Source organism: Marinobacter zhanjiangensis, assembly GCF_014651935.1.
Classification (GTDB): domain Bacteria; phylum Pseudomonadota; class Gammaproteobacteria; order Pseudomonadales; family Oleiphilaceae; genus Marinobacter; species Marinobacter zhanjiangensis.
Map to the genome: position 1 here is coordinate 1 of NZ_BMXV01000008.1, position 207,527 is coordinate 207,527.

Genomic DNA, 207,527 nt, shown 5'->3' on the forward strand with positions numbered 1-207,527 from the left:
ACCGCTACTGATTAAATATTAAGCGGTTAGACCCTGACCTGAACCGGTATGGCGATAGGTCGACCCGTCTGCGAGACTTGTTGGCGGCCTATGAGAAATCCGGGCTAAGCGGTAAGCGAGTCTTTCTTGATGCGGGACCAACGATCGTATAGCTCTCGTGGTGGCATATCGAACGGCCTCCGCAGGATCGTAACCAAACAGACTGGATGCACTTCGGGCCACTATTTTAAGCACGTTTGGGTGATAATAGATTGACTCAACGGAATACTGTTCTAGTGCGATTATACCTTCTGACTTTAACGCCTCAACTTCATCTTCAGGCCGAAAATCACGGTCAACCAAACCTATAGCACGGGTACGATGGTGGTCGACGCTAGCCGTTAAGCCGCGAACAATCTTCTCAACATCAACACAGCTATTGGACGGAACAACTGATATATCAGGGAATGCTAACTGATAAATTTGCATATCTAGGCTAGAACTTGCTCCCTCGACAAAAAGCACTTTTTTTCGCGAACCAAGTATCGTTCTCGCTACCGATTCATCCAGCGTATTCAGGTCTGAAATTATATCAACTTCCCATTTCCTGGGGTTGTGAACATACTCGCGGAGAACGACCACCTCCGACCCTTGTTGATCTAAAGGAAGGCTTATATCGTGGGTCGAAACAATGAAGGCGCAGTCATTGCGCATTGCAAGTAATGACGTCAAAAGAGGAGAGACAATTGAACGATGCAAGTGTCTTTCAGGCTCATCTAGCAAAATGAGCATTCCTGGCTTTGCGGTTAGAACGCTCGCGCAGATCAAAATGGCGTTTCTTTCTCCATCAGAGAGTGCAGCAATACTGTATGGATCTGAGCCATCCTTTTTAGCTAGAAGCTTACTCGCCTCATCAACACTGATTTCTATATCCAGATTCGCAATGCTGAGTAGCCTATTCAGCTTTTCAAGTGGCGGAGACTGTGCCGCCAGCTCTTCCGCTCGCGTTAAATTTCCACTTCTTATCGCAGCTGCAATATTTCTCGCATCAGTGTTTTCTGAATCAATTAAGTCAAAAATTGTGATCTGCGAGCGTGCATGAGCGTGGTGATCTACATACCTCGCGGTCTCTTGAACGTCTTGATTCAATATGTTGGTTTCATTTTGATCGCGAGTTGCCGGAGTGAGTTCCAAAGAGTTGTTGTTAAACCATACTTGTCGATGAGCTGAAATCCTTCGATAACGGCCCCTGTTCTGGGTTGCAAACTGCTGCATGAGGCTGGATTTCCCGGATCCATTCGGCCCGACGACGAAAGCCATTTGGCCCATCTCAAGATTCAGCTGTTTTCCTTCACCCTCAAATTGTGGGAAGTTTAAATTGAAAGCCATAAAACGAGATCCTTCCACCGATCCAGCGAGAGTGCGGACACGCAAAACTGTTTGGCTCGTTGTACCTGAAACATTACTGAGGGGCAATCCAATGGCGACTGAAATGTCTACATTGCGTCTACATGGAATTTCATAACTTTGGCAGGCATTAGCAAAGGCATCGTAATCTACTGATAATCATGGTGCCCGGGGCCGGACTCGAACCGGCACGACCTAACGGTCAGGGGATTTTAAGTCCCCAGTGTCTACCAATTTCACCACCCGGGCAGATCGGAGGGCAATTGCAGGCCGGGATTGTATAAGGCCGTGGCTCGCAACGCAATTGGGATCAGGGCTAACGGACACAGGCCGCTTAAAGCGCCTTGTGCGCCCTGCCCTGGTACAGGTAGCCGGCAATTCTGGGCGCCTTGGGCATGTAGAAGTTCTCCAGTTCGGCAATCGTGAATCCAGCCTCGCGAATCAGGCTGTCGATGGGGCGGTTGAGGTGGCATCCGCCGGCTATTTTCTTCCAGCCAGGTGTGATGCGGTGCTGCCATTTGCGGGTACCGGTGTGCGGCGATTCCCCGTGCTCCAGGAACAGCAGCTCACCACCGGGCCTGAGTACCCGCCACATCTGGTCCAGCGCGGCCCGGTGATCCGGGATGGTACACAGCGTGAAGGTCAGCAAAACCGTGTCTACACTATTATCCTCAAGCGGGATTTGTTCGCCCGGCAGGTCGAGCCACTGAACGGGCACCGGCGAGCGTTGGAGGTTTTCCTGTGCTTTGCGTCGCATGCCTTCGGATGGCTCCAGACCATAGACCAGTGCCACCGTTTCCGGGTCGTAGAATTCCAGGTTGATGCCCGAGCCCATGCCGACTTCCAGTACCGTGCCTGTTGCCCGGGGAATCAGCTGGCTGCGCAGTTTCATCACCTGGCCCACCGAGCAGGCCTTGTCGATCATGTGCGGCAGAATTCGTTCCTCGTAAAATCCCAAGGTGTTCTCCAGAATTGATTTAAAACAATTGGTGCGACATTCCGACCCATTGGTAATGCGCTATCCTGAGAGTAGCATCATAACCATCTGCCGGTACTAACAAAAACCGCACAAACACGAGGCAGTCGGCCCGGGTGGAGGTTTCCTTCACCATAACTGTGGTTACCGGAGGTTCCCTATGGAGCTCGATCCCCTGTTGCTGTCGCGAATCCAGTTCGCGTTCGTGGTCTCCTTCCACGCGATTTTCCCTGTCTTTACCATCGGTCTGGCATCGTTTATTGCCACCCTTGAAGCATTGGCGTTCAAGACGGAGAACCCTGCCTGGGAACGTCTGTCAGCGTTCTGGACGAAAGTGTTCGCGGTGGTGTTCGGCATGGGTGTGGTATCGGGCATCGTGATGTCCTTCCAGTTCGGTACCAACTGGTCCAACTTTTCCCAGGCGACGGCCAATTTCATGGGGCCGGTACTCAGTTACGAGGTGGTGACTGCGTTCTTCCTGGAGGCGGCTTTCCTCGGCGTGTTGCTGTTCGGTCGCGACAAGGTGCCCCCGGGTGTCCACCTGTTCGCTGCAATGATGGTGGCGCTGGGTACCTTTATCTCCTCGTTCTGGATTCTCTCCGCCAACAGCTGGATGCAGACTCCGGCCGGGGTGGAGCTCCGTGACGGGGTGTTCCATGTGGTGTCCTGGTCCGCGGCGCTCTTCAACCCGTCCTTTGGCTGGCGCTTCCTCCATATGGGCCTGGCCTCGTTCCTGACCGGTGGCTTTGTGGTGGCCGGCGTCAGTGCCTGGTACCTGTTGCGCGGCCGGGAGGTGGAAGCCAACCGCAAGGCCCTGTCCATCAGCTTGTGGCTGCTGCTGATCATCGCGCCATTGCAGGCGGTGATCGGTGATTTCCATGGCCTCAATACCCTGGAGCACCAACCGGTCAAGGTAGCGGCCATGGAAGGTAACTGGGAGACCGGTACCAATGTTCCCCTGCTGCTGTTTGCCCTGCCGGACCAGGCCAACCAGACCAACCATCTGGAGGTCGGCATTCCCGGACTGGCCAGCCTGATACTGGCCCATGATTTCGACGGTGAAGTCCCCGGGCTGGACCAGGCGCCGGCGGCGGAACAACCTCCGGTGGCTGTCGTATTCTGGGCTTTCCGTATCATGGTTGGCCTGGGCTTCCTGATGATTGGCTTTGCTCTGGCGGGCCTGCTGCTGCGTCCCGGCGGCCGGTTCGCCACCACCAACTGGTTTCTGCAGGGGCTGAGATTAATGTCGCTCACACCCTTCCTGGCGGTGCTGGCCGGCTGGTTTGTCACTGAAGTGGGCCGGGCACCGTGGCTGGTCTATGGCATGATGACCCAGGCCGAAGGCCTCACCCCGTCACTCACCGGTGGCATGGCCCTGTTCACCCTGATCGGTTACATGGTGGTCTACGCGCTGGTGTTCTCCGCCGGTGTCTATTACCTGATGCGGGTACTCCATGACGGGCTGGAGGCCAGGGATGATACCCATGACTCCGACCGGCCCAAGCGACCGCTGTCCGCTGCCCATGTGCCATTCGAATACAACGAAGACGTTGTCCGTCAGGGGGGATACTGATATGGAACTGTTTGATCTGGCCCTGATCTGGGCATTCATTATCGGCTTTGGCGTGATCATGTATGTGCTGATGGACGGCTTCGACCTGGGCGTGGGTATCCTGTTCCCGTTCGCCCCGGATGAAGAGTCCCGGGATGTGATGATGAATTCGGTCGCGCCGGTGTGGGACGGCAACGAGACCTGGCTGGTACTGGGGGGAGCCGGACTACTGGCGGCCTTCCCCCTGGTGTATTCCATCCTGTTGCCCGCCTTGTATATCGGCGTTTTCCTGATGCTGGCCGGGCTGATCTTCCGGGGCGTTGCCTTCGAGTTCCGCTTCAAGGCCAACACTTCGCGCTATCTCTGGAACTGGGCGTTTGCCGGGGGCTCTACTGTTGCTGCGTTTGCTCAGGGCGTGGTGGTAGGCGCCTACATCCAGGGCTTTGAGACCGCCAATCGCGTATACACCGGTGGCGCACTGGACTGGCTGACCCCGTTCACGGTGCTCACCGGTCTCGGGTTGCTCGCTGGCTATGCCCTGCTGGGTGCAACCTGGCTGGTACTGAAGACGGAAGATGACCTTCAGCGGTGGGCACGGCGACTGGTGATTCCGTTGCTGGTGGCCGTGCTTGTGGTGTTTGCCATCATCAGTATCTGGACGCCATTCGTGGACCCCTTCGTGCGTGATCGCTGGTTTGATCACCTGAGCCTGATCTGGGTATTTCCGGCCCTTGGTCTGATCTGTGCCTACGTGATTTTTCGCGCGGTACGGAATAACCGGGATGGCATGCCCTTTGTCGCCACCATGGGGCTGTTCATCTTTACCTACCTGGGCCTGATCGTCAGCAAGTGGCCCTACGTGGTGCCGCCGGAGTACACCATCTGGGACGCCTCGTCGGCCTATGGCTCGCAGCTGTTCCTCCTGTTGGGGCTGCTGTTCGTGATTCCGGTGGTGCTGGGCTACACCGCGTGGACCTACTGGGTCTTCCGGGGCAAGGTCCGTGCCGGCGAGGGCTACCACTAGGTGGCTCAACCCTCCCCGCGAGAGGCAGCGCGCTGGCTGAAGGAGCGCCAGCGTCCTGCCCTGCCCCACATCCGTCTGGCCGCGCTGGCCGGATCGCTGGCCGCCCTGGCAACGATTATCCAGCTGGCGGGTGTTGCCTGGATTGCCCACGCTGCACTGGTTGACGAGGCATCAGCGGCCAGTCTGGTGTGGGTTGCCGCGATGGTTGTAGTGGCTATTGCCGTGCGGGCAACCGCCCTTGCCAGCCAGAACCGGTTTGCCGCCCGGGCCAGTGATGAGGTTCGCGCCCGGCTGCGCCGGGATCTGCTGGAACGTCTGGGGCACCTGGGTCCCGCCAGGCTCGCCCGAAAATCCTCCGGTACCCTGGCATCGGAATGGATCGATCAGGTGGAGGCCCTGCACGGCTATTACGCTCACTACCTGCCCCAGATGATCCTGTGCGTGACGGTGCCGGTGATGATTCTGGCTATGGTGCTATGGCTGGACTGGCTGGCCGCGGTGTTCCTGCTGCTTTCCGCACCACTGATCCCGTTGTTCATGGCACTGGTCGGCATGGGCGCCGAGAAACTGAACCAGCAGCACATGGAAACCCTGGGGCGACTGTCCGGCCACTTCCTGGACAGGCTCAGGGGGCTAACCACCTTGCAGCTATTCCAGCACACCGCGCCCGCCACCGCGGATATTGCGGAGGCGACTGACGAGTACCGGCGCATCAACCTGAAAACCCTGCGGGTGGCCTTCCTGTCGTCCGCGGTACTGGAATTTTTTGCCTCGGTTGCCATTGCGGTGATCGCCATCTATATCGGCTTCGGACTGCTGGGCTACATTGAGTACGGCCCCTCACCACAGCTGACGATGTTCTCGGGGTTGTTCATCCTGTTGCTGGCGCCGGAATTCTTCCAGCCCCTGCGACAGCTGGCCCAGCATTACCATGACCGGGCCACGGCCCTGGGTGCGGCGGCCCAGCTACAGGCCCGGCTGGCCGACACGCCGGTTACCCCACGGGACAACACCACACAGGCTGTTTCAGACCCGGACAATGCGCTCCGGATCGACGAGCTGATGGTGACCTTTGAGGATGGGCGAACCGGCCTGGTGGATGTCTCACTGAACATTCCTCCGGGACAGCTCGTGCTCCTTGAAGGCACCTCGGGCAGCGGCAAGTCGACCCTGCTCAATGTCATGGCAGGCTTTCTGGCCCCGTCCGGCGGGTCTGTGCGTTGCTTTGGCCAGGTGCCTGGCAGCGAACCCTTTGGCTGGCTGGGGCAGACACCCTTTATCCGGCAGGATACCTGGGCCGGCAACTTCAGACTGGTGGCACCGGAGGCCTCAGACGACGCCTTGCTGACAGCCCTGGAGCGGGTCGGTCTGAAGCAACTGGTCAGCCAGCGGCCCAATGGCCTGGATACCCCCATCCAGGAGGGCGGCGCCGGTCTGTCCGGCGGACAGGCACGCCGCCTGGCCCTGGCGCGACTGTTCCTGGCGGACTATCGCCTGGTGCTGATGGATGAACCCACCGCTGGCCTTGATGGCCAGAGTGAGCAACAGGTAATCGACGCCATCCACGCCCTGCGACAGCGCGGCGTCACCATAGTTATTGCCAGCCATCACCCGGCATTCCGGGCTGTCGCCGACCGCAGGCTGTTACTCCGTGACGGGAGGCTGGTCAATGACTGAGCTTTGGCCCTGGTTCCGTCTGCTGTTGGCCCACCGGCAGCGCCTGTTCATCGGCGGCCTGTTAATGTTCGCCACGATTCTGGCCGGCGTCGGGCTGATGGCCCTGTCGGGGTGGTTTATCACCGCTACGGCCCTGACCGGGTTGCTGATGGCAGCGGGCGTCAATGCCCACCTGGACATCTACACACCCGGCGGTGGCATTCGCTTCTTTGCCCTCGCCCGTACTGCTTCTCGTTATTTCGAGCGCCTCTATAACCACGATACAGTGCTGCGCCTGCTGGCCGACCTGCGGGTGGTTTTCTTCCGGCGTCTTGCGGCAGCACCACCTGATGCACGGGGCGGCAAGCGGGCCGCCGACTGGCTGACCCGCCTGACCCGTGATATCGACACCCTGGATACCCTCTACCTGCAACTGGTTGCCCCGCCGGCAATGGCCCTGGCGGGACTGGTGATTCTGGCGGTCGTGCTGGCCGTGGTCGCCCCGCTCATGCTCTGGTCGCTGGTGCCACTGTTGCTGCTGATACCGGTGCTGGCCCTGTTGTCCCGGCTCACACTCGTGCCGGGCGAACAGCAGGGTTTCGGGGAGGAAGCCCTGCGGGGGCGAATGGTAGACGCCATTGAAGGCATGGCGGAGCTGCAGGGCGCCCATCGCTGGTCCGGCGAGGCCGGGCAACTGCTGGCAGACAGCCGCGGCCTGGACCGGTTGAAGCTGACCACCGAGACCCGAACCGCCATCACCCATGGCATTACTCTGATGGCGATACAGGTGGCTGTCATCACCGCCCTGTGGACCGGGCTGGGGCTCTGGCGCGATGGCCAGCTCAGCGGCCCGGTCGCCCTGTTGTTCACCCTGGCCATTCTTGGTCTCGGCGAAGCCTTCAGCGGCCTGCCAACGGCGTTTGGCCGCCTGGGCGCCACACTGGGCGCCGCCTCCCGCCTCAACAGCGAAGGCCATGAGACGACCAGGCCGGAACCAGAAGCCAGACCACCAGCCCCGGCGGAGATCGCCCTGGAGTCCGTGGCCATGAGTCGTCATGGCGAGACCCTGTTCAGCCCCATAACCGTAAAACTGCGGCCCGGGCAGCGGCTGGCTCTGGTGGGGCGGTCCGGCTCCGGCAAATCGACATTACTGGATCATCTGGCCGGTATCGAAGGCGCCGACGTCGAAGGTGGGCTTCGATTGGCCGGGCAACAGGTCATCCCGTCCCGACACGAGGGTTGGCGTGGCTGCACCAGCTATCTTCGCCAGAACACTCACTTCTTCAGCGACAGCCTGCGGGCCAACCTGATCATGGCGAAACCGGATGCTTCCGGGCAGGAACTGACGGACGTACTGGACGCTGTAGGGCTATCGGACCTGCTGGCAAATCTACCCCAGGGCCTGGATACCTGGATCGGCGATCAGGGGCGGCTACTGTCCGGCGGTGAGCGTCGAAGGGTCGGGCTGGCGAGGGCCCTGTTGCGACCCGGCTGGCTGTTACTGCTGGACGAGCCCTTTACCGGGGTCGATGAGGCCACCCGCACCCGGATATGCAAGTCCATCGAACCCTGGCTGGCAGGACGCACCTGTGTTTTCGCCGGTCATGCCCCCGAGGCCTTGCCTGAATCCGATATTTGCATCAGGCTTGATTGAAATCAGCAGCTTGACAGATCCCTTCATTCACCATGTCTGGTAGGTGCAATCTTGCCCACGCGATCGGGCGTCGGTTGAACGTCAGAAGTGGAACGCAAACATAAGGATAAACCGGGGACGGTGTGTATTATCTGAAGGCTTTTGCCAGCGCTTTCCTGCATGCCCTGAAGAATCTGCTGCCTATTGTTCTGGTAGTGGGAATCTTTCAGGTAGCGGTGCTTAAGCAACTTCCTGACGGCCTGTGGAGCATGGCGCTGGGCCTGCTTATTGTCGCGGTCGGGGTAGCGCTGTTCCTGCAGGGGCTTGAGCTGAGCATTTTCCCGGTGGGCAAGAGCCTGTCCCACCAGTTTGCCCGCAAGGGGTCGGTGCCTGTGCTGCTGGCCTTCGGGTTTGCCCTTGGCTTTTCCGCCGTGGTGGCTGAGCCGGCACTGATCGCCGTTGCCCATCAGGCCGAGGAGATCAGTGGCGGGCGGATTGACGCCTTTATCCTTCGTATGTTGGTGGCCTTCTCCGTGGGCTCGGTTACGGCGCTGGGGGTGTTGCGCACCATTCTCGGGCTGCCGCTTCACTGGTTCATGATTGTCGGCTACATCACCGTGGTGATTATCACCTGGTTCGCACCGGCGGAAATTGTCGGGCTGGCCTACGACTCCGGCGGGGTGACCACCAACGTGGTTACGGTGCCGCTGGTGGCAGCGCTGGGTATCGGACTGGCCGCATCCATTCGTGGCCGTAACCCCCTGATTGACGGCTTCGGGCTGGTGGCCCTGGCGGTCATGGTGCCGATGATCAGCGTACAGCTATACGGCATTGTGGTTTACAGCGGCGACGGTGATATTTCCGGTGACCTGGTCGCGACCGGGGCCGATGAACCCGCTGCTACCGGCATAACAGGCATGGTTGGCGAACTGCTGGGCATGATCCGTGATGTGCTGCCCATTATCCTGACGGTGTTGTTCTTCCAGTACCTGGTCCTGCGCAAGGGGCTGGCCAACCCACGCCGGGTGGTGTTCGGCTTCATACTGGTGATCTTCGGTCTCTATGCCTTTGTGGTAGGACTGAAGCTGGGGCTGTTCCCCATTGGCACCAGCATGGCGGAGCAGCTCATCGGGCTGGACGGTTTCCTGTTCGTTTACCTGTTTGCCTTCGCCATCGGCTTTGCCACCACCATGGCGGAGCCGGCCCTGATTGCCATCGGACAACAGGCGGAAGAGGCCGCCACCGGCCAGATCAATGGCAATGTCATCCGGTTGCTGGTTGCCCTTGGGGTCGCTATCGGTATCACCATCGGCGTTCATCGTATTATTGCCGGTGATTCCATGCATTTCTACATCATCGGCGGTTACACCGTGGTCATCCTGCTGACCCTGCTCGCGCCCCGGTATATTGTGGCGCTCGCCTATGACCTTGGCGGGGTGACCACGTCGGAGGTCACCGTTCCTCTGGTGACCGCCCTGGGGATCGGCCTGGCTTCGAATATCGACGGGCGCAACGTTCTGATCGACGGCTTTGGCCTGATTGCCTTTGCCTCCATCTTTCCCATTGTGACGGTCATGAGCTACGCCATACTGGCACAATGGATAACAACCCGACGTGAGGTAACATCATGAAATTTTCCGCCCTTGCGGCCATTGTTCCTGAAGACATGGAGCAGGAATGTATCGATGCAGCGCGGGATCTGGGGGCCGGCGGTATCACCGTGCTGGCCGGCCGGGGTATCAGCAACACCAAACGCAAGACGTTCTTCGGGCTCACCTACGATGGCAGTCAGAGCGTGTTACTGATGGTGCTGGAAAAAGGCCTCTCACTGGACGTGCTCAAGGCCCTGCAGAAAATCATCATGCCGGACGGGGAAGACTCCAGGGGAATCCTGTTCACCGTGCCGCTGGAACACCTGGGAGGGATCGATTTCTCGCAGGTGGAAAAATTCGAAAAGCATATGAAAGATTCCCTGGAATAGGAGGCGCATCATGCTGACGGTACGGGATGTGATGATTCGGGAAGTGATCAAGGTATCCCCCTTTGCCACCCTTCGGGAGGCCATGACGCTGATGAAGCGCCACGGCGTCAAATCACTGGTGGTGGAGCAACAAAGCGAACACGACGCCTGGGGCCTGATCACCTATACCAACATACTCAAGACGGTGATTGCCGAGGATGGCGATATCGACCTGCTCAACGTCTATGACGTCTGCGCCAAACCGGTTATCAGCGTGGGGGAAAGTCTCGGCATCCGCCATGTCGCCAGTCTGATGAGCGGACACCGGATCAAACGGCTGCTGGTGCTGGAAGACAACCGCCTGCTGGGCTTTGTCACCATGGATGACATCATGGCCGCCCTGTTCGACGGCCTGGACTGAGGAACCAGGGGGCCCGGAGCTTAACGGCCTTTGGCGCCCCTTATCCGACCGACAACACCTCAAAGGTTACCCGGGCATTGGCCTGAAGACGTTCCAGCAGCTTGCCATCGAGGAGGCTGGCCGGTGTCCAGAAGCCCCCTTCAGCATCGTCAGGAATATCGAACGCCAGGCATTCGGCGGCCTGGGCCAGCATACGGCTGGTGGAGCCATAGCCGGGGTCGCCCTGGCCTGTCACCTTGGTGGTGATGGTCTGCCCGCCTTCCGTAGTACCGATGAAACGCAGATCGTAGAACCCCTTTTCCTGTGCCTTCTCGTCTGGCCCTTCACCAGGTTCCGGCAGCACAAACCGCTCCAGTGCCCAGCGCGTGGGTTTGACTGCCGTTGCCAGTGTAAAGCCGCCCATGGCACCGGCCATGGCCAGTGCCCGGGCCCGGCCTTTCCAGCCACGGCCGGTCATGGTCGCCTCCTCGTACTGGAACTCGGTTCCGTACGGCGCGTCCTGCAGGGCATTCGATCGGTGTACGACGCGGGTATTGATGGCGGCCATCAGGAACGGAGCCACCCAGGACTCCAGATCTTTATCGAATTCCGCAGACTTCACGCTGTGCTGTCGCCTGACCGAGCCGTGATCCGGCGGACAGATGGAGAACGGGTCTGCCAGCTCCTTGCGCAGAGCCTTGTTGGAAGCCGCCTCCTGAACCACATTCATCAGGCTGGCAACGGTGCCCCCGGACAGGCCCCCTTTCGCCGCTTTCACCCGCATTTTCACCTGCTCGCAGGGCTGGCCGAAACGGGCAATGGATTCCTGCTGCAGATACCACACGCCCATATCCGAGGGAATCGAGTCGAACCCGCAGCAATGAACAATGCGCGCCCCGGAGGTTTTGGCCCGGCCCTCGTAAAGCTGGATCATCCGGCGGATCCACTGCACTTCGCCGGTCAGGTCGCAGTAGTCGGTGCCACTGTCGACGCAGGCCCGCACCAGGGCTTCGCCGTAAAGGGCGTAGGGGCCCACCGTGGAGACCACCACACGGGTCTGATCGCACATGGCCGCCAATGAGTCCTCATCCGCCGCATCGGCAATCACCATGGGCAAATCCACCGCAGCCGGACCAAGCTCATCCTTCAGGCTGTCCAGCTTCGCCTTTGAGCGCCCGGCAATGGCCCAGCGGACCTCACTCTTGTCCGACGCCCCGAAGCCGTGACGTTCGGCCATGCGGCGGGTAAGAATCTTGCCTACGAAACTGGTGGCACCAAAAAGTACGATATCGTACCGGGGTTCCATGGGGTTCTCCTGTCAGTTGTGGCGGCGACTTGAAGTCGATGGTGGTCTGAAGACTTCCAAGCATAGCAGAGCCAGCCGCAACAACTACACGACAGGCGACCACCCGGGCACAAAAAAAGGGTGCCAATTGGCACCCTTTTCCCTTTTGAAGCAGTTCTTTACAGAACTTTCTTCAACTCTTCCTCAAGCTCAGGTACAGCTTCGAACAGATCCGCTACCAGGCCATAATCGGCTACCTGGAAGATCGGAGCCTCTTCGTCCTTGTTGATCGCAGCGATCACCTTGGAGTCGCCCATGCCGGCCAGGTGCTGGATGGCACCGGAGATGCCCACCGCCAGATACAACTGCGGAGCAACGATCTTGCCGGTCTGACCAACCTGCATGTCGTTCGGCACGAAGCCGGCGTCAACAGCGGCACGGGATGCACCCACCGCAGCGCCCAGCAGATCAGCAATCTGCTCCAGCATCTTGAAGTTCTCACCATTCTGCATGCCGCGGCCACCGGAAATCACGATGCCGGCGCTTGCCAGGTCAGGACGGTCGGACTTGGCCAGCTCTTCACTCACGAAGGAGGAAACACCAGCGTCCTTGACCACGTCGATGTTTTCGACAGAGGCAGAACCGCCTTCGCCGGAAACCGGATCGAACGCGGTCGGACGAACGGTGATCACCTTGGTGCTGTCCTTGGACTTGACGGTCGCGATGGCGTTGCCGGCATAGATCGGACGAACGAAGGTGTCAGCGTCGACCACCCCCATGATGTCGGAAACCTGGGCAACGTCCAGCAGCGCCGCAACGCGGGGCATGAAGTCCTTGCCGGTGGTGCCGGCGGCCGCCATGATATGGCTGTAACCATTGCCAACCTCGGCAACCAGCTGCCCCAGGTTCTCACCCAGGTTGTGACCGTAGACTGCATTTTCAGCCAGCAGGACCTTGTTTACGCCCTCGGCCTTGGCAGCTTCCTCGGCAACGGCACTGCAGTTATCGCCAGCAACCAGAACGTCGATATCGCCACCGATTTCCTTGGCAGCAGCCAGGACACTCAGGGTAGCCTGCTTCAGGCTGCTGTTATCGTGTTCAGCAAATACCAGGATGCTCATTTAGATCACCTTCGCTTCGTTCTTCAGTTTGTCGACCAGCTGGGCAACGTCTTCCACCATGATGCCAGCCTTGCGAGAGGCCGGAGCTTCAACCTTCACGGTCTCGAGACGGGGCGAGATATCAACGCCCAGGTCATCCGGCGTAGTGGCATCCAGCGGCTTCTTCTTGGCCTTCATGATGTTCGGCAGAGAAGCGTAGCGTGGCTCGTTCAGGCGCAGGTCGGTGGTAACCACCGCCGGCAGGTCCAGTGACAGGGTCATGAGACCACCGTCGATCTCACGGGTGACATTGACCTTCTCGCCTTCCACTACGACCTCGGAAGCGAACGTGCCCTGCCCCATACCAGTCAGTGCGGCAAGCATCTGGCCAGTCTGGTTGTTGTCGGAATCAATGGACTGCTTGCCGAGGATGACCATCTTCGGCTCTTCCTTCTCGACAACGGCCTTGAGCAGCTTGGCGGCTTCCAGGGACTGGACTTCCTCGTCCGTCTGAACGTGGATACCGCGGTCCGCACCCAGTGCCAGGGCTGTACGGATTTGCTCCTGAGCAGCCTTCGGGCCAATGGAGACCACGACGATCTCACTGGCAACACCCTTTTCCTTGAGACGAACCGCTTCTTCTACCGCGATTTCACAGAAAGGGTTCATCGCCATCTTGACGTTGGCAAGATCAACACCGGAGTTGTCCGGCTTGACGCGTACCTTCACGTTGTAGTCGATAACTCGTTTTACAGCGACCAGAACCTTCATAGATTCCTCGTTCTTCTACGATGGGTTTAATGACTCGTAATCAGAAAAACTCTCGACCAACCCGCCGGGGACGACATCCACCGCCGTGGCGACACCAGAGTATTCATGATTCATGTCGCTTCGACCGCAAGGGAGCTGCGGCCGAACATTAATCTAAACAGCAAAAACTCCGTTGGACCTGCTGTCAGGGCGCCATAATACTGACGGCAAAGACCCGGTGGGTCAATAGTCAATACCGTATTGGTACGGATCCGGGACGGTTACCGGATTGCCTTTGCCCATCAATGAAAGTGGTACCTGTTCTGATTTGGAGCCCATGGACGCGCTTTTGCGCCTGTTTTTGAAACACTGTTTCGCAAAGTTATGGTAAAGTTCACTTTGCTTGCTATCCGGTTCAATGGCGCTTTGAAAGCCCCGATCGGTAGCGCGGAACAAGGTGCCAGAAAAGCACTCCGCATTCAAACGGCCGTTTGAACTGAGCAAAAAGCAGGTTACACTGTCGTTAAACAGTGGCCCGTCCGGTATCATAAGCCCTTTACGTCAAGCGCAGGGCCAGTCATACCGAGGCTACAGCGGTAACCGCGGGTCTGGTTCTGCACACAATAGATGAAGGGTTGCGAGCAGCGTGGGCCTCCGGCCAGCTGCCCTGGGTTGATTTCGGTAAGCGCCCGAACGTGCCAGATTCCTTCTGTCCAACTGATGAGAAGTTTGAGGAGACCAACGTGGAACGCGAATCAATGGAATTTGATGTTCTGATCGTCGGCGGGGGCCCTGCGGGTCTCTCGGCTGCCTGTCGCACCATGCAACTGGCGCAGGAAGCCGGCGAAGAACTGACCGTTTGTGTCGTCGAGAAGGGCTCCGAGATCGGCGCCCACATTCTGGCCGGCACCGTATTCGAGCCTACTGCGCTGAACGAACTCTTCCCGGACTGGAAAGAGCGTGGCGCCCCCCTGAACACCCCGGTTACCCGGGACGATATCTTCATGATGAAGAGTCAGGACAAGGCCACCAAGATCCCCAATGCCTTCGTGCCCAAGAGCATGCATAACGAAGGCAATTACATCATCAGCCTGGGCAACCTGTGCCGCTGGCTGGCCGAGCAGGCGGAAGAACTGGGCGTTGAAGTCTACCCCGGCTTCCCGGCCGCCGAAGCCATTGTCGAGGACGGTCAGGTCAAGGGTGTCATCACCGGTGACATGGGTGTTGCCCGTGATGGCAGCGAGAAAGACGGCTATATGCCGGGCATGGAACTGCGCGCCAAATACACCCTGTTCACCGAGGGTTGCCGCGGCCACCTGGGCAAGCGCCTGATCAGCGAGTTCAAGCTGGATGAGGGCAAGGATCCGCAGCATTACGGTATCGGCATCAAGGAACTGTGGGACATCGACCCCGAGAAGCATGAGCCGGGCCTGGTCGTGCACGCGCTTGGCTGGCCCCTGAATGAATCCGGCACTACCGGCGGCTCGTTCCTGTATCACCTGGAAAATGGCCAGGTTTATGTGGGCCTGATTACCGACCTGTCCTACAGCAACCCCCATGTCAGTCCGTTCCATGAGATGCAGCGCCTGAAGCTGCACCCGGAGATGAAAAAATATCTGGAAGGCGGCAAACGTGTCTCCTACGGCGCCCGCGCCCTTACCAAGGGTGGCCTGAACTCCCTGCCGAAAATGAGCTTCCCGGGCGGCCTGCTGCTGGGCTGTGATGCCGGCACGCTGAACTCTTCCAAGATCAAGGGCTCTCACACCGCGATGAAGTCCGGCCTGCTGGGTGCGGAAGCCGTGTTCGAGGCGCTCAAGGAAGGCAAGGCCGGTGATGAAATCACCAGCTTCCAGGAGCGCTTCGAGAACAGCTGGCTATACAAGGAGCTGTTCAAGGAACACAACTTCTCACCGGCGATGCACAAGTTTGGCCAGATTGGCGGTGGCGCCATCGCCTTTGTCGAGCAGAACATCCTCGGCCGCCCACTGCCGATGACGTTCCACGACACGGTGCCCGATTACGCTACCCTCAAGCCGGCGGACCAGAGCAAGAAAATCAACTACCCGAAGCCGGACAACGCCATCACCTTCGACAAACTGTCCTCGGTGTTCGTGTCCAATACCAACCATGAGGAAGACCAGCCGATCCATCTGAAATTGACGGATCCGGACATTCCCCTGCAGCACAACCTGCCGAAATACGACGAACCGGCACAGCGTTACTGCCCGGCGGGGGTTTACGAGGTGGTTGAAGCGGAAGACGGCAGTGGCAAGAAGTTCCAGATCAACGCCCAGAACTGTGTTCACTGCAAGACCTGTGACATCAAGGACCCGGCCCAGAACATTACCTGGGTGACGCCCGAAGGGGGCGGCGGTCCCAACTACCCGAACATGTAACAGACTGTTCGGTTAGATAAAGCCGGGGTTCGCCCCGGCTTTTTTGTGCCTGTGCTCTCTCCACTGGCACCGGTCACAGGCCTCTCCCCTGATTCACGGGGGTCTCTCCGGATGGCAGTGCGACTAACCTTTGTTCCAAAAAAAAAGCGGCCCGCAGGCCGCTTTCATTCAGGAGGTCGTCGCCTTAGTGGGCGTGACCATGCTCCTGCTCTTCATCGGTAGCATCACGGGTTTCAACCACTTCCACGTCAAAGTGAAGGGTTTCGCCTGCCAGAGGATGGTTGGCATCGATAGTGACGGTTTCGTCGTTCACTTCGACAACGCGGACGATCTGGGGGCCGCCCGGAGTCTGCGCCTGGAACTGCATTCCCGGCTCGATGGTGTCCACGCCTTCGAAGGCGGAGCGGGGAACCGGCTGCACCAGTTCGTCGTTCTTCTCGCCGTAACCTTCGGCAGGATCAACAGAAACCTTGACCTGGTCGCCAGCGCCCTTTTCGTTCAACGCAGTTTCCAGACCGCCGATGATGTTCTGCGCACCTTCCAGATACGACAGTGGCTCACGACCTTCCACGCGGGAGGAGTCCAGCTCTTCTCCCTCATCGTTGGTCAGTGTGTAGTGAATGGTAACAACGCGAGGTTGGGCCATGGTTTCTCCTTGCATGTCGTAATGACTGTAAATTGAATACGGTTGATCGAAAGTGATCTTGAACAGCCGGACTGCACAGAGTAACTGACGACCACCGGGCCTCGTTAGAGAGCCGGGCTCGGTAACAAGATCGAAAATACAGTTTAACAAGTGTCAGACTGACTTTTCTACCGTGTTACCCCCAATGGTGGAGACGCCCGCCGGGATTTCAACCGTTACTCACTTCAAAAAACTCTCCACCGCTCCAGACACCCAGAACCGGGCTACCGTTGACATTGCGCTCCACCAGAAGATCCGCCAGCTCGTAATAGGCGGCCGTCACCAGCCGTGCTTCCAGCCCCCGCCGGACATGAACCACCGGGCGCGGGCTGCCGTCACTCTGGTACACGCCGACTTCCAGCGGGTGTTCGCTGCCCAGCAGCAACTTCTCGCCAACGTTGGTGGTAACGGCCAGCAACTGCTGTTCGCCCTCACCTTCCACTTCCAGTGTATGCGCCAGCAACGGCGTGTCTTCAACCTGGATGCGCCACTTTTCGACCGGCGTGATGAGGTAGTACTCGCCGTCTTCTTCTCTGCGCAGAATGGTGGCGAACAACCTCGGAACGGCTTCGCGTTGCATCGGTTTGCCCTCGTGATACCAGGTGCCGTCCCGGCCGATCCGAATATCAATATCACCGGACAGCTCGGGGTTCCACTTTTCGACAGGGGGAAGTGAACCGCTTTCGCGGGCGGCCTTTACCTGTTCCTCAAGACGCTTGGTGTCCTGGCTCATAACGGATTCTCCTGATGAATACGGGCGTCAGATTCGAGAGTACGGATATGACTGAAGGATGGGGGCGGAAACCGGTTCTTGCAAGATCGTCGGCAGCCAGTGGCGGCAGGATCAGGGCAGGAACTGCGCTTTCAGGTCGGCACAGCCCGGCCCGACCACGGGTAAATCCAGAACCACGGCCTGACTTGTCATGAAAGGAATGCCACGGCGATGACCATCCACGAACAGGGTTGCCAGTGCGCCCACCAGCGGCATGTGGGACACGATCATGAGGCGGTTCGCAGAGGATTCCTCCAGAAGGGCATCCAGGCACAGACCGGGGTCATCCTCGGGGGTCAGAAACAGCTTTTCCGTTACCCGGCAATTGAGGATCTCGGAGGCAATCGCCGCGGTCTGACGTGCACGGACCAGGGGACTACACCAGATTTCCCGGGGACGCCATGAGGACCTGGCAATCTGCCGAGCTACCATGGCACTGCCATTGCGGCCAGCCTCGGTCAGCTCCCTTTCCTGATCAACCGTATGCCAGCCCGCCTCACCGTGGCGCATCACCAGCAGATACATGCTCAGCCCTGCCCCGACAGGGTTCTTGGCAGAATGAACTCCACATCGGAATTCTGTACCGCGGTCATCAGACCATTGATGACGGCCCTGATAGACGCGCCACCATAGAGAATGTCGTAAAGCCCCTTCACCAGTGGCATGTAGATGCCCACGGACTCGGCTTTTTCCTTGACCAGCAACAGCGTATGAATGCCTTCGGCCACCTGCCCCAGCTCCGCCACGGCGTCGTCCAGCTCTGCTCCCATGCCAACGGCATAGCCAACCCGATAATTCCGGCTCTTGGATGAAGTACAGGTCACCACCAGGTCGCCTATACCGGCGAGCCCCATGAATGTCATGGGGTTGGCGCCAAGGCTGACCGCAAAACGACTCATTTCCGCGAGACTGCGGGTAAGCAGCATGGCGCGGGCGTTTTCACCCAGATCGAGGGCGGCAGCCATACCGGAGACAATGGCATAGATATTCTTGAGGGCACCAGAGAGTTCCACGCCATAGACATCAACGTTGGCGTATACCCGGAAATAGTCGCAGCCCAGCAGCTCCTGCACCGTACGCCGCATCTCCGGATCCTTGGCCGCGATCACAGTGGCGGTCAGCTCCCGGTTGACGATTTCCGCCGCCAGATTGGGCCCGCTGAGTACACCAATACGGGTTCGCGGCACTTCCTCCTGAAGGATCTCGCTCATGAGCTTGAAGCCCTCACGCTCGATACCCTTGGTGAGGCTGACCACGATCTGCCCGTCGGTGAAATCGCTGGCGTGGGTCCGGATAACCTCGCGGAATGCCTTGCTGGGAATGGCGACAAACACCGCTTCCGCATCGGCCACCGCGCTGGCAAAACTGGTGGTCGGGTGGAGGTCGCCCTCGATCTCGACACCCGGCATATAGCGGCTGTTGGTGCGCTGTTCAATCAGTTCGAGGACCTGGTCCTGGTTCCGCATCCAGAAGTGGACGGTGTGGCCCTTTTCCGCCAGCACCTTGGCCATGGCGGTACCAAAACTGCCACCGCCGAGGACGGCAACCGAGCGCTTGCCTTCTGATGATGCCGGGGGAGATTGCCCGTCGCCGGGCCGCGTGTTTTCAGACATAGAGCTTCCGTTTCGGCCCTTGGTGACTGTGTGGGGCGTTGTCGTTTTTTCCAGCCCGTGGACTCAGCCCGTGTCCTCGCACTCCAGGGCGCGCACCAGGTTGTGGAATTCGTCCCGGTTGCGGCTGTTCAGGCCCATCAGCACCCGGTGGGCGTCCAGTACCTTGTCCCGCACTTCTTTTTCGCTGGCACGGAGAACGGGGATTTCCTCAAGTTCTTCGATGCGGGAGGCAGGCTCCCGCAGGATAATGAATATCCGGTCGAACCCCATGGACGTAATAATGCGGGTAATATCCGGATTGGTGGAAATCAGCGTCGGCAGAAATTGACTCTTTTTCTTGGCCGCCATGGCGATCTTGGCCAGTAACCCGAGCGTTGTGCTGTCAATGACCTCGGTTTCCGTCAAATCGATTACCACGGTCTTGAACGCCGGATCAGAGGTAATGGATTCCACCAGATTGTCCAGCGTCGAGCACAGGTTAAGCCGGATTTCTCCGATGAATTTGAGGACGTAAATCCCCTGCTTCTCAGCCTGCAGAATCTTGTAGCCAGCCATGTCTTCTACTGCCAGTCGTTCGACAAAACGGAAACGCCTGATGAGCCCTGCTCACCCGGCACCCGCCGGCTTCTTCCCGGCATCAGTGACAGATACGCCCTGAAGATCGCTATCGGTCACTGTCACATCAGTTACCGACACCAACGCGATATCGTCTGGCAGCTCTGCTTTCTCGTCAAGGTGCAGAGCCTCACTCAGCGATGCGATAGTGTGACGGCCTCCCGATACGAGTTCAAGTAGTTGCTGTTCCTTTTTATCCAGGTTCGCCGCGTCCAGCACCTCGAGCAGGCCGTCGGAGAACAGGAACAGGTGAAAAGGTGCCGGAAGGGACAGTTCATACTCTTCCCACTCCGGCTCCTCGAACAGCCCGACCGGCAGGCCGGTGCCTTCCAGGAACCGTGTTTCACCACCCTCGACCGAAATCATCGGCATCGGAAAATGTGCCCCCACAGCGTAACGCAGGGTTCTGGCGGAGGATGAGATGATGCCCACAAATACGGTGACATGTTTGCCAAGGCCGGTGTCGAGCAGTTCCGAGTTGATCCGTTGCAGGAACCGCTCCGGGTAGAGAATGTCGTCAGACGAACCCCGGCGCAGATTGCGCTGAAGCCGGTTGGTCAGGTTCTTCAGCAGCACCGTTACAAAGGCGGAACTCGCGCCATGGCCCGACACATCGGCGATGTAAATCAGTGTCTCATCGTCGGAAATGCGGAAATAGTCCAGAAAATCACCGCTCAGGTACAGTGACGGTTTGATCATGTGGTCAAGGGCCAGGCCATTCAGCATGACGTTGTGGTCCGGCAGCATCTTCATCTGCACCTTGCGCCCCGCCCGCTGGTCGGCCCTCAGTTCGGAGATACCCTCGCGCAGGTCGGTGTTTGCCTCTTCCAGCTCCTGGCGGTACAGGCGATTGAGCCTGTGTACCCGCACCCGGTCAAACAGGCGCCCCAGCACGTCTTCAATCGCCGACTTGTCGGTGACCGGCTTGAGAACAAAATCCACGGCGCCAGCGCGCAGGGCTTCAATAACCTCGGAGGCTGTGGTGACATGGGAAAAGGCGATCAGGGGCAGAAAGTCACCGTCATGGGCCAGGCCGGCGGTGAGTTCGTTGATGGTTTTCGGTGGCAGGTCGGCAAAAATAACGTCCGGTGGACGGTCATCGAAAAGCTTGCGGGCTTCGGTAATACTTCCGTAACCATGCACATAAAAGCCACGTGAGACCAGGTAGCGATCAAGATCCGCTCGCGCAGCTTCATCCGGATCGATAATAAGTATGCGCTCGGTGCGCGCTGTCATGCTTCGGCCTTTATGTTTTGGTTGTGCCCTGTTCACCGTTTTTTTCATATTCAACCACGGTTTATACCGGGTATTCTGGCACGGTGCTGTGATATAACAAGTACCATATTGTTTTCCCGGCGAGGTTTAATCATGCGCAAGGCGGTCAATGATCTTCTCGGTGCCTATGACAAGATCATCATGGATCCGGTTCACGGGGGCATCCCACTCTATCGTCACGAAATACGGGTTATCGACCACCCCCTGTTCCAGCGCCTGCGCAATATCTGCCAGAACGACATTCTGAGCCTGGTATTTCCCGGCGCGACCCACTCCCGGTTTCTGCACAGCGTCGGCGTGATGCACGTGGGCGGGCGGATGTTTCGCGCAATGATCGACGCCTACCTGCGCGAGCGACAGCTGAGCGAACAGGTGGACCTGACCCTGAGCCAGCTGGATGCCATCGACTATCTGGCCAAGACCATACGACTGGGCTGCCTGCTTCACGACAGCGGCCACTCCAGCTTCTCCCACCAGTTCACCCAGGCCCGGCGCATCCACGACCTGATGGCCCAGCCGGGCCGCTTCGAGCAACTCTGGGAAGGCGCTGACTTTCACCGTTATTTCAAGGAAATACCGCCGGAACTTGAGCACGAACATTACTCCGTCCGGGTTGCCCACGATATTCTCTCCAGCATCGACCTGGAGCAGGCCGGCCTCTACCCGGAAGATGTCATGGGGATCATGGAGACCACCCAGGTGTCGCCAAGCGAGGCCTTCTGCCGCCATGCCCATACCTTCTGGGAATTCATCGCCGGCGGTGACTCGGATGCCGGCCGCCTGCGCAATGCCGATATCCCGAGGCTGGTGATGGACATGCTGTCATCCATTGTATCCGGCGAAATTGATGCCGATCGTGCGGATTACATGCTGCGGGACGGCTTCCATTCATCGGTAACCATCGGCGGTTTCAATCTTGACCACCTACTGAGCAACCTGCGCTTCGGCTGGGACACCCGCACCCCCTGGCTGGGGCTGGCCATTACCCACAAGGGACTGGGAGCATTGGAGGATTTCGTTTACAGTCGCCACCAGATGTACCGCAAGGTCTATGCCCACAAGACCGCTCTCGGCTTTGACTGGCTGCTGAGGGAAGCGATCAACGAAGCCCTGGAAGACCCCGAGATTTTCGACTGGGTAAATACCTGTCTCAGTGATATCGGGTACTTCGCCGATCTGACGGACAGCTTCTTCTGGGAGGCCTTCCGCCGTATTGCCAGAAGACGTCCCGACAGCTATTCCCGCTGCATTGTGGACCGGGTCAAGCTGCGCCATCTGGACACCCGGGAGAACCTGAACCCGGACGAACTGGGCGCGCACCGCCACTGGTTGGCCCGGGAACTGTCCCTGCCCCCGGGGGATGTGGTTACCTGCACCATGCGGGCGAAGTTTTCACGCATCGGCGAAAGTTTTGACGGTATTCAGGTTCTGGTGAGGGACCCCATAACCCGCAGTCGCCGGCTACAGCGCATCAGCGATGTCAGCGCCTTCTTCAGCAAGTTCGCCGACGGTACCATCACTCACTTTTACCTGCGGCCCAGGGAAATTACCGGGCAGTCAGCTCGGCACTGATCAGGCCGTCCGACTCCAGACGACGAATCAGCCCGTTGGCGCTGTTGAAAGCGCCTTCCACGCGCCCGCCGTCGAGCCAGTCGCCCGCCAGGGCGATGTTCCGGTCGCCAAACCAGAGGTGGCCGGGCGCTGTTCTCGCCCGCGGCTTGGCATAAAGCCAGCGGTGAACCAGAAAGTCATCCGGTTGCCCGGTAGCGCCAGTGCAGCGCAGGAACTCCTCCAGTAACTGGTCCCGGACTTGCCGAGGGTCCAGTTCGGTATTGGCATCGGACCAGTCCGGGTCACCGTGAAGCACCCACCATTCACCCTCGTCCGTACGCCCGGGCTTGCTGGAGTTGTTGGCGGCCCAGCTCAGCAAGGCGCTGCGGGGCATCAAGCCTTCAACGTCGGCGCCGGCGCCCCGGGGAAAATGAACCACGACCGTCCAGCATGCCTGCATGCGACTGATCCGGATGTTGAGGTCATCCGCCACGTCCGACAGCCCGCTGTCTGTCAGCAGGTCAACGGTCTGAGCCGGTGGCGGTGTCAGCACCACGGCGTCATAATCACCATGGACGCCACCATCAGTATCGGTCAGTTGCCAGAGTTCCCGCTCATCCCGTTGCAGACTGGCAACGCGGACACCCGCACGCAGGTCCAGCCCCTGAGATATCGCCCGGGTGATTGCGGACATCCGAGGAACACCCACGTACCGCTGTGCCGGGCGCATGTCCTGCCAGATGCCCTGGTCGTTCTGGTAGCGGAAACGCCCCTGCCACTCCCCCCAGCTGGCCTCACCGGCGTACTGTTCAAGAAACTGGCGGAAAGCAGGATTGCGAATAGTAAAGTACTGGGCACCGATATCCGCCGAGCCGCTGGCCGGGTCCGGCAGTCGCTTGGCGGCCATGCGACCACCGGGGCCGCGGCTCTTTTCGAACAGCGTCGCCTCCAAGCCCAGGGCAAGCAACTCCCTGGCGGCCACCAGACCCGCAAGACCTGAACCAACAATCGCCACCCGACGTAAAGGTGTCTGAACATTCTGACAATCAATCATGATTTATTGTGCATCCGAAACATTGGTTACCAGCGTACCTTTTGGCGCAGCCATCGCTGCCTGACAATTCAATACCACTGAACAGGGTTGTATCTGCATGACCAGAGTCTACTCGTGGCTCACGAACATTCTGAGATGGTTCGATTCGGAAGCCGGTTCGGATCAGCTTGATCATTCGTCGCGACAATTCAATCTGCTGAGGGTGCTGCCATTCGTTGCCCTGCACCTGGCGTGCCTGCTGGCATTCTACACCGGCGTCAGCGCCTTCGCGGCAGGCTTTGCCCTCGCCTTCTTCGCCATCCGTATGTTCGCGATTACCGGCTTCTATCATCGTTACTTTTCCCACAAGACCTTCCGCACCGGCCGCGGCTGGCAATTTGTATTTGCCCTGCTGGGTGCGTCTGCGGCGCAGCGCGGCCCGCTATGGTGGGCGGCCCACCACCGCCACCACCATCAGCACTCGGACCGGGAGGAAGACCTGCACTCCCCCCACCAGGGTGGCTTCTGGTGGTCGCACATGGGCTGGTTCACCTGCGATGCAGGCTTCCGCACCGAAGAACGCCGCGTCAAGGACTGGCTTCGCTATCCGGAACTCCGCTTCATCAACCGCTTTGACGCGCTGGTGCCTGGCGCCTGTGCCCTGCTTATTTATCTGCTCGGCGAGGCCCTGGCGGTCTGGGCACCGGGGCTCGGCACCAATGGCCTTCAGCTGCTGGTGTGGGGCTTCTTTATTTCCACCGTGGTGCTGTTCCACGCCACGGTATCCATCAACTCCCTGTCACACGTCTGGGGCTCACGCCGCTTCGACACACCGGACGACAGCCGCAACAACCCCTGGCTGGCACTGATCACCTTTGGCGAGGGCTGGCACAATAACCATCACCGCTGGCCCCAGTCCGCTCGCCAGGGTTTCCGCTGGTACGAGATCGACCTGACCTATTACGGGCTCTGGCTGCTGTCCAGGGCCGGTATTATTCATGATCTCAAGCCGATACCTGAAAGCGTCCGGGCAGAAACCCGTCGCCTTGACCAGCAACGGAGAAAGCCATGAGGACGCAGCCCACATCCGCCAGCACTACCGATATTCGCGGACACGAGCCTGTCGCGGCAACCGTAGAGCGCTTTCAGCGGCTGTTCAACACCCTGTGCTCCGGCCATGTTACCGGCCTGGAGGATGTCTACAGTGCGGGCGTCCGTTTCGCCGATCCGTTTGGTGACGTCGAAGGTCTGGACCAGCTCCAGCACTACTTCGACAAGGTCTACACCAACGTCACAGCCTGCCGTTTCCAGTTCGGGGATGTCTTGATCAGTGACAATAATGCGTGCGTCGAGTGGATCATGCACCTGAAACACCCCAAATTGCGCCGGGGCCGGGAACTCACTGTCCGTGGCATCAGCCGGCTGACGGTCTCGGAGGGACGGGTAAGCTATCACCGGGACTATTTCGACGCCGGCGAGATGCTGTATGAGAATCTGCCGGTGCTTGGCTCCGCCATCCGATGGGTAAGGAATTTCGCCTCATGAGCCATTTTCTCGACCAGCCATCGACAATCTGGCTGACCGGCGCCACCTCGGGCATCGGGGAATGCCTGGCGTACCAGCTGATTGGTGACGGTCACTCCCTGGTGGTTACCGGTCGCCGCCAGCAAGCCCTGGACGAGCTGGTCCAGCGGGCACCGGAACGTGTCACGGCCGCCGCGGCGGATACCACGGATACCGACCAGGTCAGGCACGCCGCATCCGCCCTTGACGAGGTTGATCCGGTGGATGTGGCCATCCTCAACGCTGGCACCTGCGAATACCTGGATATCCGGCAGTTCGACAGTGAACTGATTGGCCGCAATATCGACACCAATGTGATGGGAACCGTTCGCTGTATCGAACAGGCCCTGCCGCGGCTGAGACGCACCCGTCGTCTGGGGAAACCGGCGGCGCTGGTGATTGTGGGCTCCTCGGCCTGGTGGTTTCCGTTTACCCGGGCGGAGGGTTACGGGGCGTCGAAGGCCGCGCTGGCCTATCTGGCCCAGTCCCTGCGGGCGGACCTGGCCCGCGAGGGTATCGAGGTATTCCTGGTGTCACCCGGTTTCGTGAAAACCCCGCTGACCGACCAGAACGACTTCCCCATGCCCTTCCTGATCCAACCGGAGGATGCCGCAAACCGCATCATAAAGGGCCTTAAAAAAGGCCGTCATAATATTGAATTTCCTAAACGTTTCACCTGGACCATACGACTGCTTGGTAACCTGCCCCAGGGGTTGATCGACCGTATGGCCGCCCGTATGGCCCGCGAGTCTTCCGAGGAAAACCGATCAACATGAGCACAACGCCCCAACGCATTGCCGTCGTCGGCGCCGGCGTCTCCGGCCTGACCGCCGCCTGGTTGCTGTCGGAACATCATGATGTCCAGCTGTTCGAAGCCGGCAACTATGCCGGCGGCCATACCAATACCCGCATGGTCGAGGCCGGCGGACAGCAGTGGCCGGTGAATACCGGCTTCATCGTGTTCAACGACTGGACCTACCCAGGCTTTATCCGCCTGATGGACCGGCTGGGAGTGCCCTTTGAAGCCAGTGACATGAGCTTCAGTGTTGACGCACCTGCCAACGGGCTTCAGTACAACGGTACCAGCCTCAATACCCTGTTTGCGCAACGCAGGAACCTGGTCAACCCGACATTCCTGAAGATGGTCCGCGAGATTCTGCGATTCAACCGCCAGACCCGCAGTGACCTTGAGGCCCGGCTGCTGGACGACTCGGAAACCCTGGGCCAGTACCTGGACCGCCACAAGTTCTCCCGCTATTTCCGCAACCACTATATCGTGCCCATGGGCGCCGCCATCTGGTCAGCACCGGAGATGGTGCTGTCGCAGTTCCCGATTCGTTTCTTCCTGCAGTTCTTCAACAACCACGGCATGCTGTCGGTGGACGATCGCCCTCAGTGGCGGGTAATTACCGGCGGCTCGGCCCGGTATGTCGAGCGCATGATGGCGCGCCTTGGCGACCGCACCCACCTGGACAGCCCGGTGGAACGGGTGACCCGGCAGGCGGATGGCGTCACCGTCAGGGTGAACGGTGAGAATCTGCCATTCGATCAGGTGATTCTGGCCTGCCACAGCGACCAGGCCCTGGCGATGCTGGGCGACGCCACCGATGACGAGACCGACATCCTGTCCGCCATCCCCTATCAGAACAATGACGTGGTGCTGCACACGGACAGCTCGGTGTTGCCGTCAAACCGACGGGCATGGGCGGCCTGGAACTACTACCTCCCGCGGCAGCCAGACCAGCCGGTATCGGTGACCTATAACATGAACATCCTGCAGAACTTCCATACCGCTCCAGAAACCTTCTGCGTCACCCTGAACCGTAGCCAGGACATTGATGAAAGCCGCGTGATTGAACGCTATACCTACGCCCATCCGGTGTTTTCCCTTGCCGCGGTGGCTGCCCAGGATCGCTACCATGATGTGGGTAACCATAACCGCACCCACTTTTGCGGCGCCTACTGGTTCAACGGTTTCCATGAGGACGGCGTGCAAAGTGCCCTGAGGGTGGCGGATGCTTTCGGGGTATCGCTGTGAGTGAGTCCGCCGTGCGCTCCAGCAGCTGGCTCAGCGGCACGGTTCGCCATCGCCGTCATTCGCCGGTGAACCACGAGTTCAGTTACCGCACTGGCATGCTGGCGCTTGATCTGGACGAATGGAATCACTTCGGGGAGGTCAGCCCGCTGGTGTCGGTCGGTCACTTCAACTGGCTGTCGCTGCACCGCCGGGACTACCTGGACCCCACCGTGCCGGACCTGCGCCAGGCGGTGGCCGACCGGGTCGAAACCGCGACCGGCTGGCGGCCGGATGGTCCGGTCGAGCTGATCACCCATCCGAGGCACTTCGGGTATGTGTTCAACCCGGTCAGCTTCTACTTCTGTTACCGCGCCGGCGAGCGGCCCTCGGAAGGTGCGGTACCCGCCGTCATTCTCGCCCAGATCACCAACACACCCTGGCATGAGCGCCATCTTTACTGCCTTCATGTCGGCGACGATGTCATCGCCACCCGCCAGGGCTGGCAAACCGTCAAGGCAGGGTTCACCAAACGGTTCCACGTATCGCCGTTCAACCCCATGAACCAGAGCTATCAGTGGACCTTCAGTTTCCGTGGGCCCGAACTGCGCATCCACATGAACGTAAACCGCCCGGCCACCGATGAACAGGCCGCCGGCCGGGTTTTCGATGCCACCCTGGTGGTCCGGCGCACCCCGGTAACACGTAAGACTATTCACAGCAGCCTGCGGGCGTTTCCGGTGGAATCCTTCAAGGTAGTTGCCGGCATCTACTGGCATGCCCTCAGGCTCAGGCTCAAAGGCGTACCGTTTCACAGCCACCCGGACAAGCTGCCCCACGACCACCCCCAGCGGGGACTGGGCCGCGAGGACCGGGGCATGGAACCGGTAACGCCCGATGAATCCGAACACCTGTCGGCGGGTACAACCCCCACGAGGATCAGTTCATGGAGAACATAGAAAACGCTTCCACGACCACCACCGGCGCCAGCCTGCCCGTTGCCAGCCGCTGGGCCCGGAAAATCGTGCTTGGTCAGCTCCGTCAACTGGGTGCCGGTCAGCTGGTTGTCCGTGAATCCGGTGTCACCGATCAGGTCTTCGGTGACGGCGATACGCGCTGGCCGCTGGCACAACTTGATGTCCATGACCACTCGGTATGGCGCGATCTGCTCACCGGTGGTGGTGTCGGTGCAGCTGAAGCCTTTGTTGCCGGCGACTGGAGTACCCCGGACCTGACCGCACTGTTGCGGTTCTTCACCCGCAACGTGGACACCATGAACGCCTTCGAGGACCGTTTCAGCTGGCTCACCAAACCCGCACTGAAAGGCCTGCACTGGCTGAACCGGAACACCCGGGACGGTTCCCGCAAGAACATCTCGGCCCATTACGACCTGGGTAACGACCTGTTCAGCCTGTTCCTGGACCCGACCATGATGTATTCCTCGGCGGTCTACCCCCGCGAGGACGCCACCCTGGACGAGGCCGCCACCTACAAGCTGGACCTGATCTGCCGCAAACTGGACCTGCAACCGGATGACCGGGTGATCGAGATCGGTACCGGCTGGGGCGGTTTCGCCCTCCATGCGGCAAAGTATTACGACTGCCATGTCACCACCACCACCATTTCCGAAGAACAGCTTGCCCTGGCCAGGGCAAAAGTCCGCCAGGAAGGCCTCGAGGACCGCATCACCCTGCTGTTCGACGACTACCGTGACCTGGAGGGCCAGTTCGACAAGCTGGTATCCATCGAGATGATCGAAGCGGTTGGCCCCCAGTTCCTCGACAGCTACCTGAGCCAGATCAGTGCCCTGCTCAAGCCCGATGGCCTGGCACTGATACAGGCGATTACCATGCCCGAGCAACGCTACCAGCGGGCCCTGAAAAATGTGGATTTCATCCAGCGTTACATTTTTCCGGGCAGTTTCATCCCTTCGTTCGGAGCAATACTGGAATCGGTGCGCGCGGAGACGGATATGGTCATGACCCACGCCGAGGATTTCGGTTTCCATTACGCCCGCACCCTGCGGGACTGGAGTGACCGGTTCCATGCCAGCGCCGGCGAGCTGAAGGCCCGGGGCTACAATGACGACTTCCGGCGCCTGTGGCACTTCTACTTCGCTTACTGCGAGGCCGGGTTCCACGAGCGGGCCATCGGTGTTAACCAGATACTGCTGGCCAGGCCCGAAAACAAGCGGCCACACCCGGTGGCTGACCCTTTGCGGGCCTGAATCACCATGTCCTCCGCCACCACCCTCAAGCTGCTGAATTTCCTGTTGTTTCAGGCCGGCTGGCTGGCCTGTGTACTGCTGACCAACAGCTGGGCCTTACTGATAGCGACCGGGGTGCTCGCTTTTCACCTGACGGTGGTCAGCGCACGGCCCGCTGCGGAGGCACGGTTCATTCTACTGGGAATCGTGCTGGGCTCGCTGGTGGATGGTCTCTGGTTCCGCTCCGGCGTAATGCAGGACGGCACCGGGAGTGCATGGACCCCGTTGTGGCTGATGGCCATCTGGGCCCTGTTCATGACCACCCTGGCCCACTCTTTGGCGTGGATGCACCAGCGAATCTGGCTGCCCTTCGTGCTGGCGCCTGTCGCCGGGCCATTTGCATACCTGGCCGCCAGCAAACTGGACGCCGTCACCCTGCCCGAAGGTACGCTGTCACTGGCGGCGCTGGCCGTGGGCTGGCTGGTTATCTTCCCGCTGCTGATGGCGATCCAGAAACGCTATTTTCCGGAGACACTCACATGAGGTACCTGACCAGTGTGGCGGGCATTGTCGGCGCGGTACTGTCATTCCAGCCACTGGCCCAGGAGCCGGACCTGACTTTCCGTGGCGTCGCAACGGCCCTCGAAGGCGACCAGACCCTGTATCAGGAACGGCACCGAATCAGCGGGACCTGCGAGGACGGCCAGTGGCGCCCGCAGCAACATCGGGTTGACTACCTGCGCGACGATGCCGACGAGCCCTTTGCGACCAAAGCACTGGCGTACCCCTCAGGTCTGCTGGTGCCCGAGGTGGACTTCCGCCAGCCGGAGTTCGACGAGCGCCTGCGGATCTCGGTCAGCGACGAATCCCTCGAGATCCGCTGGTCAGCGGGCGGCAAAGGGGATGAGCGCTGGACCCTGGATAACACCGGGGATCTGGTGGTGGATTCCGGTTTCGATCATTTCATCCGCAAACACTGGGCCACACTGACATCGGGAGAGGCCGTGGAATTCCGCTTCCTGGCGCCGACACGGGGCGAGGCCTACGGATTCGTGGCGGAACCCGCCGCCGAGCCGATCGAGGGCGCGGATCACAGTTTCCGCATACGGCCCACCGGGATGATCATGCGGTTGGCGGTGGACCCTATCCGGCTGGGCTACCGGGACGACGGTTTTCTCACCCACTACCAGGGCCTGGGCAATATCCGCAAGAATCAGGACGAGAATTACCAGGTAGCCATACGCTACTCCCCCAACTCGGCACCGCCCTGCGCTCTGATTCCATCTTCATGACTCTGCCTTGGCCTGCCGGCTCGCTGTGGTAGACTCCCAGCAGCATCTCCGGCGAATGGCAGAACCAATTCCATGAAAGTTGTTTCCTTTAACGTCAACAGCATACGTATGCGCCTGCATCAGTTACAGGTGGTGATTGATGAGTTCAATCCGGACATCATTGGCCTGCAGGAAACCAAGGTCAACGACGACCAGTTTCCGGTGGCCGAGGTGGAAGCCATGGGCTATCACGTTCACTTCCATGGCCAGAAAACCCATTACGGTGTTGCCCTGCTCTCCCGGCAGGTGCCTGAGGCGGTTGGCATGGGTTACCCGTGGGACGGGGAGGATGCCCAGCGACGCCTGATTCACGGCCGGTTTACCATCAACGGTGAAACCGTCACCGTTATCAACGGCTATTTCCCCCAGGGCGAAAGCCGCGACCACCCGATCAAGTTCCCCGCCAAGGAAAAGTTCTATCAGGACCTCATACGGCTATTGGATGACCTGACAAAGGAAGGCGGGCATATCCTGGTGATTGGCGACATGAACATTTCGCCCACGGACCGGGACATTGGCATCGGGGCGGATAACGCCCGGCGCTGGCTGCGTACCGGTAAATGCAGCTTCCTGCCGGAGGAGCGGGAATGGATGGCGCAGGTGGAAAGCCGTGGCCTGACCGACGTCTTCCGGCACCTGCACCCGGACGAAGACAACACCTTCAGCTGGTTCGATTACCGCAGCCGGGGATTCGAACGCGACCCCAGGCGGGGCCTGCGCATTGATCTGATTATGGCCAGCGAGGGTCTGCTCGCCAAAGCCAGCGACGCCGGCGTGAGCTATGACATCCGGGCCATGGATAAACCGTCGGACCACTGCCCGGTATGGGCGTCTTTTGATCTGTAGATTGCCAGGGCCCGGGAGATGGTGGTGAAGGTAAAAACCCGTGACAGGATACTCACCACCAGCCTGGCCCTGTTCAATGAGCTGGGGGAGCCCAACGTCACCACCCTGCTGATCTCCGATGAAATGGACATCAGCCCGGGCAACCTCTATTACCACTTCCGCAGCAAATCGGACATCATTGGCGAGCTGTTCGGCCAGTACACAGCCGAGATGGATGACCTGCTGGCCATCCCCCCGGACGTGGAGGTCAGCCTGGATCAGCTGGGCTTCTTCCTTCACCTGCTGTTTGAAACCCTCGAGCGTTACCGCTTTCTCTACCACGACCTGGTCAATATCATGTCGCGATACCCGGATCTGAAGAACCGGTTCCGGAAGATTCTCAGCCGCAAGGGAAAAGGCTTCCGCAGTCTCTGTGACAGCCTGACGCGACAGCGCCTGATGTCACTGGACCAGTCATCCCTGGATGCACTATGTGAACAGCTGACGCTGACGGTTTGCTACTGGGAAAGTTTCGACAGCCTGAAGGAACTGGGCAACCGCAACGCCATGGACCCTGCACGGGGGGTGTATCAGGTGTTCTACCTGCTGATGCCGCACCTGACCGAAAGCGCGGCCGGGGAACTCACGGTGCTGGCACAGGAATACCGGCGGTAACCGGCTACTCCTCCTCATCCGAGCCGGGTAATCTTCCTTGAATGGACCGGGGGGCCGCTTCCTGCTGCTCAGCCAGTGCCTGCTCCAATTCGGCGACCCTTTGCTCCAGCTGCTCCAGATCTTCGCGACGGGGAATGCCAAGGCGCCTCAGAGCACCGGCCACCCGTTCATCAAACAGGGTTTCCAGGCGATCCCAGGTGCCGGTGGCACGGTCGCGCACGTCCTCGACCCGGTGCTCCACGGCCTTGACCTGTTTTTCTACCAGGCCACGGGTCCTGGTCTCGATCTCCTCACCCTCATGAACCAGGCGTTCGAAGAAACGACCGGCGTCCTCTTCCGCCTTGGTGTAGGCGCCCAGTCCCGCCAGCCAGATCTGCCGGGCGGAATCACGAATACGACCGGCCATCTGCGAATCATCTTCGGCCTTCGTGGCCGGGGGCTGGGGCGACTTCGAAGGGCGTTTTCTTTCAGTCATAAAAAACTCGTTCTTCCGGGGGTAAATACTGTACTCCCAGTCTATTACATCGGCCACGACAAATCATTGAGCAGCCCCCAGTTCAAACAAAAGACACTTTAACTATAAGAGTGCTATTTATATTCAAAAACAGTTTCAGAGAAGCGCTCCATTTTCTTGAACTGTTCAATTTATGGTCAATACTGATACTGACCGTCATCGCTGATGGCGGTTTGTCTGGAAGTCTTTCATGGATACTACTCGCACGCCTCTGCCCGGCCCCTGAGCCGGGCTTTTTTGTGCGCAATGGCCTGATCTGCCCGTCGCGATCCAATCCCCGTACATTTAACTATTTGTTCTATGCTTAGCATCATTTAGTATATGCCCTCAAAAGGGCGTCTCCCGTACGCCGCAAATCCTGACAGGAGGGCCTCATGATTGATATTGCCTGGAACCAGTTCACGCCCTGGTCCGCCCTTGCCGGCGGGCTTGTTATCGGGGTGGCAGCATCCCTGTTCGTATTGTTGAACGGCCGCATTGCCGGTATCAGCGGCATACTCGGTGGGCTGCTGACGCCGGTCCGGGGCGATGTGGGCTGGCGCATCGCCTTCGTGGGCGGAATGATCATTGCCCCACTGGTCTGGGCACTGTTCAGTACTCTGCCCCCTATTGAGGTCAAGGCCGGTTATCCGCTCATTATTGTGGCGGGTCTGCTGGTGGGCTTCGGCACCCGCTACGGTTCCGGCTGCACCAGCGGCCACGGGGTGTGCGGGCTGTCGCGCTTCTCACCGCGTTCATTGATGGCCACGGTCGTCTTCATGGCGGCGGGCTTTGTCACCGTCTACCTGATCCGCCACGCCCTTGGCGCCTGACGTAACCGGAGGAGTCTTTATGCGTTATACACTTGCATCCCTTGTTGCAGGCTTTGTGTTCGGCTTCGGCCTGTTGCTGTCCGGCATGGCCAACCCCGAAAAAGTGCTGGGTTTTCTCGACCTTTTCGGTGCCTGGGACCCATCCCTGGCACTGGTAATGGCAGGGGCCATTGCTGTCGGCGTTATAGCCTTCGCCATAGCGCGGCGGCGCCACCTGTCCTTCCTGGGCTTTGAAATGAAACTGCCATCAGGCAACAACATCACCTCCCGGCTGGTGATTGGCAGCCTGTTATTCGGCGCGGGCTGGGGGCTCGCCGGTTTCTGCCCGGGCCCGGGGCTGGTTGCCCTCGGTGCCGGCGAACTCAAGGCCGTGGTTTTTGTCATTGCCATGATTGCCGGCATGGGTCTGTTCCAACTGGCCGAGAGGCCGCAACAATCACCCTGATAGTCATCACCCTGGCCAGGACCGGCTGTGCAGCCCGACGGATTTCTGTAGAATTCCCGCAAGAGACAAGGCCCTGAAACGGGAAAGGTCATCAGCAGCAACCGAGAGATAGCAGCCCATGGATATTCGCAAGATTGACGACTCGATTTCCGTTGCTCCCCAGATCACCCCGGAGCAGGTGGCGGAGATCGCCAGCATGGGGTTCAAGACCCTGGTGGCCAATCGCCCCGACCATGAGGAGCCCGGTCAGCCTGCCATGGCCGACGTGGAACAGGCCGCTCGCGAGCACGACATGGCATGGGTTTATCTGCCGGTGGAATCAGGCAACATCGTCGATGACGATGTGGACGCCTTTGCAGAGATGTTCGAGCAGGCCGAAAAGCCCGTACTGGCATTCTGCCGGTCAGGTACCCGCTGCAGCGTGCTCTGGGCGCTGAGCTCCGCCCGTTATACGCCGGTCGAACCGATTATCCAGCGGGCCGGACAGGCCGGTTACGACTTGCGGGGACTGATTCCACGGCTTCAGCAACAGGCTTCGTCACACCAGGATTGATCCCGGCCGGTGGCGGCACCGTATACACGGGCCTTGCACGACCCCCAACCCATTCACCGCACGCTTCCCGAGGAACACTGGCCCCATGAGCTACAAGGGTGAGGACGAATTCCGCCACGACCAGCCATCACGCCTGGGCATACTGGTTACCAACCTGGGCACACCGGATGCCCCCACTACCAGCGCACTACGCCGTTATCTGGCGGAGTTCCTGTGGGACCCCCGGGTGGTTGAGGCCCCACGCCCGCTCTGGTGGCTGATTCTGCATGGCATTATCCTGCGAATCCGCCCATCCCGCTCCGCAAAGGCCTACAAGTCCGTGTGGCAGCCCGAGGGCTCGCCCCTGCTGGTCCACACCGCCAATCAGTGCGAAGGCATCCGCGCCGCCCTGCAGCACAAGTACGGTGACAACCTGGTCGTGGGCTTCGCCATGCGTTACGGCAACCCCTCCATCAGCAGTGTGCTGGACCAGATGCACAGCCAGGGTGTGCGCCAGCTGCTGGTGCTGCCACTATACCCGCAGTATTCCGCATCCACATCGGCCTCCACGTTTGATGCCATTGCCGCGGATTTCAGCAAACGCCGCTGGCTTCCCGATTTCCGGTTTATCAGTCATTACCATGATTTCCCGCCCTATATTGAAGCCATGGCAAGCCATATCGAGGAGCACTGGCACCGCAACGGCCGCAAGGACAAGCTGATCCTGTCCTACCATGGTGTTCCGCGGAAATACCTGGAACGCGGCGACCCGTACCACTGCGAATGCCACAAGACGTCCCGGCTGCTGGCCGAGCGCCTTGGCCTGTCCGCCGACGCTTACATGACCACATTCCAGTCCAGGTTCGGGCGGGAGGAATGGCTGCAACCCTATACCGACGAAACCCTGAAGTCGCTGCCTTCCCGGGGCGTTGAGTCGGTGGATGTGTTCTGCCCCGGGTTCTCCTCCGACTGCCTTGAGACCATCGAGGAAATCAACGAGGAAAACCGTGAGTACTTCATGGAGGCCGGGGGCAAGAGCTTCGAATATATTCCCGCCCTGAATGCCACCGACGGCCACATTGATGCCCTGGTGCAGCTGATCGAAAAGAACCTGGAAGGCTGGGCGGCCCCCTCCAATGACCCGGCGGCGCTGGATGCCCGCAGGGAGCGCGCGGAAGCAGTCAGAGAGCAGCTTGGGTGGTAGACTGGTAGCAACAGACCAGAGCAAGCCCTGACAGGAATGCTGCAATGAAACTGAACTGCGACCTTGGCGAGAGTTTCGGTGCCTGGACCATGGGGCAGGACGAGGAAGTCATGCCCTATATCGACATGGCCAATGTTGCCTGCGGCTTCCATGCCTCGGACCCGTCCATCATGGCGCGGACCGTGACCCTCGCCCGGAAACACGGCGTGCAGATTGGCGCCCATCCTTCCTACCAGGACCTGGCTGGCTTTGGCCGCCGCTCCATCCAGCATACGGCAGACGAGATCCGGGGGCTGATCTGGTATCAGCTGGGTGCCCTGGAAGGTATCTGCCGGGCCCATGGCACCACCGTAGAGTATGTCAAACCCCACGGCGCCCTGAACAACGACATGATGCGGGATGCCAGCATACTGCAGGCCGTGATGGAGGCCGTGGCCGCCTATCACCACCAACTGCCGCTGATGATCCCGGCGACGATTCATGCAACGGAGCACAGCGCCCTGGCCGACAGGCTCGGCCTGCCCCTGATCTTCGAGGCCTTTGCCGATCGCGCCTACGACGATGACGGCCGGCTGGTTCCCAGGAACCAGCCCGGGGCCGTTCACAACGATCCGGATACCATCGTTGCCCAGGCGATGACGCTGGCCAGCCAGGGCGGTCTTTACGGCCTGTCGGGCAAGTGGCTGACGCTGACCGCCAACAGTCTGTGCGTCCATGGCGACAACAGCCATGCCCTCGCGGCTACCCGCGCCATTCGCGACGCCCTGAATCAGCGCAATTCGACGGCCTGAGCATTATGATGGCCCACTCACATCCGGACATTCAGGCCGTTTCCGAGGATGCGGTATTGCTGTGCTTCGGCACCTCCATTGACCCGGATCTGACCCCGGTCATCACCCTCTGGTGTGATGCCATCCGTGCGCGGCTTGACGATATCCTCACAGATCTGGTGCCTTCCTACGCCTCTATCGTCGTTTACTACGAGCCTTCATTGGCAGACTTCAGAGGCGTTATCAGCCGTTTGCGCTCAATAGCCGGCAACCTGCCCGAACCGGACAACAGGCCTGCCGGGCATCAGATCGAGTTGCCGGTGTGGTATCACCCCTCGGTCGGTCCGGACCTGAAAGCCCTGGCCAGGGCCTGCGAACTGACCGTTGATGAAGTGATCGAGAAACACACCACCACCGCCTACCAGGTCTATGCCCTGGGCTTCAGCCCGGGGTTCGGTTTCATGGGTCAGGTGCACCCCGCCATTGCCCGCCCCCGACTCGAACGGCCCCGGGTCATGGTGCCCGGCGGTAGCGTTGGTATCGCAAACCGGCAGACCGCCGTCTATCCCGCGCCGTCTCCCGGCGGATGGCAGCTGATTGGCCGTTGCCCTGCACAACTGTTCAGCGAAGAGGATCTTGCAGTGTTGTCAGTAGGAGATACGGTGCGGTTCCGAGCCGTGGATCATGACACCTTCCTGTCCCTGGGCGGCGATGACACTCCCTTTACCGAAGGGGCACCCTCGTGACCGCGCTGACCGTGGCCCGGTCCGGTCCCCGAACCACCGTTCAGGATCTCGGCCGCAGTGGCTACCAGCATCAGGGCCTGTCACCGGGCGGGGCCGCTGACCTGCGCGCCTTCCGCTGGGCCAACCACCTGCTGGATAACGCCCGCAATGCGGCCTGCCTCGAGATTACCTTCGGCGGATTCGCTGCCACGGCGGACCAGCCTCTGTTAATGGCAATCACCGGCGCGGACTGCCAGGCAGCGGTCAACGGAGTGCCCGTGCCCCACTGGGGCATATTTGCCATGAATCCGGGAGACCGTCTGCAGCTTGACACTCCCCGCAGCGGGCTGCTCACCTACCTCGCCGTTGCCGGTGGCTGGCAGACCCGGGAATTCTGCAATAGCCGTTCATGCGTGGTAAGGGAGGGCCTGACAGGGCTTGGGCCAGTGGAAGACGGCGTCACCCTGCCTGCTGACAAGCCGCCGCCCGGACTGGATGTGGAAGGCTACCTTCAACGTGTTGTCCCCGTGGATTTCAGACCTGCCGACGGGGCCGACAAAACGCTGAAAGTGATACCGGGGCCGGACCTGAGCGATTTTCACCATGTCGATATCGCCCGCTTCATTCACTCGCGCTATCGCATCGGGGAACAGTCGGATCGCATGGGCTACCGGCTGGAGGGGCCGGCACTGGCTTCCCGCGGAGGCGTTACCTCCCGGGGCGTGTGCTGTGGCACCGTGCAGGTGCCCGGGGATGGCAAACCCATGGTGCTGCTCAACGACCGCCAGACGATCGGCGGTTACCCGGTACTGGGAACCCTCCCGCGGCTGGATTGTAGCCGCCTGGCCCAGAAAAGGCCCGGTGAATCGATCGGTTTCCGCTGGTCGGACGTGGCCACCTGTCAGTCGGAGCACATGCTGTTCGAGCGCCTGCTGAACACCAGTGCATGGCGTGCGGACGGGTCCCTGGACTGTCGCTGGTCGGAGGACTGGTGCGGGTAAAAGGACAACCCCGGCCCGGAACCAAAAGCTCTGATTTAACCGGGCGTTGACACACCGGAACATTCCGGTATCATGCTCGTCGCTGTCGCAATGGCAGTGAGAATATGGATAAACGGTGGGCTGGCAGAGTGGCTGAATGCAGCGGTCTTGAAAACCGCCGAAGGTTAGTAGCCTTCCCGGGGTTCGAATCCCTGGCCCACCGCCATTTACCCTTTTAAATCAAGGGGTTACAGACAAAATCAAGCAAGACCTTTCATTAGACCTATCAACCGCTAAGTGCTCAAAAGATGAGCAAATCGGTTAACTTCTGAACAATCCTTTCTAAACCGTAATATTTCCAAAGTTGTGCAGTGGCACCATCTCCAGATAATCCCGCTGCGTCATGGATAGTCTGGCCGTTCCCTACATTCTGTTAATTAGCCAAAACTGTAGCCTTCCTTCCCATATCTAGAATAAGCTAACGTCAACTCACAATGTTAAAAGGAGGTGGCATGGCTGTATTGAGTATTAATTCGGTGCATGAAAATGGAGCGGGCGAAAAGATTGGCCTAAAGGTTGGGGATATCGTTGTAGAGGCGCACGGGACTGCCGTTAGTTCCCTGCCTGATTTGCGCAAGGTCATGAACGCAGAAGAAAATAGGAAAAGCCCCCTATCCTTGAAGATCGAGAGAGCCGGCGAACCGCTTGATTTAAACCTCACTGATCCTGCCCTATCTCTAGATTGCTACGTCAAAGAGCTATCTTGGTCAGCAGCGGCCTCGGTAGCAGCGTCTACCAGCAACAAAAATAACGCGGTGAGCCATAGCGGCGGCGGACATATACCGATTCTTGGAATACTCGGTCTAGTTTTACTTTTTATCGGTGCTTACTTTCTATTCCTCAATCACAGCGAGACAGTGAACTTTCATAGCTTAGGCATCGGCCAGACATTGGCCATCGTTGGCAGCATTTTCATTGCGGCTGAATGGCGGCCTCGCACCAAGTAGGCTAACGACGTCCCGTTTATAGGCGGCCCTCCCCTAGCTTGTGTTGATCTAGAATCCACCAGGTTCAGGCCATTGCGTTGATAACAGCCAGCGCCACGCGCCAATACTGAAATCTTAATGTAGACAGGGCTCTAATATTGGCATGTATATTTCCGGGGCATAGTTATTGCTTGTTATGCAATACCCACACCACCTAGCAATATCTATGCCTTATTTTGGCTCCTGTCCATCCGCTCGCACCACGTTATAAAGCCGTTACTGAGCCACTGCGGGTCAATCTCACACATGAGGCAGCAACGGCGGGTCATTGGCCCGGCACGGCATACATCATCAAAGGCGGCTTCAAGGGTGGTGCTGTCTGCGGATAGGCCGGACATCCCCCTGCCCCGCCAGTAAGCGCGGGCATCATCCACCAGGGACGCCAGTGCAGCAGCCCACAAGCGGCGCTCTGCCAGGCCAGCATCATTGCCGTAGTCGATAGGACCAAGGGGAAAGGGTGCCGCCGGTGAGCCTGCCACGTACCCACCGGCGGCGTTGTTGCGCTTCAGATCGGGTGAGGTGATTCCCGTCATCAGCGCGAACTCTTACAACGTGTGCTTCAGGAAAACCATCGGCACGGCTTTACGCTCGATTGAGCGCGTCCAGTTGGTCGCATCGGCCAGTTCTGCAATGGTCGGGCTTTCTCCGACAACGGCAGTATCAGACCAGCTAAAGCCAAGCGGATGCACGGCCAGGTTCACGCGACTATGAAGTACCTGCTGGCCACCACCGTTACCGGATGAAGGCAGGTTTTCCACTTCGGTGCCGTCTGCAATCCGTGGCGCGCCCATGGCATAGCCTACCGCACCCGCTCCGAAAAGAACGGTTGTGTAGGTGTCATCGGTGCCGGTCACTTTTGGCAGTGATTCATCCATCACCACCGCCAGCCCTCGGAAGGTCGGCATGGTCAGACTGCCCTGGGAATCTGGAATAAACTCGATCAGGTCAGCTTTCAGTGCCAGACGATAGGTGTCCGGGTGCATACCAATGGCAGACAGCGTATCCATTGCATCGCCCATGGTGCCAGCGGCATCAATGACGGCGGCGGCGCTGAATGTCGAGTTGGTTTCGGCGGTAATGTCCAGAATCATATCCCCGCCATCATTGGCCAGGTTGCTGGCTTCAATGCCTTGCAGGGTTGATACCAGGCGCTTCTGAACCTGCCGGTTCCAGTAGGCCACCACGCGGTTCTGGATGCGCGTCATGGCATCATCACCGGCGATCTCTGAGGCCAGGTTCATGGTTGACCAGGAGCCATGCAAAAACGACTTGCGCACCTTCTGTTTGAAGCTGCCGATCTTGTTCGGGGTGGACTCGATAGCAGGATCATCGTTTACAACGTCCGCTTCATCGTCTGCCAGATCCAGCCAGCCGGGGACGGTGAACGCATGAGCGCCAGCGGTGAGCTGATCTTGCATCACGGCGTTATTGACCAATACACCAGACTCAGCCAGGGCGGTACGTACCATGCTGTTCTGAATGATGTAGTCGGTAAATTTAACGGGTTCGATTACGTCTGAAAGTCTTACTACGGCCATAAGAATCACCTAGTTATGGAAACTATTTAAGGTTGATTCTCGGCAAACCACGGGTTTGGGAGAGTTGCGCCACGGGCGCGAAAGGGTCAGCCGCCGCACCACCAGGGCACGGCTAACTGATTGATTAAATTATACTCAATTCAGCCCGAAACGTCTAGCGGGCGCGCTTTCGGATTGGCCCCCGGTCTGAGTAGTGCTTGCGGAAGTCCCGGCCCCTGTCGCACCACCACCAGTGGCCCCTGATCCTTTAATCATCGCCCGGATGCTGGGTATCAACTTACTCTCGGCAATGCGTCTAATGCCGTCCTGATCCAGCTTCACCGGCACCAGATCATTCTGGCCCGTTGCCTTGTTCGGGATCTCAAGTTGCAGGGGGTCGCCGGTTTCTCTCGATACTAGGGCGTCACCTTCGCCAATATCGTAATGGTGCGTAATTTCACGCAGGAGGGTTTCAGCCATGTTCGGCATGGCGATTTCTTCCAGCATGTTCTGGCGGGGTAGCTCTACCGTCACACGCTGCAATTCTGCTTTGGCCTCGTCCCGTTCTTTCTGGGCCTGTTCAAGCTCTGCGGTTGCAGCCTCGCCGTCAGCCTTGGCCTTTCGTTTCTCGCCTACCAGCTCGTAATTTTTGGCCTTCAGCTTTTCGATTTCGTCTTTCAGTTGCTCAACTTCGTTCATGGTGTCACCTCGTCAGAATGAAAACTCTACGTGCGGGAGTGGTTGGTAGCCGGTCAGGGCATAACGGCAAGCGTCTGCGGCATGATCGGCGGCGGTTGAATCCACATCTTCCGGTTTACGGGGATCTCTGGGCAGCGCGGGGACGGTCTGCCACCACACTTGGCAATTACGGGACACATACAGGCCAGGCCGGTCTGGGCTTCCAGCATCGGCAAGCATACGGCGCATGATCTGCCAGCCTGCCAGCCGTGAGCCCTTGCGCGCTTTGGTGAACGATACGCCAGCCTTGCGGAACTCATCGCCGATGGTGCCGGATTGGGAGCCGGTGTTATTGAATATCGCATCATCCGCGACGCCTCTGGGGGAAGCGCGCCATTTCTTGCACATACTGATAATGCGGTCTGCCTGATCCGGCACGGTCAGCCCTAAGCCCTGATTCAAGTCGTCTGGGCTTGTGGTGGTTTCCTCATCCACCAGGACAACGGAACCTTTCGGGTAAAAGTAACCATCCGGGCCTTCCGCGCCTGGGGACTGGGCACACAGATACGTGACAGACGGCGCGGCGCTTCCGAAGTCGTGAGCCAGGTATATCTTCCAGCGGTCGGTGTCCCATTGGTCCGGCAGGGGTAGCTCTGGCCATGGCTCGATTCTTACTCGCTGCTCATCAATGACTGAGCTGAAGTAGGCACCACGCAGAACAGACCAGTCACCCTCAAGCCATGCGCGGCCTAACTCTGGGTCAGTGGCACACGATGCCATCAGGTTCTTGGCGTAGCGGTCGCGGTCGATGAACTCGTTATCCCGGTAGGTGCTGGCAATGGACACAAAATCAAAACCAGTGGCCTCGTCAATGTACGGCTTCCATGGCTCTTTCAGGGCGTATCGGCGCACCAGCCAGGCATGGCCCACGCCACCGGGGTTGGCGATCAAGATAAAACGTGTGGGGACGCCAGCAGGGGCGCGCAATGATGACCTGAGCCGGTCCGTTAGTGCTGGACTGGCATACTGCCCTGCCTCATCCACGGCGATATGGGAGAAAGACTTGCCCTGATACTTTGCAAAGTCGTTTTCTCTTTCGAGCTGATCCAGTTGGACGGTCGCGCCATTGGGCAAGGTGAAGCGGTGTTTCTGGCCATCAAACCGGAGCTTATCGCCATACACTTTGGTGAAGTAGGAACGGAACTCTGCCTCAAGATCCTGAAGGCCAGGAAACGACTTACGCACCACCAGACAGCGCGCCTCGTCTCCATGCTGCTCACAATGACGCAGAAAGATAGCGGCAAGCGTAAACGTCTTACCACCACCACGACCACCACCTAAAAACAGATCAAACGCTTCCGGCACTGCCATGGCCTGAGCCTGCCAGGGGCTTAACTGGTCCGGGCGTTGTTCAGTTGCCATCGGTCAGCCGCTCTTGTTCGACCTGTACTGACTTCAGGTACTCGGCAGGGTCAAGGGCTTGCGGTAGGTTGAACACCACACTGACGCGCTCTGAGGCACCCTTAGGCTGCTTCTCTGTCATCCCGTGACGGACTGCCAGCAACGTCTGAGCAGCTTTGGTGTCACCCTCCATAGCACGGGCGTACATCGCGCCTAAGAGCTGATCCCGCTCCACTGCCAGGGCGTTGTCCCATATCTCTTTACTGGGCTTATGCTCGGCAATGACGCGCCTGAATTGATCCAGGGGCATACCCAGTGCCGTTGCAGCAGCAGATTCAGACAGCAGACCGTTTGCCGCCATAGACTCAAGATGGTTCTTTGCACCAGCGGGGAGCTTTTCAAAGGGTCTGGCCATGGTTACGCCTCGTTAAACCTTATGGAAAGTAGGGTTATTGTCTCAAAAACTAAACCTAGTTGATAGGTCTAATGATACGTCTAGGTAAAAACAACTCTGAAACAACCGTGGTTTGTGCCTGGGTGGTGGTGTAGTTAACCGCCATCATCGTTTTTAGGTGGTCTGCGGTCTGTAAGGGGAAATGGTTTTCAGCCGTCTAACAAGATCAGGTCACTGGGTCTTGGCGGTATGAATCCGCCAGCCCTTTAGGGGGTGGGATGGTTAATCCATACCCCCTTTAGGGGGTGAAAAACCGTCCTGCGTCCGGCCTTGTCCTGCAAGGGGTTGACCGGGATGGCGGGACGGTTGGGTATAGCGTCCGGCTTTTTCCTGAACCCCTTGGGGCGCAAGGGCTGTAGCGGGACAGGACGGTAAAACCGGGATGCCGTCCCACCGTCCCGCCGTCCGGCATCAGAACAGCCTCAAGGTTCCATCATCCCGCTTGAATAGCTCGCCTTCCTCAAGGGCGCGATGAATACAGGTTTTGACTGAACCGACACCCATTCCGAAGATACCCTCCTGGCCACCGTAGTTCCTGAGCTTGGTCACGTTCAGATACTCGCCTTCCTTTGCTTTCTTGCGGATAAGTTCCTTGGCAACCAGCAGGAATGATGTATACCGTTCCTCTGACTTCCTCTCGGGCTTGCTGTCGGCTTTTTCAACAATGGTAGGCACCAACGCACCACCAGTAACGCGGCGCAACCATACCCCTTCCCATGGCGCTGAGTAGTTGGCCTTCGGGGTGGTGAATCGCACCAACTTGCCCGCTTCCTCTGGATCAAGGCCATATTCCTTTTCGGCAGTATCGGCCCGCATGGTCGAAAGCAGACCTACCCACCGTGAGCCATCAGAAAGAGCAGATCCGCCCCGCACCGCCTCCATGCCGCTGGCGTTGTCTTTCAGACTCGCCTTGTTAACGTGATGCGGCAGCAATACCGTTGCCCCGGTTGCCTTGCGGATCTCTTCGGCACACTCAATAAGGCGCGTGGTATCGGAGTTGTCATTGGGTTCGCCACCGTCGAAACGTGCCAGGGGGTCTAAAACGATCAGCTTGCAGTCAGGGACTTGCCCCGCCACTTCAATCACACGTCGGGCAAAGGCCGTTCGGTGCAGCTCGCCGTTAATCTTGGCGGTTAGCCGGTTGTCCATTCCTACGCGGTCGAAGATGTGCAGGCGCTCGGCAATCGCTGCTTTGTGTGGGAGAAAGGCCGCACTTTCAAACGGGTCCACCGTATCGCCGTACATTGCCACCACGGCTTTCAGGCGGCGGTGTAGTTCTTCCCGGTCATCCTCGGCGCTGAACATCAGAACCGGCCCTGATTCACCAATAGGCATTTCCAGCCAATCCAGACCAGTGCAGACACTAACCGCCAGTTGAAGCGTTGCCATACTCTTACCCGTGCCGCCAGCAGCGGCCAGCAATCCGACAATGCCGAGGGGCAGACGATCAGACACCAGCCAACGGCGTTCGGGTGGATCAGTGTCCAGAAGATCACCTACCTTTGCCGCCTCAAGATCAAAGGGGTCATCGTTGGTGGCCATATCGGTGAAATCATTGGCAGCATCGTACCGGCCAACGCTTCTGGCGATCTTAGACACCTGTGCAGAATCCAGTGGGGGCTGGCAGCGGCTGCGGTTGATCTCCTGCAATGCCGCTTCAATCTCGTTTTCCTTGAATCCCTGGCGGCGTAGGGTGCCTGCCAGACTCGTCAAGGCAACGTCACGATTGCCGTCTACTATCTGGCCACCGTTGGCAGTGCCGGAGTTATCGTTGGTGCCGGTTGCGCCTTTCTTGGCTTCACGATCAACGCGCATGGCTTCCAGATATTGACTGACAGCCTCACGGCGCTCTGGGAGCTTGGTGCAGCCCTCGCCGTAGACCATGCCGGTAATGGTCAGAAAACGCCCTTGGGTATATATCTCCCGATTGCCTTCCTTACTCATGTGTCCGGGTTTGATTTCACCAGACACGAAAGAGCGTAGACCTGTACCGGAAGGGCTGATTTCGGTGTAGGTATTCAAAGCCTCAACGTGCTGGCTTGCCCAGTCTGCAACCTCGCCAGTTTCAGGGTTCAGACAGTTGTCCATATCAATGCCTATCACGCCATCTGAGGGCATTACGACAAAACCAATACCTGAAGCCGTGCGGCTGCTTTGATAGGCTTTCACGGCATCTTGGAAGGCCATATGTCCATTGCCTTCGGTGTATTCGGTCAGGTTTCGGCCATCCTGAGTGGCTGGCACCTTGTCTGGCTTACTTTCGCCGGGGCGTTGCTTGTACTGCCACAAAATCCACTGGGGGCGGCTTTTCAGATCCTCCGGGATCATAAACGTACTATCTGGGTTAAAAGTCCGGCTGTTCGTTTTCTGACCAGCGGTGTTATAATTGGCTTGCCCATTTTGAATTGCGCCCTCGTTAGTCTGCTCGGCTGCGAGGGTTTCTTTTACCTGTTCCATCACTTCGCCCCCCGCTTTGCTGCCTTGTGAGCTTGCTTCCGTTTCTTCCGTTCAATGCTGGCCTGAATCCGCTTCCATTTTCGGGCGCTCGGTAGTCCACCATGACCTCCATCAACTCGGACTGAGCGAACATTCACGGCTAGTTGCTGTTGTCTCAAATAGGGGTCGATCATTTTGCACCCCCGTTTTTAATCTTGAGCAGATCCGCCAGGGTCACACACTTGCATCCACTAACCTCATGGACTGGCAGGGTGCCGTTGCTGATTGCGTCAGTAATTACATGGGCGGGAAGGTTTACTTTTTTGGGGGCATTACTGACAGCAATGAACTCCATGCTGTTGCCGTAATCAAAGAAGGTGCCGTTTTCGCGTCTCATGCGCTGGCCTCCTGCTTTGCTTCCCATGCCTCAATTTCGGCAACGCGCCAGCGGGTGCAACGGGTTGAAATTTTGACGGGCTTTGGAATCCGGCCTTGTCTGGCCCATTCCCAAGGGGTGACACGATGGACTGACCAGCGCGCGGCCAGATCCTTGTCGGATAGAAGGGTTCTTGGTGCTGTTTGGGTATTCATGGTAACCGCCTCACTACTGTGGATGACGGTTACATACTCATGGCTAACATGCTGTTCTATAAGGGAATTTTTTGAATCGGATTTTTCCCCTGTTACCTTCTAAAGCCTATGAGATCTATATCAGCCAATGGTAACTTGTCTTTAATTGCTTTCCATTGCGCCTTGATTTCTGGGCACTTGCTCCACAGTTCAAAAAGCCAGCCCTCAACGCCGGTTTCGCGGTACTCTTTGCGGTAATACTGGTCTAGGGTGCCAGCCTTCAGCTTCAGGCCAGGGAAGTTGTCATGGTGCCACTGTGCTGCCTTGCTGCCTGCCGTTTCCTGGGTGTCGCCTGAATGAATCAGGTTTGCCATCAGCCTCATCGCTTGATGTTTTGCATTTTCAGCTAGCAGCCTTTTTGCCGTGCCCGCTGGGTGGCCTTCGATCCTAAGCGTTGCCGCTTCCGCCAATACCTTCACCACTGAAGGCGGTGGCACAAAATTGTATTGCTGGCAGGCCATGGCGATCAGGTCGACACAATGAGGGTTCTTTTCCTTTCGCCACATATAGGCATATTGACGGCAAAGCGCGGCAATCTCGAAAGGCGCGATCATTTGAACCTCAAGTTGCACCAATTGCGCCAGGTGAATGTCTGGGTCGCCTTTCTTGCCTAGTTTTTCGGGAATGTCGCGATATGCGCCATCAGTTATGTTTTTGTTTAACAGATAGGTTGGGTCTGTCAGATTTAAGAAGCGCATTTCAGGCTTTACCGGCTCAGGTTCGGGATGCGCGAACTCGTCATATTCGTTGCTCATGCCGCACCCCCGCCAATATGAGCCACCTTGCCACTGTCATCTTTTTGGGCTTCACCGTGGTAGCAATACTGTTCCCAATCGGCCATGAGCAAACGGCGCTTATCAATCAACTCTGAGCGGGCGTAGGCGGCGCGGGTTGCATCGCTGTTAACGTGTGCCAGTGCCAGTTCTGATACCTCGTCAGGGTAGGCGGTATGTTCCCGCGCCCAATCTTTAAATGTGGATCTGAAGCCGTGAGACGTAACGGGCTGATCCATCCGTTTCAACAATGCAGACAGGAAATTATTAGAGGGTACGTCTCCTTTAGGGCCAGGGAATACCAGATCCTCCGGCTTGCCTTGCTCCATACCTTTGAGCAGATCAATAGCGGTATCGGTGAGCGGTACGCGGTGCAACTTGCCGGACTTCATGCGGTCGGCGGGGACTGTCCACACTTTCTTTTTGAAGTCGATTTCCTGCCAGGTTATGCCGTCTTTACCGATACGCTTATCGCCAATAACCTCATTGGTGCGGCTGGCGGTCAGAATCAGGAATTCAAGAGCGCGGGCGGCGGTGCCGGTGCGCTTCTGCAATGCCTTCATAAAGTCTGGCATTTGCTCCACTGACAGGGCGGTGAAGTGTGCCTTTTTCTTGATCTTCTCCGGTGAGGGGTAAACCTCGTCTAGATAGCCTTGCCACTTGGCCGGATTCTCGTTTGAGCGGTAGCCATGCACCGCACACCAGCCAAGTATATTTTCCATACGCGCCCTGACACGGTTGGCCGTTTCGGTCTTTTCTTCCCAAATGGGATCAAGTACCGCCTTTATATGGTGAAGGTCTATTTCACGCACAGGCACCTTGCCGATATGCGGTATCGCGTAGCTGGTCAGGCTGCTAGTCCACTGTTGCTCTTGCCGTGGGTTCTTGAACTCTTTGGCCTTCATGGTGATGTACTTGCCCATAGCATCGGCGAACGTGATGTTAGCCATCTGAGCAACTTTCAAGGCGCGCTGAACGGCTCCACTGGATCAACGCCTTCCTTTATCTTCTCGCGCATTGTGCGGGCCTTGTCGCGGGCCTGAGCCAACGTCACGTCAGGGAATCCGCCCAATCCTATATTCCGGCGCTTTCCGGCTACCTGGGTGCGATAGATCCACGACTTTGCCCCGGACGGCTTCACCTGTAAGAGCAGGCCAGCAACACCACCAACGGGGTGCAGGGCGTTGTACTCGTTACCATCGGCGCTTATCCCATGGGTCAGCCGTTTGACCTCGGTGGCGCTCAACTCTCTGGATTTTTTCGGCATGGTGCAGGCTCCGGTAAAGATGGTGGCGGTCGGTTTGGAATCCTAACCACCAATAATGCTGACCTGAGAACAGACGTATCATCAGACCTATCATTAAATTTCTTATTGGAGACTACATCAGATTATTGGAGACTACAAACAGGAGGGCAAGTTATTGAAGCGTAAAAGAAAGGGTTTTGTAAGGCACTGTTTTTAATGTCTTTTTTGGTGCTTTTGGTGGTCTGGCCCACCGCCATTTTTCTTGTTTTTAACTCTGACTTCCTGCTCAGAGCCCCCTCTTTACTGCTCTTCACTGCCTCTCATTTTACTGACTGATAATCCAGCGCCTGTTTCAGGGCCGCCCTGTGTGGTCGCACAGCCTCTCGGTCGGTCTCCGGCACCTGTGCCACGCGATTGAACAGCTGCGCCGTACGGTCGATCATCTGCTGCATCCGCTGTTTCTGGTCATCAGAGAACCGGGGGTTGGCGCTCATCTGCTCACGCATTCTGACCAGCCGGGCCTGCATTTCCGGAAGCCTGTCGTTCATGTCCAGACTCATCAGTGCCAGCAGGATCCGATCCCCTGCCCGGGCCCATGCCTGAGGTTCTTCAAATCCGTGGGCCTCGATAATGGTTTTGAACGCCTGATAACCCGCACCACCTTCCACCATGGCCGACAGTTCGGAGGGCATCAGTGAGCCGGGAAACTCTCTGTCGTTCCAGACAGCCTCCCGGGCTGATTTGAAATGCCCGGAGAAGGCCTCACTGGCCTGCAGCGCCGCCATGGACGCCATGAAACGACTGACACTCTGACCGGTCAGAGTGTCAGCCTCCGCCGCCAGTGCTGCCAGCAGGCACAGCCCGGCAATCAGTGTTGCTGTGCGTTTTTGCACGATGCGTTTCTCCCTCACGGTAGCCGTGCTGAATCAAGGTATTACCTTCGCCACTGGCGGGCATGAACGCGCCCGCGCAGCCTTGATCATAGGCGATCGGCGGGCCGGTAACCGCCCAGTCATGCACAATTCCGCAATTCATGGGATTCGTTTGTGACGGTTTTCTTGCCTTATTATCAATGTTTTGCCAGTCTAAATAGGCGTTAATCAAAACTGCTACGGCTGGTTTCGGGTTTTTCGCGCCCGATGCCGGGGCCCACTTACCAGAATAATAAAGCCGGCCAGTCCCCCAGCCGTACCTCTGGAAGGACGATGGAGATGAAAGCCATGAACAAGAGCACAATATTCAGGAAATTCGCAGGTGCATCCTCTCTCACCCTGGCAACGGCCATCGCTGCCACCAGCGTTGCCAACGCGGCTACCTGGCGCTACGCCCATGAGGAATACGACGGGGACGTTCAGGACGTATACGCCGAGCACTTCAAGGACTACGTTGAAGACAACTCCGATCACACCATTCAGATCTTCGAATTCGGGCAACTGGGCGAATCCGACGACATCATGGAGCAGACCCAGAACGGCATCCTGCAGTTCGTTAACCAGTCTCCCGGTTTCACCGGCTCCCTGATTCCCGAAGCACAGATCTTCTTCATTCCGTATCTGATGCCCACCGATATGGAAACTGTGGTTGAGTTCTTCCGCGAGAGCGAGGCCATCAATGAGATGTTCCCGAAGCTCTATGCGGAACAGAACCTGGAACTGCTCCAGATGTACCCCGAGGGTGAGATGGTCATCACCCTGGACGAAAAGGCCACATCACCGGAGGATCTGCAGAACAAGAAGATCCGGGTCATGACCAACCCTCTGTTGTCCGAGACCTACGAGGCGTTTGGTGCCACACCGACACCGCTGCCCTGGGGCGAAGTCTACGGCGCTTTGCAGACCAACATGATCGATGGCCAGGAGAACCCTATCTTCTGGATCGAGTCAGGCGGCCTGTACGAGGTTTCCCCGAACCTTCTGTTCACTGGCCACGGCTGGTTCACCACCGCCATCATGGCCAACCAGGACTTCTATAACGGTCTGTCCGAGGAAGACCAGAAGCTGGTTCAGGAAGCATCTGACTACGCCTTCGAGAAGATCATCGTTCATATCGACGGCCTGGCCGACGAATCCCTCGAGAAGATCCAGGAAGCCAGTGACGACGTCACCGTTACCAAGCTGAACGATGAACAGATCGAAGCCTTCCGCGAACGCGCGCCTCAGGTAGAGGATGCCTTTATCGAAATGACGGGCGAAAGCGGCAAGGAACTGCTCGAACAATTCAAGGAAGACCTGAAAGAGGTCCAGAGCAACTGACGGTTGAACCTCCCCGGGGTACGCCCCGGGGCTGGTTTTGTTCCCGGACTTAAAACGGAGTTCTCACCATGACCAATTCAGCCACCGAACCGGATGAAGCCGCTGGCTACAAATCCGGTCTGCCCGGACCCCTGGGCGTTGTGGACGTGCTTATTGCCAAGATTGAAGCCGTGATGCTCGCTCTCGGCGTGCTGTTGATGGCCTTGAACACCTGCATTAACGTCGTTGCCCGCTTTGTCTTTGGAGAGGGGTTATTTTTCTCCGGTGAGATCAACCGCATCCTGATTATCCTGATCACCTTTGCCGGCCTGGGCTATGCCGCCCGCCACGGGCGCCACATCCGCATGTCGGCCATCTATGACACCCTGCCCGCCACCGGTCGCAAGGTGCTGATGATTATCATCGCGCTGTTCACATCCGTGGTGATGTTTCTCCTCTGCTACTTCTCGGTGGAGTACATACTCAATATGTACGATCGCGGACGGGTACTGCCCGCCCTGGGCCTTCCTATCTGGATTATCTACATCTGGGTGCCCGTGGGTCTGGCCATTACCGGCGTGCAATATGTTCTGACGGCGATCAAAAACATGGTGGCCAAGGACGTCTACCTGTCGACTGCGGTGCTGGACGGTTACACCGACACCGAAACCGAAGTCTGACACCCGCAAGAGCAAGAAAAAAAGGAATCACTCATGGCTACGTTACTACTGGTGATCATGATCGTGTTGCTCCTGCTGGGCTTCCCGATGATGATCCCGCTTCTGACCGCTGCGCTGGTCGGCTTCTACGAAATATTCAGTGGCTTCGGCCAGATGACCACTCTGGTCCAACAAATGATGGCGGGTATTCGACCCGCCTCGCTGATTGCCGTGCCCATGTTTATCCTGGCGGCAGACATCATGACCCGAGGTCAATCGGCGGACCGGCTGATCGCCATGGTCATGTCGTTCATTGGTCACGTCAAAGGTGGTCTTGCCATCAGTACCGCCACCTCGTGCACCCTGTTTGGCGCCGTCTCGGGTTCCACCCAGGCCACCGTGGTGGCCATCGGCTCGCCCCTGCGCCCCAAGATGCTCAAGGCAGGCTACTCCGACTCTTTTACTCTCGCACTGATCATCAACTCCAGTGACATTGCGTTCCTGATACCACCCAGTATCGGCATGATCATCTACGGGGTAATTTCGGAAACCTCCATTGCCGAGCTGTTCATCGCCGGTATTGGTCCAGGCATCATGATCCTGTTGATGTTTTCGGCTTACAGCCTGTTCTACGCCTATCGCCACAAGGTGCCCACAGAACCGAAATCCAATTGGGGGGAGCGTGGCCGCGCGGTGCGGGAGGCTCTGTGGCCCCTTTTCTTCCCGGTCATCATCGTGGGTGGTATCTATGGTGGTATTTTCAGCCCCACCGAGGCGGCGGCCGTTTGCGTGCTCTACGCCCTGCTGCTGGAGTTCGTCATCTTCCGGTCCCTGAAGACCCTGGATATCTATCGCATCGCCAAGTCCACCGGCCTGATTACCGCCGTGGTCTTTATCCTGGTGGCCGCCGGTAACGGCTTCTCGTACATTATTTCCTTTGCCCAGATTCCCCAGGCCATCCTGGCGGCCGTGGGTGTCAACGAGGCCGGCCCCCTGGGGGTAATGATTGCCATCTGTGTGTCCTTCTTTATCGCCTGCATGTTTGTCGACCCCATCGTGGTTATCCTGGTGCTCACGCCCATCTTTGCCCCGGCCATTCAGGCCACCGGGCTGGATCCGGTACTGGTGGGTGTTCTGATCACCCTGCAGGTGGCCATCGGCTCGGCAACGCCGCCTTTTGGCTGTGACATCTTCACCGCCATCGCGATCTTCAAACGTCCGTACTGGGAAGTCATTCGTGGAACACCAGCGTTTATCGTGATGCTGGTGACGGCTGCGGGCCTGCTGATTGCTTTCCCGCAAATTGCGCTGTTCCTCAGGGATCTGGCATTCCGTTGATCAAAAAGCGCTGATTTGCGCTGAGGAGGTGATCATGTTTCGAAGAATACTGGCCGCTGTAGACGGTTCCACACACGCCATGGTTGCCCTGGAAAAGGCCGTCGAGTTCCAGAGGCTGACCGGCGCAGAGCTGTACCTGCTCTGCGTCTACAAGCACCACAGCCTGTTTGAGGCTTCACTCTCGATGGTGCGATCCAAAGAGCCCCCGATTCCCGACCAGGCCTTGTCTGAGCATGCCCGGGATGTGGTGGAGTACGCCAAGGAGCATGCGACTCAACTGGGCGCTTCAGGCGTGCGCGGCTTTGTCAAAGGCGGCAAGCCCTCCAAAACCATTGTCAAGTTTGCCAAGCAGCATGACGTCGACCTCATCGTGGTCGGCTCCCGCGGTAGTGATAGCGACAGGGACGGCATGGTACTGGGCAGTGTGTCCCAGCGGGTGGCGAGTATGGCCAAGTGCCCGACGTTGGTGGTCTGACTGTTGATTCCCGGGTTCTGGCCCCCATTAAGGGCATAAGAACTCACTATCGTCGGCGCACTCCGCCGGAGGGAGGCACACCATGACAGACCATACTCAGACAACCGACCAGGGCCGTGGCAATGACCGCCGGTTCGCGGTGTCTGCCAACCGGGAAGCGGCCCGCCACCGGCTGCGTTATGTGGAAAGTGGCGGTGCCTCGGTGGATACGGAAGAATGCTCATTCTGTCAGTCCAGCCCGGAGCTGGACTGGGAGGCGAAGACCGTTGTCTCGGCGGCCGAAAAACCGTCAGAGGGCAGTGCCAGGCAGGGTGACAGCCCGGATAATGATTAAATCCATGTCATGGAACCCTTTTACCGACACATTGTCTGAAATGCTGAATGTTAACGATTGAAAGTTAAACCCGGTCCATTATGATGGAGCACAGGGTATAACCAATGACCGATCATATTACGGAGAGAAACATGGAAAACAGGCGTTTTAACGTCAACCAGAATCAGGGTAGCTACGCAGCCACCCGTACCGGTTCCGGTACCGAAATCAGCGCCGATGCCAGAAAGGTGTTGCGAAACACCTACATGCTGCTGGCGATGACGCTTGTCTTCAGCGCCGTGATGGCGTCTGTGGGCATGGCAATACAACTGGGACAGGGCGCCAGCCTGATCTGCTCCCTCGGCGCTCTGGCGCTGGTGTGGTTCGTGCTGCCACGAACCGCCAACAGCCCTGCCGGCATCGGCGTGGTGTTCGCTTTCACCGGCCTGCTCGGCCTGTCGTTGGGGCCCCTGCTCTCTCATTACCTGGCGTTCTCGAACGGCGGCACCATCGTCATGCAGGCGCTCGGTGGCACCGCCATCGTGTTCTTTGCCCTGTCCGGCTACGTGCTGACCACCAAGAAGGACTTCTCCTTCATGCGCAGCTTCCTGGTCGCGGGCCTGGTAGTTGTCCTGGTCACCATGCTGGGCGCAATGGTGGCGGGCATGTTCGGTATCGATACCAGCCTGCTGAGCCTGGCCCTGAGTGCAGCCATTGTACTGCTGATGTCCGGCTTCATGCTCTATGACACCAGCCGTATCGTGAACGGTGGCGAGACCAATTACGTGATGGCGACCGTTGGTCTGTACCTGAGCATCTACAACATGTTCGTCGCACTGCTTCACCTCATTGGCGCTTTCAGCGGCGACTGAGCCCGGCAGAGTAAGGAAATGCATGTTAAAAGCCCCGCTCTGCGGGGCTTTTTCTTGGCATCACAAGCCCGGAATCTGGTCGAATAACGCCCTTCAGGGTCAAGAGACTCATCATGTCTGAAACTGCAGTATCCGCAGTGCCCGGCTACACTATCGTGATCACCGGCGCGCCCTATGTCAGCCAGGCGCCTGCCACGGCATTCGCCTTCTGCCGCGCGCTGCTCGATTCCGGCCACGTTGTGGACCGGGTATTTCTTTACGGCGACGGGGTTGCGCTTGCCTCGGCCCTGAACACACCACCTTCAGATGAGACCAACTGGACCGACCGTTGGCAGGAACTGCTCGTCGCGAACGGTATACCCGCCATAGCCTGTATCGCCTCGGCCCTGCGCAGGGGCCTGCTGAATGAACAGGAGGCCCACCGCTATGAACGGGTAGCCGCTAACCTTACCGGCGGGTTCACCATCGCCGGCCTGGGTGAATGGGTGGAAGCCGTCGCTACCTCGGACCGGGTCATCTACTTTCACGGAGGGGCATAAGGTGAGCGCAACCCAGCTGATAGTGATTGACACCCCACCCTACGGTGACTGGCGTGGCCGGGAGGCACTGGACATGGCGCTGTCCCTGGCGGCCTTCGACCGGCCGGTGGCGCTGCTGTTCCGGGGCGAAGGCGTGAACTGGCTGCGTCCCGGCCAGGAAGGCTCTGCAATCAGCCAGAAGACCGTCAGCCGCAACCTGGGTGCCGCCCGGATGTTTGGTGTTGCCGAGGTGTATGCGGATAGTCTGGCGCTGGAACGCTTCGCCGTTAACGGTCCTGACCCGGAAGCCGAAGCGGTCGTGCCGAATGCTGCTTTCTATGGCGATTTCAGCCAGGTGGTACAGTTATGACAGACCATGACGCCACCACGCTTCACATCCTCAACAAGCACCCGGATCACACCCGTTTCCGGGCATGCCTGGATGCCATGGCGCCGGGCGATGCCCTGCTGCTTATCGAGAACGCCGTTCTCGCCCTTGCCGATGTCGCGATCCCGCTGCCGGAAGTTACTTACGCCCTGCAGGCGGACTGCGAGGCCCGGGGCCTGAGCGCGCATCGGCCGAGGGAGGTGGAGCAACTGGACTACATCGGCATGACACACCTCACTGACCGTTTTCCACGACTGATCAGTTGGTAAACCCTTGACGGAGAGTTCCGGATGTCATTTCCCGAGCGCAACAATGAAGGTTTTCTGGAGGATGCCTGGCAATGGGATGAGTCCGTGGCAGCGGACATTGCTGCCGAATCCGGCATATCCCTGAACCAGGATCATTGGGAAATCATACATTTATTGCGGGATTTCTATAAACAACATGAAATGTCGCCACCGTCCAACCGGCTGTTTGTCAAAGCCGTGAAGGAAATTCTTGGCGAGGACAAGGGCAACAGCATCTATCTGATGCAGCTTTTCCCCGGCACACCCGCCAAGACCGCCTGCCGCATTGCCGGCCTGCCCCGGCCGACCAACTGCCTTTAACGGAAAAAACCCCGGGGCCCTGCAACCTCCGGGGTTTTCTTCGCCTGCATCAGCCCAGCGGAATTCGCGCCAGGGCAACGACTACTACTGGTAGTAGGCGTTCTCCTTGTAGGAGTGATCCGTCACGTCCCGCACCGCGCTGATCTCCGGCACCCGTTCCTTGAGGGTGGATTCAACACCCTGCTTCAGGGTCAGGCTTACGGCGCTGCAACCCTGACAGCCACCGCCGAAGCGCAGCACAGCCACGGACTCGTCGACAATGTCCACCAGCTGGACATCACCGCCGTGAGAGGCCAGACCGGGGTTGATCTCCGACGCCAGAATGTAGTTCACCCGGTCCGGCAGCGGCGCATCTTCATCGATGTTGGGGACCTTGGCATTGGGGGCCTTGATGGTCAGCTGACCACCCATCTGGTCCTTGGCATAGTCCACGTAGGCCTCTTCCAGAAACGGAACCGAGTTCTGGTCGAGGAACAGGGTGAATTTCTCCAGATCCACCTGCTCGTCCGTGGGCACCACTTCATTGGGCGGGCAATAAGCCAGGCAGGTTTCGGCATGCTTGGTACCCGGCTGTGTCACGAAGATGCGCACGCCCATGCCTTCCACATCCTGCTTGTTGATCAGTTCGGCAAGATAGTCTCTTGCAGAGTCAGTAACGGTTACCAGTGCCATTTCGTCAACCTGTCTGTAAATGTGGGTTCATTTTAACGGAGATCCCGGCATCCTGAAAGACCAAGTGTTTTAGTCAGACTTTATAACAGATAGGGGCTTCAGCCCCGGTTTTCAAGGCCCCGCTGAACGGGCTATTGTCGCCGGCGACAGGACGCAGGGATGCAAATTTGATATTATGCCCGGCTATCAACAGTACACTCATTACTCCCGGACAGCATTTATCATGACCGATCGCGCAACCCGACTTGCCCAGCTCCACCAGGCCCTCAAGGAACGCATTGTGGTTCTTGACGGTGGCATGGGCACCATGATCCAGAACCTGCAACTGGACGAGGCGCAGTTCCGGGGTGAGCGCTTCCGGGACCTTGATCAGGAAGTCAAAGGTAACAACGATCTGCTCTGCCTCACCCAGCCCGATCTGCTGACCACCATCCACGGTGATTACCTGGCCGCGGGCGCGGATATCATCGAAACCAACACTTTCAACTCCACACGGCTGTCCCAGGCAGACTACGGGCTGGAAGAGCTGGTTCCGGAGCTGAATCGTGAATCCGCCCGCCTCGCCCGGGCCATTGCCGACGAATTTACCGCCAGAGAACCGCACAAGCCGCGGTTTGTGGCCGGTGCTATCGGCCCTACTTCCCGTACCGCCTCCATCTCGCCGGACGTCAACAACCCCGGCTACCGGAACGTGGATTTCCAGACCCTGGTGGACAATTACTACGAGGCGGCACAAACCCTGACCGAGGGTGGCTGTGACCTGCTGCTGATCGAAACCATCTTCGATACTCTGAACGCGAAAGCGGCGATCTACGCCGTCCAGCAGTATTTCGAGGATTCCGGCATCGAATTGCCGCTGATGATTTCCGGCACCATCACCGATGCTTCCGGCCGGACCCTTTCCGGCCAGACCACCGAGGCGTTCTGGAATTCAGTGGCCCACGCCCGGCCGCTCACCGTCGGCCTCAACTGTGCCCTGGGGGCTGATGCACTGCGCCCCTACGTGGAAGAACTGTCCGCCAAGGCGGAAACATACGTTAGCGCCCACCCCAATGCAGGCCTGCCCAACGAATTTGGCGAATACGACCAGACGCCGGAGGAAATGGCAGAGATTATCGAGGGCTTCGCCCGGGATGGCTTCCTCAACATTATCGGCGGCTGCTGCGGCTCGCGCCCGGAGCATATCGAAGCGGTGGCCAATGCCGTGGCCAAGTACCCGCCCCGGGAAATCCCGCAGCGCCCCAAGGCACTGCGCCTGTCTGGCCTGGAGGCCTTCACCGGTGATGAGAACACCCTGTTCATCAACGTTGGCGAGCGCACCAACGTCACCGGCTCCAAGCGCTTCCTCAGGCTGATCAAGGAGGAGCAGTACGAGGAAGCCCTCAGCGTGGCCCGGGACCAGGTAGAAAACGGCGCCCAGATCATCGATATCAACATGGATGAGGGCATGCTGGAGTCGAAGGAGGTGATGGTCACCTTCCTGAATCTGGTGGCGTCGGAGCCGGATATCTCCCGCGTACCGATCATGCTCGACTCCTCCAAGTGGGAGGTGATCGAGGCGGGCCTGCGCTGCGTGCAGGGCAAGTCTGTGGTCAACTCCATTTCCCTGAAGGAAGGCGAGGAAGAGTTCCTCAAGCGGGCCCGTGACTGCATGCGCTATGGCGCCGCCGTGGTGGTCATGGCCTTTGATGAGGATGGCCAGGCGGATACCTACGAGCGCAAGACCGAGATCTGCAAGCGCTCCTACGATTTGCTGGTGGACCTCGGCTTCAACCCCGGGGACATTATCTTTGACCCCAATATCTTCGCCATTGCCACCGGCATCGAGGAGCACAACAACTACGCGGTGGACTTCATCAATGCCACCCGCTGGATCCGGGACAATCTGCCCCATGCATCCATTTCCGGCGGCGTCAGCAACGTCTCCTTCTCGTTCCGGGGGAATGACGTGGTCCGCGAGGCTATCCACTCGGTGTTCCTCTACCACGCCATCAAGGCCGGCATGAACATGGGTATTGTCAATCCCGGCCAGCTGGTGGTCTATGACGAGATCGACCCGGAACTGAAGGAGCTGGTGGAAGACGTGGTGCTGAATCGCCGCGACGATGGCACCGACCGGCTGCTGGAAATCGCCGAGCGTTACAAGGGTCAGGGCGGCAAGACCCGGGAAGAGGATCTGGCCTGGCGGGAATGGCCGGTGGAAAAACGGGTCGAGCACGCCCTGGTCAAGGGCGTGACCACCTACATTGTCGAGGACGCGGAGGAGTGCCGGCAGCAGGCGGACCACCCCATCGAAGTCATCGAGGGCCCGCTGATGTCCGGCATGAACGTGGTCGGCGACCTGTTCGGCGACGGCAAGATGTTCCTGCCCCAGGTGGTCAAGAGCGCCCGGGTGATGAAGCAGGCGGTAGCCCACCTGATTCCCTATATCGAGGCGGAGAAATCCGAGGGTCAGCGTGCCAAGGGCAAGATCCTCATGGCCACGGTAAAGGGTGACGTGCACGATATCGGCAAGAACATCGTGGGCGTGGTGTTGCAGTGCAACAACTACGAAGTCATCGACATGGGCGTGATGGTGCCCTGCGACAAGATCCTCGAAAAGGCCAAAGCCGAAAACGTGGATATCATTGGCCTGTCCGGCCTGATCACTCCGTCACTGGATGAAATGGTCCATGTGGCCCGTGAAATGCAAAGACTGGACTTTCACATCCCGCTGATGATTGGCGGCGCCACCACCTCCAAGGCCCACACGGCGGTGAAGATCGAGCCCCAGTACAAGAACGATCTGGCGATGTATGTGTCTGACGCCTCCCGCTGCGTGAACGTCGCCTCTACCCTGCTGAGCCGCAATGGCAAGCCCGAGTACGTGGACAATACCCGCAAGGAATACGACCAGATCCGTGAGCGTCGCAAGAACCGGGGCGAGCGCACCAAGCTGGTCTCCCTGTCGGAAGCCCGTGAGCGAGCGCCGGAGATCGATTTTGACGACTTTACCCCGGTAAAGCCCACCTTCACCGGCGTGCGCACCTTTGAAGACTATGATCTCAATGAGGTGCTGGACTATATCGACTGGACGCCGTTCTTTATTTCCTGGGACATTGCCGGCAAGTACCCCGCTGTACTGGATGACCCGAAGCGCGGCGAGGCGGCCCGCAGCCTGTTCAACGATGGCCAGCAGATTCTGCGGCGGATGATCGACGAGAAAAGAATCCGCGCTCGTGCCGTTATTGGCTTCTGGCCGGCCCAGCGACGCGGTGACGACATCGTGGTGTACCGTGACGACAGCTGCACCGAGGAACTGACCGTGCTCCACCACCTGCGCCAGCAGGACGAAAAGGCACCGGGTCAGCCCATGCGTGCGCTATCGGACTTCATCGTGCCGGAAGGCTCCGGGCAGTGTGATTATGTGGGTGGCTTTGCGGTAACCACGGGCATCGGTGCCGAAGAGTTCTCGCTTGAGTTCAAGGACGCCAATGACGACTACAATGCCATTATGGTCAAGGCACTGGCTGACCGGTTGGCAGAGGCCTTTGCCGAACTGATGCACGCCCGGGTACGCCAGGAGTTCTGGGGCTACCAGCCGGAAGAGTCACTCAGTAACGACGAACTGATCAAGGAAAAGTACCAGGGTATTCGTCCTGCCCCCGGCTACCCGGCCTGCCCGGACCACACCGAGAAGGAAACCCTGTTCGAGCTGCTGCAGGCCCCGGAAAATGCCGGCATCGAGCTGACCGAGCATTTTGCCATGTACCCTACAGCGGCCGTCTCCGGCTGGTATTTCGCCCATCCGGAATCGAAGTACTTTGCCGTCGGCAAGATCGGCAAGGACCAGGTGGCGGACTACGCGGAGCGCAAGGGCATGAGCAAGGCGGAAGCGGAACGCTGGCTGGCACCGAGCCTGGCCTACGATCCGGCGGAGTAAGGGTGGGCGCGGCATCACGGGCCGCGCCTGGCACCAACCAATGGCACACAACAGCGAAATAACAGGAGTCGCCATGGCGGAGAACAACAGGCAAGACAGGTCAGCCCCGGACAACACCCGGCGCAAAAAAGGCCCTGGTGTCCTCAAGGTTCTGCAGAGTGTACTGGCGGGAGCTTTCGGGGTGCAGTCCAGCAAACGCCATCAGGAGGACTTCAGCAGTCACAGCCCATGGCCCTATATTATTGCCGGCATCATCTTTACGGTAGGATTTGTGGTCGCTCTGGCCCTGATCGTCAGCTGGGTGCTGGCAGGGCAATAATCAGCAGGAAAGCCAGCAAGAGCCTGGCAACGGGCACGTCAGGGCAGGCAGTCACCCTCGGGTACAACCTGCCGCCAGGTTCCGCGACGGCTTACTGGCCTGCCACCCAGGTAACCGCAAAAGCAACCACCAGCACCACCAGCATTGTGAAGGCGATGGCATCGACCTGGCTGTCACTGAGCGTACTTTTCTTCATATCTGGTTCTCCAATTGACATTTATTGATCTTGTTTTGTAGACGTCCGGTTCCACGTCCGGGATTTACTTTAATCTAGGCGGATGGGTGCTGCAAGTCCAGCCTGTGGCGACGGATTCCGCCCATTTGCACCCGCGTTTGCCACGCTCTCTCCCTCACCTCCTTATCGCCAAAATCGATTACCATATTTTGAAATAATAATTTTAAGAATAAGGGCGTGGTGCTATCCTGCCCGCCATCAGCACTCATTGACTCATGTCATCTGCCGGCAGACAACCCGTCACCGGGAGATTGTGCAACTGAACGATTCAGGACTATCCGATTATGTACGTTTATGATGAACACGACCGGCAGCTTCTGGCTGAGCGGGTAGCCCAGTTCCGGGACCAGACCGATCGTGCGCTGGCCGGCGAACTGGCAGAGGACGAGTTCCTGCCGCTGCGCCTGCAGAACGGGCTTTATGTGCAGCGACTGGCGCCCATGCTGCGGATCTGCATTCCCTACGGCATGCTGAGAGCGGAACAGCTGCGCCGTCTGGCCCGTATCACCCGGGACTACGACAAAGGCTATGCCCACTTCACCACCCGCCAGAACGTACAGTTGAACTGGCCGGCCCTGGAAGATGTGCCGGACATCCTGGCGGAACTGGCGGAAGTGGAGATGCACGCCAACCAGACCAGCGGCAACTGCATCCGCAACACCACCACGGACCAGTTCGCCGGCGTACAGTCTGACGAGATCACCGATCCGCGGCCCTACTGCGAAATAATCCGCCAGTGGTCCACCTATCATCCGGAATTCGCGTTCCTGCCGCGCAAGTTCAAGGTGGCGGTGAATGCCTCCGAGCACACCGACCGCGCCGCCATCCAGGTGCACGATATCGGCCTGCAGATGGTCCATAACGAGGCCGGCGAGCCGGGTTTCCGTGTTCATGTGGGCGGGGGCCTGGGCCGTACGCCCATGGTCGGGCCGGTGATCCGTGATTTCATTCCGGAGCTGGACCTGCTGACCTACCTGGAAGCCATTCTGCGGGTCTACAACCGCTATGGCCGCCGGGACAACAAGTACAAGGCGCGGATCAAGATACTGGTCAAGGCACTGACACCGGAAGGGTTCGCCGAGCGTGTCGAGGCGGAGTGGGCCCACATCAAGGACTCCCCTACCCGCCTGACCCGGGAAGCCATCGACCGGATGAAGACCTATTTCACCGAGCCGGATTACCAGCCCCTGGACAACAACCCGGAGGCGCTGGTGTCCGCCCGTGCCGAAAGCCGGCCCTTTGACAACTGGGTCACCCGCAACGTCAATGAGCACCGCAAGCCCGGCTACGCCATCGTCACCCTGACCATGAAGAAAACCGGCACGCCTCCCGGCAACGTTTCCGACCGTCAGCTCGAGCAGATTGCCGACCTGGCCGAGCGTTACAGTTTCGGCGAGGCACGGGTCACCCACGAGCAGAACGTGGTGCTGGCTGACGTGCGCCAGGACCAGCTTCACGAGCTGTGGCAGGATATCCGCCCCATGGGCTTTGCCACCGCCAACCTGAACACCCTGACCGACGTGATCTGCTGCCCCGGGGGCGATTACTGCGCCCTGGCGAACGCCAAGTCGATACCCGTGGCGGAGACCATCCAGCGCCGGTTTGACAACCTGGACTACCTTTACGACCTGGGCAATATCGACCTCAACATCTCGGGCTGCATGAATGCCTGCGGACACCACCACGTGGGCCATATCGGCGTATTGGGTGTCGACAAGAAGGGCGAGGAGTACTACCAGATCAGCCTGGGCGGTGCTTCCCAGAATGATGCGGCCATCGGCAAGATTCTGGGCCCGTCCTTCGCACGGGAGGACATGCCGGAGGTGGTCGAGAAAATCATCAACGTCTATGTCGACCACCGCACTGAAGAGGAAGAATTCCTCGACACTTACCGCCGCATTGGCATCACCCCGTTCAAGGAGCGCGTATATGCCTGAGATCGTTCGTCACGACGGCAGTATTGTGTCCGATGACTGGCAGGTTCTGGAACGGCCGGCCGAAGACGAGAGCCTGGAGCTGCCCGAAGGCCCCTGCCTGGTACCGGCCGCGCAATGGCTGGAGCACCATGATCAGTTTGCCGGCGACCGGAATATCGGTATCTGGCTGGACAGCCATGAAGAACCCGAGCTGGTGGCCGACCATCTGGATCAGTTGCCCCTGATCGCAGTGAACTTTCCCAAGTTCAGTGATGGCCGCGGCTACTCCACCGCTCGCCTGCTGCGTGAGCGTTTTGGCTACCGGGGCGAACTGCGGGCCATTGGTGATGTGCTGCTGGACCAGCTCCAGTTCATGAAGCGCTGTGGCTTCGACAGCTATGCCCTGCGTCCCGACAAGGACATCACCAAGGCACCCCGCTGCCTGAACTTCTTCAGTAACGCCTATCAGGCGGCCACGGACAACGACGAACCGCTGTTCCGGCGGCGGGGAGAATTCCCGGTTGCCGACACCGCCTGATCTGACATAAAAAAACGCTGGCTCCGGCCAGCGTTTTTTTATAGTATCAACCCTCCGTGTTCTGTAACGGCGAGCCCGCCATCCATGGCAGGCCTTTCGGCTCAGACCCCGATCACAGACTGTGATCCAGCACGATCTTGCCGCTGGACTTCCCGCCCAGGAATGCCTTGAGCGCCGCATCCAGCTCCTTGCGACCAATATCCCGGGCAGACGCCTCGGTCTTCGGGCAGGCCCAGTCAGACGAGAGCTTCTTCCAGACCGCTTCCTTGTCTGCCAGTGGAATCTCCACCGAATCCACACCCAGCAGGTTCACGCCGCGCAGAATAAACGGCATCACCGTGGTTTCCACCTTGGGGCCGGCAACCAGGCCGCAGCAGGACACGGAACCACCGGGCTGTACCTGTTTGAGGATTTCCGCCAGCGGGCTGCCACCCACGGTATCCACGGCATTGGCATAGGCCGGTTTCAGCATGGGTTTGGAAGAGGCTTCCAGGGCATCACGCCCGACGACTTCCACGGCGCCCAGCGCCTTCAGGGCATCGGCCTGATCCGCCTTGCCGGAGACCGCGGTTACCCGGAACCCGAGGCCAGCCAGTATTTCCACGGCCACGGTACCCACCGCCCCGCTGGCGCCCGAGACCAGCACCGGCCCCTGATCCGGCGCCGCCCCCATGCGCAGCAACTTGCCCACGCAGAGCCCGGCGGTCAGGCCGGCTGTACCATAGACCATGGCCTTGTGGGCGTCCCAGCCTTCCGGCATGGCCACGCACCATTCGGCCGGCACGCGGATATACTCGCCGAACCCGCCCGGCGTGTTCATGCCCAGGTCATATCCGGTAACGATCACCTGAGCACCCACCGCAGGCTGGCCAGCGGATTCGACCACTTCACCGGCGGCGTCGATACCTGGTGTATGAGGAAAGTTGCGGGTCACTCCCTTGTTGCCTGAAGCGGACAGGGCGTCCTTGTAGTTCAGGGAGGAGTGGCTGACACGGATCAGCACCTCGTTGTCAGGCAGGTCAGCGGTGTTGCAGGTTTCCTCGGTCCCCACGTATTCGCCGTCTTTCTCGTGAACGCGCCATGCCCGGTAATCGGTATCGTTGCTCATAACCTGTCTCCTGGGAGTTTGAGGGATTTACTGTTATTGGATGTTCTGATTGCGGAATGCGCTCAGCACCCGCCACACGGTTGCCTCCAGAGCGGCACTGGTCGCCAGCCCCAGCTTTTCCGGGAGTGTGCGTTTTCGCTGGAAACCTACTGATACTACATCCGACCGGTCGCAGGCATCGAGGAGATACTCATCGGACGTCAGGATCTCGTCCACCAGTCTGACTTCAAGTGCCCGGGTACCGAACCAGATATCACCGTTGGATACGGCGTCCACATCCAGGTCAGGCCGGCGCTCACGGACATAGTCCTTGAACAGGTGATGGGTGTCTTCCAGGTCTTCCAGGAACTTGCGGCGACCATTTTCCGTGTTTTCCCCGAAAATGGTCAGCGTTCGCTTGTGTTCCCCTGCGGTCAGGATCTCGTAGTCCACATTGTGTTTCTTGAGTACCCGGTGGAAGTTGGGCAGCTGGGCGACCACCCCGATAGAGCCGAGCACCGCAAAAGGCGAAGCCACGATACGGTCCGCCACACAGGCCATCATGTAGCCACCGCTGGCCGCCACCTTGTCGACACAGGCTGTCAGCTTGATCCCCTTGCCCCGAATCCGGTCCAGCTGGGCGGCCGCCAGACCATAGGCGTGCACCAGTCCACCACCGCTTTCCAGGCGCACGACCACCTCGTCACGGCCGGGTTCGGCCACGGCCAGCACCGCGGTGACCGACTTGCGCAGGGTTTCGGTATCGCTGGCCTTGATATCGCCATCGAAATCAAGCACGAAGGTTTTCGGCCGGGCTTCCTCTGACGTCTTTACGCCACCCTTGGCAGCTTTCTTGCGGGCCTTCTCCGCTTTCTGCTTTGCCTTTTTCCAGACCTTGCGCTGGTCCGGCGACAGCATCCGGCTCTCGATCGCCTCCCGCAGCTTGCGATATTTTTCATTCAGCCGGCGGACGGTAAGCTCACCCTCATCATCGCCCTCGCCCCGGCTACGCTGCACGGCAGAGGCGATCATGACGATGACCACAACGGCTGCGACGACAAAGGTGACGACTTTTGCGAGAAAGAGACCGTAGTCAGAAAGGAATTCCAAGGCACACTCCATAATCGGGAACTGGGTTGAGACCTGATTGTAACCGAGGTCAAAACGGGTACAAGCTTCCGGCGCCGAAAGTTGCAAAACGAGTGGAATGCAGTACTCAAACGATCGTTTGATTTTTTCTTGACACTGTCACTCGCCGCCCCTAAAGTCGGACTGAACCGGCTGGTCCAGACAACTGACCGCACCCGCTGGCGGCTCGCTGGCCGGTGCAATCGGCACAAGGCGATGGCCACCGTCTCACAGCACTTTATAACAAAGGGAAAAATGATGTCCGTAGCCCAGGTATTCCAGAAATTCGAGCAGAACTTCAATCCCGATGCCGCCGAAGGCATGGATCTGGTGTTCCAGTTCAACATTGAAGACGACAAGAACTACCACCTGATCATCAAGGACAAGACCTGCAAGATGGTCGAGGGCGACCACGATGATCCTTCCGTGACCCTGATCATGGATTCCGCCACCCTCAACGGCATCGTGTCCGGCGAGACCGATGGCATGCAGGCGTTCATGTCCGGCCAGTTGCGGGCCGAAGGTGACATGATGCTGGCCACCAAACTCGGACAGCTGTTCTCCCTGAACTGAGTACTCGCCAGCCATACCGAAAAAGGGCATCCCGCGGGATGCCCTTTTTCTGTCTACGGTTGCCTGTGGCCGGCCCCGGGTGAGGATCATCAGGCTGCTATTGGTCCCGCCGGGGTTCCGCCGACCTGGCCTCTTCATTCACCGGCACAGTGACCAACCCACCGGAAGATAGCCGAATGTCGTAGCGCGCGCCATCCCTGAGCGGCCTGTAGCTGGCGCTGCCAAGGGTGCCTTTCAGGAACGGCAGGTTCCAGGTCTGATCCAGCTGCCACAGATCCGGCCAGCTCTGGTCGCCCACTATCCCGACCCTGTGGTTACCATTGCGCTCCGCTTCCCGGGAGCGGTAACGACCACTGATGTGTTCCAGTCGGTAGCCCGGCTTCACCCCCAGCCAGCCAAAGGGTCCGCCAAAGCGGATGATACGGGCATCCAGTTGCCACTCGTCACCGTTGATGGTCCAGGATTGCGCCGACGCCCCGGGCTGATCGAGCCGCACCCGCCAGGTCTGTTCGCCCACCGCCTCGACACTGAGCGAGCCAACGGTCTCCATATGGGACAGGGCCTGATAGTGGCGCAACTCCATGGCCACGGCGATGCCGTAGAGGCCACCCGCCACCAGCGCCAGGACAAACATGCCCTTGAGCCAGCCCACCAGCCAGTGCGGGCGCCGGAAGAATGCCAGACCAACCAGAACCAGGATGCCGCCAATCCCCGCAAGTACCAGCATCAACATGGGATAAGACACTACAACCCTCCGTCGTCCAGAGAAGATTCCGCCAGCTTCAGAAGATCGGGATTGCGGTTGTCGCGGGTACCAATGGTCTCGATGTAGTACTCCAGCGACGTCAGTGCATCTGCCAGGGATTCCAGCACTGCGTTCCCCGGTGGTTCCTTCACGTCCAGCAGACGGCTCTGGATGGACCTGGCCACACGGTCCATGACACCCGCTGCATCCACATCACCGGTCAGCAGCAGGCCGCCCCAGATGCTGTGCAGTGTATTTGGCAGGTTCGCCAGGTGCAGCTTGTCGTAATCGGATTCCACGAAGGCGGTGATAGCCCGCTTTGCCAGGGTCAGCGCACTGCGGGCCTCGTCGCCCACTACGATGGAAGCCTCCCGCAAGTAGAGGGACTCCTCACGGGTTTCAGGCCGGGCCATCGCCAGGGCGTCGGTTTCCGAAGTGATGCCCCTGGAAACCATTTGCTGGACCGCGTTCTCGATACCCAGCACTGCGTCCGCCAGTGAGTACATCTCGTCCTCGGCCGGCAGAGAGCCGGCATGCTCCCAGGTGCGCAGGCGCTCCGCTTCGCTGCGGGCGATGTCCGCCAGCTGGTTGAGGTCGAGCATGTTCAGGGTATTGGACAACCGGTTAAGAGAATCGGCAATGGTGGACAGCTCGCTGAGATCCGGCTCAATGCCCCGCTCGATGATATCCAGACGGTCCTTGAGCTGGTTGAGCTCGTCCTGCAGTGCGGTGGACAGGGACTTGAGCACATCGGCACCCGGGCCATACAGTCGTTTGCGATGGGCCTCCATCATGGATTCCGGGTAGTCCGATGGCGCCAGCTTCCAGGCGGACAGAATGCGCTGTACTTCCTGATTGCCGGAGCCACTGCGGTACAGCAGGTAGACCAGCTCACGGATAATGGCCTCGTCCACGGTACGGCGGGCCGCCGTGCGACCAACATAGACCATATCGCGGCTGTACTTCTCGATACGCATCAGCAGCCGCTTGCGCGCCTTGTTGAAGCCCATGGCGCGGTCAGTCATGGTATCCGCCACCACCATCAGCAGACACCACAACTGCTTGAGCTGGCCGTCTCCGCACAAACGGGCAAACCCCCGCGAGGCCCGCGCGATCAGCTTCTTGCTGACCACTTCATTGCGCTCGCGAATCACTCCGACCAGTGCGACCTGGAGCATCAGCCGCATACGACGGGCATAGGTCTCGAATTCATTGTCGGCCAGATCCAGCGGCTGGGTCGGGGTACCGGCGCAGAAATCCGGGCGCTTCTCTGTGTCCAGATCGAAAAAGTAGGATTCCGGGTGGGGCTGGTCGCCCCGTGCTACCCGCAGTTCATTGATGATGGGCAACAGCAGCTCCGGGTGATCCTCCCGCTGCTGGTGATAGTATTCCACATAGCGGCGAAGGATAAACAGGGAGCTGTTGAGTGTGGTCAGAAGGATGTTCTTGTCGTCGCTGGCGCCTACCGGTACGTCGTTGGCGACCGTGACCGCTTCCTTGCACAGAAGGGTGCCGCCACGCAGCTCCACCAGCACAAAGATGCCCCGGAGCTGATTCAGGTAATCAACACAGTTCTGCAGGTCTTCGCCGCTCTCGCGATTTTCCTGGAAGCGCTCGAGGCTGGTTTCTGCGTTGCGGATGGTCTGCTCTATTTCACTCTTGACCAGATCAAACGACTGGGACTTCGTCGCTAGTGACGACTGAATCATAAACTGACGCTTCCTGTCTCAGCATTTCCTGCGCAGGTACCGTTCTGGCCTTCAGGTACCTCCTGCACAGGCATGGCCTGAACAGGGGCTTCCCGACGGTCGCGGGTCAGGCCCGGCCCGAATGGCTCGGGTAGTGTGCCTGGCCGGGCACCTCACGACCTTCTGGTACAGCGCAGGTGTTTCGTGGGTTACCCGGACGAATCGCCGTAATACAAGGACTCGTATGCCGTTTGGAACTACCTGACAGCGAATGACCCAAACCGCACACCAAGCGTTACTTATAACACAAATGTCAGCCCGCTCAAGCCACTGCGGTTACCACTTTCCAGATATCCTAAACAGTTCTCAGTTCTGTCGCTAATCTGTACCAAACCCTTTTCAGAGCGCCGAAATTCGTGGTCAGCCCCGCCACACGGCTTCACCACCAGCCTTCTCCACGGTATCCAGGAAAGCCTCGTGTTCTGCCAGCTCCTGCTCACTGGCGCGTACCACCGTCAGGCGTGGCCGATCCTGCGGCAGGCGACGGATGGTGGCGCCACCTTCGCCCCCCTCGCTTCCGGCATCCAGAGACAGCGCGGTCTGTCCACCGGTCAGCAGGAGGAAAACGTCCGCCAGGATTTCCGCATCGAGCAGAGCGCCGTGCAATTCCCGGTTGCTGTTATCCACCCCATAACGTTTGCAGAGTGCGTCCAGGCTGTTCTTCTGACCCGGATGCCGGCGCCGGGCGATGGCCAGGGAGTCGAGCACGCCACAATGATCCGCCACCTTGCGTACCGGCTTCAGGCGGGCAAACTCGGCGTCCATGAAGCCCACATCGAAGGGTGCGTTGTGGATGACCAGTTCGGCCCCGTCAATAAACTCGAGGAACTCCCCCACGATGTCAGCAAACCGGGGCTTGTCGGCCAGGAAATCATTGGTGATGCCGTGAATGGAAATGGCTTCCTCTTCCACTTCCCGCTCGGGATTGATGTAGACGTGATAATGACGCCCGGTCGGCTTCCGTTCCATCAGCTCAACACAGCCGATTTCGATAATCCGGTGACCCTCTGCCGGGTCAATACCGGTGGTTTCCGTATCCAGAACGATCTGTCTCATGCTTAGTGTCCCGTTTGGTTAATTTATTGATCTACTGAGCCACTGAGAGCCTTGAGAGCAAGGCGCGCTGGTTAGTGCTCCACTCATGCCGAGGCCAGTTTTTCGATACCGAGGTTGGCCAGGGCGTCCGCTCGTTCGTTGCCCGGCACGCCGGAGTGCCCCTTGACCCAGTGCCAGGTGATGTCGTGGCGTGCCACCTCTTCATCCAGGGCGCGCCAGAGGTCTTCGTTTTTTACCGGTTTGCGGGCAGCGGTCTTCCAGCCGTTCTTTTTCCACCCGGCCATCCATTCAGTTATGCCTTTCCGGACGTACTGGGAATCCGTGTACAGATCCACGTGGCAGGGCCGTTTCAGGGCTTTCAGCCCTTCGATGGCGGCCATCAGTTCCATGCGATTATTGGTGGTGGTGCCCTCACCCCCGAACAGCTCGCGGGAGCTTTCCCCGTAACTCAGCAAGGCTCCCCAGCCACCAGGGCCCGGGTTGCCCTTGCAGGCACCATCGGTATACAGCGTTACTTTTCCAGTCATTAACGATTCCGGTCTGAATAATTGGCTTCGGTACGGAGCGGCTCTGCTTCATCGCCGTAGCCCCGTCGTGTGATGCCGAGTGTACCGGGAGCGGGCATCGGAATCACCTTACCCGGCCGCCATGCCCAGCGACGGGCAATGGGAGAGCACACACGTTTGGTGGCGAGTACACAGTAGTAGGCGCCGAGCGGCAGCATGCCCTGGGTGCCGGCATATTCAAGCAGACTGCGACGCTCCGCCAGTGACTCGCTCTGCAGCGGTAAACGGAAGAAATAGGTGCCGGAACGGTCCACCGAACAGTCCAGCAGGTTGAGCCAGTCCTCCATCCGCGAGCGCAACAGGAAGCGGCCACACCACGGCCCGCGACGGCGACGACTCAGCAAGCGGCGGATGCCCCAGGAACTGAGCGGATTGAACCCCAGCACCAGCAACTGCCCACCGCCGCGCAATACGCGGGTGGATTCCCGCAGCACCTGGTGCGGCCAGGCGGTGAAATCCGCGGTATGGTGAAGGATGACCAGATCCACCGACCCGGACGGAAACGGCAACTCGTCAGGATCACACACCACAACCCCCTCGGGCAGGTCCTTGCGCCAGTACGGCGTTGCCACGATATGCTGGGTGAAGTCGGTATCCGGTGCCAGCGGCAGACGATTACTCAGCGCAATGTGCAACTGACGCGCTCCACCCAGATCCGCCACATGGGTCCGCACGCAGGCACGCTGGTCTTCCAGCAATGCCTGACCCAGGGAGGACTGGAACCAGGCCTCGAAACTGCGATGACATGCCCGGTAATCGGGCTGGCGTCGGCGCCCGCGACGGAAGATACGTAACCACTTCCAGCCTTGATTATTTGCCATCCATTACCCCGACAGTCGGTGGGACACCCTTGGGCACGAGCAACCCGATGCTTTATAGTAACAGGCACCCCTATCATCCGAAACGAGGGCATTATGCTGACCATCACACCGATACCGGCGTTCTCTGACAATTACATCTGGTGCCTGGCCGATACAGACTCCCGCAAGGCCCTGATTGTCGATCCCGGCCAGGCGAAGCCGGTAGCGGACTACCTTACCCGGAACCAGCTCGCCCTCGACACCATCCTGGTCACCCACCACCACCCCGATCACACCGGTGGTATCGCCACGCTGCGTGACCAGTTCAACCCCACCAGGATAGTGGCACCGGCCAACTCTCCATTCACCGGTGGCACCGATACGGTTCATCCCGGCGACCAGGTGGTCTGGCAATCCCTCACTTTTCAGGTACTGGACACCCCGGGTCACACCCTCGACCATATCGCCTTTTTCTGCGATACCCCGGTGGCAGGACGGCCGGCGCTATTCTGCGGCGACACCCTGTTCGCCTGTGGTTGCGGGCGCCTGTTCGAAGGTACGCCCGGGCAGATGGTGGAATCCCTGGCAAGCCTTCGGGCCCTGCCGGATGACACCGCTGTTTTCTGTGCCCATGAATACACCCTCGCCAACCTCCGTTTTGCGCGCAGCTGGCTGCCCGACGATCCTGCCCTGGCGGCCTTCGAGGAACATTGCCAGGCCCTTCGGGATGACGACAGGCCCACCGTGCCGGTGGTACTGGGTGATGAAAAACAGCGCAATCCGTTCCTGCGCTGGGACGACCCAATCGTGATCCGGGCCGCGGAAGCCTACGGCCGCGAACACAACCTTGTAACCGATAGTGACAGCGCCGTATTTGCGGCAGTGCGTCACGGCAAGGACAACTTCTGATCGAATACACTTCAGATCCGGCATGCCAGTGTTCCACAATGGGCCCTGGCGTTGCTATCCCGTAACGCAGGTCTGATTGACCCGGATTCGACGGTTACATAAAATCGCGAACGTTTCCCGGAACCCGTTTACCCGCTCGGCAGGCAGGGAAACAGGCTGGAATCCGTCCGATCTCTGGAATGTCCTTTATGATGGCAAGACGTACGACCACTTTGACTCTGCTGACCGTGCTGCTCACCGGTTGCTCCTCCACCCCTTCCTGGTTCGGACAAGAGAAGGAAACCGTACTGGACTCGCACCAGCAAACGGTGGCTGCCGGTGACGACGCTCTCAAGCGGTCAGTGGAAAACCGTGAGGGAGATGGCACCACGGAGCTGGACGAATCCATTGAGCCCTCGCTCAAGCTCACTGCGGAACAGGCCCGTGACCGCCTGGATTCCGGCGAGGTCGCCGACGGCGAGGCAGCCGAGGAAGAGCGTGATCTCTGGAACCGTATCCGCGCCGGCTTTGCCATGAACCATGACCAGGGGGATGAGCGCGTCCAGCAGCAGTTGGCGTGGTTCCAGAAACACCCGTCGTACATCAACCGGGTGGTTGAGCGGGGCCGGCGCTATCTGCACTACATCGTCGAGGAAACCGAGCGGCGCGGTCTGCCCATGGAATATGCCTTGCTACCCGTCGTGGAAAGCGCGTTCGATCCTTTCGCCTACTCCCACGGCCGCGCCTCGGGTCTCTGGCAGTTCATTCCGGGTACCGGCCGCCATTTCGGCCTGGATCAGAGCTGGTGGCACGATGGCCGGCGTGATGTGGTGGGCTCCACCAACGCGGCGCTTACCTACCTCGACCAGTTGGCGAAACGTTTCGATGGCGATCCCACCCTCGCCCTGGCCGCCTACAACAGTGGTGGCGGCACGGTAAATTCCGCCATCCGTCGCAATAACCGAAAGGGCGAGCCAACGGATTACTGGTCTCTGGACCTGCCCCGGGAAACCCGTCATTACGTACCCAAACTCATTGCCCTTGCCAAAATCTTTGACGACCCCGAAGCCTACGGTATTGAACTGCCGCCCCTGGAAGACGAGCCTTACTTCGAGATCGTTGAAACCGGTGGTCAGATCGACCTGGCCCACGCCGCCGAACTGGCGGGCGTCGATGTGGATGAAATCTATCTGCTGAACCCGTCCTATAACCGTTGGGCCACCCGCCCGGATGGGCCTCACCGCCTGCTGGTGCCCGTGGCCAGTGCCAACCGCTTCCGCCAGGGAATTGCCTCCCTTGACCCCGACACCCGGGTTTCCTGGAACAGCTATGAGGTCCGGTCTGGTGACAACCTGGGCGCCATCGCCCGCCGCAACGGCACCACGGCGTCGGTACTTCGCGAAGTCAACAAACTCAACGGCGATCTGATCCGTGTGGGACAGCAACTGTTGATTCCGTCAGCCCGCGCGGACCAGGGCACCTACAGCCACAGCCAGAACCAGCGCCTTGCCCGCAAACAGGAGCAGGCCGGTCGCAACAGTGACGGCCAGCGTGTCAGCCACCTGGTGAAACGGGGCGACACCTTCTGGGACATTGCCCGCGAGCACGGCGTCAGCGTTCGCCAGGTCGCCGCCTGGAATGGTATGGCGCCGGGTGACCCGCTGGTGCCTGGCCGCAAGCTGGTAATCTGGTCCAAAAATGCACAGGCCGCCGCCGGCACACAAGTGGCGAGCAACAACCGCTCCGGCATGGTGCGCAAGGTAGGATACCGGGTGCGCCAGGGGGACTCACTGTCGACCATCGCCAATCGTTTTGCGGTCAACGTCAGCGACATTGCCGCCTGGAACGATCTCAACACCGCCCGTTATCTGCAACCCGGCCAGAGTCTGGTACTCTACGTGGATGTGCGGAACAGCCCCTGATTTTTCCGGTCCAAGTCTTCCCACAGACTAATACGGGCGGCAGCAAGCCGCCCGTACAACAACGACGGGTATAAGAATTGCTATGGCCAGACCAAGGATCTTCCGGTTTTCACCCCTGTTCGCGCTGACGGGCGCCCTGCTTCTGTCAGCCACACTCTCAGCCAGTGAAGACAACCCTGATCAAGGCAAGGCAGCACCGGTCGAGCCCGTACACGCGCTGGCCATGCATGGTGAGCCGGCTTACGGCCCCGACTTCAGCCATTTCAGTTATGTCAACCCGGACGCTCCCAAAGGCGGTCGTCTGCGGCTGGCAGTCAGGGCCAACGGGTACGATACATTCAACCCGCTGGTGGTAAGGGGGGTGGCAGCCGCCGGCATCAGTACCTATTTGTACGACACACTGCTGGTATCCTCTGATGACGAGCCCTTTTCCGCCTACGGCCTGATAGCCGAGTCTATCGAGACGCCGGAAGACCGCAGCCATGTGGTCTACAATCTGCGACCCGAAGCCCGGTTCCACGATGGCCACCCCATCACTGCCGAGGATGTGGCCTTTACGTTCAATCTGCTGATGGAAAAAGGTCACCCGTTCTACCGCAGTTATTATGCCGGCGTTGAGAATGTCACCGTGGAGTCCGAGCGCCGGGTGCGCTTTGATTTCGGGGACACCAGCAACCGGGAATTGCCCCTGATCGTTGGCCAGATGCCGATTCTGCCGGAGCACTACTGGCAGGAGCATGTGTTTGGCGAGGAAGGGCTGACGCGGCCTCTGGGCAGCGGTCCCTACCGGATCGGCGAATTCGAGGCGGGCCGTTACATCACCTACGAACGGGCCGAGGACTACTGGGCTGCCGATCTGCCCGTCCGCAAGGGCCGTTTCAACTTCGACCGCATCCGTTACGACTATTACTCGGATGAAACCGTCTCGCTGGAAGCCTTCAAGTCCGGTGACTATGATTTCCGCCTGGAATCCTCCGCCAAGAACTGGGCCACCGCCTATAGTGGCGACCGTTTCGCTGATGGCCGGATTATTACCGAGGCCATCGAGCACCAGCGGCCCGCCGGCATGCAGGCGTTCATATTCAATACCCGCAGGGACAAGTTCTCCGATCCGAAGGTGCGTGAAGCAATCGCTCATGCCTTTGACTTCGACTGGGCCAACCGCAATCTTTTCTACGATCAGTATGAGCGCACCGACAGTTTCTTCGAGAACAGTGAACTGGCCTCCTCCGGCCTGCCGCAGGGACGCGAACTGGAAATACTGAATGCCTATCGCGACCAGTTGCCGGATGACGTCTTCACGGAAGCGTATTCGCCGCCGTCCACCGAGGGCGACCGTACCCTCCGCGACAACCTGCGCAAGGCCATGACGCTGCTGCAGGAGGCGGGCTACCGCATCCAGGACGGCGCCATGGTTCACCAGGACACCGGCGAAACCCTGTCGTTTCAATTCCTGTTACACCAGAAGAACTTCGAACGTATCGTGCTGCCGTTCAAGAACAACCTGGAACGCCTGGGCATGGATGTCAGCGTGCGGCTGGTGGATACCAACCAGTACGTGGAACGGGTACAGAGCTACGACTTCGACATCGTGACTCAGGTCATCTCCCAGTCCGACTCGCCGGGCAATGAGCAGCGGGATTTCTGGCATTCCTCGGTGGTCGACATCAAAGGCTCCCGCAACTATGCCGGCATCGCGGATCCGGTGGTGGACGCACTGGTGGAGAAGGTTATCCAGGCCCCCGACCGCGAGACCCTGGTCAACCACGTGCGTGCCCTGGACCGCGTGCTGCTGCATGGCCATTACGTGGTTCCCCAATGGCACCTCTCCATGGACCGCATTGCCTACTGGTCTTTCCTGGAGCGCCCGGAAACCACACCCAAGAATGGTGTCGATGTCGATAACTGGTGGTATGGCGACTGACTCCATGCTGAACCCGTCCCACCTGCCTGACTACCGGAGCTGACAGTCGTTATGGGCAGCTATATTCTCCGGCGTCTGGCACTGATCATCCCGACCCTGTTCGGGATCATGCTGCTCAATTTTGTCATCGTGCAGGCCGCTCCCGGGGGGCCTGTCGAGCAGTTGCTGGCCGAAATGCAGGGCCATGGCGGCAGTACCCTCACCCGGGCCGGTGGGGGCGGCGGCAGCGAAGTGGCGTCCGGTGGTGATTCGCGCTCCTCCCAGGGCATACACCCGGAACTGCTGGCGGAAATCGAAGTCATGTACGGCTTTGACAAGCCACCCCACGAACGCTTCTTCCAGATGATTGCCGACTACGTCCGGTTCGACTTCGGTGAATCCTTCTACCGGGACCGGACGGTGATCGAGCTGATCGTGGAAAAGCTGCCGGTGTCCATCTCGCTGGGGCTCTGGTCGACCCTGGTCATCTACCTGATTTCGATACCCCTGGGTATCCGCAAGGCGGTCAGCGATGGCTCCAGGTTCGATGTCTGGACCAGTTCCTTCATCGTCGTTGGTTATGCGATCCCGGGCTTCCTGTTCGCCATCATACTGATCGTTCTGTTCGGTGGCGGCAGCTACTTTGACGTATTCCCCAACAGTGGCCTCACCTCCACCAATTTTGACGAGATGTCCTGGCCGGAAAAGATTCAGGACTACTTCATGCACCTGGTACTGCCGGTAACAGCCAATGTGATTGGCGGTTTTGCCACCCTCACCCTGCTCACCAAGAACTCCTTTCTCGATGAGATCGGCAAGCATTACGTGGTCACCGCCCGGGCCAAGGGTCTCAACCAGCGCCAGGTGCTCTACGGCCATGTATTTCGCAACGCCATGCTGATCGTGATCGCCAGCATGCCCGGTGTTCTGGTATCGCTGTTCTTTACCGGCTCGTTGCTGATCGAGGTAATTTTCTCACTGGATGGTCTTGGCCTGCTCGGCTTTGAAGCCGCCCTCAACCGGGATTACCCGGTGATCTTCGGCACGCTCTTTATCTTCACGCTGATGGGGCTGGTACTGAAACTGGTCAGCGACCTCACCTATGTGCTGGTAGACCCGCGCATCGACTTCGAAAGCAGGGAGGGCTAGGTTCTGTTGAAGCTATCACCCATCCAGCGCCGTCGTTTCGAGAACTTCCGCCGCAACCGTCGTGGTTACTGGTCCCTGTGGCTGTTCCTCACGCTGTTTGTGCTGTCCATGTGCGCCGAGCTGATCGCCAACGACCGACCCCTGGTCATCTCCTATCAGGACGAGCTCTACTTCCCGGTGGTGCAGTCGATTCCCGAGGAAACCTTTGGTGGTTTCCTGCCCTCGGAGGCCAACTACCGGGACAGCTTCATCGAGGAGGAAATCAACAGTAACGGATGGATGGTGTGGCCACCGATACGGTTCAGTTATGAAACGGTCAACTACGACCTGAACGAACCTTCACCAGCGCCACCGTCCGCGGAAAACTGGCTGGGCACAGACGACCAGGCCCGCGACGTGGCCGCGCGGGTGATCTACGGTTTCCGGATATCCGTGCTGTTCGGCCTGATCCTGACCGTTCTCAGCTGTATTGTGGGGGTATCCGTCGGGGCACTGCAGGGCTACTACGGCGGCAAGGTGGACCTGCTGGGTCAGCGCTTCGTGGAGATCTGGTCGGGGCTGCCGGTGCTGTACCTGCTGATCATCCTGTCGGCCATTCTGCAGCCCAACTTCTGGTGGCTGCTGGGCATCATGCTGCTGTTCAGCTGGATGGGCCTGGTGGATGTGGTGCGCGCGGAATTCCTGCGGGCCCGCAACCTGGAATACGTCAAGGCGGCCAGAGCCCTGGGCCTGGGCAATCGCAAGATCATGTTCCGGCATATTTTGCCCAACGCCATGGTGGCCACCCTCACCTTTCTGCCGTTCATCCTGACGGGTGCCATTACCGGGCTCACATCCCTGGACTTTCTGGGCTTCGGGCTCCCTCCGGGGTCACCGTCCCTGGGCGAGCTGATCTACCAGGCCAAGGAAAACCTGCATGCGCCCTGGCTGGCGGCATCAGCCTTTTTCAGTCTCGCCATCATGCTGACCCTGCTGGTGTTTGTTGGTGAAGCCGTGCGTGATGCCTTTGACCCGAGGAAGAACTGACATGGCCGGCGTACTGGAATTCGACAACCTCACCCTGACCTTTGGCGCCGACGAGCCTGCCGTCCAGGGCCTCTCGTTCGAGGTCCGCGAGGGCGAGACCCTGGCGCTGGTTGGCGAAAGCGGCTCCGGCAAGTCGGTGTCTGCACTGTCAGTACTGCGACTGCTCGACCGCAATCTGGTCAACTATCCATCAGGCGCTATCCGCTATCGCGGGGAAGACCTGCTCAGTGCCGGTGAGCGCCGTTTGCGCCAGGTTCGCGGCCGTGCCATCAGCATGATCTTCCAGGAGCCGATGACGTCCCTGAACCCGCTGCATACCGTAGAGAAGCAGATCTCTGAAGTGCTGATGGTCCACAAGGGAATGCGAGGGCCGCAGGCACGCAAGCGGGTACTGGAACTTCTCGACCTGGTGGGCATTCCGCAACCGGAGGAACGACTGGACAGCCATCCCCACCAGCTTTCCGGCGGCCAGAAACAGCGGGTAATGATTGCCATGGCCCTGGCCAATGAGCCAGACCTACTGATTGCCGACGAGCCCACCACCGCACTGGATGTCACAGTACAGAAGCAGGTACTGGAACTGCTGCAGTCGCTGCAGCAACGATTCGGCATGGCGGTGCTGCTGATCACCCATGACCTCACCATCGTGCGTCACTATGCGCAACGGGTTGTGGTGATGGAGCAGGGAAAAATGGTGGAAGAAGGCGAAACGGAGCGCGTGTTCACGTCACCCGCTCACCCCTACACCCGCAAGCTGCTGGACTCCGAACCACCGCAAGCGCCGCAGCCGGCAGACACCAGCCAGGACGAACTGCTGCGGGTGGAAAAACTGAACGTGCGTTTTCCCATTGGCAAGTCACTGTTCGGCCGGACCCGGCGCTGGGCCCATGCGGTGCAGGATGTCAGCTTCACCGTACGTAAGGGCGAGACCCTGGGCATTGTCGGTGAAAGCGGCAGTGGCAAGACCACCATTGGCCACGCCCTGTTGCAACTGACCGAGAGTCAGGGCCGGGTGTTTTTCCTCGGTGACCGGATCGACCACCTCAACCAGAAGGCTTTCCGGCCCTGGCGCCGGCGGATGCAACTGGTGTTTCAGGATCCCTTCGGCAGCCTGAGTCCGCGCATGTCGGTGGGCGATATCGTCCGCGAAGGCCTGGAGATTCACAGCGACACCAGCCGTGACGAACAGCAACAGCAGGTTATTCGCGCACTCACCGACGTGGGCTTGAACCCGGAGGCACGCCACCGTTACCCCCATGAATTCTCCGGTGGTCAGCGCCAGCGTATCGCCATTGCCCGGGCCCTGGTATTGCAGCCGGATGTGATTGTGCTGGATGAACCCACCTCGGCGCTGGATCGCACGGTTCAGAAACAGGTGATTGAATTGCTGCAGGAATTGCAGTCACGTTATCAGCTAAGCTATCTTTTCATCAGTCACGACCTGGCGGTGGTGCGGGCACTGAGTCACCAGTTGCTGGTGTTGCGCTCCGGCCAGGTCATCGAAAGCGGTCCGTCGGAGGCCATATTCCAGAACCCGCAGTCCGGGTACACCCGGGAACTGCTGACGGCCGCACTGTTTTACCGGCCGCCATCCGACGCAGCGGCCGCGGACCTCCGACCAAAGGACCGTTAGTCAGGGCCTCCTTCTTCAGGGATAATGCCCGCAAAATTCATAATAGGGAGAACAGACATGGGTATCCTCAGCGGTAAACGCGCACTGATTGTTGGCGTTGCCAGCAAACACTCCATTGCCCACGGCATTGCCGAGGCCTTTCACGAGCAAGGCGCCGAACTGGCGTTTACCTACCAGAACGAAAAGCTGAAATCCCGTGTGGTGGGTTTCGCGGAAGGCTGGGGCAGTGAACTCACCTTCCCCTGCGATGTCGCCAGCGATGAGCAGATCGATAACGTCTTCACGGAGCTGAAAAAGCACTGGGACAGTGTCGATATTATCGTACACGCGGTCGGCTTTGCCCCTGCCAGCGAGCTCGATGGCAACTATGTTGACGTCACCACCCGCGAGGGGTTTCGCATCGCCCACGACATCAGTTCCTACAGCTTTGTGGCCCTGGCCAAGGGCGCCCGTCAGCAGGGTCTGCTGAACGAGCACAGCTCACTGATCACCCTGTCTTACCTGGGGTCGGAAAAGGTCCTGCCGAACTACAACGTGATGGGCCTGGCCAAGGCTTCACTGGAAGCCAGCGTACGCTACATGGCGGTATCGCTGGGTGGTGACGGTATCCGGGTCAATGCCATTTCCGCCGGCCCCATCAAGACCCTGGCGGCTTCCGGTATCAAGGCTTTCCGCCGCATGCTCAACGAGAATGCCGGGCGCGCGCCGCTCAAGCGCAACATTACCCAGAAGGAAGTGGGTAACGCCGCCGCGTTCCTGGGCTCCGACCTGGCAAGCGGTGTCACCGGCGAGATCATGTATGTGGACTGTGGTTTCAATATTACCGGCATGGGCACTCTGGACGACTGATCCAGCCCAACCGGCCGGGGGCGGCCCTGTCGCCCCCGGCACCGGTATTCTCTACTGCCCTTCCATTGCCCGGGCGACACCGTCCATCCACGCCAGATACTCACTGTCGCCGGTGTCCAGGATTCTCAGCCCGGACTGCCAGCGGCCATCATTCACCGCCCTGCACCAGATCACCTCAACGGTGAGCGCACACGCTGCAACCTCACCCTGCAAGCTGATGCTGGCCGGCAGCAGCGCGCCCTCTGTCAGCGGTTCCCGGGTAATGAGCCTGAGCCCACCCGGTGATACATCGGAACTTTCGGCCGGCGCGACACGGGCCTGACCGACCTCGCCCGGTTCCGCCGATTCAAGCTCCAGGGAAACGCTGGCGCGTCCCACCAGGCGGAATTCATCCCGCTGTTCGTGATCCGGATCCAGCTCGTTATCGCCAAAGGCATAGGGGTCTTTGTTGATCATGATACGTTGCTTCTTCCAGGACTTGCTCATCAAGGCTATCGCCCGACACGGATCCGGCCGACTACCCGGCTCAGGGTTTCATCAAATTCCGCGCTTGCCCCCAGTAACCTTGCGGTACCGGAGAGCAACCGCTCCACCAGGTCGTCCACCGTCAGCTCGGTACGGTTGAGCCCGAGCCGGTCAACAAACACCAGCTTGCGGCTGGCGTTGATACGCACGGCCAGCTTGAGGCGCTGCTCGTCGTTGTCCGGCGTTTTTTTCAGGGCTATCCAGCCGCCCATGTTAAGCCGGTCCACCTCCGCCACGGCGCGGGCCCTGGCCGCCTCGCGGACTGCCTCAAGCCGGTCGGCTTCTGCCTGTTCCGCCTGTTCACGGGCCTGCTTTGCCTGCCGCTCTGCCTCCGCCTTCCGAGCTGCCTCTGCCTCCGCCCGTTGCCGCGCCTCGGCTTCCCTCTGCTGTCGCAAGTGATCTGCCCGTTCACGGGCCTTGCGGGCCGCCGCCTGACGCTGACTGCGCTGGGAGGCCAGCACCCGGTCCAGCGCCGCCACGGTATCCGCAAGCACATCCCCGAACCGGGTCAGCGGCGGCAAAGGCCGGACCCTGCCCGCGTCCAGCGACTCCCTGAACTCGTGCCATCGCGTCAGGCCGAGACGCACTCCGTAGCCGTTGCTCCAGAGCACCTCGGCGGTTTCGTCAAGATAGGCGAGAAAGAACCGGCGCTGTTCTTGATCACCACTGCCCTCCACGAACCAGTTTTTCCGGTACTGCTCAAGGCTGTCAGGCTGGGCACCGGACGTTTCGAGCCATGCCGGGTCATAGTCCAGCTGTTCCACCCTGGCGCGAGTGGATTCCACCACCGGGTCGCCACCACGCAGGCGGTCTACCAGAACTGTCTCCACAGCCGCCAACGGGCCACGTGGCGGCGCCTCTTCCCAGATCCGTTGCCAGACTTCGGCAATCCGGTCGGAAAGCTGTTCCCCGACCTGATAGAGACGGTCGGTTTCCTGGCCGGACAGGGCCGGATCACCGACCCACACCATCCATTCCAGCAAGCGCGTGGCATGTCGCCAGTTATCACCACTGTCGCCCTCCCGCCAGGCCAGCTGTCGGAGCAGCGGCAACCAGTGCTGAATCAGAAAGTCCTGCATCGGGGCAGGCAGCTGTCTGCCCTCCATGGCCCGTCCGGCGATCGCCCGTGACAGCTGGTCTGCCCGCCGTTGCCGTGCGGCCCCGGCTTCGGTTTCCAGCAGCCGTTGGTGCAGCCGGCTGGAATGCTGGTGCCGCCGGTCCGCTTCCCGGTGCCACTTCTCACAGAAGTTCGCAAATGGCGCCAGGTCGTTGTCGAGGAAACATTGATCTACCACCTCCACCACCCGATCGAGCTGGTCCAGCAGGGCCCGGGACGAGCGCCCACCGGAATCGCTCCAGCCACGCCAGTCGGCAAAGCTGTCCAGCCAGCTCACCAGCAAGCCCGCAAACACCGGCCGCTCCTCTTCCACCAGCCGCCATGCCAACGGATACCTGAGGCGGGCAAGCCGGGTGACCAGCACCGGGTGGAGCCCGGAAGAACGCAGGAATACGTCCATGATACGGTCGGCCAGGTAGGCGCCATTGACCTGCTGTACCGACCAGGGACCTTCCAGGTCCGCCAGAACGGCGGACACACGCTGGTCGGTCTGCCGTGACCAGTGCTCGCGCAGCAGGGCGGTCCAGTTGTGCGATTGCTCGGGCTGACCCACCGGGTAAGGCAGATCCGGCACCCGGATTTCGCGGAGCACGCCACCTATACGTTCGGACAGGGAATCAGGAAGTACAGAATCGGTCATGGTATCCATTGCATCAGACATCAGCTCACATTGCAGCACGGCAGTCAGGGAAGGTCCAGCGCCCGGCAACCTGCCGGGGGAGCTGATTCATTGCATTGACCTGTCAAATGGCGCAGTATATCGCTCCATCAAAATAACCACCGAAGCCCCTGTACGCCTGCGTCCGGCCTGCGTTGAAGGGCTTCGACGAGAGAATATCAGGAAGCACAACAGTATGTCCGGCAAGCAACTCGAGAATATCAACGTGGCCAGTCAGGAGCCGCTCATCACACCGGAAGCCCTCAAACGGGAAATGCCCCTGACGGACAAGGCCGCGGCCACCGTCACCGAGGGCCGCCAGACCATCTACGACATCCTCGATGGCAAGGATCATCGCCTGTTTGTCGTGGTCGGCCCCTGCTCCGTTCACGACGCCGAGGCCGCCCGGGAATACGCCCGACGGCTCAAGAAACTGGCCGACGAAGTCAGCGACACGCTGTACATCGTGATGCGGGTCTACTTCGAGAAACCCCGCACCACCGTCGGCTGGAAGGGGCTGATCAACGACCCGCACCTGAACGACTCCTTTGATATCGAACAGGGCCTGCACCTGGGGCGCCGTCTGCTGCTGGATATCGCTGAAATTGGTCTGCCCACGGCAACCGAGGCACTGGATCCGATTTCACCCCAGTACCTGCAGGACAGCATCTCCTGGTCGGCCATTGGTGCCCGCACCACGGAATCCCAGACCCACCGGGAAATGAGTAGTGGCCTGTCCATGGCCATCGGCTTCAAGAACGGCACCGATGGCAGCCTGGATGTGGCGGTCAACGCCATGAAGTCGGTCTCGCACCCCCACTCTTTCCTGGGCATTGACCAACAGGGCAAGGTGGCCATTATCCGTACCCGGGGTAACCAGTACGGTCATGCCGTATTGCGCGGTGGCGGTGGCAAGCCCAACTATGATTCGGTCAATGTGGCCCTGTGTGAGCAGGCTCTCGAAAAAGCCGGCCTGCGCAAGTCCATCATGGTGGATTGCAGCCACGCCAACTCCAGCAAGGACCCGGCCATTCAGCCGCTGGTGATGCAGGATGTTGCCCACCAGATTCTGGAGGGCAACCAGTCCATTCAGAGCCTGATGGTGGAAAGCAACATCAACTGGGGCAACCAGCCGATTCCGGAAAATCTGGACGACCTGAAATACGGCGTTTCCGTTACCGATGCCTGCATCGACTGGGAGACCACCGAGAAAGCACTGCGGGAAATGCGCGACAAACTGAAGGACACGCTCCCCAAGCGGGTGAGCTGATCGTCCTGACCGATGCGGGCCGGTTCACCCGGCCCGCTCGGCTTCACCGGGTGTCGCCGGCCTGAACAGCGGCCATCCAGTCGAGCCTGTCCCTGAGCCCGACCACCTCGCCGATTATCACCAGCGTGGGCGCCTGCACCGCACTTTCCTCTACCTTGCCGACAATATCCTCCAGAGTACCGCACACCACCTGCTGCTGTGGCGTTGTACCCCGTGACACCAGGGCGACCGGCATGGCCGGTGTCATGCCATGGGCGGTAAGCTCCCGCACAATGATCGGCAGCCCCACCAGCCCCATGTAGAAGACCAGGGTCTGATTGGTCTGCACGAAATCATTCCAGGGCAAATCACAGGTGTCGTTCTTGAGGTGACCGGTGACGAAACGCACCGACTGGGCGTAATCGCGGTGGGTCAGCGGGATACCGGCATAGGCGGCACAGCCGGACGCCGCCGTAATGCCGGGAATCACCTGGAAGCGGACGCCCGCCTCGGCCAGGGTCTCGATCTCCTCACCGCCCCGGCCAAAGATGAACGGGTCACCGCCCTTGAGGCGAACCACCTTGCTGCCTTGCTTCGCCAGCTCCACCAGTTTCTGGTTGATCTGGTCCTGGGGCAGCGTGTGATCCGAGCGTTTCTTGCCCACATGCACCAGTTCGGTGCCATGCGGAATCATGTCCATGATGGGCTGGGACACCAGCCGGTCGTAGAGCACGATGTCCGCTTCCTGCAGAATGCGCCAGGCCTTCAGGGTCAGCAGTTCCGGATCGCCAGGCCCGGCGCCCACCAGGAAAACCTCGCCTTCGGAGGAGTTGGGGTTGCGGGTGACCGGATTCACCCGGTAACGGGACGGTAACCGGACGCCCGCCCCGCCCTTCAGCGGCGCGTCGTCCGGGCGGCCTCCGGCTGGTCTCGACATGTCAGGTGCTTCCTCCCGGGATGCTGTCACTGTATCCGTTCCATACCCCGCATATAGGAGCGCAGCGCCTCGGGCACCTCGATGCTGCCGTCGGCCTGCTGATAGTTCTCCATCACGGCGATGAGGGTGCGGCCTACCGCCAGCCCGGAACCATTGAGAGTGTGCACGGGCTCCGGCTTGCCGGTGTCCGGGTTACGCCAGCGGGCATGCATGCGGCGTGCCTGGAAATCCCGGGTATTGGAGCAGGAGGAGATCTCCCGATACTTGTCCTGGCCTGGCAGCCACACTTCCAGGTCGAAGGTACGGGCGGCCGCGAAGCCGATGTCGCCGCCGCACAGCTCGACCACACGGTACGGCAGGTCGAGCAGCTGCAGGATTTTCTCGGCGTTGCCGGTCAGTTCCTCCAGGGCCGCGTCGGACTCTTCCGGCCGCACGATGTGAATCAGCTCCACCTTGTCGAACTGGTGCTGGCGGATCATGCCCCGGGTATCCCGGCCATAGGAACCCGCCTCGCTGCGGAAGCACGGGGTATGGGCGACAAATCTGAGGGGCATGCGGTCATCGTCGATGATGGAATCCGCCACCAGGTTGGTCACCGGCACCTCGGCCGTGGGAATCAAATACAACGGATGCTCACCCGTGGTCCGGAACAGGTCTTCCTCGAACTTGGGCAGCTGGCCGGTCCCGAACAGCGTGTTGGCATTGACCATATAGGGAACGTAGGTCTCTTCGTAACCATGCTCCAGGGTGTGTTGGTCCAGCATGAACTGCGTCAGCGCCCGGTGCAGGCGGGCAATACCGCCGCGCATGGCCACAAAACGGCTATGGGCCAGCCGGGTACCCGCTTCGAAATCCAGGCCACCCAGGGCTTCGCCGAGGCTGACATGGTCCTTTACCTCGAAGTCGAAGGTGCGGGGCGTGCCCCATTGGCGAACCTCGACATTATCGTCCTCGCTCTCCCCTGCCGGAACGGATTCGTCCGGCACATTGGGAATGCCGGCGAGGAAGGCGTTCAGGGATTCCTGGACGGAGCGCAGTTCATCTTCCGCTTCCGCCTTCTGGCGCTTCAGGTCATCCACTTCCTGCAACAGAGGCTGGATATCCTCCCCAGCGGCCTTGGCCTTGCCAATGGATTTGGACCGACGGTTCTGCTCGCCCTGAAGAGTCTCCGTCCGCACCTGGATGGAACGACGCTTCTCTTCCAGTTCGTTGAAGAGATCGCGATCAAAGGTGTAGTGCTTGACCGCCAGGCGGCGGGCAATCTCGTCCGTTTCAGCGCGGACACGTTTCGGGTCGAGCATGGCAATCCCTGTTATTTGGCTGGGTAGAAAGTCAGCTGTATGACATCGGGTTGAATAACGGGGCATTATAACCGGAGGCTGTGCCCCCGTTAAGGTATGGCGCGGAAATGGCGGGCCGACGACCCTTTTTCGGTGTCAGCCCGGTCAACAGCTCAGGATGAGCCGGAAGGATAGCGTTGCCGTGAACTGGCCTTATTCATGTCATCCAGGCGTTGGCGTTTCTCTCCCAGCCGGATTTCCAGCCCCCGGGGCACCGGCTGGTAATAACGGCGCTGGTGAATCTCCTCCGGCAGGTAGGCTTCTCCGGCAGCAAAGGCCTCGGGTTCGTCATGGGCGTAGCGGTATTCCTCGCCATAGCCCAGGTCGTTCATCAGCGAGGTAGGCGCGTTGCGGATATGCACGGGTACCTGGTAGTCCGGGTCCTGGCGAATATCCGCCACGCAGCGGTTATACGCGCTGTAGACCGCATTGCTCTTGGGCGCCAGGGCCAGGTAGGTGACCGCCTGGGCCATGGACAGCTCCCCTTCCGGAGAGCCGAGGCGCTCCAGTACATCCCAGGCATCCAGGCACATCCGCAAGGCCCGGGGGTCGGCATTGCCGATATCCTCGGACGCAATTCGAACCAGCCGACGGGCCACGTACAAAGGATCGGCGCCGCCGTCCAGCATGCGACACATCCAGTAAAGGGAGGCGTCCGGATCCGATCCGCGCACGGACTTGTGCAGGGCGGAGATCTGGTCGTAGAACACGTCGCCACCCTTGTCGAAACGGCGCAGGCTGCTCTGCAGCACCTGTTCCAGCACCGCTTCGGTGATTTCCGGCTGCTCACCGGTTCCCGGCTCCGCCAGGTCGGAGGCCACTTCCAGCACGTTCAGGGCCCGCCGGGCGTCGCCGCTGCCGGCAGCGGCGATCAGCCCGAGCACCCGGTCGCTGACCGTCACCTTGTCGGCAAGCCCGGTGTCGGCATGCAGGGCCCGCTGCAGCAAACCCACCAGATCCGCTTCTTCGAGGTTCTTGAGCACATAGACCCGGGTCCGGGACAACAAGGCGCTGTTGAGCTCGAATGACGGGTTTTCCGTGGTCGCCCCCACGAAGATGAAAGTGCCGTCCTCAATATGGGGCAGGAAGGCATCCTGCTGGCTCTTGTTGAAACGGTGAACCTCGTCCACGAACAGCAGGGTATCGCGCCCTTCCGCCTGCTTGCGGCTGCGGGCGCGCTCTACTGCGGCGCGGATGTCCTTGACCCCGGCCAGCACCGCAGACAGGGTTTCGTACCCCATATCCCCGACACTGGCCAGCAGCCGGGCAAAGGTGGTCTTGCCCACTCCGGGTGGCCCCCAGAGGATCATGGAATGAAGCTGGCCCTGCTCCACTGCCTGACGCAGCGGTTTGCCCGGCCCGACGAGGTGGGCCTGCCCCACATACTCGTCCAGGTTGCGGGGTCGCATGCGGGCGGCCAGGGGCTCGAAGCCCCGTTGTTCCTGGAACAGGCTGTCCTGCATTACTGCATGCCCTGGATCACGTCCGCCGAGTCGGGATACTCCAGCTCGAAAGCCGAATCGGGCACCTCCTCGTTGATGCGGATGCTGCCGAATTCCAGCTCGGTGCGCTGGGCCAGGGAGTCTTCCATGCGCATGGCCTGAAGCTCGTCGTCATAGAAGGTGAGGGTCAGCGAGATGAACAGGGAGTCCTCGCTCAGCGGCTCAAGGGTGTATTCCCGGGTGTGGTCACCGTAACGGGACTCACTGATGTCGTAGGTTTCCGACAGGCCATCGGTTTCGCCGCTCAGCAGCAACGCGGGTGTGGTGCTTGCCTGCTCATCCAGGTCCTGAATGGTCACCTGCTCCAGGTCCGGATCGTAAAGCGTCACGGTTTCACCGTTGCTGACAATAAACTGGTTGGCGGGGGGCTCCGTCTCCCAGTAGAACAGCCCCGGCCGTTTGGCTTTCAGGTTGCCGCTGGACTCTTGCACTACCCGCCCCCGGTCGTCCGCCACGGTCTGGGTAAAGGAGGCCTGGAACGTGGAATAGCTGCTCAGGGTATCGGCCAGTCGGTCTGCCGCCGGCTCCTGCGCCCATGCAGCGCCGGAAAACAGCACCAGGGTGGCCGTGGCCAGTAATGTGCGACCCGCTTTGATCATTCAGTGCCTCCTGGGACTCAGGGTTTCGGGGGTGGCGCCGCGAGCACTTCCCGGGCGCCGTTGTGACCGGCGGGGCTTACCACGCCGGCCGCTTCCATGGCATCCACCAGGTTTGCGGCCCGGTTGTAGCCAATCTTGAACTTGCGCTGTACGGAAGAAATGGACACTCGCCGGCCCTCGGTGACAAACGCTACCGCCTCGTCAAAAAGGGCATCGTTCTCACTGTCGCCACCGCCTTCGGACAGGCTGGGCACACCGGGGAGGTTTTCTCCTTCTGCACCATTCAGGACATCGTCCACGTACTCAGGTTCCCCACGGGCTTTCCATGCGTTGACGATGCGATGAACCTCATCATCGTCCACAAAGGCGCCGTGAACCCGAACCGGCAGCCCGGAGCCAGGTGGCAGGTAAAGCATGTCACCATGCCCCAGCAACTGCTCGGCACCACCCTGATCCAGCACGGTGCGGGAATCAATCTTGGACGACACCTGGAACGATATCCGGGTGGGAATGTTGGCCTTGATCAGGCCGGTAATAACGTCCACCGATGGCCGCTGAGTGGCCAGGATCAGGTGGATGCCGGCTGCCCTCGCCTTCTGGGCGATACGGGCGATCAGCTCTTCCACCTTCTTGCCGACGATCATCATCATGTCGGCGAATTCGTCGATCACCACCACGATAAACGGCAGGGTTTCCAGCTCGGGCCGTTGTTGCTCGTCGTTATCCAGGTATTCGTCAGGTTTCCAGAAGGGATCGAGCAGAGGCTCGCCAGCGGCACGGGCGTCCTTCACCTTGCGGTTATAGCCGGCCACATTGCGCACACCCAGGTTGGCCATCAGCTTGTAACGGCGCTCCATTTCAGCCACACACCAGCGCAGGGCGTTGGCGGCGTCCTTCATGTCGGTAACCACCGGCGACAGCAGGTGCGGGATGCCCTCGTAGATGCTCAGCTCCAGCATCTTCGGGTCGACCATGATGAAGCGGACTTCCTCCGGCGTCGCCTTGAGCAGCATGCTGATCAGCATGGCGTTCACCCCGACCGACTTACCGGAACCGGTGGTCCCGGCCACCAGCAGATGGGGCATCTTGGACAGGTTGGCCACCATCGGATTGCCGCCGATATCATTGCCCAGGGCCAGGGTCAGGGCGGAGGACGACTCGGTGAACACCTTCGCACCCAGTACCTCGCTGAGGCGCACCATCTGCCGCTTCTCGTTGGGAATCTCGATGCCCACCACCGACTTGCCGGGAATCACTTCCACCACCCGCACGCTGAGCACGGCCAGGGCCCGGGCCAGGTCTTTGGCCAGATTGGAGATCTTGCTGACCTTGACCCCGGGTGCGGGCTTGATCTCGAAACGGGTAATTACCGGGCCCGGATTGACCTCGACCACCTCCACCGAGACACCGAAGTCTGCCAGTTTTTCCTCCAGCATCCGCGACATGTACTCCAGGGATTCCTCGGAGTAGCCCTTCTCCTGATGTTCCTCGGGGGGATCCAGTAGCGTCAGCGGCGGTATCGGGCTTTCCAGGTCCTCAAACAGGGAGGCCTGCTTGCGGCTCCGGTCTTTCTCGGTCTCGCCCGGGCCGTCCTGCTTGCCTGCGTCGTCCCGCTTGAAGGGCGAGATCTTCACCTTGCCAGTATTATTTTCCACCGGCTTGCTGTTATTTGCCTTCTTCTTCGGCTTCGGTGCTGGTTCTTCGGCGTCGTCATCCCGGGAGCTGAAGCTTTCCAGCATGACCGGTTCGTCGTCATCCAGCCCCCGCCGGGCTGACATGGGGTCTGCCCTGGAGGGCTGCCGATCCGCGCCCTGCTCCTTATCGCCCTTGCCAAAGGGCCACAACCATCGCCACCAGGGCCGGCGTTCGCCCCCCTGCGCTGTTTCGGTATTGGTATCGGTGAGCACCGGCGGTTCCGGCGGGGGACTCACTTTTCTCGCCGACTCCGGCCCCTGGTCTGCGGCCTCTTCACTGTTATCCCGTGCGAACAGCCCCTTGAGCCACAGCAGGGCCTCCAGTGTGTAGCCACCCACCTGGTCCATCAGCCGGAACCAGGAAAACCCGGTAGTGACGGTAAGGGCAAACAGAAAGATGGCCACCAGGATCAGCGTCGTGGCAGGCAGGTTAAAGAAGCGGACCATGGCGGACGACACCGCCTGACCCAGCACACCGCCCGAGGCTGCCCCGAGCCCGAACAGCGAATACAGGGCCAGCAGGCTGCAGGCGGACAGCAGGATCAGCAGGAAGCCCCCGGCACGCACCAGCAACAGGGGCCAGTGGGTTTCCAGAGGATCGTGACGCAGACGGATCAGCAACAAGGCATAGCCGGCCACCATCAGCGGGAACAGATAGGATACCTGACCGAAGACATCCATCATCAGGCTGGCCAGCCAGGCACCAAAGCGCCCGGCCGCGTTGTCGACGCTGACCTGATGACCGATGGAGGCCCAGCCCGGATCGGATGGGCTGTAGGTGGCCAGGGTCATGGCCAGGAAGATGGTCAGCGCGACAAGCGCAATAACCAGCCCTTCCCTGGCGCCCTGAGCTACCAGCCGGCGAAACCGCTGTTGTTTTTCCGTGAGCGCCGCGGGGGCTGCCTCTTGCTTGCCAGTCTTAGCCATGAAGTCCGCAAACGATCCTCTGCTGATGAAATGGCGAAAACGATGATACCGCCGGCATCAAGTCTCCAGGGCCTGCAGGCCCCGGCGCATGTCGTTCTTCAGGTCTTCAAGGGCTTCTACGCCCACCGACAGCCGGATCAGATTGTCGGTAATGCCGGCCAGGGCCTTGTCTTCCGGTGACAGGCGACCATGGGTGGTGGTCCCCGGATGCGTGATGGTGGTCTTCACGTCGCCCAGGTTCGCGGTAATGGATACCATGCGGGTGGCATCAACAAACGCCCAGGCTTCCGACTGGCCACCGTGGACGGTGAACGACAACACACCGCCATAACCATCCTGCTGCCTGCTCGCCAGCTCATGCTGGGGGTGGCTTTCCAGTCCGGCGTAGTACACCTTCTCCACCGCAGGCTGCTGTTCAAGCCAGCGAGCCAACTGTAGCGCATTCTCACAGTGGGCACGCATACGGATTGGTAAGGTTTCCAGACCCTTATGGAAGATCCAGGCGTTGAAGGGGCTCATGGTGGGCCCGGCGGAACGCAGGAAGCCGTATACCTCTTCCATCAGCTTCTGGCTGCCCACCACGACCCCACCGAGACAGCGGCCCTGGCCATCAAGATACTTGGTGGCGGAATGAATCACGATATCGGCGCCAAACTCGAACGGACGCTGCAGCACCGGGGTGCAGAAGCAGTTGTCCACCACAAACAGGGCGTTGTTGTCCCGTGCCAGGGCCGCCAGCGCGGTCATGTCCGCCACTTCACACAGCGGGTTGGACGGCGTTTCGATAAACACCAGGCGGGTGCGATCAGTGACCGCGTCGCGCCAGGCATCCATGTCGGTCAGACCGACAAACGTGGTGGCGATACCAAACTTTGCCAGATACTTCTGGAACAGTACGTTGGTGGTGCCGAACACCCCCCGCGAACACACCACATGATCACCCTGCTCAAGCAGTGCCATGCAGGTCGCCAGGATGGCCGCCATGCCGGACGCGGTGGCCACGGCGCGCTCGCCACCTTCCATGGCGGCAATCCGTTCCTCGAACGCCTGCACCGTGGGATTGGTAAAGCGGGAGTAGATATTGCCCGCCTCGTCGCCGCCAAAACGGGCCGCCGCCTGGGCGGCACTGCCATAGACGAAGCTGGATGTGGGGAAGATGGCATCACTGTGTTCGAGCTCGCTCGTGCGGTGCTGCCCGGCACGAACCGCCAGGGTATCCACTGATACCCCCTCCAGGTCCGATTCCGGAATAAAGGTGTGCTCTTCGCGGCGATGGGTCATGGTGCTAGTGTTCCGTCTGGTTAATTCGCTGACCTGCAGCGTGCCGCTGGGGCCTCAGTCTTCGTCATTATGCAGGTCAATGATGCCGTTATCCTCGGGCAGACCGGCCTGGGCTGCTTCCCGGGCTTCATCCCGGCGCAGGGCATCCAGCTTTGCCAGGTAGGCGTCATCCACATCCCCGGTGATGTAGTTACCATTAAAAACGGAACACTCCCAGCCCTCAATGTTGTCGTTCACATCGTTGACACAGGAAATAAGGTCATCCAGATCCTGGTACACCAGCCAGTCGGCACCGATCAGTTCCTGGATTTCCTTCACGGTGCGATCGTGGGCGATCAGCTCCTGGGGAGACGGCATATCGATGCCGTACACGTTGGGAAACCTGACCGGGGGCGCGGCAGAGGCGAAGTACACCTTGCGGGCACCGGCATCCCGGGCCATCTGGATGATTTCATGGCAGGTGGTGCCGCGCACGATGGAGTCATCCACCAGCATCACATTCTTGTCCCGGAACTCCAGGTCGATGGGGTTGAGCTTCTGACGCACCGACTTCTTGCGCATGGTCTGGCCGGGCATGATGAACGTGCGGCCGATATAGCGGTTCTTGATAAAGCCCTCGCGGAACTTCACCCCCAGCCGGTGTGCCATCTGCAGTGCAGAGGTACGACTGGTATCGGGAATCGGCATCACCACGTCAATATCGTGATCGGGGCGTTCCCGCAGCACCTTGTCTGCCAGGGTCTCGCCCATGCGCAGGCGTGCCTTGTACACCGACACCCGGTCCATGATCGAATCCGGGCGGGCAAAATACACGTGCTCGAAAATACAGGGATTCAGGCTCGGGGATTCCGCGCACTGCTCGGTGTAAAGGGTGCCGTCGGTTTCGATATATACCGCCTCGCCGGGGGCGATATCGCGAACCAGGGTGAAACCGGCAGCGCTCAGGGCAACGCTTTCGGAAGCGATCATGTATTCATTGCCGTCGGCGGTCTCACGCACGCCATAGCAGGCCGGACGGATACCGTTGGGGTCGCGGAAACCGACAATGCCGTAACCGGTGATCATGGCGATCACCGCGTAGGCACCCCGGCAACGCTTGTGCACGGCCCGCACGGCAGCAAAGATCTCGTCCTTCGAGGGGTCGAGCTTGCCCAGCTTCTGCAGTTCATGGGCAAATACGTTGAGCAGCACTTCCGAGTCGGAGTTGGTATTGATATGGCGCAGATCCGTGCGGAACAGGTCCCGGGCCAGGTCGTCCGCATTGGTCAGGTTGCCATTATGGGCCAGCGTTATGCCATAAGGGCTGTTGACGTAGAACGGCTGGGCTTCGGCGGAACTGGCGCTGCCAGCGGTGGGGTAGCGAACATGACCGATTCCGACATTACCCACCAGGCGACGCATGTGCGACGTACGAAACACATCCCGCACCAGGCCATTGTCCTTGCGCAGGAAAAAGCGTTCGTCCTGAAAGGTCACCATACCGGCCGCATCCTGGCCCCGGTGCTGGAGTACGGTCAGGGCGTCATACAGCGCCTGATTCACGTACTGGGTACTGACAATACCTACAATTCCACACATGAGTGCTGTGTTCTCCAGAGCATTGAAACAACTGCATTCAGGAAGGGCTCAGAGGCTCTCTGCGCCGGACTCCAGGGCCCGGTTCCTGACCGCTTCTGATACCTTCTCCTGTACGGCCTCGCCGGACGACGCGGGCCCGAGGAAACGTTCAAATTCATCACCAAAGGTCCGCCGGGACCAGTCTTCCACCACACCCAGTCGCTCGATCATCACCGACGTGCGCCACCAGGTGTCGTCCGCAAGAGGGGTATAACGGGTGAACGCAATGGCCACCACGACCACCACCACACCACGTAGCAGACCGAAAACCATGCCCAGAACCCGATCGGTGGCACTCAGGCCGGTAACCCGCACCAGATGGCCGATCAGATTATTGATAATGGCACCAACAATCAGTGTGGACACGAACAGGATGGCAAAGGCGGCGATCAGTCTGACCAGCGGTGTCTCCACCGTGCCGGCCAGCAGGGACTGCATCTGCGGATGGAATGTACGGGCAATAATGAACGCCGCCACCCAGGTAACGAGCGACAGGGCCTCCCTGACGAAGCCCCTCTTCAGGCTGATCAGGGTGGAGATTGTCAGCAGGGCGATAATGACCCAGTCGATCCAGATCAGCGCGTTCATGAATAACCCGGTGATAAACAGGAAGCGCGAATTCTATCAGGAATCACCGGTAACCCAAACCTCCCGGCCGACCTGCCTTGCCCGCTCAGCAATGAAACGCCGGGAAGCGCTGGCCTGCTTCGACCAGCCCGGGCTGAGCCCCCGGGATCACTCCTCGCCCCGGGTAACCAGGGATTTGACACCAAAAGCCTCATCCAGCACCTGCTTGGCTTTCTCCGCTTCCGCCTTTTCCGCGAACGGTCCCGAGAAAACCCTTACCAGTCGCTGATCTCCTCGCACCACTTCCTGCAGGTGCGCCCCGTAGCCACGGTCCCTGACGCTGTCCCGCAGCCGGCGGGCGTTATCCTCGTTACCGAAGCTGCCCAGCTGCAGCACCCAGGCGCCCTCCAGGGTGCGTTCGAAGTCACCTTCGCCACGGGTGTCGGGGTCCGCAGGGGCAAGGTCCGGGTCAGGTTCGCTGGAGGCCGCCTGCCCACTCTCCGCATCCTGCGTCTGTGCCGCCGGCGCCGGTGACTCTTCGCCAGCGGGGTTCTCACCGGACTCCGCTGTTTGCCCGCCACTATCCTGCCGGGCCTCACCAGGGGACGAATCGCCCTCACCGTCGGAACCGACTGCCGGCTGGCTTCCCATGGCCGGATCCTCAACCACTTCCGGGGTCGGCGCGGGCTCCAGTTCCTCCACCCGATAGTCCGGTACGCCGCTCATGGAATCGTCCTGCTCGGGGACGCTTACCTCCGGGAAAGGAGGTTCTTCGGGGATATCCAGGGAGCGCACGTCACGTTCGTCGTGGGGCTCGTCAAACATCATCGGCACGAAAATCACCGCCAGTGAAATCAGCACCAATGCTCCGATAATTCGCTGCTTCAATCCATTCACCTTACTTCGGCTCCCTGTTGCAGGTCATGAACCGGTCGTGTGGCTCATGTGGGTGTAGTGTGAATATAACCGTCACAGATTGCCAACTCAAAACGCCCTGCCTGCCATGACAGAACGGTAAGGGGCTACCGGAAATAGCCCCTGCCCTCAACAACCGTGAAGAAGGAACCAAAAATCAGGACCAGGTCATGCTCACCGGCGGTATGGAGAGCGTTTTCGATGGCATCGGCCACCCGGTTTCCGACAAACACGGTTGCTTCCGCCAACTCCGGCCGTACCCGTTCCGCCAGAGCATCACCAGACAGCCCCCGGGGCACGTCCAGTCCGGCGATATACCAGTGGTCGATCACCGGCGCCAGGGCCTGCACCACGCCTGCGGAGTTCTTGTCTTCCAGACCGGCATAGACGGCCAGCAGACGCCGGTAACCCCGCAAGGAGTCCAGCCGTCTGGCAAGCCATTGTGCCGCATGGGGGTTATGCCCTACGTCCAGGAACACATCCGGCAAGCTGGCCACCTGCTCGAAGCGGCCCGCCAGGGACACGCCGGCAAGCGCATCGGCCATGGCCTGGTCATCCAGCCCCAGGTCCAACTCCAGACCCGCCATGGCGGCGGCGGCAAGACTGTTCAGGGGCAGGCTGTTACCCGGCAAGCGTATACGGTGGCCTGAGTCGGTTGCCAGCACCGGCGTGGGCTGATCCTGCAACAGCGTGTAACCCTGCCCGGGTCGCAACAGGCGAACTTTCTGGGCACTGGCCTGCTGAAGTACGGAGGCTGGTGGATCGTCATCCGCGTAGATGGCAACCTGTCCCGGACGCAGGATACCGGCCTTCTCGTAACCGATGGTATTGCGGTCCTCGCCAAGCCAGGCGGTGTGATCAAGGTCCACGGAGGTAATGATAGCCAGGTCCGCATCGAGCACGTTGACGGCATCCAGACGGCCACCCAGGCCCACTTCGAGTACCAGGTTATCAACCCCGGCCTCCGCCATTACCAGCAAAGCGGCAAGCGTGCCGAATTCGAAATAGGTCAGTGATACCGAACCCCGGGCCGCTTCCACCTGCTCAAAGGCGCGGATCAGTGACTCATCGCTGACATTTTGCCCGTTGAGCCGGACCCGTTCGTTGTAGGCCTGCAAATGGGGCGAGGTAAAGCAGCCGACAGTTTCGCCGGCTGCCAGCAACAGGGCTTCCAGGGCCGCCACGGTGCTGCCCTTGCCGTTGGTCCCGCCGACTGTAATGACACGACCATTGGGACGGGCAGGCATCAGCTTGCGCAGCACCAGCAGCACCCGGTCGAGACCGAGGTCCATGGCCACTGGGTGGATGGATTCGAGGTAGGATAGCCAGTCCCCGAGTGCGGCTCCCGCCCCGGGGGCGGGAGCCTTGCTCTCACTCCTGGACATTGGCCGTGTCAGAGGAGTCCGGGAGCTCTGACACCTCGAACTCGATGGGATCTTCGGTGGCCGGCCGGTCCTGGTTGGTGAACTTGGCCAGCGACGACGCAATGCGTTCACGCATCTTGTGCCGGTGGAGGATCATGTCGATGGCACCATGCTCCAGCAGAAACTCACTGCGCTGGAAGCCTTCCGGCAGTTTTTCCCGCACGGTCTGCTCGATGACCCGCGGGCCGGCAAAACCGATCAGGGCATAGGGCTCGGCGATATTGAGGTCGCCCAGCATGGCCAGACTGGCGGATACGCCACCAAACACCGGATCCGTCATCACGGAAATGTAGGGAATACCCTCCTGCTTCATACGCTCCAGCGCCGCCGCGGTCTTGGACATCTGCATCAGCGAGAGGATGGCTTCCTGCATGCGGGCACCACCGGATGCGGAGAAACACACCAGCGGAATGCGCTCTTCCAGACAGATATTGGCGGCGCGAACGAACTTCTCGCCAACCACCTGCCCCATCGAGCCACCCATGAAGTTGAACTCGAAGGCGCAGGCCACCAGCGGAACGCCAAGGGTGCTGCCCCGCATGACCACCAGGGCATCCTTCTCACCGGTTGCCTTCTGGTTCTGTGCCAGACGCTCCTTGTAGCGGCGGGTGTCCTTGAACTTGAGCCGGTCCCATGGCTCCAGTTCGTTGGCAATTTCCTCGCGACCGTCCTCATCCAGGAAGATCTCCAGGCGGCGACGGGCGTTGACCCTCAGGTGATGATTGCACTTGGGGCAGACATCCAGGTTCTTGTCCAGCTCGGGTTTGTAAAGAAACGCGCCGCACTTGGGGCATTTCTTCCACAAGCCTTCCGGTACGCCCGTTCGCTGTTTGGACTCCGAGCGAATCTTGCTCGGCATGATCTTGTCTAGCCAGTTACTCATGTTGTCATCCTGTCATTCCGTGCAAACTGAACGTGAAGCCGTCAGGAGGCCAGCCCGTCCAGTGCCTCTCGCATTGGGCTCAGCAGATCCGTAAGCGCCTGCTGCAACCGGGCCGGATCTGATTGATGGCGGGCTATTGTATCCACCAGCACACTGCCGACTATTACACCATCGGATACCTTACCCACAGCGGCCGCGGTTTCTGCGTCACGGATCCCGAAACCGACACCCACCGGCAGAGCGGTAATCCGGTGAACATTGGCCACCTTGCGTGCCACTTCCTCGACATCAATGGATGCGGAACCGGTCACCCCCTTGATTGAAACATAGTACACATAGCCCGAAGAGTGTTCACTGATTGCACGTATCCGCTCATCCATGGTGGTGGGGGCCAGCAGGAAAATGGGGTCCATCTGGCGTGCGGTGAACAGGGGCGCCACGTCGTCAGCTTCCTCCGGCGGCAGGTCCACGGTGAGGATACCGTCGACCCCGGCATCCGCTGCGGCATCCGCAAATGCTTCGAAGCCCATGGCCTCCATGGGGTTCAGGTAGCCCATCAGCACCACCGGCGTGTGCTGGTCCGCTTCACGGAACGCCCTGACCATGGCGATAACCTGACGCAGAGACGTGCCATGCTTCAGCGCCCGCTCACAGGCAAGCTGTATCACCGGGCCGTCGGCCATGGGATCGGAAAACGGCACACCCAGCTCGATGATATCGGCGCCGGCTGCGGCAAGCGTATGCATCAGGTCAACGGTCTGATCCGGGTGCGGATCCCCGGCGGTGATATAGGGAATCAGCGCCTTGCGACCCTGCTCCCCGAGAGTGTTCAGCACCCCTGCAATTCGACTCATGCGTGCTCCTGTATCAGAGAATCCTGGTTCGGCATCGGCTTCAGGCCTCGATGCCGTCAAGCTGGGCAATGGTATGAATGTCCTTGTCGCCACGGCCGGAAATGTTGATCACGACCACCTGTTCCGGATCCATTTCAGCGGCCAGCTTGATGGCGTAGGCCACCGCGTGGGCGGTTTCCAGCGCAGGCATGATGCCTTCAACCCGGGTCAGGTGGCGGAATGCGGCAAGGGCCTCATCGTCGGTCACCGAGACGTAATGGGCGCGGCCGATATCCTTCAGCCAGCTGTGCTCCGGACCCACACCCGGATAATCCAGGCCCGCCGACACGGAATGGGTTGCCGCGATCTGGCCGTTCTCGTCCTCCATCAGGTAGGTACGGTTACCATGAAGAACACCCGGCCGACCCGCAGCCAGGGGCGCCGCGTGCTGGCCGGTGTCGATGCCAAGACCGCCGGCCTCGACACCATAGAGCTGAACGGATTCGTCCATCAGGAACGGGTGGAACATGCCGATGGCGTTGGAGCCGCCACCCACGCAGGCCACCAGGGCATCTGGCAACTTGCCTGCCTGTGCCAGTGATTGCTGCCGCGTCTCACGACCAATCACGGACTGGAAATCCCGTACCAGCAACGGATAGGGATGGGGGCCAGCGACAGTACCAATGATGTAGAAGGTGTCGTCAACATTGGCGACCCAGTCCCGCATGGCCTCGTTCATGGCATCCTTGAGGGTACGGGTACCACTTTGCACCGAATGTACCTCGGCGCCCAGCAACTTCATGCGATAGACGTTCAGGGACTGACGCTTGACGTCTTCGGCGCCCATGAATACGTGACACTCCAGGCCCAGACGGGCGCAAACCGTCGCTGTGGCAACCCCGTGCTGGCCTGCCCCGGTTTCGGCGATGATCCGCTTCTTGCCCAGGAAGGCCGCCAACAGCGCCTGCCCGATGGTGTTGTTGACCTTGTGGGCGCCGGTATGGTTAAGGTCTTCGCGCTTGAGCCAGATCTGGGCGCCACCCGTTTCCCGGGTCAGGCGCTCGGCGAGATAAAGCGGGCTGGGGCGACCCACATAGTGCGCCAGATCCTTGTCGAAGGTGGCCTGGAATTCAGGATCCTTCTTCAGCCGGAGGTACTCTTTCTCAAGGGTCATCAGCGAGTCCATCAGTGTCTCGGACACGAAACGACCGCCATAGGCCCCGAAATGTCCTCTGGCATCCGGCAATTGGCTCAGCATTTCTTCAGTCAGTTTGATTGGCACGATTAACCTCGCTCAGAAACTCGGTAATTTTGGCGGCATCCTTGATCCCCTTGCGGGTGCCTTCGGGAGTACCGTCGGAAGCTTCCACTCCGCCGCTGACATCCACTCCCCACGGCCGCACCTGCCGGCAGGCGGCGGCAACGTTAGCAGAGTCGAGACCACCGGCCAATATCAGTGGCAGGGGACGATGTTGCGGTATGACAGACCAGTCGAAAATCTGGCCGGTACCGCCATACCGTTCGGGGTCATACGCATCAACCAGCAAACCCGATGCCCGGCTCCAGTCATGAAACGCGTTTTCGATATCATCATCACGACGAACCCTGACGGCCTTGATCCAGCGACGGTGGAACTGCTGGCAGAAATCCTGGGGTTCATCGCCGTGGAACTGCAGCAGATCCAGAGGTACCCGGGCCAATACCTTTTCCACATCCATCCGCCTCGGGTTGACGAACAGGCCGGTCAGGGTGACAAAGGCCGGGACGGCTTCGGCGATCGCCGTGGCCTGTTCAATGGTTACCGCCCGTGGACTGGCACCGTAAAATACCAGCCCGATCGCATCGGCGCCGGCGCTGGCCGCCGCCAGCGCGTCTTCGACCCGTGTGATACCGCAAATCTTGGTGCGTGTGCGTGCAGGATTCAAACCAGACCTCTTCATGAACTCGTTCGTGGCTTGCGGTGAACCCAGCTCGGGGCAACCGGCCGGTTGTCCGCGCTGTCGAACCAGGGGCGGACAAATCCGGGCCCACACCTGGCCAGCGGAATACCGAACGGCTCCGGGTAGCCGACGTCGACCATATACAGCCCGCCCGAGGGTGCGGTCACCCCGGCCAGCCGGCGATCACCACCGGCCAGCACCTCGCCCACCCATTGCGGCGGATACTTGCCCTGCCCCACCGCCATCAACGCGCCGGCAAAATTGCGAACCATATGATGCAGGAAGGCATTGGCCTGAACATCAATCACCACGAAATCATCGCGACGACGGACCCGGACAAACTCCACGAAACGCCAGGGAGAGCGTGACTGGCAGCCAGCTGCCCGGAAGGCGCTGAAGTCGTGCTCGCCCTCAAGCTGGCAGGCGGCCTCCTGCATCAGCGTTTCGTCCAGCGGGCGAAAATTCCAGGACACCTGAGACGCCAGCAGGGCCGGCCTCACCGGACCATTGAAGATAACATAACGGTAGCGGCGGTACACGGCGGAAAAGCGGGCATGGAAGGGTTCCGGCGCGTTGCCGGCCCAGTGTACTACGATGCCCGACGGCAGCGCCGTGTTGATACCCATAACCCAGGAGCGAAGGTTGCGAACCGCCCCGGTATCGAAATGCACCACCTGGTAGGCGCCGTGAACGCCGGCATCCGTGCGACCGGCGCAGACCACCTCCACCGGTTTGTCCGCCACCTTGCTGACGGCACGGGTAAGGGCATCCTCCACCGATGGTACGCCGCTCTTCTGTAGCTGCCAGCCATGGTAGGCGGCGCCATCGTACTCGAGCACCAGGGCGACACGCCCCTGGCCTATGGCATTATCAGTGGTCAACGGAACGGGTGTCTGGAACAAGCTTCTACCGGATCAAGTAATGGGCGTCAGGAATAAAGAACGCCGGCACTCGGCCGGCGTTCTGTTGCAGTGGAAGATTATAACGGATCAGGGCAGTTTTTTGAGCAGCGATTGCGCATCCGTCTTCTGATCGTCGTCGCCCTCGAGAATGACCTCCTCGAGAATCTCCCGGGCGCCCTCACTGTCACCCATGTCCACATAGGCGCGCGCAAGGTCCAGCTTGGTAGCAACCTCATCGGTTCCGGACAGGAAATCGAAGTCGTCATCATCACCAAGGGATGCCTCATCGATCTCATCAATACTGGCGCCACCCTGCGCCGGTGACCGGGTATCGTCAGCCGGTCTGGCATCCTGTTCGTCCGACACAGCGTCATCCTCCAGTTCCGGAATGTCCAGATCGGACAGGTCATCCTCCGCAGGCTCCTCGCCGGCCGCTTCCGATGCCGTATCCGGTTCGTCCAGGTCGAGGTCACTCAGGTCCAGTTGACTTTCGTCGTCCGGTTCGGATTCAGAGGCCTGATCCATCAGCTCCAGGTCTTCGTCGGATACATCCAGTTCCAGGTCTTCCAGCCCATCGTCCTTACTCTCACCGGAGGTTACCTTGTCCAGTTCGGCGTCCAGCTCGTCGAGGAACGATTCGTCCAGATCAGCTTCATCCTCCGGATTAACGGACTTGTCGACGGGTTCCTGGCCTTCGGTATCCAGCTCCAGGTCACCGAAGTCGAGGTCGTCTTCCTCGGAAGGCTCCGCAGCGCCCTCCACATCCTCCGCCGCCGGCTCACTGTCGATGCCTGCGTCGTCGAGCTCGAGGGAGCTGAAGTCGTCCTCCAGATCCAGCGGCTCTTCGTTACTGTCACCTTCGGTAGCGGATTCTTCCGGCAGCTCGAAGTCTATGGAACCCAGGTCCTCGCCCTGCTCGTCGTCGCTGGCCGGCCGGGTTTCCGGTTCTTCAGCGCGCTCCTCACCGGCGCTCTCGGAGGTATCCAGGCTGGAGAAGTCGAATTCGATCGCCTCGTCATTGCTCTCAGCCTCCGGTTCGTCACTGCGCTCTTCCGGAACCTCCAGCTCCTCGAACGAGGACATCAGTTCTCTGGTGTCGTCGTCCACCGGCGTACTGGCGATATCGGCTGAATCGTCCTGCTCTGCCTGCCGGGAATCGCCAAAGGACTCACCGCCACGCAACTGGGATTCCAACTCGTCGATACTGGGTGTGGACTCCATGTCTTCCAGGCGTGCCCGCAAGGCTTCTGCTTCAGGCTTGGCCTCATCCAGCTCCATGGCGTCCAGCTCGGCGTACTGCTTATCGAATGCGGACCGGTTGCCGGTATCCGCATAAACCGCCAGCAGCTTCAGCCGCAGATCGGAACGGCTGGGCTCGCGGGAAATGGCATTCTCGAGCACCTCAGCCGCCGCGTCGTGCTGACCGTAGGACACGTAACGATCCGCTTCCTCCAGGGCACTGGCGGTGGCAGCAGCCTCTTCCTCACCGAGGGTCAGCTCGAAACCGTCGTCTCCGTCATCGCTATCGTCCAGTTGCTGATAGAACTCATCTTCCTTGTTGGCGCGGCGCCGGGAAATGAGCAACACCACGAGCAACAGCAGCACCAGGAAGCCGCCAAGGGCGATCTGGTAGAGGAAATTACCGGCAATCAGGTCAATGGCCGTCGCCAGGAAGCTCTTGTCCTGTTCAGTACGGGGCTGTTCCAGCTGCTCTGCCTCAGGCTGGGCGCCTGTCGCAGTAACGGGCCCATCGGCTGCATTCGCCGGTTGGTCAGTCTGTTGCGGATCCATGGCGGTATCGTCTTCGGCTGCCACGCCATCCGCATCGTCAACGGCGGTGTCGTCTTCCGCTGCCATGCCAGTCGCATCGTCAACGGCGGTGTCGTCTTCCACTGCCATGCCAGTCGCATCGTCAATGGCGGTGTCGTCTTCCGCTGCCACGCCGGTCGCGTCATCAACCGCGCTCTGATCCGGGTCAGTGGGCTGGTCCTGCCCCCCGGTCATATCCGGATCCGCCGCCTGCTCACCTGCGGCGTCGTCCTCACCGGCAAGCGCTGCGGTGGTATCACCGGCTTCCTCGCCCGTGGCAGACGGATCATCACTGACGGATTCTTCCCCGGCGGACTCGGTGGCACCAGCACCAGAGCCGTCAGTGGCATCACCTGCACCATCAGCACCGCCAGTGGGCTGGCCGTCATCCGCCACGCCACTCTGGATTTCGGCAAGCTGGTTGTCCTTCAGCTCGATCAGGCGCTGGAGCGTTTCCACCTGATCCTGCAGGTCTTCCACCCGGCTGCCGAGTTCCTCGTTTTCACGCTGAACACGGTCCAGCTCTTCCAGCGCCACCGCTTCACCGGCGTCGGCGGTTCCGCCCTGGCGACCATCGCCACCGGCCGAGCCTTCACTACGGGCATCACCACCCTCTTCCGGCACCACCAGCCGCAGCTCGTCGGGGGCTGCCTGGCCAGCACCATCACCAGCGCCGGTACCGGCCACCTCAGCCCGGGTGGCGTCCACCTGGGGCTCGGGCCGGGACAGAGCATCGTTCTGGGCCGCCACTTCCCGGTTGGCCTGGGCCTGGGTGCGGGAGCGAATATCGTCCATATCCGGCACCCTGAGCACTTCGCCGCGTTTGATACGGTTGATGTTGCCGTCAATAAACGCATCCGGATTCAGGTCCTGGATGGCCAGCATCACCTGCTGCGGGGAAAAGCTTGGGTCTGGCCGCACCCTCTGGGCGATCTGCCAGAGCGTATCGGACGCCTGAACGGTCACAGTGTCGCCCACACTGGAGCGGGCTGTGGTGGTCGTTGCAGAAGCTGCCTGGCTGTCCTGTTGGTCCTGTTGAGAGCTGGCCCGCGGCTGACTGGCAGCCTGCCTGGTCCGGGTTCTCTGCACCGGCTCGGACTCGCCGGAATCCTCAGCGTAAACCGGCGGATCCACCAGCACCGAGTATTCGCGCATCACGCGACCACTGGGCCAGGTCACTTCCACCAGGAAGTTCAGGTAAGGTTCCCGCACCGGCTCGCTGGAGGTCACCGATATCACCAGCTCACCGTTGGGTGCGGTGGTCACCTGGAAATCGAGACGGGTAAGGAAATAATCACGGCGCAAGCCTACACGCTCATACGCCTGCTCGGAGGCCAGGTTGACAATGATCTCGTCGGGGCTGACACCATCCACCCTGTTGACGTCGATCTCTGCATTCAATGGTTGGTTCAGATAGGACTGAAGTTCTATCTCCCCGAGGCCCAGTGCCTGTGCGACACCGGAACCAAGCCCTCCCGCCAGAGCCAGAGCAACCGCAAGCTTGCGTACTTTCATGCTTTTTCCTTACCAGTCTCCGTTATTCGTTACCGCTAATTGAATACAGAATCGGACGAGGTTGGATGACTTTCACTTTTTTAATATTGGAGTTACGAGAGTATTGTTGATAATGCCTGCTTTATCAATCAATCACACCGCATCTTTGCACCACTTCCTGATGTATTTCACGGAAATGGTTATGACTCCGAGTTCAGAAACCCCGGGAGCCTCTACCGAACCGCTTGCCCGCAATCTCACCGGGCACAGCACGAATCGCCATTTTCTCTTTCTGATTGGTTATTCCTGCCGGTTTTCCGGCACAAACTGAGAAATGGTCCCGGGAAAATAACAGGGGCGGCGACTGATTTCAGCCGACGCCCCTGACCTGTTACCTGAAACGGTACACAGTTGGCATTACACGTACCGGTGAACGCCGGATTTTTAACGCTCCTGCAGAATACGCAGCATCCGGCGCAGGGGTTCCGCAGCGCCCCAGAGCAACTGATCCCCGACCGTGAACGCGGAAATGTATTCCGGCCCCATGGTCAGCTTGCGAATCCGGCCAATGGGTACGCTCAGGGTGCCGGTAACCTTCGCCGGCGTGAGCTCGTTGAGGGTGGCTTCCCGTTCGTTGGGAATCACCTTCACCCAGTCGTTGGCCCTGGCCAGAATCGACTCGATCTCGTCGACCGGCAGGTCCTTCTTCAGTTTGATGGTCAGGGCCTGACTGTGGGAACGCATGGCGCCGATCCGCACGCAGATACCATCGATGGGAATCGGGTTATCGCTGCGACCGAGGACCTTGTTGGTTTCAACGCCGGCCTTCCATTCTTCCTTGCTCATACCGTTATCGAGCTGCTTGTCGATAAACGGAATCAGGCTACCTGCTAGCGGCACTTCAAAGTGCTCGGTGGGAAAATTGCCGGAGCGCATGGTGTCGGTCACCTTGCGGTCAATCTCGAGAATCGCCGACGAGGGGTCCTCGAGCTCCGACGCTACCGCGCCCTTGAGCACCCCCATCTGGTTGAGCAGCTCCCGCATGTTCTGGGCACCGGAACCGGAGGCTGCCTGGTAAGTCATGGGGGAGACCCATTCCACCAAGTCCTGCTCCAGCAGGCCGCCCAGGGCCAGCATCATCAGGCTGACGGTGCAGTTGCCGCCGATATAGTCCTTCACGCCCTTATCCAGCGCCGCATCGATAACGTTACGGTTGACCGGGTCGAGCACGATGACGGAGTGATCCACCATGCGCAGGGTGGAAGCCGCGTCAATCCAGTAGCCGTCCCAGCCGGCGTCGCGGAGTTTCTGATAAACCGCGGTGGTGTAGTCGCCACCCTGGCAGGTAACGATCACATCCAGGGTTTTCAGGGTACCAACATCAAAGGCATCCTGAAGTGGCGGGACGCCTTCCTTGCCAACGTCCGGCGCCGGACTGCCGGTCTGGGAGGTGGAAAAGAAGACCGGATCGATATCGGCAAAATCGTTTTCTTCACGCATGCGTTGCATGAGGACCGAGCCCACCATGCCACGCCAACCTACAAGTCCAACTCGCTTCATGTCGACGGAGTACCAATTTATGCCTGCCCGCTGCCGTTATCGCTGGCAGGGACCGGATGGATGATTCCGCGGCAGCGGCGTTGTGCTGCCGTCGGAGTTCGGCGTAATAAGACGGTTAGCTTACAGGGCCGCCAGAACAGCGTCACCCATCTCCCGGGTGGACACCTGTTGCATACCATCGGACATGATGTCCGCGGTGCGCAGACCCTGATCCAGTACCCTGCTGACCGCCGCCTCGATGGCCCCGGCGGCTTTTTCCTCGCCCAGGCTGTAGCGCAGCATCATGGCGCCACTCAGAATGGTGGCCAGCGGGTTGGCAATGCCCTGCCCGGCAATGTCCGGCGCCGACCCGTGACAGGGCTCATACATGCCCTGTTTTTCGGAGTTCAGCGAGGCGGACGGCAACATACCAATGGAGCCGGTGAGCATGGCCGCTTCATCGGAAAGGATATCACCAAACATGTTGCCGGTCACAATCACGTCGAACTGCTTGGGCGCGCGGACCAGCTGCATGGCGGCGTTGTCCACGTACATGTGGGACAATTCCACGTCCGGATAGTCCTTCGCCAGATCGTCCATGATTTCCCGCCACATTGCGGTTACTTCCAGCACATTGGCCTTGTCAACCGAGCACAGCTTGCCGTCGCGCTGGCGCGCCGCCTCAAAGGCAACACGGCCGATGCGACGGACTTCCGATTCGCTGTATACATAGGTATTAAAACCCTGGAGCTCGCCGCCTTCCAGGGTGCGGACACCCCGGGGCTGGCCGAAGTAGATACCACCGGTCAGCTCGCGCACGATCATGATATCCAGGCCGGACACCACTTCCGGCTTGAGCGATGAAGCCGAGGCTAACTGCGGGTAGAGGATTGCCGGACGCAGGTTGGCGAACAGCTCCAGATTGGATCGCAGGCCCAGCAGGCCTTTTTCCGGGCGCTTTGCCATTTCCAGGTTATCCCACTTGGGGCCGCCCACGGCACCCAGCAGAATGGCGTCGGATTTTTTCGCCCGCTCCAGGGTCTTGCCGGGCAATGGCTCGCCGGTCTCGTCGATGGCAGCACCGCCCACCAGGCCGTGATCAAACTGCAGCCCGAGGTCGAACTGTTCATTGATTCGGTTCAGTACCTTTTCGGTTTCAGCGACGATTTCGGGACCGATCCCGTCGCCGGGCAACATCAATACACTTCTGGACATGTCTTGTTCCTGTCGATTTATTTGAACGATTTATTTGAATTAGTGAGCGGCGTTGAATAGCCAGGGCGCGGTCTGGCGACGCTGGTTCTCGTATTCCCGGATCAGGTCGGCATCTTCCAGGGTGACGCCGATATCGTCCAGACCGTTGAGCAGGCAATGGCGCCGGAAATCGTCCACCTCGAAACTGAAGGACTCGCCGGACGGTGTGGTGACGGTTTTCGTCTCCAGGTCCACGGACAGCTGGTAGCCTTCGTTGTCGTAGGTTTCCTGAAACAGTTTCTCTACTATTTCTTCATCAAGAACAATGGGTAACAGGCCATTCTTGAAGCAGTTGTTGTAGAATATATCGGCAAAGCTCGGGGCTATGATCACCCGGAAACCGAAGTCGTCCAGGGCCCAGGGGGCGTGCTCACGGCTGGAGCCGCAGCCGAAATTCCGGCGGGCCAGCAGCACGCTGGCATTCTTGTAGCGGTCCTGGTTGAGCACAAAATCCGGGTTGATGGGACGGTTGGAGCAGTCCTGGTCCGGCTTGCCTTCGTCCAGGTAGCGCAGTTCGTCAAACAGGTTGGGGCCAAAGCCGGTCCGCTTGATGGACTTGAGAAACTGCTTGGGAATGATCATGTCCGTATCCACATTGGACCGGTCCATGGGGGCAACAATGCCCTGGTGTTGCTGCAATGCTCGCATGGTGTGTCTCCTGTGGATCAGTTCATCATTTCGCGGACGTCAACGAAATGGCCGTTGACGGCAGCTGCCGCCGCCATGGCCGGGCTGACCAGGTGGGTACGGCCACCGAAGCCCTGACGGCCTTCGAAGTTGCGGTTGGAGGTGGACGCGCAATGCTCCCCCTGCCCCAGCTTGTCGGCGTTCATGGCCAGGCACATGGAGCAGCCCGGGTCGCGCCATTCCAGGCCGGCTTCGATGAAGATCCTGTCCAGGCCTTCCTGCTCCGCCTGGGTTTTCACCAGGCCGGAACCGGGTACCACCATGGCCTGCTTGAGGATCGGCGACACCTTGCGGCCCTTGACCACCTTTGCCGCTTCCCGCAGATCTTCGATACGACTGTTGGTACAGGAGCCGATAAAGACGCGGTCGAGTTTGATGTCGGTGATTTTCATGTTCGGATCAAGGCCCATGTATTTGAGCGCGCGGACAATGCCTTCACGCTTGATGGGGTCTTCCTCGGCCGTGGGGTCGGGTACGGTGCCGCCAACGCCGGTGACCATTTCCGGCGAGGTGCCCCAGCTGACCTGCGGCTGGATGTCGGCGCCGTCCAGTTCCACAACCTTGTCGAATTCGGCGTCATCGTCGCTATGCAGGGTGCGCCAGTAGTCGACGGCCTTGTCCCATTGCTCGCCCCTGGGCGCAAACGGGCGGCCCCGGACGTAGTCGATAGTGGTGTCATCAACGCTGACCATGCCCACACGTGCACCGGCTTCGATGGACATGTTGCAGATGGTCATGCGGGCTTCCATGCTCAGGTCGTGGATGGCATCACCACCGAATTCGATGGCGTAGCCGGTGCCGCCGGCGGTGCCGATGCGGGCGATGATGGCCAGGACTACGTCTTTGCCGGTGACACCGGGGCCGAGTGTGCCATTCACCTTGACCAGCATGTTTTTCATTTTTTGCTGGACCAGGCACTGGGTGGCCAGTACGTGCTCCACTTCGGAGGTGCCGATGCCGTGGGCCAGGCAGCCGAAGGCGCCATGGGTGGAGGTGTGGGAGTCACCACAGACGATGCTCATGCCCGGCAGTGTGGCGCCCTGCTCTGGTCCGATGACGTGGACGATGCCCTGGCGCTGGTCCTTGATCTTGAATTCGAGGATGCCAAACTCGTCGCAGTTCTTGTCGAGGGTTTCCACCTGGATGCGGGACACCGGGTCGACGATGCCTTCCACACCGAGTTCACGGTCGGTGGTGGGTACGTTGTGATCCGGTGTGGCGATGTTGGCATCGATGCGCCAGGGTTTGCGGCCGGCCAGGCGCAGGCCTTCGAAGGCCTGGGGTGAGGTGACTTCGTGGAGCAGGTGCCGGTCGATGTAGATCAGCGCGGAGCCGTCGTCCCGCTGTTTGACCAGGTGGTCGTCCCACAATTTGTCGTATAAGGTCTTGCCCGCCATGGTTTGGTCTCTCTCGGTTATTCGGGTCTTCGTTTTGACTGCTGTGAGTGCGATTCTACTCCCCTGTTTCAAATAACCTCAATTCATGTTTTTTATTCATCGGATTCCCTTTTGGAATGATAGAATGGCTGAATCTGACTTTCAGCCATTGGCCGGACTCCGCACCCAGCCATTGAAATCCGGTGCCGGGACCGGGATGCGGTATGCCTTTCCGGGACACGCCCCGCAAGTACGTCCATGTAGGGCTCGACGAGCGCCATCCCTGGCGCTCGACGGTCCCGGAAAGGCATCCCCCATCCCGATCCTCACGCTGCGTGCCAGCCTCAGAGGAAAAACAGATGGATTCAAGCGCATTAAAGGCCTTTGTCACCATTATCGATCAAGGATCTTTTTCCGAAGCTGCCGAAACACTTCACTTGACCCAACCGGCCATCAGTAAAAGGCTGGCCGCTCTGGAAAACCAGCTCAGAACCCCCTTGCTGGAACGGAGCCATCGCAAGATTCGCCTGACTGATGCCGGAGCCAGGCTGCTACCTCACGCCCGAAGGATCCTCGATGAAGTCCACAATGCCCGTCTCTCAATACAGGACCAGGGCGGAGGGGTCTCGGGCCACCTGTCGCTGATCGCCAGTCACCATATCGGCCTGCACCACTTGCCGGCATGGCTGCAACGGCTGAACCGGGAATATCCGGAGGTGACGCTCGGGCTGCAGTTTATGGACTCGGAAGGGGCCTATGACCAGATGCGCCGGCGTTCGGCGGAGCTGGCGTTTGTGACCTTGAGCGAGAGTATGGATCAGTCGTTCGAGGTGCATGCCCGGTGGGAGGATGAGATGCTGTTTGTGGTGTCGCCGGATCATCCGCTGGCGTCCATGGAAGCGCCGGATCTGCAAGCGCTGTCGGGCTATGATGCGTTATTGCCGGAGGCCGGCACGGCTACCTATCGGACCGTTAGTCGGTTGTTTCTGGATGCCGACCTGTCCCTGAATCTGCCAATGCCTACTAACTATCTGGAAACATTGAAGGTGATGACCGGTGTGTGCCTGGGATGGAGTGTGTTGCCGGTAGGCATGGTGGACGATTCCCTGACGGTGTTGCCGGTGGAGCATCGGGTCAGTCGTTTTCTGGGGGCCGTCGGGTTGCGGGGGCGGTCGCTGAGTCCACAGGCACGGGCGTTGCTCGCCATCGCGGGCGAGATCAGGTAGTTGATGGTTCCGGTGGTGGTTGCAGCCAGCGCCAGGTGATGAAGACGGCGAACACCATGGCGACGGCGCCGCCCCAGAAGGCGGCGGAGGTGCTGAAGCCTTCCACCAGGAAGCCGGACAACCAGGCGCCTATGGCCCCGCCGGCGCCAAAGGTGAGGCCGCTGTAGAGGGCCTGGCCCTGGCCGTGGTGGTGCTCGCCGAAGAAGCCCTGAACGTACTGCACAGAGATCACGTGAAGGGCGCCGTAGGAGGCGGCGTGCAGCAGCTGGGCGAAGATCAGTACCGGGACCACATCGGTCACTTCCGCGATCAGGATCCAGCGCAGCATGGTCAGCAGCAAGGCGCCGATGGCAATCTGCCGGACCGTGAAGTATCGGGTAATCCGGTGCATGATCAGGAACAGGCCGATTTCGGCGAGCACGCCCAGTGACCAGAGCAGGCCGATGGGCAGTTTGCCGTAGCCGTGTTGTTCCAGGTGGATGCTGAAGAAGGTGTAGTAGGCACCGTGGGACACCTGGAGCAGGAAGTTCATCCCGAAGAACGCGATGACCGCCGGGTGGCCGACGATAGCCTTGAGGCTGCCGCTGGGGGCGCTGGTTTTTCGGGCGCCCCGTTCAGACGGCACCAGAAAGGTCGATATTGCTATACCGGCGAATACCGGCAGCAGCAGCCAGGGCAGCAATATGATCGGGATGTATTCGAGGATGGCGCCGATGATGGCGACGCCGCCGATAAAACCTACCGAACCCCAGAGGCGGATCCTGCCGTATTTTTCCTTCTTTGAGCCCAGCACCCGCAGGGTGATGACTTCATAAAGGGGCAGTATGGCGTTCCAGAAGAAGGTGAACAGGAGCATGACCAGCAGCAGCCCGTAGAACCCGGGTTCCAGGAAAACGCCGGCAAAGCACAGCGAACCCACCACGGCGCCAAAGCGTACCAGCCGCACCCGCAGGCCGGTCTGGTCGCCAATCCAGCCCCACACGCTGGGGGCCACCACCTTGGTGAGCTGGATGGTCGCCATCAGGGTGGCAATCTGCAGGTAGGAAAACCCGCGCCCTTCCAGGTACAGCGACCAGTACGGCAGCAGTGACCCCAGCAGCGCAAAGAACCAGAAGTAGAGGTTCGAGAGTCTCCAGTAGATGATTAGTGTCCCGTCTGGTTAATTCGTTGACCTACTGAGCGCCTGAATGCTTTGACACTAGACCTGCCCGATATCCGGTGTGGAAACCGTCACATCACCGTTCTGGCCCCGGTGCCTGAGGTAGTGGTCCAGCAGCACAATGGCCATCATCGCCTCGGCGATGGGCGTGGCGCGAATGCCAACGCAGGGGTCATGGCGCCCGGTGGTGACCACCTCAACCGGGTTGCCGTCCACGTCGATGCTTTGCCCCGGCAGTCGCAGGCTGGAGGTGGGCTTGAGGGCGATGCTGGCGACAATGGGCTGGCCGGAGGAAATGCCGCCAAGTACCCCGCCGGCATTGTTGGACAGGAAGCCTTCCGGCGTCAGTTCGTCCCGGTGTTCGGTACCCTTCTGGGTGACAGACTCGAAGCCGGCGCCGATTTCCACGCCCTTGACGGCGTTGATGCTCATCAGGGCATGGGCCAGGTCGGCGTCCAGCCGGTCGAAGATGGGCTCGCCCAGACCGGGAGGCACGCCGTCCGCTACCACGTTGATGCGGGCGCCAATGGAATTGCCCTCCTTCTTCAGGGCATCCATGTAGGCTTCCATTTCCGGCACCTTGTCGGCATCCGGGCAGAAGAAGGGGTTCTGATGAACCTGTTCCCAATCGAATTTTTCGGCGCTGATCGGGCCAAGCTGCGACAGGTAGCCACGGATGCGGATGCCCAGGCGCTGTTGCAGAAACTTGCGGGCCACGGCACCGGCCGCCACCCGCATGGCGGTTTCCCTTGCGGAGGAGCGACCACCACCACGGTAATCCCGCACACCATACTTGTGCATGTAGGTGTAGTCGGCGTGGGCCGGCCGGAACTGGGTTGCGATCTTTGAATAGTCCTTGGATCGCTGGTCGGTGTTTTCGATCATCAGACCAATCGGCGTGCCGGTGGTCTTTCCCTCGAATACGCCGGAAAGAATCCTGACCTCGTCCGCTTCGCGGCGCTGGGTGGTGTGACGGGAGGTTCCCGGCTTGCGGCGGTCCAGGTCATCCTGAAGGTCGGCCTCACTCAGCTCCAGACCGGGAGGACAGCCATCAATAATACAGCCCAGCGCCAGACCATGGCTTTCACCAAAGGAGGTTACGGTGAACAGTTTTCCAAAGGTGTTTCCGGACATAATTCAATATCTTGTCGTTGAAAGTTAAAAAATGGATCAGGATTTGCCCAGACCAGCCACAAGGGCTTCACGGGTCAGCAGGAATACGCCGTCGCCGCCATTGTCGAATTCCAGCCAGGTAAACGGCATCTGCGGTAAAGCCATGTCCAGGGCATGCCAGCTGTTGCCTACTTCCACGATCAGCAGCCCGCCCGGGTTAAGGTGTTGTGCCGCCTTTTCCAGTATACGGTGGGCGATGGCCAAACCATCATCACCCGCTTCCAGGCCCAGCCTCGGTTCATGGTGGAATTCGTCCGGCATATCGGCCAGGTCCTCCGCGTCCACGTACGGCGGGTTGCTGAGGATTACATCATAGCTGCCGGTAATCTGATCGAACACATCGGAGCGTATCGCCGTCACCCGATCGGTCAGCTCGTGGAGCTCGATGTTGGACCGGGCCACGGCCAGCGCGTCGTCGGAAACGTCGGACAAGTCTACCATCGCGTCCGGGAATACTGTGGCCGCCGCAATACCGATGCACCCACTGCCTGTGCACAGGTCGAGTACGCGCTCAACCGGCTGATCCGCCAGCCAGGGCTGCAGGCCAGTCTCCAGCAACTCCGCCATTGGAGAGCGCGGCACCAGCACACGCTCGTCCACATGGAAGGGCATGCCCATGAACCAGGCTTCGCCAATCAGGTAGGCCACCGGCTTGCGTTCGTGTACCCGGCGATCGATACGTTCCAGGATCAGCTGGCGTTCATCCCGGGTCAGGCGGGCGTCCAGGAACAGGGTATTGTTCTCCAGCGGCAGGTGCAGGCTGCGCATCACCAGCAGAACCGCCTCGTCCCACAGGTTATCGGTACCATGACCAAAATGAAGGCCGGCTTCGCTGAATCGTGAGGCGGCGTAACGCAGGTAGTCGCGCACGGTAATCAGATCGTCGATAGGACGGGTCACTGCCGGTTCCTTCTGCCAGCTCCCACCATGGCGGTGGGCATTGAATGTAGTTGCAGGATTATACGCGTAATCACGCAGGCCGGCAGCCCTGCCACCGGTATACGGATCAGATCGCCATTGGACCGGAACTGCTGCGGTTTTTTTCAAACCGGTCCAGCGCCCCATGCATGCGTTCACGGCCGATCTGGATCATTTCCGGAGCCTTGTGATAGTCATAGGTGCGGCAGGAGTTCTTGGGCACGTTCACCAGCAGGTCCGGTGGGTAGCCGGCCAGCTTGTACTGAACCAGCGCACTCTGCATGGTCTCGATGGTCAGGTTCATGATATCGAACCGGCCAATGCCAAGCTTTTCCCAGTTGATGGTACCGGTTTCCTGCCAGGGATCGCGGCTCGCCGCCGTCTTTTCCTCCACTTCCTCCACCTGCTCCCTGATTTCAGTCTCCAGCTTCTTCTCCGGCGAATCGTCTTTTGTCAGCCGCTCGCCGTCCCGCCGGCCCCCGAAGGATTTAAGCGCGTCCCAGTCCAGCCAGCGGGAGGCCTTGTCGCGGATTCTGCCAACCCACTCCTCCAGTTCGGAGTCCTCTTCCGGCGGATGGAAGGCCGCATCGGGAACTCGGTCGGCTGCATCGCCCTCGCCACTAAGGTTGACCGCGAACACCAGGTCGGCGTGGGCGGAGATGGTGGGCATGATGGGTAATGGATTCAGCAGCGCACCATCCACCAGCACCCGGCCATTGAGCACCACCGGCGTAATCAGCCCCGGAATGGCAATGGATGAGCGGATGGCCTGATCCAGCGGCCCCTCCTGGAACCAGATTTCCCGATGGCCCAGCAGGTCCGTGGAAACCGCCGTGTAGGCCAGCGGGAGCGTTTCGATGCGGATGTCCCCCAGCATCTCACGCACTACGGAGAACACCTTTTCACCCCGGATCGCGCCCCCCGAGTTAAGGGTTACATCCAGCAACTTCAGTACATCGAACTGCCCCAGACCGGTGACCCAGTCCTTGTAGGCCTGCATCTTGCCCGCAGCATAAACACCGCCAATCAGGGCGCCCATGGAACAGCCGGAAATGGCCACAATCTCATAACCGCGCTCCTCCAGTACCTCGATGGCACCAATGTGGGCGTAACCACGGGCACCGCCTGATCCCAGCGCGAGCGCTACCCGTTTGCGAGACGGGGTAGCGGTGGTTTTGCTACCTGATCGTCCCGGCTGGTTTTTTTTGTCCGGGGTCACCGTACCCCCCGGGTCGGATTTCCCGGGCGGCACGGCCGGTATCTGGCCCTGTTCCGGTTTGTTTTCCTTACTCAATGTTCCTGCCTCCCTCCGGTGGCGCGACGATCAGTATTTCAATCCGGTTCGGGGGCCGCCCCGGCGATTCGATCCTGACCAGCGGCCCGAGGTTGCGAATGATATGGCGGGAACGGGAAATTCCCGAACGGTCGAGCAGGTCCGACATGGTCTGAACAGCTTTCTGCGATCGCTCGAGAGCCTGCTCGACGGTTTCATCCGATCCCAGGGCGGTAAAGCCCGCAAGGACAATCCGGCTGTCAGGGTCCTGCGCTTTTTCCCTGATCTGGCGACGGGTTTCCACATCCCATTCCACACTGATGCTGATATCCCCTTCCCAGGGCACAATCATTGGCCCCGAAAGCCTGCCCACGGCGCCATCCAGTCCCGGCACTATCGCATCATCAGACAGCTCCAGCCGCTCCAGCCACAGGTATTCCCGCTGATTGCCCCGGGTAATGGTATAGAGCACCACCAGCCAACGTCGCCCGCTATCGTCCTCGAACCCGGCCACCAGATAGTCCTGGTCGGCGTCCCGTCCGTACAGGGTGGACTGGTCAAACACCTGGTTGGCCCAGACGTTGCTGCGACCACAGCGGCGCCCTTCACAATGGAACAGGATACTGGCGTTCATTGCCTGCAGCTGCTCCAGGTACCAGCGTCTCGCATTGTCACGACTGGCACCGGGTTCCAGCAGGTAGAGGCGGCCACTGCCTTCAACCGCCAGCCGCACCGACTGTTCAGCGCGCACCTCGTTGTCTGCCTCGCGGATGGGGCTGAGCATGACCCGGTAGCTTGCCGACCGGATGGACGTTTCTTCTTCCAGGCTTGCCTGGGGAAACGCCAGCAACTGGCTGCCATGACCGGCCACCGGAATTATCAGCAACGCTGCGGCGCCAAGCAATGCCATTGTCCTCCGGAGCACGCCGGATACTGTCAGTAACACCTTGGTCAGCCCTCTTTCAGGAAACAACGAATACCCTCTTCCACCGGGGTGATATTCCCCTCCAGATGGCAGTGATGCCCACCATCAATATCCAGGCAGCGAACATTCTCCAGGGCCTCAAAACGCTTCTGCCAGCGGTCAAAGGACGCCAGCAGTCCATGCTCCGCCCGGATCAGCAAGGTCGGAGCGGTCACCGAACGGACAAAGGCCATCACCTGCTCTTCGGTAAACATCATGGTGGAAGGGTGGCGCAGGCGGGAATCGGTACGCCAGTGCCAGCCGTCAGTACCCTGCTCCATATTGCGGGAGAGCAACACCCGGGCCACGTCTTCAGACAAGGGGTTGCGCCCCCCGGTACGCAGCTTGGCCGCCGTTTCCAGTGACGGATAGACCGCACTGGCACCGGAACCGGTGAGCCGCTTGCGGATACCCCGCCGCAGCTGGCCGACCGCCTCTTCCGGGTCCTTGGAAAGGGGGCCCAGACTGTCGATCATCACCAGCTTGCGGACTTTCTCGGGGAACGCCGCTGCATACAGCATCGATACGATGCCGCCCAGGGAGTGGCCCACCAGGTCCACCTGCTCATGGTCGGCGAAATGGCTTTCGATCAGTTCCGCCAGATCCGCCACATAGTCGGCCAGCAGGTAGCTCTGCCCTGGCGGTCGATGGCCGGAATAGCCATGCCCGGCATGATCCAGCGCCCAGACATCGGCCATCGACTGGAGGCCAGGTGCCAGTCGGTAGAAAGTCAGACTGTTGTCCAGCCAGCCATGCAGCATGAGAATCGGGGGTGCCTTCGGAGCCTCGCTTGCAGCCGGCCAGTGCAGGCCCGCCAGGGTCAGTTGTTTCAGGGGCCAGCGGATTTCATGGAAATCCGTTTGCGAGTCACAGAGCAAATCCGGGGATGGGGATGGGTTCATGGGAAGCAGACTTTCCTCCAACGGGAACAACGGGCGCCTGCTGCGCCCTGCCATTACATGGTATGGGTTGGCCGGTCCGAACTCAGGGACCCTGCCAGGTAGGACTCGATCTTGGTACGGGCGGTCTCGTCCTCACCATTGAACTGCACGCCAATCCCCGCTGCGCGGTTGCCCTGGGCGCCCCGCGGAGTGATCCACACCACCTTGCCGGCAACCGGGATCTTTTCCGGCTCGTCCATCAGATTCAGCAGCAGGAAAACCTCGTCGCCCAGCTGATACTGCTTCTGGGTGGGAATGAACAGCCCGCCCTGGCGGATGTATGGCATGTAGGCCGCATACAAGACTGCCTTGTCCTTGATGGTCAGGGTCAGAATACCACTACGCGCGCCGAAACCAGGCCCCATGGGTGTCCTCCAGCTGTTGTCGTTATGCTGCCGCCCCCGGTGTGCTGCGGGTCGGCTTCGATTTCATTCTAGCAGACAGTCCTGTCAGGCAGCCTGCCTCTGTTTCCGAATTACCCTGCCCGCCTGCGCCGGGGCATCAGCTCTTGCCACTGAATCAGCAGACGGTCCGTTTCCAGTTCGGGGCTGACATTATTCACCAAAGCTCGCCGGGATTCGCGGATGGCGTCCACAAGTTGCTGGGCCCGCCAGGGCGGATTGCCGGCTGCCAGGTATTTTACCACCTCGCTGATGCCCGGGTCGCGGGCATCACCACCGGCCATGCTGCGGGCCAGATCATTGGCCCAGCCTTCCATCAGGTTCAGGGTGGCTTCGTGGCCCAGATCCCGGAACGCCCGCGCCGCCACGGCTACGGAAACCCCGCCTTTCATGAACTGACGAAAGGCATCCAGCGCGGCTTCCCGCTGCTGCAGAAAACCACTGTCCAGAAGCTCCAGCGCCAGTCTTGGTGCCCCTCCGGCCAAATGCAGCGCCAGTGCCTGGTCATCGGTGCCCGGCACCTCGTCGCGGCCCGCCAGTTGCGCTGACAGCCAGCCGGTCGCTACATTGGCACGGGGCGTTGCCAGCGGCAGGATGCGGCAGCGGGAACGAATGGTCGGCAGCACCGGCCGGCCGGTTTCCTGCAGCAGCAACAGCACCACATCCGCCGCCGGCTCCTCCAGGGTCTTCAGCAGGGCATTGCCGGCATTGATATTGAGCTGATCCGCCCGGTCGACGATAGCCACCTTGAAATGGGCCACCTGGGGCGAGGCCACCGCAAACTGCGACAGGGCCCGGACCTGGTCGATGCGGACCATGCGGGATTTTTCCGGCTGGTAGACCCGGATATCCGGATGGGAGTCACCAGTCACCAGCTGGCACTGACGGCACTGGCCACACGGCTCCCCGGAACCCACCGCACGCCGCTCACAGACCAGCAGGGCCGAAATGCGCTCGGCCAGCCGGCGCTTGCCCACACCCCGTTCACCGTGTACCAGGGTGGCGTGGGGCAGCCGGCCCTGATCAAGGTCCTGTGCAAAGCGTTCCAGTACCGGCGTCAGCCAGGGCATGTCGTTCACGGGTACTTCCTGATTCAGGACAGGCGCTGCGACCGCGACGATGACTCTCGTCCGGCGGGCCTGTTTCGGGTTGATCGTTGTATCTCACGGCGAATGGCGGATAGCCGGCGTCGCATGACACGGAGAGCCAGCGGTTTCTGCGATCCACCGGCGCGCAATCGCCGGGAGTCCGGGCCATAGTAATGGTTGTTCAGGTCGCGGGCAAAGGCCTGTGCCAGCCGTCCGGCGGCGGGTGCCTGACGGGCGGTCAGACTCGCCAGCTGCCCGGGCGTTACCCCTGGCGGCACCGTCACACCCTGCTTCTCCAGGGACCGCACCCAGCGCGTCACAAGCATGGCCACCGGATCGTCACGGCGGCCACCTGCGTGGCGCAAGGCGGCAATAATGCCGGCCACCAGCATCGCCAGACCGACCAGCGCGGCGGTGATATAGCCCAGCTCCCTGAGACCGATATTACCCGGCAACCGGCTCATCAGATCCATCTGTGACTGGCCCTGATAGCCGACCACCCAGCGTTGCCAGTTGTAGTTGATCCGGTCCATCTGCAGGCTGAGCCATTGCACCACCGCGATATCGCCATAACGTTGCGGCGACGTCCAGTCGTCCTCCAGGAACGAGCCCTCTTCCGCCATAGCGTCGCGCAGGCCCGATTCAATGCGGTCCGGGGCAATGGCCGCGGTGGGATCCAGGTGGACCCAGCCCCGGCCTTCAACCCACGCTTCCACCCAGGCGTGGGCATCGTACTGCCGCACGATCAGGTAGGCATCGTCGGCCCCGGCCGAGCCACCCTGGTAACCCGCCACGATACGGGCGGGTATGCCCGCAGCCCGCAACAGAAAGGTGGTGGCACTGGCGTAATGGGCGCAGAAGCCCCGTTTGGCATCGAACAACAGCGTATCGACCGGGTCATCCGGCATGGTCGGCGGGCGCAGGGTATAGAAATACGGCTGTTGCCGGAAACGGTCCAGGATTGAGCGGGCAAAGGCCAGGTCCGAGTCCGCGGCGTCGGCCAGCTCGCTGGCCAGCTGGCGACTGCGCTCATTGCCCCGCTCCGGCAACTGCAGGTAACGCCGGCGTTCGGAGGGGGACAGCGAACCGGCATCGTCGGCAGCCGGCTCAAGGGCCATGCGATAACGGATGGAGGTGTCCGCCGGGCGCTCCAGGCGGAACAGCTCGCCGGGCACCTCGGTGACATTGCCGGATACGGCCCGGGAGTCGTCCAGCGCGTACACCCAGCGTTGGCCGGAGGACTCCATCAGCACATCGTACTGGTTGTTCGCCAGGTTGCCGATGCCCGCATCCAGGTCGACCCGGCCGAGCCTCGTCGGTGGTGTTTCCTGCCACTGGCTCCAGGTGTCGCCGTCAAACCGGTCCAGGATCAGGCCCCGCCAGTACCTGTCCCGGTGAGCCGGCGTGTCGCCGCCGAAGGTGACGCGGAAGACCCGTTCGCTGCTCTGCGCCAGGCTGGAGATATCACCGGGAGTGATGCTGTCCGACAGACCGGTGCGGGCCTCACCAGAGACCAGCGGCACGCTCCAGAGCGGAGCCATGCGGGGAAAGAAGATAAACAGGACCAGCACCACCGGCAGCGTCTTGAGCATCATGCCGCCCAGTCGCCGCAGCCCACTGACCGGACTGCGGCTGGTCCCCGGTGTATGCAGCAACTGCAGGGCCACCAGCAGGATGAAGACCCCTGCCAGGGTAACCAGCGTCCAGCCGATCCCCTGGTTGAACAGGAAGTTGACCGCCGCCAGGTACACCAGTATGAAAAACAGCACGAAGAAGTCACGGCTGTTGCGGGTTTCCAGCCATTTCAGACCCACCGCCAGCACGAAGAAGGAGGCCGCCGTATCGACACTGAAGTGTCCGCTGACGGTGGCGATATAGCCGGCGATCAGGGTTCCCATGACCGCCAGTTTAAGCCAGCGCCCGGGCAGTCGCACCCTGCCCTGCTGAGCCAGCCAGCGCCACCCGGCCAGCAGCAGGCAGGCCACAATCAGCCACGGGGGCAGACGATCCCACTGCGGAAGCAGCAGCACCACAAACCCGGACAGCAGCCACAGCAGTGCGCCACTGGGCAACATGGGCACCCTGGCCGTCATACCCCTGCCCCCCGCTCCGGCGGTGTCCGCTGCCAGGTGGCCAGCGCCCTCAGGCAGGCTTTCCGGTGCTGATCGCCCTGGTCCGGTTCAATGGTCAGCCCGGGCAATCTCAGCCCCCAGGGCTCGCCGGCATTGTGACGCTCCAGCACAAGAGCGGTCAGGTAACTCAACCGCAACTCATGGTCCGCCCCCGGAAAACTCTCGAAATCCAGCCACCGGGGACTGCCCTGCTCGCCCTGCCAGTCTGCCACCACCATGTCACCATTGCGGGAAAAACGTTTCCAGTCGACCCGGGCACTGAGATCGCCCTCACGCCAGGGGCGCAGCTCCACCTGATCCTGGCCCTGGCTACGCTGATCGGCTTCGACGCTTTCGCCCTCGGTGGCGCCCTCCGGGGCCTGGATCGGCGTAATGGGGCGCGGGTAGACAATGGCTGATGTCGCCGGTCGCAACCATGACCAGGCCACCAGCAGGCCAAACGGGAAACGGGTTTCGATGCGGATTCTGTCGGGCAGCAGGTAACCCCGTTCGCGGCTGGGGATTTCCAGGGAGCCGTCCACAAGCTCGTTGCCGGGAATGGACAGGCTTGGCCCGGCCATGGCGTCACTGCTGAGGTCGATAGCGGGGGCATCGTGACGGGCCTGCAAGCGAACGCGGAACACGATGGTGTCTCCCGCGAAGCCCTCGCCGGGTTTCAGCAGCGCCACGTCAACGCCACTGAGGTTGTTGTGAGTCTGGTGCATGGCCGCCACAAACAGTGCTCCCAGCAGGAAGGTCAGCAGGTAGATCAGGCTGTTCTGATAATTGATGCCGGTCAGCAGCATGACCACCAGCAGCAGCCCGAATACCAGCCCGGCACCGGTGGGCAGTATGAAGATGGAGCGGCGGTCCAGATGACGCCGGTCGTCCCGTGGTATGCGACGGTTGACCCAGGCGCGCCATCGCCGTCTGGCCGTGTCTCTGATGCTTGGCAAGGGTACTTCCTTACTCCGCGGCCCATGACCGAATGGATTCAGGAACTTCTGAAGAGAACCCGGGTTATAGGGTATCATGTGCGACCTGCTTTTCCCGTCACGACCAGGTCAGGTTTCCGGATGTTGACTCGCCACACTGTGCCCCGATCCCGCGTTGAAACCCTGCTCGATGCCCTCGCCGGGCTCGACGGGTTCATCTGTCTGGACACGGAACGGGGAGACACCCGGCGGGTCAGCGCCCTGCCCGCGCGGCACTGGACCTTCCCGGACCACCCGGGGCGGTTTTCCGGAACGGTGTCGGACATCCTGCAAACCCACCAGAGCATCGCCGCTTCCGGCGCCGGTGGTGCCATTGCCGGTAGCCTGTTTTACGAAGCCGGGCGGCAGACGGTTCCCGGATTCCGCAGCCGGCAGCCCACCATGGACTCCCTCGGCTGGGCCGGGCTGTACCTGTGGGACCTGACCATTCCCGCCAGCGGCGATGCCTGGCTGGCATTTCATCACCTCTGCCCGGCGCCACTGAAGGCCCGGGTACTGGCTTGCGACCAGGGCGACAAGCCACCGGTAGCAGGCGCTGGCTTCCGCATCACGGAGCCCTTCCGGGCCCTGGGCTCGGCGGCGGACTATCAAGCAGGCGTTGCCCGCATACTGTCCTACATTCAGTCCGGTGACTGCTACCAGGCCAACCTGTCCCAGGCCTTCGAGGGGTGCTTCGAGGGGTCTCCCTGGCGGGCCTGGCAGGCGCTGACGAAGGCGATTCCCGTCCCCCACGGCGGCTACCTGGATACCGGCCACTGGCAATTACTGAGCGTGTCCCCGGAACTGCTGCTGGAGATCACGGACAAGCGCGTGACCAGCAAACCCATTAAGGGCACCCGGCCCCGTGACCAGGACACGCTCAGGGATCAGGAACTGGCCGAGGAGCTGGCTGCCAGCCCCAAGGACCGGGCCGAAAATCTGATGATTGTGGACCTGATCCGCAACGATCTCTCGCACTTTTGCGAACCGTTTTCGGTGCGGGTACCGCAACTGTTCGGGGTGGAGAGTTTCCGTAATGTACACCAGCTGGTGAGCACGGTGACCGGCGCGCTCAAGGCCGATGTCACGCCGTTTGAAGCCATGCTCAGCGCCTTCCCCGGTGGCTCCATTACCGGTGCACCCAAGCGCCGGGCCATGGAGATTATCGATGAACTCGAAGCCCACACCCGCGAACCCTACTGCGGTAGCCTGTTCTGGTGGGGGGCGGACAACCGGCTGCAGAGCAATATCGCGATCCGCAGCCTGCAGACCCTGAACGACGGCCGCATCCGCGCCTGGGCCGGCTGCGGTATCGTGGCGGACTCGGATCCGGAGGAGGAATACCAGGAGTCCCTGACCAAGATCCAGCGGCTGCTCACGACGCTGGAGACACTCGATCAGGACTCCGGTTCATGTCCCGGGCCAGCCCACCGCGCATGACCGGATCTCAGTAACGGTTGCTCAGCTCCAGGAAAGTTTTCTTCAGTGCCTCGAAATCCTGCACTGCCGGGAATTGCGGGAACTCGTCGATGACGTTCTGAGGCGCGTGGAACAGGATGCCGCCCTCGGCCTGGGTCAACATGGTGGTGTCGTTGTAGGAATCACCGGCCGCAATCACCCGGTAATTGAGCAACTGGAAAGCGCGCACGGACTGGCGCTTGGGGTCACGCTGGCGCAGCAGGTAGTCCGTGATACGCCCTTCGTCATTCACTTCCAGCTTGTGACACAGCAGGGTGGGATAACCCAGCTTCTTCATCAGCGGCATGGCGAACTCGTAGAAGGTGTCCGAGAGGATCACCACCTGGAAACGCTCACGCAACCAGTCCAGGAACTCCGGAGCACCGGGCAGCGGGTCCAGCTCGCCAATCACTTCCTGGATTGCCGCCAGGCCGTAACCATGTTCATCCAGCAGACGGAGCCGCTGCGTCATCAGTACGTCGTAATCGGGAATATCCCGGGTGGTGGCCTTGAGCTCTTCAATACCGGTTTTTTCCGCAAATGCGATCCAGATTTCCGGAATGAGGACGCCCTCAAGGTCAAGGCACGCAAGCTCCACAGTCATCTCCTGTAACGGGGTCAAAGTCAATTGGTCCGCCATGATAGAAAAATACGCCTGCAATTGCACCGTCGGAGCGTGACCGTTCGCCGGCGAATCCTTCCCTGCTATAACCTTATGATTGCTGATTACTTCATTGACCTTCGTTCTGGTGATAAATTGTGGCGACCATTTCACGGGATAACGATAATTCGATGACGGACATTGAGCAGCTTCAGAGCGAATTGGAGGGCAAGAGCCCGAGGGCCATCCTCAAGGCCGCCCTGGCCCACTATGACGAGATTGCGATTTCCTTCAGCGGCGCGGAAGATGTGGCCCTGATCGAAATGGCCCACAAGCTCACTGACCGGCTGCGGGTGTTTTCCCTGGATACCGGGCGCCTGCACCCGGAGACCTATGAGTTCTTCGAGCGGGTGCGCAAGCATTACGGCATCGACATCGAATTCCAGTTCCCCGACGCGGCGTCAGTCCAGGCCCTGGTGACTGAAAAAGGCATGTTCAGCTTCTACGAGGACGGTCACGGCGAATGCTGCGGTATTCGCAAGGTGGAACCCCTGCGCCGCAAGCTGAACACCCTCGACGCCTGGGTCACCGGCCAGCGCAAGGACCAGAGCCCCGGCACCCGCAATGACGTGCCGGCGGTGCAGCTTGACGACGCCTTTGAGGGTCGCAACGGCGAACTGGTGAAGTTCAATCCGCTGGCCAACTGGTCGTCAAAAGACGTGTGGGACTACATCCGTATTTCCGAAGCTCCCTACAACCGGCTGCACGAACGGGGCTTTGTGAGCATCGGCTGCGAGCCCTGCACCCGCCCGGTACTGCCCGGCCAGCACGAGCGCGAGGGCCGCTGGTGGTGGGAGGAAGCCACACAGAAGGAGTGCGGGCTTCACGCCGGCAACCTGATTGCCAGCGACGTCTGAGGAATACCCCGGCGCCCCCTGCCGGGGGCACCATCTGTGCGCGAAGAACAGCTGTCTCACTTAATAGAGAGGCAGCTCAACATTCCGGAACAACTCCTCGATTTCCTGCCGGCTGCCCTGATGGGCCACCACCTGGTTGACCGTATCCCGGGTCAGATGCGGCGCAAACCTCTCCATGAAGTCGTACATGTAGCCCCGCAGGAAGGTGCCCTTGCGGAACCCCAGGCGTGTCACGCTGGGCCGGAACAGCTGACTGGCGTCCAGGGCCACCAGATCCGGGTCCGCCTCCGGGTCAAAGGCCATGGAGGCAATGATTCCCACGCCGAGCCCCAGCCTGACATAGGTCTTGATGACATCGGCATCGGCGGCAGTAAACACCACCTTTGGCTCAAGCCCTTCCGCCCGGAAGGCCTCGTCCAGCTTCGAGCGGCCGGTGAAGCCGAAGACATAGGTCACCAGCGGGTGCTTGGCCAGTTCTGGCAGCGTCAGCTCCGACAACTGCGCCAGGGGATGGTTGCGGGGTACGATCACGCAACGGTTCCAGCGATAGCAGGGCATCATGATCAGATCATTGAAAAGCTCCATGGCTTCGGTCGCGATGGCGAAATCCACGGCGCCGTTGGCGGCCATCTCGGAGATCTGCATGGGCGTACCCTGGTGCATGTGCAGGGACACATCCGGATAGGACTCGATAAATCCCTGGATCACCGGCGGCAGCGCATAGCGTGCCTGGGTGTGGGTGGTGGCAATGCTGAGGTCGCCCTTGCGCTGGTTGCTGAACTCCTGGGCGATCTTCTTGATGCCCTCCACCCTTCGCAGAATCTCGCCCGCTTCACGAATGATGGTCTCTCCGCCGGGCGTAATGCGAGTCAGATGCTTGCCACTGCGGGCAAATACCTCGATACCCAGTTCGTCTTCCAGCAGACGGATCTGTTTGGATATGCCGGGCTGCGAGGTAAACAGGCTCTGGGCCGTGGCGGAAACATTCAGGTCGTGGTGGGCAACTTCCCAGATATAGCGCAGTTGTTGTAGTTTCATTGATCCTTTCTCTCCCCAAAGCGGAGGCCGGGTATTGCACCCTGCCCCTGGTAAGGTCTTGCCTGATCCGTTACCAGAATACGCATAAAGATTTTTGTTTTCATTCTTTTATCGAATAGAGAGTGTCAGATAGTCAGTGTAGTTCAAAATAGCGGTATACAAGTCGCTTTTCATGAACCAACGGTATAACAACAGCACACCATCAGAGAGCAGACCTCAATGGGCTACTGAATGATCCGCCGGAACGGTGGCAGCGCATCCAGCAACAGCTGCCCATAGCGCCGGCTGACAATGCGACGGTCAAGGATGGACACCCGGCCGGTATCGGATTCCGTACGCAACAGGCGGCCCACCGCCTGCACCAGCTTGATGGAAGCATCCGGTACGGTGATTTCCATGAACGGGTTGCCGCCACGGCTGGTCACCCACTCCGCCAGACTGGCCTCGATGGGGTCGTCCGGCACCGAGAAAGGTAACCGGGTGATCACCACATGATCCAGGTAACGCCCGGGCAGATCGATGCCCTCGGCGAAACTGGCGACACCAAACAGCACCGAAGGCTTGCCGGCATCCACCCGCTCGCAGTGACGGCGCAGTACCTCGCCCTTGGCCATGTCGTCCTGGGTAGTGATCAGCCCCGGGTAATCCGGAGCCAGCCGGTCCCGGACGGCATTCATCTGCCGGCGGGAGGTAAACAGCACCAGCGTCGCCTTCTCGGTGGCCCAGCGCTCCGGCAGGCACCGCACCAGGGCGGTGGTGAAGCCTTCGGTATCCGTGGGCAGGGCCTCCATGGGTGGCACCTCCACCGTCGCCATGTCGGCATAGCGAAAGGAACTGGGTACCACCAGGTAGCGACTGTCCGCCGGCAGGCCGGCACGGGAACGGAGCCGGTCAAAACGCCCCAGGGCCGTCAGCGTGGCACTGGTCAGCACGGCACCATGGGCCCGGGCCCAGAGCCGGGAAAACAGCAGGTTGTCCGCCAGCACGGGGCTGCTGAAGAGTGTCACCTCCTCGGCATGATCCCATCGCTGTCGTACGGCCCAGCGGGCCGGTGGTGGGGTCCGTGCCGCAGGCCAGTCACCGTCTGCCCCGTCGTTCGCTGGCGCGGGTGCATCACACCAGGCCGCCCACAGCCGCGCCTGGTCCTCCGCCCGGGCGTGGAAACTGCCAATCACCGGGTACCAGGCCTCGGCGGTTTCCCGGTCCAGCTCGTGATCCTTGCGCTCGTCAAATCCTTTCTGCAGTTCGTCGGCCACGGTCCCCAGGTGGCGAACCAGCGAGGCGGTGGCCGCCCGGGTTTCCGTGGCCAGCGTCAGCATGGCTTCCGGCAGATTGCCTTCCGGGTAACGCCACTGGGCACTACGACGCTCCTCGGAGAATTCCCAGTGAATGCTGTCGAGCACATGGTCGTGTACCCGGGTCAGGCAATCATCCAGAACCCGCGATGCCTCGGATACCTTTTCGACGGTGCGACCGGCCACGGTGGTTGGTGGTAGCCAGGGCTGGATCTTGGCCAGGGCCTGGGCAAGCTGCTTCAGCCACTGGCGGGTACTGTTCAGCGGTACCGAAGCGGCAAAGTGGTTGAGGGCCTTGTCGGGCAGATGGTGAGCCTCGTCGAACACATACAGGGCGTTCTCCGGCTCGGGCAGGATGGCGCCACCGCCCAGAGCCAGGTCCGCCAGCACCAGGTCGTGGTTGGCGACAACCACATCGGCGGTTTCCAACCCCTTGCGCGCGTCGAAGAAGGCGCAGTTGTCGAAATAGGCACAATGGCGGTTGGTACACTGACGATGATCGGTGGTGACCTGCCGCCAGATATCGTCGGGGATGGTGGTCGGCCAGTGGTCCCGGTCGCCGTCCCACTTGCGGGAGGCGTACTGGCCGAGCATCTCCTCGAAAAACTCCCGGGTGCCCGGCTCCTGGTTACGGCCCTCATCCAGCAGGAACAGGGGCATGGTGTCACTGTCACCGTGACCCTCGTCCTGAAGCCGCGTCTCAAGGCGCGACATGCACAGGTAACGCCCCCGGCCCTTGGCCAGGGTCCAGTCGAACGCCAGGCTGGTGTGTTTTTTAAGGTCCGGCAGGTCCTTGGAGATGATCTGGTCCTGCAGCGCCACGGTGGCGGTGGAAATCACCAGGGTCTTGCCCAGGGCCCGGGCCACCGGAATGGCGGATATAAGATACCCCAGAGTCTTGCCGGTACCGGTGCCTGCCTCGACCACACAGGTTGCCGGTGGCGAGGTACGCTGGCCGTCATTCTCGGTGATATCCCCCATATAGCGGGCGATTTCGGCGATCATCAGGCGCTGGCCATAGCGAGCACGGATGCCCTTGCCGGCGAGCACATCGCGGTAGGCTTGCTGGATCTCGGTTTTGACGCTGTCGCTCAGGGGCATTAGCGGGGGCTTCTCCAGTCACGGACGACGCCGACACGGAATCGCTGGCCGTCCATACTCAGCTCCACGCCTTCTTCGGTAATTCGCTCCACCCGCAGAGGTCCAAAGGAGTCCCCCACCCGCAGATAGTGGTTATTGATCATGACGCTGCGCGCCCCTGGTTGCGATGAATAGACATGACTGTTGAACACCAGGTCCGGCACCTTGCGCTGAAACGACATGGGCAGCTCCACCAGATGGGGCACCCGGCCCTGCCAGGGTTCAGCCGTGTAGTTGCCAGCCCCGTCGCCGGAGGGCCGGCGGGCATTGGGCACAATCACTGTGGGGGCCTCCTCCATGGTATCCAGTACCACGGCACCCTGACTCTCCAGCTCCCCGGTAGCAGCGGTCATCCCGGCTCCTTCCGGCGCCGGGTCTTCAGTACGCGCGATTTCACCGCTGCCGGTCGCTGCCTGCTCCGTCCCTGCCTGCGCAGGCGGGGCAGCGGAGGGGCCGGCCTCCTGTTGCGCCTGAGCGGACCCGGACAGTGTACGGTCGTCCCACCAGAGACCCGCGCCGGGCCAGAACAACGCCGCCAGCACCGCAGCATTCAGGGTCAGTGCGATGGCAACCCAGACCGCGGCGGGAATACCCCGCTTACGCTTGCCGTGGACCATACGCATCTGCTGGCCAAGGTGGGGCACCCGTCCCTGGTTTCGCTCGGATTCCGACTTCTTCAGTGCTTCCAGGATGTACGACATGGCGATGTTACCCCGACCTCGGCTGAACCATCTGCCCCGGTCCGGCGGGTGCGATGATGGTTGTCCTGCCGGGTACCAGACGGGGCACGCCGGCATCAAGATCGTTACTCATCTGGATCAGAGTCATGGCGCCGACCACGCCGTCCTGTTCCAGCCCCTTCACCTTCTGGTACCAGCGTATCTGTTCATCGCGGATCAAGCGACTGACCCGCTCGATTTCATCACTGTCGTCCGCATGCAGCCCCACCAGTTGCATCATGCGGGAACTGAGCCATACGCCCTCACGGTTCTGTCTCGGTAACTCCGAAGGGTCGCCGTTCCACGCCATGTAGGGCGGCACCTGCCAGAGCACCGAGAAATCGCCGTACCAGTAGTCTTCCAGATCACTGAAGGAAACCTCCAGCGTTCCCTCTGCTGTTCTCAGCGTGGCCACATCCCCTTCCAGACGTGACAGCGTCACATGGGCCCGTTCCCCTTGTGGCCCCTTCAGGGTCAGCACCGCCGGGCGGTTGATGTCTTCCATGCTGCGACGGCTGCCCTGGCGATGCAGGCAGCGAAGGCCTGTCGCATCGGCATAATCGCACGCGAGTGGATAGTCGGAACGATCCCAGTCATACCCCCAAAGGCGGAACAGGCTGTCATAGGCCTGCGCGGTGGTCAGCCCGTGTGCCTTGAAATCAAAGGGCACCAGCGACTGACTATCGGCCCGGGACGCCCCCGGCTCGTCCGATCGTTCCACAGTACCGGTAAGCGCGGCATCTCCGTCGTCACCGGTGCCCTCATGGTCAACGGCAGCGGTGGCCTGACCGGCACTGGTGCCCTCTTCGACGGCGTCAGCCTCTGCCGTGGGGTCAGTGGCTGTTTCTGCCGCCGGCACGCCAACCAATCGGGAGGGCTCCCGGCGACTGTCCAAGTAGGCCCAGCCCACCACGGTTACGGCCACCAGCACCGCAATCGCAGTGGCCAGGCGCAATACCCGCGAGGCATCCGAATGGCGCTGGCTCCGGGACCTGCCCCCCACTTCCTTCGATGCAGCCCGGATGTGGCGAGACTCGATCTGCTGAACACCTTCGCTGTAGGCACCCAGCAAGGCCCGGTCGCTGATCAGGTTGATCAGTCGCGGAACACCCTGGCTTTTGCTGTACAGCAAGCGGATGGCGGCCGGAGTAAACAGCTCTACCTTGACCCCGGCCACGCCAAGCCGGTAATGGACATACGCAGGGAGTTCATCCTTTTCCAGGGCGTCCAGATGGTAGCGGGCCGTCACCCGCTGATCGAGCTGGCGGAGTTCGGGACGGCCAAGGATTTCCTTGAGTTCTGGCTGGCCCAGCAGCACGATCTGCAGCAGCTTTTTCTCGGCGGTTTCCAGATTGGTGAGCAGCCTCAGCTGTTCCAGGACTTCCGCGGACAGGTTCTGGGCCTCGTCGATGATCAGCACCTGATGGCGCCCCCGGGCATGGGCTTCCAGCAAATGCCGATTGATACGATCGATCAGTTGTTTGATGGTGGCATCGTCCGGATAGGCAATGCCCAGCTCATCGCAGACCGAAGCCAATAGCTCCCGGGCGGACAGGCGCGGATTCAGGATCAGCGCGATGTCCACATGCTCCGGCACGTTTTCGATGAAACAGCGACTGATCGTGGTCTTGCCGGTGCCCACTTCCCCGGTAATCACAATGAAACCGCCCTGCCCCTGCACACCATACATCAGGTGGGCAAGCGCTTCCTTGTGGCGTTCACTGAGGTACAGGTAACGGGGGTCCGGCGCGATGGAGAACGGCGGTTCCCGAAACCCGAAGAAGTCGTAGTACATGCAATTCCAGTCAGCTGACGGCTGGTGATTCCGGGCCTTTCCCTTTCAGTTGAAGGCCCGGGTTTTGTTGCTGGCTATGATACCGCCCGCAGCCGACAACTGTCACCACCGCGCGCCGAAGGGTTGCTCCTGATGGGACCTGTCACCGGTTCGCCCTGGCAGCACTCAGTGCCGGTTCAGAAATCATCCAGCATCAGCTCTTCGTCGTCACCCCCGGTAAACGGATCCGAGCCTGGGGCACCATCATTGATCAGGTATTCACGCCGCTGCAGGTAGGCGTTACGGACAAAGGTATAGCTGTCACCCGAAATGAAAGCTTCCGCCGACAGCAGGTCGGCCCGGGTGTCCACGATGAACAGCCCCAGCAGGTACCACTTCTCCGGGCTTTCCATATAGTCCTGGACCGAGGGAAACACCAGGCTGTCCGTCAGTGTTCCGGTAAAGTCGCGGGGGGTGGATGGCCCCAGCAACGGCAGTACCAGGTAGGGTCCGGAACCGACACCCCAGTACCCCAGGGTCTGGCCGAAGTCTTCCTGCCGCTCCGGCAGGTCGAAGGCCGTTGCCACATCGAACAGACCACCAATGCCGAACACGGTGTTGTAGGTAAAACGCCCCGCCGCCACCACGGCATGCTCTCCCTTGAGCTGGAGCACACTGTTGATGAAGTTGTTCACCTCGCCGAGGTTATCGAAGAAGTTGGTTACCCCCCGGTCGGCGAAATCCGGCATTACCCACTGATAGCCTTCGGCAACCGGACGGAGCACCCAGTCATCGATGGCCTCATTGAAGGCATAGACCTCCCGGTTCCATGGTTCCCAGGGATCGACCACATCCTCTTCAGGAGCGTCGGAGGACACCGCCCTGACATTGTCACCGGAGGCGGACCCGGCCTCGCGGTCATCAGGGGAAGAAGCGCAACCGGCAAGCGCCAGCGCACCGAACGTCAGCATTGTCAGCGTTCGGGAAAATTCACGAAACATGGTTATTCCTGGTTAGCTGTCTTCGTCGGGTTGTCATGCCGGTTGCTGCGTGGCACTGCGCTCAGCGTTTGCGTACCACGACGCTGCCAATGGAGTAGCCGGCGCCGAAGGAGCAGATCACGCCCAGATCGTCAGCAACAAAGTCATCCTTGTTCAGATGGTAGGCGATGATCGAGCCGGCGGAACTGGTGTTGGCGTATTCGTCCAGAATCACTGGTGCCTCGTCCGTTGTTGCTTCACGACCCAATACGCGCTTCGAGATCAGCTGGTTCATGTTGAGGTTTGCCTGGTGAAGCCACATACGGCGCAGGTCGTCCGCGCTCAGGGACAGGCTCTCCAGGTGGCCGACAATAAGCTCTGCCACCATCGGCGACACTTCCTTGAAGACCTTGCGACCCTGCTGCACGAACAGTTTGTCGGGTTTGCCGATGCCGGACTCGTCGCCCCGGTTCAGGAAGCCGAAGTTATTGCGGATGTTGTTGGAGAATTTGGTCTTCAGGCGAGTGCCAAGAATCTCGAAGCCCTGCCCGGCCGCGACCTGGTCGTCACGCTCCACCAGCACAGCGGTGCAGGCGTCACCAAAAATGAAATGACTGTCACGGTCACGGAAGTTCAGGTGGCCGGAGCAAATTTCCGGACTCACCACCAGCACGGCATTGGCGGTGCCATTCTCGACCGCATTCGCCGCCGCCTGGATACCAAACGTGGCGGAACTGCAGGCCACGTTCATGTCGTAGGCAAAGCCGTCAATGCCCAGCGCTTCCTGCACCTCGATGGCGATGGCCGGATAGGCCCGCTGCAGGTTGGAACAGGCGACGATCACCGCATCCACATCGCCGGTGGTGCGACCGGCCTGGCTCAGAGCCTCCCGAGCCGCCGCCACAGACATCTCACACTGGATGGAAAACTCGTCATTACTACGGTCAGGCAGGCGCGGACACAGGCGCTCAGGGTCCAGGATGCCGTCCTTGTCCATGACGTGACGGCTCCGGATGCCGGATGCCTTCTCGATAAACTCAACGGAAGAAGGCTGCAGGGCTTCAACCTCACCATTGGCGATTTCCGTCGCATGGCGCTCGTTGAACAGCTCAACGTATCGGTTGAAAGAGGCGACCAGCTCTTCATTGGTGATGGATGCGGGCGGCGTGTAAAGCCCGGTACCGGTGATAATGGCGGTGATGCTCACAAATGACCCCGACTTTTCTGGAAATTATTGTGGTCTTCTACACGGATGGGCCCGATGCGCGTTGGCAGTTCGCATCATTGTTACCCATTAACTCACTGTGAATAATATCACAAAGATAGACCAGTGCCCTTCCGCCAGGCCGAATGTACATTTTTTTACAAGGGCACCCTATGGCGAAGACTTCGTGGCCGGCCGAGGCGTCAGTGTACCTGCGACCATTGCCGGTCAAGGCGCTTTACCGACACCGGCATGACAGTCCCAAGCTGCTGGGCGAAGAAGGACACCCGGAATTCCTCCAGCATCCACCGATAGAGGCTGAGCTCCGGGTCCAGCACGCCCTGGCGGCGATGCTGTTCAGCCTTTTGCTGGTAGCGGCTCCACAAGGGCTCGATGGTGTGCAGAAATTCCCGTTCCCGGCCCATTTCACGGGGCATCTTCTCGAGGCGGATATCCGCCGCCTCGAAGTAGCGGGGGAAGCAGGCCAGCCATTGTGGCGGTGTTGCGATCAAAAACCCGGGGTAGACCAGCTGCTCCATCTGGAACTTCAGGTCCGCCATGCTGTTGGCCAGGGCCAGGTCTATCTTGCCCTTGAGCTGTTTCATGATCCGGTGATAGCCCTGCATCACCTGGTACAGCTGCTGGTCCGCTTCCTCCAGGGCCGGCAGAAAATCTCCCCGGCCGGCATCGTACACCCGCTCAAGCTCAGCCGCGCTTCGGGGCAGGTTGCCGGACGGCTGGTCAGGCCCGCCCAGGAAGTGATTCGCCGCGCCAGCCAGCAGGAAATCGTCCAGCAGCACCCGGGCCTGGCCCACGGGGGCAAACATCAGCGCGGAATCCCGGAAATACCGGAGCCGGCCATCGATTCGCTCCAGGGTATTACCCAGCCGGTTCAGAATCAGCCGGGCCACTGCGCGGCGATGGGCAGCGGCCGCTGTCAGCGAGTCCAGGAAGCGGGTCTCCCGGACCTGATCGCCGAGATCTTCCAGCGCCGGGTAAACGGTCACCTGCATGCCACCACGGTCGGTATGCACCGACGGCGACAGGGTACCGAACTGCCAGTCAGCGCCCTGACGTGCAGGGGCACCGCCCTCTTCCTTGTCGATCTGGCTGAGAGCTTCCTCGGCCTGTTTTTCCAGTTTCTTCTGCAGTTCGTCCGGATCACGACCCTGGGCCATGACCTTGCCGCCCTCCCCCAGGACCTTGAGGTTCATCCGCAGATGCCGGGGCAAATCATCCCGTGGCCAGTCTTCCGGGGCAATGCGCACACCGGTCATGCGTCGTAGCTGGTTGGCCAGCACCTCGGTGAGCGGTTCGTTGGACGGGCTCATGTTTTCCAGTGCCGCATCCACGAAATCCGGCACCGGCACGAAATTGCGCCGCACCGCCTTGGGCAGCCCTTTCACCAGTGCAATGCACTTTTCCCGAACCAGGCCCGGCACCAGCCATTCCAGACGATGGCCGGGCAACTGCTTGAGGGCCATCAATGGCACCTGGATGGTGACACCGTCTTCATCGCCGGTGGGCTCGAACTGGTAGCTCAGGGGGTATTTTGCACCTTCCCATTCCAGCTCGTCCGGATACTGCTGCAGCTCGTCGTAGTCCAGGTCCCGCTGCAGGATGTCTTTCTCTGTCAGCTCCATGGCCTTGAGGTCTTCCGCCGACAGCGACTTCCACCAGCTCTCGAAATGCCGGCCGCTGACAATGTCCGCCGGCAGGCGCTGGTCATAGAAGGCCACTAGCTGTTCGTCATCCACCAACAGGTCACGGCGGCGGGTCTTGTTCTCCAGGTTTTCGACCGTGTCCAGAAGCTCCCGGTTGCGGGCAATGAACGGTGCCTTTGTGCGATAGTCGCCTTCCACCAGGGCCCGCCGGATAAAGAGCTGGCGGGATTCCACCGGGTCGATCTTCGCGTAGGGCACGCGGCGCTGGCTGACCACGTCCAGGCCGTACAGGCTGACCCGCTCGAACGCCATCACCTGGGCGCGTTTCTGTTCCCAGTGAGGCTCGGAGTAGTGGCGCTTGACCACGTGTTCCGCCAGCGGCTCCACCCACTCCGGCTCGATCTTCGCGACCACGCGTGCAAACACGCGGCTGGTTTCCACGATCTCCGCTGCCATGATCCATTTGGGCGACGTTTTGGCCACTTTCGAACCGGGAAAGATGAACACCTTGCGGTTGCGGGTGGCCAGATACTCCTTCTTCTCGATCTTTGTCGCCACCTGCCCCAGCAGCCCCGACAGGACGGCCTTGTGCACCGACTCGTAACTGGCGGCATTGCGATTGAGGGTAAACTTCTGCTCCCGGCACAGCAGGGTCAGCTGGCGATGGATATCACGCCATTCCCGCATGCGCATCCATGACAGAAACTGCTTCTTGCAGTATCGGCTGAGCTGATTGTTGGACAGTTCCTGACGCTGCTCCTCGAAATGATTCCACAGGTTCAGCAGGGTGACGAAGTCGGACTCCTTGTCGGTCCACTGGCTGTGGGCCTGATCCGCCGCCTGTTGCTTGTCCTGGGGGCGCTCTCTCGGATCCTGAACGGTCAGGCCGGCAATCACCACCAACAGCTCAGCCAGGCTGCCCAGTTCACTGGCCGCCACCAGCATGCGCGCCAGCCGCGGATCCAGTGGCAGCCGGGCCATGGTACGGCCGAGACCGGTGATTTTACGTTTGCCGGAGACCGCGCCCAGTTCCTCCAGCAGCTTGTAGCCGTCGTTGATCTGACGATTGTCCGGGGGTTCCAGGAACGGGAACTGACGGATATCGCCCAGCCCGAGGGTGACCATCTGCAGGATGACCGACGCCAGGTTGGTGCGCAGAATCTCCGGATCGGTAAACTCGTCTCGTGTGACAAAGTCCTGCTCGTCGTACAGCCGGAAGCAGATGCCAGGCGCCACCCGGCCACAGCGGCCCGCCCGCTGGTTGGCGCTGGCCTGGGAGATGGCCTCCACCGGCAGGCGCTGAATCTTGGAGCGCACGGAGTAGCGGCTGATGCGGGCCACGCCGGTGTCGATCACATAGCGGATGCCCGGCACCGTGAGCGAGGTTTCCGCCACATTGGTGGCCAGCACGATGCGTCGGCCCCGGTGGGACTGGAACACCCGGTTCTGTTCCTTGTTGCTGAGCCGCGAATACAATGGCAGCACCTCGGTATGCCTCAGGTCGGCATGCCGGAGTTGCTTGCTGAGAGCGCGGATTTCCCCCTCCCCGGGCAGGAACACGAGGATATCCCCCGGGGGCTTGCTCTCCGAACGTTCGTGGTTTTCGATTTCCTCCAGCGCGGACACCACCGCATCACCCCAGCCCAGGTCCCGTTCCTCGGCATCGCCCGCCAGGGGACGGTAACGGACCTCCACCGGGTAGGTGCGCCCGGACACCTCGATCACCGGGGCCTTGTGGAAATACTCGCTGAACCGGTCCACCTCGATGGTGGCCGAGGTAATAATCACCTTCAGGTCGGGGCGCTTTGGCAGCAGCTGTTTCAGGTAGCCCAGCAGGAAATCGATATTCAGGCTGCGTTCGTGGGCCTCGTCGATAATGATGGTGTCGTAGGCATCCAGGAAGCGGTCGTGCTGTATTTCCGCCAGCAGGATACCATCCGTCATCACCTTGAGGCGGGTAGACTCCGAGGTGGTATCGGTGAAGCGCACCTGATAGCCAACCTGCTCGCCCTGCTCCGGCCCCAGCTCCTCGGCAATGCGGCTGGACACAGTGCGTGCGGCGATGCGCCGGGGCTGGGTATGACCCACAAGGCCACGGGTGCCACGACCGGCGTTGAGGCAGATCTTGGGCAACTGGGTGGTTTTCCCCGAGCCGGTTTCCCCGGCCACGATAATGACCTGATGCTCCACCAGTGCCCGGGTTATATCCTCCACCCGGTCGGACACCGGCAGACCATCCGGAAAGCTGGCCGGGCGATGAGCCTTGCGGCGGGCCTCCACCTTTTTCAGACCCTGCTCCAGCCAGCGGTTCATCTTGCGCAATTCAGGGTCGCCGGGCCGGTTTTGGGTGCGGGCCAGCAGCTTGAGAATACGGGCGGTTTCCCGCTGGTTGCAGTCGCCAAGCTGGCTACGGATCTGATCGGGGTCCAGCAGGGTCCGGGTATCGGAAACGTCGTTGCCGGGCGGGGTCTTGCTCATGGATGGCTCGGTTGGTGAATAAGAAGCGCTATTGTACCGGAACCGGTGTGTTAACAAAAAAAGCCCTGCCGAAGCAGGGCTTTTTCATCAATCAGAACCCGGTTTACTGGTTCTTTTTGGTCTCTTCATCACGAAGCTCGCGACGCAGGATCTTGCCCACGTTGGTCTTCGGCAGCTCCTCGCGGAACTCGAAGGTTTTCGGCACCTTGTAGGCCGTCAGGCGCTCGCGACAGAACTCCTTGAGTTCGCCTTCCTTCAGACTCTGATCGGACGCCACCAGGAAGACCTTGACGGCCTCGCCTGTTTTCTCGTCCGGGATGCCAACCGCGGCACACTCAAGCACCTTCGGATGGCCGCTGACCACATCCTCGACCTCGTTCGGGTACACATTGAAGCCGGACACGTTGATCATGTCTTTCTTGCGGTCAACGATGCGGATGTAGCCGTCCTCCTGAACCAGGGCAATATCACCGGTACGCAGGAAGCCGTCCTCGGTGAAGGACTTCTGGGTTTCCTCCGGCCGCTGCCAGTAACCGCGCATGACCTGTGGCCCCTTGACGCACAATTCACCCGCCTCACCCAGGGGCAGGTCATTGCCGTCTTCATCCACGGCCTTGCAGATGGTGTTGCAAACCGGCAAACCGATGGTGCCCAGCTGAATGGCATTGGGCGGGTTCATGGTGACCACCGGCGAGGTTTCGGTCAGACCGTAGCCTTCGCCGATCTCGACACCGGTGACTTCCTCCCATCGCTTGGCCGTGGCGCTGGTCAGGGCCATGCCACCGGAGGAGGTCATCTTCATATTGCTGAAGTCGAGTTCGCGGAAGTCCTCGTTGGCCATCAGGCCATTGAACAGGGTGTTGAGACCCGCCAGCGAGGTGAATTTGTAGTTCTTCATTTCCTTCACGAACGCCGGGATGTCACGGGGGTTCGGGATCAGTACGTTATGGGCCCCGGCTTCCAGCATGATGCCGCAGTTCAGGGTGAAGGAATAGATGTGATAAAGCGGCAGCGGGGCGATCATCACCTCGTGGCCTTCCACGATCTTGTCTTCAAGCAGCGGCCGGGTCTGCAGCACGTTCGCCACCAGGTTGCCGTGAGTCAGCATCGCACCCTTGGCGACGCCCGTGGTGCCACCGGTATACTGCAGCACCGCCAGATCGTCCTGGGTCGGCCGCGCCTGGTCCAGCTTTTCCTTGGCGCCGGCAGCCAGCACCGCAGGCAACTTGTGGGCCTGAGGCAGGTTGTAGGGGGGCACCATCTTCTTCAGGTGCTTGACTGCGGCATTCATCAGGGTGCGCTTGAGCGGAGAATGCATGTCGGCCAGTTCGGTCACGATGACGTGCTCAATACCGGTCTGGGGCAGCACCTGCTCAGCGTTGGCGGCCATATTTGCCAGCACCACCAGAGCCTTGGCACCGGAATCGTTGAACTGATGCTCCATCTCGCGGGTGGTGTAAAGAGGGTTGGTGTTGACCACCACCAGTCCCGCACGCATGGCTCCGAAGACAATAACAGGGTACTGGGAAACGTTGGGCATCTGGACCGCGATACGGTCGCCGGGTTTCAGGTTGGTCTTGTTCTGCAGCCAGGCAGCGAAGTTCCTGCTCTGGGTGTCAAGATCACCGTAGGTCAGCGTCGCACCAACCGCACTGAATGCGGGTCGGTCAGAGAATTTCTTCACCGATTGCTCGAAAAGATCCACCATGCTCTGGTATTTGTTGAGATCAATCTCACGTGGCACACCAGGTGGATACTTGTCCTGATAGAACTGTTCGAAGTCCATCGCACCGTCTCCTGTAATTACTTTATGATTATAGTTACGCAGCTTGTCGGGATACCATCCAGCCAGCCTTCCGCAGGAACCGGCTCCGGCGAAAATGCAAGCAGACCAAAGTATCAGCCTTAAAAGAAAGGCGAGAATACCAGTTTTGCGCGCTTTCAGGTAGATGCTGCGCTACGGGAGAACGAATCCTGCCGACGAATGTGACGCCTTTCGCGCATTTCCGTCAGGCTTTTTTACAACCCCGCCTCCTGCCCACGCTTTCCGGATTTTTAAAGCACCCTACCCCATTGTTTAAAATGACCTTTTAATTAGTGGCAATATACTTGCTTACAGGGAGAGTGACGCAGGCACTTACTGGAGGTGCCTGTCGTTAAATGCCGAGCTTTGCCGATACACACTCAACCGTGTATCGGCTTTTTTGTTTCTGGCAGGCGTTAAACCGCAAGACGGACAGGGAACGAGTCAGGCGCCCAGTTTCGATTCACAGTTGGAAAGGATCAGACTGGACGCGGTTTCCAGATCCATGCTCTCGTCTGCGTAAATCTGGGCGACGGATTCCTTCAGCACACTGGCCGAAGCCTCGCTGCTGGCATTTTCGTCGATCGCGGAATAGACCTCCTCGATGGCGGTATCGCTATCACGAGCGCCCACCAGATCCGGGGCAGCGGCTTTCTGGGCCTCGCACACGGGGTTCGCCATGGCTACGGAGCTCACGCCCATTCCGGCGACTAGTACGCTGACAGCAAACAGTTTCATGTTCATAGAACAGGTTCCTTCCTGAATTTGTAGGTATCGGGGAGCCCCGGAATACAGCGCGAGGTTCCGTCTCGGCAAACCAGAGCATGACAAAGCGCCCTCCGGGAAATCGGCCCCGAGGGTCAGGAAGAATTGAAGCATAATGAGACATTAACTGAAAATGTCTTATTTTTTACCAGGTACAAAAAAACCCGGGGCAAGGCCCGGGCTGTTTCTGGTGTCACACCTGTGGTGCGACACCGGGAGAACCATCACGGACACGTCCGTGCGGCCTGACCAATGGCGTTCTGATTATTTGCTCAGATACCGCATGGCCGACTCCAGGCCTTCGATGGTGAGCGGGTACATGTGGTCACCCGTCAGCTGGCGGGTGATACCCAGTGAACCGCCCCTGCCCCAGTAACTCTCGGGCAACGGGTTGATCCAAACCACCTTGCGGAAGTGTTCGTAAATGCGCTGGAACCAGACCGCACCGGCCTCCTCGTTCCAGTGTTCGATGGAACCGCCCGGATGGGTTATCTCGTAGGGTGCCATGGTCGCATCGCCAATGAAGATAACCTTGTAGTCCGGACCGTATTTGTGAAGGATATCCCAGACGGGCGTGGTTTCGTTGAGGCGGCGGACATTCCGGGTCCACACCGACTCGTACACGAAGTTGTGGAAATAGTAATACTCCATGTGCTTGAACTCCATCCGCGCCGCGGAGAACAGTTCCTCACACACCCGCACATGGGGATCCATGGAGCCACCGACGTCGAAGAACAACAGCACCTTCACCGCATTGTGGCGCTCCGGCACCATTTTCAGGTCGAGATAGCCGGCATTGCGGGCCGTGGAGCGAATGGTGTCATCCATGTCCAGCTGATCCGCGGCACCCTGGCGGGCAAACTTGCGCAGCCGGCGCAGAGCCACCTTGATATTGCGGATGCCCAGGGTAATGCTGTCGTCCAGGTCCCGGAACTGTCGCTTTTCCCAGACTTTTACCGCGCGCCCGTGGCGGCCTTCGTTCTGGCCTATGCGAAACCCTTCCGGGTTGTAACCGTTGGCACCGAACGGCGAGGTGCCCCCGGTACCGACCCACTTGTTGCCACCCTCGTGACGCTCCTTCTGCTCTTCCATGCGCTTCTTGAAGGTGTCGATAAGCTCCTCGAGCCCGCCGAGGGAGTCAATCTTCGACTTTTCCTCCTCGGATAGCTGTTTCTCGAACTCGGCCCGCAGCCAGTCGTCCGGAATCAGCGCCTCCATCAGGTCATCCAGATTCTCGATACCCTTGAAGTAGGCATCGAACGCCCGGTCGAACTTGTCAAAATGGCGCTCGTCCTTCACCAGACACAGGCGTGCCAGGTAGTAGAACTCCTCCATGTCAGCGAAGGCGAGGCGCTTTTGCAGCGCCTCCAGCAAATCCAGGAACTCCCGCAGGCTGGCGGGCACCCTGGCTGCACGAACCTCCATGAAAAAATCTATCAGCATGACGTCCTCCCAGAAGAGGCCGGTGAATCAATAGTCCGCCGGGGCAGCCCCCTTACCCGGATCACTTCTTGCGACGAGCCATGAAGGCCAGTTTCTGCAGCAGGTGCACATCCTGCTCGTTCTTGACCAGGGCGCCATAAAGCGGCGGCAGCGCGCTGCTGGTGTCTTTCTCCTGCAGCATCTTGCGGGACAGGTCATCCGCCATCAGCAGCTTGAGCCAGTCGATCAGTTCCGAAGTGGACGGCTTCTTTTTCAGGCCAGGCACCTTGCGTACATCAAAGAAGACCTCCAGGGCATCACGGACAAGATGCTGCTGAATGCCGGGGAAATGCACGTCCACAATAGTCTGCATGGTGTCGTGCTCGGGGAAGTTGATGTAGTGGAAAAAGCACCGACGCAGGAACGCGTCCGGCAGTTCCTTTTCGTTGTTACTGGTGATCACCACGATTGGCCGTTGTTTCGCCTTGATATACTGCTGGGTCTCGTAAACAAAGAACTCCATACGGTCCAGTTCCAGCAACAGGTCGTTGGGAAACTCGATATCCGCCTTGTCGATCTCGTCGATCAGCAGTACCACCTGCTCGTCGGCCTCGAAAGCCTCCCAGAGCTTGCCCTTGACAATATAGTTGCTGATGTCGTGGACTTTTTCATCACCCAGCTGTGAGTCTCGCAGGCGGGAGACCGCGTCGTACTCGTACAGGCCCTGCTGGGCCTTGGTGGTGGACTTGATGTGCCAGGGGATCAGCCTGAGCCCCAGACCGGCGGCCATTTCCTCCGCCAGCAGAGTTTTACCGGTACCGGGCTCGCCCTTGATCAGCAGCGGGCGTTGCAGAGCGACGGCGGCATTGACCGCCATTTGCAGGTCTTCTGTAGCTACATAATTATCGGTACCGGTAAACTTCATGGCAATGAATCCTGTGTTCGGTGTATCGGATAGAGGACTGAAAAGGGGCGGTGACGCCGCCCCTGCTCATAGGCAATGGCTGACGAGTATAAATTTTTTACCCGTCGGTGATAAGCGGTCGGAACCTGTGCGGCAGAAATCCTGCCGCAGCGGACACCGGGTTTACTCTTTCTTCCGGTCTTTGTCCTGAGCGGGCTTCTCGCCGTCGTCGTCCTGCTCATCGGTCTCCAGATCGGGAAGGTCATCGATATCCGACAGGTCGAAGTCTTCCAGGCCGAACTCCTCGTCATCATCGTCCGGCAGACTGTCCAGATCGTCGACGGATTCAGTGTCTGGTTCCCCTGGATCCGTTGCGGCGGACTCTTCCGGTTCCGGCTGCTCGTCACCGGCTTCGGCCAGCGTTTCGTCGCCGGTATCCGTCGCTTCGGGTTCCGCCAGGTCTTCCGCGGCAGGTGGTGGCTCGGGTTCGTCAAGGTCCGGTGCCATTTCCCCGGGCGCCTCCTCCGGCTCCATGATGCTATCCGTCTCGAGCTCCGGGCTATCGGTATCGTCCGGCACTTCCTCCCCGGCACCGGTTTCCACCTCGGCGACGGTTTCCTCCGGTATCGCAGTATCGGCAGCAGCGGGCTTCTCGGGCGGCGGTTCCGCCGCTGGCTCCGGGGCGGCATCATCGTCCGAATCCGCCTCATCTGACTCGCTCCGCCGGCGCCTGAATAATATCAGCGCTACCGCGCCCAGGATCACTGCAACCAGCACCCCGGCAGCCCATGGCCACCAGGCGAGCATGCGTTCAAACAGCGACGGTGCGGTGTCTTCTGATGCAGGTGCGGCCTCTGGTTCGGGTTCCGGTGCACTGGCAGGCTCGGGCTCCGGCTCTTCCAGCTGACTCAGATCCACAGGCCCCTCCTCAGGCGCCTGTGGTTCCGGCTCTTCTTCCGGCACGGGTTCCTGAGGCTCGTCGGCGGTCTCCGGAGCGAGCGGAACGTCCTCGCCTGCAGCCGGCGCAGCCTCCCCTTCCGGGGCCTCCAGTACCAGCGTCTTGCGGAACTTGCGGGAGAAGGTGCCGCCATCGGCTTCCAGTTCAAGCAGGTACTGGCCCGGCTCGGGAAGCCGGCTGATGGTGTCCTGATAGATGCCATCCGCTGGTGGCTGGCCCTCGCTCAGGGTTCGGGTACCCTTGCGGCCATCTTCGGTTGTCATGCTGAGGTTGACGGTAATAACGCCAAGAAAGTCCGGATCGCTGATGCGCTCCCCCTCTTCCGTGAAGAACGCCTGCAGGTTTACTTCATCACCCAGCTGGAACCTGGCCGGCATGGGGTCCACTTCCAGCCGCAGGTCGCTGACCACTGTGACCCGGCTGCCCTTACCGAGCACGCCTTCCAGTTGCCATTCCCCGGCAGCAGGCTGATCAACGGTGATCAGGTCGTAACCTGTCTCCCGGGCCCAACGCACCCTGTCATCATCGCCGGAGGCGCTGTACCGGCTTCCTTCCGGACCGATCAGTGCAAGCTCCCGCTGCTCCGGTGAGGTACCACTGAAAATCAGGGCGGTGAATTCCTCAACGCCGCCGTCCACCGTAAAGCGGTTGTTCTCCAGCGGTACCTCGTTGGCAGGTATTGCCTGCCCCAGGGTGTCGGCAAAGATCCGGCTCAGTTCCTCGGCGGAATCGGCCACCCGGGCAATACCACCGGTCATGTCGGCAATCGCCCCCAACAGATCCAGATCGGCCTCCGCTGACAGGGCAATGGTATGAATGGTAAGCCCCTCTTCGGCCAACGCCGGCACCAGCTCCTCCAGTATACGTTCCCGTTCACGGTCATTGGTGGCCTGATTGGCGGAGACGTCAACCTTGCCATCGCTCAGCAGGACCAGGTGGGTATTGCCCAGAGCGCGATCCGGCGCGTACCAGTCGCTCGCCGCTTCCTCGATGGCACTACCGATATTGGTGCGCTGAGCCACGGAGTTGATGTTTTCCGATCCCGCGATCAGGGCACTGCGCAGGTTGTCGTCCAGATTCTCGTGAGGCACCAGCATGTTGACCATGCTGCCGAACGTCCACAGGCCAACCCCGGTATCATCGGGAAGCAGCCGGGCAATCAGCCGGACAGCAGGACGCCGGAGGTTGTCCGGGTCGTTCACCTTCATGCTACCGGAGATGTCCACCACCACCCGCACATCCCGGGCCGCCTGATTCTCGCCTTCCTGGGCCTGAACGGAAGAAAGCATCACCGTCGACAGCAAGGTCAACGTGAACAGCAGCTTTCGCAACATCATGGACAGGTCCTCTTGTTATTCTCGTATGGCTTCGGGCATCACGACGGCCGGGCGGCAGAACCCCGCACCGGCCTCAGCGCCGGAAGAACCGGTAACGCACCAGGTCCAGTATCCATACCAGGATCATGATCAGTGCCGCGATACCCATATTGAAAAACGCCCGGGCGGCCTCGGACGGATCCCCCAGGAACGTCTCGTAGCCCCCGTAAAGCCAGGCCGGAATCCACCAGCCGTCAACCAGGGCTGACTGAACCGGCGTAGCGATCACCACGATCAGGGCAGACTTGAGCAAGGTCCGCAAACCGTACAGTGGCAGCCAGCGAATCAGTCTCGACATGGCCCAGTAGAACAGCGCGAAGCCCACGACATAGATGCCCCAGAATAAAGCGTAGGCGGTCTGGGAGTCCGCATCCATCGCGGCGATAGTCAGCGAGTCAGTCATAGATCCTTCACAATACCCAATGAATAATATGTTCCTGCCAGTCTTGCTGCGGCACCTGATCCGCCGGTGTCACCCGACGGGCGACCGAGACGCCCGCCTCGTGAACCGTGGCCGGGTCACCGGAGCGCAGGGGGTGCCACGACGGCAGCGGCCGGCCCTCGGCGAGGGTCCGGTAGGCACAGGTAAACGGCAGCCAGTGAAACTGGTCGATGTTGTCCGGCGTCAGCACCGTGCATTCAGGCACTACCTGCTGCCGGTTGCTGTAGCTCTGACACTGGCAGCTGGTGGTATCCATCTGGGAACAGGCCAGGTCGGTATAGTACACCTCGTCGGTATCTTCATCCTGCAGCTTCACCAGACAGCATTTGCCACAGCCATCACAGAGAGACTCCCACTCTGCGGCCGTCATCTCTGCCAGGCGCTTGCGCTGCCAGAAAGGGATCTCGGCTATCACGCGCCGAAGTCCCTGAGTTTTTCCTTGAACGCCACAATGTAGCCGTCCGACTTCTCGGGAAGCTGCAGATAGTAGTCTTTCTCGCGGATGGCCTCCAGCACTTCCCGGCCCGTGGTGCGGGCCAGCCTGCGCTCCGGCGTCAACACCAGGTCCAGAGCCTTGACCGGCTTGCCGAAAATCTCGCGCAGTGATTCCGGCAACTCACTCCAGTCCTGCCCCCGGCGTACATACAGGTAGGTGTCATCTTTGGCTGTGCTGCGAAACACGGAAACAAAGGTTTTCTCAGTCATGGTTGTCCTGTTTTTCAAGCAAGGCCCTGACATCGGGCATGACCGGCGCCAGCACCCGGGCCCGCCAGCCGGTGTCAAAGACCTTCATGGCGTCGGTGGCGGGGGTATTGTTCCGAAGCAGGGCTTCAAGGCGTTTACGGGGGGCCAGCAACTCCACCGGCACATCCGCCTGCTCGGCGGCGCGGACCATACATTTCTTGATCTTGCGATACAGATCCTGCTGCGGACGGGTCAGCGGTCGGTCAATCAGCACATCGGGTACCTGGTCAGACTGTTTCGCCTGGCGGATCAGGTCGATGATCTGGTCCCCGTAGCGGCGAACCACCACCGGGGGCACACCGTCCACCGACGCCAGTGCGCCGGTATTATCCGGCAGGCGATCAGCAATGCCTATAAGCGCCGCATCGGCCAGCACCCGGCTTCGGGGCCGGTCACGACGCCGGCATTCCTGCTCGCGCCATAGCGTCAGTGCCCGCAACACCTGCTGCCTGTCGGGAGTCAGCTGCCAGCCACCGCGCAGTTTCAGGTAGGCATCGCCCGGTTCCGACTGACTCAGCAGATCCGCGGCGAAGCGGTCGGACTCTTCCGCCATGGCGCCTTCCAGACCACGGGCCAGCAAGCGCTCGGTGACCCACTCATAGAGTGGCTCCAGGAAGCGGATATCGTCCAGGGCATAACGCTCCTGTGCCGGCGACAGCGGTCGGGCCAGCCAGTCTGACCGGGTAGCGGATTTGTCGAGGGCCTCGCCAAACAGCGATTCCACCAGCCGCGCATAACCGACCGAGAACCCGGCACCGGCCAGTGCAGCGCCCAGTTGCAGGTCCAGCAGGCCCCGGGGCTCCAGGTCCAGCCAGTGCCGGAACAGTTCCAGATCCTCGCCCATGGCATACAGCAGCTTGACCCGGTCCGCATCCGCCAGGGTGTCCCGGAACCGCGCGGACTGCTCGGCCACGGAAGGGTCCACCAACTTCAGCGACCCGGCAGCGCCAAGCTGGACCAGCCCGGGTATGGGATAAAACGTGGATACGCGCTCGAACTCGGTGTCCAGCGCCAGTGGGTGATCCTGGTGCTCCGCCAGCCAGTCATCAAGCTCGGCGACCGTGGTCAGCCAGCGGGACGCCGATGACTCCGGAACCGGAGGAACATTGGGCAACGATTGGTTCATGACAACTCCCGGTCAGCCATGGTTCAGTCCGCCAGGGGCTTGCGGCCGCGGAAGGCATGGGTCAGGGTGAAGCCGTCCACGTAGCCCAGCTCCCCGCCCACGGGAATACCATGGGCCAGCCGGGTGGTCAGCACGCCGGAGCCATCCAGGCGGTCGGCAATGTAGTGGGCGGTGGCTTCCCCTTCAACGGTGGGGTTGGTGGCGAGAATCAGTTCCTTTACCCCTTCCTCATGGACACGGCGCAACAACAACTCAACGCCGATATCCGCCGGGCCGATGCCGTCGATGGGGGACAGGTGGCCCATCAGTACGAAGTAGCCGCCCTGATAGTCCCCCGCCTGCTCGATCGCCAGCAGATCCGACGGGCTTTCCACCACGCAGATGGTGCCACCGCGCCTTTCGGGTTTCTCGCAGATGGGGCAGATGCCGGTGTCGGAAAAGTTCTGGCAGCTTTCGCAGCGGCGCACACCGGTCATGGCCGAGGCCAGCGCCTCGGACAGCCGCTCACCGCCGGCCCGGCCTTTCTCCAGCAGATGAAAGGCCATGCGCTGGGCCGTCTTCTGACCGACGCCCGGCAGACACCTCAGGGATTCGACCAGTTCATCCACCAGCGGGCTGAAAGCCATCCATACTCCTGCTTTGACAACATTGGGTCAGTGAAAGACAACCAGGCCCCGCACGGCAGGGCCCGGTTACAGGGTTATCGGCCGTCAGAACGGCATCTTGAAATCCGACGGCAAACCCATGCCGGACATCACGCCAGACATGCGCTCCTTCTGGTCCGCTTCCACACGCCGCACCGCATCGTTGACGGCGGCAGCAAGCAGATCTTCCAGTACTTCCTTCTCTTCCGAGAGCAGGGAGTCGTCGATATCCACCTTTCTGACGTCGTGGCGGCCATTCATGGTCACCTTGATCAGGCCGGCCCCGGATTCACCCGTCACTTCAGATTTGGCGGCTTCCTCCTGGGCTTTTTTCATCTGCTCCTGCACCTGCTGGGCCTTCTTCATCATGTCGCCCATACCATTCATCATGCTCTCTACCTCACAAAGCTGTTTATGTCGCTTACCCGGCGGAATTCTCAAGGGGCCGGATACTGTCTTTGACGACCCGCCCCTCGAACCGTTCCACAATGGCGTTCACGTGCGGGTCCTGTGCAATGGCCTGCTCCGCCTGCTGCTGGCGCCGGGCCTTGTCGCGGGTCTCCCAGGCAATCGGAGTCTGATTGCCCGGATCACCCTGACGAGCCTCAAGAGTGACGTTATCACCAAACGCCGCACGCAGGCCCTCAAGGATCTTCTGCCGGTGACGCTCCGTCAGTAACCGGTAATGCCCTTCATCCAGAGTCAGAACGAAGGTGTCGCCATGCCGTTCACAGGAAGCCTGGCTGGCCAGATTTCCGGGCATGCCCAGGATGCCCAGCTGACGGAAGTCCCGCGCCCAGACGAAGCCTCCAGCATCCACTGTCGATTCCGGTTCAGGCGGTGTCGGCTGCGGCTCTGCTGATTCCGGGGAAGCCTCGGCCTCCACGGTTGTTGTCGCCGCCGACGGGGCCGTGATTTCAGGATCAGGTTGCGGCGCCGCCGACGCGGCCTGGTCTTCCGGTCCGGTATCCCAGGGCGGGTCATCATCGCTGCCCCCGCCTCCACCAGCCATCTGATCGGCCATGGCCATCAGGCTGTCATCTTCAGGATGCGGCGCCGGCGGTTGCTGCTCCGGAGCGGTTTCCGCTACCGTTGACTGCCCGCCTTGTGCTGCTGAACCTGAGTCCGCCGTGCCCTCAGCCCGGGGGGTGGCTGCCGGTCCCGCAGGGATTTCCGTGGGCTCTGGTTCAGGGCTCCCGGTCAAACCGGGCTGGTCCTTGTCCGGGGCCCCCTGTGGCGATGGCTCAACCGCACGCCCCTCTGCCGCTGATGGTGGTTGATTGGGCTGCCCGGCCAGACTTTCAAGCGCGGCGGGGGCGGGTTCCTCGCCGGTATCACGGTCCCCGGAACCGCCGCTCGACGAACCCTCCCGCGACCGGTTCCGATCCGTCACGCCAGCAGAGTTTGCCGGCGGGTCCCGGCGCTCGGCACCGGGGCGGAAGGCCAGCATACGCAACAGGGTCATTTCGAAGCCCATGCGCGCATCCGGGGTAATTTCCAGATCCTTGCGACCCACCAGTGCCGCCTGATAAAAAAGCTGAGCATCCTCCGCACTCAGCTGGCGTGCCAGTTCCTGGACCCGGTGGGCGTCGCCCATGGCGTTATCGGCACTGCCTGGCACCACCTGCTCGGTGGTAATACGGTGGAATAGTGACAACAGGTCGGCGAGGATGGCGCTGAAATCCGGGGCAAAATCCGAAATCCGGTCAATTTCCGTCAGCAGTTCCGGACCGTTGTGGTCCACCAGGGCATCCACCAGCTTTTCAATGTCCCGCTGATCAATGGTGCCAAGCATGCTGCTGACATCGCTGGCGCCCAGTTTCTGGTTGCCAAAGGCAATGGCCTGATCGGTCAGGCTGAGCGCATCCCGCATGCTGCCATCCGCGGCCCGGGCCAGCTGCCAGAGTGCCGGCTCCTCGAAGGGGACGGTTTCCTCACCCAGGATATAACGCAGGTGGCTGACAATGTGCTCCGGCGTCATGCGCTTCAGATTGAACTGCAGGCAGCGAGACAGCACTGTAACCGGCAGCTTCTGGGGGTCCGTGGTCGCCAGCAGGAACTTGACGTGCTCCGGGGGCTCCTCCAGTGTTTTCAGGAAAGCGTTGAACGACTGGTTGGTCAGCATGTGCACCTCGTCAATGAGGTACACCTTGAACCGGCCCCGGGAGGGTGCGTACTGAACGTTATCGGTCAGCTCCCGCATGTCGTCAACCCCGGTGCGGGAGGCGGCATCGATCTCGATCAGGTCGACAAAGCGGCCGTCGAGGATTTCCTGACAGCTGGAGCATTCGCCGCAGGGGTCGGGGGTAATGCCTTTTTCGCAGTTAAGGCACCGGGCCAGCAGCCGGCCAATGGTGGTCTTGCCCACGCCCCGGGTGCCGGTGAAAAGGTAGGCATGGTGCAGGCGATTATGCTCCAGGGCATGGATCAGGGCCTGGAGCACATGCTCCTGGCCAACCATGTCACTGAACGTGTGGGGGCGCCATTTTCGGGCTAGTACCTGGTAACTCATGATCCATCAACTACGGCTGCTTGATGGCGCTAACCTTAGCACGGACCCGGTATCAGAAGAAGGTGAAAAGTTCCCGCCCGGCAACCCGCAAGGCCTGTCGCGAGGCATTGGTTTTCACCCACGCCGACAGAGAGACAGGCATACGCCAGTGGTTGCAGAGTGCCCGGAACAACCTGCCGGAATACAACGTCGGGGAATACTGAAGAGAGGAAAATCTGGGGGTGACCCCACCAGCGACACCCCGGCACACAAGTCCACCGCTTCGGCTGCTCCCTTCCGGGCCTGACCGGGTTCACGGTTTATCGTTGCGGGGGCACCAGCGGGGCCACCATAACGGCGGCCCGGTTTGCCCGAGCGCGGCGCGCATAGTAGCAGCAGGCGGGGACGGTATCAATCCCCGCGAATCACTCCCTCGATTCCCGGGCTTCGGTCAGACGCCGGTGAGGGGGACCGGCACCACATCCTGGCGGAACCAGCAGGCGATACTGTGGCGCCTGCACCGGGCCGGCAGCACTTCGTGGGGCACCTCCTCGCTCAGGAAAATCACCGCCCTGCCCGACTCCGGCGCCACCTGGCCACAGATTTCGTCGGGGCTTTCCCGGTTGAATACCTGCAGCTCACCGCCATCACCGGCTTGCCAGTTTTCATTCAGATACAGCACCAGGCTGACCACCCGGGAAGCCCGCCCCCGGAAACTGTCCAGGTGCCGGCGATAGAAGTCCCCTGGCTGATAGCTGGCGTAATGGGCCTCGAACCGCTGTAGTCCCAGAAACAGACGGCGGTTCAGGCCCACCCGAAGCTCCTCCAGAAAGACGAACAGCTGCTGCTGCGCAGGTGTTTCCCCGTTCAGCCAGGCGATCCGGTCCCGTCGCACCGAAGGGTCACGGCTATAAGCGGTGCCACGACCCACGCCGGCCCGCGCCATGGCAGCCGATTCCTCCAGCCGATCCACTTCCTCGCGAAGCCCCGCCAGCAGGCCGCCACCCAGCCGGGAAGACACATCCAGAGTCAGCCACCCCCATTCAGACACCTCATCGGCGATGTGGTCCAGCCATTGCTGATCTGTCGTATCGAGCGACGGGCCGACCGGAGTGGCTCCGGCGAACGAAACAATGGTCATAGGGAGTTTTCCCGGCAGGTAAAAACCGGCATTCTAGAACTTTTCTAGGGAAGCGGAAGCCCCTGGCCATGATATCCGATAGGCAATTACCGTGAGGACGCCCATGCACGAACTGGACAACGCCCGCCACACTCGACTGGAGATGGCAGGAGAACTGGAAGCCATCCGTATCCGGCACCCGCTGTTCGAGGCGACGGTAACCTTGCAGGGGGCGCACCTGGTGCAATTCGCCCCTGCCGGTGAGCGCAACTGGCTGTGGATGAGCCCGCAGGCACGGTTCGAGAAGGGTGTTGCGATCCGGGGCGGCGTTCCTGTGTGCTGGCCCTGGTTCGGCGCCCCCGACCGGAACCCTGACCCGGTAAAATCACTGGTGAGTACCGACAAGGCCCACGGGTTTGCCCGCACCGCCGTGTGGTCACTGGATAGCGTCGAGGAGCTGGAGGAGACCGTCAGCCTGACACTCGGCCTGGATGCCACCGGCACCGGAGCCGGGTATCCGTGGAACGGGCAGGCCAGAGCCAGTCTGACCCTGAACTTCTCACCCGAGGGGCTGACACTGGCCCTGACCACCCGGAATACAAGCGGCGAACCGCTGGCACTCACGCAGGCACTTCACACCTATCTGCCCACCGAACAACTTTCCGGAACCGTCATCCGGGGCCTGAGCGGAGCCCGGTACCTGGACACCCTGGACGACTGGAAACCGAAGCAACAGGAGGGCGCCGTCGCCTTTGAAGGCGAAACCGACCGCATCTACCTGGCCGCGTCTGACATGGACATCCAGTCACCGGGTGACGATGTTCACCTGACCTCCGGCGGCAGCCAGTCCACCGTGGTCTGGAACCCGGGCCCGCTGAAAGCGGCAAGGCTGACGGACTTCCCCGACGATGCCTGGACCGGCATGCTGTGCGTGGAAACGGCAAACGCCGCCGATGATTACCGGACACTGCAACCCGGCGCCAGTCATACCCTGTCCGTGACACTGGCACGAAACTGATCCCGGTCAGAAAAGCCGGAGAATCATGGACCGGCAGGCTGACGGCAGGCGCCAATTGCCTATACTGCTACTGCGGTAAAACAATAAGGAAAGGATGACCGATGAGTCTGACAGAATTCCTGAAACGCCATCTGGTATCCAGAGAACTGGATGAGCGGATCGACGAGATTGGCAAACCCATCGGGTCACTTGGCTACGATCCGTGGGGTTACAATAACGAAACCCTGAAAATTGGCTACGCCCTTACCCAGGAAATCTACGAGAAGTACTTCCGTGTGGAAGTGGATGGGATCGACAGGATTCCGGCACACGGCCCGGTACTGATCGTTGCCAACCACAGTGGCCAGTTACCCATCGACGGACTTTTGATCGGTTTTGCCCTGGCCTCGCGCAAGGTAAGACCCCGCCTTCCCAGGGCAATGATTGAACGTTTTTTCCCCACCGTCCCCTACCTGGGCAACCTGCTCAACCAGTTCGGCGCCGTGCTGGGCGACCCGGTGAACTGTGCCAAGATCCTGGCCAATGACGAGGCCGTCATCGTGTTCCCGGAGGGTGTGAGGGGTTCCGGTAAACTGTACCGGGACCGCTACCAGCTCAAGCGCTTCGGTAACGGTTTCATGCACCTGGCCATGGAATACAACGCCACCATTGTGCCCGTGGGCGTGGTCGGCTGCGAGGAAACCATTCCCACCCTGGCCAACATCAAGCCACTGGCCAGATTGCTGGGGCTGCCCTATTTTCCGCTGGCGGCGCCGGTAGTGCTGCCGGCCAAAGTTCATATCTGCGTGGGCGAGCCCATGGTTTTCGACAATGACAATATCCCGGAGGAGCAGGTCACAGCCCGGGTAGAGCTGGTCAAGGCGGCGGTCGGCGAGATGATCACCAGGGGACTGAACCAGCGGAAAAGGATATTCTGATGCCTGCAAGCAAACGGCCACAAATACTGGTGACCGGCGCCGCCGGCACCCTTGCCCAGGAAGTGATCGGCCAGCTTCGGGAGAGCTGCGATATCGTCGCGGTGGATTTCCGCGAGCAGGTCTGGCTGGGCGATGACATCCCCAGTTACTGCATTGATTTCAACAAGCGTGTATTCGAGGACCTGTTCCGCCGCTTCCATTTCGACGGTGTCATTCATCTCGGGCGCATCATGTCGAGCCAGGAAACACGCCTGCGCCGGTACAATGCCAACGTACTGGGCACCCAGAAACTGCTGGACCTCAGTCACAAGTACGGCGTCAGCCGGGTAATCATCCTGTCCACCTATCACGTTTATGGCGCCGTGCCCTTCAACCCGGCGCTGATTGACGAGGAGGCGCCACTGAAGGCCGCCGGGCTGACCATGGACCTGGTGGATTCGGTGGAACTGGAGAATCTGGCCAATATCTACCTGTGGCGCTATCCGGACCTGAATATTGCCATCCTGCGCCCCTGCAACATCGTTGGCCCCGGAGTGCGCAATGCCATGAGTACACTGCTGTCCGGTGAGCGGGCGCCGGTACTGGCGGGTTTCTCGCCCATGATGCAGTTCATTCATATCGACGACATGGCGGATGCCATTGTGCTCACCTGGCACGGCGAGAAACGGGGCATCTACAATGTGGCCCCCCACGACTGGGTCGCCTACCAGCGGGCGCTGGAACTGTGCGGCTGCAGCCAGCTGCCAATACCGTCGATTCCACCGGTACTGCCACGGACCGTGCTACGGCTGCTGAACCTGAGGCGTTTCCCGCCTTATCTGATGGATTTCTTCAAGTACCCGGTGATCATCGACGGCCGTTCGTTTGCCGAGGACTTCGGTTTTAGCCCCAAACGCAGTCTGGATGATATATTCCATTACTACAGGGAGAACAAGCACCCTGTATAGGCGCAGACTCTCGGGCGCCGTCTGAATCACAGGATGTGCCGTTGATGTTCAATGAATTCGGACTGATCAGTCATGCTTCCGCCGCCCTGGCCTTCCTGTTGCTGGGGGGGCTGATTGTCACCCGTTACCTGCGTCGCACCTCGGACCGGGTATTGCTGTTGTCCGCCATCCTGTCGTTCCTGTGGGCCGGCTCACTGGTCACCCAACAGCTCTGGGGCGAGCCCGCCTTCATCATCCGCTATCTGCTGGAGCTGCTGCGGGACGCCGGCTGGGTCATAGTGTTGCTGGCGCTGCTGCATGCTGCGGAACAGCCGGGAATGGCCGCCCACCGGACGCGCCGGCTGCTCGGCTTCCTCACCTTTTCGGTGATCTTCACGCTGTTTACCCTCGCCGCGCTGGAGTATCTGCTCAATGTCCCGCTGGTCAGCGGCAAGCTGAAGATCGTGGGCCAGATCGCCCTGTCACTGCTGGGCATCTGCCTGGTGGAACAGATCTGGCGGAACTCCGTGCAGTCGAGCCGTTCCAGCATCCGCTATCTGTGCATTGGCATTCTCACGCTGTTCGCCTACGACTTCTTCATGTACACCGACGCCCTGCTGTTCGGGCAGATTTCGTCGGGATTCTGGGATGCCAGGGGCGCCGTCAACGCCCTGATCGTTCCTCTGCTGGGTGTCACCATGATGAACACCCGCAAGCAGCCGGTGGAATTCCAGCTCTCCCGCAACGCCATGTTTCACGTCAATGCACTGGTGTTCGCCGGCGTCTACCTGCTGTTTGCCGCAGCAGGGGGCTATTACGTACGGGTGCTCGGCGGAGAGTGGGGCGACGCCCTGCAGATGCTGTTCATCACGGCAGCGCTGTCATTCCTGGCGCTGCTGCTGAGCTCAAGGCGGTTTCGCGCTCGCCTGATGGTCTTTATCAGCCAGAACTTCTTCGACTACAAGTACGACTACCGGGAAGAATGGCTGAAGATGACCCGGGAGCTGGCCAATCTCAGTGACGAACCACCCCTTCCGGAACGGATCATCCGCATACTGGCGGGTCTGGTGGAGAGTTCATCCGGCGCCCTGTGGGTCCGGGACGAGGATGGTAATTTCATGCTGCAGAGTGCCGTCAACCTCAATCAGCCCCGCTTTACCAGTATTGATGGTAACTGTGAGCTGGCACAGTTCTTCAGTGACCGGGAGTGGATCATCGACCTGGAGGAATACCGCAACGACCCGGTGCGCTACAACCTGCTGGAAATACCGGATCCGATTCTCAAGTTCGACCGGGGCTGGCTGGTTATCCCCATGTATCTGGGCAATGAATTGTATGCCATCACCCTGGTGGGCCGAGCCAACGCCCGGGTCGAGCTGAACTGGGAAAACTTCGACCTGGTCCGCGTAGTGGCCCGTCAGACCTGTAACCTGCTGGCCCAGGCGGACGCCCAGAACCGGCTTTCCCGGGCCATGCAGTTCGAAGCGGTCAGCAAGGCCTCCGCGTTCATGGTGCACGACCTGAAAACACTGATCGCACAGCTCTCGTTGCTGGTGCGCAATTCCGCCCACCACCGGGATAACCCCGCCTTTATCGACGACATGATCAGTACCACCGACCATGCGGTGCAGAAAATGTCCAACCTGGTGGACCATATCCGCAAACCAACCTCTGACCACGGTGATCAGGAGCCCCTTGACCTGCAGAAGATGGTCACTGAACTGGCCTCCCATTATGCCCGCAACCAGCCACGTCCGAAGATACTGGGGCCACAGGACACGGTGATGGTGCGGGCCGATCGCGACCAGCTCTGGAGTGTGCTGGGGCACCTGGTGCAAAACGCCCAGGATGCCACGCCTCCCGACGGCGAGGTGTCCCTTACCCTCAAGGCTTCCTCGGACCACGTGGTGTTGTTCATACAGGACAGTGGTACCGGCATGAGCGAGGAGTTCATTCGCATGCAGTTGTTCAAGCCCTTCGAGAGCACCAAGGGGCTGACCGGCATGGGCATCGGCGCCTACCAGGCCCGGGAATACGTTCGCCAGCTGGGTGGCAATATTGATGTGACCAGCGAGCCGGGCATGGGATCGTGCTTCTCGGTGTTGCTGCCTACGGTGAAGATCACCCCGCAGCGCTCCGGCAACAGGCCGGCCGATGAACCGGCCCGACTGCCGGCTGACCAGCCCCGGACCGCGACCGGTCAGGCCGGAGGATTGCATTCCTCCTGATTTCATCCGACACTTACGAAAAGGTAAGGTTGGTAAATTGATTTACGCCGACAACGAAAAGGATTTGTGCTGTTGTGACCAAACGTTTGCTTATAGTTGAAGATGACCCGGGCCTCCAGAGCCAGATGCGCTGGTGTTTCAGTCGCGACCTCGACGTGGACGTGGCGGCGGACCGGGCCTCGGCCCTGGCAATTCTCCGCCGTAACGAGCCACAGGTCGTTACCCTGGATCTCGGTCTGCCGCCGGACCCGGGTGGTGCCTCAGAGGGCTTTGCCCTGCTGGACGATATTCTGCGCCTGTCGCCCATGGTCAAAGTAATCGTGGTGACCGGCCGAGAGGACAAGGAAAACGCCGTCAAGGCCATTGGTATGGGGGCGTCCGACTTCTACCAGAAGCCGCTGGACCCGGACATCCTTGCCTTTGTGGTCAACCGCGCTTTTCGCCTTGCCGAGCTGGAGAATGAAAACCGGGAACTGAACAGCCGCCAGAATGGCACCAGTATCAAGGGCATTGTCGCCGCCAGCCCACAGATGCTGTCGGTATGCCGTACCCTGGAGAAGGTCGCCCCCACCGACGTAACCACCCTGATTACTGGCGAAACCGGCACCGGCAAGGAATTGCTGGCGCGTGCCCTGCATGATCTCAGCCACCGCTGCGACCACCCCTTCGCCGCCATCAATTGCGCGGCTATTCCCGAGAACCTGCTGGAGAGCGAACTGTTCGGTTACGAGAAGGGCGCCTTTACCGGGGCTACGCAGAGCAAGAAAGGCAAGATAGAGAGCGCCAATGGTGGCACTCTGTTCCTGGACGAGATTGGTGACATGCCCATGTCCCTGCAGGCCAAGCTGCTGCGGTTCCTGCAGGAACGTACCGTTGACCGGGTGGGCAGTGTCAGGCCGGTGGACGTCGACGTGCGGGTGGTGTGTGCCACCCACCGTGATACCCGTCAGCTGATTGACGCCGGTGATTTCCGCGAAGACCTCTACTACCGGATCAGCGAGATCACCCTGGACGTGCCCGCCCTGCGCGAGCGTCAGGGCGACCCACTGCTGATTGCCCGCTCCCTGCTACAGAGCCTGGCCCGGCAGATGGACCGCCCCACCCTCTCCTTCAGTGACGATGCGGTACGAGCCATCAACGGCTACAACTGGCCCGGCAACGTGCGCGAGATGATCAACAAGGTCAAACGCGCCACCATCATGGCCGAGGGCAAACGGATTACCGCCGCCGACCTGGAACTGAACGGCGACAGCGAGCCCGGCGAAAACCAACTGAACCTCCGCCAGGTGCGGGAAACCGCCGAACGCACGGCCATCACCCAGGCCCTCAAGACCACCGGTTTCAACATGGCGCAGGCCTCGCGCCTGCTCGGCATTACCCGGCCCACCCTCTACAACCTGACGGACAAATACCGGATCGACACGTCGGCGGGGGCCACCCAGGTCTGATAAGGGTACCGGGCGGCCCGCTCAGATAACGAACAGATCCATGAACTCGGAAACCGGCGTTTTTTCCAGTTGTTGCTGGTCGGCACAGAGCCCGTCGATGTGCCGGCAGGTCTGGCCGGGAAACCGGGTTGCCAGGTTGGCGCGGAATTTCTGTTCCAGCAGGGGAATGCCCTCTTCGCGACGCCGGCGATGGCCTATCGGATACTCCACCGCGACCTTCTCGGTACTGCTGCCGTCCGTGAAAAACACCTGGATGGCATTGGCAATGGAGCGCTTGTCAGGCTCCAGATATTCCCGGGTATAGCGTTCATCCTCGACAACCGTCATGCGGTCGCGGATCCGGTCAATGATCGGATGGGCTTCATGGAACGCATCCTCATAGTGATCCGCCGTCAACTCGCCGAAAATCAGTGGCACCGCCGCCATATATTGCAGGCAGTGGTCCCGGTCGGCCGCGTTGGCCAGCTTGCCCTGCTTCGAGATAATGCGGATGGCGGACTCATGGGTGGTGATCTCGATGCGGTCGATCTCGTCCAGCCGGTCCTTTACCTGCGGATGCAGTGTCACCGCCGCCTCTGCCGCGGTCTGGGCATGGAACTCCGCCGGGAAGGAAATCTTGAACAGGATGTTCTCCATCACGTAGCTGCCAAAGGCCTGCGGAACGGAGAACTGACGCTGGCCTTCCGGCTTGATAGCCTGATCCCGGTTGGTCTTGCTGAACAGGACATCATAGAAACCCCACTGCGGCGCGGTCAGGGCCCCGGGGATACCCATTTCCCCGCGCAGGGCAATGTCCGCCAGCCGCACGGCACGGGAGGTGGCGTCCCCGGCGGCCCAGGATTTGCGGGAACCGGCGTTGGGGGCATGACGGTAAGTGCGCAACGACTGCCCGTCCACCCAGGCATGGGACAGGGCTGACAGTATCTGCTCCCGGTCGGCCCCCATCAGCCACGCCGTGACGGCGGTGGACGCCACCTTGACCAGCACCACATGATCCAGACCCACCCGGTTGAAGGAGTTCTCCAGGGCCAGCACGCCCTGAATCTCGTGGGCCTTGATCATGCCTTCCAGTACGGTTTTCATGGTCAGCGGTGCACGCCCGCTGGCTACCCGCTGACGAGACAGATGGTCGGCCACGGCGAGGATGCCACCCAGGTTGTCCGAGGGATGGCCCCACTCCGCTGCCAGCCAGGTATCGTTGTAGTCCAGCCAGCGAATAATACAGCCGATGTCCCAGGCTGCCTTGACCGGATCCAGCTCGAAAGACGTTCCGGGAACCCGCGCGCCATTGGGCACAAGCGTGCCCTGCACCAGCGGCCCCAGATGCTTGGTGCACTCCGGGTATCTGAGTGCCAGCAGTCCACACCCGAGCGTATCCATCAGGCAGTGCCGGGCGGTTGTCCAGGCCTGATCGCTGTCGATGGGCGTGTCGAGCACATAGTCAGCGATCTGTTTGAGCAGTTCATCGTAATCCGGGCGTTCGTTCTGGTCTGCGTTGGCGGTCATGGTGTCTCCTTGATACCGGTGCAAAAGATCATGTCTCTGAAATAGTCTAGCTCAGAGTCCGGGCGATGGTTCAATACCGGACCGCCGATGGCCATGAGGTCAGGGACATGGAGATCGTCTTGCTGTAAGGGTTTTCGGGGGATCAGGGGATCAGGAGACAAGCTATTAACCGGTCAATTACTGGCCAGCCGGTAGCGTTCGTGGAGGATGCCAACGCGCTTCACGTAGGCCCGGGTTTCCGCATAGGGGGGAATGCCACCATGACGCCGGACGGCGCCCGGCCCGGCGTTATAGGCGGCCGTGGCGAGACGAATGTCGCCGTCGTGGAGTGAAAGCATTCTGGCCAGATAGTCCACGCCGCCGCGGATATTCTGCTCGGCATCCAGGGCGTTACCAACCCCCACATCCCGGGCCGTGCCGGGCATCAGCTGCATCAGCCCCTGCGCGCCCTTCGAGGACACCGCCTGCGGGTTGAAGGCGCTTTCCGCATGGATAACCGCCTGCACCAGCGCCGGATCAACATCATAGTCAAGCGCGGTTTTCTCGATGGCGTCTTCATAACGGCCCACAAACAGCGGGGTTCGGTGCCAGTTCACATTCGAGTCCGGACTGCAGGCATAGCACTCGAACCGGATCACGTCGTAACGGGCGCCCGCCGGACGTGCCTCGCTGAAAGTTACCACGCCGTTTTCATCGGTAAACCTGTAAACCGTCTCGCTGCGGGTGCTGGCCCGGGCGGACTTTCCGGACGACGCATTGGTGAATTCCACCCGGCCGTCATCATGCACAATACGACGCACCGAATCTGCTGCTGCCGCCGACGACAGCATCATCAGGCAAACACAGACAATGGCACCGTTGGTCAGGGACTTAACCGGAACTTGCATCGATACCTCAACAACATTCGGACGCCGTCACAGTGGCAGTGACATGGCCGGACAATGACCGAAAGTATAGCGAAATCACCCGACCGAAACAGGAACCTGCCAGCATTTCCGGGAAGCAGATTGCTGAATAATCGATACTTTGGCTCCCCGGCCCGCTCGCCTGCACCGTGGCGCCACGGCCCTGATGCCACGGCAAAGGCCGAATGAACGGATACCAGGGTGTCGCCCGCTATAAGGGCTGGCGATGCGCAGTCAAACTGTTACTCTGGAAATCGGCCAGTACCAGTTAACCCGGGGTTTTCGGATCACAACAACGACTCTATATGGACAGATTCACAAAGCAGATCCATGCCATCGTCGCCGACCGGGAGCACGGCTCGTCCACCCTGCTGCAGTGGATTCTTGATGCCCTGTCCGGCGAGGATGGCACCTCACCCACCCGGTCACAACAGCGCTGGGCCCTTGCCGAGCTCAGGCGCATTGATCGTTCGATGGTGGTGGTCCATCACCTGCTGGATACCCTGGGAACCGAGCCCGGGGACGACCTTCCCGAGCGGGTCAGAGCCTATGCCCGGCAATGGTCTGACATACCTGCCCGGGTCGCCCGGCAACTGCTATCGGTTCGCGACTGGCACAATGCCCTGGTATTGCTCCACAGCCACAGCGGCATGTTGCTGTCAGCCATCGAGCATGTGCACAAGTCAGCACCGGACATGCACTTCTGGCAGACCCGCTCGCTTCCCGGCGAAGAAGGTGTTAGCCAATACCGCCGGCTTCAGGACCGGGGAGTAGCCTGCGAGCTGGTGGACGATGGCGACGCTCCCGGTCTGGCGTCGTCCATCGATGCCGTCTGGCTGGGGGTGGACCAGTTCGATGCTCAATGCTTCGTCAATAAGGTGGGCAGCGAACCGATCACCCGTGCGATGACCGACGCGGCCAATCCGGTTTTCGTGCTGGGTGATTCACGCAAGCAGGTGCGGCAGGTGCAGTACTCGACGGCGCTTTTCGAAGCCGTACCGTTCGCCCGCGGTGTCCATCTGGTGACCGAGCGTGGGGTTTTTCAGACCGTATCGGGAACCAACAATTTTTCGTAACATCACAAAACACGCAGGGTTGAGCCATACTCACGCCATCAGCGGATAAATTCGCCCAACCACCAACGATGTGGAGGATGCAATGGAGAAGATCTGGATTCTGGTAGCCGATAGTGCCCATGCACGAATCCTGGAGACCACCGCGCGTACGGCCATGCCTGCTGAAATCACCCGACTGGAGCACCCCGAAGCTCGACTCAAGGAGAGCGAACTGGTCTCCGACCAACCCGGTCGCTCCCGGGAAAACCGGGCCCAGGGACACGCCATGCAGGAGGCCAGTGCCACCGTTCACGAAGAGGCGGCCTTTGCCGGGGAAATCGTGCATACGCTGGAGAGGGCCCGCCAGGAGGGTCGTTTTCACAGCCTGATCCTGGTTGCCAGCCCCCACTTCCTGGGTGTCATTCGTCAGAAGCTGCACGGGCCGCTGGAAAAGTCGGTTATTCAGAGTGTTGACAAGAACCTGGTGAATGAGAGCGAGAGCGTTATCCACCAGAACATCTTCAACTGACTCCGCCGGGTCAGGCCCTGCACTGGTGGCAGGGCCTGACCTGCAAAGCCTATAGCAGCACCACGTGTCCTTTCAGCGGATCAACCCGGCCTTCCACCAGTGAATGGATCAGAGACCGGGCGTTTTCCAGCCCCTTATGCGCCTCCAGCCGGATCCAGGGGGCGTCCGGCTTCTGTACGCGGTCAATGAAGGCCAGCTGGGCTTCATTGAACCGCCGCGTGACCTCCGCCGGGCCCCAGTCAGCATTTCGCTTGCGGATCTGGTCCGGAGCGAAATAGCGTTTCGGCGCCGGCCCCGGCAGGGTCCACTCCCCTTCGCTGATGTGCTCGTGATTGTGGGCAGAGCCGGCGTAGCAGTTGTGAACCAGCGAGTCAGCCAGATGATGGTGCAGACTGGCACGCAACTCATCATTACCGGAAAAGTCCACGTAAAGCGTGGGCACCGACGGGTCCAGATCGGTTACACCGTCATAGCCGACAACCCGGTCATAGCAGCCCAGACTTTCCACAAACGCCGCATTGGACGAAGACGTCAGGCCAACGACTTCCAGATCATCCCGGTCCTGCAGGCAGAACACCGTGCCATAGGCCGTCTTGCTGGACGCACTGGAGATCACCACACGTTTGGCACCGAAAAACTCATTGTCTTCGAGATAATCCGCCAGCATGAAGGACGTTATGAACAGCGGCCGCAACAGCATCTGGTAGTTTTCATTCTCCACACGGTAGGCGGCATCGGTTTCCACCCGCTGATACTGGTTGTAGGCCGATATCAGATCCAGACGATGCTCGCTGCCGTCATAGAAACCGCGCTGAGTTACCCGCACCGGCTCGACCACCACGTGGGTGGCAATGGGCCAGAAGCCGTAGAAACGTTCGCCTGGTTCCAGCCCGTCCACGGTGGATTCCACAACCTCGGCAAAGCCCCAGGCCGGCATCTGTCCCCAACCCTTCTCCGCCACCGGGTAGTAATCCCAGTAACGCAGGTGAGGCGTGTGTCCAAAAGCGGCATAGGTGATATTGTTGGTGGTCACCGCCAGACGGTCGATGCGCATCAGCGCCTGGCCGTCCGCCAACGATGAAACCTGCTCTTCAATCAGTTTTGAAGAGCCCAGCGACTGCTGGTCTGTCACCAGTCGGGTGATGTCCGTCATAAGCCTGATCCTTGAAAGGGGTTACCATGGGCGGGTGGCCCGGCCATCCAAACCGGCCAGGCCAGCAGCGCCCCGTGACAGGCCCATTGTATCCATCGTATGAGAGTCCGTGGTTCGGAAAACCCATGAACAGACCCACACACACCGCCAGTGCCCGCACCAAGCCGCTCAAACGCCCCCGTCAGGCCCGGGCCAGATTCACGGTCCAGGCCATTTACGACGCCTATGTTCGGATTTGGCAACGGGAGGGATGGGACCAGCTCACCACTCGCAAGGTGGCACTGGAAACCGGTGTCGCGGTGGGTACCTTCTACGAGTATTTTCCCAGCAAGGAAGCCCTGCATTCAGGCTATGTACGTCACTGTATCGAGCAAATGCTCCAGCAGATCATGGAGCGGATTATCGCGCCTGAACAGCTGACCTGGCAACAGCGTGTCCGGGGCCTGATAAGGCATCTGGCCGGACTGGAATCCGATCGCACCTGGTTCTCGCCGGACATGATGCATCTTGAACCGCTGGTCGCTGATCTCCGTCACCAGCAGCGCGCCTACGACGAACTGCTGGGCATCTGGCACCAGATGCTCTCGGCCTGCCATGACCTGACGCCGAAACCATCGGCCGAGGCTGTCGAGGCCCTTCATCTCGCCACCTGGGGCGGTCGCCGGTACGCCCTGCAGGTAAGCCTTGATCAAATGCGTTTGGAATCCTGGGCAGAAGAAATGGAGCGCCTTTGCATTCTGGCCATGGCGCCGGACCGGCAACGTTAATTTACATTTGATACACCACTTTTAATTGACTGGACATGAACTTTCTGCAACCTTCTGCCACTCATTAACCAAGGAGGTTTGCTGTAATGAGTGAAGTCACCACCCCATCCGGAAAAAACAAGGGAATAATCGCGGTTGTTGCGATCATCGTAATACTGGCCATTCTGTATTTCGTGATTTCCGGCGTTGTCGATTCCAAAGTTGAAGCGAAAGTCGTTGAGACCATCGACACGATCGAACAGGAAAGCGATGGTGATGCCATCATCACCTACGACAGTGTCGATTCGTCACTGTTCTCCAACTCCGCCACGCTCAGTGGTGTACAGGTTGGCAGCCAGCAGGAAGGTGACATCTTCAGGGCTGACAGCATCACCGTGGTCATGGATGGCTATACCGAGAGCGAGCGCCTTCCGGATACCTTCAGCATTGCCGTTGAAAACCTCCAGATCCTCAACGAGGAATTGCTGGCCGAAATGTCCTCGTTTGCGGAAATCGACTACCGCGATCACCCGATGGACTTCCTGTTCGGCTATGAGTTCGATGGCGGCAGCAATGAGCTTGAAACCAATCTGAACTGGTCCACCGAAGGACTGAGCAACTTCACTCATGAACTGACCATGTCGGACGTATCGGGCAGCTGGGACGCGATTCAGGCCGCCTACCAGGAAAACCAGGGCGACACCGATTTCACCCCGGCACAAACCCGTGCTATCGAGAGCGAGCTTCAGAATATTCACTTCAACCGCACCATGGTCCGCTACGAGAACGATGGTGAAGTAGAGCTGATCCTTGAAGCGGTAGCTGGCAACAACGGTGTGTCCGCAGAAACGCTCAAGAACCAGATTATGGCCGGTATCGAACAGCAACTAGGCGATTCCGCAATGGCCGACGAGATCAGAACCTTTATCGAAAACCCCGAACAGCTTTCCGTGACCATCGAGCCGGAAGCCCCGCTCAGCATGGAAGAACTGACCCAGGTCAGTATGATGCTGATGATGGGCGCTGCCGCCGAGGCTGCCAAAACCCTTGGTCTGACCGTAGACGCCAACTGACCGATCCGATTCCCCGGTGTTCAACAGCAGCACCGGGGCCTCTCCCGTTCCCGCCCCCTCGCTGATCCGCGGCCGATACAACATCCGGCCATTCAGGCCCTTTACAACCAGCAGCATAACCAATCCCTGAAGCGAGCCGACGATATGGCTTGTCAGTCGGTTCAACGTTGCTGCCAAGACACAGCAGCTACCTGATGATCCCACTGGCACCCGCCGGTTTCCTGGTTCACTATAGAGTGACATTCATGGATCAGGACACCTCACTATGCCAATGATCGGCTGGGTATTCCTTTTACTGGCGCTGGCCCTGATGGTGGGCGGCCTGCTGATGCTGAAAGACTCCGCCAACATGCCCATTTCGCGGGAGAAAATGGCAAGGATCAAGAAGCGCAAGGCGGAAGTGGAAGCCGAAGAAGAAAAGGAAAAAGAGAAAGACAACTGGTAGCCAACATCAGGCAGGCTCGTGGCCCGCTGAGGCCGACACCTCGGTGCGCTGCACTGCTGCCAGCGCATCCTCCGAGATCAAACCGTGTTCCGCCGCATGCTCTGCCAGTACCCGGTTATCGTCGCTCAGCACCAGTTCGCAACCACTGTCACGGACTTTCTCTGCCAGTTTCGCAATAGCCTCGGCACGGTCGGAATCAGCGCTGACGTCACGTATGTAGATGGCCAGGATCCGGCCGGGATACTCCTGCAGAACGCGGCTGTATACTTCCGGGTCATGCTGCCCGGAATCGCCCACCAGCACGAAACTCATGGAATGATACAGATCCAGAACGTGGCGGATGGCATCCAGCTTGTGGTCCCTGGCCCGGCGTGGCAGCAGGCTGCCCCGCTTCATACCCCATTCCCGAAGGATCAGGATGGGCCCGTTGGGAATACGATGCAGCCGGAACATCTCCACCAGCACCTGGTAGATGCTCCAGGGCCCGCGGGAGACATAGATCAACGGGTTACCCTGGTTGCCCTCGGGGCCGTCATGGAAACCCTTATACAGATCCGGCACGCCGTTAAAGATCACCCGGCTGTCCGCGCCCTGGGCGAATAACCGCCACATCATCTTGAGGGTATTGGCCACCCCGGTGTAGACCACGGTGTCGTCGATGTCGCTGATGACACCGTAGCCGGCTGTATGGGTGGGCGTGAAGAACTCACCGGTCGTGGTGGCCCGCTCGTCTGTGGGCTGGTCCAGGGACAGTTCAACCACATGCCAGGTCACGTCTGATGGCATCTGGCCCAGGTTCATATCTACCCGGAAGTAGCCATGCTGGTCGGTCTCGACAACCGCCGTAGTGTCCTTGTAGCGAACCCGCACCAGGCCGCCCACGATGGGTTTGCGCAACAACCGCCGCACCACGTCCAGCAAGTCACGACGCAGCGAGTCTTCCCTCATGTCGGCACCAAACCCCGGCTGGCGGAACACCCGCCCCATCAGGAACACCCGGTCCCGTGAGCCAAAGCCCCGGTACGCCTGGATGAACAACCCACCACGGCCGTTGTCGCCCTTTACCGGCGCCGCCAGTATATGAAGCCCCCGGCGCACGGAGGCCAGGTAGCGACGGAACCGTTTGCGATGCGGCATTCATTCCTCCACGGCGGTGTCAGGGATATCCGGGACCTGTCCACGGCGACTGGCTTCAGGTACAGGGGCCTGCGGGCATTATAGCCTGAAGACAGCCGCTGCCTCGACAGGGCCCGGATGTCATCTCCTAATCCAGTGCCGCCTCCAGGCCAATTTCAGCTGCGGCGCTGCTCCCAGGCCCGATGTGCATGAAGGTGTCATTGCCGGTGGTATAGGCCGGCCAGTTCAGACTTCCAGTGCTGGGGTCGCCGGTCCTGGCGAAGTTGGTCCAGAACGTCATGGTCAGGTCGGATATTGCCACATCGTCGGCACCATACTGCATGGACGCAAAGATATCGGCTGTATCGCCTTGCGTACCCGACTGCCCGTTGCCGTTGAGATCCCCGATGTCCGGCGTTTCCCCCTCCGGGGTCTGCACCAGATTGAACAGATAGTTCTGCACCATACCGGCGGGATAATTGAACAGATAGGGCAACTCACAGCCGTGGCAACTGTTCAGGCCCAGGGCATCCCAGCCTGCCGGCACCCGGGTGAACACATACACGAACTGGTCGGACTCATAGTCGGAGGAACGCTGGTCCAACCAGATTGGTAAGGCCGCGCGCAGGGTGTCGTAGTCGCCGTCGGTGACCCCCGCCATCAGCGGCACATCGCTGGGCAGGCCGTCCTCAACGTTCTGGGCATAGGTTTTGGTCTGGTAGTAAAAATCCACGTTCGGACGGTAGACCTGGCGGGGAATCTCGTTGTCCAGGTCCGCCTGAGTAATCTCTTTCCAGGACAATGCCCGTGCCTCCTCCAGGGTCGATACTCCCAGGCGGTCGAAAAGCGCGGTACCCACTGCCTCCGACGCCGCCAGGGAGTCTTCCGGGGTGCTTTCCGTATCCAGGGGCGCGAAGCCGCTCTGCACAATGGCCTTGTGGAAAAGGCCTGTTGCCTGGGGCGAGTTCATCAGCGAGTAGGTTTTGCCACCGCCCCCGGACTGCCCGAAGATGGTGACATTGCCCGGATCACCGCCAAAGGCCTCAATGTTATTCTTCACCCACTGCAGCGCCATAACCAGATCCATCTGACCATAGTTGCCCGAGCCGTTATAGTCGCTCTCCTCCGTCAGCAACGGATGGGCGATATAGCCGAACGGCCCCAGCCGGTGGTTGACGGTCACCAGCACCACGTCTTTGGTCGTCAGGCTGTCCGGGTTGTTGTACTGCCTGGCGTTGGCAGTGAGGATCGCGAAGGCTCCGCCGTGGAACCACACCATGACCGGGAGATCCTCAGCCTCCTTGGGTGCGGTGATGTTCAGGTAGAGGGAGTCCTCGCTCATACCGCCTTCGTTGACGGATTCCATGGTGGGGTTCTGGGCAGACTGATCAGCCCAGGACACCGCCAGGCGCACCCCTTCCCAGGGTTCCGGCGCCACTGGCGGGCGCCAGCGCAGTTCCCCGACCGGCGGTTTGGCATAGGGCACCCCCAGGAACTGCCAGGTGTCCTCATTGGCCTCAAAGCCCCGCAGATCGCCACCGGTGGTGGCCACGGTCATACCTGCTTTAAGGCTACGCCCGAAATGCTGCGTTGCATCTGCCGCTTCGCGGGCTCTCCGTGGCCGGGGGTCCAGGTCGGTGAAGGCACCGGCGTCCTCGAGGACCGTCAGTAGTGGGTTCAGGCTTGCCCGAAAATCCTCTGGCGCCTGGGCAAAGTTGATCGACATCGCATTCGCCGAGACCTTATCTCGAACCCCGTCGGTGATCTGGATGCCGTTGTTCAAGTCGCCGTCAGCATCCAGCGTCTGCAGGAAAATCAGCCGGTTGGTTGCGCCGACGTCATCTACGGAATCGGCACCGTCGGTGATCGACAGGGGCGTCACTACTTCTGCCCCAACGACGGAGCCCAGTTTCAGCTCGCCAATGGCAAAGGTAATGGTTTCCCCTTCCTGATAACGGAATTGGCCGTTTCCGTTGGTGCGGCCGGCAGAGTTATCCGACCCGGTATAGTCGAGCCCCGCCACCGGGCTATCGACAAAGGTCCCAGTGCGGGTATTGGCGGATGAGTTGTCGTCATCCCCGCAGCCAGCAAGGGTGACAAGCATGGGTGTCAGGGCAGCGGCGAAAAGTGCACGGCGATACCGGCCCGTGTTCGGGATGGAATTGTTCATGCAGGTATCCTTATTGTTGTAGTCGTCGTTCTTCCTGAATACCGCCTGGCGGAGCCTGACGTACTGCATTCACATTGATAGGTTGTCGGTCTGAATATGTTCGGGTCTATCACCTCCGTTGTTATGTCTTTGCATGAGTCGAAATGAATATAGGTCTCACAACGCGAAAGCGCAAAGTCGGCCGCTCGATGCTGACCAGAAGTCTGCTGAAAAAAGCGACTCCTGATTGGCAAGAAGCCGTCCGCAGGTGCTAGCTTGAAAGATGATGCTGGTCCCGACCGCGTGAGCACCAAAACCTGGTCGCCAGCCGCAGCCTGATAAGGAGATCACCATAAGCCACCCCCCACACCCTGCCCACTACCGGCGTGCGATGGTTCTCTATGCCCGATTCGGCTATGCCGCCCGCGGTGTCGTCTACCTGCTGGTTGGCGGGTTGGCGGCTCTCGTGGTGTTGGACCAGGGCGGTGAAACCACAGGAAGCCAGGGCGCCCTGCAAAGTCTGCTACTGGCGCCTGCCGGTGACGTGCTGCTGGTAATTATTGCCGTTGGGCTAGTGGGGTACGCGATCTGGCGGTGCCTGCAGGCCACACTCGATACTGACGCACACGGCAGCGGGGCCAAAGGCCTTGTTATCCGGGCCGGTCTTCTGATGAGCGCGGTCACCCATGCACTGCTGGCGGTTTTTGCCGTCAGCCTGGTGTTTACATTTGGCCAGTCTGGCGGTGGTGGCCAGAGCCTGGCCAGTTGGCTGATGCAACAGCCCTTCGGGCAATGGCTGGTCGGCATGGCCGGTGCCATTTTCATCGCTGTTGGGGTCGCCCATATCATCAAGGCAGTGAAGGGGGGATTCGATCGACACTTCGATATGGCTGAGCGCACCAAACGCTGGGCCTATCCCATTTGTTACTTAGGGTTGTCGACCCGTGGTGTGGTTTTCATGATCGTGGGAGTGTTGTTTATCATGGCCGCCTGGCATGCGGCTCCTGGTCAGGCAGGTGGAACTTCGGAGGTATTCAACGTATTGAGTCACCAGGTGTTCGGACGCTGGCTTCTCGGCATAATGGCTACAGGACTGTTTGCCTTCGGGCTCTACAGCCTGCTGCTGGCAGCCTACCGCCGAATCGACCCGACTCCGCAGGACTGACCAGCCATGGCCTTCCAATCCGAACAGGCCCAGCGCTGGTTTTACCGGATCAGCCAGTCCCGGCACATGCTCTGGGTTCTGGGCCTGCTGTCGTTCCTGGAAACCATTATCGTGCCGGTGCCCATCGAAGTGGTGTTGATTCCCCTCATGGCCACAAACCCCTCCCGCATCTGGACACTCGCCACCGTTACCACTGCAGGTTGCCTGCTGGCCGCCATCCTGGGCTACGGCGTGGGCATGGTGCTGTATCAGTCAGTGGGCACCTGGTTTATCGACACCATGGGCATGCAGCAGGGTTATGAGGCCTTCCAGACGTTTTTCGACCAGTATGGATTCGTGGCGATACTGGCTGTTGGGATCCTGCCCGTGCCCTTCCAGGTCGCCATGATCACGGCAGGCCTTTCCGGGTACCCTATCTACCTTTTTGTGCTGGCCGCTCTGATCGCACGCGGGCTCCGCTATTTCGGGCTGGCGTGGCTGGTTCACTGTTTCGGTGACCGGGCGCAGAAACTATGGCGACGGCATGCCGTGCTCTCCAGTCTCGCCGCCGCTGCCATCGTGATTGGCATCTCGCTCGCCATGCAGTCGCTGGCCAATCGGTTGCTGTGAGCCCTCCTACGGGCCCCGGACGAAGCCGCTCGATCAGCTCGGCGTGCGATTGAACCGGCCGTAGCTTTCAGACAGCGTTGTCAGCCAGAGCCCCCGTTAAGCACGTAGGCGCCGTAGCCCACGACACGATCACGGGAACCGGCAGTATCGCCGGAATTGCACAGATCCAGGGTAGTCATGCCCAGGCCCTTCTGTTTTGCCAGGTAGAGCAGCCCGTTCACCGGATTGCGGCCACAGGCGTCATCATACTGAATGCGCTCATAATCCAGGTTTTCGATGTGATGGGTGGTCAGCCTGTCCCGCTGCCTGGCATCGTCATAGGGATGGAAGTGGCTCAGGTCCGAGCTGATGACGATCAGGGTTTCCTCACCGCCCCAGAGGGCGTCAAGCACTTCGGCTACCTGCTCCGGCCGGGCTTCGCCCACCACCAGCGGCACCAGCGTAAAGTCATCAAAGAGCGTCTGCAGAAAGGGCAGGTGAACCTCCAGACTGTGTTCCAGCCGGTGGGCCTCATCCCGGTACCCCACCTGAGGCAAGTGTTCCAGACCGGCGATGGCAGCCTGGTCCACCGGCACATTACCCAGCGGGCTTTCAAACAGTTCCGCGGTGGGCGCGGCGATACCCCGTAATGGCACCCGGTGGGACGGCCCCAGCAGAACCACCCGGCGGATACGATCCCGCAGCGGCGCCAGACGGGCATAAGCCCGTGCCGCCACCGCACCGGAAAACGGGTAGCCGGCGTGGGGAACGATGATGGCCTTGGGCGGCGGACCATCAGCCTCGGCCGAGTCCAGCAAACCATCCACCATGGCCTTGAGTTCCGTGGCATCACCGGGATAGAACAACCCGGCCACAGCAGTATGACGTATGGTAGCGGACATGATGATCACCTCCGGCCTGCGGTTTTCCGGTCATTGCGTGTGGTGTTTTGACACCGGCGGAGACCAACACTATAGATGATAGACGAGAAACCCGTCACCAGGAGGCCAGACCATGGCTGACATTCCCATCCAGCAGGGACAGTCCGTAGGCTATTGGCATTTTCTTGAAGACGGACGAATCCAGTGCGACCTGTGCCCACGGTACTGCAAACTGCATGAAGGCCAGCGTGGGCTGTGCTTTGTACGCGGGCGCATGAACGACTCCATGGTGCTGACCACCTACGGCCGGTCATCCGGCTACTGCATCGACCCCATCGAGAAAAAACCCCTTAACCATTTTCTGCCCGGCACACCGGTACTGTCTTTCGGCACCGCCGGCTGCAACCTGGCCTGCAAGTTCTGCCAGAACTGGGACATCAGCAAATCCCGCGAGACCGACGAACTGGCCGACCAGGCCAGCCCAGAGGCCATCGCCCGGGCCGCTGTCGCCAACGGGTGCAAGAGTGTGGCCTTCACCTATAACGACCCGGTGATCTTCCATGAATACGCCATCGACGTGGCCCAGGCCTGCCACGACGTCGGTGTGCGGACGGTTGCCGTGACCGCCGGCTATGTCACCGCCGAACCCCGGGCGGAGTTCTATCGCCACATGGACGCTGCCAATGTCGACCTGAAGGCATTCACGGACCGGTTCTACCACCGCATCACCGGTGCCCACCTGGACCCGGTGCTGGAGACCCTGGAGTACATTCACCATGAAACCGACACCTGGCTGGAGCTGACCACGCTATTGATACCGGAGCAGAACGACTCTGACGAAGAGCTTGACCGGATGACCCGCTGGGTCGCCGATCACCTGGGCCCGGACGTGCCCATGCACTTCACCGCCTTTCATCCGGACTGGAAGATGATGGACTCACCTCCCACGGAACCGGCCATCCTCGCCCGGGCCCGCAGGATCGCACGGGAAAACGGCATTCGTTACGCCTACACGGGCAATGTGCACGACCATGGCGGCTCCAGCACCTATTGCCACCACTGTGGCAACCTTCTCATCGGCCGCGACTGGTACGTTCTGGATGACTGGAACCTGACTGACGATGGCCACTGCCTGAACTGCGGCACCCCCTGTGCCGGTGTGTTCGAGGGCCCTCCGGGCCATTGGGGCGCGCAGCGGCAACTGGTGCGGCTGCGGGATTATCTCTGAGCGAGTGCCCGCCTGCTCCCACTTGTGTTTCCGTCAATTCGACAGCCTGGGGTATTTCGACACCCTTTTAATTATCCTGATCGACCCCACAGTCACGGCGTCGTCCAGCGACTCGCTCAAATCCAACACCGGGGCGCAACCTGAATGCAAAAAACCGTCGTCAGCCTTTCGTCATTGATTGTGAGTATCATCCTGCTTATCGTCGGCAACGCCTACCTGATGACCCTGCTCGGGTTGAGGCTCAGTCTCGAGGAATTCAGTGCCAGCGTGATCGGCTGGATACTCGCCTTCTACTCCATCGGCTTTGTGGCCGGCACGCTTTACGCCGGACGCATTATCGAAAAGGTTGGCCACATACGGGCGTTTGCAGTTTTTGCGGCGGTGCTGGCAGCGTCGATTCTGATCTACCCAATGGCGGTCGAATCCTACCTCTGGGGCTTCCTGCGGGCCTTGGGCGGCTTCATGATGGCCGGCCTGATGATCGTCATGGAAAGCTGGTTCAGCAGCAAGGCCGACAACCGCAGCCGTGCCAGCCTGTTCGCCATCTATCAGATCATTTTCTTCCTTTCCACAGCCGGCGGCCAGGTGCTGATCCGGGTGGCTGATCCGGCGGGCTTTATTCCGTTCTCGCTGGCTACCATCCTGGTGGTGCTGGCACTGACCCCCCTGTCGATGACCCGCCGGGAATCACCAACCATTTCCAGGGGAGAGCGCCTGTCACTACGCAAGCTCTATGGCAAGTCTCCCACCGGCACCCTGGGCGCGCTGATCGCCGGGCTGCTGATCAGCGCCTTTTACGCCATGGGCCCGGTGTATGCCAACCGTATCGGCCTGAACCTTGAACAGCTCTCCAACTTCATGGCATCCGCCATCGTCGCCGCCATGCTGCTGGCCTGGCCCATCGGCCGCTTGTGCGACCACTTTGACCGTTACCGGGTCATGCTGGTCGCGGCCATTTTTGCGGCTGCCTGCAGTCTGATCGCGGCACTTGTCGGCCACATCAATATGGTCGTGCTGGTATTGTTTGTCGGGCTCTATATGGGAATCAGCGCCGCCATCTATCCTATCGCTGTTGCTATCACCAATGACCTGATGGAAACGCATCAGGTCACTGCCGCCAGTACCGCACTGCTGCTGAGCTACGGCCTGGGCAGCATCGTTGGCCCGCTGCTCAGCGCGCTGTTCATGGACCTGCTCGGGCCCCGCGGCCTGTTCGTCAGTAACGCGCTTATGCTCGGGGCGCTGATCCTGTTCATGGTCGCCGGGCCAAAACGCCGCCATCCGACGGTGGAAGAGCAGGAGCATTACTACCCGACCATGCCGGAAGCCGCGCTGGGTGTTGATGAACTTGATCCCCGAAACACCGGATTTCAGGAAGCTGCTGAATCCGATAGCGGGAACGACGCGAAAGCGGAAGGTAACGGACCGGGTACCAGCAGCCCCTGACAGAGGTCTTCTGTTGTTGTGCAGCCGGACTGGCGATTACTGAACCCCCGGGCGAGACACCTCATTGCCGGCGTAGCCAGATTCACGACCCTGGCGACTGAACGTCGGGTGACACATTGTCTGCTATATTTCGTATCAAGGGTTGCAGACATTCTGATCATTCGCGAGGAGAGCCTATGGGACATATCATCGCAGCGCGCCTGGAGACCCAGGAAAACGCGGAAGAACTCGCCAACGCCATTCAGGGTCTGGGCATCGCCCACGACAAGGTGTCTGTTTTTTATGTCAACCCTGAAGGTCAGCACCATCTGTTGCCGGAAGGGGGTGACAAGAGTTCATCCCCTGGCGCATCCAGGGCCGCCAGGGGAGCCTGGGTCGGAGGCGGCATCGGTGCGGCCGCCGGCGCAGCAGCAGGCTCCGTCGCCGGACCAGCAGGTGCCGTCGCCGGTGCCGGTGTGGGGGCCTATACCGGTTCCCTGGCCGGTGCTGTCAGCAAGACCGACAACGAGGCCGAGGCTGCAGACAAGGCTGACGAAGACACTCCGGTTGTGGACCGCAAGGCCGGAATTCATGTCGCTGTCGAGGTTGACCGCAAAACCCGGCAGGACGTTGTGACACTGATACGGCAACACGACGGCGAGCAGATAGAGGAGGCACAGGGGCAGATCAAAAAGGGTGAGTGGGTCGACTTTGATCCAACAGAGCCCGTGCGTCTGGTGACCTGAACAAGATCAGGCAGGATCCGCGAGGGTGTACAGATACCCCCGTACCGCCCCGCTGTAATGGGGGCACGGTCAACCAGAGCGGCCCTTCCCTCTTTGATTGACCCTGCCCACCGCCACTTTCGGTCTGCTCCGGGATTATTGCTGCGCCGGTGTCGGCCGCACCAGAATCTCGTTGACATCGACATGGGCGGGCTGAGCCAGTGCGTAGGTAACGGCGCGGGCAATGTCCTCCGGTGCCAGAGCATTGTCCGGGCGCTCGTCGAAAAAGGGCGTGTCCACCATGCCCGGCTCAATCAGTGTGACGCGCATTCCGCTGCCGCGGATTTCCTCCCGCACACCATAACCAATGGCCGACACCGCCCACTTGCTGGCGCTGTACATGGAACCGGGAATGGTGGCGCGACCGGCGGCGGAACCGGTGATCAGGATATGCCCCCGGGACTCCTTCAGCGCCGGCATGCACACCTGCAGGGTAATGCCCACACCAAGGATGTTGGTCAGAATCATGTCTTTCCAGACATCAGGGTCAGCACCGGAAAAACCACCAGGTTCGCCACCACGACCGGCATTGGCAAACACCGCATCGATCCGGCCGAAAGCCGCCAGTGTCTTTTCCACCATGGCTTTCTGGTCCGCCACGGACTGTACGTCGCAGGCAGTGATGGCAACCCGCTCGTCGCCGCCAAGTTCCTTCTGCAATGCCTGCAGCTTGTCTTCAGAGCGGGCCGCCAGCATCAGCCGGTAGCCATCTGCAGCGGCTGCCCGGGCGGTTTCCGCGCCAATACCGGATGATGCGCCGGTGATCACCAGCACGGGGTCGTTGGACTGAGCCATGAAATTTCCTCCTCGTTCAATCTTGAGTGTGGGTTACAGCTTCGGTCACCCAGACCCTTACGTCCAGAAGATGGTACGGATTTCAGGAACTGTGCAAAAAGTATAACTGCTGTGTGCTTATCGCTAGACTGAATGGACAAGGCCGTTGTCGCTCCATCGGAAAAAGATTGACCCGACAGGGCTGGTGGTTACGTAAATATGTGAATGGAACGGTACCCATTACAAGGAGACTGGAATGAGGCTGACCGCTGCTTTGCTTTACTGGATTTTCCTGTCGGCAAGCGTCAGCGTCGCCGAAGAACGTACCCTGACAATGGTGGCCGACAAGTGGTGCCCTTTCAATTGCAGTGATACCCCTGACCACCGCGGGATCCTCGTGGAGCGAGCGGCCACCGCCCTGGCCGGAGAAGGGATCCGGATAAACTATATTGAAATGCCCTGGAGTCGGGCCATTGTCGGAGTGCGGGAGGGCACCTACGACGCTATCGTCGGCACCGGCCGCACCGAAACGCCGGATTTCCATTTTCCGGCACAACCGCTGGCAACGGCCCGCCACAGTTTCTTTACGCTCGCCTCTGCCAGCTGGCAATACGACGGTCTCGAATCCCTTGAGGAGGTCCGTATCGGTGTTATCCAGGACTATTCCTATGGCGGACTGTATGAAGCCTATATCGAACCCCATCAGGGGGATATCGACCGCCTCGCCATTCTGAGGGGGGACAGGGTTCTGCCCCGGCTGGTCAGAATGCTGAAACTCGGCCGGATCGATGCCCTGGTCGCAGAAGAAAGGGTGCTGGACTACTACTTCATTTCCAGGGGCCTGGTGAATCCCCTGCGGCATGCCGGACTTGCCGGCACAGAGCCGCTATACGTGGCTTTTTCACCGGCCCTGGACGATGGCAGGGCGTTGGCGGAATCCCTGGATCGGGGTGTGGCCAGCTTGCACCAGGCTCCCGGAGAACACCATCGCTGACACCGCTCTGCCTGCCGGCATTCCTGATCGTGACCCGCAGACAGACACGGAAGGCCCATGGACATGACCACAGCGTTCAGGGTCTGGCTTGGCCAGCGACACCCTCTGGCCCGGTCAGGATAACCGGAAGCCGGAGGATGTCTGATTCAGCGTTCCGGAGCAGTCCCCGAGTGCCCGCGCATGGTTCTCCAGGTGCCCCCGGATCGAACGGGACTCCAGAGCGTGGCCGTGAATATGCTCCACCTTCTGGGCAATTTCCTCGGTGGTGCTGGAAATACCCTCCACAGAACTGACCACCTGCTCCATATCCCCGGCCAGGGACTGGATGGATACGGTGATGCGCTCGATGACCGACACCGCCTCGCCAGCGCTCTTCTCGCCGGAACTGGCCTGTTGCAGACCCTGTTCCATCAATGAGGCGATTTCCCGGGTTTCCCGGTTCAGGGCCTCAACAATGTCAGCGATACCACTGGTAGCCGAGACTGTTTTTTCTGCCAGTGACCGCACTTCATCAGCGACTACCGAGAAGCCCCGCCCTGCCTCACCGGCTCTGGCCGCCTCGATGGCCGCATTGAGTGCCAGCAGATTGGTTTGTTCGGCCAGTCCATTGATAGTGCCGACAATGGTATTCACCTTCTCGCCGGTTTTACTGAGGCTTTCCACCTGCTCGTGGGTCTGACGAATCTTCCGCGACAGGTCCTGCATCACCTCGCCATTGCTGCGAACCACCTGGGCGCCCTGCTGGGCGGCTTCATTGGCTTCCCGTGTGGAATGGTTGACCGTATTGGTCAGCTTGGCGATGTCTGCAGCGGTATGGGAAATTTCCTGCACGGCGGCGGCTGCCTGTTCTGTCTGTGCCTCTACCTGTTCGCCGTTGCTGCTCATCTGGCTGACCAGATCCTGCAGCTCACCCTGAAGGCGGGACAGGTCGCGGTTGCCATCAAGCACTTCCCTTATCACCCCGGACACATCGTCGACCATCTGATTGGATGCGCTGCCAAGGGCGTTGAACTCGTCATTGGGGTTGTGGCCCACTCGCAATCGCTGGCTCAGATCACCCCCGGCCACCCGCGAAAGCAGACCGACAGCATCGTGTAACCGGCTGACCAGGGTACGGGACGCCTGGGTCAGGGTGACCACCAGAAACATCAGCACCACCGCTGAAACAATAATGATCAACCACGCCGACGCACTCCTTGCCTGTTCCGCACTGGCAATGGTCCGGGCAATCAGACCGCTTTCCAGGGACTGGTTCTGGCTCTCGATCATGGCTTCCAGGTCGGCGCCCAGTTTGGCCAGTCGCTGCTCGGTATCACGGATGCTATTGATCTGGTTCTCGGCCCGCTCAAAGGCATCGGAAAACGCACTGACCGCCAGCCCCAGGTCGTTCTCCTCCCAGTCCATGCTGACAATGACTTCCTGCATGCCCGCAATGGCCTGATTGGTCTGCTCCGCCGATGCCGGCGTGAAGTTGTTGAGGTAGTCGGAGTAGGCCGTCATGGCGAGCTCAATATCCTCGTCCATGATCGAAATGCTGATTTCCCGCAAGCCCTCATCCATCGCGCTGGTCAGGTCACCATGAATGCCCTCCGATGAACTCAGACCCAGCGTCTGACGGTGCTCCAGCCACTGCCGGCGAAGCTCCACATACTGGCCAATCCGTTCCTCGATCTGCGCGGCCATCGACCGGATCTGCTCATCGGCAATACTGTCCGTCAGGCTCACCAGCTCATCGGCCTGCTGCCTCAGGGCGTCCAGCAGCTGTTGATAGCGTTCCGCGTCATCGGTATCCAGATCAGCGCTCAGGCTTTCCGCCTTCAGCCACTCGTTCCAAAGGGTGAGAGAGGCGTTTTCGTAGGCATTGGCGACGGACCGGGCTTCATAGGACTCCGACACCTGGTCCAGACCACGCAAGGCCGCCAGTGCCACCAGAACCAGCCCGACAAGGGTAGCCCCGATCAATAACCAGAATTTCTGCCGCCACGACAGGGAAAGCATACGCTTCACAGGGGGAACTCCTGATGCTCATCTTGTGAATGATACCTACTCTAATGCAGCGTAACGGCAGAGCCATTCTATTCTTGAAACAGTTTGTTGCCGAACTGTTGCTAACGTAATGGTCCGGTTTGGCGACCCGCTTTACGGAGGTGCCCGGTGCTTACTCGGCGAAGCCCAGAAAACGGGCCGTGTTGCTCACCGGGCGCCGGCGCGAGACGACCGAATTGGCCACAAAATCGTCATCCGGCCAGCCCAGGGCAACGCATGTCAGAATGACCTGATCGTCGGGGATATTGGCCACTTCCCGCACCACCGGGCTCTGCATGATGCCCTGCCCGTTAATGACCGCCCCCAGGCCCCGGCTCCAGGCTGCCAGCACCAGACCGTAGGTCATCGCCCCGGTGTCAAAGTGAGCAATGGTATTGTTCAGAAGTTCCCGGTCAAAGCAGACGACCACCGACACCGGCGCGTCAAACTGACGAAAACCCCGCATGACCCAGTCCTGCCGGCGCCCTGCATCATCCCGCGCAATGCCCATGGCCTCGAACAACTGCACGGCAATTTCAACCTGGCGCTTGCGATGTTCACCCTGGTAAGCCCCGTGATCCTCGATTTCACGGCTGGGCGGCACGCCGCCGAGCATCCGCTCCGTGTTGCCCTGGCGGACTTTTTCGAGCGGCTCCCCGGTCAGCACATGCAGGTGCCAGGGCTGGGTATTCATCGAGGAGGGCGCGCGGTTTGCCAGCGCAATGACTTCTTCGAGAATGTCCCGGGACACGGGCTGATCGGTAAATCCGCGGATGGAGCGGCGTTCCTGTATGGCCTGATCAAGTTTCATCAGTAACCCTTTTGTAGGTTCATGGAGTGGCTTGTTGCCGTGAGCAAACCGGAAAGCTCTTGCTTGCCTGTCTGCCGATCAGGGGGGTGAGTATATACACCGCGGAAATGTCTGCTCAATGGTTCTGTCGCTGACATGGACTTATCTGACGACCATCAGAGACGACAGGCTCACTCCTCGTCGGGGGCTGCCCAGCTCTCACGCCCCAGTGCCACCACCCGGGCAAGCTCATCCTCCGGAACGTCGGTCAGGTCACCGGTTTCCAGCGGGTCATAGTGGAACGCATAAAGCCGGGAGGCGAACTCCGCAATGGGCAGGGATGCCTCCCCCCGGAACTCGCCATGGCCCCGGGTGGAGCAGGTTATGCCCTGCCCCCAGTCCTGGCCGCTGTCGTTGTTGGGATTGAAGAAATAGACCCTCATCTCGTTGCTCGGGCTGAGCCCGACCCGGAGGATGGTGATGGCGTGGCGTCCGACAAACCGGGCTGCGCTGTCTGTCACGGCGATGCCCGCCGGCTGGGGGTGGATGAGGGGCATATTACCGTTGTAGTAGGGGTGATAGCTGGCGTAGAAGCAACTCACAAAGCCTTCATAGTCATTGATTTCGCCCGTGTGGATATCCGCCACCACCTGAAACTCATGGTTCACCCACCAGCCATAGAATTCCGGGTTGATCCAGCGGTGGGCGTCGTCGTCCCGGTCACTGCAGCGGCGCCACATCTCGCCGTACAGGCGGTCCATGTGGGGAATCAGGACAACGGAGACCGGGTCCACGTCGACGGGAGTTTCCTTGACCAGCCCCACCTCCAGGTCCTTCGACGACACCGGATGGCCTTCAAAGCGGGTCAGCACTTCGTTGTCCCGCGCCGCCCAGGCCAGCACCTGCAGGAGGTAATCCGCTTCGTTGGCCGCCCACAGGGACAGGCCGATGGCAGACTGGCAACTGGGGTTGTTGCCCTGCCCCACACCCAACGGCTGGCCCAGCAGGTTAAGTACGCCGGCAAGCAGATAGACCCGTGGTGGCCGGGCATCGCCGAACGCCTCCGTCAGGGTCCGGGCCGTTTCCGTGGAAAGCGTGAGCTTGATCTGGCGCCATAGGGCCTGGGCCACCGGAGGTGTGAACAGGGAGCCCCGTTCAAGCATCATGGTGAGCCCGTACACCGCCTGACAGGTTTCCGGGTATATGGCCTCGTCGATCAGCGCATTGACCAGCTCGTTGTAGCAGTAGAGGTCGTCCAGCCCGGTCATGGTAAGCCCCAGCACCGCCGGGATCAGGTCGTCCTGTCCGGTGGCGCGGAGATGGCGGACCATCACGGCGTGGTAGGGCGAAGCCAGGCCGGTATCGTGCATGCAACTGGCCAGACAGGCGGCTTCATTCGACAGCTCGGCATCCCCCATTTCCCACAGACGCTGTTGGTAAACGGGCAGCCCCGGGTCCTCCGCGCAGGCCGGCGACGGCGCATACAGCGCCCGTACCAGGCGGGTGGCATCGCCCGTGCCCCGGGTCTTGATGTCCGGGTCATACAGGCACTTGGCGATCTGGCCGATCATGTCGCAGATGCTGTCTACCTGAACCGGGCCCTGGTCCAGCAGTCGCCAGACCTCGGCCACCAGGCTGTCCAGCAGGCTCTCGTAGCCAAGGTGCCCGATAAGATACTGGTAAAGCTGTTGCACCAGCAGGCCCATCTGCCTGGGGCGTTCGCGGTCCGCTTCGCTCATCTGGCCCGACAGCAGGTCAAGATTCAGCGCCATCACCTGGGTCAGGAAGTGCCGCGCCTGCTCTGAAGAAATACCGGGGTGGAAGTAGTCGCGGGAAGCCACCGCGAGCATGCGGATCTCGCTGATAGCTTCAACGATGGTGGTTACCTCGCCCGCTTCCCGCAACGACCGCTTGGCCAGTGCCGGCTGCAGGATGGACGGCTGGGCCCAGTCGCTGGTCCCGAAAATGCCGGCCGACTCCATGGCCCGAACCCGCCGGTAGAGCGCGTCGAAGCCGCCCGGCATCAGCATCAGGCAGCGGGCATGCTCAAGCAGAGCCAGACTGGAGGACGTCGGATCCACTCGCCGCGCCCGGTGGAACTCGTCCAGGGCGGCGTCAAATTGCCGTACCGCCGGCTCCAGCGCGGCATTCTCGTTCGGTTGGTCCATGGTGACCCGCTCCTCCTACGGTGCTGGCAGGTGTGTCAGATGATGCCTGACCCCGAAGTCTATCCCATAGCGCCGTCAGTCGCTGTCATAAAGTCCGCGAACAACCCGAAACGACGCCTGCCACACACAAGGTAATCAGCACCTTCAGTGCATTCCCGGGCAGGGCCCAAAACCCGGAAGCGGTACCTTCGGGACCCTGTCTGATAGAATGCAGCTCACTCTCCAGAGCAACCCGGACCTGTGTTTGAAACTCTCCCGCATCCTCAGCAACCAGAACGGTATCAGCCGCCAGCAGGCAAACCGGACCATTGCCTGCGGACACGTGCGGGTGGATGGACAGATCTGTACCGACGCCGCCCGGGAGGTCTCACGTTTCCAGAGCGTGGTGGTGGGCAGGCAGATACTCCAGCCGGGGGAACCGGCACACTACCTGATGTTGCACAAGCCGGCAGGGTACCTCAGCGCCACCCGGGATCCGGTCCATCCGACGGTCATGGAACTGGTACCACCAGAGCTACGGGGCCACCTTCACATTGCCGGACGACTGGACCGGGCCACAACGGGCCTGTTGATCCTCTCCAACGACGGCGGCTGGTCACGACGACTGACAGAGCCCCGGATCAAGATACCGAAAGTTTACCGGGTCACCACAGCTCACCCCATCGGCCAGGATGCGGCGCATCGATTTGCCGAGGGCCTGTGGTTCGCCCATGAGCAGCTGACCACCTCACCCGCAACCCTGGAGCCCCTGGCCCCCTGCGAGGCACGGGTGACGATTTTCGAAGGTCGCTACCATCAGGTGAAACGGATGTTTCATGCTGTCGGCAACCGGGTCACCAGGTTACACCGGGAGCGTATTGGCGGGATTGCCCTGCCGGACGACCTGCCGCCGGGCGCCTGCCGGAGCCTGACGCCAGCGGAGATCGGGTCTGTGCGGTCCCGTTGAACAGCAGGGCGGTCAGACCTTCAGCACCAGCTTGCCGAAGTTCTCACCCCGGAACAGCATCATCAGGTGCTCGGGGAACTTCTCGATCCCTTCAACCACGTGCTCACGATGTTTCAGCCTGCCGTCCTTCATCCAGGCGGCCATGTCTTTCGCTGCCACGTCATACCGGTCGATGTAGTCAAACACCACCATGCCCTCCATGCGGGCGCGGTTGACCAGCAGTGACATATAGTTGCTCGGGCCCTTGGGGGCTTCGGTGTTGTTGTACTGGGAAATGGCACCGCAGATCACTACCCGGGCATGCATTCTGAGGCGCGTCAGTGCGGCATTGAGAATATCGCCGCCTACGTTGTCGAAGTAGATATCAACGCCCTTGGGGCAGGCCCGGGAGAGGCCGTCGTGAATACTCTCGGACTTGTAGTCAATGGCGTCATCGAAGCCAAGCTCGTTAATCAGGTAATCGCATTTTTCCTTGCCGCCGGCAATACCAACCGCCCGGGCGCCCTTGATACGGGCAATCTGACCAACCGTGGAGCCCACAGCACCGGCCGCGCCGGACACCAGTACGATGTCGCCTTCCTTGAGTGCACCTACTTCAAGGATGCCGAAATAGGCGGTCATACCGGTCATGCCCAGGGTGTTGAGGTAGGTGGGCAGCGGCGCGAGATTCGGGTCAACCTTCTGGAAGCCCTTGCCGTCCGACTTGATGTATTCCTGGACACCCAGCATACCGGATACGGTGTCGCCCACCTGGAAGTCCGGGTGGCTGGACTGGACAACCTCACCCACGCCCAGGGCACGCATGACCTCGCCAGGGTTCACCGGGTCAATGTAGGACTTGCCTTCCCTCATCCAGCCACGCATGGCCGGGTCCAGGGACAGGTAGCTGGATTTCACCACGATCTCACCACTGCCCGCCTCGGGAACGGGTTCCCGGGTAATCTCGAAATCGTCGTGAGCCGGTTCTCCCACCGGGCGCTTCGCCAGGCGGACCTGAGTATTGGTATCGCTGCTCATGGGTTGTGCTCCTTGTCGTTGATGGCCTGAACAAGCTGATGATCAGGACGTCGTGTCTTGTTAAAGGAACAAGCCTCAGAGGCTTGCGAGTGATTCCGCTATGTCGTCATCCCCGGACAGGAGATCGAACGTCTGATTTACGGTGTTGTCCGCATCCAGCGTGGCAAGCAGCACCGAAGCAACATCTTCACGGGGTATCGAGCCGGTCCGGTCAAGCCTTGTGCTGATCTCGACACGCCCGGTGCCCGGATCGTTGGTCAGCGGTCCGGGACGAACCAGAGTGAAATCCAGACCGCTTGCGCGCAGATGTTCATCGGCCTTCTGCTTGGCCCGCAGGTAGTGATGAATCTTTTCCGGGGCCTTTTCCGGCGCATCAGCCCGCATGCTGCTGACCAGGAGGAAGCGCTTGACCCCGGCGGCTTTGGCGGCATCGATCAGGCGGATGGCCCCGTTCTGGTCCACATCAACGGTTTTCTCCGGGCCAGTGTGGGGGCCGGAACCGGCGGTGAATACCACCGCGTCGCAGTCCCGTAGGGCATGACTGCAATCTTCTTCCAGGTCCGCCACCACGGTTTCCGCAGCGCCAAGCTGCTCCAGCGCCTGTGCCTGATCCGGTTTGCGGACCATCGCCCGGGCGGTGTGCTGGCTGTCAGCCATTTGCCTGACAAGGTGCTGGCCGATCTTGCCATTGGCACCGGCAATAAGAACACGCATGGGTCACCTCCTGATGATCGTTTTCGGGATAACCTTCATTAAATGCGTCCGGACAGCGGCTGTTTCAAGCCGCGCTTTCGCATCAGGCCGGCCCCCTCTGCCTGACTCGTGCTCACCGCTCTTTGATCCGGCCCGCTGGCAACTCTAGGGCCTGACCATCAGCTAACTCATCACTTGAAATGATGTGCCGAATACCGCTAAACAATTTTTCCGTGCAGCGTAACTCCTCGATACTACGTCCATCGAGATCAGCGAAGCATCTCAAGCGCTGATACCCGAAGAATCCAGACCATGCTTTACGAGGAGTTCAATTATGTTCGGTATTAATGCAAACCTGAAAAAAACCGCTGCCATCGCCACCATCGCCGTTGTCGGTGTGCTCGGCGCCGCTAACGCCAGCGCACAGCAAAAGTGGATGGAAGAAGTCATGGAGCAGCAGTCTCAGGCAGAGCAGCAAACCAGCACCACAGCAACGGCTGACAACAAGGCCGAAGAAAAGGCTGACAGCAACGCATCGTGAATTGCTGCCAGGGCCCTGACCGAACACGGCCGGGGCCCTGCATCTCACCTCACCCCGGTGCCCCTCGACCGCCCTCATACCCATCAATGACTTCAAAAGACGTTCGATCTTAACGGACTATCCCGATAGTCCCTGAATGGCACGACCCGGTGTCACGATTACAGAGATAGCTTCCTGTGTCTTTCTGGCACCTTATCGATGACCTATAACGGCACCCGCATGGTTTCACTGCCGCTGTCCGGCATACCGATCATCTCGTCGGTACCGGTGGGAGGAATGACTTCGGTTTTTTCCACACTGAAATCATGGAAGAACTCCCTCGCCGCGGGCGCACCACTGAACATGACAGCCTTGTCGTCACTGTCAGTGAGCACGTAGCCCTGCCCGTCCAGATAGAAGCGCGCCATGTAGTAACGCCCTTCCATGGACACGATCTCCAGTAAGGAAATGGTGTCATGCTTGTGGCTTTTCAGTTCGCCAGTGCTCATGTGCATAGCAGGCTCCGGTTTTCAGGAATTGACACCTACAGGTACGTAGGGTCTGCGTGATCGGCTCAACCCCGGTCAGCCCGGCAACCGCCAGGAGCCCGGACTGGCGGCCAGATGGCATTCGTGGGAGCGGCCTGCTCTGCCTCTGAACACCTTCCTGATCTTTTTTTGAGCAACCCTCTGGTAATCCGACAAAACACTGCTATGTTGTTAGCAGATGTACATAACACCTGTTATGTACATCCGTAATTTCCAATAAATGCGGGCACTGCCAATACCAGACAGGGCCTGCCCGGAAGCGTTGTCGGAGAAGCATATGAAGAACAAAAACAACAAGATGTCAGCACATCTTCAGGAAGATTTTGAAGCAGGGCGACTGTCACGCAGAGGATTCATCAAGGCCGCAGCAGCACTGGGCGTGGTGGCTTCGGTGCCGATGGTACTGGGCGCCAGGCATGCGCGGGCGTCATCAGCCGATAAATATGACTACGTTATTATCGGTGCCGGCTCGGCCGGCTCTGCCCTGGCCGCCCGGCTGGCCGAGGACACCTCGAAGAACATCCTGGTGCTCGAAGCTGGCCCGCCTGACAGCCACCAGGCGATCCACGTACCCGTTGCGTTTCCGCAGCTGTTCAAAACACCGTTTGACTGGGACTACACTTCCGTGCCCCAGAGTGGGCTTGCCGGCAATACCGTTTACATCCCCAGAGGCAAGGTCTATGGCGGCTCCAGTTCCATCAACGCCATGATCTACATGCGCGGCCATCCGAACAGTTACAACGCCTGGGCGCAGGATAATCCCGGCTGGAGCTACGCTGAACTGCTGCCCTACTTCATTCGTGGCGAAGACAACTCCCGCGGCGAAAGCCCTGACCATGGCGTTGGCGGCCCGCTGAGCGTGATTGACCAGCGTGACCCGAACCCGCTGTCCAAAGCGATGGTGGCTGCCGCCGGCGAACGGGGCTATCCGCTGAATGAGGATTTCAACGCAGGTAGCCAGGAGGGCTTTGGTCTTTATCAGGTCACCCAGAAAGGCGGTATGAGAGCCTCCGCGGCGGGTGCCTACCTCCACCCTGCCCTGGAGCGCGGCAATGTCACCATTCAGGGTGAAGCGCTGGTGCACAACCTCATCATGGAAAACGGCCAGTGTACCGGCGTCCGCTTCGAGTCCGGCGACGAAATGCATGAGGTTCATGCCGGTAGCGAGGTTGTCCTGTCCGCCGGGTCCATCGGCTCACCGCAGATCCTGATGCTGTCCGGCATCGGCGCCAGAAGCGACCTGGAAGCCCATGGCATCACAGTGGTCAACGACCTGCCGGGAGTTGGCCAGAATCTTCAGGACCACGCCATGGTACCCGTGGCCTATGAGTGCACACAGCCGATAACACTGGCCGGTGCGGAGACCCCGGAACAGGCCGAACTGCTCAAGGAGGGCATGGGACTGCTGACCTCCAATATCGGGGAAGCGGGCGGCTTTCTGAAACTGGACCCGGCTGCCGTTGCCCCGGAGCTGCAGTTCCACTTTGCCCCGAACTATTTCATTGCCGACGGTGCCGGCAACCCTGCGGGCCACGGCTTTACGCTGATGCCCGGCATTGTGGGCACCAAGAGTGTTGGCTCGATCAGGCTGACGTCATCGGATCCCCACGCCAAGCCCGCCATTGATCCCGCGATCCTGAAGGATGATCACGACCTGGAGGTTATGGTCGAGGGGCTCAAGATCGCCCGCAATGTTCTCAACGCGCCGGCGTTCGATGAGTACCGGGGCGCTGAATATATGCCGGGCGAGTCCGTCCACACGGATGACGACATCCGCGACTATATTCGTAATAACACCCAGACCATCTACCACCCGGTGGGTACCTGCAAAATGGGGTCTGACCAACGGTCAGTCGTGGATTCGCAGCTTCGGGTGCATGGCGTCAAGGGTTTGCGGGTGGCGGACGCATCCGTCATGCCGCGCATCATCAATGGCAACACCAACGCTGTCTGCATGGTGATTGGCGAAAAGTGCGCCGACCTGATCAGGGAAGACGCCTGAACAGCGCCTTGCGCAATGCTCGCCACCCCGCATTCACCAAAGATCAGCTAAGGAACAACCATGACCGCGACACAATCACAACCAAAGCCGGATTCGGCCTTTGAATCCCTGGACCAGGCCGTTGCCGACCTGAAAACCAACGCCCTCAAGTGGGCCCGGACCTCCGCACAGGAACGCATCGCCCTGCTTTCCCAGGTCCGCGACCGCCTGATAAAGGTCGCCCCCGCCTGGGCGGAAGAAGCAGCCCGGCAGAAACAGATACCGGCCGGCTCGCCACTGGCCGGGGAGGAGTGGATATCGGGACCCTACGCCGTTATGGGTGCCTGCAACCAGTTGATTCATACCCTTTCATCAATGGACGGCAAGGCCTTCCTGGAAGACATCCCGTTGCGGGAGTCGGTGACCGGTCAGGTAATCGCCGGTATCGTCCCACATTCGATCTGGGACCGACTGCTGCTCTCCGGTGTGCGCGCCGATGTCTGGATGCAGAAAGAGGTCACCAAAGACAATCTCGCGACCCACACCGCAAGCGCCTATGACATCCCCCTGTCTGAGCGGGAAGGCAAGGTTGCGCTGATTCTCGGCGCCGGCAATATCGCCGCCATCCCGCCCCTGGATTGCTTCCAGAAGCTGTTTTCCGAGCACCAGGTGGCCATTCTGAAAATGAACCCGGTGAACGAGTATCTCGATGTCTACCTGAAGGATGCCTTCAAACCGCTGATCGACGCGGGCGCCCTGCGGATTGTCCGGGGTGGCCTGGAGGTCGGCAAGTATCTGACCAATCACCCGGATATCGACGAGCTGCACATTACCGGCGCCGGCGCCTCCCACGACGCCATTGTCTGGGGCGGTGGCGAGGAGACCGCAAAGAACAAGGCCGCCGGCACACCGGTCAACAACCGCAGGATCACCTCCGAACTGGGTGCGGTCTGCCCCACTATTGTGGTTCCGGGCCCCTGGAGCGATGCCGACATTGCCTTCCAGGCCGAGCACATCGCCACCCAGAAGCTGCACAATTCCGGCTTCAACTGCGTGGCCTGTCAGATGCTCGTGCTTCCCGAGAACTGGGCGCTGTCGGACAAGCTGATGACCAGCGTTCAGGAAACCATGGCCAGGGTGCCGTCCCGTCCGCTGTATTACCCGGGGGCCACCGACCGCATGACCGGGTTCTCGCAACAGGGCGATAACATCCTGAAGTTCGAACGCCCGGGTACCGAGGCCTGCCTGGTTGAACCATTATCCGCCGAGTCACCGGAAGGAGAAACCAGGCCCTGGTTCAGCAACAACGAAGTGTTTGCGCCCGCCATGAGCACATACCGCATTGCGGGAGAGGATCCGGCGGAGTATCTGCGCAGGGCCGTCGCCTACGCCAACGACCAGCTGCACGGCACCCTGGGTGCCAATATCATCATACATCCGGCGACCATCCGTGAGATCGGTACCGATACCTTCGAGTCGATCATTGCAGAGCTGCGCTATGGCACCATCGCCATCAACGCCTGGACAGGGCTCGGTTTCCTGATGCCCCAGTGCCCCTGGGGTGCATTCCCCGAGCACACCCTGGACGATGTGCAGAGCGGCATCGGCTTCGTCCACAACACCTATATGTTCGACAAGGTTGAACGCTGTGTGGTGTACGCGCCCTTCCGGCCCTTCCCGCGAAACCTGATGAGCTTCGGTTTTACCCTGCTGCCGAAACCACCCTGGTTTGTGTCCAACCGGAAGCAGCACGTACTGGGCAAACTGCTCACGGAGTTCCAGTACCAGCCCTCGATTCTGAAGGTTCCCAGAATCTTCCTGAATGCCTTGTTGGGGTGATAGTCGTGGGTTAAAGTCAGGCAAAAATCGACCAGGAGTGATGATGGCAACCGTTGAAAAGGTCCAGAAGATAAAGGCGGATGCCCGAAAGCGCTCAAAGCAGCGGGTCGATACCAGAAATGAACTCGCCTCCCATGCCATCATGGCTCTTTCCGAGCTGGGCTATGCGAGGACGGGTCTGCGTGACATAGCGACCTTGTCGGGGCGCTCCGTGGGAGCGCTCACCTATTATTTCGATGGCAAGATCGATCTGATCGCCTACTGCGTTCGCCTGTACAAGGAGCAGTTCGTGCGGCAGATCGATGTGGCCATGGCCGGCCACAACAGCAGTGCGGAGGTCATCGAGGCGGTAACCGGCGCCTTCGCCTGGGCCATCGAACACGATGCCCACAAGCACCGCCTGTGGTATGACATCCGTTCACAGTCGCTGTTTGAAGAGGCCTTCCGGCCCGTGGTCCGGGAAATCGAGGACAACCTGATTGCCATGGTTGTCCGCTTTCTTTCACGGCTTGGCCGGCCCGACGACAACGGCCAAACCACCTATTTTCTGCTGGATGGCCTGTTTCGTGTCCACCTGCAGGCAGCCCTCGAGGGAGACACCCGCGCCCCGGAAAACCTGAAAGCCGCCATGTGCGCGGTGCTGGACAGCAGGGAATAGCTCACTCCAGGAGCAAAGGTCAGGATAGATCGACCTTTAACTCCTTGCGATTCCTGCCCTTGCCTGGCTGTGTTACATGGTCAAACGTCCCCGCCCCTCTTCAGATCCGAGCCTGCAGCGCATCGATGAACCCATACAGATCCACCACTTTTTCAGCATCCGGATCGGTGGTCTTGCCCTTCAGATCCGCCGTGATAATGCCATCAGCGACGGTGTCCTTGAGTGCCTGCTTGAGCGCTTCAGCATACGCGGCCAGTTCTTCGTTGCCGTCCCTCTCGGCGAGAGCCTCAAGCGCATTGCCCAGCGCGTAGACCAGGGCCGAAGGATTGAAGTGGGCCTCTTTACCGCCACTCTCCTTGTAGGTCAGGTAAAGATCATGGGCGGTGCCGTGAGGCGCCTCGAAAAGCATGGTGCCTTCCTTGCTCTCGATGATCGAACTGGCGGTAGCCAGGCTTCCACCCAGAGCGGCGGAAATGTCGGAGTAAATGTCCCCGTCCAGGTTCTGGGAGGGATACAGGGCATTCCGCGGCGGATCGGTGATCATTTTCTTGAGTTGGCTGGAAGGCCGCATGATCATGAAGGATGGCGGCGGGGTGTGCTGTTTGGCCAGCTCCCGGCGCACTTCGGTGATCACGTTGCTGAAGACTTCGTCATACTCCATGTATTCCCGTTTCAGGCCGAAATAGACTTCCTTGTCCTTACGTGATGCATCGCGGAATACCTGGCTGACCCAGTCCTTGATCGCTTCACGATCATTGGACATAAGCAGCATGGGGTCGCCTTTTTTGACGTGCCTGGCGTGCCGTTCCTCGCCATCCACCACCACCTTCACGATGCCGTCTTCCCTCGCGGGGGCATTAAAGCTGCCGTACTGGTCGCCACCGCCAGCGCTCATGCGAGAGATGGACACATGCACGTTGCGCGGCGGAATGCCGTGGAGTTTGAGCTGGTTGACAAGCTTGAAGAGTTTGCGACCGGTGGTGTTGTCCGGCACCCCCCAGAGGGCGTGGTCCGGCGGGTTGGACACGATCCGCGCCGCCTGGGCGTCAATCAGCTCGTAGTAGAAGCCGAGGCCGAGTTCTTCCACTTTTTCCTGATAGTGCTTTTTATAGACGCTCTCGATGGTGGAACGCATGGCGCCATCGTAACCGGGTATCACCGTATCCTTCAGGCCCAGATAGATGTCCCTTTTTTCGTCAATGGCCCGCTGGAAAAACTGGTGCGCCCAGTCGGTGATGTCCGCCGTGTCATTGGTGGCAAGCAGCAGCGGATCACCCTTACTGACCTCCCGGCGATGCAGCTCTTCCGGGTCACCACTGCTGCCCACGAACAGAAGCTTGATGATACCCGTGGCACGGGAGAGTTCGTTAAAACTGTCCTTGATGCCACCGTTTTCCATGGTCATTACCTCGATGTCGCGACCGATCCATTCTGGCCGCCTCACCCGGATATTGCGGAACTGGATGTCCTCACGGGTGATGTTGCCGCCAATGCCCTTGCGGATGGCCCCGTTCGGCGACTTGGTGGCCAGGGGATCGAGGGAAGTCCCCTCCATGTCAGGGTGCTTCCTGAGCAGTTCCTCAAGCTGGCTGCGATTGACCGTAATACCGGCGTTCTTGATGCCCACGCCGTACTTTTTGAGTGCCTCAATGGACTCGGTCACCGCTCGACCATTGGTAACCAGCCGGTTCTCGGCAGACAGGTCAATTTCCTTGAGTTCGATATCCAGCTTCGAGGAAACAAAGTTCTTCAGGAGCTCCTCGAAAGCCACCTGGGCCATCTCGTCGCCGTGGAGGATTACCAGTGGCGATTCCACCTTGATCTTGTTGCCCATCGTGTTCTCCTTTCGGTTGTCCTGTAAGCCAGAACCAGGAAGCCGGAGACCTCTCTCAACCCTCAGCCCGGCGGCGCCGGGATCAGGAAAAACAGCGTGGTTCAGTCGCATTCTGCCCCGACCACAGCATCTGGTTCTGGAAAGCTATTGTTCATTATAGGGTCAGTCGCGCACAATTGACGCGAAACTGCCTGACGTAAGAGTGAACATGCACGCGACGACAGCAAACGTAAAAACCCGGATCCTGTTCCATGGTAAACGCCTGAGCATTTACCTGGTCCGCTACCCGGAGGGCCACAAGGTGGTGCCTCACGTGGACATGATATCCGGGGGCCGGCTGTACAAACTCAATTGCGTACTGGTCAAACCCGGGGCTGGCGGCGAATTCATCTGCGAAAAAAACCTGTTCAACCTGTTCGGGCGACTCATAGTGTTCCGGCCGGACCTTTACCAGCATCGGGTGTCCAGAATCGAACGCGGCAGTCGATGGCTTCTCAGTTTTGCCCTGACCCGCCCCTGATGTCCCCGGCTCTTTCGCGCTGATCAATAAACACGCGTATGATAGGCTCCATCGTCCAGAATACCCGGCTCACCGAGACCGGGAGCCAGTATCCAGCGGAGTGGAGTAGCGGCACCGATACGGACCAACCAAACTCACTCAGGATAACGCGCATTATGATGTATTTCGCTCACGAAATGAGCCGCAAGGCGCTGACCCCGGCCCGCATGATCGCGGGCGCCCAGAGCAAACTGCTTCGCCATCGGATGAACCCGTGGTCAAGAGTTCCCGGAACACGCAGTATTGCCTCGGCGCTTAATGTGTTTGAAGATCTGACCCGTCGCTATCCAAAGCCCGCCTTCAATCTCGACACAACAGTCTGCGACGGCGAAACGGTTCTGGTCAATGAGACTATCGTCAAGCGCAAGCCCTTCTGCCAGCTGAAACACTTCCAGCGCAATGTTGATCGTCCGGATGACCCCAAACTGCTGATTGTAGCGCCATTGTCGGGCCATTTTGCGTCACTGCTCAGGGGCACGGTGGAAGCCATGCTGCCGGGTCATGATGTCTACATCACGGACTGGCGTGACGCCAGCATGGTACCCGTCAAGGAAGGCAATTTCGGGCTTGATGACTATATCGATTATGTCATCGATTTTATTGACCACCTGGGCCCGGACACCCATGTACTCGCGGTCTGTCAGCCGGTCGTGCCGGTGTTGGCGGCCACTGCCCTGATGGCCGAGGACAATCATCCCTGTGCACCACGCTCCCTGGCCCTGATGAGTGGCCCGGTGGACGGCCGCGTTGACCCCACCGAGCCCTGCGAACTGGCCAGCAAGCACAAGCTTTCCTGGTTCAAGCGCAACCTGATCCACACGGTTCCGCTGAACTATCCCGGCGCCATGCGCCGGGTTTACCCGGGCTTTTTACAGCTGACCGGTTTCATCAACATGAATTTTGATCGTCACCTCGATGCCTACCGTGGCCTGTTCAAATCCATCCGCGATGATGACGCTCAGGAAGTTACGCGCCACCGGGACTTCTATGACGAATATCTGGCAGTGATGGACCTGCCGGACGCCTACTACCTGGACACCATCGAACGTGTCTTCCAGAAATTCCATCTGGCCAGGGGCTGTTTCAGGCACCATGACAGGCTGGTGAACCCCGGAGCCATCCGCAAAACGGCATTGATGACCATCGAGGGCGAGAAAGATGATATCTCCAGCCCTGGCCAGACCGAAGCAGCCCACAAGCTCTGCAACAATATTCCGGATGATCGCCGGGTGCACCACCTGCAACCCGGCGTCGGCCACTACGGCACCTTCAATGGCCGCCGCTGGCGCGAGGAGATCGCCCCCAGGTTGCAGGCGTTTATTCGCAACGCCTGAGTCGCAACTGGCTCAGGTTTCTTGTTGCTACCCGGCCCCTCTGCTAGGTTGAATACAGACCTCTTGAAAAGTCACCGGCACGGCGAACCTGAAGGTTCCCGTGCCGGATAACGAAAAGAGAATGTTGTGTTCGCAGTCTCACAGCCCTTCCGCCTGGCAGCGGTTGTGCTCCGGGGAGAACCTCTATTATGGCCAAGAAACCCGCCAAGAAATTTTCCGAAAGTGATCAGGAACCTCATGTTGTACGCAAATCCCTGGTTGATGCCGGGGTGCACGGAAGCCGCCTGATAACGCGTTCAGTGATGAGACGATTGAAAGGGGGTCGACCCAATCCGGTCAGCCTCAAGAGTGTGACCAAACCCTTTGTCCGCTTCACCATGAAACTCGCCACCCAGCCGGACGCCATCATTACCGCCCAGATGCGCCTGGTGCAGAACACTGTCCTTCTCAGTGGTGGCGCGGTGATTGGCCTGATCAGCCGCGAGCCCATGCAGGTTGCGGTACCGGAAAAGGGCGATGGTCGCTTCAAGGATGATGCCTGGACTAACTCCCTTTACTTCAACTTCCTCAAGCACGCCTACCTGATGTCGGACCGGTGGATCAAAGACACCATCGACGATGTTCGCGGCCTTGACGAGCACGACCGCCACAAAGTCCGCTTCTTCACCAGCCAGGTAACCAGTGCACTGTCACCGAGCAATTTTGTGCTGACCAATCCGGAAGTCCTGCGCACAACAGTGGACAGCCGGGGGCGCAATCTGGTGCGTGGCCTGGCCAACTTCCTGAGGGATATCGACGAGGCCGATGGCCATATTTTCTTCCGGATGTCGGATCCGGACGTCTTCGAAGTCGGCAAGAACCTGGCGGACACGCCGGGTGAGGTCGTCTACCAGAATGACCTGATGCAGCTTATCCAGTACCGGCCAACGACCGAAACGGTGCATCGACGGCCGCTTCTGGTGGTGCCGCCCTGGATCAACAAGTACTACATCCTCGACCTGGGGGCGAAAAAGTCGTTCATCCGCTACTGGGTCGAGAAAGGCCACACGGTCTTCGTGATTTCCTGGGTTAACCCGGGCAAGGAGCACATCGACAAGGGATTCGAGGACTACATGCTCGAGGGCCCGGTGGAGGCTCTGGATGCCATCAAGCAGGCCACCGGCGAGAGTGAGGTCAATACCGTCGGCTACTGCATTGGCGGCACTCTGCTGGGCTGCACACTGTCCTGGCTGGCTGCCCGCGGTGACGACCGGGTCAAAAGTGCCACCTTCTTCAACAGTCTGCTGGACTTTTCCGAAGTGGGCGACCTGGAAGTCTTTATCGATGACGACCAGATCAAGAAGCTGGAAAAAGCCATGAAGAAACAGGGGTATCTTGATGGCACGTCCATGGCCGCCTCTTTCAACATGCTGCGTCCCAACAGTCTGATCTGGTCCTTTTATATCAACAACTACCTGCTGGGCCGCGATACACCACCGTTCGACCTGCTTTACTGGAATTCGGACACCACCCGGCTACCAGGGGCCATGCACAGCTTTTACCTGCGCAACATGTACCTGGAAAACCGCCTGCGTGAGCCTGGCGGCATCACCCTTGACGGCACGCCGATCAACCTTGCCGAGGTGAAGGTACCCGCGTATTTTGCCTCGGCCATTGAGGACCACATTGCCCCCTGGGTGTCCTGCTACAAGGGATCACAGTATCTCGGCGGACCGGTTCGCTTTGTGCTGGGTGGTTCAGGCCACATCGCCGGCATCATCAACCCGCCCTACCAGCACAAATACGGCTACCGGATCAACGAAGATACCACATTGTCACCGGATGAATGGCTCACCGGAGCGGAGCAATTCGAGGGCTCCTGGTGGCCGGACTGGGTCAAGTGGGCCGAGCAATTCGGAGGCGGAGAGGTTCCGGCGAGAATACCCGGAGACGGAGAATTATCCGTCATCGAGCCAGCCCCGGGCGCCTATCTGCGCAATCAACCAGCGCCGGAAGCGCCACAGAAAACCAGGCCCAGGGCCATCGCCGCCACCCGGCGTACAAGCCGCAAGCCGGCAACGCAGAAATCCCCCCAGCGCCAGCGAAGCCGCAAGCCCACCAAAGTGAGCTGACCAGCAGCCTGCGCCAGGGACGGCGTGGGCTTGACGGCCGAACAGCACCCACAACCCGCTTTCCTAACGCCCCCCCTTGATTGCTCCGTACGCTCTGCTAGCTTTAAATATGTCGGTCAGGAAAAACCTGAGCAGTACGGCACAACCCTTAAAACAAGAACCGGACAGCCTTCGCAAAGGCTATGACGAACAGGGGAAACCGCCATGGAAGATCTCAAGGGTAAAACGGCCATTGTCACGGGGGCTTCCCGTGGAATCGGCAAAGAAATTGCCATACAACTCGCCAAACGCGGCGCTGACGTCGCCATCAATTACGTGTCCCGTGAAGCTGATGCCAACACCGTCGTCAAGGAACTCGAAGAACTGGGTGTACGATCCCTGGCCTACAAGGCTGACCTTTCGCAGATGGAGGCCGGCCGTGAGTTGATCCGCAAGGTCCAGCAGGAATGGGGGCACATTGACATACTGGTCAATAACGCCGGCATAACCCGCGACAAGGCCATGAAAAACCTTACCGATGCAGACTGGAAGGACGTTCTCGATACCAACCTGGGTAGTGTCTACGCCACCTGCTCGGAAGTACTGCCGATCATGATGGAGCAGAAGTACGGCCGCATCGTCAATATCACCTCATTCGTGGGGCAGGCAGGCAACTTCGGCCAGGCCAATTACGCGGCCAGTAAAGGCGGCATAATCGCGTTCACAAAAACGCTCGCCCTGGAGGCCGCCCGCCATAACATCACTGTCAACGCAATTGCCCCGGGCTTTACCGAAACCGAGATGCTTGCCCAGGTTCCGGAGAACATTCGCCAGAAAATAATGGCTCGTGTACCCATGGCGCGCTTTGGCCGGCCTGAGGAAATCGCCAAGGCCGTGGTGTTCGTTGCTGCGGACGGGGATTACATCACCGGCCAGCAGATTAACGTCAACGGCGGTGTTTATATGTAGTTGCGCATTCAAAGTGCGCTCTGATCCCCGCCCTGTTTTCTCAATCGGGCGGGCATTCCATTTCTGCCCCGGACATCAGGCCAGTCGGCTAACCCCCTTTTCCATGTGGCCCTTGCCGCGCGCCCCTTATTCTTGTTACGGCGTCTGGGCTGTTTCCGCATCGTTGCCGAGTGGCTCGCCACCCGCATCCGTGAGCTGGTTGTCGTAAGCGGCCTGGAGCCCGGTTTCACCCTCGCCCTGCTCAGACTCGTCCTCAAGATAGCTTGGATAAAATGGCGACACGATAGCCACCAGGATGCCGAACACACAGAATATGGAAAACGCGTCCGCATAACCGAACTCTTCGACCAGCAAGCCCACGACCGGGGAGCCAGCCGCCTGTCCGAGCGCGCAAGCTAGAAATGGCAGCACCGGCCCCATCGACAGTCGACCCGGCAACAGGCGGATGCCGGTCATCAGGTACAGCCCTGTCAGACTCATGTAGGAAAGGCCGAATACCAACGCGGAAAAGCCCGCAATCAGTATCTGATCGGGGCTGGCAGCAAGTAATGCCAGGCTCGCGGCCATCATTACCAGCATCAGTGCGTGCGTGATGGCCGGGTTGTTGTGATCGGCCAGATCGCTCACCGCAGCACCGCCGAGGCCGGCGATGCCGACCGCCAGCCACAGCCATCCGGTTTCGCCGGAGGACAGGGCACCGAGATTGACGGCCAGATCGGGAGCGAAAATCCAATAGGCCGCGGAAATGAAGCCCATTGCAAACGCGAACAGCGAGAGCCGGGACAGACGCCACCATTGCCGCGCGCTGATCGGCTCGGGCGGCGCCGCGTTCGACGGAATGACCCGCGACACGGCGGGGATGAAGGTCCAGGCGGCAATGACCCCGATGGCCGCCAGCACGGCAAAAGACACGTAAGCCAAACGCCAGGCGCCAGTCAGAAACAGGATCGTCGGTACGGCCACGACCACACCGACGCTGGTGCCGGCGTTCATGATAGAGCTCACGCGCCCGTGCATCGAGCGATCCACCACCACCTGCATGGCGGCCGTGAGCGCGGGCATCATCAGACCGGTACAGATGCCGCAAGCGAACACCCCCGCGCCGAGCGTTAGCGGGCCCGTAGCCTGGCTGATCAGCACAAGGCCACCAACGCCAAAAAGACCGGAGAGTACCGCTGTATTGCGGGCCCCGAGTCGATCGGCGGAAAACGGCGCAACCAGCATGGCCAGCACAAAACTGATCAGCGGCAGCGCGCCGATTACGCCGATCACCGACGCTGTCATTTCAAGTTCGTCGCGAATAGGGGGCACGAACAGTCCGAAAGCGAAGCGCGCAAGGCCGTAACTGATCGCGACAAGCGCCGCACCTAACAGGGCGAAACCGGTATTCGACAGGGTCTTCATGCAGACTCGGGGCACGCGGTGAACATTTCGGCGAAATCAAGCTGCGGATCCCTGCCCTGCGCCACCACGACCAACCTTTGATGCCCGACTTGCCCGCTTACCTTGATCACCATGCCGCCCTCGTGACAAAAAGTAACCTTCTTAGCCTAGGACGTCTCCTGCGCGGATTCAAACAGTTTGCAGATGACCCGGGATCGATACTCCTCAGGTAAGCTGGTACTCTCCTGCCAGAAGCGGCGTAATGCCGTAACAGGAACCTCATCTCATACAGCGGTACTCGCGATGGATTGGACTCTGACCCACCTGTGGCTGGCCCTGGCACTGGTGCTCAGCCTGATAGAGCTGACGGCTTCCGGCATGATCTTCCTTGCGCTGGGCGCTGCCGCTGCCCTCACCGCCCTGCTCGCCTTCCTTGGCGTGCCTTTTTATTGGCAACTGGTGGCCATGGGATTGCTATCGGGTGTGCTGGTACCCGTGGCCGTGCGCTACATCCGCCCCTGGTTCTCCCCCAGAGGGGTACACTATGGCACCACCGGCACCGGCGTTGAAAAAGGCAGGCGTTACCGCACCTTCAAACGGGATTTTGACGGCGCCAGCTGTATCAAGGTGAACGGCGATGTCTACCGCCTGCGGGTAGCAAAAACCGGTGAGACCGAACTGCCGGAGGGCACCGACGTTATTTTCGAACAATTCGATGGCACCACGGCTATCGTTCACCGCGATCATTCGCATAAGGAACACTGAACATGGAAAGCCTGCTTACACCCGGCCTGATACTGAGCCTGATCATCGTCGTCATTGGCATCACCATCATCGGCAAGGGGTTGGTGATTGTGCGACAGTCAGAAGTCATGGTCATCGAGCGCCTTGGCTCCTTCAACCGGATCCTGGAAAGCGGTATCAACATTATCATCCCCTTTATCGAGCGGCCCCGTGCCATCACCATGATCCGCTATATCAAGATGGGCGAGGAATACCACGCCACCAGCAGTGAAGAGATCCGTATTGACCGTCGCGAGACCGTTATGGACTTTCCGGCGCAGCCTGTCGTCACCACAGACAACGTCACCGTCAAGATCAATGGCGCGCTCTATTACCAGATTATCGACCCTCGCCGGGCCGTGTACGAGGTGGCCAATATGTCCCAGGCCGTGGAGGTGCTGGCCAAGACCACCCTGCGGTCCGTGGTCGGCAAGATGGAACTCGATAAGCTGTTCGAGTCCCGCGCCGAGGTCAACAGTGCTATCCAGGCGGAAATGGAAGAAGCCGCTTCCAAGTGGGGTGTCAAGCTGACCCGGGTGGAGGTCCAGGACATCAACATGCCGGAAGAAGTGGAAGAGGCCATGCGCCTGCAGATGGCCGCCGAACGTAAACGCCGGGCCACCGTCACCGAAGCCGAAGGCGAGAAGACCGCGGCCATTGCCATGGCGCAGGGCCAGCGCGAATCCGCGATCCTCAACGCGGAAGGTGACAAGCAATCCGCGATCCTGCGCGCCCAGGGCGAACAGGAGTCCATCAAGCTGGTGCTCAGCGCTATCGGCGAAAGCGAAGAAAACAAACGTACGGTCGTGGGCTACCTGCTCGGCCAGAGTTACATCAAGGTTCTGCCTAACATGGCCAAAGACGGCGAGCGCGTCTTCGTGCCCTACGAATCCTCCGCCCTGCTCGGCTCCATGGGCATGTTCCGGGAAATGGCCGGCAACCCGGAGGACGTGGTGCGCCAGTCGCTTCAGAAAGACGGTCTGCGTAGCGGCATGGTAGCGGCCGGTGGCACTTCCTGAACCAAACCAGGTGGCGAAGCAACACCTGCCCGCAGGCTGCCTGCGGGCTTCGCAGGTGTCCGCGCCTTGTTCTCCTCCCCCCTTTGGCTCCACAGGGCTGTCGTTCCAGACTTACTCTGAGCGCCAGACCTGACTGGTTTCAGCTTCCTTTCGGTAGAGTTCCTTTCTTTGATACCGATAGTGCGCCACCGAACAGACCAGACCCGACCGATAATCTAATCTGGATTCAGATGAGGCAACGGAGACGCCTGTACAGGGAGTTACATCACACGCCAAACGGATGTTGGCGTAATCCGCTTTCCGGATTTATGAAGAGGAGGAGTTACAATGAACAATATCGTCTACATCGTCGGTGCTGTGGTGATCGTTCTGGTGATTCTTTCCGTGCTTGGTTTTCGTTAAGGCTTCACCTCTCAGGTTTTTCATCAGCAGTACAGATCTATTCACGTCGTGATCTCATCGGTCGCTTTCACCGGAAGTGGCCGTTTTTTTCAGGCCTTCTGGTATGCTCATGTACGCGCTCCGTCGACCGTGGAACCGGGGCCGGGGGCCAAACCTTTGCCGCTTTTCCATTCGCCGCCCGGGGAGTCCTCACCCGGGGTATCAAAGCATCCGATAGTTGATATGTTGAAACGTCTCCGATACCGCAACCACACACCGACAACGGCCGCCACGGACCGACTCGCCAGTCTCGCCCTTGCGGGATTGATCAGCTTGTCGGCGGCCCCGGCGATGGCTTCCGGTGAAAGCACCGATGCCCACTTGTCTGCCGACACCTGGGAATCACTGCTGACCGAGGCCAGGGCGCAGGCGCGCCAGTGCGGCGGCGACAGTTACGCCGAGGCTTCACCGGTCACCTGGGACGCTCGCCTGGGCGCCGCAGCGCAGGCACACAGCGAAGATATGGCGAATATGGGCCAGATGAGCCACGAGGGAAGCGAAGGCAAAGTCCTCGCTGACCGACTCGGCGAAGCGGGATATGAGGCAAGAGCCTGGGCCGAGAACGTAGCCGCCGGCCAGCGGGACGCCGCCTCAGTGGTCGCCGCCTGGCTCGACAGCCCGGGCCACTGCGCCAACATCATGTCTACGGATTATGAGGAGTTCGGCGCGGGTGTGGACCGGGACGAAAGCGGCAAACCCTACTGGACGCTGGTTTTGGCTGCGCCACGTGGCTAGCCAGGACCTACTCGTTTACACCGAACTTCTCGTGCTCGCCGAGGTCTGGCTGCTCACCCTTGATCTTTGCCTTGACGGTTTTGGCGCTTTTCAGCATCTTGCTACTGTCGCTGTTCCAGTGCTCGCCCTTCTCGACCTTGATTTCCACCATGCCTACATTGGGTGAGTCCTTGCCTTCAGGAAACCAGGCCGCAACGAACGGATTCCAGTACTTGTCGACCAGAGTCTTGTCCTGGATGGCGCGGCCGACACCGGTGAGCGACACGTAGATATGGTTATCCGGATCAGAGAACGACAGGCAGACATCGTTGTCGCTCTCAAGTTCGAACACTTTTTCAGACTCCAGGTCGGTGTAGAACCACAAGGTTCCGTCGTACTCGTCCTGTACCAGGACCATGGGCCGTGACCGAAGCTCTTCGCCGTGGCGCGTTGTCAGCATGCCGGTCTTGATGTCCTTGATGAGATTCCAGATCTTTTGCTTGTGTTCCGGACTGGACATGGTCTCTCTCCTATCAGCGGCTATAACGTCTCCGCTTGCATTTGAGTATGTTGAAGGTATTAAAACCTTTCGTGTGGAGGGGATTACGACCTGAAACACAAACTGGTTTTCCGGGAAGCGAAAACTGCCTTGCGGTCATGCTGACCAGATCTTCGCTGTTCCCGATCCCGTCGAGTAACAACACAGATTCATCGCCGCCAATCCGAGCATGGTATCCGGGCGCACCCATGACGTCCTTGACTAACTTGTGACCCCGATCGCTGGTCAATTTTTGACCTTCCACTGAACCATTTTTTGTGTATTTCGTGTGATAGCAGAATAAAAACCTGTCTTTTACACTCTTTCACAACCTGTCGCGAGGACTTCGTTTTTGTCTGAGCGCGGGTGTTGATCAAGTACGTTTTCATAGTTGTAATTTGAATCCTTACTTATGGAAGGTTGAGTTACAGTTCGTAATTATCAACATAACTTATAAAAAGAGGTTCTATATGAAGATTTCAAATAAACTGAAACTTGCGGGTATTTCCGCAGCTTTAGTGTCAGGACTCTTTATGTCAGGTTCAGCATTGGCCATCGGTGGTGGCGGTGGCGGCGCTTGCAGCGTCGACACGGAAAGAGGATCCGGCGCCAGATTTTTCGTACCAAGCGGTGGTGACGGCAATTACAACATTCTGGGCTGGGGTAACGGTACTGGCGGCTCAGTAACCGTTTACAGTGGCCTGCTCGAGTCAGTCGCAGAGCAGTGTATCCTGGTAGCCGCTGCCACAACCTCTCAGTCCGGCAGTGGCAGAGATGTGGCAAGTGCTGTCAATCAGGCGAAAAGCCGTTACAGCAACATTGTCGGTTCAGACCCGAAAGTCTGCACGTCCGGCCACTCACAGGGTGGCGGTGGTTCTTTCAACGCCGCGAATCGTCTTGATGCGGACTGTGTCATCGCCGTTCAGCCTGACACCGTTTTCACCACGCGCATTGACCGTCCGGTCTCCAGCGACACTGATGTTGTTTGTATCTTCAGTACCGGCGACGTTCTGGCGCCAGCATTACCGTCTAACGGCCGAAACTGCAGAAATAACTCAACCAGGTACACTCAGGAGCTGACCTCTGGTACTCACTTTGCACCGACAACTGGCGATGGCGGCGCAGTTGGTGACGTAATGCGTGAGTATTCTGAACGTTGGTTGGTCAATTAATCCCTTTTAGCTGAAGTTGTTAAAAACCTCAACCTGTACGGTTGGGGTTTTTTATTGGCTGGCATTTGTCTTTATTGATGGTCAGAGGAGATCACATGAAAAAATATATGAGTGCTGCCACGATACTGATGATGGGCGCCGTGTTCATGGGAACCTATAGTGAACAGTCCCGATCGGCAAGCTCAGCAGAACAGGAAACAGCGGCGGATGAAACCGGGCATGAATTCGAAGACCTGACCGATCGTTACAGCTATGCCTATGGAGCTGATTTGGCGAATAAATTCAAAGCAGAAGGCGTTGAATTGAATGTCGATATAATGGCTGCAGCGATGGAGGATGTGTTTGATAACGGCGAGGCGAAAATGTCTGCCGGAGAAATCGCCGCGACGATAGATATCTATATGGAAATCCACGAAAAGAAGAAAGAGGCAGAACGGGCTGCGGCTGGCGAAAAGAATAAAGCGGAAAGCGAGAACTTCCTTTCAGAGAATGCCGGTAAGGAAGGCATCGTCGTTACCGAGAGTGGCTTGCAATACAGAGTGATCACCGAAGGTGATGGCGGGTATACCCCGACAGAAGACGATACAGTGACAGTGCATTACCGAGGCAGCTTTGTCGACGGCACTGAATTTGATAGCACTTACCAGCGCAACGAACCCTATACCGTGAAGGTTAAAAAGCTTATCGAAGGCTGGGGGGAGGCACTCCAGCTGATGTCAGAGGGCTCGAAATGGGAATTGTATATTCCTGCCGACCTTGCTTACGGGGAGGAAGGGGCAGGGGAATATGTTGAACCGAATGCTGCGTTGATATTTGAAGTGGAACTGCTCGAAATCGCAAAAGCTGAAGGATAGTCACGTGCGGGCAGCAGAGCGTATTTCTGATTCGCGGGGCCGGGCGGCCCGCCGGCGTCAACCAGGGCATGCCCGACAGGCAATCAGAAAAGGAATATGCGTTGGCTCCGGACCTGTATCAGAAAGACACCAGACGGCAACCCGCCGAGGTCAATCGGTCAGCCAGAACGGCGATATGGGCCGGGCCAACTTCGCAGCAGCCACCCACGATGGATGCGCCCTGCTCTACCCACCGAAGCGCATGCTCGGCATAGGCAGCAGGGCCGAGATCCGAACGCGACTCCAGTACATCCACCGTACCGCCCGGCTGGAGTTCGGCCACGGACGCGAATCCGTTGGCGTAGCCGCCGAACGGCATACCGAGTCCGGCAAGCTCACCCATTGCAGTGGTTACTGCCTCGGGCACTGCGCAGTTGACCAGTATCCGCTCGGCCCCGGCGGCAACCATCTCCCGGGCTGCGTCGGCCAACAGCTCGCCGGACCTGAGCCGCCTGCCGTCGTTATCGTCCACGGTGAAGGACGTCCACACCGGCAGCTTGCTCTCCGCCGCCGCGAGGGTCGCCATACGCGCCTCGCGGACAAGGGACATGGTCTCGCAGATGAAAAGATCGACACTTGCGGCCTGAGCCTCCGCCATTCGGCGATAGTTGCGCAGGCAAGTCGCGTCGTCGGGCACGAGATCGGGGCGAAAACTCGCCACCAGTGGCGGCAGGCAGCCAGCAATACCTACATCCTGCCCGCTGTCACTGCGAGCCTTGCCGGCGGCCTTCAGTGCGGCGGCGTGAAGTGAATCGAACAACCCCGGGTCGCCGTCGCGCATCAGGCGCTGCGGTGTTGCACTGTACGTATTGGCCGTGATCACCCGGGCCCCGGCATCGATGAACTCGCGATGGACGGCCGTCACCAGATCCGGCTCATCCAGCATGACCTGAGCAGACCACAGGGGCGACGCAGGATAGCGACTACGCCGACGAAGCTCCTGGCCCATGCCCCCGTCCAGCAGCACTACCTGGCGTTCCTGAGAGGTCATAAAATCACCGCCTTTTCGTTAGAGAGTGGCCAGCTGAAAGCGCCGGAGGTCCATTATCAGTACCGGGAGAATAACGAGAAATGTCCGGCCGAGGCCAATGTCTGGAAGATTTGTAGCTCGAAACTCCAAATATCTGACGGGATGGAACGTCCGCACGATTGAGCCGCGATTTATCGGCAGCCTGTTCCAGCCTGACCTGGTGGACACCCCGGGTATTCGCGACCACATCGCAAAAGCCTCAGCACTCAAGCTTCCCCACGCCTCATGGCTGACCGAACGGTTGGATGCCGGTGACTGCCTGACACCTGAGCAGGCTGCCAGCGCTATCGCGTTTGCCCTCACCGATATGCCCGTGGATGACTTCAGCGGCGCCGTCCTCCATGGCCGGACACTGGTAGACACGCTGTCTTTCAACGGCAGTTAAACGAGGAAGAAGCGGTCATCAGTTTTCCAGTACCGGACCTTGAGCAAGGAATGCAGGGGCTCCCAGGTTCTCTGCACCCTGCTTGACCCTCGCTTCTTGTTATTTTCCGGTGCCCAGGCGTCCGAAATGCCAGGCTGATCGTACTACTTCCCACACCCGAGCAACAGGTCTCCCATGTCTCATCATTCCTCTTCCAGTTCGCCATTGGCATCTCACCGCTTACCGTGCCGGGGATGTCTTCCCGACTGTAAAAACTATCCCACCTGCAACGGCACACCCTGGCGAGCTGACAAGGCGTCATTGGCCGGGGCCGACAAGTCGATGAGTCACTGAAGTCAGCCACGGTGGATTGAATGGCGCCCGTTTCTTCAGCATTCTGTTGTCTTTACCTTTGCCGGCGCCTGTCTTCTTTATGGTTGGCTAGCTGATGAATCTGGACATGGCACGGCTATGCGCTCCTTCTTCAGCGTCAAGGCCAGCCTTGACGCCCGCCCGGTTTCGCTCCGGCTGATTCTGACTTGCTTTCAGCTTACCTGTGAGAGAATCAATCTTGATCTCCACGCCGACAATAGCCTGCACCAACCGTTCGGTGAAGTCAGTCGGCGCATCATCTACAGACCAGGGAGTGCTCATACCCGACTCGTGCTGGTCTGTCAGCCGATGGAGATGACGCTTCAACCAGGCCGGGTCCTCGATAATCCGGGCACTGCCTTCTGCATGGACAGCCAGATAATTCCATGTTGGAACAACCCGGCCCGTTTCTGCCTTCGTTTCGTACCAGGAAGGTGAAATGTAAGCATCTGGTCCCTGAAAAACCGCAAGAACCCGAGCCCCATCGCGCAGGCGCTGCCAGGCTGGATTGCCCCGAGCCAGGTGGCACTGAAGGTGCCCCAAAGAACCGTCCTCTCCAGGACTCAAATAAAAGGGAACATGGTTCGCTTCAATTCCGTCATCATCCGCTAAGATCAGCAAACCAAATCCGTAGTCCCGAATATAGTGCTGAAGCTTGCCGATATCGTCTTCCTTGAAGTGGCTCGGTACATACATTCTGTAAAACTCCCTGGTTGATGGCTCGCCCAACTAGTAGTGCCCTGGTTTTACGGCGTGGCAGCACCAGTGCAGGCACCCCGACAACAGACATTGATTAAATGTATTGGCTCATGGACAGTGTTTTCAGTCAATCGCACCAACCGCATCCAAAAACGACTCTTGCTGAAGCCGACCAATAGTGGTTCGATACCTGAAGGAAGCCATTACTATTGCTAAGGGTCAGCATGCCCCGCCCCAGAGAACAACAGATTTCCATCGCAGACACACCTTACTATCACATTGTTTCCCGCTGCGTCCGCCGGACTTTCCTGTGCGGAATAGACCACCAGACCGGGCAAAGCTACGAACACCGGCGCCAGTGGATTGAGCAGCGGATCCGATTGCTGTCATCCATCTTCACCATCGATCTCTGCGCCTATGCCGTGATGTCCAACCACTACCACTTGGTGGTGAAGCTTTGCCCGGGGCAGGCTGACGACTGGAGCGATGATGAGATCCTGGAACGCTGGACCACCCTCTTCAAGGGGCCACCTTTGGTGCAGCGTTACCGGTCAGGAGAAGATCTGCACGAGGCGGAAAGGCGGTTCGTAAAGCGAATCATCGGCGTGTACCGACAAAGGCTGACCGACCTGAGCTGGTTCATGAAATGCCTGAACGAATCGATCGCCAGGGAGGCGAACCGGGAGGATGAATGCACTGGGCACTTCTGGGAGTCACGGTTCAAGTCCCAGGCACTGCTTTCGGAACAATCCCTAATCAGCTGCATGGCCTATGTGGACCTGAACCCGGTTCGAGCGGCCATGGCAGAAACACCGGAAACATCCGACCATACCAGCATCCAGGAACGCATCGCCCCCAGATTCAATCTGTCAGAAGCGATACAGTCACAAAGCGAGCAGCTCTTCCTGAAGCAGTTCCCCCTGCCTCTCAAACCACTACTCGATTTCGAAGAGGCTGTCAGAAACGAGCCACAACGAGGCATCCTGTTCTCACTGAACGACTATCTGGAACTGGTGGATTACACCGGGCGAATCATTAATCCAAGCAAGCGCGGCCACATACCGGAACACCAACCGCCCATCCTGAAAAGACTCGGACTGAGTAACGAGGAATGGCTTGTCGAAGCCACCGAGTTCGAAGACCGGTATCACGACAACCGACGGGCCTACCTGGACCGGCGACGATCGGCAGCCTGACCGGGGCCGTTCCACCTTAATTTACCCCCTACTGGCTGCCGCCAGGGGACCGATGCGGGCCAAATTCTTCAAAATTCGCCGGTTTGATACCAAACCTGTCGTCAAAAGCTAATTCCCGCCGTTTGAACTGAATTCCCTGCTTTCGCCAACAAACGAGGTCACCGGATGAAGCTCTCTTCTTTGCTAATGCCTGTCCTGATTCCCTTGTCCTGATTCCCTATTAAGCCGGTCGCCGTACAGCCGCTGGTTATGTGCTTATGGCTTCGTCCCACTTGCGACAACCACTGAAACGCCAAGTATTTTAAAGGGGCGAAACTCTTGCCATGAAAACGACTCGCACCGTTCTTCAAGAACCCCCCATACGGTACGGCGGCAGTCCGCCGCCCCAATCCAGTTTATAAAACGCGCCCCCAAAGTTAAGCGGTCGCTATAAACGTCCATGATCGCAAAGCGCGTTCCCGAAGGTGATGCATCAAAGATACGCGAACAGAATTCCCACCAATTCTCCAGACACGTAAGCCCCAGCGAAAAGAACACATGTCGGGGTTGCTTCTCAGTAATAGCACGTTCGACTATTCCGATACCGCTGGTCTTTGAAAAGTCGGCTTGAAGAAACTCGACGTTCCTATCTATATTATGCTTCGCAGCGCGGTTCCTGGCCTGCTCAAGCATTTCTTTGGAACCGTCTATCGCCAACACTGCCCCCTCCCTCTCGACTTGCCGGACAAGTGTTGGAAGATCTACTCCGGTGCCACAAAAAACATCCACTATATGGCAGCCGGCTTCCAAATCTAATTGGTCAATGGCGGCTTCACGCGGTTTTCGGTAGAAGAAGTCTCCGAGCGTGCCAACGTCGTACAGCGGGGCAAATTTGTCGTACCAGGGCGATTCAGCCACAAGGTCTCCTTAGCACATAACGAGGCTGTAGAAAAACCCGGTTCCGGGCCATTCCCACCGCCTGACTGCTAAATTTTTTGACCCGCCCGTCAACGGAACGGTTCTCCAGATTCTGGTGCATAGG

At 60.0% G+C, this 207,527-nt stretch carries 190 protein-coding genes, 2 tRNA genes, 1 other RNA gene and 1 pseudogene; 87 read left to right on the top strand and 107 right to left on the bottom strand.

Annotated features, from left to right (window positions below; all coding sequences use genetic code 11):
• Positions 1-18: 18 nt before the first annotated feature.
• From IE079_RS15590 to IE079_RS15600, 3 genes are all read right to left on the bottom strand, one after another.
• On the bottom strand, positions 19-1,368 hold the full coding sequence (locus IE079_RS15590; RefSeq protein ID WP_189577727.1) for an AAA family ATPase: 1,350 nt from the start codon (positions 1,366-1,368) through the stop codon (positions 19-21).
• Between the two features lie 180 nt (positions 1,369-1,548).
• Positions 1,549-1,635, bottom strand: a tRNA-Leu gene (locus IE079_RS15595).
• An 85-nt stretch (positions 1,636-1,720) separates the two neighbouring features.
• The gene (locus tag IE079_RS15600) at positions 1,721-2,344 is read right to left on the bottom strand and encodes a class I SAM-dependent methyltransferase (RefSeq protein WP_189577728.1); all 624 of its coding nucleotides are present in this window, start codon (positions 2,342-2,344) and stop codon (positions 1,721-1,723) included.
• 178 nt (positions 2,345-2,522) lie between these two features.
• Here IE079_RS15600 and IE079_RS15605 point away from each other — a divergent pair, with 178 nt between their 5' ends.
• From IE079_RS15605 to IE079_RS15635, 7 genes are all read left to right on the top strand, one after another.
• On the top strand, positions 2,523-3,935 hold the full coding sequence (locus IE079_RS15605; RefSeq protein WP_189577729.1) for a cytochrome ubiquinol oxidase subunit I: 1,413 nt from the start codon (positions 2,523-2,525) through the stop codon (positions 3,933-3,935).
• Position 3,936: 1 nt separating this feature from the next.
• Positions 3,937-4,938, top strand: coding sequence for a cytochrome d ubiquinol oxidase subunit II (cydB, locus tag IE079_RS15610; protein ID WP_189577730.1), 1,002 nt, complete (start codon positions 3,937-3,939; stop codon positions 4,936-4,938).
• Entirely contained in the window at positions 4,939-6,615 is a 1,677-nt protein-coding gene (gene cydD / locus IE079_RS15615; RefSeq protein ID WP_189577731.1) for a thiol reductant ABC exporter subunit CydD, read from the top strand.
• Complete coding sequence (cydC, locus tag IE079_RS15620) at positions 6,608-8,248, top strand: thiol reductant ABC exporter subunit CydC (protein WP_189577732.1); 1,641 nt, start codon at positions 6,608-6,610, stop codon at positions 8,246-8,248. The genes cydD and cydC overlap by 8 nt, the downstream gene beginning before the upstream one ends.
• A 122-nt stretch (positions 8,249-8,370) precedes the next feature.
• Complete coding sequence (locus IE079_RS15625; protein ID WP_189577733.1) at positions 8,371-9,858, top strand: DUF1538 domain-containing protein; 1,488 nt, start codon at positions 8,371-8,373, stop codon at positions 9,856-9,858.
• The gene (locus IE079_RS15630) at positions 9,855-10,208 is read left to right on the top strand and encodes a transcriptional regulator (protein ID WP_189577734.1); all 354 of its coding nucleotides are present in this window, start codon (positions 9,855-9,857) and stop codon (positions 10,206-10,208) included. Before IE079_RS15625 ends, IE079_RS15630 begins: the two co-directional genes overlap by 4 nt.
• Before the next feature lie 10 nt (positions 10,209-10,218).
• On the top strand, positions 10,219-10,608 hold the full coding sequence (locus tag IE079_RS15635) for a CBS domain-containing protein (protein WP_189577735.1): 390 nt from the start codon (positions 10,219-10,221) through the stop codon (positions 10,606-10,608).
• Between the two features lie 40 nt (positions 10,609-10,648).
• Here the strand turns inward: IE079_RS15635 and IE079_RS15640 are convergent, their stop codons facing one another.
• The 3 genes from IE079_RS15640 to IE079_RS15650 all read right to left on the bottom strand — a co-directional run bounded on the left by IE079_RS15640 (position 10,649) and on the right by IE079_RS15650 (position 13,743).
• A complete protein-coding gene (locus tag IE079_RS15640) occupies positions 10,649-11,893 on the bottom strand; it encodes a saccharopine dehydrogenase family protein (RefSeq protein WP_189577736.1) in 1,245 nt (414 codons plus the stop codon).
• Between the two features lie 158 nt (positions 11,894-12,051).
• The gene (locus IE079_RS15645) at positions 12,052-12,993 is read right to left on the bottom strand and encodes an electron transfer flavoprotein subunit alpha/FixB family protein (RefSeq protein ID WP_189577737.1); all 942 of its coding nucleotides are present in this window, start codon (positions 12,991-12,993) and stop codon (positions 12,052-12,054) included.
• Positions 12,994-13,743: an electron transfer flavoprotein subunit beta/FixA family protein gene (locus tag IE079_RS15650; RefSeq protein ID WP_189577739.1), complete on the bottom strand. Its 750-nt coding sequence runs from the start codon at positions 13,741-13,743 to the stop codon at positions 12,994-12,996. It lies immediately after the preceding gene.
• A 722-nt stretch (positions 13,744-14,465) separates the two neighbouring features.
• On the opposite strand from IE079_RS15650, the gene IE079_RS15655 reads away from it, so the two are divergent.
• The gene (locus IE079_RS15655) at positions 14,466-16,118 is read left to right on the top strand and encodes an electron transfer flavoprotein-ubiquinone oxidoreductase (protein ID WP_189577741.1); all 1,653 of its coding nucleotides are present in this window, start codon (positions 14,466-14,468) and stop codon (positions 16,116-16,118) included.
• Between the two features lie 184 nt (positions 16,119-16,302).
• Here IE079_RS15655 and IE079_RS15660 read toward each other — a convergent pair whose 3' ends face one another.
• The 6 genes from IE079_RS15660 to IE079_RS15685 form a co-directional block, all read right to left on the bottom strand.
• Entirely contained in the window at positions 16,303-16,764 is a 462-nt protein-coding gene (locus tag IE079_RS15660; RefSeq protein ID WP_189577742.1) for an FKBP-type peptidyl-prolyl cis-trans isomerase, read from the bottom strand.
• A gap of 208 nt (positions 16,765-16,972) precedes the next feature.
• Positions 16,973-17,536: a DUF1285 domain-containing protein gene (locus tag IE079_RS15665; protein WP_189577743.1), complete on the bottom strand. Its 564-nt coding sequence runs from the start codon at positions 17,534-17,536 to the stop codon at positions 16,973-16,975.
• Between the two features lie 111 nt (positions 17,537-17,647).
• On the bottom strand, positions 17,648-18,100 hold the full coding sequence (locus tag IE079_RS15670) for a SixA phosphatase family protein (protein WP_189577745.1): 453 nt from the start codon (positions 18,098-18,100) through the stop codon (positions 17,648-17,650).
• Positions 18,101-18,102: 2 nt separating this feature from the next.
• A complete protein-coding gene (locus tag IE079_RS15675; RefSeq protein WP_189577747.1) occupies positions 18,103-19,188 on the bottom strand; it encodes an NAD(P)H-dependent glycerol-3-phosphate dehydrogenase in 1,086 nt (361 codons plus the stop codon).
• A gap of 63 nt (positions 19,189-19,251) precedes the next feature.
• Positions 19,252-19,743, bottom strand: a complete 492-nt coding sequence (locus IE079_RS15680; RefSeq protein ID WP_189577748.1) for an STAS domain-containing protein — start codon at positions 19,741-19,743, stop codon at positions 19,252-19,254.
• A gap of 51 nt (positions 19,744-19,794) precedes the next feature.
• Positions 19,795-21,039 carry a PP2C family protein-serine/threonine phosphatase gene (locus IE079_RS15685; protein ID WP_189577750.1) on the bottom strand — a complete coding sequence of 415 codons (1,245 nt, stop codon included), beginning with the start codon at positions 21,037-21,039 and terminating at the stop codon, positions 19,795-19,797.
• 132 nt (positions 21,040-21,171) lie between these two features.
• On the opposite strand from IE079_RS15685, the gene IE079_RS15690 reads away from it, so the two are divergent.
• Positions 21,172-22,650 (top strand): HD domain-containing protein, encoded by a 1,479-nt coding sequence (locus tag IE079_RS15690; protein WP_189577752.1) that lies wholly within the window; start codon positions 21,172-21,174, stop codon positions 22,648-22,650.
• Here the strand turns inward: IE079_RS15690 and IE079_RS15695 are convergent.
• Positions 22,625-23,683 (bottom strand): NAD(P)/FAD-dependent oxidoreductase, encoded by a 1,059-nt coding sequence (locus tag IE079_RS15695; RefSeq protein ID WP_189577754.1) that lies wholly within the window; start codon positions 23,681-23,683, stop codon positions 22,625-22,627. The genes IE079_RS15690 and IE079_RS15695 overlap by 26 nt on opposite strands.
• Before the next feature lie 97 nt (positions 23,684-23,780).
• Between IE079_RS15695 and IE079_RS15700 the strand changes: the two genes are divergently transcribed.
• The 10 genes from IE079_RS15700 to IE079_RS15745 all read left to right on the top strand — a co-directional run bounded on the left by IE079_RS15700 (position 23,781) and on the right by IE079_RS15745 (position 32,276).
• A complete protein-coding gene (locus IE079_RS15700; protein ID WP_189577755.1) occupies positions 23,781-24,734 on the top strand; it encodes an acyl-CoA desaturase in 954 nt (317 codons plus the stop codon).
• The gene (locus IE079_RS15705; RefSeq protein WP_189577757.1) at positions 24,731-25,207 is read left to right on the top strand and encodes a nuclear transport factor 2 family protein; all 477 of its coding nucleotides are present in this window, start codon (positions 24,731-24,733) and stop codon (positions 25,205-25,207) included. The genes IE079_RS15700 and IE079_RS15705 overlap by 4 nt, the downstream gene beginning before the upstream one ends.
• Positions 25,204-26,001 (top strand): SDR family NAD(P)-dependent oxidoreductase, encoded by a 798-nt coding sequence (locus IE079_RS15710; RefSeq protein ID WP_189577758.1) that lies wholly within the window; start codon positions 25,204-25,206, stop codon positions 25,999-26,001. Before IE079_RS15705 ends, IE079_RS15710 begins: the two co-directional genes overlap by 4 nt.
• The gene (locus tag IE079_RS15715; protein WP_189577759.1) at positions 25,998-27,263 is read left to right on the top strand and encodes an NAD(P)/FAD-dependent oxidoreductase; all 1,266 of its coding nucleotides are present in this window, start codon (positions 25,998-26,000) and stop codon (positions 27,261-27,263) included. Before IE079_RS15710 ends, IE079_RS15715 begins: the two co-directional genes overlap by 4 nt.
• A complete protein-coding gene (locus IE079_RS15720) occupies positions 27,260-28,198 on the top strand; it encodes a DUF1365 domain-containing protein (protein WP_227712549.1) in 939 nt (312 codons plus the stop codon). The genes IE079_RS15715 and IE079_RS15720 overlap by 4 nt, the downstream gene beginning before the upstream one ends.
• On the top strand, positions 28,186-29,466 hold the full coding sequence (locus tag IE079_RS15725; protein ID WP_189577760.1) for an SAM-dependent methyltransferase: 1,281 nt from the start codon (positions 28,186-28,188) through the stop codon (positions 29,464-29,466). The genes IE079_RS15720 and IE079_RS15725 overlap by 13 nt, the downstream gene beginning before the upstream one ends.
• Positions 29,467-29,472: 6 nt before the next feature.
• Positions 29,473-29,988, top strand: coding sequence for a DUF2878 domain-containing protein (locus IE079_RS15730; RefSeq protein WP_189577761.1), 516 nt, complete (start codon positions 29,473-29,475; stop codon positions 29,986-29,988).
• A complete protein-coding gene (locus IE079_RS15735) occupies positions 29,985-30,737 on the top strand; it encodes a hypothetical protein (RefSeq protein ID WP_189577762.1) in 753 nt (250 codons plus the stop codon). The genes IE079_RS15730 and IE079_RS15735 overlap by 4 nt, the downstream gene beginning before the upstream one ends.
• Positions 30,738-30,809: 72 nt before the next feature.
• Positions 30,810-31,622, top strand: a complete 813-nt coding sequence (gene xthA / locus IE079_RS15740) for an exodeoxyribonuclease III (protein WP_189577763.1) — start codon at positions 30,810-30,812, stop codon at positions 31,620-31,622.
• Between the two features lie 18 nt (positions 31,623-31,640).
• Positions 31,641-32,276, top strand: a complete 636-nt coding sequence (locus IE079_RS15745; RefSeq protein WP_373296220.1) for a TetR/AcrR family transcriptional regulator — start codon at positions 31,641-31,643, stop codon at positions 32,274-32,276.
• 4 nt (positions 32,277-32,280) lie between these two features.
• Here the strand turns inward: IE079_RS15745 and IE079_RS15750 are convergent, their stop codons facing one another.
• Positions 32,281-32,751, bottom strand: coding sequence for a phasin family protein (locus IE079_RS15750; RefSeq protein WP_189577764.1), 471 nt, complete (start codon positions 32,749-32,751; stop codon positions 32,281-32,283).
• 413 nt (positions 32,752-33,164) lie between these two features.
• Between IE079_RS15750 and IE079_RS15755 the strand changes: the two genes are divergently transcribed.
• The 9 genes from IE079_RS15755 (at position 33,165) to IE079_RS15795 (ending at position 39,265) form a co-directional block, all read left to right on the top strand.
• Positions 33,165-33,602 carry a YeeE/YedE family protein gene (locus tag IE079_RS15755; protein ID WP_189577765.1) on the top strand — a complete coding sequence of 146 codons (438 nt, stop codon included), beginning with the start codon at positions 33,165-33,167 and terminating at the stop codon, positions 33,600-33,602.
• 19 nt (positions 33,603-33,621) lie between these two features.
• Positions 33,622-34,047: a DUF6691 family protein gene (locus IE079_RS15760; RefSeq protein WP_189577767.1), complete on the top strand. Its 426-nt coding sequence runs from the start codon at positions 33,622-33,624 to the stop codon at positions 34,045-34,047.
• A gap of 118 nt (positions 34,048-34,165) precedes the next feature.
• On the top strand, positions 34,166-34,600 hold the full coding sequence (locus IE079_RS15765; RefSeq protein ID WP_189577768.1) for a protein tyrosine phosphatase family protein: 435 nt from the start codon (positions 34,166-34,168) through the stop codon (positions 34,598-34,600).
• Positions 34,601-34,685: 85 nt separating this feature from the next.
• On the top strand, positions 34,686-35,783 hold the full coding sequence (gene hemH / locus IE079_RS15770) for a ferrochelatase (RefSeq protein ID WP_189577770.1): 1,098 nt from the start codon (positions 34,686-34,688) through the stop codon (positions 35,781-35,783).
• 44 nt (positions 35,784-35,827) lie between these two features.
• The gene (locus tag IE079_RS15775) at positions 35,828-36,574 is read left to right on the top strand and encodes a 5-oxoprolinase subunit PxpA (protein WP_189577772.1); all 747 of its coding nucleotides are present in this window, start codon (positions 35,828-35,830) and stop codon (positions 36,572-36,574) included.
• 8 nt (positions 36,575-36,582) lie between these two features.
• The gene (gene pxpB / locus IE079_RS15780; RefSeq protein WP_227712551.1) at positions 36,583-37,299 is read left to right on the top strand and encodes a 5-oxoprolinase subunit PxpB; all 717 of its coding nucleotides are present in this window, start codon (positions 36,583-36,585) and stop codon (positions 37,297-37,299) included.
• Positions 37,296-38,279 (top strand): 5-oxoprolinase subunit C family protein, encoded by a 984-nt coding sequence (locus IE079_RS15785; protein ID WP_189577776.1) that lies wholly within the window; start codon positions 37,296-37,298, stop codon positions 38,277-38,279. Before pxpB ends, IE079_RS15785 begins: the two co-directional genes overlap by 4 nt.
• Positions 38,280-38,393: 114 nt before the next feature.
• A tRNA-Ser gene (locus tag IE079_RS15790) sits at positions 38,394-38,484 on the top strand.
• 286 nt (positions 38,485-38,770) lie between these two features.
• The gene (locus IE079_RS15795) at positions 38,771-39,265 is read left to right on the top strand and encodes a PDZ domain-containing protein (RefSeq protein WP_189577777.1); all 495 of its coding nucleotides are present in this window, start codon (positions 38,771-38,773) and stop codon (positions 39,263-39,265) included.
• A gap of 203 nt (positions 39,266-39,468) precedes the next feature.
• On the opposite strand, the gene IE079_RS15800 is transcribed toward IE079_RS15795, so the two are convergent.
• From IE079_RS15800 to IE079_RS15850, 12 genes are all read right to left on the bottom strand, one after another.
• Positions 39,469-39,837 (bottom strand): hypothetical protein, encoded by a 369-nt coding sequence (locus tag IE079_RS15800; RefSeq protein WP_189577778.1) that lies wholly within the window; start codon positions 39,835-39,837, stop codon positions 39,469-39,471.
• A gap of 12 nt (positions 39,838-39,849) precedes the next feature.
• Positions 39,850-40,842 carry a major capsid protein gene (locus IE079_RS15805; protein WP_189577779.1) on the bottom strand — a complete coding sequence of 331 codons (993 nt, stop codon included), beginning with the start codon at positions 40,840-40,842 and terminating at the stop codon, positions 39,850-39,852.
• A 135-nt stretch (positions 40,843-40,977) separates the two neighbouring features.
• Positions 40,978-41,520: a hypothetical protein gene (locus IE079_RS15810; RefSeq protein ID WP_189577781.1), complete on the bottom strand. Its 543-nt coding sequence runs from the start codon at positions 41,518-41,520 to the stop codon at positions 40,978-40,980.
• Between the two features lie 12 nt (positions 41,521-41,532).
• Positions 41,533-42,921 (bottom strand): phage terminase large subunit, encoded by a 1,389-nt coding sequence (locus IE079_RS15815; RefSeq protein WP_189577782.1) that lies wholly within the window; start codon positions 42,919-42,921, stop codon positions 41,533-41,535.
• On the bottom strand, positions 42,911-43,315 hold the full coding sequence (locus tag IE079_RS15820; protein WP_189577784.1) for a hypothetical protein: 405 nt from the start codon (positions 43,313-43,315) through the stop codon (positions 42,911-42,913). Before IE079_RS15820 ends, IE079_RS15815 begins: the two co-directional genes overlap by 11 nt.
• 450 nt (positions 43,316-43,765) lie before the next feature.
• On the bottom strand, positions 43,766-45,811 hold the full coding sequence (locus IE079_RS15825; RefSeq protein WP_189577785.1) for an AAA family ATPase: 2,046 nt from the start codon (positions 45,809-45,811) through the stop codon (positions 43,766-43,768).
• Positions 45,812-45,980: 169 nt separating this feature from the next.
• Positions 45,981-46,187, bottom strand: coding sequence for a hypothetical protein (locus tag IE079_RS15830; RefSeq protein ID WP_189577786.1), 207 nt, complete (start codon positions 46,185-46,187; stop codon positions 45,981-45,983).
• The gene (locus IE079_RS19115) at positions 46,184-46,381 is read right to left on the bottom strand and encodes a helix-turn-helix transcriptional regulator (protein ID WP_189577788.1); all 198 of its coding nucleotides are present in this window, start codon (positions 46,379-46,381) and stop codon (positions 46,184-46,186) included. Before IE079_RS19115 ends, IE079_RS15830 begins: the two co-directional genes overlap by 4 nt.
• A gap of 92 nt (positions 46,382-46,473) precedes the next feature.
• Positions 46,474-47,175, bottom strand: a complete 702-nt coding sequence (locus IE079_RS15840) for a hypothetical protein (RefSeq protein WP_189577790.1) — start codon at positions 47,173-47,175, stop codon at positions 46,474-46,476.
• A complete protein-coding gene (locus tag IE079_RS15845; RefSeq protein WP_227712552.1) occupies positions 47,172-48,158 on the bottom strand; it encodes a tyrosine-type recombinase/integrase in 987 nt (328 codons plus the stop codon). The genes IE079_RS15840 and IE079_RS15845 overlap by 4 nt, the downstream gene beginning before the upstream one ends.
• Positions 48,155-48,460, bottom strand: a complete 306-nt coding sequence (locus IE079_RS18905; protein ID WP_227712553.1) for an Arm DNA-binding domain-containing protein — start codon at positions 48,458-48,460, stop codon at positions 48,155-48,157. The genes IE079_RS15845 and IE079_RS18905 overlap by 4 nt, the downstream gene beginning before the upstream one ends.
• A gap of 299 nt (positions 48,461-48,759) precedes the next feature.
• Positions 48,760-49,332: a hypothetical protein gene (locus IE079_RS15850; protein WP_189577791.1), complete on the bottom strand. Its 573-nt coding sequence runs from the start codon at positions 49,330-49,332 to the stop codon at positions 48,760-48,762.
• A 327-nt stretch (positions 49,333-49,659) separates the two neighbouring features.
• On the opposite strand from IE079_RS15850, the gene IE079_RS15855 reads away from it, so the two are divergent.
• The 10 genes from IE079_RS15855 (at position 49,660) to IE079_RS15900 (ending at position 55,841) form a co-directional block, all read left to right on the top strand.
• Positions 49,660-50,691, top strand: a complete 1,032-nt coding sequence (locus IE079_RS15855) for a TRAP transporter substrate-binding protein (protein ID WP_189577960.1) — start codon at positions 49,660-49,662, stop codon at positions 50,689-50,691.
• A gap of 68 nt (positions 50,692-50,759) precedes the next feature.
• On the top strand, positions 50,760-51,350 hold the full coding sequence (locus IE079_RS15860) for a TRAP transporter small permease (RefSeq protein ID WP_189577793.1): 591 nt from the start codon (positions 50,760-50,762) through the stop codon (positions 51,348-51,350).
• Between the two features lie 33 nt (positions 51,351-51,383).
• A complete protein-coding gene (locus IE079_RS15865) occupies positions 51,384-52,667 on the top strand; it encodes a TRAP transporter large permease (RefSeq protein ID WP_189577794.1) in 1,284 nt (427 codons plus the stop codon).
• 34 nt (positions 52,668-52,701) lie between these two features.
• A complete protein-coding gene (locus IE079_RS15870) occupies positions 52,702-53,142 on the top strand; it encodes a universal stress protein (RefSeq protein WP_189577796.1) in 441 nt (146 codons plus the stop codon).
• Positions 53,143-53,224: 82 nt separating this feature from the next.
• Entirely contained in the window at positions 53,225-53,476 is a 252-nt protein-coding gene (locus IE079_RS15875; RefSeq protein ID WP_189577798.1) for a hypothetical protein, read from the top strand.
• A 131-nt stretch (positions 53,477-53,607) separates the two neighbouring features.
• Positions 53,608-54,327: a Bax inhibitor-1 family protein gene (locus tag IE079_RS15880; protein WP_189577800.1), complete on the top strand. Its 720-nt coding sequence runs from the start codon at positions 53,608-53,610 to the stop codon at positions 54,325-54,327.
• Positions 54,328-54,440: 113 nt separating this feature from the next.
• Positions 54,441-54,866, top strand: coding sequence for a sulfurtransferase complex subunit TusD (tusD, locus tag IE079_RS15885; protein ID WP_189577802.1), 426 nt, complete (start codon positions 54,441-54,443; stop codon positions 54,864-54,866).
• A 1-nt stretch (position 54,867) separates the two neighbouring features.
• Positions 54,868-55,215 (top strand): DsrE family protein, encoded by a 348-nt coding sequence (locus tag IE079_RS15890; protein ID WP_189577804.1) that lies wholly within the window; start codon positions 54,868-54,870, stop codon positions 55,213-55,215.
• The gene (gene tusB, locus IE079_RS15895; protein WP_189577805.1) at positions 55,212-55,502 is read left to right on the top strand and encodes a sulfurtransferase complex subunit TusB; all 291 of its coding nucleotides are present in this window, start codon (positions 55,212-55,214) and stop codon (positions 55,500-55,502) included. Before IE079_RS15890 ends, tusB begins: the two co-directional genes overlap by 4 nt.
• Before the next feature lie 21 nt (positions 55,503-55,523).
• Positions 55,524-55,841, top strand: coding sequence for a TusE/DsrC/DsvC family sulfur relay protein (locus tag IE079_RS15900; RefSeq protein WP_189577806.1), 318 nt, complete (start codon positions 55,524-55,526; stop codon positions 55,839-55,841).
• Between the two features lie 84 nt (positions 55,842-55,925).
• Here the strand turns inward: IE079_RS15900 and nfuA are convergent, their stop codons facing one another.
• Complete coding sequence (gene nfuA / locus IE079_RS15905; protein WP_189577808.1) at positions 55,926-56,513, bottom strand: Fe-S biogenesis protein NfuA; 588 nt, start codon at positions 56,511-56,513, stop codon at positions 55,926-55,928.
• A 223-nt stretch (positions 56,514-56,736) separates the two neighbouring features.
• On the opposite strand from nfuA, the gene metH reads away from it, so the two are divergent.
• The 4 genes from metH (at position 56,737) to IE079_RS15925 (ending at position 63,443) form a co-directional block, all read left to right on the top strand.
• Positions 56,737-60,435, top strand: coding sequence for a methionine synthase (metH, locus tag IE079_RS15910; protein ID WP_189577810.1), 3,699 nt, complete (start codon positions 56,737-56,739; stop codon positions 60,433-60,435).
• A gap of 73 nt (positions 60,436-60,508) precedes the next feature.
• Complete coding sequence (locus tag IE079_RS15915; protein ID WP_189577811.1) at positions 60,509-60,754, top strand: DUF2970 domain-containing protein; 246 nt, start codon at positions 60,509-60,511, stop codon at positions 60,752-60,754.
• Positions 60,755-61,273: 519 nt separating this feature from the next.
• On the top strand, positions 61,274-62,926 hold the full coding sequence (locus IE079_RS15920) for a nitrite/sulfite reductase (RefSeq protein ID WP_189577813.1): 1,653 nt from the start codon (positions 61,274-61,276) through the stop codon (positions 62,924-62,926).
• Complete coding sequence (locus tag IE079_RS15925; RefSeq protein WP_189577814.1) at positions 62,919-63,443, top strand: DUF934 domain-containing protein; 525 nt, start codon at positions 62,919-62,921, stop codon at positions 63,441-63,443. Before IE079_RS15920 ends, IE079_RS15925 begins: the two co-directional genes overlap by 8 nt.
• 112 nt (positions 63,444-63,555) lie before the next feature.
• Here the strand turns inward: IE079_RS15925 and IE079_RS15930 are convergent, their stop codons facing one another.
• Both IE079_RS15930 and sohB read right to left on the bottom strand, forming a co-directional pair.
• Positions 63,556-64,551 (bottom strand): YhdH/YhfP family quinone oxidoreductase, encoded by a 996-nt coding sequence (locus IE079_RS15930; protein WP_189577816.1) that lies wholly within the window; start codon positions 64,549-64,551, stop codon positions 63,556-63,558.
• Positions 64,552-64,584: 33 nt separating this feature from the next.
• Positions 64,585-65,640 (bottom strand): protease SohB, encoded by a 1,056-nt coding sequence (sohB, locus tag IE079_RS15935; RefSeq protein ID WP_189577818.1) that lies wholly within the window; start codon positions 65,638-65,640, stop codon positions 64,585-64,587.
• A gap of 273 nt (positions 65,641-65,913) precedes the next feature.
• Here sohB and IE079_RS15940 point away from each other — a divergent pair, with 273 nt between their 5' ends.
• The gene (locus IE079_RS15940) at positions 65,914-66,231 is read left to right on the top strand and encodes an SCP2 sterol-binding domain-containing protein (RefSeq protein WP_227712554.1); all 318 of its coding nucleotides are present in this window, start codon (positions 65,914-65,916) and stop codon (positions 66,229-66,231) included.
• 97 nt (positions 66,232-66,328) lie between these two features.
• Here the strand turns inward: IE079_RS15940 and IE079_RS15945 are convergent, their stop codons facing one another.
• From IE079_RS15945 to IE079_RS15965, 5 genes are all read right to left on the bottom strand, one after another.
• Positions 66,329-66,976, bottom strand: coding sequence for a multidrug transporter (locus IE079_RS15945; protein ID WP_189577821.1), 648 nt, complete (start codon positions 66,974-66,976; stop codon positions 66,329-66,331).
• A complete protein-coding gene (locus IE079_RS15950; protein ID WP_189577822.1) occupies positions 66,976-68,685 on the bottom strand; it encodes a FimL-related protein in 1,710 nt (569 codons plus the stop codon). Before IE079_RS15950 ends, IE079_RS15945 begins: the two co-directional genes overlap by 1 nt.
• A gap of 399 nt (positions 68,686-69,084) precedes the next feature.
• Complete coding sequence (gene dnaQ / locus IE079_RS15955) at positions 69,085-69,780, bottom strand: DNA polymerase III subunit epsilon (RefSeq protein WP_189577824.1); 696 nt, start codon at positions 69,778-69,780, stop codon at positions 69,085-69,087.
• 83 nt (positions 69,781-69,863) lie between these two features.
• Positions 69,864-70,307 (bottom strand): ribonuclease HI, encoded by a 444-nt coding sequence (gene rnhA, locus IE079_RS15960; protein ID WP_189577826.1) that lies wholly within the window; start codon positions 70,305-70,307, stop codon positions 69,864-69,866.
• A complete protein-coding gene (locus IE079_RS15965; protein WP_189577828.1) occupies positions 70,307-71,167 on the bottom strand; it encodes a class I SAM-dependent methyltransferase in 861 nt (286 codons plus the stop codon). Before IE079_RS15965 ends, rnhA begins: the two co-directional genes overlap by 1 nt.
• A 93-nt stretch (positions 71,168-71,260) precedes the next feature.
• Between IE079_RS15965 and gloB the strand changes: the two genes are divergently transcribed.
• The 7 genes from gloB to IE079_RS16000 all read left to right on the top strand — a co-directional run bounded on the left by gloB (position 71,261) and on the right by IE079_RS16000 (position 80,516).
• Entirely contained in the window at positions 71,261-72,055 is a 795-nt protein-coding gene (gene gloB, locus IE079_RS15970; RefSeq protein WP_189577829.1) for a hydroxyacylglutathione hydrolase, read from the top strand.
• 188 nt (positions 72,056-72,243) lie between these two features.
• Complete coding sequence (locus IE079_RS15975; RefSeq protein ID WP_189577831.1) at positions 72,244-73,956, top strand: lytic transglycosylase; 1,713 nt, start codon at positions 72,244-72,246, stop codon at positions 73,954-73,956.
• Positions 73,957-74,038: 82 nt separating this feature from the next.
• Entirely contained in the window at positions 74,039-75,880 is a 1,842-nt protein-coding gene (locus IE079_RS15980; protein ID WP_189577833.1) for an extracellular solute-binding protein, read from the top strand.
• Positions 75,881-75,931: 51 nt separating this feature from the next.
• A complete protein-coding gene (locus tag IE079_RS15985) occupies positions 75,932-77,008 on the top strand; it encodes a microcin C ABC transporter permease YejB (protein ID WP_189577835.1) in 1,077 nt (358 codons plus the stop codon).
• Between the two features lie 6 nt (positions 77,009-77,014).
• Entirely contained in the window at positions 77,015-78,034 is a 1,020-nt protein-coding gene (locus tag IE079_RS15990; protein ID WP_227712555.1) for an ABC transporter permease, read from the top strand.
• Position 78,035: 1 nt separating this feature from the next.
• Positions 78,036-79,667, top strand: coding sequence for an ABC transporter ATP-binding protein (locus tag IE079_RS15995; RefSeq protein WP_189577837.1), 1,632 nt, complete (start codon positions 78,036-78,038; stop codon positions 79,665-79,667).
• A 57-nt stretch (positions 79,668-79,724) separates the two neighbouring features.
• Positions 79,725-80,516: an enoyl-ACP reductase FabI gene (locus IE079_RS16000; RefSeq protein WP_189577839.1), complete on the top strand. Its 792-nt coding sequence runs from the start codon at positions 79,725-79,727 to the stop codon at positions 80,514-80,516.
• A 51-nt stretch (positions 80,517-80,567) separates the two neighbouring features.
• Here IE079_RS16000 and IE079_RS16005 read toward each other — a convergent pair whose 3' ends face one another.
• The gene (locus IE079_RS16005) at positions 80,568-81,002 is read right to left on the bottom strand and encodes a PilZ domain-containing protein (RefSeq protein ID WP_189577841.1); all 435 of its coding nucleotides are present in this window, start codon (positions 81,000-81,002) and stop codon (positions 80,568-80,570) included.
• Between the two features lie 5 nt (positions 81,003-81,007).
• On the bottom strand, positions 81,008-82,819 hold the full coding sequence (locus IE079_RS16010) for a DUF1631 family protein (protein ID WP_189577843.1): 1,812 nt from the start codon (positions 82,817-82,819) through the stop codon (positions 81,008-81,010).
• 193 nt (positions 82,820-83,012) lie between these two features.
• On the opposite strand from IE079_RS16010, the gene IE079_RS16015 reads away from it, so the two are divergent.
• Entirely contained in the window at positions 83,013-84,086 is a 1,074-nt protein-coding gene (locus IE079_RS16015) for a 3-deoxy-7-phosphoheptulonate synthase (RefSeq protein WP_189577845.1), read from the top strand.
• A gap of 43 nt (positions 84,087-84,129) precedes the next feature.
• On the opposite strand, the pseudogene cobA reads toward IE079_RS16015, so the two are convergent.
• The 20 genes and pseudogenes from cobA to leuC form a co-directional block, all read right to left on the bottom strand.
• Positions 84,130-84,885: pseudogene (gene cobA / locus IE079_RS16020) on the bottom strand (uroporphyrinogen-III C-methyltransferase); the annotation flags it as partial.
• Between the two features lie 143 nt (positions 84,886-85,028).
• Positions 85,029-86,303 (bottom strand): serine--tRNA ligase, encoded by a 1,275-nt coding sequence (serS, locus tag IE079_RS16025; RefSeq protein ID WP_189577849.1) that lies wholly within the window; start codon positions 86,301-86,303, stop codon positions 85,029-85,031.
• A gap of 152 nt (positions 86,304-86,455) precedes the next feature.
• On the bottom strand, positions 86,456-87,805 hold the full coding sequence (locus IE079_RS16030) for a replication-associated recombination protein A (protein WP_189577850.1): 1,350 nt from the start codon (positions 87,803-87,805) through the stop codon (positions 86,456-86,458).
• On the bottom strand, positions 87,805-88,443 hold the full coding sequence (gene lolA / locus IE079_RS16035) for an outer membrane lipoprotein periplasmic chaperone LolA (protein WP_189577852.1): 639 nt from the start codon (positions 88,441-88,443) through the stop codon (positions 87,805-87,807). The genes IE079_RS16030 and lolA overlap by 1 nt, the downstream gene beginning before the upstream one ends.
• 17 nt (positions 88,444-88,460) lie before the next feature.
• On the bottom strand, positions 88,461-91,064 hold the full coding sequence (locus IE079_RS18995; protein ID WP_189577854.1) for a DNA translocase FtsK: 2,604 nt from the start codon (positions 91,062-91,064) through the stop codon (positions 88,461-88,463).
• A gap of 57 nt (positions 91,065-91,121) precedes the next feature.
• Complete coding sequence (locus IE079_RS16045) at positions 91,122-92,345, bottom strand: O-succinylhomoserine sulfhydrylase (protein WP_189577856.1); 1,224 nt, start codon at positions 92,343-92,345, stop codon at positions 91,122-91,124.
• A 54-nt stretch (positions 92,346-92,399) separates the two neighbouring features.
• Positions 92,400-93,923, bottom strand: coding sequence for an amidophosphoribosyltransferase (gene purF, locus IE079_RS16050; RefSeq protein ID WP_189577857.1), 1,524 nt, complete (start codon positions 93,921-93,923; stop codon positions 92,400-92,402).
• A gap of 48 nt (positions 93,924-93,971) precedes the next feature.
• On the bottom strand, positions 93,972-94,550 hold the full coding sequence (locus IE079_RS16055) for a CvpA family protein (RefSeq protein ID WP_189577859.1): 579 nt from the start codon (positions 94,548-94,550) through the stop codon (positions 93,972-93,974).
• A 147-nt stretch (positions 94,551-94,697) separates the two neighbouring features.
• Positions 94,698-95,426 (bottom strand): SPOR domain-containing protein, encoded by a 729-nt coding sequence (locus tag IE079_RS16060; protein ID WP_189577861.1) that lies wholly within the window; start codon positions 95,424-95,426, stop codon positions 94,698-94,700.
• A 125-nt stretch (positions 95,427-95,551) separates the two neighbouring features.
• Complete coding sequence (gene folC / locus IE079_RS16065; RefSeq protein ID WP_189577863.1) at positions 95,552-96,829, bottom strand: bifunctional tetrahydrofolate synthase/dihydrofolate synthase; 1,278 nt, start codon at positions 96,827-96,829, stop codon at positions 95,552-95,554.
• Positions 96,816-97,751, bottom strand: a complete 936-nt coding sequence (gene accD / locus IE079_RS16070) for an acetyl-CoA carboxylase, carboxyltransferase subunit beta (protein WP_189577865.1) — start codon at positions 97,749-97,751, stop codon at positions 96,816-96,818. The genes folC and accD overlap by 14 nt, the downstream gene beginning before the upstream one ends.
• 41 nt (positions 97,752-97,792) lie before the next feature.
• On the bottom strand, positions 97,793-98,605 hold the full coding sequence (gene trpA, locus IE079_RS16075) for a tryptophan synthase subunit alpha (RefSeq protein WP_189577867.1): 813 nt from the start codon (positions 98,603-98,605) through the stop codon (positions 97,793-97,795).
• Positions 98,606-98,645: 40 nt separating this feature from the next.
• Positions 98,646-99,854 carry a tryptophan synthase subunit beta gene (gene trpB, locus IE079_RS16080; protein WP_373296223.1) on the bottom strand — a complete coding sequence of 403 codons (1,209 nt, stop codon included), beginning with the start codon at positions 99,852-99,854 and terminating at the stop codon, positions 98,646-98,648.
• Positions 99,847-100,509 carry a phosphoribosylanthranilate isomerase gene (locus IE079_RS16085; protein WP_227712557.1) on the bottom strand — a complete coding sequence of 221 codons (663 nt, stop codon included), beginning with the start codon at positions 100,507-100,509 and terminating at the stop codon, positions 99,847-99,849. Before IE079_RS16085 ends, trpB begins: the two co-directional genes overlap by 8 nt.
• An 11-nt stretch (positions 100,510-100,520) precedes the next feature.
• Positions 100,521-101,426 carry a tRNA pseudouridine(38-40) synthase TruA gene (truA, locus tag IE079_RS16090; RefSeq protein ID WP_189577871.1) on the bottom strand — a complete coding sequence of 302 codons (906 nt, stop codon included), beginning with the start codon at positions 101,424-101,426 and terminating at the stop codon, positions 100,521-100,523.
• Between the two features lie 87 nt (positions 101,427-101,513).
• Positions 101,514-104,750, bottom strand: a complete 3,237-nt coding sequence (locus IE079_RS16095) for a FimV/HubP family polar landmark protein (protein ID WP_189577873.1) — start codon at positions 104,748-104,750, stop codon at positions 101,514-101,516.
• 423 nt (positions 104,751-105,173) lie between these two features.
• Entirely contained in the window at positions 105,174-106,289 is a 1,116-nt protein-coding gene (asd, locus tag IE079_RS16100) for an aspartate-semialdehyde dehydrogenase (RefSeq protein WP_189577875.1), read from the bottom strand.
• 120 nt (positions 106,290-106,409) lie between these two features.
• The gene (leuB, locus tag IE079_RS16105) at positions 106,410-107,483 is read right to left on the bottom strand and encodes a 3-isopropylmalate dehydrogenase (RefSeq protein WP_189577876.1); all 1,074 of its coding nucleotides are present in this window, start codon (positions 107,481-107,483) and stop codon (positions 106,410-106,412) included.
• Between the two features lie 39 nt (positions 107,484-107,522).
• Positions 107,523-108,170 (bottom strand): 3-isopropylmalate dehydratase small subunit, encoded by a 648-nt coding sequence (gene leuD, locus IE079_RS16110; RefSeq protein ID WP_189577877.1) that lies wholly within the window; start codon positions 108,168-108,170, stop codon positions 107,523-107,525.
• A 17-nt stretch (positions 108,171-108,187) separates the two neighbouring features.
• Positions 108,188-109,606, bottom strand: coding sequence for a 3-isopropylmalate dehydratase large subunit (leuC, locus tag IE079_RS16115; RefSeq protein ID WP_189577878.1), 1,419 nt, complete (start codon positions 109,604-109,606; stop codon positions 108,188-108,190).
• A 338-nt stretch (positions 109,607-109,944) separates the two neighbouring features.
• Here leuC and IE079_RS16120 point away from each other — a divergent pair, with 338 nt between their 5' ends.
• Positions 109,945-110,811, top strand: coding sequence for a LysR family transcriptional regulator (locus tag IE079_RS16120; protein ID WP_189577879.1), 867 nt, complete (start codon positions 109,945-109,947; stop codon positions 110,809-110,811).
• Here IE079_RS16120 and IE079_RS16125 read toward each other — a convergent pair.
• The 10 genes from IE079_RS16125 to IE079_RS16170 form a co-directional block, all read right to left on the bottom strand.
• Positions 110,804-111,955, bottom strand: a complete 1,152-nt coding sequence (locus tag IE079_RS16125) for an MFS transporter (RefSeq protein WP_189577963.1) — start codon at positions 111,953-111,955, stop codon at positions 110,804-110,806. The two genes, IE079_RS16120 and IE079_RS16125, sit on opposite strands and share 8 nt — an antisense overlap.
• 54 nt (positions 111,956-112,009) lie before the next feature.
• Positions 112,010-113,104 carry a chorismate synthase gene (gene aroC, locus IE079_RS16130; protein ID WP_189577880.1) on the bottom strand — a complete coding sequence of 365 codons (1,095 nt, stop codon included), beginning with the start codon at positions 113,102-113,104 and terminating at the stop codon, positions 112,010-112,012.
• Positions 113,105-113,140: 36 nt separating this feature from the next.
• Positions 113,141-114,043 carry a 50S ribosomal protein L3 N(5)-glutamine methyltransferase gene (gene prmB, locus IE079_RS16135; protein ID WP_189577881.1) on the bottom strand — a complete coding sequence of 301 codons (903 nt, stop codon included), beginning with the start codon at positions 114,041-114,043 and terminating at the stop codon, positions 113,141-113,143.
• 106 nt (positions 114,044-114,149) lie between these two features.
• The gene (locus IE079_RS16140; RefSeq protein WP_265013654.1) at positions 114,150-115,196 is read right to left on the bottom strand and encodes a patatin-like phospholipase family protein; all 1,047 of its coding nucleotides are present in this window, start codon (positions 115,194-115,196) and stop codon (positions 114,150-114,152) included.
• A 151-nt stretch (positions 115,197-115,347) separates the two neighbouring features.
• Entirely contained in the window at positions 115,348-116,244 is an 897-nt protein-coding gene (locus tag IE079_RS16145; RefSeq protein WP_189577883.1) for a DUF4892 domain-containing protein, read from the bottom strand.
• A gap of 41 nt (positions 116,245-116,285) precedes the next feature.
• A complete protein-coding gene (locus tag IE079_RS16150; RefSeq protein WP_189577884.1) occupies positions 116,286-117,200 on the bottom strand; it encodes an alpha/beta fold hydrolase in 915 nt (304 codons plus the stop codon).
• Positions 117,201-117,253: 53 nt separating this feature from the next.
• Positions 117,254-117,604, bottom strand: coding sequence for a PilZ domain-containing protein (locus IE079_RS16155; protein WP_189577885.1), 351 nt, complete (start codon positions 117,602-117,604; stop codon positions 117,254-117,256).
• Between the two features lie 110 nt (positions 117,605-117,714).
• Positions 117,715-118,710 carry a DNA polymerase III subunit delta' gene (holB, locus tag IE079_RS16160; protein ID WP_189577964.1) on the bottom strand — a complete coding sequence of 332 codons (996 nt, stop codon included), beginning with the start codon at positions 118,708-118,710 and terminating at the stop codon, positions 117,715-117,717.
• A gap of 23 nt (positions 118,711-118,733) precedes the next feature.
• Entirely contained in the window at positions 118,734-120,821 is a 2,088-nt protein-coding gene (locus tag IE079_RS16165; protein WP_189577886.1) for a transglutaminase TgpA family protein, read from the bottom strand.
• Positions 120,818-121,795, bottom strand: coding sequence for a DUF58 domain-containing protein (locus IE079_RS16170; protein ID WP_227712559.1), 978 nt, complete (start codon positions 121,793-121,795; stop codon positions 120,818-120,820). The genes IE079_RS16165 and IE079_RS16170 overlap by 4 nt, the downstream gene beginning before the upstream one ends.
• 120 nt (positions 121,796-121,915) lie before the next feature.
• Here IE079_RS16170 and IE079_RS16175 point away from each other — a divergent pair, with 120 nt between their 5' ends.
• Entirely contained in the window at positions 121,916-123,253 is a 1,338-nt protein-coding gene (locus tag IE079_RS16175) for an anthranilate synthase component I family protein (RefSeq protein WP_189577888.1), read from the top strand.
• Positions 123,254-123,260: 7 nt separating this feature from the next.
• Here IE079_RS16175 and thrH read toward each other — a convergent pair whose 3' ends face one another.
• Complete coding sequence (gene thrH / locus IE079_RS16180) at positions 123,261-123,869, bottom strand: bifunctional phosphoserine phosphatase/homoserine phosphotransferase ThrH (protein ID WP_189577889.1); 609 nt, start codon at positions 123,867-123,869, stop codon at positions 123,261-123,263.
• A 170-nt stretch (positions 123,870-124,039) separates the two neighbouring features.
• Between thrH and IE079_RS16185 the strand changes: the two genes are divergently transcribed.
• Entirely contained in the window at positions 124,040-124,789 is a 750-nt protein-coding gene (locus IE079_RS16185) for a phosphoadenylyl-sulfate reductase (RefSeq protein WP_265013655.1), read from the top strand.
• A 60-nt stretch (positions 124,790-124,849) separates the two neighbouring features.
• Here the strand turns inward: IE079_RS16185 and cysB are convergent, their stop codons facing one another.
• The 19 genes from cysB to dnaX form a co-directional block, all read right to left on the bottom strand.
• Positions 124,850-125,827, bottom strand: coding sequence for an HTH-type transcriptional regulator CysB (gene cysB / locus IE079_RS16190; RefSeq protein WP_189577891.1), 978 nt, complete (start codon positions 125,825-125,827; stop codon positions 124,850-124,852).
• Positions 125,828-126,051: 224 nt separating this feature from the next.
• The gene (gene dinG / locus IE079_RS16195; RefSeq protein WP_189577892.1) at positions 126,052-128,223 is read right to left on the bottom strand and encodes an ATP-dependent DNA helicase DinG; all 2,172 of its coding nucleotides are present in this window, start codon (positions 128,221-128,223) and stop codon (positions 126,052-126,054) included.
• Entirely contained in the window at positions 128,223-128,963 is a 741-nt protein-coding gene (locus IE079_RS16200; RefSeq protein ID WP_189577893.1) for a general secretion pathway protein GspB, read from the bottom strand. Before IE079_RS16200 ends, dinG begins: the two co-directional genes overlap by 1 nt.
• Before the next feature lie 7 nt (positions 128,964-128,970).
• Entirely contained in the window at positions 128,971-130,776 is a 1,806-nt protein-coding gene (locus IE079_RS16205) for an ExeA family protein (RefSeq protein ID WP_189577894.1), read from the bottom strand.
• Between the two features lie 176 nt (positions 130,777-130,952).
• On the bottom strand, positions 130,953-131,762 hold the full coding sequence (locus IE079_RS16210; protein ID WP_373296224.1) for an MlaA family lipoprotein: 810 nt from the start codon (positions 131,760-131,762) through the stop codon (positions 130,953-130,955).
• A gap of 55 nt (positions 131,763-131,817) precedes the next feature.
• A complete protein-coding gene (locus IE079_RS16215) occupies positions 131,818-132,936 on the bottom strand; it encodes a beta-ketoacyl-ACP synthase III (protein ID WP_189577966.1) in 1,119 nt (372 codons plus the stop codon).
• A gap of 206 nt (positions 132,937-133,142) precedes the next feature.
• The gene (gene hrpA, locus IE079_RS16220; protein WP_189577895.1) at positions 133,143-137,081 is read right to left on the bottom strand and encodes an ATP-dependent RNA helicase HrpA; all 3,939 of its coding nucleotides are present in this window, start codon (positions 137,079-137,081) and stop codon (positions 133,143-133,145) included.
• 103 nt (positions 137,082-137,184) lie between these two features.
• Positions 137,185-138,867, bottom strand: coding sequence for an AMP-binding protein (locus tag IE079_RS16225; protein WP_189577896.1), 1,683 nt, complete (start codon positions 138,865-138,867; stop codon positions 137,185-137,187).
• A gap of 462 nt (positions 138,868-139,329) precedes the next feature.
• Positions 139,330-139,629 (bottom strand): hypothetical protein, encoded by a 300-nt coding sequence (locus IE079_RS16230; RefSeq protein WP_189577897.1) that lies wholly within the window; start codon positions 139,627-139,629, stop codon positions 139,330-139,332.
• A 285-nt stretch (positions 139,630-139,914) separates the two neighbouring features.
• Entirely contained in the window at positions 139,915-141,093 is a 1,179-nt protein-coding gene (locus IE079_RS16235; protein ID WP_189577898.1) for a vWA domain-containing protein, read from the bottom strand.
• A gap of 61 nt (positions 141,094-141,154) precedes the next feature.
• On the bottom strand, positions 141,155-141,997 hold the full coding sequence (locus tag IE079_RS16240; protein ID WP_189577899.1) for an AAA family ATPase: 843 nt from the start codon (positions 141,995-141,997) through the stop codon (positions 141,155-141,157).
• Between the two features lie 162 nt (positions 141,998-142,159).
• Positions 142,160-144,271, bottom strand: a complete 2,112-nt coding sequence (locus IE079_RS16245) for a VWA domain-containing protein (protein ID WP_189577900.1) — start codon at positions 144,269-144,271, stop codon at positions 142,160-142,162.
• Between the two features lie 73 nt (positions 144,272-144,344).
• The gene (locus IE079_RS16250) at positions 144,345-144,713 is read right to left on the bottom strand and encodes a hypothetical protein (RefSeq protein WP_227712561.1); all 369 of its coding nucleotides are present in this window, start codon (positions 144,711-144,713) and stop codon (positions 144,345-144,347) included.
• Between the two features lie 7 nt (positions 144,714-144,720).
• On the bottom strand, positions 144,721-145,167 hold the full coding sequence (locus IE079_RS16255) for a YcgN family cysteine cluster protein (RefSeq protein ID WP_189577901.1): 447 nt from the start codon (positions 145,165-145,167) through the stop codon (positions 144,721-144,723).
• A complete protein-coding gene (locus IE079_RS16260) occupies positions 145,164-145,457 on the bottom strand; it encodes a YcgL domain-containing protein (RefSeq protein WP_189577902.1) in 294 nt (97 codons plus the stop codon). Before IE079_RS16260 ends, IE079_RS16255 begins: the two co-directional genes overlap by 4 nt.
• Positions 145,450-146,622: a ribonuclease D gene (locus tag IE079_RS16265; protein WP_189577903.1), complete on the bottom strand. Its 1,173-nt coding sequence runs from the start codon at positions 146,620-146,622 to the stop codon at positions 145,450-145,452. The genes IE079_RS16260 and IE079_RS16265 overlap by 8 nt, the downstream gene beginning before the upstream one ends.
• Before the next feature lie 23 nt (positions 146,623-146,645).
• Positions 146,646-147,248 (bottom strand): recombination mediator RecR, encoded by a 603-nt coding sequence (gene recR / locus IE079_RS16270; protein WP_189577904.1) that lies wholly within the window; start codon positions 147,246-147,248, stop codon positions 146,646-146,648.
• 84 nt (positions 147,249-147,332) lie between these two features.
• Positions 147,333-147,656, bottom strand: coding sequence for a YbaB/EbfC family nucleoid-associated protein (locus IE079_RS16275; protein ID WP_189577905.1), 324 nt, complete (start codon positions 147,654-147,656; stop codon positions 147,333-147,335).
• A gap of 31 nt (positions 147,657-147,687) precedes the next feature.
• The gene (gene dnaX / locus IE079_RS16280) at positions 147,688-149,778 is read right to left on the bottom strand and encodes a DNA polymerase III subunit gamma/tau (RefSeq protein ID WP_189577906.1); all 2,091 of its coding nucleotides are present in this window, start codon (positions 149,776-149,778) and stop codon (positions 147,688-147,690) included.
• A 62-nt stretch (positions 149,779-149,840) separates the two neighbouring features.
• On the opposite strand from dnaX, the gene IE079_RS16285 reads away from it, so the two are divergent.
• Positions 149,841-149,981: a hypothetical protein gene (locus tag IE079_RS16285; protein ID WP_227712562.1), complete on the top strand. Its 141-nt coding sequence runs from the start codon at positions 149,841-149,843 to the stop codon at positions 149,979-149,981.
• Between the two features lie 22 nt (positions 149,982-150,003).
• Here the strand turns inward: IE079_RS16285 and ffs are convergent.
• Positions 150,004-150,100, bottom strand: an RNA gene (gene ffs, locus IE079_RS16290) — signal recognition particle sRNA small type.
• A 108-nt stretch (positions 150,101-150,208) separates the two neighbouring features.
• Positions 150,209-150,898 (bottom strand): 2OG-Fe(II) oxygenase, encoded by a 690-nt coding sequence (locus IE079_RS16295; protein ID WP_189577908.1) that lies wholly within the window; start codon positions 150,896-150,898, stop codon positions 150,209-150,211.
• A 103-nt stretch (positions 150,899-151,001) separates the two neighbouring features.
• On the opposite strand from IE079_RS16295, the gene IE079_RS16300 reads away from it, so the two are divergent.
• The 5 genes from IE079_RS16300 (at position 151,002) to prsR (ending at position 157,414) form a co-directional block, all read left to right on the top strand.
• On the top strand, positions 151,002-151,895 hold the full coding sequence (locus tag IE079_RS16300) for a D-hexose-6-phosphate mutarotase (RefSeq protein WP_189577909.1): 894 nt from the start codon (positions 151,002-151,004) through the stop codon (positions 151,893-151,895).
• A 101-nt stretch (positions 151,896-151,996) separates the two neighbouring features.
• The gene (locus IE079_RS16305; protein ID WP_189577910.1) at positions 151,997-152,812 is read left to right on the top strand and encodes a lysophospholipid acyltransferase family protein; all 816 of its coding nucleotides are present in this window, start codon (positions 151,997-151,999) and stop codon (positions 152,810-152,812) included.
• A complete protein-coding gene (locus IE079_RS16310) occupies positions 152,812-153,759 on the top strand; it encodes an SDR family oxidoreductase (RefSeq protein WP_189577911.1) in 948 nt (315 codons plus the stop codon). Before IE079_RS16305 ends, IE079_RS16310 begins: the two co-directional genes overlap by 1 nt.
• A 44-nt stretch (positions 153,760-153,803) precedes the next feature.
• The gene (prsK, locus tag IE079_RS16315; protein WP_189577912.1) at positions 153,804-155,966 is read left to right on the top strand and encodes an XrtA/PEP-CTERM system histidine kinase PrsK; all 2,163 of its coding nucleotides are present in this window, start codon (positions 153,804-153,806) and stop codon (positions 155,964-155,966) included.
• A gap of 74 nt (positions 155,967-156,040) precedes the next feature.
• Positions 156,041-157,414: a PEP-CTERM-box response regulator transcription factor gene (gene prsR, locus IE079_RS16320; protein WP_189577913.1), complete on the top strand. Its 1,374-nt coding sequence runs from the start codon at positions 156,041-156,043 to the stop codon at positions 157,412-157,414.
• Positions 157,415-157,435: 21 nt separating this feature from the next.
• Here prsR and IE079_RS16325 read toward each other — a convergent pair whose 3' ends face one another.
• The gene (locus IE079_RS16325; protein ID WP_189577914.1) at positions 157,436-158,920 is read right to left on the bottom strand and encodes a bifunctional 2-methylcitrate dehydratase/aconitate hydratase; all 1,485 of its coding nucleotides are present in this window, start codon (positions 158,918-158,920) and stop codon (positions 157,436-157,438) included.
• 173 nt (positions 158,921-159,093) lie between these two features.
• Positions 159,094-159,807: a lytic transglycosylase domain-containing protein gene (locus IE079_RS16330; RefSeq protein ID WP_189577915.1), complete on the bottom strand. Its 714-nt coding sequence runs from the start codon at positions 159,805-159,807 to the stop codon at positions 159,094-159,096.
• Between the two features lie 323 nt (positions 159,808-160,130).
• Between IE079_RS16330 and IE079_RS16335 the strand changes: the two genes are divergently transcribed.
• Together IE079_RS16335 and IE079_RS16340 are read left to right on the top strand one after the other, a co-directional pair.
• Positions 160,131-160,901, top strand: coding sequence for an eIF2B alpha/beta/delta subunit family protein (locus IE079_RS16335; protein WP_189577916.1), 771 nt, complete (start codon positions 160,131-160,133; stop codon positions 160,899-160,901).
• 82 nt (positions 160,902-160,983) lie between these two features.
• On the top strand, positions 160,984-161,409 hold the full coding sequence (locus IE079_RS16340; RefSeq protein WP_189577917.1) for a host attachment protein: 426 nt from the start codon (positions 160,984-160,986) through the stop codon (positions 161,407-161,409).
• A gap of 49 nt (positions 161,410-161,458) precedes the next feature.
• Here the strand turns inward: IE079_RS16340 and IE079_RS16345 are convergent, their stop codons facing one another.
• Positions 161,459-162,562, bottom strand: coding sequence for a DUF2855 family protein (locus tag IE079_RS16345; protein ID WP_189577918.1), 1,104 nt, complete (start codon positions 162,560-162,562; stop codon positions 161,459-161,461).
• A 125-nt stretch (positions 162,563-162,687) separates the two neighbouring features.
• Between IE079_RS16345 and IE079_RS16350 the strand changes: the two genes are divergently transcribed.
• From IE079_RS16350 to IE079_RS16360, 3 genes are all read left to right on the top strand, one after another.
• Positions 162,688-163,329, top strand: a complete 642-nt coding sequence (locus IE079_RS16350) for a TetR/AcrR family transcriptional regulator (protein ID WP_189577919.1) — start codon at positions 162,688-162,690, stop codon at positions 163,327-163,329.
• Between the two features lie 86 nt (positions 163,330-163,415).
• Positions 163,416-164,381 carry an aq_1923 C-terminal domain gene (locus IE079_RS16355; RefSeq protein ID WP_189577920.1) on the top strand — a complete coding sequence of 322 codons (966 nt, stop codon included), beginning with the start codon at positions 163,416-163,418 and terminating at the stop codon, positions 164,379-164,381.
• Positions 164,382-164,646: 265 nt separating this feature from the next.
• Positions 164,647-164,826, top strand: a complete 180-nt coding sequence (locus tag IE079_RS16360; RefSeq protein ID WP_189577921.1) for a DUF2897 family protein — start codon at positions 164,647-164,649, stop codon at positions 164,824-164,826.
• Between the two features lie 6 nt (positions 164,827-164,832).
• Here the strand turns inward: IE079_RS16360 and IE079_RS16365 are convergent, their stop codons facing one another.
• The gene (locus IE079_RS16365; protein ID WP_189577922.1) at positions 164,833-165,963 is read right to left on the bottom strand and encodes an App1 family protein phosphatidate phosphatase; all 1,131 of its coding nucleotides are present in this window, start codon (positions 165,961-165,963) and stop codon (positions 164,833-164,835) included.
• 127 nt (positions 165,964-166,090) lie between these two features.
• Positions 166,091-168,112, bottom strand: a complete 2,022-nt coding sequence (locus tag IE079_RS16370; protein WP_189577923.1) for a carboxylesterase/lipase family protein — start codon at positions 168,110-168,112, stop codon at positions 166,091-166,093.
• 370 nt (positions 168,113-168,482) lie between these two features.
• Between IE079_RS16370 and IE079_RS16375 the strand changes: the two genes are divergently transcribed.
• Positions 168,483-169,256: a DUF1206 domain-containing protein gene (locus IE079_RS16375; RefSeq protein WP_189577924.1), complete on the top strand. Its 774-nt coding sequence runs from the start codon at positions 168,483-168,485 to the stop codon at positions 169,254-169,256.
• Positions 169,257-169,262: 6 nt separating this feature from the next.
• Positions 169,263-169,865: a YqaA family protein gene (locus tag IE079_RS16380; protein ID WP_189577925.1), complete on the top strand. Its 603-nt coding sequence runs from the start codon at positions 169,263-169,265 to the stop codon at positions 169,863-169,865.
• A gap of 80 nt (positions 169,866-169,945) precedes the next feature.
• Here IE079_RS16380 and amrB read toward each other — a convergent pair whose 3' ends face one another.
• Positions 169,946-170,746, bottom strand: coding sequence for an AmmeMemoRadiSam system protein B (gene amrB, locus IE079_RS16385; protein WP_189577926.1), 801 nt, complete (start codon positions 170,744-170,746; stop codon positions 169,946-169,948).
• A gap of 112 nt (positions 170,747-170,858) precedes the next feature.
• Between amrB and amrS the strand changes: the two genes are divergently transcribed.
• From amrS to IE079_RS16400, 3 genes are all read left to right on the top strand, one after another.
• A complete protein-coding gene (amrS, locus tag IE079_RS16390) occupies positions 170,859-171,953 on the top strand; it encodes an AmmeMemoRadiSam system radical SAM enzyme (protein ID WP_189577927.1) in 1,095 nt (364 codons plus the stop codon).
• A gap of 144 nt (positions 171,954-172,097) precedes the next feature.
• Entirely contained in the window at positions 172,098-173,399 is a 1,302-nt protein-coding gene (locus IE079_RS16395; protein ID WP_189577928.1) for an MFS transporter, read from the top strand.
• Between the two features lie 176 nt (positions 173,400-173,575).
• A complete protein-coding gene (locus tag IE079_RS16400) occupies positions 173,576-174,124 on the top strand; it encodes a hypothetical protein (protein WP_189577929.1) in 549 nt (182 codons plus the stop codon).
• Positions 174,125-174,259: 135 nt separating this feature from the next.
• On the opposite strand, the gene IE079_RS16405 is transcribed toward IE079_RS16400, so the two are convergent.
• Positions 174,260-174,958 carry an SDR family oxidoreductase gene (locus IE079_RS16405; protein WP_189577930.1) on the bottom strand — a complete coding sequence of 233 codons (699 nt, stop codon included), beginning with the start codon at positions 174,956-174,958 and terminating at the stop codon, positions 174,260-174,262.
• Positions 174,959-175,193: 235 nt separating this feature from the next.
• On the opposite strand from IE079_RS16405, the gene IE079_RS16410 reads away from it, so the two are divergent.
• Positions 175,194-175,931, top strand: coding sequence for a substrate-binding periplasmic protein (locus IE079_RS16410; protein WP_189577931.1), 738 nt, complete (start codon positions 175,194-175,196; stop codon positions 175,929-175,931).
• 114 nt (positions 175,932-176,045) lie between these two features.
• On the opposite strand, the gene IE079_RS16415 is transcribed toward IE079_RS16410, so the two are convergent.
• The 3 genes from IE079_RS16415 to IE079_RS16425 all read right to left on the bottom strand — a co-directional run bounded on the left by IE079_RS16415 (position 176,046) and on the right by IE079_RS16425 (position 180,914).
• Positions 176,046-177,929 (bottom strand): methyl-accepting chemotaxis protein, encoded by a 1,884-nt coding sequence (locus tag IE079_RS16415; protein WP_227712566.1) that lies wholly within the window; start codon positions 177,927-177,929, stop codon positions 176,046-176,048.
• A 160-nt stretch (positions 177,930-178,089) separates the two neighbouring features.
• Entirely contained in the window at positions 178,090-178,767 is a 678-nt protein-coding gene (locus tag IE079_RS16420) for a nitroreductase (RefSeq protein ID WP_189577933.1), read from the bottom strand.
• A 170-nt stretch (positions 178,768-178,937) separates the two neighbouring features.
• Positions 178,938-180,914, bottom strand: coding sequence for a hypothetical protein (locus tag IE079_RS16425; protein ID WP_189577934.1), 1,977 nt, complete (start codon positions 180,912-180,914; stop codon positions 178,938-178,940).
• Positions 180,915-181,158: 244 nt separating this feature from the next.
• Between IE079_RS16425 and IE079_RS16430 the strand changes: the two genes are divergently transcribed.
• Positions 181,159-181,860, top strand: a complete 702-nt coding sequence (locus tag IE079_RS16430; protein WP_189577968.1) for a pseudouridine synthase — start codon at positions 181,159-181,161, stop codon at positions 181,858-181,860.
• A 12-nt stretch (positions 181,861-181,872) separates the two neighbouring features.
• Here the strand turns inward: IE079_RS16430 and IE079_RS16435 are convergent, their stop codons facing one another.
• Positions 181,873-182,877 carry an NADP-dependent oxidoreductase gene (locus IE079_RS16435; protein ID WP_189577935.1) on the bottom strand — a complete coding sequence of 335 codons (1,005 nt, stop codon included), beginning with the start codon at positions 182,875-182,877 and terminating at the stop codon, positions 181,873-181,875.
• A gap of 75 nt (positions 182,878-182,952) precedes the next feature.
• On the bottom strand, positions 182,953-183,591 hold the full coding sequence (locus IE079_RS16440; protein ID WP_189577936.1) for an SDR family oxidoreductase: 639 nt from the start codon (positions 183,589-183,591) through the stop codon (positions 182,953-182,955).
• Positions 183,592-183,904: 313 nt separating this feature from the next.
• On the opposite strand from IE079_RS16440, the gene IE079_RS16445 reads away from it, so the two are divergent.
• Positions 183,905-184,111, top strand: coding sequence for a hypothetical protein (locus IE079_RS16445; protein WP_189577937.1), 207 nt, complete (start codon positions 183,905-183,907; stop codon positions 184,109-184,111).
• 203 nt (positions 184,112-184,314) lie between these two features.
• Here the strand turns inward: IE079_RS16445 and IE079_RS16450 are convergent, their stop codons facing one another.
• On the bottom strand, positions 184,315-184,599 hold the full coding sequence (locus tag IE079_RS16450; protein WP_265013652.1) for a DUF6482 family protein: 285 nt from the start codon (positions 184,597-184,599) through the stop codon (positions 184,315-184,317).
• Between the two features lie 316 nt (positions 184,600-184,915).
• Here IE079_RS16450 and IE079_RS16455 point away from each other — a divergent pair, with 316 nt between their 5' ends.
• Genes IE079_RS16455 through IE079_RS16465 form a run of 3 tightly spaced genes read left to right on the top strand, consistent with a single transcriptional unit; the run spans position 184,916 to position 189,116 of the window.
• Positions 184,916-186,640, top strand: coding sequence for a GMC family oxidoreductase N-terminal domain-containing protein (locus IE079_RS16455; protein ID WP_227712563.1), 1,725 nt, complete (start codon positions 184,916-184,918; stop codon positions 186,638-186,640).
• A gap of 60 nt (positions 186,641-186,700) precedes the next feature.
• The gene (locus IE079_RS16460) at positions 186,701-188,458 is read left to right on the top strand and encodes an aldehyde dehydrogenase family protein (RefSeq protein WP_189577939.1); all 1,758 of its coding nucleotides are present in this window, start codon (positions 186,701-186,703) and stop codon (positions 188,456-188,458) included.
• Positions 188,459-188,501: 43 nt separating this feature from the next.
• Positions 188,502-189,116: a TetR/AcrR family transcriptional regulator gene (locus tag IE079_RS16465; RefSeq protein ID WP_189577940.1), complete on the top strand. Its 615-nt coding sequence runs from the start codon at positions 188,502-188,504 to the stop codon at positions 189,114-189,116.
• Between the two features lie 100 nt (positions 189,117-189,216).
• Here the strand turns inward: IE079_RS16465 and IE079_RS16470 are convergent, their stop codons facing one another.
• Positions 189,217-190,950 (bottom strand): NADP-dependent isocitrate dehydrogenase, encoded by a 1,734-nt coding sequence (locus tag IE079_RS16470; RefSeq protein ID WP_189577941.1) that lies wholly within the window; start codon positions 190,948-190,950, stop codon positions 189,217-189,219.
• 208 nt (positions 190,951-191,158) lie between these two features.
• Here IE079_RS16470 and IE079_RS16475 point away from each other — a divergent pair, with 208 nt between their 5' ends.
• The 4 genes from IE079_RS16475 to fabG all read left to right on the top strand — a co-directional run bounded on the left by IE079_RS16475 (position 191,159) and on the right by fabG (position 195,902).
• Positions 191,159-191,470: a 2OG-Fe(II) oxygenase gene (locus IE079_RS16475; RefSeq protein WP_189577942.1), complete on the top strand. Its 312-nt coding sequence runs from the start codon at positions 191,159-191,161 to the stop codon at positions 191,468-191,470.
• A gap of 155 nt (positions 191,471-191,625) precedes the next feature.
• Positions 191,626-192,843 carry a polyhydroxyalkanoate depolymerase gene (locus IE079_RS16480; RefSeq protein WP_189577943.1) on the top strand — a complete coding sequence of 406 codons (1,218 nt, stop codon included), beginning with the start codon at positions 191,626-191,628 and terminating at the stop codon, positions 192,841-192,843.
• A gap of 302 nt (positions 192,844-193,145) precedes the next feature.
• Positions 193,146-194,954: a PHA/PHB synthase family protein gene (locus tag IE079_RS16485; protein WP_265013657.1), complete on the top strand. Its 1,809-nt coding sequence runs from the start codon at positions 193,146-193,148 to the stop codon at positions 194,952-194,954.
• Positions 194,955-195,158: 204 nt separating this feature from the next.
• Positions 195,159-195,902: a 3-oxoacyl-[acyl-carrier-protein] reductase gene (gene fabG, locus IE079_RS16490; RefSeq protein ID WP_189577945.1), complete on the top strand. Its 744-nt coding sequence runs from the start codon at positions 195,159-195,161 to the stop codon at positions 195,900-195,902.
• A gap of 135 nt (positions 195,903-196,037) precedes the next feature.
• On the opposite strand, the gene IE079_RS16495 is transcribed toward fabG, so the two are convergent.
• Positions 196,038-197,306 carry an MFS transporter gene (locus IE079_RS16495; protein WP_189577946.1) on the bottom strand — a complete coding sequence of 423 codons (1,269 nt, stop codon included), beginning with the start codon at positions 197,304-197,306 and terminating at the stop codon, positions 196,038-196,040.
• Positions 197,307-197,588: 282 nt separating this feature from the next.
• Here IE079_RS16495 and IE079_RS16500 point away from each other — a divergent pair, with 282 nt between their 5' ends.
• The 3 genes from IE079_RS16500 (at position 197,589) to IE079_RS16510 (ending at position 200,263) form a co-directional block, all read left to right on the top strand.
• A complete protein-coding gene (locus IE079_RS16500; RefSeq protein WP_189577947.1) occupies positions 197,589-198,050 on the top strand; it encodes an NfeD family protein in 462 nt (153 codons plus the stop codon).
• A gap of 2 nt (positions 198,051-198,052) precedes the next feature.
• Positions 198,053-199,087 (top strand): SPFH domain-containing protein, encoded by a 1,035-nt coding sequence (locus IE079_RS16505; protein WP_189577948.1) that lies wholly within the window; start codon positions 198,053-198,055, stop codon positions 199,085-199,087.
• A gap of 624 nt (positions 199,088-199,711) precedes the next feature.
• Entirely contained in the window at positions 199,712-200,263 is a 552-nt protein-coding gene (locus IE079_RS16510; protein ID WP_189577949.1) for a CAP domain-containing protein, read from the top strand.
• Between the two features lie 7 nt (positions 200,264-200,270).
• Here IE079_RS16510 and IE079_RS16515 read toward each other — a convergent pair whose 3' ends face one another.
• Positions 200,271-200,762 (bottom strand): pyridoxamine 5'-phosphate oxidase family protein, encoded by a 492-nt coding sequence (locus IE079_RS16515; protein ID WP_189577950.1) that lies wholly within the window; start codon positions 200,760-200,762, stop codon positions 200,271-200,273.
• Between the two features lie 488 nt (positions 200,763-201,250).
• On the opposite strand from IE079_RS16515, the gene IE079_RS16520 reads away from it, so the two are divergent.
• Entirely contained in the window at positions 201,251-201,952 is a 702-nt protein-coding gene (locus IE079_RS16520) for a hypothetical protein (RefSeq protein WP_189577951.1), read from the top strand.
• A gap of 95 nt (positions 201,953-202,047) precedes the next feature.
• Entirely contained in the window at positions 202,048-202,806 is a 759-nt protein-coding gene (gene bamJ / locus IE079_RS16525) for a BamJ family beta-barrel-assembly machinery protein (RefSeq protein ID WP_189577952.1), read from the top strand.
• Between the two features lie 118 nt (positions 202,807-202,924).
• Here the strand turns inward: bamJ and IE079_RS16530 are convergent, their stop codons facing one another.
• Positions 202,925-203,836 (bottom strand): homocysteine S-methyltransferase family protein, encoded by a 912-nt coding sequence (locus IE079_RS16530; protein ID WP_189577953.1) that lies wholly within the window; start codon positions 203,834-203,836, stop codon positions 202,925-202,927.
• Positions 203,837-203,933: 97 nt separating this feature from the next.
• On the opposite strand from IE079_RS16530, the gene IE079_RS16535 reads away from it, so the two are divergent.
• Complete coding sequence (locus tag IE079_RS16535; protein WP_189577954.1) at positions 203,934-204,260, top strand: hypothetical protein; 327 nt, start codon at positions 203,934-203,936, stop codon at positions 204,258-204,260.
• Between the two features lie 420 nt (positions 204,261-204,680).
• On the opposite strand, the gene IE079_RS16540 is transcribed toward IE079_RS16535, so the two are convergent.
• On the bottom strand, positions 204,681-205,307 hold the full coding sequence (locus IE079_RS16540) for an FMN-binding negative transcriptional regulator (protein ID WP_189577955.1): 627 nt from the start codon (positions 205,305-205,307) through the stop codon (positions 204,681-204,683).
• A 227-nt stretch (positions 205,308-205,534) separates the two neighbouring features.
• On the opposite strand from IE079_RS16540, the gene IE079_RS16545 reads away from it, so the two are divergent.
• The gene (locus tag IE079_RS16545) at positions 205,535-206,506 is read left to right on the top strand and encodes a transposase (protein WP_189577956.1); all 972 of its coding nucleotides are present in this window, start codon (positions 205,535-205,537) and stop codon (positions 206,504-206,506) included.
• A gap of 255 nt (positions 206,507-206,761) precedes the next feature.
• Here IE079_RS16545 and IE079_RS16550 read toward each other — a convergent pair whose 3' ends face one another.
• A complete protein-coding gene (locus tag IE079_RS16550) occupies positions 206,762-207,403 on the bottom strand; it encodes a class I SAM-dependent methyltransferase (protein WP_189577957.1) in 642 nt (213 codons plus the stop codon).
• Positions 207,404-207,527 lie beyond the last annotated feature (124 nt).

What these genes read in the sequence shown, in the direction of transcription:
- IE079_RS15590 (WP_189577727.1), bottom strand. Translation starts at nt 1,368, where the DNA reads ATGGCTTTCAATTTAAACTTCCCACAATTTGAGGGTGAAGGAAAACAG.
- IE079_RS15605 (WP_189577729.1), top strand. Translation starts at nt 2,523, where the DNA reads ATGGAGCTCGATCCCCTGTTGCTGTCGCGAATCCAGTTCGCGTTCGTG.
- cydB (WP_189577730.1), top strand. Translation starts at nt 3,937, where the DNA reads ATGGAACTGTTTGATCTGGCCCTGATCTGGGCATTCATTATCGGCTTT.
- cydC (WP_189577732.1), top strand. Translation starts at nt 6,608, where the DNA reads ATGACTGAGCTTTGGCCCTGGTTCCGTCTGCTGTTGGCCCACCGGCAG.
- IE079_RS15630 (WP_189577734.1), top strand. Translation starts at nt 9,855, where the DNA reads ATGAAATTTTCCGCCCTTGCGGCCATTGTTCCTGAAGACATGGAGCAG.
- IE079_RS15635 (WP_189577735.1), top strand. Translation starts at nt 10,219, where the DNA reads ATGCTGACGGTACGGGATGTGATGATTCGGGAAGTGATCAAGGTATCC.
- IE079_RS15640 (WP_189577736.1), bottom strand. Translation starts at nt 11,893, where the DNA reads ATGGAACCCCGGTACGATATCGTACTTTTTGGTGCCACCAGTTTCGTA.
- IE079_RS15645 (WP_189577737.1), bottom strand. Translation starts at nt 12,993, where the DNA reads ATGAGCATCCTGGTATTTGCTGAACACGATAACAGCAGCCTGAAGCAG.
- IE079_RS15650 (WP_189577739.1), bottom strand. Translation starts at nt 13,743, where the DNA reads ATGAAGGTTCTGGTCGCTGTAAAACGAGTTATCGACTACAACGTGAAG.
- IE079_RS15660 (WP_189577742.1), bottom strand. Translation starts at nt 16,764, where the DNA reads ATGGCCCAACCTCGCGTTGTTACCATTCACTACACACTGACCAACGAT.
- IE079_RS15665 (WP_189577743.1), bottom strand. Translation starts at nt 17,536, where the DNA reads ATGAGCCAGGACACCAAGCGTCTTGAGGAACAGGTAAAGGCCGCCCGC.
- IE079_RS15670 (WP_189577745.1), bottom strand. Translation starts at nt 18,100, where the DNA reads ATGTATCTGCTGGTGATGCGCCACGGTGAGGCGGGCTGGCATACGGTT.
- IE079_RS15675 (WP_189577747.1), bottom strand. Translation starts at nt 19,188, where the DNA reads ATGTCTGAAAACACGCGGCCCGGCGACGGGCAATCTCCCCCGGCATCA.
- IE079_RS15680 (WP_189577748.1), bottom strand. Translation starts at nt 19,743, where the DNA reads ATGGCTGGCTACAAGATTCTGCAGGCTGAGAAGCAGGGGATTTACGTC.
- IE079_RS15685 (WP_189577750.1), bottom strand. Translation starts at nt 21,039, where the DNA reads ATGACAGCGCGCACCGAGCGCATACTTATTATCGATCCGGATGAAGCT.
- IE079_RS15690 (WP_189577752.1), top strand. Translation starts at nt 21,172, where the DNA reads ATGCGCAAGGCGGTCAATGATCTTCTCGGTGCCTATGACAAGATCATC.
- IE079_RS15695 (WP_189577754.1), bottom strand. Translation starts at nt 23,683, where the DNA reads ATGATTGATTGTCAGAATGTTCAGACACCTTTACGTCGGGTGGCGATT.
- IE079_RS15700 (WP_189577755.1), top strand. Translation starts at nt 23,781, where the DNA reads ATGACCAGAGTCTACTCGTGGCTCACGAACATTCTGAGATGGTTCGAT.
- IE079_RS15705 (WP_189577757.1), top strand. Translation starts at nt 24,731, where the DNA reads ATGAGGACGCAGCCCACATCCGCCAGCACTACCGATATTCGCGGACAC.
- IE079_RS15710 (WP_189577758.1), top strand. Translation starts at nt 25,204, where the DNA reads ATGAGCCATTTTCTCGACCAGCCATCGACAATCTGGCTGACCGGCGCC.
- IE079_RS15715 (WP_189577759.1), top strand. Translation starts at nt 25,998, where the DNA reads ATGAGCACAACGCCCCAACGCATTGCCGTCGTCGGCGCCGGCGTCTCC.
- IE079_RS15725 (WP_189577760.1), top strand. Translation starts at nt 28,186, where the DNA reads ATGGAGAACATAGAAAACGCTTCCACGACCACCACCGGCGCCAGCCTG.
- IE079_RS15730 (WP_189577761.1), top strand. Translation starts at nt 29,473, where the DNA reads ATGTCCTCCGCCACCACCCTCAAGCTGCTGAATTTCCTGTTGTTTCAG.
- IE079_RS15735 (WP_189577762.1), top strand. Translation starts at nt 29,985, where the DNA reads ATGAGGTACCTGACCAGTGTGGCGGGCATTGTCGGCGCGGTACTGTCA.
- xthA (WP_189577763.1), top strand. Translation starts at nt 30,810, where the DNA reads ATGAAAGTTGTTTCCTTTAACGTCAACAGCATACGTATGCGCCTGCAT.
- IE079_RS15745 (WP_373296220.1), top strand. Translation starts at nt 31,641, where the DNA reads ATGGTGGTGAAGGTAAAAACCCGTGACAGGATACTCACCACCAGCCTG.
- IE079_RS15750 (WP_189577764.1), bottom strand. Translation starts at nt 32,751, where the DNA reads ATGACTGAAAGAAAACGCCCTTCGAAGTCGCCCCAGCCCCCGGCCACG.
- IE079_RS15755 (WP_189577765.1), top strand. Translation starts at nt 33,165, where the DNA reads ATGATTGATATTGCCTGGAACCAGTTCACGCCCTGGTCCGCCCTTGCC.
- IE079_RS15760 (WP_189577767.1), top strand. Translation starts at nt 33,622, where the DNA reads ATGCGTTATACACTTGCATCCCTTGTTGCAGGCTTTGTGTTCGGCTTC.
- IE079_RS15765 (WP_189577768.1), top strand. Translation starts at nt 34,166, where the DNA reads ATGGATATTCGCAAGATTGACGACTCGATTTCCGTTGCTCCCCAGATC.
- hemH (WP_189577770.1), top strand. Translation starts at nt 34,686, where the DNA reads ATGAGCTACAAGGGTGAGGACGAATTCCGCCACGACCAGCCATCACGC.
- IE079_RS15775 (WP_189577772.1), top strand. Translation starts at nt 35,828, where the DNA reads ATGAAACTGAACTGCGACCTTGGCGAGAGTTTCGGTGCCTGGACCATG.
- pxpB (WP_227712551.1), top strand. Translation starts at nt 36,583, where the DNA reads ATGGCCCACTCACATCCGGACATTCAGGCCGTTTCCGAGGATGCGGTA.
- IE079_RS15795 (WP_189577777.1), top strand. Translation starts at nt 38,771, where the DNA reads ATGGCTGTATTGAGTATTAATTCGGTGCATGAAAATGGAGCGGGCGAA.
- IE079_RS15800 (WP_189577778.1), bottom strand. Translation starts at nt 39,837, where the DNA reads ATGACGGGAATCACCTCACCCGATCTGAAGCGCAACAACGCCGCCGGT.
- IE079_RS15805 (WP_189577779.1), bottom strand. Translation starts at nt 40,842, where the DNA reads ATGGCCGTAGTAAGACTTTCAGACGTAATCGAACCCGTTAAATTTACC.
- IE079_RS15810 (WP_189577781.1), bottom strand. Translation starts at nt 41,520, where the DNA reads ATGAACGAAGTTGAGCAACTGAAAGACGAAATCGAAAAGCTGAAGGCC.
- IE079_RS15815 (WP_189577782.1), bottom strand. Translation starts at nt 42,921, where the DNA reads ATGGCAACTGAACAACGCCCGGACCAGTTAAGCCCCTGGCAGGCTCAG.
- IE079_RS15820 (WP_189577784.1), bottom strand. Translation starts at nt 43,315, where the DNA reads ATGGCCAGACCCTTTGAAAAGCTCCCCGCTGGTGCAAAGAACCATCTT.
- IE079_RS15825 (WP_189577785.1), bottom strand. Translation starts at nt 45,811, where the DNA reads ATGGAACAGGTAAAAGAAACCCTCGCAGCCGAGCAGACTAACGAGGGC.
- IE079_RS15830 (WP_189577786.1), bottom strand. Translation starts at nt 46,187, where the DNA reads ATGAGACGCGAAAACGGCACCTTCTTTGATTACGGCAACAGCATGGAG.
- IE079_RS19115 (WP_189577788.1), bottom strand. Translation starts at nt 46,381, where the DNA reads ATGAATACCCAAACAGCACCAAGAACCCTTCTATCCGACAAGGATCTG.
- IE079_RS15840 (WP_189577790.1), bottom strand. Translation starts at nt 47,175, where the DNA reads ATGAGCAACGAATATGACGAGTTCGCGCATCCCGAACCTGAGCCGGTA.
- IE079_RS18905 (WP_227712553.1), bottom strand. Translation starts at nt 48,460, where the DNA reads ATGCCGAAAAAATCCAGAGAGTTGAGCGCCACCGAGGTCAAACGGCTG.
- IE079_RS15855 (WP_189577960.1), top strand. Translation starts at nt 49,660, where the DNA reads ATGAACAAGAGCACAATATTCAGGAAATTCGCAGGTGCATCCTCTCTC.
- IE079_RS15860 (WP_189577793.1), top strand. Translation starts at nt 50,760, where the DNA reads ATGACCAATTCAGCCACCGAACCGGATGAAGCCGCTGGCTACAAATCC.
- IE079_RS15865 (WP_189577794.1), top strand. Translation starts at nt 51,384, where the DNA reads ATGGCTACGTTACTACTGGTGATCATGATCGTGTTGCTCCTGCTGGGC.
- IE079_RS15870 (WP_189577796.1), top strand. Translation starts at nt 52,702, where the DNA reads ATGTTTCGAAGAATACTGGCCGCTGTAGACGGTTCCACACACGCCATG.
- IE079_RS15875 (WP_189577798.1), top strand. Translation starts at nt 53,225, where the DNA reads ATGACAGACCATACTCAGACAACCGACCAGGGCCGTGGCAATGACCGC.
- IE079_RS15880 (WP_189577800.1), top strand. Translation starts at nt 53,608, where the DNA reads ATGGAAAACAGGCGTTTTAACGTCAACCAGAATCAGGGTAGCTACGCA.
- tusD (WP_189577802.1), top strand. Translation starts at nt 54,441, where the DNA reads ATGTCTGAAACTGCAGTATCCGCAGTGCCCGGCTACACTATCGTGATC.
- tusB (WP_189577805.1), top strand. Translation starts at nt 55,212, where the DNA reads ATGACAGACCATGACGCCACCACGCTTCACATCCTCAACAAGCACCCG.
- IE079_RS15900 (WP_189577806.1), top strand. Translation starts at nt 55,524, where the DNA reads ATGTCATTTCCCGAGCGCAACAATGAAGGTTTTCTGGAGGATGCCTGG.
- nfuA (WP_189577808.1), bottom strand. Translation starts at nt 56,513, where the DNA reads ATGGCACTGGTAACCGTTACTGACTCTGCAAGAGACTATCTTGCCGAA.
- metH (WP_189577810.1), top strand. Translation starts at nt 56,737, where the DNA reads ATGACCGATCGCGCAACCCGACTTGCCCAGCTCCACCAGGCCCTCAAG.
- IE079_RS15915 (WP_189577811.1), top strand. Translation starts at nt 60,509, where the DNA reads ATGGCGGAGAACAACAGGCAAGACAGGTCAGCCCCGGACAACACCCGG.
- IE079_RS15920 (WP_189577813.1), top strand. Translation starts at nt 61,274, where the DNA reads ATGTACGTTTATGATGAACACGACCGGCAGCTTCTGGCTGAGCGGGTA.
- IE079_RS15925 (WP_189577814.1), top strand. Translation starts at nt 62,919, where the DNA reads ATGCCTGAGATCGTTCGTCACGACGGCAGTATTGTGTCCGATGACTGG.
- IE079_RS15930 (WP_189577816.1), bottom strand. Translation starts at nt 64,551, where the DNA reads ATGAGCAACGATACCGATTACCGGGCATGGCGCGTTCACGAGAAAGAC.
- IE079_RS15940 (WP_227712554.1), top strand. Translation starts at nt 65,914, where the DNA reads ATGATGTCCGTAGCCCAGGTATTCCAGAAATTCGAGCAGAACTTCAAT.
- IE079_RS15950 (WP_189577822.1), bottom strand. Translation starts at nt 68,685, where the DNA reads ATGATTCAGTCGTCACTAGCGACGAAGTCCCAGTCGTTTGATCTGGTC.
- dnaQ (WP_189577824.1), bottom strand. Translation starts at nt 69,780, where the DNA reads ATGAGACAGATCGTTCTGGATACGGAAACCACCGGTATTGACCCGGCA.
- rnhA (WP_189577826.1), bottom strand. Translation starts at nt 70,307, where the DNA reads ATGACTGGAAAAGTAACGCTGTATACCGATGGTGCCTGCAAGGGCAAC.
- IE079_RS15965 (WP_189577828.1), bottom strand. Translation starts at nt 71,167, where the DNA reads ATGGCAAATAATCAAGGCTGGAAGTGGTTACGTATCTTCCGTCGCGGG.
- gloB (WP_189577829.1), top strand. Translation starts at nt 71,261, where the DNA reads ATGCTGACCATCACACCGATACCGGCGTTCTCTGACAATTACATCTGG.
- IE079_RS15975 (WP_189577831.1), top strand. Translation starts at nt 72,244, where the DNA reads ATGATGGCAAGACGTACGACCACTTTGACTCTGCTGACCGTGCTGCTC.
- IE079_RS15980 (WP_189577833.1), top strand. Translation starts at nt 74,039, where the DNA reads ATGGCCAGACCAAGGATCTTCCGGTTTTCACCCCTGTTCGCGCTGACG.
- IE079_RS15985 (WP_189577835.1), top strand. Translation starts at nt 75,932, where the DNA reads ATGGGCAGCTATATTCTCCGGCGTCTGGCACTGATCATCCCGACCCTG.
- IE079_RS15995 (WP_189577837.1), top strand. Translation starts at nt 78,036, where the DNA reads ATGGCCGGCGTACTGGAATTCGACAACCTCACCCTGACCTTTGGCGCC.
- IE079_RS16000 (WP_189577839.1), top strand. Translation starts at nt 79,725, where the DNA reads ATGGGTATCCTCAGCGGTAAACGCGCACTGATTGTTGGCGTTGCCAGC.
- IE079_RS16005 (WP_189577841.1), bottom strand. Translation starts at nt 81,002, where the DNA reads ATGAGCAAGTCCTGGAAGAAGCAACGTATCATGATCAACAAAGACCCC.
- IE079_RS16010 (WP_189577843.1), bottom strand. Translation starts at nt 82,819, where the DNA reads ATGTCTGATGCAATGGATACCATGACCGATTCTGTACTTCCTGATTCC.
- IE079_RS16015 (WP_189577845.1), top strand. Translation starts at nt 83,013, where the DNA reads ATGTCCGGCAAGCAACTCGAGAATATCAACGTGGCCAGTCAGGAGCCG.
- serS (WP_189577849.1), bottom strand. Translation starts at nt 86,303, where the DNA reads ATGCTCGACCCGAAACGTGTCCGCGCTGAAACGGACGAGATTGCCCGC.
- IE079_RS16030 (WP_189577850.1), bottom strand. Translation starts at nt 87,805, where the DNA reads ATGCAGGACAGCCTGTTCCAGGAACAACGGGGCTTCGAGCCCCTGGCC.
- lolA (WP_189577852.1), bottom strand. Translation starts at nt 88,443, where the DNA reads ATGATCAAAGCGGGTCGCACATTACTGGCCACGGCCACCCTGGTGCTG.
- IE079_RS18995 (WP_189577854.1), bottom strand. Translation starts at nt 91,064, where the DNA reads ATGGCTAAGACTGGCAAGCAAGAGGCAGCCCCCGCGGCGCTCACGGAA.
- IE079_RS16045 (WP_189577856.1), bottom strand. Translation starts at nt 92,345, where the DNA reads ATGACCCATCGCCGCGAAGAGCACACCTTTATTCCGGAATCGGACCTG.
- purF (WP_189577857.1), bottom strand. Translation starts at nt 93,923, where the DNA reads ATGTGTGGAATTGTAGGTATTGTCAGTACCCAGTACGTGAATCAGGCG.
- IE079_RS16055 (WP_189577859.1), bottom strand. Translation starts at nt 94,550, where the DNA reads ATGAACGCGCTGATCTGGATCGACTGGGTCATTATCGCCCTGCTGACA.
- folC (WP_189577863.1), bottom strand. Translation starts at nt 96,829, where the DNA reads ATGTCCAGGAGTGAGAGCAAGGCTCCCGCCCCCGGGGCGGGAGCCGCA.
- accD (WP_189577865.1), bottom strand. Translation starts at nt 97,751, where the DNA reads ATGAGTAACTGGCTAGACAAGATCATGCCGAGCAAGATTCGCTCGGAG.
- trpA (WP_189577867.1), bottom strand. Translation starts at nt 98,605, where the DNA reads ATGAGTCGAATTGCAGGGGTGCTGAACACTCTCGGGGAGCAGGGTCGC.
- IE079_RS16095 (WP_189577873.1), bottom strand. Translation starts at nt 104,750, where the DNA reads ATGAAAGTACGCAAGCTTGCGGTTGCTCTGGCTCTGGCGGGAGGGCTT.
- asd (WP_189577875.1), bottom strand. Translation starts at nt 106,289, where the DNA reads ATGAAGCGAGTTGGACTTGTAGGTTGGCGTGGCATGGTGGGCTCGGTC.
- leuB (WP_189577876.1), bottom strand. Translation starts at nt 107,483, where the DNA reads ATGTCCAGAAGTGTATTGATGTTGCCCGGCGACGGGATCGGTCCCGAA.
- leuD (WP_189577877.1), bottom strand. Translation starts at nt 108,170, where the DNA reads ATGCGAGCATTGCAGCAACACCAGGGCATTGTTGCCCCCATGGACCGG.
- leuC (WP_189577878.1), bottom strand. Translation starts at nt 109,606, where the DNA reads ATGGCGGGCAAGACCTTATACGACAAATTGTGGGACGACCACCTGGTC.
- IE079_RS16120 (WP_189577879.1), top strand. Translation starts at nt 109,945, where the DNA reads ATGGATTCAAGCGCATTAAAGGCCTTTGTCACCATTATCGATCAAGGA.
- aroC (WP_189577880.1), bottom strand. Translation starts at nt 113,104, where the DNA reads ATGTCCGGAAACACCTTTGGAAAACTGTTCACCGTAACCTCCTTTGGT.
- IE079_RS16145 (WP_189577883.1), bottom strand. Translation starts at nt 116,244, where the DNA reads ATGGCATTGCTTGGCGCCGCAGCGTTGCTGATAATTCCGGTGGCCGGT.
- IE079_RS16150 (WP_189577884.1), bottom strand. Translation starts at nt 117,200, where the DNA reads ATGAACCCATCCCCATCCCCGGATTTGCTCTGTGACTCGCAAACGGAT.
- IE079_RS16155 (WP_189577885.1), bottom strand. Translation starts at nt 117,604, where the DNA reads ATGGGGCCTGGTTTCGGCGCGCGTAGTGGTATTCTGACCCTGACCATC.
- holB (WP_189577964.1), bottom strand. Translation starts at nt 118,710, where the DNA reads ATGCCCTGGCTGACGCCGGTACTGGAACGCTTTGCACAGGACCTTGAT.
- IE079_RS16165 (WP_189577886.1), bottom strand. Translation starts at nt 120,821, where the DNA reads ATGACGGCCAGGGTGCCCATGTTGCCCAGTGGCGCACTGCTGTGGCTG.
- IE079_RS16175 (WP_189577888.1), top strand. Translation starts at nt 121,916, where the DNA reads ATGTTGACTCGCCACACTGTGCCCCGATCCCGCGTTGAAACCCTGCTC.
- cysB (WP_189577891.1), bottom strand. Translation starts at nt 125,827, where the DNA reads ATGAAACTACAACAACTGCGCTATATCTGGGAAGTTGCCCACCACGAC.
- dinG (WP_189577892.1), bottom strand. Translation starts at nt 128,223, where the DNA reads ATGCCCCTGAGCGACAGCGTCAAAACCGAGATCCAGCAAGCCTACCGC.
- IE079_RS16200 (WP_189577893.1), bottom strand. Translation starts at nt 128,963, where the DNA reads ATGTCGTACATCCTGGAAGCACTGAAGAAGTCGGAATCCGAGCGAAAC.
- IE079_RS16205 (WP_189577894.1), bottom strand. Translation starts at nt 130,776, where the DNA reads ATGTACTACGACTTCTTCGGGTTTCGGGAACCGCCGTTCTCCATCGCG.
- hrpA (WP_189577895.1), bottom strand. Translation starts at nt 137,081, where the DNA reads ATGAGCAAGACCCCGCCCGGCAACGACGTTTCCGATACCCGGACCCTG.
- IE079_RS16225 (WP_189577896.1), bottom strand. Translation starts at nt 138,867, where the DNA reads ATGGACTTCGAACAGTTCTATCAGGACAAGTATCCACCTGGTGTGCCA.
- IE079_RS16230 (WP_189577897.1), bottom strand. Translation starts at nt 139,629, where the DNA reads ATGAACATGAAACTGTTTGCTGTCAGCGTACTAGTCGCCGGAATGGGC.
- IE079_RS16235 (WP_189577898.1), bottom strand. Translation starts at nt 141,093, where the DNA reads ATGCTGATAGATTTTTTCATGGAGGTTCGTGCAGCCAGGGTGCCCGCC.
- IE079_RS16240 (WP_189577899.1), bottom strand. Translation starts at nt 141,997, where the DNA reads ATGAAGTTTACCGGTACCGATAATTATGTAGCTACAGAAGACCTGCAA.
- IE079_RS16245 (WP_189577900.1), bottom strand. Translation starts at nt 144,271, where the DNA reads ATGATGTTGCGAAAGCTGCTGTTCACGTTGACCTTGCTGTCGACGGTG.
- IE079_RS16250 (WP_227712561.1), bottom strand. Translation starts at nt 144,713, where the DNA reads ATGACTGACTCGCTGACTATCGCCGCGATGGATGCGGACTCCCAGACC.
- IE079_RS16260 (WP_189577902.1), bottom strand. Translation starts at nt 145,457, where the DNA reads ATGACTGAGAAAACCTTTGTTTCCGTGTTTCGCAGCACAGCCAAAGAT.
- IE079_RS16265 (WP_189577903.1), bottom strand. Translation starts at nt 146,622, where the DNA reads ATGAACCAATCGTTGCCCAATGTTCCTCCGGTTCCGGAGTCATCGGCG.
- recR (WP_189577904.1), bottom strand. Translation starts at nt 147,248, where the DNA reads ATGGCTTTCAGCCCGCTGGTGGATGAACTGGTCGAATCCCTGAGGTGT.
- IE079_RS16275 (WP_189577905.1), bottom strand. Translation starts at nt 147,656, where the DNA reads ATGATGAATGGTATGGGCGACATGATGAAGAAGGCCCAGCAGGTGCAG.
- dnaX (WP_189577906.1), bottom strand. Translation starts at nt 149,778, where the DNA reads ATGAGTTACCAGGTACTAGCCCGAAAATGGCGCCCCCACACGTTCAGT.
- IE079_RS16295 (WP_189577908.1), bottom strand. Translation starts at nt 150,898, where the DNA reads ATGACCATTGTTTCGTTCGCCGGAGCCACTCCGGTCGGCCCGTCGCTC.
- IE079_RS16300 (WP_189577909.1), top strand. Translation starts at nt 151,002, where the DNA reads ATGCACGAACTGGACAACGCCCGCCACACTCGACTGGAGATGGCAGGA.
- IE079_RS16305 (WP_189577910.1), top strand. Translation starts at nt 151,997, where the DNA reads ATGAGTCTGACAGAATTCCTGAAACGCCATCTGGTATCCAGAGAACTG.
- IE079_RS16310 (WP_189577911.1), top strand. Translation starts at nt 152,812, where the DNA reads ATGCCTGCAAGCAAACGGCCACAAATACTGGTGACCGGCGCCGCCGGC.
- prsK (WP_189577912.1), top strand. Translation starts at nt 153,804, where the DNA reads ATGTTCAATGAATTCGGACTGATCAGTCATGCTTCCGCCGCCCTGGCC.
- IE079_RS16325 (WP_189577914.1), bottom strand. Translation starts at nt 158,920, where the DNA reads ATGACCGCCAACGCAGACCAGAACGAACGCCCGGATTACGATGAACTG.
- IE079_RS16330 (WP_189577915.1), bottom strand. Translation starts at nt 159,807, where the DNA reads ATGCAAGTTCCGGTTAAGTCCCTGACCAACGGTGCCATTGTCTGTGTT.
- IE079_RS16335 (WP_189577916.1), top strand. Translation starts at nt 160,131, where the DNA reads ATGGACAGATTCACAAAGCAGATCCATGCCATCGTCGCCGACCGGGAG.
- IE079_RS16340 (WP_189577917.1), top strand. Translation starts at nt 160,984, where the DNA reads ATGGAGAAGATCTGGATTCTGGTAGCCGATAGTGCCCATGCACGAATC.
- IE079_RS16345 (WP_189577918.1), bottom strand. Translation starts at nt 162,562, where the DNA reads ATGACGGACATCACCCGACTGGTGACAGACCAGCAGTCGCTGGGCTCT.
- IE079_RS16350 (WP_189577919.1), top strand. Translation starts at nt 162,688, where the DNA reads ATGAACAGACCCACACACACCGCCAGTGCCCGCACCAAGCCGCTCAAA.
- IE079_RS16355 (WP_189577920.1), top strand. Translation starts at nt 163,416, where the DNA reads ATGAGTGAAGTCACCACCCCATCCGGAAAAAACAAGGGAATAATCGCG.
- IE079_RS16360 (WP_189577921.1), top strand. Translation starts at nt 164,647, where the DNA reads ATGCCAATGATCGGCTGGGTATTCCTTTTACTGGCGCTGGCCCTGATG.
- IE079_RS16365 (WP_189577922.1), bottom strand. Translation starts at nt 165,963, where the DNA reads ATGCCGCATCGCAAACGGTTCCGTCGCTACCTGGCCTCCGTGCGCCGG.
- IE079_RS16370 (WP_189577923.1), bottom strand. Translation starts at nt 168,112, where the DNA reads ATGAACAATTCCATCCCGAACACGGGCCGGTATCGCCGTGCACTTTTC.
- IE079_RS16375 (WP_189577924.1), top strand. Translation starts at nt 168,483, where the DNA reads ATGGTTCTCTATGCCCGATTCGGCTATGCCGCCCGCGGTGTCGTCTAC.
- IE079_RS16380 (WP_189577925.1), top strand. Translation starts at nt 169,263, where the DNA reads ATGGCCTTCCAATCCGAACAGGCCCAGCGCTGGTTTTACCGGATCAGC.
- amrB (WP_189577926.1), bottom strand. Translation starts at nt 170,746, where the DNA reads ATGTCCGCTACCATACGTCATACTGCTGTGGCCGGGTTGTTCTATCCC.
- amrS (WP_189577927.1), top strand. Translation starts at nt 170,859, where the DNA reads ATGGCTGACATTCCCATCCAGCAGGGACAGTCCGTAGGCTATTGGCAT.
- IE079_RS16395 (WP_189577928.1), top strand. Translation starts at nt 172,098, where the DNA reads ATGCAAAAAACCGTCGTCAGCCTTTCGTCATTGATTGTGAGTATCATC.
- IE079_RS16400 (WP_189577929.1), top strand. Translation starts at nt 173,576, where the DNA reads ATGGGACATATCATCGCAGCGCGCCTGGAGACCCAGGAAAACGCGGAA.
- IE079_RS16405 (WP_189577930.1), bottom strand. Translation starts at nt 174,958, where the DNA reads ATGGCTCAGTCCAACGACCCCGTGCTGGTGATCACCGGCGCATCATCC.
- IE079_RS16410 (WP_189577931.1), top strand. Translation starts at nt 175,194, where the DNA reads ATGAGGCTGACCGCTGCTTTGCTTTACTGGATTTTCCTGTCGGCAAGC.
- IE079_RS16415 (WP_227712566.1), bottom strand. Translation starts at nt 177,929, where the DNA reads ATGCTTTCCCTGTCGTGGCGGCAGAAATTCTGGTTATTGATCGGGGCT.
- IE079_RS16420 (WP_189577933.1), bottom strand. Translation starts at nt 178,767, where the DNA reads ATGAAACTTGATCAGGCCATACAGGAACGCCGCTCCATCCGCGGATTT.
- IE079_RS16425 (WP_189577934.1), bottom strand. Translation starts at nt 180,914, where the DNA reads ATGGACCAACCGAACGAGAATGCCGCGCTGGAGCCGGCGGTACGGCAA.
- IE079_RS16435 (WP_189577935.1), bottom strand. Translation starts at nt 182,877, where the DNA reads ATGAGCAGCGATACCAATACTCAGGTCCGCCTGGCGAAGCGCCCGGTG.
- IE079_RS16440 (WP_189577936.1), bottom strand. Translation starts at nt 183,591, where the DNA reads ATGCGTGTTCTTATTGCCGGTGCCAATGGCAAGATCGGCCAGCACCTT.
- IE079_RS16445 (WP_189577937.1), top strand. Translation starts at nt 183,905, where the DNA reads ATGTTCGGTATTAATGCAAACCTGAAAAAAACCGCTGCCATCGCCACC.
- IE079_RS16450 (WP_265013652.1), bottom strand. Translation starts at nt 184,599, where the DNA reads ATGAGCACTGGCGAACTGAAAAGCCACAAGCATGACACCATTTCCTTA.
- IE079_RS16455 (WP_227712563.1), top strand. Translation starts at nt 184,916, where the DNA reads ATGAAGAACAAAAACAACAAGATGTCAGCACATCTTCAGGAAGATTTT.
- IE079_RS16460 (WP_189577939.1), top strand. Translation starts at nt 186,701, where the DNA reads ATGACCGCGACACAATCACAACCAAAGCCGGATTCGGCCTTTGAATCC.
- IE079_RS16465 (WP_189577940.1), top strand. Translation starts at nt 188,502, where the DNA reads ATGGCAACCGTTGAAAAGGTCCAGAAGATAAAGGCGGATGCCCGAAAG.
- IE079_RS16470 (WP_189577941.1), bottom strand. Translation starts at nt 190,950, where the DNA reads ATGGGCAACAAGATCAAGGTGGAATCGCCACTGGTAATCCTCCACGGC.
- IE079_RS16475 (WP_189577942.1), top strand. Translation starts at nt 191,159, where the DNA reads ATGCACGCGACGACAGCAAACGTAAAAACCCGGATCCTGTTCCATGGT.
- IE079_RS16480 (WP_189577943.1), top strand. Translation starts at nt 191,626, where the DNA reads ATGATGTATTTCGCTCACGAAATGAGCCGCAAGGCGCTGACCCCGGCC.
- IE079_RS16485 (WP_265013657.1), top strand. Translation starts at nt 193,146, where the DNA reads ATGAGACGATTGAAAGGGGGTCGACCCAATCCGGTCAGCCTCAAGAGT.
- fabG (WP_189577945.1), top strand. Translation starts at nt 195,159, where the DNA reads ATGGAAGATCTCAAGGGTAAAACGGCCATTGTCACGGGGGCTTCCCGT.
- IE079_RS16495 (WP_189577946.1), bottom strand. Translation starts at nt 197,306, where the DNA reads ATGAAGACCCTGTCGAATACCGGTTTCGCCCTGTTAGGTGCGGCGCTT.
- IE079_RS16500 (WP_189577947.1), top strand. Translation starts at nt 197,589, where the DNA reads ATGGATTGGACTCTGACCCACCTGTGGCTGGCCCTGGCACTGGTGCTC.
- IE079_RS16505 (WP_189577948.1), top strand. Translation starts at nt 198,053, where the DNA reads ATGGAAAGCCTGCTTACACCCGGCCTGATACTGAGCCTGATCATCGTC.
- IE079_RS16510 (WP_189577949.1), top strand. Translation starts at nt 199,712, where the DNA reads ATGTTGAAACGTCTCCGATACCGCAACCACACACCGACAACGGCCGCC.
- IE079_RS16515 (WP_189577950.1), bottom strand. Translation starts at nt 200,762, where the DNA reads ATGTCCAGTCCGGAACACAAGCAAAAGATCTGGAATCTCATCAAGGAC.
- IE079_RS16520 (WP_189577951.1), top strand. Translation starts at nt 201,251, where the DNA reads ATGAAGATTTCAAATAAACTGAAACTTGCGGGTATTTCCGCAGCTTTA.
- bamJ (WP_189577952.1), top strand. Translation starts at nt 202,048, where the DNA reads ATGAAAAAATATATGAGTGCTGCCACGATACTGATGATGGGCGCCGTG.
- IE079_RS16530 (WP_189577953.1), bottom strand. Translation starts at nt 203,836, where the DNA reads ATGACCTCTCAGGAACGCCAGGTAGTGCTGCTGGACGGGGGCATGGGC.
- IE079_RS16535 (WP_189577954.1), top strand. Translation starts at nt 203,934, where the DNA reads ATGTCTGGAAGATTTGTAGCTCGAAACTCCAAATATCTGACGGGATGG.
- IE079_RS16540 (WP_189577955.1), bottom strand. Translation starts at nt 205,307, where the DNA reads ATGTATGTACCGAGCCACTTCAAGGAAGACGATATCGGCAAGCTTCAG.
- IE079_RS16545 (WP_189577956.1), top strand. Translation starts at nt 205,535, where the DNA reads ATGCCCCGCCCCAGAGAACAACAGATTTCCATCGCAGACACACCTTAC.